We start from the raw sequence: 230,686 nt of genomic DNA, 5'->3' as shown, positions 1-230,686 counted from the left end.
GGGTCAGAGGTGAAATATGTTACATCGACTGACAGCTATGTCAAAGTTTCGCTGGGCGGCAAGGATTACTATATCAAGCCTAGCGACGGTCAGCTCGTGCCGTTTGAGGGAGCGCCGGGCCGCAGCTTCTACCGGGTAGTCAGCGGCCAATTGGAGCATCACATCTATCAGCCTGCGACCAAAAACTATGTCTCTTATGTGATTGGAAAAGCGCCGGGCTTCCTGAGCGCAGGCCAGAAATATTACAGCTGGGATAATGCGACGTTCTACAATGATCAAGGAAGAATTGTCGGCAAGGGCTATCAATACTTCCAGCTCCTTTCAGCCAGAACGATGACGAATTATACAGCAACAGAGTTGAATACCTTCATTAAACAAGCATTGGCGGAAAGAGAAGCAACCGGCTATGCTAAATATAAAGACGCAACGAAAAAGAGCAAGCTGATCGGACTTGGCACGACGATCAAAAAAGTGGAGTCGGAAAAACGGATTAATGCCTTGCTTATTTTGGCGATGGCTATTCATGAAAGCGACTATGGCATGAGCGCCCATGCCCAGAATAATAATAACTTATTCGGCATTGCCGTTTACGACAGCAAACCGGAAGAAGGAAAATCATTCCCGTCACCGGTGGAATGTGTTTACCATCTTGCGGACGGCTACCTGAATGACCGTTATGTCGTGCCAAATCCAGTAGGCGCTTGGAAGCAAAGCATTTCTAATGGAGCGGCACCTGGAAACAAAGGGGTCGGCATCAACATGAAATACGCTTCCGATATCGCTTGGGGCGGAAAAGTAGCCGGCCATATGTACCGGATCGACAAAGCCCTCGGCAGCAAGGATTTCGGAAAATACACCATCGGCTTAACGAACGTCCAAGGATTAAATGTGCGTGCGTCTGCGAATGGAACGATCCAATTTACCTATCGTGAAGCCGGCATGCCCGTTATTATGTTGGGTGCCCCTTCCTCAGGATGGCAAAAAATCATTTCAGATGACTTGAAATATAAAGAAGGCTACGTATCCTCTCAATACGTGACCCCGCTTCCAATCGTAAAATAAATAACAACGCCCCTCTCCAGCAGCGGAGAGGGGCTTCTTTTTGACTTTGTGTGCGTAAAGGCGGGGGATCGCGCGTAAACAGGCCGGTTGCGTGCATAAATGCTGTTGTTGCGCGCATAAATGGACGAGGACCGCGCATAAGTGGAGAGAAACCGCGCATAAGCACTAAAAAAGAGCGATCCGGCTATTGCTGGATCGCTTTTCGTTTGCTTTCAATCAGTGTTTGCAGCATGCGGCTTTTGCTTCCTCCGAGCGCCTGCCATTTTTTCTCATGGCGCTCTAGGTCATCCAGCGTTAATTGCTCATAGTCGTTGCCGTCGAAGGTGAGGTCGCGGTTGACCTGGTACCAGAGATCGCCGTTGGGGCGAATCCACTTTGTGCCGAGCGATTCGACACCGAGGCGGATTTGCCGGGCGGCCAGCAAGTATTTCTTTTGCCCGGTGGCCTTATAGGCATCGATGAGCAGATTGGCTTCGCCGAGCGCATGATTCAGTGAGGTGTGGATAAATTGCTTGCCCTGATGCGCCGAATAATAATCGGCCGGCAAGTATCCTTTTGGCGTGTGAACAATGTTATCAATCTTAATTAAATTCAATAAGTAATCCGCATAGTCCGTCAAAGCGCCTGTTAATTCTTTTTTGTCAAATTCTTTGCCGATCCGGTACAAGTACAGGGCGATCAGCTCATTATGGCGCGTATCCAAATAAGGAGAAGTAATCTCGTACTTTTGCTTTAGCCAAGTGCTTGTATATTCCGTTTTCCAAACCGTGCTCTTTTGCTGCTGACGGTATTCGAGCAGGTTGGCTGCGGATTGGACCATTAAATCATAAAAATAACGGTCGCCGTATTTAAAATAACGGTCAATGGCTTCTTTTTCAATGAGAGTGCCGAGATGGCGGCCATAGCCTTCCTTCGTAAACGGTTCGATCGACCACGGCAGCTTCTTGATGGCGCCATCGACGGTGAACCAGTTATTGACCTCTTTATAGTGAGCATGCTGAAAGTCAATCCAGCTGCTCAAGCCGTCGCCGTTTTTGAACAGCGGTTCTTTAGCCAGCAAAAACCACTGTTCGGCCAGCTGATTCGGCGGGGCTTCCAAGGAAAAGGAGAAGCCGTCCATCTTATGCTGAAGCGTTTCTTTTTCCGCTGTCAGCTCCCGCACCGTGCTTTGCCGTCCGTTTTCATACAGCTGTGTTTTCACGGCGGACTGATACTGCTTGCTGACAACCGCTTCATATAGAAAACGGCCGTCTGCTGAATAACGAAGCAGTCCTGATGGCGGAGTAGTGACATCTTTGCCGATGACCGGATCGTGCTTGCGCTCTTTGATGTCCCGTCGCCAATTAATAAAGTAATAGTCATTCGCCTTTGATTGCTGAACATCTGCCTTCAAAGAGAGCGGCTCATTGGTCGCGTTTCTCAGCTGCATCATCACAAAGCGGTCGCCGTTGTCAATGGTCCGCACCTTTACCTTCAGCTTGCCGCGGTCTTTCCAATCGTACACATAAAGAACGTCTTTATAAAAGGACGAGAGGCTCGATTCCTTTGTGTTTTGCAGGGTTAAGTCGCGAGAAAGAACTAAGTTCAACTCGCCGAGCGGCACGGTTTCGGCAGCTTTCGCCGGGCTGCCTTTCGGTTCCTCTGCGCAGCCTGCCAGGAGAAGAATGGCTGTCAGTGCCGCCAACAACCAACCTTTCATTCGATTCACCTACTTTGCGTGTGCTTTTCTTTTTAACAAATGAAGTACTTGATTGAAGCCTTGCTTGTAAAAGAAGAACAGGCCGGCTGTGTAGAATACCACACCGAGCGGCACGATAATCATGAGCTGCCACAGGGAATATAAATGGGAGATCGGCGTCCATGTTTTCAGCAAATACAGCGGGAGAACCATGAACGCGGTCACAACCGCTACGCGCCCGATCAGACCAAACAGCCGTGTCGCTTCCTTCTTATCGAAATCTTTATAGACAAAGATGGTGCTGACGACAAGGTAGTAAATAGAGACAAACGAGCCGGTCAGCGCCAGCCCCGGATAGCCGAAGCGGTCGACGAGCAGCCAGTTGAGCAAGGCATTTAAGGCAATGGTCGTCACGCTGATCCGGAAAATGATGCTTGTTTTTCCGCGCGCGTACATCGATTTCGATACGATATACTGCAGTCCCTGAGTGACAATCGTCGGCAAGTAATAGATGAGGGCGAGGTACGTGTTGTACGTATCATCCGCGGTGAATTTTCCGCGCTGGAAGACGAAGGCAATCACTTCCTGCCCGACTAGGAAAAATCCAGCCGCAATCGGCGCCAGCGTTAAGAGCGACACTTGCATGCCCATGAAAAACGTATCCTGAAACTTTTTCTTGTTATCAATCTGTTCGGCCAGCAGCGTAAAGATAATGACCGCAATCGTCGTTCCATAGATCGTGTGCGGAATGCTCGTAATCAAGGTCGCGTTGTTGATATAGGTTGCTGCCCCTTTAATCGTCCCTACTGCGAACGATTTATTGACAAACATATTAATCTGGCCAACTACTGAATTGAGCAGGGAAGGGATGAGCAGCACGAGAAAAGTCCGTTTATACTCTTCCTCCACCTTCAAAGCCGGGCTCCAGCGCCAGCCTTTCTTCCGCAAGAAGAACAACTGGATGAGAACCCCAAGAATCGTTCCGAAGATAAACCCGTAGGCTAAGCTGTTAATGCCCCACTGGTCGGAAAACAACAGGGCGAAAACGGCCCCCATCAGTGTGGCCGACAGCTTGGAAACTTGTGAAGGGACAAAAATCCGCTGTCCTTGCAAATAGGAATCCAAAATCCCGTTCAAGGCGATCACGCTGATAAACAGGAAGAAAAATTGCGTGATCGAGATGGCGATCGGTGCGGTTTCCGGCGACATCTTTCCATAAATCAGCGGGACGAAATACGGCGCCAGCAGCCAGCCAACGATGGAAATCCCTAAGAACAGCAGCACCGTCCAGTTCATAATCGCATTGGCGTTTCGCTCCGTCTGCTCCGGGTTCTCCTGCCGGTTTTTGACGTACAGCGGCAAAAACACATTGTTAAATCCCCCGGAAATCATGGCCAGCGCCAGTGTAATAAATGAAAACGCCAGCACATATCCATCGGTCTCATAATTCGCGCCAAACTGATTGGCAATAATACTCTCTCTTAAAAAGCCTGAAAACTTCACTATAAGTGCAAGCAAACTAAGCCAGAGAGCCGTCTTTTTCAACGACACAAAACCCACCTCAATATATAAAATAGGAATAAAAAAACCAATACTTAATAATACCGTAAATTGGCTTAGAAGTTAAGCGCCGTCTCTGTATAGATGGTTGCGTGCATAAGCCGGGGCTTTGCGCGCGTAAATGGTGTTGGTGCGTGCATATGTGCGGGAATCCCGCGCATAAATCCCCCTTCTGCGCGCATAAAAAAACGCCGCGGCAGGCGGCGCGGCGATTAATTCATTTTCCAAATAGAATAATTTAATCCGAGGGCAAATGTGACCCAGGCAGCGTAAGGAACCATCAAGCTGCCGGCGATGCGGTCCGCCTGGTAAAACTCATAGGTCGTTAATGTGATCATGCCGAGGAGCAGGGCAATTTCGGCAAAAGCGGCTCCCCGCAATCGCCATTTAAAAAACAAAAAGGACCAGAGAAAGTTCAATCCCAGCTGAATGTCGTAGGAAAGCAGACGCTCGTTCGTCTTCGCTGATACCCGGTAGCGGGCGATGCCCATGGCGGTGTACAGGCCGGTCCACACGGCCGGGAACACCCAGGGTGGGGGAGAGAAATCAGGTTTTTTTAATTGCTTATAGTCTTTTTGGGCATTTTTGGTGGCGAAGAAGCCGACTAACGACCCGCCGATCACAGGCACCAAGACGCTTGCGGCCAGTTTTCCCGCGTGCACTTTTCCATTTACTTTGAATAATTCCATGCAATCACTCCTTTGCTTCTTACTCTATCTATTGCTTACTTTGAGCACATTTAAACTTTATCTTTGGTTCCGCTTTTCAATTGATATATAATGGAGAATGGGAAAATAGCGGAGTCAGGGGGGAAATCAATGGAATTAAATAAAGAAATGTATGCGTTTTTAACAAGCAAGGCAAGACAGCTGACCGAAGAATGGTATGAATCATTAGATAAAAGCGATCCTGACGGCGTATATGCTTCAGATGATCCGGACGTCATTGCAGAGTTGAAAGAGCAGAATTTTCGGTTCCATGGGTACCTGTGCAACCTGTTGATTAGTGAGGAAGAGGCCTTTTACAAAGAATTTGACGAATGGATTTTTGAGGTGTCAAGAAGCAAGGAGCATGTGAATACGCCGATCCATTTCATCATTCGTGAATTTATGAGGGTTCGCTTGCAATACATGAAGTTCATTGATGAGTTTTCTCAAGAAAATGAACATGTCGATGCTGCCCGCGTGAATGAGTGGAGGGACAAGTTCATCAAAGCCTTTGACAATGTGATCTTGAAATTCACGGAAGAAACGTATGAGTATCAGGCCAAAATGCTCGAAGCTCAGCGGGAAATGATTAACGAACTCAGCTCGCCGGTCATCCTGCTTAAAGGTGGAACCGCTTTATTGCCATTGGTTGGCGATATCGATACGCAGCGGGCGAAGTTCATTTTGGAAAACACGTTAAATCAATGCGCCAAGCTGCGGGTGAACCATTTGCTCATCGATATTTCCGGTGTTGTTATGATTGACACGATGGTGGCTTATCAACTGTTCCAGCTGATTGAAGCGCTGAATTTAATCGGGGTGAGCTCCACTTTATCCGGCATCCGTCCGGAAATCGCCCAAACCGCCGTTCAGCTTGGGTTGGACTTTGAATCTATTCATACCGTAAGTACGTTAGCGCAGGCGCTTCATTTTTAAAGCAGCTCCAGAAGAGAGGATCTTCTGGAGCTATTTTCACAAGAAAGGGGAAGAGTCCATGATTATGAAAAAGCGGGTAATCCCGCTGAAGATCCGTAAGCTGGAAGCCTTAGCCCGCCGGCTTCCTGACAGTCATCCGGCATCCCGCGACATACAGGCGGAGCTGGACAGAAGCCGGGCCGGCCACCGCGGGGAGGAGGCGCTCGATTATCACCTTGCTTTTCTTCGCGACAGGGAGCCCATGATGTTTCACGGCTTGCGTCTCTTGGGCGATAACGGCTATTTCTTTCAAATCGATACGCTGCTGCTTTATCCAAATATGGCTGTGATCCTGGAAACGAAAAACATAGCAGGCACCTTGTTTTTTGAGCAGGCGTTCCATCAGCTGATCCGCATCCAGGAAGCGGGCGAAGCTGTTTTCTCCGACCCTCTGCTGCAGGTCAGCCGCCAAAAGAGACAGCTCCAAGCCTGGCTTGCCAGCCAGCACTTCACCGATCTCCCCATCGCTCCGCTAGTTGTCATCAGTTTTCCTTCAACAAAAATTACCGCTGATCCGCATCATAAGGAAGCTTTTCGCCAAGTGCTTCACGCCGCGGCCATTCCCGAAAAAATCGAAGCCCTTCATCTGCTGCACCCGGCCCCTGTATGGACAGAGCAGGAGAGGGAGCGGGCCGCCCGCCGGCTGCTCGCCAGCCATACTCCCCATCATCCTGATGTTCTGGAAAAATTTCAAATCGCCCCGGCTGAATTATTCACAGGGGTGCAGTGTCCGGCTTGCCGCAGCCTGCCGATGCTGCGGGCGCGGGGAAGGTGGCAATGTCCGCACTGCCGGCATCAATCCTGTGACGCCCACGTTCAAGCCCTCACTGACTACTCGCTGCTTCACGAACGCACCATCACCAACCGGGCCTGCCGGGCATACCTGCAGCTGGATTCCCGCTCAACCGCTACCCGCCTGCTGAAGCAATTGCAACTGCCCTATACCGGCAGCCTGAAGGACCGGAAATATTTATTGTAAATGCGCGCGCTGCGGGGGTAGATATGCGCGGAATAGCGAGAAATATGCGCGCAACAATGGAAAATACGCACGCAACACACAAAATACGCACGCAACCCCCCCAAATACGCACCAACCCCCCCAACTCCGCCTCCCTGCGCAAAAAAACATCCCCTGCCTGCAGGGGATGTTTGCTTTATTTCGCTCCGAGGTAAATTTCCTCATATTTTTCAGCGGCTGCTAAGTGCGAGTACTCCGCTTCAATTTTGGCGCGTGCTCGTTTGGCGAGCTCTTGGCCTTTTTCCGGATGGTCGAGCAGCTCGATCATGGCGGCAGATAATTCCTCTACGTTCTTTTCTTCCACAAGCAGGCCGTCCACGTTATGGTCGACGATTTCCTTCAGGCCGCCGACAGCGCAGGCGATCAGCGGCTGGCCGGAGCCCATCGCTTCGAGCGCCGAAATCGAGGTTGCTTCTTCCACGCCGGCAGAGTGGACGCTCGGCACGAGCGCCACATCCGCCAAAGCATAATATTCCTTGATCACATGATGCGGAATCGCTCCGAGCAGCGTGACGTTGTTCTCGATTTTTCTTTCGGCGATCAGCCGTTTCATTTCTTCCATTGCTTCGCCGGTGCCGGCATAAATCAACTGGGCGTTCGGATATTTCTCAAGCACCGCCGGCAAGGATAAAATCGGATAGATGACGCCGTTTTTCTTCGTTAACCGCCGCGGCACGAAGAACACAGGAGCATCGGCAGGCACGCCATGCTTTTGGCGGTACGCCATTTTATTTTCCGTATCCGGGCGGAAGTCGTCCACGTTAATAAAGTTGCGGATCGCTGTGCCGGACACGCCCGCTTCCCGCTCCACATATTCTTTAATGCGCGTATCGACCGTAATGATCGCCCGCGTGCTGCGGTACGCTTTCACTTCTTCTTCCATTAAGAAGCGTTCTTCCGGGCTGTCCTTTAAAATATTGCCGGCGCTTAAGGCTTCATACGTTAAGTAGCCGTGCACAGTGGAGACCACCGGCATTCCGGCATCAAGCGCGGCAAATGTTGCATACACTTCCTGCGCATTCACGATGTCGTAGTTTTTGTGCTTCACTTGCTCCATCAGCTTTTGCAACATCTTCTTCCGTGCCTTCAAGCCGTAGACGAAGCCTTTTCCTTTGGACAGCTTATTCATTAAAAAGCCGGGGCCGCGCACCTTCGCTTTTTGTTCAAACTCGGGTATATCAGAAAAAGAAAGAACATCCACTTCATGGCCGCGCGCCTCCAGCCCTGCTTTCAGCGTGGCCACGTGAACCGACAAGCCGCCGGTGTGTGGGTAGTGGTAGACCGTCGCAAGCAAAATCTTCATGAAAAACCCTCGCTTCACATAAATTTTTTCTTTAATAGTTCAATATTTTCCAACGCCTCTTGGCGCATCTGGGCCGCATTGCCGGCAACGACCTGGCTCAGTTCGCTGCGGTGAGCAAGCACGTAGCGGGCATTTTCCTTCATCTTCTCTGGATCAAACGCTTCAAGAGGGAAGGAATACTCCCACATGCCGGAGCGCTTTAAGAGGCTTTCCACTTTTTTGTCATAGCTGATGCCGATATGCGGCACATGGGAAAGCGCCGAGAAAATTAACGAATGCAGGCGCAGGCCGATCGTCATTTCGCACTCGCCGATGAAATTCAAGTACTGGTTCGGCGTGAAGTCGCCGCCGAGCAAGTAGCAGTCATCCGCCCGCTTCATCAGCTCCATCACGCGCTGTGAGGCATTCACATCGTGATGGCCCTCCATCGGCACGAACACTGGCGTGATGCCTTCTGTTTCAATCAGCTCATCCAGCACATCCGCCAGCTTGCTGTAATAATCGTCGTGCTCAAACCACGGGCGCGTCGAAACAGCCACCAGCTTTTCTGTGCCGGTGAGCGGCAAGCTCTTCAGGCAGGAATCGTCCGGCTTCTTCTGGAAAGCGAAAACGATATCCGCTGTCACCACTGTTTCCGGGCGCTTGACCCCGAGATTATGCAAGTAGTCCTTCGAATACTGGTCGCGCACCGTCACAAAGTCGGCGCGGTTCGCAAACACCTTCATCAATATCTTTCCCCAAGTCGAAGTCACAGGTCCGATGCCTTGGGAAAAGAACATCACCTTCGCTCCGCACAGCTTAGCTAAAAAAGCGATAAGCAAATAATAAGGAAGCGGTCCGAACAAGAACTTTGTTGGATATGTATCCTGCAGCAAGCCGCCGCCGCCGCTGATTAACAGATCCGCTTCCCGGAGCGCCCGGATCTTGCCTTTGTTGTCATGGCGCCAGCCCCGGTAAACGGTCTTGACGTGATGCTCCTTCGCCGTTTGCTCCGGCGATAAGGAAAACACGGTAATATCTATGTCTTTTATCTCATTTCGCAAATTATCAACAATCGCTTCCAGGATCGCTTCATCACCGGTATTGCCCAATCCATAAAATCCCGAAATCACAACCTTCAAACGGATGTCCTCCTTCAAGTCAAATGCTTAGAAAGCTAAAGATCATTTTATCATTGATACCAAGCACATTCAATGAAATTAGTGCAAGCTGAAAATGAATTTGCTATACTATGGGAAGCAATGAAATTCAATTATACTAGCATAGGATCAACTTCTAAAAAGAACCGGCTCGCTGCCGGGCGGTTTGGATAACTTCTGTTAGAAAGGATTTTTTCACATGCAAAAAATTTGCGTCATTGGTTTAGGATATATTGGTTTGCCGACAGCGGCTATTTTTGCCCGCGCCGGCGTGTCAGTCGTAGGTGTAGACGTAAACAAGCAAGTTGTTGAGCGTTTAAATAAAGGAGAAATCATTATCGAGGAGGTCGGCCTGCCCGAAGTCGTCAAGGAAGTCGTCGAATCCGGCAAGCTGCGCGCCTCCATGGAGCCGGAGGAAGCAGATGCCTTCATCATCTCCGTCCCAACGCCGATTCATGAAGACTGCACGGCGAACGTAGAGTACGTGCGCAGCGCCACGAAAGCGATCGTGCCGTACTTGAAAAAAGGCAACGTGGTCATCGTTGAATCCACGATTCCGCCGCGCACGATGGATGATGTGGTCGCGCCGATCATTGAAGAAGCCGGCTTGAACCCGAAAGAGGACGTGGCCTTGGCTCACTGTCCGGAACGCGTGCTGCCGGGCCGGATTTTGATCGAGCTCGTGGAAAACACACGCATCGTCGGCGGCCTGACGCCGGAAGCAACAGCCAAAGCGGCGGACGTGTACCGCCAAATCGTCACAGGAGACGTCATTGAAACCGAAGCGGTGACAGCGGAAATGTCGAAGCTGATGGAAAACACGTTCCGTGATGTGAACATCGCGCTTGCCAATGAGCTGGCGAAAATCTCCGCCCGCCTTGGCGTGGACGCCCATAAAGTCATTGAGCTGGCGAATAAGCATCCGCGCGTCAACATTCACCAGCCGGGACCGGGCGTCGGCGGACATTGCCTGGCGGTCGATCCGTATTTCATCGTCGAGAAAGCGCCGGAGGAAGCCCGCTTGATCCAGCTTTCCCGCGATATTAACAACTCGATGCCGGACTTTGTCATCGAGCAGATCATTAAGCTCACAGCCGAGCTGAAAGAACCGAAAATCGCTTTGTTCGGCTTAACATATAAAGGAAACATCGACGACGTGCGCGAGAGCCCGGCGATCGAAATCGTCGAGAAAGTGCTCGCGAACCCGCGTTATGACGTCCGCGTCCATGACCCGCACGTCAGAGAAGAGCAAGTGCCGTTCCCGCTCCTTTCCTTTGAAGAAGCGGTCAAAGGAGCCAACCTTGTCGTTGTCCTGGCCGACCACAATGAATTTAAAGCGATCGACCAACAGGCGCTGCTTGCGCAAATGGAAACACCGGTCGTTTTCGATACGAAAAACTGCACGAACCTTAAGCAAGAAGAAGGGCTTACAGTCTACCGCATCGGTGACGTCATCGGCCTGCAAGCCATTGCAGTCAAGCCGATCAATAGCTGAGGGTGCCTGTGATGGATAAAGAACAATATTTAGGCGTCTCTGTGTCGCCTTACACATATGATGAAATTATTGCTGATTTAAAAAAGAGAATCGCTGCCGGCGAGCAATCCACCGTCATCGCGGTCAACCCCGAGAAGGTGATCACCGCCGGGCGCGACCCGCTCGTCAAAGAGCTGATTAACGAGTCCACGTACCAAATCGCTGACGGCATCGGCATGATCATCGCCTCCAAGCTGAAAAAAGGCCAGCTGAAGGAGCGGGTGACCGGCGTCGATATGATGGGCCGTCTGCTGCAATTTGCGGCCGATGAAGGGCACGGCGTCTTTTTCTACGGGGCGAAGGAGGAAGTCGTCCGCACGGCGAAGGAAAAACTGGAGGCGAAGATCCCGAATCTGCGCGTAGCCGGCTATGCGAACGGCTATGTGCAGGATCAGGAAGCGCTCGTCCAGGCGATCCGCGAATCGGGCGCCACGCTTCTCTTTGTCGCGCTCGGCAGCCCGCGCCAGGAGCTGTGGATTAAGGAGAACATGCCGAAGCTTCCGAACGTGAAAGTGTTCCAGGGCGTCGGCGGCAGCTTCGATGTCTACTCCGGCAAGGTGAAGCGCGCCCCGGCCTTTTACCGCAAGTTCGGCCTGGAGTGGCTGTACCGGCTCATGAAGGAACCGAAGCGGCTCAAACGGCAGATGGCGCTGCCGAAGTTTTTGCTGAAAATTTTAATCCAAAAATAATCATCAAGTGCCCGGCTTCCCACCAGGAGAGGCCCGGCACTTTTTTTCAAGAGGCAGGTGTTTCCTATGAAAGTACTTCATTTAATTACCGGCGCCGAAACTGGCGGCTCGCGCAAGCATGTCATTACACTGCTTGAGCAGTTCGACCGCGAGGAGGCGGTGCTTGCGGTCATGCACGAGGGACCGTTTGCTGAGGAGGCGAGGGCGAAAGGCATTCGAACCGAAGTCTTTGCCCAGAGCTCCCGCTATGACCTATCGATCTTGAACAAGCTCGTCCAGTTCATCCGGTCAGAGCACTTCACGATTCTCCATACGCACGGCCCGCGCGCCAACCTGTTCGGCATCTATTTGAAAAAGAAAACCGGCATCTGCTGGGTCACGACCGTCCACAGCGACCCGGCGCTCGATTTCGTCAAATCGGGCATCAAGGGCAAAGTGTTCACCGCCCTCAGCATGTACGCCGTCAAAAAGATGGACGGCTACTTTGCGGTATCGGAGCGCTTTAAGCAAAACCTCATGAACCTGGGCATTGACGGCCGCAAAATCCAGACCGTCTATAACGGCATCCACTTTACAGAAGAAAAGGCCGCACCCGTTCCGCGCCGGGAGCTCGGCGTGGAAGAAGCGGACTTTGTACTGGCGATGGTGGCGCGGCTTCATCCGATCAAAGGCCACACCGTCGTCTTCGAGGCTATGAAGGCGATCGATGAAGCGGAACGCCCGCACTTGCTGCTCGTCGGGGACGGGCCGATCAAGGCGGAGCTGGAGAAGGAAACCGCCCGCCTCGGACTGGACAGCCACGTTCACTTTCTCGGCTTCCGTTCGGACGTGGACCAGATTTACGCCGCCTCCGACCTGGCGCTGCTTGCCTCCTACAGTGAAAGCTTCCCGCTCGCGCTGCTCGAAGCGGCCAACCAGCGCGTGCCGATCGTGACAACCGACGTCGGCGGCGTCAAGGAGCTCGTCGAGGCCGGCTCCACCGGCTGGGTTGTGCCCGTGAAGGACCCGGCCGCCTATGCGGAAGCGCTTCGGCAGGCAATCCGCCGCCGGGAAGAAGGAGAGCTCCAGGAAATGGGCGAAATATTATATCAATATGCCTCCAGCCGCTACTCCCTCGAACAGCTGGAAGAAGCGACACGCGCGCAATATGAGCGGCTCCTCCGCAAGCAAAATTGAAAAAAACGTAACCTGGAAGATACATTTCCAGGTTTTTTTCTGTAGTTTTTTGAAAAACCCCCTCTAAATAAAACGCTTTCATTTCCAGAAATTCAACAACCATAACACAAAGTTGACAAAAATATTGGTAAAAATACTTTCAATTTCCTGCATAGTTGGTATATAATGAGAAAGCTATGGTTTTTCGTACCATGTTTTGTACATTTATCTATGGAAATGTGTAGATTTATGTCAAACTATTTTCATATTTATATTAAATGTAACAACTTTATTAAAATATGGAAATAGCAAAAAAACGGTTGAAAAACAATGGCGCTTTGGTAGAATAAGATTTGAGTTTAAATCTTCCATCTGACGTAAACATTACATATGTTTGTAACATTTGGATCTAAAGATTTCTCGACATTACCCGATGTAATGAACAACTGGTACTATTGCTAGTTGGTTTCATAAATTTAAAGAATACTTTACAAAACAGGAGGAACTATTACATGGCTTACCAACCAAAGTCTTATCGTAAATTTGTTGCGACTGCCGCAACAGCTACTCTAGTAGCAACAGCTGTAACTCCAGCATTTGCTGCAAGTGCAGATGATTTCACAGATGTAGCTCCACGTTATAAAGAAGCAGTAAATTACTTAGTGCAAAATGATATCGCTCAAGGTATCAACCAAAAGCAATTTGGCGTAACTTTAAACATTAAACGTTCAGATGCGGCTGTTATGATCGCTAAAGCCCTTAAATTAGATACTACTAAAGCTCCAGATGCTGGATTCACTGATGTACCACCTCGTGCAGTAGCATCAGTAAATGCGCTTGTAGAAGCTAAAATCCTTAGCGGTAAAACTAGCACAAAATTCGGTGCTGATGATAACTTAACACGCGGCGAAATGGCTCTTATTCTTACTAAAGCATACAAATTAGACGGCGCTGGCGCTGAGCATAAGTTTACAGATGTAGCTCCGCGTTACGAAGATGCAGTTAAAGCTTTAGTGAAAAACGATATTACACAAGGTAAATCTGATACAAAATTCGGAACAGCTGACTCTATCAGCCGTGGCGAATTTGCTATTTTCGTATACAAAGCTGAAACAAAAGACGAGTTAAAAGTAGACACTGTTTCAGTTGCAACAAAAGATGAAGTAACTACAGTTTCTGCAACAGTGAAAAATGCTGCTAAAGATGCAGAAGCAACTGTTGAAATCTTCGCTAATGGCGATACTACAAAGCCAGCTGCAGCTACTCAAAAAGCAAAAGTAGTTGACGGCAAAGTATCTGCTGAGTTCAAAAACCTTCCAGAAGGCAATCACGTAGCTAAAGTAACAGTAGACAAAGCTTCTAAAGAAGCTACATTCACTGTTGAAGCTGCACCTGCTGCGAAAGTAGCAAGTGTAATGGCGATTAATGCTAAAGAAATTAAATTAACTTTCAGCCAAGAGCTTAACGAAGCGGCAGCTGAGAAAGTAGCTAACTACAAAATCTACAAAAACAACGACACTACTGAATTAGCGACAACTGGCTATACTGCTGAGTTAGTTGATGGTAAAACAGTTATTTTAACACTAGACACAGCGTTAAAAAATAACGAAACTTACACAGTTAACGCAAAAGGTTTATTAACGAAAGATTACAAAGAAGTTCAAGAATATAAAGGTACTGCAACAATCTTTGTTGATAAAGAACTACCAACTTTAGCAGAAACTAAAGTAAAAGGTAACCAATTATCATTGAAATTTAATGAGCCAGTAACAATTGCAAACATTAAAGTTGACGGTAATGCTACAGCTGCTGGTCCAGTTTATTCATCTGAAGCTGGAAAATATGAAGTTAAATATACTTTAACAGATGATCAAGCTAAAGAAGGTAGCCATAACGTAGTGCTTTATGGTGTTACAGATACAGCGGGCAACGAAACAGCTCTTATCAACACATCATATAATGTAACTGCTGATAACTCAAAACCTGCAGTTGAGTCTATTGCTTCAGTTGGTACAAAGACATTTGATGTAAAACTTAACACTGCGGTAACTTCATTAGCTGAAGCTAATTTTGTAATTAAAAAAGGAAATTATACATTCCCTACAGACAAATACACAGTTGTTAAATTAACAGATCCTAAAAAACCAAACACATACAGAGTTACATTTAAAACTGAGGCATTAGACGATAAAGCGAATCCACTATATGCATCTAATGAATCAAGCGTATCTTTATCAGTAGAAGTGAAAGATTTCAAAGGAACAAACAACATCTTTGGAACAAACTATTCTGGTTCTGTTACATTAACAAAAGACACTACAGCGCCAATTGTACAATCTGAAGCAATTAACTTTGTTGATGGAAACAACCTAGTTGTTGTATTCAATGAGGAAATTGTAAAAGGCTCTGGTACTGTAACAGTTATTAAAGATGGTATTAAACAAACAGTTAATGGTACATCTGTTGATACTGAAGATAACAAACGTTTAAAAATCGATCTAGGATCTGCGCCAAGCGGTACGTATGAAGTTGTACTTGGTGAAGGTGCAGTTAAAGATATCGATGATAATAAAAATGCTGCTGTAACAACTAAAGTAGTAGCTAAAGCTGACGCTGGTACATTGACACCTGTTGATGCTAATACTACAGTAGCTAAAGTTGACGGCAAAAATGTTATTACAATCAATTATGCAGTTAAAATGGCTGACTCTGCTCGTGACCTAGCTAACTACAAAATTGATGGTGTGCCTTTAAGTGATTCGTTCTATGCTGGAGCAGTAGCTGTGTTTACAGATTCAACTAAACAAACAGTTCAAATCACTTTACCAGCAGGTAAACATGCAGTTCAAAATGAAGATAAGCAAATTGAATTCTCTAAAACGATCAGAGCTAATGACGGTAAAGTAGTTCAAACTAGTGACGAAAAAGTATACAAAGTTACTAAAAAGTTCTTTGATGATAAAGCTCCAACATTAACAAAGGCTGAGTATGTGAAGGATTCTTCATCTGCAAATGCATCAAAAGTTATTAAATTAACTTTTGACGAAAATGTAACTATTGATGGAAACGTGGCTGATGATGTAGTAGTGAAAGTTGGAACTACTAAGATCGAAGGTACAGTTACAAATGGTCAACATACAGATGCAGTTGATAACAAAGAATTACTAGTTGTATTAGCTCAAGAAGTAAATACTTCTCAATCTGGTACAGTAAATGTAATTGCTGAAGGAAAAGACAACCAAACAATGGGAATCTTAGACTTACACACTAACAAAACAGGTGCTAAAGAAGTAACATTAACAGATTCTATCGTTGATTCTGGTATTGTTAATTCAGTTAAAGCAGATGATAAAGCAGCAGCAGACGCTAAAGCTTTAGCAGAAGCAAAAGCAGCTGCAAAAACTAAAATTGAAGCTGCTGAAACAGCAGTTAATGCTTCTAAAACAGTAGCAGATACTAAAGTGAATGAAGCTCAAAAAGCTTTAGATGATGCTTTAGCACTTAACCCTGCTGATCCAAATAAAGCAGCTTTAGAAACAGCAGTTAATGATGCAAAAGCTGTACAAACTCAGGTTGTAGCTGAAGTTCAAAAAGTTACAGATGCAAAAGCAGCGTACGATAAAGCTACTACTGTAGCAGATGTTAGTGCTGAAGTTACAAAAGCTGAAGCAGCAGTAAAAGCAGCAGCAGATCTTGTTAAATAATTAAACGAAGATTGGGGTAATTGGTGTCAGACCCCCACTCCTTTAAAGCAATAAAGTATAGACAGAGAGTCGTTCATTCGGCTCTCTGTTTTTTTATCATCAAATGATTTACTTCTGTTTACAGTCTTTTTCCTTTTCTCTTTGTTATAATAATCAAAAAAGAAAAGGGGAAGAACGAAGGGAGAGACGACAATCGGTGACACAAGGAGTGGAGTCATTTGACAGGGATTGATCAAGAAACGTTGCTGGAGATACGGAAAAGGATGTGTGAGTAATTGGGGCAATTTCGCAGTGATGACAAGCTAGTGACGGTGCGCTTGCAGGAGGTGGAAGAGCGTGTGAAAAGGAATATGAAAAAGTATGAGAAGCAGATTGAGGCCTTTGAGAAAGAGGTGGATCAGAGTGGGTGGAATCGTGGAAGAATGCGGCCAAAAGATCCGACAGAGGCGAAAATATTGAGTCGGTTTAAGCAGAAATGAGTGTATATATACCAAAAAAGGGAGAATCAATATGTCAGCTGCTAAGCAAAATTTTCGGCTAAAGTTAATAGCTAATGCTCGTTCGAAAGTTCGTGAATCGAAATCTGGTGAAACTCAAGTACCACTCCCTCAAGCGATACTAATTGAAAATAAACAAAAAGCCATTGAAAAAAGCATCCAAGAGTGACGAAAAAATACGCACATTGTGATGTGGATTTTAGAGATGTCGCTGATTTGGAATTCGAATAAGTAGATGAGGAGAAAAGATTGCTCGTTTATTAACCAGCAATCTTTTTGATTTAGCTAATGAAGGGGAATAAATGTTTATACTGCGCATCATAAGCCTCTATTTTTAGGAACTCTTCTTCTTTTGTGTCGAGTCTAACAGATAGATCGACGTGTAGTGGGCTGCATAGGCGGACGATCCAGCCTTCTTTGTGATGGCAATATAGTCCGTGGTATTGATAGGGATAGACGCTAGCTAAATACTGCTCTTTCAGTTCGGTCATAACTTCTGCCATGCTGAGATCTCGCGGTAGATGACGCAATGGCACTTCAAAGGTGTGAAGGCCGTTAAAGTGACGTTCGTTCATTCGGCTGTTCTTAATGGGCTGTTTGTCGAGCGCTTTTCTTCGCCAGGCACCAACAGCTTCACGGAGGTGTTTTTTATCTTCTTCTGCTAGAAGAAGCTTTTCTTTCAATTCTTGTAGTTCTGCGTTCAATATGTTGTTTTCTGCTTTCAGTGCTTCGAGTGTATCTTGCCAAACATTCATGATTGGTCCTCCTTTTTCCCAAGGTATATAGTTGTTACTTCATCACGTCCGTGTCCAAGTAATGCCGCTGTTTGTAAGCGAGCGGTCTGGAAGGAAAGTCCTTGTTTGATTCGCTTTTCGTATTCTCGTCTAGCAAAGGTATGACGCAAGCCATGGAATGTAATCCTTGGTCGCATTTCATCAATGTCAAATGATTGTTGGTAGGGATTATCGTTTGTTAAAACGTTCTCCATAAAGCTGGTTCGATGGTTCGCAATCCAATTTTGAATTGATTTCATTGCTTGATCATGTGTCCAACCGTGCCAACCAAAAAAGATCGTATCGGTCGTTGAGGGAGTGGCTAAAATCGTTTGGAAAATGGATCGTGCGCCATTATTTAGTGGAATATCTCTTGGGATACCGCCTTTCGTGTTTACAAGACGGAGAGATTCAGTGTTTATAGCTTTTTTCAGCTGGGTACGGCGCAGTGCTGTCACTTCTTCAATTCGTGTTCCTAAAAATTCGGTAATGGTAATGGCCCAAAATATATGGACTCGATCCATTTCTTTAGCTAGCTGCTTGGCTCTAGCTATTTCTTCAGATGTCCATGCTCGATCAACTCCTCGTGTTCTTCGTTTTTTAAGGTTAAATTTAGAATTATCACTAGTTAGCATGTTACGGCTGTTTGATACAAGTGAGTGCAGTTTGCGAATAGCTGCTAGGTCAGTTTTAATCGCAGCACTTGATATTCCTGCTTTCACGGATTCTATCACAAAAGATTCAAGGTGCTTGTCTGATATGTTACGGAAATTTTGAGATTTATAATGAATCGCTAAATGTTTACAGAATTCGTAAATCCCCGCACGGTACCTCGCCGTTCCTCTTTTAGATTGATGGTGTTTCTTAAAATGGAGCAATCGTTCCGCTTGTTTTTTTAGGTTCTCGTACACTTTTTTCTCTTTTTCAGTCAGTGTCCAGTCTCTTCGTTTCGTCAATGATCTTTCACCTCCCTTCAAGCATATAAGCGAAATGGGCATAATTCTCCCAATAGTACTAAGTATGGTTTCACACCTATTACACTATATAAATTCTTCTCCAAGCCGATAGTACTAAGAATAAAGTGAAGTGTCTCACTCTTCCAAGGGAGAAGATAGAATAAATGATTCGTTAAGAAATAGTAGCTGATTCCCAATTTGGGTAGCGTATTTAGCGCTTCAGCGAGCACGTATCAGTCTTACTGATGCCGCTTATACGGCGTCGTGCGTGCAAATCTTTTTGCAGAGGGGCGCACTACTTCTCTCTCTGCTTCTGGCTTCAACAATTAAACCAATTTTCCAATCATCGCAGTTTGCGCTTGACCTATTTCTAAACCGCTGGTCCTGGCGATCGGCTCTTTTCAGCTGCCTGCACTCTGGTTCTTTTCGGTCGACGTGCAACAGCATGTCCGACTCGTTTCTCCGGCATAGTCCTCAAATGGAGAAAACACTCTATATCAAAGCTGACATAAAAAAGGGACAGTGTACTCAGCTTTTGTACGTTCTGTCCGGATCTTTCGCATATTGGATTGTTAATAAACACAAAAAAGCCCCTCAGATGGATTTTTTAAGCAACGCCAAATAAAACGTTGTTTCAAATCACCCGAGGGGCATGTTGTTGTTAGTTTGGTTAAAAAAAGAAAAAAAGTAAACAGATATAGTCACAGTATACGATAGAGCATCGCACTTGTAAAGAAATGAAAATGTCGTGACAGTAGGTGACGACTAATGACAATATATGTGACGATTGATTTCCAAAGAAACGTTGGTATAGCAAGGTTTGTGACAATATGACAACTTTATTATTAACAATATATACATATATATGTATATATAAAGAGTAGGTGACAAATAGCGTCACAATCGTCACAGGTGTCACAAAGTGCATTAAATCAAAGTTTCTGAGAAGATGAAGTGTCACCGGATTTTATAGAAAGTGACACTTTTTCTGAAGTGAACTATTAAAACAAATTTCAATTTTTTAGAACACACACGACCAAATATCAATATCTCTCCCTAAAGTAGTGATTAATTAAACGGTTCGATAAAGCATTTTCCTGACTCAGCATATATAACAACACCTATGATATCAATTGATTTATTATCAACAAATCTTAATGGGTATTTAGGATTACTAGGTCTTACTATATATCCTCCTGAAAATTCCAAATCCTGTTGTAGCCGTGTTATAATGGCTGGTTGATTATTGATGGACACAACTAGCAAATCTGTTTCATCCCAATCATCGGTCTTCACTGCAACTACTGTATCTCCATGAGTTATATTATCAAGACTCATGCTATCATCATAAACCTTTAAGGCAAATCCATTTACCCCACGAACTAATACTCTGTCAACGTAATATTCTCCTATAATATCATTATCATAAAAAGTTGCACCTGGATATATTTTATCCAAAAGAGGTATTGGTCTATAGACGTTAAATAATGCCTTCTCTGGTGGGGTTGATAGTTCCTTCCAATAAGTTTCTAGAAAAAATTTTTTTGTTTTTCCATCGGATTGGTATTCAAAATCAGGTATATCATCTTTATTAATATAAACGTCAGATAAAAAATCCTTAAAATGATCAGGGATATCTTGATGAAAAGAAGCCATTATTAAAGCTTTTGGATCGTTACCCGTCACTTTTGCTAAAGCAGCACAAATATATGGATCAGGAGGATCTGCCTTATCATTTTGTAGGTTACTGAGATAGGATTTTGACATTGAGTAGCCCATCTCCTTTATGTCTTCAACAATCGTATTTAATGATAAACCACTAGACTTTATATATTGTTTTAAAAGAGATGCAAATTCTCTCATTGACAATACCTCCTTTTATAGTTGACAAAAAAAACAAACAAATATAACATGTGGTTGTGGAGGTGTTTTTATAAAAAAACGATTTTTTTGTTTTTGTTAGGTATTTTTATTTATTTGTTTTTGATAAAAAACAAAAAAGGGGGGACATCCATGAAAAATTTAATAATCAAACAAAAGATTCGTGAAGAAAAAATTTTCACATATGAAGTAGCAGACGAGTTGCAAATTCATGAAAACACACTCTATCGTCTTTTTCGAAAACCACTTTCTACAGAAGACGAACAGCGCATCATGCAAGCCATTGAACAGGTTAAGTTAAAAAAGGAGCGTAATCAGCATGTACGATGAGACGATTCAACATGCACTTGCTTATCATCGTAGAGGTTTTACTGTCATGCCTCTCGAAGGGAAGCGTCCTATTTTAAAAGGATGGACAAGTCGTTTTCACTTACAACCTTTAACAGAACAAGAAATTCAATTCGGTATAATTAACGAAAATGGCCAACGAATTAGCTTTGCTCATAAAAATCTTGGAATTTTAACAGGCCATATCTCAAATTGCATTGTCATTGATGTCGATGACGAAGAAGCGTTGAAACAACTAGAATTTTTAGGACCACTTCCACGATCATGGACCGTAAAAACAAACCGCGGTTATCATTTTTATTACATGTATCATCCAGGTGTATCATCTTGCACACCGTTTGAAAAAACTGATATTTTGTCAGATAAAAAGCAGGTTGTAGCGCCACCATCCATTCATCCTAGTGGACATAAATATAAATGGGTTATTTCACCACATGATACTGAGTTGGCTCCATTTCCAGAGTGGCTCATTCCCTATATGGAAAAAAAGCGATCCTGCCAGATCGCTTCAACTGAAAAGAAGTCTCCTTCCAAAAAGACTTTGAATTCATTATATAAAAAGATGGGTAGAAAGAAAAGCACAGAGGTAGAAACGATCATACAGACTGTAGACTGGATTGAATTCTATCGTCGCTTTGTCGAGAATATGAAAGGAAACGGAGAGTGGCTTAGTACTACTTGTCCGTTCCATGACGATGAAAATAATTCTTTCTCTTTTCACATTCACACTGGCGGTTGGACATGTTTTGCAGGATGCGGAAGTGGTAACGGCATTCAAGCGATACAGAGATTATATAAAGTCTCATTTCATCAAGCACTGAAAATTGCTAGTGGGGAAGACGTATATGTCTAAACGTAAAGCAGGCGATGTGAAGCGGGTGGAAGAATTAGACGTAAAAGAGCGCATTAAAGCAAAATATGAAAATAAAGAGATTTCTCAGACGAAGGCATTAATCGATCTTGTCTATGCATCAGCAGAAGAATTCTTTAAAACGGATCTTGGTATAGTAGCAACGATTACGATAAACGGAATACAGCGAAATGTATTGTTGGAAGAGCCACTATTCAAACAGTGGATGATCAATGAGTATTATCAACACTTTCATGACAGCCCAAGGTCTTCTGCTGTAAAAGAAGCGCACGCTACGCTTCAGTCTATTGAAGAGATAAATAATGTGATCTGGAAAGAAATTTTTATAAGAGTGGCTCATGATGATGAAGGAAAAGTGTACGTTGACTCTGGGAATGAAGCTTTTGATGTTATAGAAGTGTCAAAAACCGGTTGGCAGATTGTGAAGGGGGCACCGGTCAAGTTTATTCGTTCAAAAACAATGCGAAGCTTACCTTCCCCACAGTCGCGTGGAGAATTAGATGAACTCAAACAAATTTTTCAATTTAAAGAGGAGCAGTTCATTTTGTGGCTGGCGTTTGTCATCGGATGCTTTAACCCTCGTGGACCATACCCTTTGTTAGTTTTAAATGGAGCTCAAGGGGCTGGGAAAACGATAGTAAGCGAAATAACTAAATCAGTTATTGATCCTGGGTATGCGACGTTGCGTACACTGCCAGAAAATGAAGAAGATTTACTCGTCATGGCACAAAAGAATTGGCTGCTAGCATTTGATAATATTTCAAAAATATCAGAGCATATGTCAGATGCCCTTTGTAAATTGTCAACCGGCGGTGGGTTATCTCGTCGACAATTGTATACGAATGATGAAGAATCTGTTTTAAAAGCTATGAAGCCCGTCATTCTAAACGGCATCGAGAATATTACGAAACGTTACGATTTAGCAGATCGCTCCATTGTCCTAACTTTGCCGATGATTATGTCTGAAAATCGTCGAACAAAAGAAGAGATTTGGAGAGATTTTGAAAAAATAAAAGGACCAATTATGGGACTAATTTATGATGCAGTGAGTATGGCATTGAAAAATTACAATATGATTCATCTGCCTCAAAAGCCCCGAATGGCTGACTTTGCAAAATGGATCACGGCTGCTGAGCCGGCTCTTGGGTTTGATAATGGTACGTTTCTTACAGCATTTAATAATAATCGACGCTTAGTAGCTGAAGAAGCAAGCGAGTATGATTGGCTATTATCGGCTGTGATTGAAATGATGAAAAAACATGATTGTGTGTCAGCACCAGCTTCAGAGATGTTGAAGCTTTTAAGAAAAACAATATCTGCACAAGAGATTTTGGGAGACGAGTGGATTTCTGCCTACAAGTTAAAGTCTGCCATTACGCGAATTGAAGGAGCATTACTCGAGAATAAAATTCAATATGAATATATTCGTACGCGTGACGCTCGTCTTCATACTTTTACTAAACTGTAAATTTATTTACCCCCCTTTCTTTCAATAAAAAAGAAAGAAAGGGTAATTCTATAATTTTGAAAGGGTGTACTTTATGAATTCGGTGAATTTAACTGGGGATCGAAATTGGGACACAATGATGCACTTATTTTTAGAGCATCCAAAACTGTCCAAATATTTAGATTGTGTAGATCAAGAAAACGGCTATATTGAGAAAGAAAAACTGAAAAAGCTATCGGCACCGTGGTCAACATCTGAAAAGTTTGTATTAGATTTTGCGCTTCATTTATACGATGCAGATCATCATGTAAATCTTCATCAGATCGATTATTTAGACGTGCACAATCGAGCGCTCATTTTTGGTGCTTTTGGTTACAGATTCCAGTGTCGTCATTTATCTTCTTGAAGGGAATGAGTGAAATGTTATTTGAAGAAGCACAAACAGCCTATTTGACTTACTTGAAAATGAATGAATATAGTTCCGAAACAATAAAAGGATATACAAAAGATTTAAATTCTCTCAATCGATTTCTTCAGGGACATCTAAATGGTCTAGTGTACCTCGATGATGTTACTCGTGATGACCTTGAAGAATACTTAATCTATTTAGCTGAAGAACGAAATTTGCAACCGAGAAGTCGAAATCGCTATTTAGCTAGTGTAAGTTCGCTATTTAATTATGCATTAAAAAAAGGATGGATCGAACGAAATCCTGCAGCAACAATTGATAGCGCTAAAGTGATTGAAAAACAAAAGGTTTCTCTTACTGAAAAAGAAATAGAAGAACTACTTGGTACTATTAAACATCCTATTATTCATACATCGATTATTTTTATGTTGAAAACAGGGTTGCGGATCAATGAAACTGTTGAATTGAAAATGGAGCATGTTGATTTTGAGAATGGTTTAATATACGTCGTAAATGGAAAAGGAAAGAAAAATCGAACGGTGCCAATGGCAGCATCTTTACGACCGTATTTATTAGAATATCTTGAAACGGAAAGAGACTCTGACTCTCCTTACTTTTTCGCTACTAAAAAAACAGGCAGATTATCTGGCCAATATGTAAATATGCAATTGCGAAAGGCAGCAAAGAAACTTAGATGGACCAAGAAAGTAACTAATCATACATTACGTCGAAGTTTTGCTACAAACTTATTGAGTAAAGGAACGAATGTAGTTACCATACAGCACTTATTAGGCCATGCTTCATTGAAAACTACCAGCATTTATCTGAATGTTCAAACAGATGATTTAAGAGAAGCCGTTAATCAATTGTAAAGAAAGGAGTGTAATTTACTATGTTAGCTGAACTACAGAAAGAAGATCGAACAAATTACATTTTACAATCACTGAACGCTGGTATTAGCAGAGAGGAGTTAGCAATAGGACTAAATCATAGTGATTATCGTTCGTTAGACATGTATATGCGTCGGCACGGTTATACGTGGGATAAAGAGGTTCAAAATTATGTACCAAAAGAAAAGAAAATATCTCAAGAACAAGTAAATGGCTCAATTGTTCACCCTGGGAAAATCAATCAAATAATCGCCCTATTTGAAGCAGGGCATGATGCCAAGGAAGTGGCCAAAAAGCTTCTGTTTCCGAATCATCGATCCTTGGCAGATTATATGAAGGAGAAGCATTATGAATGGGATAACAAGATTAGAAATTACGTCCCAATGGCCCATGCAGAATCGAAAGAACTACAAGAACAGAAGAATAATGAGGTGATTGAAGAACAGGTATCCGACTCATTTATTAATCAAATCCCACGGTATCTTATTCCAGGAATCGCCCAAAACAAAAATGTTCAGCTAAGTCATTTATTAAATCAACTGGTTCTTGATTTTTCCTATGAGAATAATATTACGCAACGCCAAATATTCGAATCGGCCATTCTAGAGTTTTTAATGAAGCACGGCTATCGTCATGAAGTAAAAGCTCTGTTTCAAAAATAATGAATGTATCTATTCGTAGAATGTCAATACTGCGAACAATACAAGAATAATAGTCTTGTTACTGTTCGCAGTACGATATAAAAAGATAAATGGCTAGTTCGCAGTACGAAAAAAAGAAGGTGGTATGGTGAATGTTATTGATGCTTATATTTTTCACCTGAAAGAAGAGGGAAAAGATGACAAGACTGTTCAATCCTATCATCATGTAATTAGAGAATATTGCAGCTGGAGTGGTAACGAGGCATCAATCACTGACGCACGCCCAATTGACGTAAAAGAATATATTTCTTTTCTTCGACATGATAAAAGGTTAAACCCAGCAACAGTCAATAAGTATATCACAGCATTGAATTCTTTTTTCCTCTTTTTAGAGGAAGCTGGCTATATAAAAGAAAATCCTATGACTCGTATAAAGCGCGTGGCGATTGCTGATAGCGATAGTGGTGAGCCGAAGTGGTTAACGTCAGCCGAGCAAGAACGTTTTATTAGCTATGCTGAACTTGAGCCCAGTGATTGGTTACGTACAAGAAATCTAGCGATCATTGATTTAATGTTATACGTGGGGCTACGTGTGCAAGAAGTAGTTGATCTTGCGGTTGTGGATATTTCACTGACTGGCAAAGATGTAAAGGTTATTGTGCGGGATGGAAAAAAAGGGAAGTATGCGGTTGTTACACTTGTTCATAAATATTCTCGTAACTTGAAGCAGTGGCTAAAGTTGCGCGGTGAATGTGAAAAAGCTTCCCATCGTAACTCCCCTTGGTTATTTGTATCTGAGCGATCGGAGCAAATAACGACTCGAGGAATCCAAAAATTTATGAAAAAGTACGGTGACCTAGCTGGGATGGAAGGGATCACACCGCACAGACTTAGACATAGCTTTTGCAAAAATCTTGCTTTGAATGATACACCAATCGAAATCATTCGTCGGCTTGCTCGACATGAAAGTATTAATACGACAGCGATTTATGTAGATCCGTCTCATGAAGAGTTGATTAAGTCGTTGAGAAGAATGTAAACAGGGGCTTGGTTTGGAATGAAATTTTAAGGGAGATGAAGGACTGTCTAATGGTAATGATTAAAGAGGCTTATATAAAAGGCACTTTGACTACGGTTAGTGTTGGAGAAGCTGAGAGAAAAAAGCTCAATCATCTGTCCTATTCATGTGTACATTGTGGAGTTGATTTGAAATTTGTAGGAAGTACTACAAGAAAAGATGGTACACCGGTATCTGGTCATTTTAAAATGAAATCTCATTTGGAGCCACATAAAGAACATTGTGTTTATGATGTGTTATCTGAATTAAAACGAATAGCAAATAAGTCTGATGGAACGTTAAAATTGCTTGATGAAAAGATGTATAAATTTAATATCGGCATTCCTTTAGCAAACATTAAACCGCAGAATAACCAACCTAAAAAATCAAGTCGACCTTATGTAGCGAATAAGGACCATTTAAAAGCTACCGATAATAGTGGCAGCATACGGACATTAAGAAAACTTATGGCGTTGCGAGCAATTTTAAATGATCAAAAAGAATTGTCTCAAATGATTACGCTTGAATGTAAGGGGAGCATTATTAAATGGGGTGATTTCTATTATGTACGAGACAGATACTATAAATGCTTCCAAAAACATAAGAAAAATAATGGTTATCCAATCTGTATCCAGGGAACGTTTGAACTGAAGGATTTAAGGGCTAAGTATGGTTATTATGTATTGGAGTTTAACTCTGCTTTTCTACCTAAAAATAACAATGATGAGGTACTGCGGAAACCTACAGTTTCGTATACAATTCATGATCAAAAGATCATTGATATTATTAAAGAGAAGCAAGAACAAGGCAAAAAAGAGATGGTTGTATATTCTATGATTAGATGCCAATCAAAGTTTGTAAATAACAAAAAGCCACTCGAATATTTAAATATTTATGGAACTATTGATCATCGTAATCAGTTTATTTTTATCTAAAATCAAAACCTACAGTTTTTAATACGTAAAGGATCCTTGTTTTTAATCGCAAGGATCCTTATTTTGTTCACGGCGAAAAATAGAGAATTAAGCTGTAGTGCATTCGCTCTAATAGGTTACCTACTTCTCTTTTTTTTAAAGTGTGCGAAGCTAATGAGTGAATATGCGAAGCTGGTGTCTTTAATACGCTTCATTGCCGCTTTACTTGCGTCAAATTGTGCGAAGCAGTTGCGTGTATGTACGAAGCTAGTGTTTCTAATCCGTTTGATTGCCGCGTTAGTTGCGTCAAATTGTGCGAAGTAGCTTCGTGTGTATGCGAAGCTTGATGATGATAGTCCATTTATTGGTCCTAATATTGGTCTTTTCTTCGGTCATGAGATTTTGCTTGTATTAACATCTATTAGGTGAGCTTATAAAAGCAAAAAGGACCATTTAGGACTAATAATAGTTCATTTATTGGTCCCGATATTGGTCTTTTTCTTTGGTCGTGAGATTTTGCTTGTATTAATGGCTATTAGGCGGGCCTATAAAAGTAAAAAGGACCATTTAGGACTAATAATAGTTCATTTATTGGTCCCATATTGGTCTTTTCTTTGGTTGTGAAACGTTTGTATTAACGTTTATTAGGTGGATTATAAAAGTAAAAGGAACGATTAAAGACTAATAATAGTCCATTACTGCTCTTTTTGTTTGTTAAGAGATGCTTGTATTGATGTTTTTAATGGAATATGTTGTCTAGTATTGTTTAATTGAAGGATATTAAGGAGAAAATGATTAATATGTTATCCGCTTGTGATATGCTCTTATTAAACAGTTCTGCTGTAATAATTGCAGGAGGGGGAAAGTATGAGCTTTTCTAAATATGATACTACACTAACAATGGACTTCTTATTAACGACCAATGAAAACCAATTTTTTGATCGTAAGTCAGCAGGAATTAAAATAAATAAACTAGCTGAAGCGATTGTGGGATTTGCTAATGCTGACGGTGGATTAATTGCTGTGGGTATTGAAGATGGAAAAATCCAAGGTGTTCTCTCTCAAGGAAACACAAAAGTTAATGATATTATTCAGTGTGGTTTTGAAAAGTGTTTTCCATCTGTGAACTATAAATACGAGAACATTGAAGTCATGAAAAACAATGGAAAAAAAGATGAAATTATCTTACTTCACATAGACCCAAGTATTGATAAAGTCCATAAAACTGAAGCAGATGAGGTGTTCTTAAGAGTAGGCGATGAAACAAAAAAGCTGACTTTTGAACAAAGGATAGATATTGAATATGACAAGGGTAGTCGCTTGTATGAAGAGCGGATTGCTGAAAATTGCAGGTTAGATGATCTTGATCATGATGTCTTAAATAAATATAGGAGTTTGTTAAATTTTACAGGAACTTTTGAAGAGCTTCTTTTAGCAAGAGGGTTTGTAAGAAGAGTAAATAATGAAGTACAAGTAACTGTTGGTGGTGCTTTAATGTTTGCAAAGTTCCCAACGGCCTTTGTTCCGAGCGCAAAATTAAGATTTTTTCGCTATGATGGAACAAAAGCTGAAGTGGGAACATCGATGAACATTTCTAAACAAAAAGTGTTTGAGGCTCCGATACCTAAGTTAATTGATGAATCAAAAGAATTTATTGATACACAGTTGAGGGAGTTCACTGCTCTAGATACTAATACTGGAAAATTCATTACAGTTCCTGAATATCCTCCTTTTGCTTGGCAAGAAGGAGTTATTAATGCTATTACTCATCGAGCTTACAATATACACGGTGATGATATTAAGATATTTATGTTCGATGATAGGCTAGAAATCCACAGTCCAGGTCAACTTCCCAATATAGTGAGCGTTGAGAATATCAAATTTACACGCTACTCAAGGAACCCTAAAATAGCCCGTGCATTAACTGAGTTTGGATGGGTACGGGAGCTGAATGAAGGTGTTAAACGGATTTATCGAGATATGGAGCAATTTTTTTTAGAGCCGCCTTTATATGCTGAGACCAATACCTCAGTAATTCTTACTCTTAAAAATAATATTGTAATGCGTAGAAGAAGAAGGGAAGAACGAATTTCTACGATTTTAAATAGGAATTGGAAAAGTCTAACTGATGATGAAAAAGTAGCTTTAGAACTGGCTTACGAAAAGGATAAGTTAAAAACAAAACAACTTGCTGAAGCTCTAGGGAAAAGTCCGCAGTATGCTCGTAAAATTCTTAAGTTGTTAGAGGAGAAAGAACTTATTAAGAAGATAGCTTCCTCAAACCGAGATCCTAATTTACATTATATATTGAATAGTGGAGAAGAGTCTTCCAATTAAAAGGTAAAATGTTGATAACCATTGACAAAGTATAGCAACTTGACGTAAGTAACATGAAGCTTGACGCGAAAAGATGAAGTAAAACGTTGATATAAGGGATAGAACTGCGCATAGCTTGACGTAAGCAACGTGAAGCTTGACGCGAAAAGATGAAGTAGAACGCTGATATAAGGGATAGAACTGCGCATAGCTTGACGTAAGCAACGTGAAGCTTGACGTGAAAAGATGAAGTAAAACGTTGATATAAGGGATAGAACTGCGCATAGCTTGACGTAAGCAACGTGAAGCTTGACGCGAAAAGATGAAGTAAAACGTTGATGTAAGGGATAGAATTGCGTATAGCTTGACGTAAGCAACGTGAAGCTTGACGCGAAAAGATGAAGTAAAACGTTGATATAAGGGATAGAACTGCGCATAGCTTGACGTAAGCAACGTGAAGCTTGACGCGAAAAGATGAAGTAAAACGTTGATGTAGTAAGGGATAGAACTGCGCATAGCTTGACATAAGCAACGTGAAGCTTGACGCGAAAAGATGAAGTAAAACGCTGATATAAGGGATAGAACTGCGCATAGCTTGATGGAAAATATGTGCAGCTAGCTCCACTAGTTATAGGTAAAATTAAAGACATTAAGGTGGTCTATTCTTAAGAGATATAATAATGACGTTTCTTGCACAAGTTGGTTAATAATTAAAAATATCTTTTAGTTATCTATTCTAAGAGTACCCCTTTTTGAAATCGTTGATATACAAATTTTATTTGTGCAATGATCTTGCAAGCTATCTAAAAGGAAGCTTTATAAAATATTGATTTCTGGGTTTTATTCAATCAAGAACAAACTAGCATCAGGATGTTAGCTTTCTCAAGAATAATGGCGATTAACGGAAAGCAAGTTGAAATTCAGTTTAACAAAGCTGTTAAAAAATCTACTGTAATTGATAGTAACGACAATTTAATCAACGTTACATTTAATTCTTTAGATAGTAAACAAGTTACAGGTTTAAAAGCCGTTCTAAGTGAAGACGGAAAAACAGTAACAGTTACTACAGCTGATCTTTTCGAAGGTCGTTATGATGTAAATATTAAAGATGTGTCCACAACTAAGGACGAAAAAGTAGCTGAGTTTAAAGAAGTTGTTACATTTGGTAAAGATGTAACTGCTCCTGCAATTGCTTCAGTAGAAAAGAAAAATGCTATGGAAACAGTTGTTACATTCTCTGAACCATTAGCATCAGCAGGTGCTTGGACATTTAAACTTGCTAATGGAAACGATGCAAATGACAAAGTTTCTGTATCAGCTTTAAGTGCTGATAAGAAATCAGTAACGCTCACAGTTACTGATGCTGAATTGGCTGCTGGAACAGAGATTGTGGCAACAGTAGTTGGCGCAAAAGATGCTGCTGATAACTTAATCAATCCAAACCCAACAACAGTTAAGTTCACAAAAGGTGCAAAAGATGGTGTGGCTCCTACAGTTTCATCCGTTACAGCACTAGGACTTGATAAGTTTGAAATCAAATTTAGCGAAGAAATTCAAACATTATCAAAAGATGCAATCAAAGTTGATGGTACTCCAGCTACAAATGTTGAGCAAGATAAAACTGACAAAACTAAGTACACAGTTACAATTGGGGCAGTTACAGCTGGACTGCACACAGTAACAATTGATGAAAACGCAGTAACAGATCTTTCTGGTGAAAAATTAGCTGCTTACTCTAAAGTTGTAAACTTTGCTAAGGATACTGTAGCTCCTAAACTTGTAAAATCTGAAATTCAAAAGAATAGTGCCGGAAAAGAAATGTTGGTACTTACTTTTGATGAAGAAGTGAAAGAACCAACTCAAGTTGCAGCATTAAATGCTATTCAAAAAGATAAAGATCTAGTTACTACTACTGGAACTATTGACCTCTCTGGCCTAAAATCAGTAGAAGGAAATAGCAAACAATTGTTTATTTTACTAGATGCTGCTAAGTTTAACACTGCGGCATTGAAAAACGGTGCAACATACACTGTTGATTTAGAAAAAATCACAGATACTACAGATAATGAGTTAGCTAAAACTCAAATTAAATTTGCTCGTGGTGGAGATACACCTGAACAAAGCAAACCTGTAGTAGATTCCGTATTGCCTGTGGTTGGTAATAACAATGCTGTAGAAGTTACTTTTGATAAAGAAGTAGATGGCGCTACTGCAACAGATGTTAAGAATTACAATATCTCTGGCGCAGTAATCGAAGAAGCAATTCTTAGCCCTGTAGATGCCGGCAAACAAAAAGTTACATTGAAATTAAAAGAAGATTCAAATCTATTATCTGGAGATCGTGCAGTTATAATTAGCGGAGTTAAAGCTAAAGTTGGACTTGTAATGGATCAATACAAGGGTATTGTGAAATTAAATGAAAACGTAGCACCAACAATCACAAGTGCACAATTGACAGGTAAAGACGAAATTACTTTAACATTTAGCGAAAAAGTTTATGATACAACAACAACTGCTGATGAAGATTTCAATTTATTTGTTGGAAATGCTACATCGAAGTCTACTAAGACTCTAGCAGTTGAATCAGTAGCTATGGACAGTGCTAAGAATACATTAAAACTAACTGTGTCTGAAGCGATCACACCTGATGAACTTTCTCAAGGTTTAACAGTTAAATCTGCTTCAACTGTTGATGTTAAAGATACTGCTGGAAATAAAGTTAAAACTCCTGTAAGTGTAAAGGTTGCTCAGTAATAAAATAAAGCACTTTTGAGAGTTTAGAGTTACTTAGTAAAAGACCCGTTTTCACATTTAGTGAAAGCGGGTCTTTTCTTGTTCCGTGATGTTTTGTTGGACAATTGGAATCAGTCTCTCACTACATTAAAGCAATAAAACAAAAGGCCAAGGGTTTCGACTCTCGTTCTTTGAAGAAAACAGCCAACTGTCTATAAAAAGATGATTGGCTGTTTTTTGTTAGAGGCGTTAGATGTCTGGCGCGGTTGAAGGACTGATTGGATAGAGGAAAGTTATGTGGAGATAAAGACCTCTATGGGTTTTTTCCTTTTAGATGTTCATAGATTTAATCTCTACAAGTATATAAAGTGGATGAACGGTTTGACACTCCCTTTCTTAAAGGGAGTGTTTGATATGAGGATGTATGAAGCAATGAATAAGCTATTTCAATTTAACCTCATTCTAGTGACAGTGCTAATAGCTATAGTGGGAGTTGTTGCACTCGTCACCAATAGAAAAAAAGAAGTAACTTTCCTCTGCTCTCGACTACAGAATGCAGGAGAGTTACTTCTCCTGAGTGTTCTCAGCACACGGTCGTTTTTTATCATATAAAATCATTTATATGTTAGTCTGTCTCAGGCGACAATCGGTTCCATCCTCCAAGTCTCTTCTTTCAACCAAGCCAACAAGCCGGCGCTCCTCGTTCCAAGACGGAACGAGGAGCGCCGGCTCTTTTGTTGTCCGGTGAAATTGGTGAATGCGCTTGTTTCTGTCATTGCTTCTCTTCCATAGCGAGTCAAGCGTTCGGCTGTTTCGGGAGATAGAAGAGAATCACGGTGCCTTGCCCCGGCTGGCTGCTGATGTCTAGTCCTTGGCCGTACAGCTGCTTTAAGCGCCGGTTGGTGTTATAAAGACCGACGCCATGACCTTGTTTGGACGGGGTGGCCAAGGCCTGGCGGATGGTTTCTTCGTCCATGCCGACGCCGTCGTCGATAATGGCTGCTTCGATTTGCTCTCCTTGGTCTGTCAGCCGGATGCGGGCGGTTCCGCCTTCGATGCGTTTAAGAATGCCGTGCCGGATGGCGTTTTCGACTAACGGCTGGATGGAGAGCGGCGGGATGCTGATTTTGATGGCCGGATCGATGTCCCAGATGATGGCCAGGCGTTTGCCGAAGCGTTCTTTCTCAATGAACAGGTACGACCGGAGAAGCTCCAATTCGTGTTCGAGCGGCACGAGCCGCTCTAAGTTTTTCGAGGTGAAGCTTCGTTGCAGGTAATTCCCGAATTCTTCTAAGAGATGGGTCATCCTGGCGGGATCGATTTCCCCTAATGAAGCGATCGTGTTCAATGTATTAAATAAAAAGTGCGGCTGAATTTGCGCCTGGAGCCATCCTGCCTCCAGCCGGAGCTGCTTGTTTACAGCCCGTTTTAAATTAGTGAGTGTATCGACGCGGACTTTCAGTTCCACGCCTTCGATCGGTTTATTGATGTAATCGTTCGCTCCCGACAGGAAGGCGGCAATGATGTCTTCCGGCTGGCTTCTTGCCGTCAGCAGCAGAACCGGCAATTCTGCGATGGAAAAGGACTCGCGGATCGTCCGGGTGAGCTCATACCCAGACATTTCCGGCATGACCGTGTCGATAATCACGGCGTCCCATTCGTTGGTCTTGAGCATCGCCAGTGCTTGTGGCCCGTCCGCAGCTGTGGCAATGCAGTAAGGGGCGGTGGAAAAAATGCTTTCCAGCGCTTTTAAGTTCACTGGGTCATCATCGACAGCGAGCAGACGGATCGGGTCGATCGCGGACGGCTGCTCGTCGGCCGTCAAAAAGCTGTCACTTTCAAAGGCTACCTCCTGTTGCGGCTCGCGGCTTGCGGCTGTTTCCGGCTGGGTGTTAGGACCAGCTGTTGGAAGCGTGAATACAAAGACGGCTCCTTCATTAGGATGGGCGTGTATTCTCAATGTCCCGCCATGGAGTTCCACGAGCTGGCGGCAAATCGTCAGCTCCAATCCGAAACCGCCAGGCTCCGCCGATTGTTCCTCAAAGTCAACTCCTTTGCGTCGAAAGCGTTCTTCTATGCCGCTTCCGGCTACGGAAATTTCGGCCCAGCCGTCTTTGCTGGCGGCATAGACAGCGGCTTCTCCGGTCTCGGAATGCTTGAGAGCTGTGTGCAGAAGGTTAAACAGGATTTGCGTCAGCCGCTCTTCATCCGCCCGCACCAGCGGGAAGCCGGCCGGGATGCGATGAGTGAGTTTGATCGCTTTCCCTCCCGCCATGTAGCGAAGCATATCAAACACCGCTGCCGCTGCTGCTTGAACAGATACCTCCTTCTGGTAAAGGGTCAGGCGGTTTTCCTTCAATCTCTCCAAATCGACCAGATCGCTGAGCTGGGCAAACATGCCTTGCCCGATGGTCTGCATGAAGTCAAGGTCGCCTGCGCTTGCTTTGTCCAGCTTGCTTTTTTCTCGTTCCTTCACTGCCCGGGCAATGTGCAGCATGCTGTTCAGCGGCTGTTGCACTTCGCGGGCAACCGTGGCGAGAAATTGGTCTTTCAGCTGGTCGGCTTCCCGCAGCTCGCTCGCCAGCTGCTGTGACTGATCGAGGAGGCGGAAGTATTTTTTGAACCAGTACGCAGCAAAGAAAGTCAACGAAATGACAAGGTCGATCGGATAAGAAAGGATATCGAGAGCCAGCTTTTTCGTAATGAGCAGCCAGACGAGGCTATTCACCGCGGCGATGATGGAGAACAGCAAGAAGATGCGGTCTTTATCGACCTGTTTCGCCGTGCGGTACATGAAGAATACCGCCAATAAGCAAGGGACCAGCATCACGATCTCATAGAATCCTTTCACCGCCAGGTTATAGGAAGCGGGCAAACAGAGAATAGCAAGGGCTAACAGGGCGCACAGCCCCGCATACCTGCTGCTCCATTTGGTGCGCCATGCATCTGGCAGCAAATGCTTGGTGCATTGCAGCAGAACATAGCCGCTCAGAAGCTCTGCTAAACAAAGGACCTTTATCCCCCATTCAAAAGAAAGAGGAAGCCACTTAAACAGCAAATTTTCCCCGATTAATGTGCCCAGCACGGCGCAAACAATGGCGAGCGCGAAGTAGAGCAGCCGCCGGTCTTTGTTTCCGACAAAGAATAACACCACACTGTAAACGGCATGGAACAAGTAGATGATGCAGGCGATCAGGGCAATATCCTCAGCTAAGCGCTGATGATTGCCGAAAGGCGCCGCCAGGCCGAAGGTAGGCGCCGCCACAAGGCCGCCTTTCAGCGGATGATCGAAATTGGCCACCTGAATGACCAGCTCAATTTCCTTTGTATGTTCCACTGTGAAATAAGCGGTGTAAGGAGCATTGGATGGAATATAATGCTGCCGGTCTTCTGCCGGCTTTCCCTGTCCCCCAACAGCTGCCCGTTTACATATATTTTCGAAGAGGCATGGGCATCGGGAAGGTGCAGGCCGTAGATGCGGCCTGCGTCGGGTTCAACCAGAATCCGCAGGCGATAAGAGCCGAACCCATATGTATGGCCGTTTTCTGTCGATGTCTTCCAATCGCCGGGAACGCGTATGTATTGTGTCAGCCAGCTGTTTTTTTCGTTGCCGGGCTCAAGCAAGGTATCAGGATAAAATTCCCACTCGCCTTCAAGACGTATGGAATGGTTTTTAATCGCCTCGCCCTGGCGTAAGTCTAACGTCCCCTTGACAGCGTGCGGCTGATCAGGAGCTACATATAAGTAGAGCCAAAGAAGGCGGGGGATCGTCAGAATAATCAAAAATAAGGTACATGTGAGTAGAATTTTTTTCGTCATCATTATAAAGAACTATTCGACAAAATTTTCCTTCCTCCTTCTGTACGACGCAGCAAGAATGGTGATTACATGCGAAATTTTACATAAAAAGGTTGATTGAAGTGTGTAATTACTTGGTTAATTAGAACTAAAAACTTAAAAAGCAAGTTATATGAAGCAACAGGAAATAAAAAAGCAGCTTTTTTAAGGACTAACGGCTCATTTTTCATAAATTTGCTGGTTAAAACGAAAGGGTGAAAAAGCAAGCGTTTTCTTGCTCATTTTGTTCAGAATTTGTTCAGAGGAGGGTTGTAAAATTTAAACAGTTTATCTTAGAAGCGCGATTGTCGAAATTCGCTGGATAACAGCAGGACAATCGCGCGTGTGGAACAAAATGAGCGAAAGCAAATGAAGATATAAGGGAGAAGGATAATATGAGAAAGAAAATAAGTGCTGCGGCCTTTATACTTGTTTTATTCCTGCACTCGATCCTAAGCGGAATCGGGCTGCCGGTGACAGCAGCGGCAGAAGGAGTAAACGCAAGCATACTGACAGACGTTCTGTTAACGGACAGCAGCGGAACGGCTCTGGATGCCCAGCACCGCGCGAGCGCGGAACAAGCCATCCAGGTCATGTATGACTGGTCGATCAGCGGGAGAGAAGTGCAAAACGGAGACACGTATTCATTTACTCTTCCTTCCGAACTTGAGGTCCCATCTGGTCAGCAAGGTTCACTCCTGACGGCTGATCATATCAATGTGGGGACGTTCGAAGCAGCAACGGACGGCACTGTCACGATCACGTTCAATGAAGCGGCAGAGGCAAATCCCGAGTCTCAAGGAAAATTAACGCTTGCTGCCGCCTTTAACCAAGCAAACCTCGCCGGAAAGGATACGGTTTCGATTGCTTTTTCTTTAGGTGAAACAGAGAAAGTGATCGATGTGGCGCTTGAACCGGAAGCTGATCCGGCATCAGAAGAAGAGCCGGCCGTGGAAGCCGATAAAGAAACAGCAGGCGGCTTAGAAGATGACCCGGCAAAGGCTGAAGAAGAGCCAGAAAGCGAAGCCGGCCTGTCGGCGGAAGACAGCGAACAGACAGCGCCAGCTGAAGAAACAGGCGCTAAAGCCACACGGGCGGCGCGCGCAGCAGAAGTGATTACTGAAAACATCATCACGAATGTAGAGCTGTATCACCGGACAGAAGACGGGACAGAGGAAAAGCTGGAGCCCGGCCAGGAAATTGAAGTAACCAATCCGTATGATCAGTTTCAAGTCGCGATCAAATATTTGTTTGCCCTGCCAAACGGCCATGGCTACGGAGCGGGTTCAACTTATACGATCGATGTGCCTAAGATGTTTAAGGTCTTGCCAAATCCGGAGGCCACCCCACTGACAGGCCCCGATGGCACAGCGTTTGGCAGCTTTATCGTCAACAAAAACGGTCAAATTGTGATGACCTTCAATGAAAACATTGAAACCAATTCTGATATTAGCGGATATATTGAGTTATGGTCCGCCTTTGATCAACACTATGCAGGTCCGGCAGAAGGAGAAGAAATTACATTCCCTGTGTCCGGCGGAGCATCTATTGAGTTTCCGGTGAAGTTTATCCCGGATGCGACGGCAATTGACAAACGGGGCGTGCCGAATAAAGCCTACAATACAGAAACGATCACTTGGACGGTCGATTTTAATAAGAATTTGCAAAAACTGACCGATGCGACGCTCGAAGATCATCTCAGCGACGGCCACCAATTTAAAAAAGGATCGCTAAAAGTCTACCGGCTGCAGATGCAGGCCAATGGAGAAATAGATGAGAGCGGGACACAAGAAATTAACCCTGCTACATTTGGTTCGGCCTTCCCGCTGCAGCTAGGAAACATTGACTCGGCTTACCGCATCGTTTATGAAACGGAGATTGCGGAAGGGGATGCCGGCACCACTTACACAAATACGGCGGCCTTGAAAGAGCCAGGCAAAGACCCGCTGGAGGCGGAGGCTTCTGTCGGCGTTAAACGCGGCCAGCCCCTTGAAAAAACGGCAACTGACTACGATCCAAAAACACAAACGATTAAGTGGGAAGTCAAATATAATTACAACGAAAAACCAATTGTCGAAGACAAAGCAAAGCTGACAGATGTCTTTGGCGACAACCAGGAACTGATCGAAGACAGCTTTGAAGTAGTAGAGGTGGAGATCGACCCGGACACTGGGGAAGAAAAAGCCTCTGCACCGTTCAGCCATTACACGGTCACTCCAGCTAGCACCGGCTTCGAATTCCAGTTTAATCAAGACATCAGCAAAGCTTATAAAATTACGTATGAAACAAAAGCGAAAAACCGGGTGGAGAAAGATACCCTAGTTGAAAATAAGATTACGGATGAATCGAACAACGAAACAAAAGGTTCGCAATGGATGAACCAAGGCGTCTTTTATAAGTACCATAATGAGAACGCTAATTATGATGAGAAAACAACGGGCTGGGGACTCGTCATCAACAGCGACGAGCACATAATGAGAGACCTCACGGTTGTGGACACTTTGCCGAAAGGATTTACCCCGCAGGATATTCAAGTGACCCATGGCGGAGTCAGCTTGACAGAAGGTGCGGATTATACGAAGGCGTTTGATGAAGGAACCCGGAAGTTAACGTTTACCTTCAAGCAGCCGGTTACGAAAGAAGTGCATATTGCTTATACGACAGCGATTAATTTTGACCAAACCGAGCCGGCTCAAGATGGCAACTTCCGCAATCAAGCGGTGATCAATTGGAAGCCGGACGGAACAGAGGAAGAGAAAACAAAAGAAGGAACCGCCACATTTGAGCCAGACCGCTACACAAAAGCCAATGGATTCAAAGGCGGCTCCTACAATCTGAAAACAAAAACCATCGACTGGAAAATCGGCGTCAATTACAACAAAGCCACACTTAAGGATGCCCAAGTCGAGGATATTATTGAAGGCGAGCAGAATTTTGACATCAATTCTGTCAAGGTCTACCACATGAAGCTGACCGGAGGAGCAGACGGCTACGAGCAGGGAGAAGCGCTGGCGCCGGACAGTTATACAGTGGAACCGATGACAGGCCCTAATGGGGAACGAGGCTTCAGAGTGAAGCTTGGCGACATTAACACTCCTTATTTAATTACGTACGCCACCGACCTGAACGACAAGTTAATTGCAAAAAAATATAATAATACCGCTGTGGTGAAGAGCAGCAACCAAGAGGACATCCCTTTAACAGCTGCCGTTTCGCCTAAACACGGCGGGGAATACACAAACAAAAGCGCCGGACAAAATGAAGACAACCCGCGCATTGTCAATTGGAATGTCGCGATTAACTTTGCTCAATCCACCGTCTCGAACGTATCGATTTCTGACACGCCGAGTAAAAATCAGTCATTGATTAAAGACTCGATCAAGCTGTATGAAACAGACGCATCTCGAACGGGACTGACAAAAGGTCAACTGTTAACCGAAGGAAAGGACTATACACTGAAGTTTGCTGAAAACGAGGAAGGACAGGAGACGTTCACCCTCACCTTTACTAAAGAAAAGATCGATCGGGGATACATTCTCGAATATGACACGTACATCTTGTATAAAGGCGACGGAAGTATCAGCAACGATGTAAAGTTTACTGGAGATGAAACAAAAGGCCTGGACACGAATAATTCAATTAAGCAGGCAATAGAATTGGCTGGTGTCGGCGGCGGCATCGACGGAAAAGTAGGCAGCCTGGAAGTCACTAAAGTGGATGCCGGGGATCAAAAGCTGTTAGCCGGTGCAGAGTTTACCCTTTATGACAAAGAAGGAAAACAAGCGATCCGCACATACACGACAGGCGAAGATGGCAAAATCGTCTTTAAAAACTTGCTGTATGGCGACTATATTTTGAAAGAAACCGGTGTTCCACAAGGATACGTGACGACCATTCCGAACGGACAAGTCGTGCAGGTGGAGGCGGATCTTTCCAAAGTAACGATCGAGAATAAGAAAATCATTCACGCCGTTCAATTAAGGAAGATAGATAAAGAAACAGGGGCTGTATTAGCTGGGGCCAAGTTTGCGCTTCAGAAAAAAGAAAACGACAAATATCAGACCATTGAAGAACTGACAACTGATGAGCAGGGATTAATTTTCAAAGACGGATTAACGCCTGGCGATTATCAATTTATCGAATTAACGGCGCCGGCAGGCTACCAAAAGTCTGACAGCCCGCTTCCGTTTACGCTTGCCGATAAACAAACAGAAGTCGTCAAAGTTACCGCGGAAAACTTGAAATTAGGCTCGGCGGAGCTCATGAAGGTAAATGGGGACGATCCGAGTGAAGCATTAGCGAACGCAGAGTTTAAGCTGCTTCAGGCAGATGGCTCAGTTGTCGCGCCGCTTCTGGTCACTGATAAAGACGGAAAGATCACTGTAACCAATCTTGAACCGGGACAGTATCAGTTTGTGGAAACGAAAGCACCTGATGAGTTCCAACTAGATGAAACGCCGCTTTCATTTGAAATTAAAAAAGGCGAAACCGCCACGGTGAAAGTGCGGGCGGAAAACCGGCTGATTACCGGAAAAGTCGTGCTGAGCAAGGTGGATAAAGATGAGCCTTCCTTAACATTGGCCGGTGCAGAATTTAAGCTGGTCAATGAACAAGGCGATGTCATCAAAGACCAGTTAACAACTGATGCAGCCGGCGAGATTGCGGTGGATCAATTGAAGCCGGGAACATATAAATTTATTGAAACGAAAGCACCCGAGCATTATCAGTTAAATACAAAAGAAATCGAATTTATTATTGAACGAAGCAAGACAGAAGCAGACGTGAAGGCTGTGGAAGTGACAGCTGAAAATGAACTGATTCCGGGTTCAGTGGAGTTGACGAAGGTTGACAAAGATCATCAAGGAGCCCCGCTTGCCGGAGCGGTATTCAAGCTTCAGGATACAGCAGGAAACGTCTTGCAGGAACAGCTGACAACTGATGAACAAGGCAAGATTCGCATAGACAACTTGCGGCCGGGCAACTATCAATTGGTTGAAACGAAAGCGCCGTTTGGCTACTCGCTAGTCACTGCGCCCGTTGCTTTTACAATTGAAAAAGGGCAAACGGCAGCCATTGCTGTGACAGCAGAGAACGAACTGTCGACAGGATCGGTCGAGTTGATCAAAGTAGACAAAGACAACCATCAGTTAACACTTGAAGGGGCTGTATTTAAACTGCAGGATTCGCAAGGGAATACGTTGCGGGAAGAGCTCACGACGAATAAAGAGGGAAAACTGGTTGTGAATGGCTTAAAGCCTGGCGATTATCAATTGGTTGAAACGAAGGCGCCGTTCGGGTATGACCTGGACGAAACGCCGATCAAATTCACGATTGTAAAAGGCCAGGTAGAAGCAATCGTGAAGCAGATGGAGAATGCATTGACTCCAGGGTCCGTCGAATTGATCAAGGTGGATAAAGACAACAATCAAGTGACATTGCAAGGAGCTGAGTTTGAACTGCAGGATGCAGCAGGCAATACCTTGCAGCAGGGATTAACTACTAATTCGGACGGCAAGCTGATTGTCAAGCAGTTAAAGCCTGGCGACTATCAGTTTGTCGAGACGAAGGCACCTGAGCATTATCAGCTCGACAAGACGCCAATCAAGTTTACGATTGAAAAAGGGCAGAAAGTCACCTTGAAGGTCCAAGTGGCCAATGAATTAATAACTGGCTCTGTTGAACTGACAAAAGTCGATAAAGACAATCATAAAGTAACACTGCAAGGAGCCGAGTTTGACCTGCAGAACGACCAAGGAACTCCTTTGCGGACAGGCTTAACCACCAACGCAGATGGCAAGCTGACGGTTGACCATTTAAAACCGGGCAACTATCAGTTTGTTGAAAGGAAAGCGCCGCAAGGCTATCAGCTAGATGATAAACCGTTGCCATTTAAGATAGAATTCAGCCAGAAAGAAAAGATTGATATAGTAGCAGAAAATAAAAAGAAACCAACAGATCCAGGCAGCCCGGGAGAACCGGGTAAACCAGGAGAGCCAGGAGAGCCGGGTAAACCGGGAGAACCTGGAGAGCCAGGAGAACCGGGTAAACCGGGAGAGCCAGGAGAGCCAGGAGAGCCAGGAGAACCGGGTAAACCAGGAGAACCAGGAGAGCCGGGTAAACCGGGAGAACCAGGAGAGCCAGGAGAACCAGGCAGTCCAGGAAGACCAGGCAGCCCAGGAACATGGGGCGGCCAAGGAACACCGGTTACACCGGTCAGTCCGGGAACATGGGGCGGCCAAGGAACACCAGTTACATCGGTCAACTCAGGCGGAGGAACCCAGCCAGTTGCAGGCGGCAGTCAAGGGAATGGAAAAACATTGCCAAGCACAGCCACAGCCATGTTCAATTATGGACTCATAGGGTTTGCAGCTATTGCTGCTGGTGTGTTCATGCGCAGAAGAAAAAAATAACTTAAGACCGACAATAGGGTTGTCCAAAAAGTATGCATCAATACTTGGAAGGGCAGCCCTTTTGTTCAGACGATGCATTTTTATGTTTTACAAGTTAAAGAAGAAATGTTAACTATATTATAAACGAGGAAGATTGTACTATAAGGAAAAGGGGGAGACGATATGAGAGCAGTGTTAGTCGATGATGAACCGCTAATTCTGGCTCATCTTGAAAAGCTACTGCAAGAAATCAAGGGAATCGACGTCATTGGTACATACAGCAATCCCCATCATGCCCTCCAGTGGGTCGAACAGAATCAGCCGGATGTCGTTTTTCTTGATGTGGAGATGCCGGAATTAAGCGGAATCGAATTGGCCGAAAAAGTGGTCCGTTTATGGCCGCAAATAAATATTGTGTTTGTGACGGCTTATAGTGAATATGCGGTGAAAGCCTTTGAATTACATGCGGTGGACTATCTTTTAAAGCCAGTGAAGCGGGAGCGTTTAGCTGAAACCGTTCGCCGTTTTCAGTTAGATACGGCAGAACAACAGCCAGTTTCATCCGCTCCTATGGTGTGCTGCTTCCAGTCTTTGCAGTTTAAACAGCCCGGTCTCGATCAGTTTCAGACAGTGGATGTTCGATGGAGAACATCGAAAGCGAAGGAATTATTTGCTTTTCTCCTTCATCACCGCCAAAAGCCTGTTCGCAAAGATATTATTCTAGATTTGTTTTGGCCGGAAACGGACGAGTCCAAAGGATTTACCCAATTATATACAACCATTTATCAAATCCGGAAGATGCTTAAATCACTGGGGATTCATATAAATATTGCCAGTCACGATAACCATTATGTTCTTGATTTGAATGAAGTGAAGCTGGATGTGGAGGAGTGGGAGAAAGGAATCGCTTCCTTGTCCCCGATTACACCGGCTACGTTGGAAGAACATCAGGCGCTGATTGATCTGTATGAAGGAAATTACCTGGAGGATTGCGGTTACCTTTGGTCAGAAGGGGAGAAGGAACGCTTGCGGTCTCTTTGGCTGAACCATATTACACATGTGGCCCAGTTTTTAGTGGGCAGGCGGGAGTATCCGCAGGCTGTTATTCTGTACAATCGAGCTCAAGAAATACATCCTTATACAGAAGATAGCTACTTTATGCTGATGCAGCTATATGATAAGCTGCAGGATCGCCACTCTGTTGAACTGCAATACGAGAGGCTGACGTGCATGCTGGCGGAGCAATTTAATCAGGAACCGCGGCAGCAGGTGAAAGACTGGTACTGCCATTGGTCAGGAGTTGCCTTATGAGAAACTTTGTCAGCCTTCTTTTGATTCTAACCGGTCTCGTGTTCACCGCTGTGTCCCTGTTCCAATTCTATCAACATAGCGCCAGCGCAAAAGATTCTTTACAAAAAGCCGAGCAGCTTGTGGCGGACGAGGAACATCCAGTGGATGCAAGGGCACAATTCGCTCCGAAGGAAAATGAAGAAATCGGTGTGCTGCGGATTCCGAAAATCGAAGGGGTCCTGCCGATTGTTGAAGGAACAGCAGACGAAATGCTGAAAAAGGGCGTAGGGCACTTTTCTTCTACTGTATTTCCCGGCGATAAGGAACAAATTCTTCTATCCGGCCATCGGGACACCGTCTTTAGAGATTTTGGCCAGTTAGAAAAAGGAGACCGCTTTATCATCGACATGCCATATGGCACCTTTGAATATGAGATGCGGGAAGCGAAGATTGTGGAAGCGGATGACACCACCGTAATTGCCCCGCAAGGAGAAGAAGTCTTGACGCTTTCCACTTGCTACCCGTTCGGTTACATTGGCCCCGCGCCAGACCGCTATGTGATTTATGCCTACCCCGCTAAGCCGTCTTCCGGTTCGCAAGCACAGGAGAGAAGCGGTCAGAATGGTGAGTGAGATGTCACAAGCCGGCTGACTGCTCACCGGTACAAAATAAGCGAGGATGGAAAAGGGGATACGGCTGATTTAAGACCTTGATAACAACCAGACAAAACCCCGCGGAGAGGGATCTCCATGGGGTTTTGTCTGGTTATATCACTCAAGCTTCAGCCTTCCCGGTTCATTAAGCCATTCAGAAAGAGCTGGACAAATTCTTTTGCCCGTTCGGCCGGCTCTTTCTGTAAACGGAGGGTGGTGCCAAAGTGCACCAACGTGCCGACCAGGCTTTCTGCTGCCATCGACATATCGATATCGGCTGAAAAATAGCCCATTTGCTGTTCTTTTTCCAAGTTCAGTTGAATGCGCTTTGCTAGTTCTTCCTTGATTGCTTCAGCTTCCGGGGAGAGACAGAGGCCGATATGGGTGAGCTGCGGTTTTTCATGGAAAAAGCTGAATATCCCCGCTACTCCGGCGGCAATGGCATCGGCCAGAGAAGCGTGCTGAATGTCCGGCGCCAGCAGGCTTGCTTGGACGTGTGCAAACAGCTGCTCGCGAAAGGAGTTCGTCAGCTCCTGAAATATCGCTTCTTTGCTTTCGAAATAAAGGTAAAAGGCCGGCTGGCTGACGCCGGCTTTTTTGACAATCGCACTGATTTTCGTTTCATGATAACCGTTTAATGCAAATTCCTCTGCAGCAGCGGCCAACAGCCGTGCTCTGCTTTTTTCTCCGTCGGAGCCGGGTTTTCTTCCGGGTTTGGCCATGTTGGTTCACTCTTTCTCTCAGGTTGTTATAGCGGTATCCTATCATACTTTCTGAGCGGGTACCATGCAGTCGGCGAGAAGAAAAAGGTGAAAAAGCGCTTTACTATATTACTCGTGAGTAATATAATAGAGTCAGGGGAACGGAGGAAAACGATTACTGATGGGTGTGTGCGATGAAAGTCGCCAGCACTGTGAGGAATCGTAACAAGATGCAGAGGTAAGGAATGGATCAAAAGAGAGCAGCAGCAAGAAGTGAAAGGGCGGAGGCTAGCCGCCCGGTCAAGCGCGAAGAGAGGAGCAGCCGCAAGATGGCTGCTCCTCTCTTTCATTGCCTGCTAATGAAAAATCAAATTGTAAACGCTTTCAATTTTCTTTTTCTCTTTCTGTAGAAGCAAACGGATCGTGCGGTATGTAGGCTGGATGAAAAAATTAGTTTTCTAATTGTTTCGTGCGGGACATCATGCGCTGGTAATAGTGCAGGCAGTTGGCGGTGCGGCCCAGCTGTTTCTCGAATACCCCGAGTGAGCAGTCGAACGACAAAGAAGTCCCATTGTGAAAGGTAATGGCTAGTTGATCTTTCTTTATTTTCCTGCGGCTCAGCACGTGATGGGCGAAGATCCAAGGGCAGCCGTACTTTTGCGGTGAGGTCAGCGGGAATGCGCAGAGCTGGGTTTGGGGGCAGATCAGCAAAGGTGTCTTACGGGAGTAATTCAGCAGTTTGCGCACCGATTTCAGCCGGCCTTCATACGTCGATAGCCGCTTCATGCAGGCATCCTCAAGCAGAGAGTGGACGGTCTGCTTCGTGCAATACACCCCGTTTACGTCGTAAATGATCGTGTTATACTCCAGATGATATTCTTCGATGAGTGCCATCGTGTTCAGTGAAATTTCGTAGTTTTCGACTTTTTTCATTCAAACAGCCTCCTCCTAAGTAATACCTTCTCTATTATAACATTTTGGTTCTTTTTTAATAGTTAAAAAGAATTATACTCTTGAGAATTTTGTTTTTTAGCTAGTAAAACATTGTTTTTGGGCTTATTTTTTATATAAAAAAGAATTTACTTATAAAAAGGTATAACCGCCAGAATATATTTTATAGTTTTTGCTGAAATCGACTTTACACTTTTAGCTGCATTTGTCGCCCACTTTATTTGGAGAAACGGGTATGATAGCCTTGTTGCAACAGCCATGGTCACTTATCAATAGGAGAATCACAATAGACATTATAGTATACAAATCCAAGATTTAGCCTATCTTCTTCACTCGGTATTTTGAGCGATAATGAATAAGTTCCATGTTTTACCGAGGGCTGTTCGTGAAGTAGTGTATCGCCTTTTTCATAGTAGTCCTCCAGTCAAACAATGCATCCCTATATATGGCACCTCCTCGTATGATCCGTGTATCAAACTGAAGGAGGTGTTTTTATTGCTGCAAAAATCATGAACCATCATCCCCGTCAGCCTACATTTCTATTAGAAAGCTTTGCCACAATTAATTACAGCATAACGGATAGAACTTTATCTTTTCATAGCCGCATCAAAGTATAAAAAATTTAAAAAGAGGTTGTAAAAATAAGAAGCTCCCCTTCTTTACTAATTATAAGGAGGGAGAAGAGATGATGGAAACAAGAATTGTAGTATATACCATGTTTAATTGTCATTTTTGCATCAACCTTAAGAAATGGATGGCCTCACATCTCATTCAATATGAAGAGAGAAATATCATTCAAAACCCAGAATATGAGAAGGAATTTCATGAATTAAATGGGACGGGCCTTCCCTTAGTTATTATTCAAACTAACGGGGACGAAATTAAAGTTGCCGGCTTTAATCAAAGGAAGCTTGAAGAACTGCTAATTAAAAAATAAATACTGATGTTTAGCTCATTGGCAGTATAGCCAAGTGCTAAGGCAAAGGTCTGCAAAACCTTGATCCCCGGTTCGAATCTGGGTGCTGCCTCCATTAAAACAATTGGGAGGAATGATCATGTCGAATGAAATTTATGATTACTTAGAACAGCTTTCGGAGGTAGAATTGAATACAATTGTTGAAGAACTTCAGAAAAAAACTGAATTTAAAACTTTTGTAGATACAATATCTGATAAACATCAATTAGAAAACCTGCAGCATTCTGCAGCAATGGGATATAAGCCTTTAGACCAGACGGATTCAATTTTTGTACAGGTATATTTTGATGATAATCTCACAGTTACCTATGTTCGAAAAAACAATTTTGAATTAATTCAAGGGATAGTTAATCAGGGCGGGGAAACTTTTTCTTACGTACTCTATGAAGAAGAAGTGTATCTCGTCAGCGTATCTACCTTTAGTGAAACAAGCACGGAGATTCGCTGGTCTGCTGAGTCTGCTGCTAAATTACCTGATCAGTATATTATTAAGGAACATGTCCTATCATTGCCGCTTAAAAATGGCTACTACATGGATCATATTGTTGCAGAAGATCTAAATTCAGATTCTAATGTTCAGATTATGAGTAAGTGTTCTACATGTAAGTCAATTTGTAATCACCTTCAAGGAATGTCATGTTCTCTAACTGGAGCGGCTGCTTGTGGAGTGGTTTGTGCAGTAATTGCTGGTCCAGCATGTGTTCTTATCTGCGGTGCTTTATGGTATGTAAAATGTGTTTTAGATAATAAATTGATTTGTGGAACAACTTGTAAAAACCTTGGTTATTGTTAATGAATTTAAATTCTTCCTATTATTGTGTTAAACTTTAATAGGAGGGATGATATTGAACAAAAATATGTTGTTATTAAAAATGTTTTTGTTACTAGCTATTCCAGTATTCACTTTTATTTATTTAAGTAATCATTTTGGAGCAATGCTTTCTGCTTCAACGGGCTTGGTCGCCCTTATGGTTTTAAGCATCCTTTTATTTGCAAGAAAACCAAAAGGAAACACTGAAAAACGGTAGTTTTAATAACTGCCGTTGTTATCTTGATACGAGTAGTTATGTTTTGCTCGCTGCAAAAAGGTAGGCATGAAACAGCTTGCGGTAGAGCAGGTGCCAATTCCTTAGAAAATACTAAATAGAACCTTGACAACTGATTGCACGCATTTTCCTCTTCGAATGTTCAATAAAAGGCGTCCTTTCTTCCACTATAAATAATTTTATTTTTACGATCGTTTGTTTATGTAAACGGCTCTGCAAAGCTTCTTCCCTTTGCAGAGCCTTCTTTCTTCTATTTAAAAACCGCGATGGATTGCTCCAGCTGCTCGGCGAATTGCTTCAGTAATTTTGTTGTTTCTTCAATTTTGTCCATTTGCGCCAATTCTTCTTTGGAAGCATCGGCTACATCAATGGTATCGTTGGCCGTTTGTTTCGTAATCTGGGAGAATTGCTCCAGGGAGGCGAAGATTTCTTCCGACCCGGCGCTGAGCTGCTCCGTGACAGCGGACACTTCTTGGATTTCTTCATTGACCTTTTGGACCGAGTCGAGGATGCCGTTAAATACTTTTCCAGTGTGCTCGACCGCCTCTGTGCCTTTATGGGCTTTAGTTGTGCTTTCATTCATTTCCACGATGACTGTGCGGGTAATGGCCGTGAAGCCAGTAATCAAGCGGGAAATTTCTTCCGCCGAAAACCTCGATTTTTCGGCAAGCTTTCTGACCTCCTCTGCCACGACGGCGAAGCCTTTTCCGTGCTCTCCAGCCCGTGTTGCTTCAATGGCGGCATTTAAAGCCAGCAGGTTGGTCTGGTTGGAGATATCGGTGATGACCTTTGTGATTTGACTGATTTCCTCCACCTGGCCGATCATGCTCCTTAGCTTGTTGGCCGTTTCGGTAATGGAAGACTCTACTTCTTGAATTTCGGCAATGACTTTCGAGATATCCTCATCACTTTGTTCCACTGTTCTTGTCACATCATTCGAAGACTCTGAGACGCTGGCAGAAGAATCGGCAATTCGCTGAATGCCGATCGCCATTTCCTCCATGGCGGTAACGGACTCCTCGGATTGCTGCAGGTTGGTGCGGCTGCCGTCAGCGATATGGTCAATTTTCACGAAAATGTTCTGGTTGGACCCCTTGGCAGAATGCACATCCGATGCCAGCTGATCAGACGTCTGAACGAGGTGGTCGGAAATATCGGCAATGTGGGCCAATAAGGTTTTGATTCGATGTGTCATGCTTTGGAAAGAATCGGCGACGTGCTTGATTTCGTCATTTCCTTTCACGGCAAGGCTGTCAATCAGCTGTTCGGCTTTTTCCAGGTCGCCACCCTGGATTTCGCGCGCCGTCTTTGAGATGACGGACAGCGGAGCCAGCCGTTTTTTCGTGTAGAAGAATAACAGTACGCTGGATCCGGCAATCAGGAACAGCAGGACAGCGAGATAGACCGGAAGCGATTGGGAAATGACGTTGTTTTGGATGGCGCCTACATCCTCCGCCATGATGTCGACACCCAATAGGCCGATGATCTCATTATTTTTGTTTTTGATAGGGGCAAAAGCTGACAAGTATTTGCCATACTCCGGATCATCCACGATGCCGGTCGATGAGTATCCGCCTTTGATCGCGGGCTCCACATCGGCAAATGACGTGCCGGTGGTCGGGGCGCCGATTTCGGCGGCATCCTCTGCCTCTTTGGCTGAACCGTCGACAAGAATGGTTATTTCTTTGTTTTTCTCATTCAATATGTATACATAGGCGGCGCCTGTCTTTGTCTGGTAGTCTCCGAGCTGTTCCCGCAGCTTCCAGTACTCTGCGGATTCCGAAGGGCTGTTCAGGAATTGTTCAAACGTGTCGGTATCCAAACCGGCTGCAATGTTTTTGGCTGTGTTGATGCTGAAGTTAGAGATTGTCTGCTCGACTGTCATTTTTGTATTTTTGAACAATATAATAGTCGTGACGATCAGAATCAGCAGCATGGCCGCCAATAAAGGCAAGGTGATCTTAGTGCTGAGCTTTCCTTCTCTCGATCTCATAAAATTTTCCTCCAAATGAACATTTTACTATGTATATCGACGGGTTCTAAAATAAGTAAAGTGAAAAGAGGGAAGAAAAAGAATTATCTAACAAATTAGATGGAATTTTAAGTATTTCCCTTCTTTTTTCTTGCTAAATACCTATTACATGATAATCTAATAAAGTAGTACATTGTACGTGGGGATTTTGAAAAGGAGAATGGAAACAATGCAAAGAAGCAGGACGAGACAAAAGCGGAAAAAAAGAAAGTTTTTAAGTATCATCTTACTGATCATACTGGTCATTGGAGCGATTTTCGCCTTTCGTTTATATTCTTCATTTAATAACGCGCTTGATAATATTGTAAATAAATCAGCACTCGAAAAGTCCGATAAGCGTGAGAAGGAAGTATCATTGGAAAATAAAGAGGCGTTTACTGTATTGCTTCTTGGTGTAGATGAACGGGAAGGAGATAAAGGCCGTTCGGATACGATGCTTCTTATGTCTGTGAACGGGAAGGAAAACTCGGTTGAAATGCTGAGCATCCCGAGGGACACGCGCGTCAATATTGCCGGCAAAAACAAAAAGGACAAGATCAACCATGCTTATGCTTTCGGCGGGGTGGATATGTCAGCGAAAACCGTGGAAGAGTTTCTGGATATTCCGGTAGATTACTATGTGGAAATGAACATGGATGGGTTTAAAGACCTCGTGGATGCTGTTGGCGGTGTCACAGTGGATAATCCATTTGCCTTTTCTTACGGCGGAGAGAGCTTCAAGCAAGGAACCATTCACTTAAACGGAGAGGAAGCGCTCCAGTATACGAGAATGCGTAAAGAGGATCCAAAAGGCGACTTCGGGCGGCAAGCCCGCCAGCGCCAGGTTATTGAAGGCATTCTTGATAAGGGAGCGAGCATGCAGTCGCTGTGGAAGTACAATGATATCCTGGGCGCGCTGAAATCAAATATGCAGACGAATGTATCGGTTGATGAAATGATGGATATTCAAAAGCATTATGCCGGTGCCAGAAACAACATGAAGCAAGAGCAAATAGAAGGAACCGGCCAGAAGATCGACGGCGTTTATTATTATCTAGTGCCGGATGAAGAGCGGGACAGAGTGTCCAGCATCTTTAAAGATCATTTGAACTTGCAGTAAAAATGGCTCGATAGGCAGGGAAAATAAACTTTTTTCCTGCTTCTTTTTTGAAACCTTTTGCGCGTCCGTGCGTATAGGTTACTAAATCAATAATGGAGGAGTAGAAGATGTCATCTTATACAATACCTGAAACGTCCAACCCTAATCATCTGAATGCGGTGTTGCGGGCGTTTGCGCTGTCACTCGGAGTTGGGGTGATTGGAATGAGCGTGGGTACGGTTGTTCCGCCGGCGCTGTTTTTGCCGCTAGCTATCCTGGAAATTCTCTTGCTGGTAGGCGCATTCTTCCTGCGCAGAAGAAAAGCGGTCGGCTACACGTTCTTGTATGCATTTAGTTTCTTGTCAGGCGTGACGACTTACCCGATTGTTTCCTACTATTTAATGACTTCCGGCGCACAAGTCGTTCTTGGGGCTTTAGCCTCCACGTTCGTTGTATTCTTTGCTATGGCGGTTGTCGGCACAAAAACGAAAAAAGACTTGTCTTTCTTAAGCGGCTTGCTGCTTACCGTCTTATTAGCGCTGATTACACTGTCGATTATGAATTTCTTTTGGCCGTTTTCTTCCGCGGCGATGCTGGTTTATTCCATCATCGGCACTGTGCTGTTTTCGATGTATGTGATGTACGACTTTAACCAAATGAAGCGTATGACTATTACAAGCGAGATGGTTCCGCTTTTGGCGCTGAACCTGTATTTAGACTTTGTCAACTTGTTTATCAATCTGCTTCGCGTCATCGGCATTTTGAGCGACGATTAAACAGAAGGACCAGCCCTGATACTTCAAAAGTATCGGAGGCTGGCCCTTCTTTTTTTATCGTTTTCTTCAAGACCAAAATCCAGTTATGCGTGCGATTAAGACAGCTGACAGATCATAGAAGAAGGGGGCTATCTCTATATCGAGAGTAGCCCCCTTATCGGGTTCAGCAATCACAAGCTGCCGGTCACTTTTTTCAGCAGTTGATCTTTTTGCTCTTTTTTCGCCTTTTCATAGCTGGTTTTAAATGATTGAGCATGGGACGGACTATAGTCGTTCTTTTTTAAGTCGTTCTGCAGTGATTTGTAGACGGTATTAAAGGCGGCATCTGTTTTGGCTTCGACAGTATCCGCCGCGTCTGTATATTTTTGATAGAAATAAGCGGGATTAATCTTTTCACCTTTCGCCGCTTTGTCGGTATATTCATTTTTGGCTTTCCCGACTAAAGCACCTAATTGGGTTTTAGCCTGTCCCTCCAAGTGGCTGAATGTAGGGGCGTACCGTTTTTTGATCTCTTCAACTGTTGCTTTTGTATCTGATGTCTCGGTGGGTTTTTTCTGATCTGGCTGGTTGTTTTCAGCCATCCATGTTTCAGGATCGATCGTTTCCCCGTTCTCCAGTATGTAATGGCCGTTTTTGTCAATCCACACACTTCCGTCCTTGTCTCTCTTGACTCCTTCGGGAAGGGGAGTATCATCTGGCAGCTTCAGGCTATATTGTTTTTGCGTGATTTTGTCTACATCCTGATCTTCAACATCATATTCTTTGACATTTACGAAGTAATAAATGGCAGCTCCGGCGCCGATCATCATGACGAGTAAAGCGGCCAAAGCAATCTTAATGAATGTTCTCATGCAATTACCATCCTCCACCAATTAATCTTTTAGTAGTATAACATGCCTTGTGGAAAATAATAGTTACACGAGTAATACATTTATAAATTGGTATTATATAACTATTTATAAGTTTGTATTTAAATGCAACAATAAGGTTGAGCAAGATGCTTAATTTTTACAGCTAGTTTGCTTTATTCACTTATGCAAGCCATATGAACAGTTGCAGGAAGGCGGCGGAAAAGGACAAGCCCTTGCAATAAAGAGGCCAGCTCTCATGCCATCAGCCAGCTTATCGTCGGGCCGATGGGACAAAAAGGGAAGCGCCAAGAAATCAAAGGTGCATAGGCGGACAGATTAGAAGAGAAGCAGAATGGCGGTGGTTCAATCAGTTTCCGGGGAAAGTGGCGGATATGTAATTTTTAAAGCGACTATTACAGCAATGTTAACTTTTTATAATATTAAATTACATTTATGGAAGTATATTCTTCTTGTGCTATAATTTCCGTAATTCATTCTGTTTTCGACAACGACTGAGGAGGATTTTATGGAGGAAACCATCAGCTTACGAGAATTGGCAGCTACACTCAAGAAACGATTCAAGCTTATATTGCTGGTTGCGTTTGCGACAGCTTTGGCCAGCGGAATCATTAGTTATTTTGTGCTTAGCCCTGTTTATCAGGCGTCGACCCAATTGCTTGTCAATCAGGCAAAGTCTGAACAGCAGCTATACAATCCAGCTGAGGTGCAAACAAATCTGCAATTAATTAATACATATAACGTGATCATTAAAAGTCCGGCTATTTTGGAAAAAGTCGTTCAGAATCTGGATTTGGATATGACGGCGGCAGAGGTAAATGGAAAGATTAACGTTCAAAATGAAAAGGACTCACAAGTGGTTAATGTGGCTGTGCAGGATGAAGATCCGGCCATTGCTGCGGATATTGCAAACGAGACTGCCCGCGTGTTTCAAAGCGAGATTGTTAAGATTATGAATGTGGATAACGTCAGTATATTGGCTAAAGCGGAAGCAAACGGAAAGGCCGCGCCTGTGAAACCTAAGCCTGTGCTGAATATTGTGATTGCTTTAGTGGTTGGATTAATGGGGGGGATCGCTCTTGCCTTCTTACTTGAGTATATGGATAACACAGTAAAGAATGAGCAGGATGTTGAGAAATTGCTTGATCTTCCTGTGCTTGGGAGTGTGACAATCATTGATGAGGCAAGCAAAGGAAAAAGCCCTGGCTATGCAGGCAAAAAAGCTGTTGTAAGGAGTGAAACGATTGGTTCTTAAAAAACAGAAACATAAATCGCTTGGGCAGACGAAACGGAAATTAATCACTGATGTCGACCCGAAATCGCCTATTTCTGAGCAGTACCGGACGATTCGGACAAATATCCTCTTCTCCGCAGTGGATCGTGACATACAATCCTTGCTCATTACCTCTGCAGGTCCCGGAGAGGGAAAGTCCACAACAGCCGCTAATCTGGCTATTGTCTTTGCCCAGCAGGGGAAGGATGTACTGTTAGTAGATGCAGATATGCGGAAGCCGACGATGCACTATACGTTTAATTTCACAAATACAATTGGACTGACCAATGTGTTAGCCAAGCAGAAAAGCATTTCTACAGCTGTGAAAGAAACGGAGATACAAAATCTTTCCGTGCTGCTTTCAGGACCTATTCCGCCTAATCCGGCTGAGCTGCTAGGTTCCCGTGTGATGGCAGAGTTTCTTCAAGAAGCCTGCCGTTTATATGATCTCGTTATTTTTGACACTCCGCCTGTGCTAGCGGTCACGGATGCCCAAGTTCTGGCGAACCAATGTGATGGAACGGTATTCGTTGTGAACAGCGGCCAGACAGAAGTGGACAGCGCCGTTAAAGCAAAGGAATTGCTGCAGGCAGCAAAGGCTAAACTACTAGGCGTTGTATTAAATAACCGCAAAATAAAAGAAACAAATCATTACTATTATTATGGAAACAAGTAGCTTTTTAAGCTGCGAATCACACAAAATCAGTAAATACACATCTATCCTACTAGGATAATTATGTGATTTTTTTCATTGTTTGTCAAGTAAAAAAGAAGGAGATGAGAGCATGCTTGACCTTCATTGCCACATCTTGCCTGGTGTAGATGATGGGGCTTCTACGCTTGCAGAAAGCCTTGCCATGGCGAAAGAGGCAGAGCAGCAAGGGATTACCTGTATTGTAGCTACTCCTCACCATAAAAATGGCGCATATGAAAATACGAAAGCAGATATATTAGCGAGCGTTGAGCATTTAAACGAAGAGTTAAAAAAGGCTGATGTGAATGTGGATATACTGCCGGGACAAGAAATCCGGGTGTATGGAGAGCTGCTGGAAGACTATGAAAAGGGAGAGCTTCTTACGATTGCCGGAATGTCTCCTTACCTTTTTATTGAATTCCCTTCCGGTTCTGTTCCTCATTACACGGAACAGCTATTTTATGACATTCAAATGAAAGGCATCCTGCCTGTAATCGTTCATCCGGAGCGCAACAGCGAATTTATGCAGAAGCCGGATCGGCTGTACTCTCTCGTTAAGAACGGGGCGGCCACCCAGGTTACGGCTGCCTCCTATATCGGAAAGTTCGGCAGGAAAATCCAGCACTTTACCGAGCAGCTCATTGAAGCCAATTTAACTCATTTGCTGGCTTCCGATGCTCATAATACTAGCAGCCGCTCATTTAAACTGGTTGAAGCCTATACACGGCTAGCCAACAAGTTAGGCGATGACCATGTGTTTTATTTTCAGGAAAATGCAAAGCTGCTTGTCAGCGGAGAACACCTTCACAAAGAGCCGCCGGAGAAAATTCATAAAAAGAAGAAGCTTTTGGGCATTTTCTAACTTCTACATAGCAGGATTTCATCCAGCTTCTTTTTCGCGGAAACGTATGGATAAATATACGAAAAAAGTACTAAAAATACATTGACTATGGAAAGATGGTGATGTCTCCTGACCGTTATCAACGGAGGCACTCGGCTGTACTGTGGGCTTGGGTGATCCCGGGCCTTAGACGCGAGTCGTCAGTGGTGCAGTGTGAGGGTGGGTTAGATGCCCGTTTTTTTCTCTGCTAATCAGTTAGTCTTTAGGCAGTTTTGCGAAGACAGCTAATAAAAGCTCATTTTTCTAAGTGGTTTTCTATTAGCTGTTTTTACATAACACTATGACTTTTGAAAACTGAGAGAGGTGAATATTGTTGACGTACCAAAAAAGGCTGTCCTTTTTAGCTGCGCTTGATTCAGCTATTGTTTTGTTTTCCATTTATATCGGCTATTTCCTGCTGCACCCTTACATTGACATTTACAATGCGGGAACACTGGCCGTCAGTTCGATTTCGCTTTTAATCAGTCATCATTTGTTTGCCGCTCTTTACAGGCTCTATCAGAAAGCCTGGGAGTACGCCAGTGTCCATGAATTGATCGCCATTGTGAAAGCTGTGACGTTATCAGTCCTTGTCACAGCTATTGTTCAGCTGATTGCTTTTCAGGATATTTATGTCCGGGTTCTTTTAATTACCTGGATGCTGCACATCCTGCTCATCGGCGGCTCCCGCTTTTCCTGGCGCCTGTACCGCAACCACTTTATTGCCCGGGATAAAGAAAAGAAGCGAGCGTTAATTGTAGGAGCAGGTTCCGGCGGATCGATGGTCGTGCGACAGCTGCTCAGCCATACCGATGCAGATTTTCGTCCGGTAGCTCTAGTGGATGATGATCATAACAAGCAGCGGCTGCAAATCCATGGAATCACAGTAGCCGGAAAAACAGCGGATATTCCGAGGCTGGTCAAGCAATGGAAGATCGACCATATTATTATCGCTATTCCCTCATTGAAGCGTTCTGAAATCCAGCATATTTATAAGCAATGTGCCAAGACGAGCGCGAAAGTACAAATTATGCCGCTGATTGAAGATGTGATTACCGGCCGTGTACCAGTCAGCCAATTTCGCGAGGTTCAAGTAGAAGATTTGCTTGGACGCGATCCGGTGGAACTGAATATTGAAAGCATTGCCGAGTATGCGGCCGGCCGCACGATTCTGGTGACAGGGGCGGGCGGATCGATCGGTTCGGAGATTTGCCGCCAGATCAGCACGTTTCAGCCCCGGAAAATTATTTTAGTCGGCCATGGAGAAAACAGCATCTATCAAATTGATTTGGAATTGCGCAACCGCTGCAAGGGGAGCATTGAAATCATTCCTATTATTGGCGACATTCAGGATCGGGAGCGGATGTTTCATGTAATGGAAGAGTACCGGCCGGATGTTGTGTACCATGCGGCTGCCCATAAGCATGTTCCGCTGATGGAACACAATCCGCAGGAAGCCGTGAAAAATAATATTTTCGGCACAAAGAATCTGGCAGAGGCTGCCAGTGCGGCAGGTGTCAATAAATTTGTGCTTATTTCCTCCGACAAGGCGGTCAATCCAACCAATGTGATGGGGGCAACGAAGCGTTTGGCAGAGATGATTATTCAGCAGCTGGATAAAGAAAGCGAGACGCGGTTTGTGGCTGTCCGGTTCGGAAATGTCCTTGGCTCAAGGGGAAGCGTCATTCCTTTATTTAAAAAGCAAATTCAAGCCGGGGGACCCGTAACTGTCACTCATCCTGATATGACCAGGTACTTCATGACCATTCCGGAGGCATCCAGGCTTGTGATCCAAGCGGGGGCGCTTGCCAAAGGGGGAGAAATCTTCGTATTGGATATGGGCGAGCCTGTCAAAATCGTGGACCTTGCCAAAAATCTGATCAAATTATCAGGGTTCAGCATAGAAGAGGTGGGCATTAAGTTCTCCGGTATCCGTCCGGGCGAAAAAATGTACGAGGAATTGCTGAACAAAAATGAGATTCACCCAAATCAAGTGTTTCCGAAAATCCATGTCGGCAAAGCAGCCCAAGTGGAGCCGGAGGTACTGTGGGAATTTATTGACACGCTGCCTTCCAAAAGCAACAGAATGCTGAAAAAAGAATTAATCGAAATTGCTAATGCCAAAGATGGGTTACAGCGCCTGATGAAGGAAGTCAGCGGGCTACTAATATAGAAAGAAGGGGTTTAGTCATGAACTTTGCCATTGTAGGCTGTGGCTTTATTGCGAAAAAACATGCGAGAGCGATCGAGGATATACAAGGAGCACAGCTTGTAGCTGTCTGCGATAAAGAACCTAAAGCGATGGAGTATTACACGGAGGTGTATGGCGCGGCTCCCTTTGTTGAGCTATCCGAGATGCTGGAAAGAGAAGAGATTGATATTGTCTGCATTTGTACGCCGAGCGGCCTTCATGCGCCGCTGGCAGAGGAAGCGGCGAAAGCGGGAAAGCATATTATCCTGGAAAAACCGATGGCAATGAACTTGAAAGAAACCGATCAAATTATTTACGCCTGCAAGGAGCATAACGTGAAGCTGGCCGTTGTCCATCCCAATCGATTCCGTCCGGCTGTGCAGGAGCTGCGGCGTATCCTGGACCAGGGCCTATTGGGGAAAATCAGCCATGTGAACGCCACAGTTAATTGGAACCGGAACCAGGAATATTATGATCAGGCGCCGTGGCGCGGCACTAAGCAATACGACGGCGGCGTGTTAATGAACCAGGCGATCCATACCTTGGATTTACTGCTCTGGTTCATGGGGCAGCCGGAACAAATCTTCAGTATGGAAGCGACGCGCCTGCGAGAGATCGAAGCGGAAGACGTATCAACCGGGCTGATCCGTTTTGAATCGGGAGCGATCGGAGTAGTGGAGACCTCGACTACCGTTTATCAAAGCAACTTTGAAGAGTCGATTACTATATTTGGAGAGAAAGGCACAGTGAAAATCGGCGGGCCGAATGCCCTTTATTTTGAATGCCTGACCGTTGAAGGGATGTCGGAGAAAGAGACCGAGGAGATCTTAGACAAGGTCAAGGCTGACCCGTGGGGCAAGCCTGGCCACCAGTGCATTATGGAAAACATGATGAAAGCCATCAAAGAAGACCTCGAGCCGGCCGTCACCGGAGAAGATGGCCGGGCAGCCTTGGGACTTGTTCTTGCTTTTTATGAATCAGCTGCCAGAAATGAACCAATCTATCTGAAGCCTGTTAAAGTATGCATGTAAAGGGGAGTATTTATGACAACACAAACGATGACTCACACAGCAGAACAGCTAATTGCCAAATTGAAAAATAAAACAGCTATCGTCGGGGTGGTCGGCCTTGGCTATGTCGGCCTGCCGCTGGCGGTGGAGAAGGCAAAAGCCGGCTACCAGGTTATTGGATTTGATGTGCAGCAGGAAAAAGTCAGAAAGGTCAATCGCGGGGAAAATTATATTGGCGACGTAGTAGCGGCCGACCTGGAGGAGCTTGTCCAGTCAGACCAATTAAAGGCGACGGCCGATTATTCATTTATCGGGGATGTGGATGCCTTGGCCATTTGTGTGCCGACGCCGCTTGATGTTTATAAACAGCCGAACATGGAATATGTGCAAAACTCTGCTAAGGCGATTGCCAAGCACATGACAAAAGGAACGCTGGTTGTCCTGGAAAGCACGACTTATCCCGGCACGACAGAAGAATTGATTAAGCCGATTCTTGAAGAAAGCGGCCTTGTATGCGGACAAGACTTTTTCCTTGCGTACTCCCCGGAACGGGTAGATCCCGGCAATAAAGATTTTAACACGAAGAACACGCCAAAGGTCGTTGGCGGCATGACCGATGCTTGTACACAGGTGGCTGCTACGATGTACCGCTCTGTACTGGAAGGAGATGTCCATGAAGTATCCAGCCCGGCCGTTGCTGAAATGGAAAAGCTGCTTGAGAACACCTTCCGCAATATCAACATTGCCCTGGCTAATGAAATGGCGATTTTGTGCAACAAAATGGGCATAGATGTGTGGGAAGTGATTGACGCGGCGGCAACGAAGCCATACGGATTCATGGCCTTCTATCCGGGACCGGGACTCGGCGGCCACTGCATTCCAATTGATCCGTGGTACTTGACTTGGAAGGCGCGCGAATATAACTATCATACGAAGCTGATTGAAACAGCCGGGGAAATCAATGACAGCATGCCGGAATTCGTGATTCAGCGCTGCATGGAAATTCTGAACGAGCAGGGAAAAGCGCTCAAGGATGCCAACGTTGTTGTTTTAGGCGTAGCTTACAAAAAGGATATTGATGATTACCGGGAGTCACCGGTGCTGCCTATTCTTGAAAAGATGACCCAAGCCGGCGCGCGCTGGACAGTGGCGGATCCGCATGTGCAGGAATTCAAGCTGAAAGGGAAGCTGTATCAAACGGCCCGATTGACGGAGGAGCTGCTTGAGCAAGCCGACTTGACGGTCATCGCGACGAATCACAGCTTGTTTGATTACGAGATGATCATGAAAAAATCACAGGCTATATTTGATACCCGCAATACTTATCGCAACAAGGAACAGAGCAAATATCTAAAATTGTAAATAATCAGGGAAGTGCCTGTGATGAACGTAGTACAAAGAATACATTCCAATAGATTTCTAAAAAACTTTGCGGCGCTGTTTTCCGCTACATTGTTTGCCCAATTAATCAATATTGCGGCTTCACCTGTCCTTACAAGGATCTACAGCCCGGAGGAATTCGGTTATTTCAGCTTTTATTTGTCTGTTTGTGCTTTACTGATCGTTTATACGACAGGCAGATATGAGTTTGCGATTAATACGGTGAAAACAGAAGCGGAGAGCCAGCAGCTATTCAAGGTCGTCACTGTTTTCTCCACACTCTTTGCTGTCCTGCTGCTGGCGGCGGAGCAACTTTTCTATGAACCGATCATTCGCTTATTCAAGCTGGAGGGGGCGTCCTCGCTCTTGTTATATATTCCGCTCACGCTTCTTGTCATGGGAATTTCCCAGGGGCTGAATTATTACTTGAATAAGTACAAGGCATTCGGGGTGCTTTCGAAAGGGAAGGTGCTCCGAAGCTCTGTCACCAGCGGCGCTTCTATTGCTTTTGGCTTCACAGGGCTGCAGTCGGCCGGGCTGATTCTAGCGAATGTCCTCGGCTATGCCGTTTCAAACGTCTATCAAACGAGGGTCAAAAAGATTGGTTTTTTATTTAATCTTCGCGAGTATAAGGCCCGGTCATTGGCAAGAACGGCGGCGCGGCACAAGCATTACCCGCTGTACAACAGCACCTCGGCTTTTTTTGACAACATGGCTGTCCAAGCGCCGGTCTTTATTTTAATGCGCTTTTTTTCGGAGGCTGTTGTCGGTTTTTACAGTTTAACCATCCGGGTGGCGGCGATGCCGATCTCTCTGATCTCGGCTTCGGTGGCTCAAGTGTTTTTAAGTGAAATCGCTGAACTGCATGCCGAAGGCCGATCCTTTTTGCCTGTAGTGAAGAAAGTACTTATCCTGCTTGCCGGTATTGGCATTCTTCCTGTTGTGCTGCTTGTTATCGCAGGCCCATGGGGGTTTGCCCTTGTATTCGGCGAAAAGTGGCGCATGGCGGGAGAGCTTTCGCAAATCCTGGCTTTCGGCTATTATGCAAAATTCGTTGTTTCACCGCTCAGTGTTGTATTTTTTGTGAAGCAAAAGGTGAAGCTGCTTTCAATGATTCAAGGAATAAGAGCGATTTCGACTCTTTCTGTGCTTTGGATCAGCTCTGTCTATTTCAATATTAAAGGCGTTGTTTTCGTATACTCCATTCATGAATTGCTTTTTTACAGCCTATATTTATTTTCTATCTTTCACATTAGCCGGGATAACGATCACACACGCAGTTAAATAAATATACTCATTGCTTGGAGCGATACATTATAAAGACAAAAATCGTAACGTTCATTTCTTTAATTGCTTTAAAAATTCTCTTGGAATACAGTTACACGGCAATTATTCATCCCATTTTTGCCTATGAAGGCTTTATTCTGCATGAATCTTTTCCGAAAATGTTTGAGTCTTATATATTAGCCTCAATTATTTTTCTGACGGCTATTTCTTTGCTGGAGCATAAAAAAGCGCCTAGCAAAATAGTCATCTATTTAATCATTGTCTTATTGTATATTCCGTTAACGGCATTGTTTTGGCTGCAAAATCAGCCGCGGCCGTTTATTTATGCCATTACGGTTTCTTTATTGATGATTATGTTGATCGTCAGCTTATTTTCGAAGATACGCTTAGTGCAGCTTGAGGAAGGAAAAAGTGTCACGTTTTTCATTATCGGCGGGATGTCCCTTATCGTTTACGGATTGTTAATTGCACAGGGAGGATTAGGCCGCATTAATTTAAACCTAATGGAAATTTATCAGGTGCGGGAGGCGTATGCCAGCACGAACAATAAAGTGCTGGCCTATTTGCTTCCATGGCAGGCTCATGTCATCAACATGCTGGTGATCGCTGTGGCCATGTACAAACGAAAGTACAAGCTGGCCGGCCTGTTTATCGTACTGCAGGTGTTTCTCTTTTCGATGACAAACTTTAAAAGCTTTTTGTTTGCCCCGCTGGTTTTAATCGGGTTTCAGCTATTCGAGAAAACAAAGCTGAAAGACAACCTGTTATTTGTGATCTCTTTCGGCTCATCGCTGTTATTGTCGATCTGCCTCCTGGTTTATCATTTTTTCGGCTCATTCTATTTGGCGTCTATTTTCGTCAGACGCTTGTTTTTCGTGCCGAGCAACCTGCATTACGTGTATTATCACTTTTTCGAGCCGATCGAAAAGTATAAGCTTTCCCATTCTTTTTTAAGTTTTATCAATGACAATATCTATCAGATGACGCCTGTCCAATTGGTGGCGCTCGCTTACTACAATAAAGAAAATTTTGCTCCGAATGTCGGTTTTTTCGGAGATGCCTATTTGAATTTTGGTGTGTTGGGGATTTTGGGGTTTTCATTGCTGCTCGGGCTGCTGCTAAAGCTGATTGATACAGCGTCTGTCTCACTGCCGCCCTTTTTGGCTATGTCGATCCTGGTGATCCCTTCGATGTCATTGATTAACGCGGCCTTCTTCACTTCCTTGCTGACGCATGGGATTTTGTTTGCCATTTTAATGCTTTGGCTGGCTAACAGTTTGTTTATAAATGAAATCAATACAATAGGGAGTAAAAAATGAAAATATGTCATTTAACCTCAGTCCATCCTTACAACGACACGAGAATATTCATTAAAGAGTGCCGCTCCCTTGCTGCATCAGGCTATGAGGTGCATTTGGTTGTGCCGGACGCTCCTGACGCGGTTATTGGCGGGGTGCAGCTGCATGGAGTGGCGAAAGAAAGCGGGAACCGTTTCAAAAGGATGACAAAGACAGTTGAGCGCGTATTCAACAAAGGATTAGCGATCGATGCGGACGTATATCACTTCCATGATCCCGAGCTCATCCCTGTCGGCTTAAAGTTAAAAAAAGCGGGCAAAAAGGTCGTTTATGATGTGCACGAAGATGTGCCAAGGCAGATTTTAACGAAAAAATGGCTGCCGGGTTATCTCCGTAAAGGGATCTCTGCGGCGTTTGAGCAATTTGAAAACCGGGCGGCGAGGAAGTTCGATGCGATCCTGGCAGCCACGCCTCATATAAGAGACCGGTTTTTGGCGTTGGGGTGCAAAGCCCAGGATATTAACAATTATCCGATACTGGAGGAATTGAGGATTGACAATGTCTCCTGGGAGGAGAAAGAAAATGCAGCCTGCTATGTGGGCGGAATCACTGCCATACGCGGAATTCGCGAAATGGTGGAGGCTTTGCATTTAACAGAAAATGTGTCCATGCTGCTTGCCGGAAAGTTTGTGGCAGCTTCGGAAAAAGAAACGGTAGCCGCTTTGCCGGGCTGGTCGAGGGTGCATGAGCTGGGTTATTTAAATCGTGAAGGCGTAAGGGAGATATACCGCAAATCAAAGGCCGGGCTGGTCGTTTTGCATCCGACAGTTAACTATATTGATGCCCTGCCGGTAAAGATGTTTGAATATATGGCTGCCGGGCTGCCGGTCATTGCTTCTGATTTTCCGCTTTGGAAAGGCATTATAGTGGAAAAGGGCGGCTGCGGCTTATGCGTGGACCCATTGGATCCGCAGCAAATTGCTTCGGCTATCCAATGGCTGGTCGATCATCCGGCAGAAGCAAGGCAAATGGGCGAAAACGGCCGGAGAGCGGTAGAAACCGAGTATAACTGGGAAAGAGAAAATGAAAAGCTGCTGGCAGTCTATGAGAGCCTGGCTTAATAATTACGATACATAAGGAGTTTGTTATGAATATTAAAATGCTTGATTTATCCGAACAATATCAATCTATGAGAAGAGAAGTAATGGCAAAGCTGGATGAAGTCATGTCCTCGTCCCAATTTATATTAGGAGATAACGTCAAACAGCTGGAAGCGGACATTGCCAAATATAGCGGAGTCGATCATGGCGTAGGTGTGGGCAACGGCAGTGATGCCATTCATATCGCTTTGCAGGCTGCCGGAGTAGAAGCAGGCGATGAGGTGATCACGACAGCCTTTACATTTTTTGCGACAGGCGGGGCGATCGCGCGTGCCGGTGCGGTGCCTGTCTATGTCGATATTGACCCAGTTACCTTTAACATCAGCCCTGCAAAAATTAAAGCAGCGATTACAAAGAAAACAAAAGCCATCATTCCTGTTCATTTATACGGGCAAATGGCGGACATGGAAGCGATCAAGAACCTTGCCGACGAGCACCGTTTAGCGGTGATTGAAGATGCTGCACAGGCCATTGGCGCAAAGCAAAACGGCCATAGTGTCGGAGAGCTCGGCACAGCTGCTACCTACAGTTTTTTCCCTACGAAGAACTTAGGAGGGTACGGGGACGGCGGAATGATCGTTACAAAGGATGAAGAGCTGGCGGAAAAAGCACGGGTGATCCGGGTGCATGGCAGCAAACCGAAATACTATCATCATGTGCTAGGCTATAACAGCCGTCTTGACGAGATGCAGGCCGCCATTTTAAATGTAAAATTCCCTTACCTGGATAAGTGGTCTCATGCCCGCCGGGAGCGTGCGGCGTATTACACAGATCACTTGCAGGAAAAGCTCGCTGGCGTCATCCAAACGCCGGTGCAGAAAAAAGGGAATTATCATGTATATCACCAATATACGCTGCGTGTGCCTGAACGCGACCAGCTTCAGCGCTATTTAAAGGAGCAAGGGATCGCTACAATGGTGTATTATCCGCAGCCGCTTCATCTGCAGCCGGTTTTTAAACAGCTTGGCTACAAGGAAGGAGACTTGCCGGAAACGGAAAAAGCAGCGAAAGAAGCGATTTCCCTTCCGATGTATCCTGAATTAAAACAGTTCGACCAAGATTATGTGATCGAAAAAATTGTGGAATTTTATGCGAACAAAGAGGAAGAGGGCTTCAATCAAACCAAAGCGGAAGAAGTCACACAATAATAATAAAGCCGCCTGCTTGCAAGGCGGCTTTTTAAGGAGAGATCGAGAGATGAATGTATCTGTGAGCAAGGGGCATAACGCTGTCATTGGGGAAAATGTCTCTTTCGGAGACAACGTGGTGCTTGGCAATAATGTAGTCATATATGAAGGAACTAGGATTGGAAGCAATGTCATCATCCAAGATAACGCGGTTATTGGCAAGCAGCCAACCAGGGCGAAAGCGTCTATTTTGCCAGAAACGTCCCAGCTCCCGCCTGCTGTTATCGGATCAGGTGTGACGATTGGCACCTCGGCGATTATTTATGCAGATGCCAAAATTAGCGATGAAGTGTTTATTGCAGATTTGGCGACGGTCCGGGAACGGGTGGCGATTGGCGAGCGCACCATTATCGGCCGGGGAGTCGCTGTTGAAAACGACTGTACAGTAGGAAAACGCTGCAAGCTGGAAACCAACTGTTATATTACCGCTTATTCCGAGCTTGGAGACTATGTCTTTGTTGCGCCGTGTGCTGTAACAACGAATGATAATTATATGGGCAGAAGCAAGGAGCGGTTTGATAAGTTCAAAGGAGTAACAATTAAGAAGGGGGGGCGCATTGGAGCAAATGCGACCATTCTTCCGGGAAAAGTCATTCATGAGGATGGAGCTGCGGCTGCAGCGAGTGTGGTAACGAAGGATGTACAAAGCGAAGAGCTTGTTGTCGGGACGCCGGCCAAAAAAGTCAGGGACGTGCCGGCTGAACAATTATTAAGAAATCAAGGGTGAGGAGATGTAAAGTGAATATATGGATCTTTAATCATTACGCGACGACTCCTGCCCATGTCGGCGGGACAAGACATTTTGACTTAGCCAAGCATTTGTCTGATAAAGGTCACCAAGTGACTATATTTGCCTCTTCATTCAACCATTTCTCCAAGAAGGAGATGGTTTTTCACAACAAGGAAAAGCACAGCGAAATTGAGTGGATCAACGGCATCAGGTATGTATGGATCAATACACCTGCCTATAACAAGTCTTTAGGAAGAGTGAAGAACATCTTAAGCTATACACTAAAAAGCTATAAAATTGCCATGGCAACCTGCGAAGAAGAGTCCCCTGATATTGTGATCGGGTCGAGTGTCCATCCGTTAGCTGCGATCGTCGGGTATTTGGCAGCGAAGAAGGCGAAATGCAAATATTATTTTGAAGAACGTGATTTATGGCCGCAGACCTTTGTCGATTTCGGAAAAATCTCAGCTTCCAACCCGCTGGCTCTCGTGCTGTATAAATTAGAAAGTTTTCTATATGAAAAAGCGGAGCGCGTCATCGTGCTTTTTGATAAAGCCAAGCATTATGTGGAGTCCCGGGGAGTCGATGCCGGAAAAGTCATTTATCTGCCTAACGGGGTGAACCTTGCCAAATACGAACAGCTAGAACCGACTTTGCGTGTGGACGAGATGTTCAAAGGTTTGGAAAACAAATTTGTTGTTGCTTATATTGGCTCGCATGGGGTAGCTAATCACCTGGACCCTGTCATTGACTTATTTTCCAAGCTGCGGGAGCATCCGGATATTCATCTGCTGCTGGTTGGGTCAGGTGCAAAAAAGCAGGAGTTAATGAAAAGGGTGCAGGAGGAAGAATTGTCTAACGTAACGTTTGAAGACCCTGTGCCGAAAGCGCAAATCCCCTATTTGTTGAGCAAGGCGCAGATGGGGATCATTTCAATTTTAGATACGCCTCTTTATAAATGGGGATTCAGCATGAATAAAATCTATGACTACATGGCTGCAGGCCTTCCGATTGCCATGGTGGCGAATCCTGATTTGGCCGGACCGTTAAGAAGCGTTAAAGGAATCTATGCGCAGGATCAATTAGAGGAGCTTCAGCAGGTGATTGTCAACTCTTCCCGCTCTGCCCAAATGCGCCGGGAGGAAGGGGAGTTTCTTCAAGAATATGTCAGGAAGCACTATTCATGGGAGGTGCTTGGCGACCAGTTGGAGTCTGTCATGTTAAATGATGTAGAGGGAGTAAGCAGAAATGAAAAGGCTGTTTGATATCATTTGCTCTTTTCTTGCCCTGGCTGTTTTGTCTCCTGTTCTTTTGGCAGCCGCTCTTTTGATCCGTTTGAAGCTGGGGTCACCGGTCATTTTCAAGCAGAAGCGCCCCGGCTTGCATGGCAAGCCTTTTTTTGTTTATAAATTTCGGACAATGACTGATGAGCGTGATGAGCATGGCCGGCTGCTTCCCGATCATATTCGGCTGACGCCTTTCGGACAGCGGCTTCGGAAGCTAAGCATAGATGAATTGCCGCAATTGCTGAATGTGTTGAAAGGCGATATCAGCTTGGTCGGGCCACGGCCGCTGCTGATGGACTATTTGGAATTATATACACCGGAGCAGGCACGCCGGCATGAGGTGCGCCCCGGTATTACCGGCTGGGCGCAGGTAAACGGCCGCAATGAGCTTTCGTGGGAAGAAAAGTTTAAGCTCGACGTGTGGTATGTCGATAACCGTTCTTTCTGGCTAGATGTAAAAATATTATGTATGACAGTGTTAAAGGTATTTAAATCGGAAGGGATCAGCCAGACAGGACATGTGACCGTTGAGAAGTTTACCGGTTCGAAAGGTGTGGGGAAATGAAAGAAATTGCAATCATCGGCGGCGGAGGGCACAGCAAAGTCATCCAAGACATTATCCAGGCAGGAGAACAGTATAAGCCTGTTGCTTTATTGGATGATAAATACGAAGATCTTCAACAAAAAGGAGAATTTATTTTTGCCCCTATTTCGGATGCTGTGAAGCTGATAGAAAGAGAGGTTGAGTTTATTGTTGCGGTGGGAAACAACCGGGTAAGAAAACGCTTGGCGGAGAAGTTAGCTGCTGAACGGGCGCGTTTTGCGGTGCTTATTCACCCTGCCGCGGTCATCAGCCCTTCGGCTGTTATAGAAGCAGGAACGGTGGTGATGCCCGGCGCGGTCATTCAGGCGGATACAGTCATTGGCCGGCATGCGATTATTAATACGGCGGCTGTTGTCGAGCATGATAACCGGATTGAAGATTTTGTCCATATTTCCCCGCGTGCTGCCCTGACCGGGAACGTGGAAGCTGCAGAAGGGGCTCACATCGGGGCGGGGGCGGTTGTTATTCCGGGAAAGAAGATCGGCCCATGGTCGGTGGTCGGAGCCGGCTCCGCCGTGATAAGTGATATACCAAAAGAAGTCACAGCAGCAGGCACCCCGGCAAGAATCATTCAACCTGCACAAGAAGGGATCAGATCAAAGGCTTGATACATAAGAGAAGGAGGAGGGATTTCGATGCAGTCACCGAGAATTCTTCTATCCCCGCCTCACATGAGCGGGAGAGAAAAAAAGTATATAAATGACGCGTTCGAAACAAATTGGATTGCCCCGCTTGGCCCCAATGTAGACGGGTTTGAAAAGGAGCTGGCGGAATACGCTGGAACAGGAGGGGCGGTTGCGCTCAGTTCAGGTACGGCAGCGATTCATTTGGCTCTTCGCCTGCTTGGCATAAATAAGGGAGACACGGTATTTTGTTCATCGCTCACCTTTATCGCAAGTGCTAATCCAATTGTATATGAAGGAGCAGAGCCAGTATTCATTGATTCAGAGCCCGACACCTGGAATATGTCGCCTGCTGCTTTGCAGAAGGCTTTTGCCGATGCCGAGAAAGCCGGCCGTTTGCCGAAAGCGGTAATTGTGGTGAACTTATATGGCCAAAGCGCCCGAATGGATGAATTATTAGCGATTTGTAATCATTATCGGGTACCGGTGATTGAAGATGCGGCTGAGTCGCTTGGATCAGAATATAAAGGAAGAAAGAGCGGTACGTTTGGCGCGTTTGGCGTGTTTTCCTTTAATGGCAATAAAATTATCACAACGTCCGGCGGAGGAATGCTCGTATCAAACGATGAAGAGGCATTGCGCAAGGCCCGTTTTCTGGCGACACAGGCTCGTGATCCCGCTCCGCATTATCAGCATAGTACAACAGGCTATAATTATCGGCTGAGCAATATTTTAGCCGGGATTGGCCGGGCGCAGCTGGAAGTGCTTGATGAGCGTGTGGAAGCGAGGCGGGCGATCTTTGCCCGTTATGCCGGGGAGCTTGGACAAATAGAGGGGCTGAAATTTATGCCGGAGCTGGAAGGGACGGTGCATAACCGCTGGCTGACGACGTTAACAGTGGATCAGAAGCAATTAGGAGCAGCTCCGCTGGAATTAATAGAAGCGCTGGAGGAGGAAAACATCGAAGCGCGCCCTGTCTGGAAGCCGCTGCATTTACAGCCGATCTTTAAAGACGCTGCTTACTATCCTCACGAAAAAGAAAGAAGCGTATCAGATGAATTGTTTGCCAACGGTGTATGTCTGCCATCAGGGTCAGGAATGACTGAAGAACAGCAAATGAAAGTGATTGACACCATTAAGAAGGCAGTGAACGGGAAAGTGAGCATTTCATAAAGATTCTTTTCAATAGGTGAGGGTATTCAATGGATCTAAATAAAAAGGAAGGCATGATGTGATAAAAAAACTCATCATTCTCATTTTGTCGGCCGTTATCGCTGCTGTCTGTGTAATGATTTTTAATACAGATCATGAGAAGGAACGGGCAAGCCAAAAATTGAGCGAGCAAGAAAAACGTTTGTGGAATCAAACCATTCGTGTGTATTTGCAAAAGGATTTGCAGTCAGGCACGGACTTTTACGATGCCGGCCATTTGCTTATGGTTCCGCTTCATTATGCCTATTCTTCCTCTGATGAGAAGCTCATGAATGAGTTTGAAGAACATTTCCGGCGTTTTCAGTCAGCGGCACACGAAGAGCTTGATATCCGTACTGAAAGCAAACGGCTGTCTGCATTACAATATTACTACCTCATTAGCCAATATATCGTGCTGGCAGATAAGAGCGGCTCTGATCAAGAGCACATTGATGATCTAGCTAACTATTTATTGGATGAAATGGAGAAACTGTGGCTGGAAACCCCGGCCTGGCAATGGGGCAGAACAAGCTTCGAAGGCGGCATGAGGCAGCGGGTATTATGGAAGCTTGAAAACAAGAAGACAGACCGGGAGTATTACAGAGCCTTCGTGGACGAAGAGCTTTTTGCGTTTGCGATTGCTGCTGATTTAAGCCGGCATTTTGATAATAACCCCGTGCTTAAAGACATTCTGAGAATCAATTACCGGGTATTTCAGCAAGAAGGACGGTTTGACCGGAACGGACGCTGGGTGTTTCAGCCCGGCATCTGGAGTGATCATCCCGATTATCTATATGCCGGGTATACGAAAAAGACTCATATCAATCAAATTAAGCCTATTGAAGGGATTGCGGCGGATTCCTCTCATTTTCACCGTTTTCCTTTGTGGATAACGAACTTTATTAAGGCTTATCCAAAAGGTTCCGAGCAAAGACAGCTCTTCTTAAACATTCGCCAAGGGCTGGAGAAGCAATTTTTTGATAAGGTTCTGGTAGCTCCTGACCGACAGAGGCCTTATTACAAGCTAAATAATTTCATGGATGGCCGCAACGGGCTTTATAGATGGAACTATCCAACGATCCGGAATAATGGATACGGTCCTTATGAATTGTCAGGTACTTTTATGATGGGCTGGTGGACTTTTCTCGGGTCCGACAGAATAAAAGAGGTGTATTCGGATGTAACGAAGCAATTTCCGCTGCCTCGGGAAGCAGTAGACCTGTATACAGGTCCCGCTGCAACGAAAGCAAGCAGCTCATTTGCGGCTGCTGCGAATTCTTATGACAACGGTTTTAAAGAAATTTTGGCCCTTTTGGCTTCAAAAGTAAGGTGATAGGCGTGTTTAATACAGTTGGCCATTATATGGCCGTCCGCTGAAGGAGTTTTTTCATGCCGTACTTATTAAGGATGGCGGCGCTGCTCCTTGTGGCAGGAATCATTTACTCTTTTTCTTCGCAAACATACGAGGAGCAGTCGCTTGTGCCCCTTTTAAAACAAATGCTCCCGGGAGAGCCTTTTGCCGGTGCGTTATCTGCCTTTAAGGTCACGTACTGGGGAAAAGAGATATCCATTGGGACCCAAGGGTACTATTATTTTATCGAATTTTTCCTCCGGAAGTTTGCTCATTTGTTTTTATTCGGCGTACTGGCTGTTGCATGGTTTCGAGTGTGTGCAATGTACGATCCAAGCCGATTAGTCAGAAGCATCTGGATGGCCTTTGCCGGCACCGCTGGGTATGCCATGATTGATGAATTGCATCAAATGTATACGGGCGGCCGGACACCGCTTCTGAATGATGTCCTTTTAGACATGTTCGGAGCGGTCCTGGCGCTCGCTCTTTACGTGCCGGCTTATACGAAAAGGCGGCCGGTCTGGAAGAGGATTGATGCTGTCCATCAACAGATTATGTAAATAGCTATGCGCATGGTTCGCTGATGCTGCCATGAAAGCCCGTAATGACAAGGGAGCAATCCCTTATCATCACGGGTTTTTTCATTCAATACAGTCGTTCACTTTTGAAAATGATGGGGGGTTATTGAAATGATTGAATTACGTGATGTACAAAAGCTTTATCGCTCAGGAGGAGAGAAGCTGCCGATTTTGCGGGGAGTGAATTTACATGTTGAAAAAGGCGAGTATGTGGCAATTATGGGCAAGTCCGGTTCTGGAAAAAGTACGCTGCTGAACTTGTTAGGGACGCTTGATGTTCTTGACAGCGGTGAATATGAACTAGCGGGACAAGCTGTTCATAGAATGGGGAAAGGCAAACGGGCAGCTTTGCGGAACGAGAAAATCGGGTTTGTATTTCAGCAGTTTCAGCTTATCCCCAACATGTCCGTCTATCAAAATGTGCTGCTCCCGCTTACCTACGGACAGAAAAGGTGGAGCGGGAAGCGGACAAAAGTTCTTCATTTGCTGAAAGAAGTCGGGTTATTTCATAAAAGAAATCAAAAGCCGAGTCGCTTGTCTGGAGGGGAAAAGCAGCGGGTAGCCATTGCCCGGGCGCTTGTCAACGAGCCGGACTTAATCTTGGCTGATGAACCGACAGGGAGCCTGGATGAGGAAACGACAGAAAATGTGCTGCAGCTAATGGAACAGGTGCATGCCGATGGAGCAACTGTTATCATGATCACCCATGACTTGGAAGTGGCTAAGCGGGCTGAGAGGATTTTGCTATTGAGAAATGGGATGCTGAAGGAGATGGCCAATGAAGCTGCTTACGGGATTTAAACTGGCTTGGCTGGGGTTATGGGCCAATCGCCTTCGGGTGCTGTTTGCCATGTTCGGCGTCGTTATTGGAATGTTTTCAGTCATTGTGCTGGCTTCTATATCGATTGGCGTGAAGGACACGCTGCTCAAGCAAATGGGAGGGCTCGGGGCTGAACAAATTCTGGTGATCCCCGGGCGCGTTCTCGATACTATGAGCGGACAGAAAGATCTGTTGAGCGGGTTAACCAGCGTGCCCAGCACATTAACGTATGAAGACGCGAAAGAGGCGGAAAAGGTAGAGAACGTCCGGTCAGTCACCCCCCATCTGGAAACCGTGACCACCATACAGTCAGGTGAAGGCAAAGAAGCAAAAAAGCTTCAATCCGTTCTTGTGGGAACCACAGATCAATATAGCCGTGTGCAGCATGCAGAGCTTGCAGAGGGCCGTTTTTTTACGAAAAAAGAACAGGAAGCCAAAGCTAAGGTGGTTGTCTTAGGGAGCAATATTCATGAGGGCCTGCTTGGAAAGGAAAACGCTTCTGAGGCGACTCAGACACCGGAGCACCCGGCCCCTGAACCTTGGTGGAAACGGTTATTCTCCGCGTTGACTGCACAAAAAGCATCCGCTGGGAAACCGGAAGCCTCGCTTGTTGGAAAAGAAGTCGCCATCAACAATGAAAAGTACAAGGTCATTGGCGTGCTGTTACCGAATGCAGCGCTCGGTTCAAGCACTGACAACAATGTCGTTATGCCGATCGACACCGCTCTGCAGGAGACCGGCATGAAAAACCTGAACAAGATAATTGTTGAGGCAGACAGCACGGAGACTATCGATCAGGTTGACAGCGATGTATTTGCGGCGATCAAAACGCATCACAAGGACATCGATTATAGTGTGGTCAAGCAAGAGCAAATGCTTGAGGCGTTGAATAAGGTCACAACGATTTTGCAAGCAATGCTTGCCGGTATTACCGTTACGGCCTTAATTATTAGCGGCACAGGCATTATGAATGTCATGGTGATGTCGGTCAGGGAACGCACCCGGGAAATCGGGATACGCAAGGCCCTCGGCGCGACCACTTTTGAGGTCATGCTCCAGTTTTTCTTTGAAACGCTTCTTCTTTGTGTTCTCGGCGGACTCATCGGCCTTGGCATTGGTTATTTATTTATCGAGCTATGGAATCACAATATTTCGGTTTTCTCGCTTGTTTTGCCTCTTTGGGCGGTGAAGCTTGCACTCTATTCGTCTCTTGGCGTTGGTACATTATTCGGCATTTACCCGGCATTGAAAGCGGCAAGAATGAATCCGAGCAAGGCATTAAGATTTGAGTAAAATGAAATCAGCCAGAAGAGAGCTGCCTGGTGAAAAGCGGCAGCTCTCTTCTGAATCATGTTTATGACAGCCTAGAGGCTTTTTTTCTTTAAATCTGGCGGCTCTTCATCAAATTGAATAATCCGGTCGATTTCTTTGTCCATATGCTTATCCGAATTTTCTGCGCCGTATTTGGACATCGACAGCTTGTAGAAAATAGCGCCCAGAATGGCCCAGGCGAAGACGATGATCCACTCATAAGGCCAGACGAGAGCGGACGGCATGCCAGGCATATAAAGAATGGACACCCCCAGAGCCATAAAGGCAGCAATCCAGCCGATCGCCGTGCCGCCAGGAAGCTTGAACGGCCGGTGCATCGCCGGCAGCTTTTTGCGCAGGATGATAAAGGATAGAGCCACCATAAACCAAGCAACGACCAGGCCTAAACCGCCGGCATCAACGAACCAGACTAAGGCCGGACGGCCGAGTAAAGGAGCAGCAGTCGATAAAACAGCAATTAATAGAATAGCCTTGTGAGGAGTATTGTACTTTGGATGCAGTTCTCCGAGCGACTTTGGCAGCATGCCCGATTTAGCGAGCGCATAGATGGCCCGGCTGCCGCCGACATAAAAGCCAATCCAGCTCGTTAAGATCCCGCCAATTCCGCCCAGCACGAGGATGTTGCCCATTAGCTGGCTGTTTCCAAAGGCTTTGGCCATGGCATCGGCCGTCACCAGATTAGAATTCGCGATTTCCCCGGGAGTGAGTATGCGGGAAACGCCGAATATAACGGCAATATACCAGACAACAGCAAGCATAACGGAAAAGATCAGAAGCTTGCCAATTTGTTTTGGCGGAAGGTTAATTTCTTCAGAAGCCTGTGGAATAACATCAAACCCGACAAACATAAAAGGCGTCATTACAATCACTGTCAGCAGTCCGGCTGCTCCTTTTTCAAACAGCGGCTGCATATTAGCCGTACTGCCGGAGATGGAGCTTCCAGTAATCAATAAAATGCCGGCAATAGCGATGACCAACGTCAAAATAAATGTAATCGCCGTTGAAAACTTGATGCCTCGATAGTTGATCCACGCAATAACAATCGAACCAATAATCCCTACACCAGCCCACGTAGCTGTAACATCCCAGCCGGCGACCGTATAAAGATACCCTTGGCTGTAATTCGGAATTAAATATTCGAAAACAGTTGGCAAAGCAACCGCTTCAAAAGCGACCACCGAGACGTAGCCTAATACGATCGCCCATGTAGTAATAAAGCTGGGCACCCGGCCCATGGCTTTATAGCTGTATACGTGCTCGCCCCCGGCCAGGGGAAGGGCCGATGCCAGTTCAGCATACGTCAAGCCGACGAACGTCACCACGATCCCGCCAATTAAGAACGCCAGAATCGCTCCTAACGAACCAGCCTCCGTAATCCACAGTCCGGTCGTGACAACCCAGCCCCAGCCAATCATGGCTCCGAACGCCAAAGCAAGTACATCCCTGTTTCCCAGTGTCTTTAAAAACCTCTGTTCACTCATCCATCCGCCTCCTATCCACATTTTGTATAGGCTCAAATAAAAATAAGGCCAATATGATCCGGTTAAGGACTAGCTGGTTATTTCCTCCTCCTTTCCTGTTAAGCCAAGCCGGAAAGCATGTCCTCTTCCCTATTATATTACAATTTATCAATTTATTCTAAAAATTCTTACAAATATTTATTGCTTATTAATTTGAAAATAATAGATGGAAGGAGTTGACTTTATGATGAAAATGAGCTAAATTTTCACTAAGGTAAATAAATTTTACCTAAGGAAACTTTTTTGAAAGGGGGGAATAACGGGATGTTTTCGTTGCCTAAGCTTCCATATGAGTACGATGAGCTTGAGCCTTATATTGATGGCCGCACACTGGAAATTCATCATGGGAAGCATCATGCGACCTATGTAAACAATTTAAATAAAGCATTAGAAGCGCATGAGGGTTTACAGGATCAGCCGTTAGAGTATTTACTGAGCAACCTGTCATCGCTTCCTGAAGAGATTCAAACAGCGGTAAGGAATAATGGCGGCGGACATTACAGCCACAGTTTGTTTTGGGAATTGATGACTCCAAATGGCGGAGGGGAGCCGACAGCGGATATCGAGAAGGCGATCGATTATTATTTCAAGTCTTTTGACCGCTTTAAGGAGCAGCTCTCACAGGCAGCTGTTTCACGGTTTGGAAGCGGCTACGGCTGGCTCGTCAAAGACGGAGATGAGTTGGCGGTCATGAGTACGCCTAATCAGGATACGCCGCTAATGGAAGGCAAAGTGCCGCTTCTTGTGATTGATGTATGGGAGCATGCTTATTATTTAAAGTATCAAAACCGCCGGCCTGAATTTGTCGCAAACTGGTGGAATACTGTCAACTGGGATAAGGTGAATGACCTCTATCTAAAATCCGAACAACAATCGTATGCATAAGGGAATGAATGTATTGAAATGCCACCTTCTCCTCCGGCTTGGTAAACCGGAGGAGCTTTTTTATTTGCGGCAGTTGGGCGGCAGAATATACAAAAAGGAGGATGGCTCTGTCTTGGACCATCCTCCTTTTTATTAAAAACATTGGAACGAGCGAATTCTCCGCAAGTCTGTTCCGTAATAAACCCATCGGCCATTTCTCCAGCGCCACCCGGCAACAGAGTTTCTCCCTACAAAGGTCGGGTAAAACCAAAAGCTTCGGCCGCCCTCCATCCAGACATAGGTATACCGGTACAAGCAGCCTCTTATTCCGCCGGGATCGACCGCAAAAGGGGTTGCCCCTGTTTGCTGCAGCTGAGGAGTAAAGGCTGGAGGAGGCGAAGACGGCGGTCCGCCTTGCTGAGCGCTTCCCCCTGGAGTTCCCGGCGGAGGAGTGGATGGAAATCCGGGCGTTCCGAATCCCGGCTGCTGGCTGGACGGAAAGCCCATCGGCCCGACTGGCTGCTGGCCGGATGGAAATCCAGGGGGCCACCCTCCTTGGAATCCCTGGCCTTGGCGCGGGTCGGATGAGAAATCATATAGTGTTTCAGCTTCGAACATTCGATTTTCTTCTGGAGGGAAGGCAGAGTAGTAATGGTAGTAATCTCTATAATCCATCTGTTTTTATCCCCTTTCGTCATGCGTTCCTTTTACTGTATGCAGTACTCTTCTTTTGGTGAGTTGTACAGCCGGCATGGTGAAAGGGCAAGGAGAGGCTAGAAGATGTCAGCCACCCAGCGCAGCGCGTATCTGAGGCCGAACAGCAGTGAACGGACAGCAAACAGCAGCAGCTCGGGAACCGCAAGCAGAAGGTCCAGAATAAAGTCAAAGAAGGAATACTTTTTATTGTCTTCCTTTCGTTTTCTTTTTCTGTTAAAAGGCATGCTCTTCATTCCTTTCTTCCTTTTTCTTCATTTTAAATGTTTATGAAGGACTAGACAAAGTTTACCTCTTTTTGTTATATTGAAATGGTTACCCAGGCTAACTATTTTATTGGGAAGTGATTGTGATCCAAACGTTTCAAAAGTTTTTTTATCAATTTTTGCTGTTATACCGGCCGTTCGAGAACCAGCTGAATGCGCTTCTCGGCAAGCATGGCCTTTATCGGGCGCAATGGACGGTATTATATTATTTATTTAATTTTGGACCGGCCACGCTGGTGGAGTTAGCAAGCTACCAAAGTGTGGAAAAACCTACGATGACCCGGACGGTGCAGCGCTTGAAGGAGCTGGGCTATTTAGAGGCGGTGCCGACAAAGGATAAGCGGGAAAAAAGAATGCAGCTGACCGAGGCGGGGGTGAGTGTGTATCAGGAGGTTCGGCTGACGATTGATGCCTTTGAGGAAAAAATTATAGAAGGCATTTCAGAAGAAGAGCAGCTAGAAGCTATTCGCCTCATGAAGGACATTCAGCAGAAAATTACAAAATGGGAGATGGAAATGTGAGTCAATCAGGCCCAAAGCTGTGGACAAAAGACTTTATCGTTGTTTCCGGGATTAATTTTTTTCTGACGCTCATTTTTTATTTATTAATGGTAACGATTGCGGTATACGCTGTTGATGAATTTCACGCCACTACGAGCCAGGCAGGTCTGGTGACAGGTATTTTCATCATTGGCACACTCATTGGTCGGCTATTGATCGGCCGGATGATTGATTCGATCGGCCGCAAAAAAACGTTATTTATCGGACTCGTGCTGTTTACTTTAGCGACAGCTTTATATTTTGCTGATTTAGGCTTGGCGTTTTTATTTTTCAACCGTTTCATTCATGGGCTGACATTGGGAATAGCGAGCACAGCGACCGGTACAATTGTCGCCCAAATTATCCCGGCGACACGAAAAGGAGAGGGGATTGGCTATTATACGATGAGCGCAACACTGGCGACGGCCATCGGTCCGTTTATCGGCTTGTTTATGAGCCAGCACACGAGCTTTCCTGTTATTTTCGGTTTTTGTCTGGTGCTAGGAATGGTGAGTATAGCTATTGCCTTTTTAGTGAGTGTGCCGCCAATGGAGGCAGGGGCGAATAAAGCAGCCATCAAGGGGCTGAAGCTTTCCAGCTTTGTAGAACCGAGAGCGCTGCCGATCGCCTTTGTGACACTTGCCGTTGCTTTCTGTTATTCAAGCGTGCTTTCCTTTATTAACTTTTATGCGATGGAAATTGATTTGGTAGACGCCGCCAGCTTTTTCTTTATTGTCTATGCAGCCGCTGTTTTGGCGTCTCGTCCATTTACCGGCCGCCTCATGGATATAAAGGGAGCCAATTTCGTAATGTACCCCGCCTTTGTGGTGTTTGGAGCCGGCATGCTGCTTCTCAGTGCGGCAAGCCACGGCTTCGGGTTGTTGCTGGCAGGCTTTCTGATTGGCCTTGGCTTCGGAAATATGCAGTCGAGCACACAGGCTATTGCCGTAAAATTAACCCCGCCTCACCGAATGGGACTGGCGACTTCCACCTTCTTTATTTTCCTTGATGCCGGTCTTGGCTTTGGTCCTTATGTGCTTGGGCTTATTATTCCGCGAACCGGATACAGCACACTCTACATGGCACTCGGTATTGCCGTATTCGCGTTCTCGATTCTTTATTATTTCCTCTATGGCAGGAAGGAAAAAGAATTGCGCACCGCTATGGACGCTCCAGCAGTCATGTAAGGGAAATTGTTGAATCGGCGCGCGGTTTCCCGGGAAATATCGTTGACTTTGTGGAATGTGCGCGCAATCGCTTCAAATATGCACGCAAAGTTGTCGAATATGCACGCAACAGACCAAAATATGCGCGCAACCCGATCAAATACGCACACAACACAACAGACCGCAATCTGCCCAATCTCATCCTTCATGCGAAGTTTTATAGCATACTAGCCGTTTGGTAAAGGCTGTCTGCTGTTTCAGCCACTTGACGGGTGTCTCCGCTAATGGCCTGGATGACTTGGACGAGCTCATTGACATCGCCTTCCACACGGTTGATGTGCTGGTCATTTTGGTTAATTGCTGAAAGAATTTGGTGAAACTTGTTTTGTGTGTCGGCAGAGTTTTCCAAGCCGAGGGCGACTTTTTGCTTGACATCAGCGGTTGTGCTGACTGCCTCATCCGTTAATGAAGCTGAGTTATGAACAAGCGAGGTAATTTGTTCAACAGACTGCTTTGCCTGCTGGGCCAGCTTGCGAACCTCCTGGGCAACAACAGCAAAGCCATTGCCGTGTACGCCGGCCCGTGCAGCTTCGATGGAGGCATTGAGCGCCAGCAAATTGGTTTGTTCAGCTATTTGGTTAACCATCGCGACAATGCTGGTGATCTGGTCAGAAGATTTTTTCAGCTCAGCTATAATGTTGCCAAGCTGGTCAGTGCTCCCGGCAATAAATTGCATATGGGATTGCATATGCTGTACCATATCAAATCCGTCGGCTGCATCCAGCTGAATTTGTCTGACATTTTTCACGTTAGAGTGGATGCTTGCGCTGATCTCACCCGCATGCCGGTCCACCTGTTCGACAGAAAGGCTCGTTTCTTCCGCCAGTCCGGTTAGATCTTCACTAATCGAAGAAATTTTACTTTTCAGCTCCGCTTTGACTTTCTCATATTGCTCTTCCCTTAAACGCAGATGGGCTTTCTCATATTCCTCCAGCACAATTTGCATTTCAAAATTGATCAGCTTGGCCACCGTTGTCATGGTCCGCTCCGGCATGCTGTTAAACGGTTTTTCTTTGATTGCCAGCTGAATAATGACTTCCTGTATTTGTTGAAAGGTACCCATATACCATTTAGGCTGCAGACCGATTTTAAAGTGCATTCGCGCTACTTGCATGCGTTTTTGGATAGAGGGTTCATCGATGTTTCCGTCAAACATGCTGATGAGGTAAGTGGCTAATGTTTGTTTAAGCCGGCCTACTTCGCTGCGTTCCTCAATAATTCGGCGAAGAGCGGGGACGGCTAGCACTCTATCATAAAAAACAGAGGCAATTTCATCGCGATGGCGGCTCACGACAGACTGAAGAGCGTGCGCGAAGGCCAAATCCTGTTTTGTTAAATGAATTAATTCCATTTGCGTTTTTAATTCCGGGTATGTATGTAAATCAACCGTTGGCATTTTAGTGATTGATAATTCTGAGACAGATGGTTCTTCTTTCCTAGTGTTCTTCCACTTAAAGAGTGTATTCAATGTTCATCTCTCCCGTTTTAGAGTCTTCTTCTTGATTCATTAATAGCAAGAATTAATGGCTTTGTCAAATATATGTATAACTTTTTTTATAAAACATTGTACAAAGATTGATGATCCTTTATCCTAATACATAAGACCTAAAAGCAGGAGGGATACTTATGGTTCACTGTCAGGCATGTCAGCTATCAGAGTTGCGTTATTATATCCGTTTTTCAGGAGAAAAGAATCTTAAGCATTTTCCGCAAGTGGCGGCCAGCTTGGAGAAAAGCGGGGTGCTTGTTTATTCCCGAAAGGAAACGGCGGTGGTCAAAGAAGCTGGAGCAGCTGGGTTGTACGATTTTCTGATCGATCACCTGGAGGCTGAGCAGCTTTCCTTTCGCACGGATTCTTCCGGCTGGCGCTCGATTCATGATCTGCCGCAGGTGATCGAGTCGCAATGGATTGATGAGGTGATTGCCGATCAGGCTGTTATTTGTTATAAGCAGCCGATTGTGGACAAAGAGGAACAAATAGTTGCCCATGAAATCCTCGCCCGGTTTCATGGAAAATCCGGCGAAATCATTTCCCCGGCGCAGGCGTTCGCTGCAGCTAAACGCAGGAACCGCCTGTATGCGCTTGACCGCATGTGCCGAATGGCAGCTGTCCGCAGTGCGGCACAACTGGAGGGAAAGGTCTTTATTAACTTTATTCCCACATCCATTTACTCGCCGGAGCATTGCTTGAAATCGACGGTTCGCCTGGCCAATGAGCTTGGAATTGCCCCGTCGCAATTTGTATTTGAGGTAGTGGAAACAGAAGAAGTGGACGACATCGAGCATCTGAAAAAAATATTAATGTATTACAAGGAGAAGGGGTTTCATTACGCACTTGATGATGTTGGGGAAGGATTTAGCACCGTGGGCATGCTGGAAGAACTCGCCCCGCACTATATGAAGCTGGACAGAAAATATGCGCACGGCATAGCCGAAGACCCCGGCAAACAGCGGGCTGCTGAAGCCATTTTGCAGGCTGCGCTGAAGGTTGGGGCCGTGCCCCTTGCCGAGGGAGTGGAGGAGCGGGAAGATTTCACCTGGTTAAGAAACAGCGGCTATCAGCTCTTTCAAGGGTATTTATTCGGAAAGCCCGCTCCATTCAAGTCATGCATTTGTCAAAGTTGACGGTCCCGTTTAAATAAGAAGCCCAATACAAGCCCGTAGAGCGCATGTCCGGCCAGCCAATAAGATAAAGCCGGAATGCTGGTGACAGCAGGTGTGCGGTCAGATAAAGCCGTTGTCGGGAAAAGAAGCAGGCCGATCAATGTGCAAATCGCCGTGCACCAGGCGAGAATGTGCCCCCCTGTTGTCACCCGCTCATGCTGAAGGACAGCTAACAGAACCATACTTAATAAGATAGACACCACCAAGTGAAAGGACACTTCTATTATTTCCGGAAAGTAGTACCGGTTAATGATCGGGATGTAATCGACATTCAGCAGCAGCGTATACACTTTTACTTGAGTGATTTGTTCAATGAGCTTAAAGACGATGGATAGAATAATGCCGGCGATCAATCCGTACCAGCCTGCTTTTGCTATCTTTCTTTTATCAGCAATCAACATAGGTCCTCCTGTTCTCTGCTATTTTTCAATATTCATAGCAAACTCCGTTCAGAACGTCAAGCAATTGTCTAAACTTATTGATGAAACATTGTACAAAAAATAAGGATACGATATACTAAGTGCGTAAAAGTATTCGGGCAATAGTGATCCTTTGCTTAGAAGGAGGAAAACTATGGATCAGTCTCATGCCAACGGAATGTACTATATTCAGCAAGTCGCTGAGATTACGGGCATCTCTAAGCAATTGATACGAAAATGGGAAGAGCGATATGCATTGGTGCAGCCGCAGCGTCTGGATAACGGATATCGTATTTACAGCGAGAAAGATATTAATACACTGTTAACAGTTAAAGAATTGTCTGCACAAGGGCATTCTGTTAAACAGGCAGTTATGATGGTGAAGGAGAAGGCAGAGCAGCCTGCGAGGAAAATCACTCCTGTCCAGGAGCCGGTCCGCCGCCAGGAGGAGATGAATGAATATGTGTTAAAGCTCCTGCAGCAGGCTGCCCGCTGTGATGAGCTGGAAATCACGCTTCTTTTGCAGCAAGCGTATCATTCATTAGGATTGGAGGCATTTGTTCAATCGGTCGTTGCCCCCTTTTTAAAAGAGGTCGGCAGCCGCTGGGAAAGGGGAGAATGGGATGAGTACCAGGAATCTCTCTCCAGCCTGGCTGTACGGGATTTTCTCGTGCAAATCCGGCGCAATTACAAATGCCGGGAGGAAGCCCCGCTTGTCGTCGGAGCCTGTCTTCCTCATGAACAGCATGAAGTGCCGGTGCATCTTTTGCTGCTCCACTTCATGATCAAAGGCTGGAAAACGACCTTGATAGGCGCTTCGCCTGCACCGGGCTCGATCGAGCAGCTCGTTCAAAAGCTGCGCCCGGCGAAGGTGCTGCTTTCGGCCACAACAACGATTCCTTTTGAAAAAGATCCTCACCTTCTGGAAAGCCTGGATCAGTTCGCTGGCAACAACCGGCACATCGACTTTTATATCGGCGGGGCTGGCGCCGTTCAATTTGCATCAGGCAAGCCGCTGCAAGCCATTCGAATCGTCGGCTCAGTCGAGGAAATAAGGGACGGCGACTGAAAGCGCCCCTTCTTTCCGAACAGACTGTTGTAAGGGCGGCCCGAAAAGTCTTGGAAATGACTTTTCGGGCCGCCCTTTTTGCTGTGATCATCCAATCTGAATAAGAAGGAATAATTTACTTTATTTCCCTTAAAATAATATAAAATGATCAGTTGCCGCTATTGTCGAAAAACTAAAACAACAAAAGGGATAGTGAATGTTTCGACAAAAACTATCTGTATGGAGACAAAAGGCAGAAGCTTGTCCGGAAACGGGAAAGGCGTAAAAAAAATAAGTGATGATTCGACAGTTTTTGAAACGGATGATTGACATATAAGTTGTTTTTCCACTATACTGTGGATAATAATTTTTGAATTTTATAAATATTCAAAGGGGATAGAGGGTTGTGTTCTATTGTTAAACTGTTCTCAAGTGAGCCGGCTGTGCCGGGAACATACGTCGCTAAGTGAGCGGGAGATCGAAAAGATTGAGGAAGTATCACGGCAGCTGCAGTTAATTGCCGATTTAACCGGGGCAAACGTATTTATTGATTGTCCGATGAGAGAGCCCACAAATGCCATCGTCGTAGCGGAAGCCTCTCCTTCTAGCGGTGAAACGCTTTATTACGAGCCGTATGTTGGAACGGTTGTTTATGAGCAATTTGAACCTAGCGTATTTCTCTCCTTGCGGGCAGGAAAAAGCGTTCTCTTTAATAAGGCGGTGACACAGCGGGGGATTTTTGTTAAGCAAAGCGTCACGCCCATTAAGAATGACAAGGACCAGGTGATTGGAACGCTTATTAAGGAAGAGCATGATCCGCGGGAGATACAAAAAATGAAATCGCTTTCTCCGGCTACGGAAATGCTGTGGGAGCTGTTTTTTTCCACCGACCAGGAGCGTCCAGCCTTATCGGATATTATGAAAGAGCACTTTATCCTGATTGATTCCTCGATGGAAATTGTATATGCAAACCCCTCAGCAAAAACCTTCATTGCCGAGGTGTATAATCTCGGACCTTGCGAGGGAAAGCCGGCGGAGGAAGTGATGCCCTTTATCAAACCGGTCATTCATTCGAGGAAGGATCTTGTCATTGAAGAAATTCAAGTGTCGAGATTCTTTTTGGAAGTGAAAAAAGTGGATATCTACAAACAGGATCAGGTGACCGGCATGCTCATCCTCATCCGCGATGTGACCGACTTACGCATGAAAGAAAGAGAGCTCGTCGTTAAATCGGTCGTGATCCGTGAAATTCATCACCGGGTCAAAAATAATTTGCAGGCGGTGGCGAGCCTTTTGCGGCTGCAGATCAGAAAAGGCGTGTCGGAAGAAAGCCGCGGCTACCTGACAGACAGCTTGAACCGGGTGCTGAGCATCGCTTCTGTCTATGAAATCATTCTGGCCAATGACAATATCGATGATGATGAGGTCGATATTGTCAGCTTGTCGAACAAAATTGCCCAAATGATCATCCAGAACAGCCATAGCGAGCAGCTTGACCTGCAGTTTAGCTGCCGCGGCGAGCCGATTTTGGCTGATTCCAAAAAGGCTGTCTCGATTGCGCTTGTAGTCAATGAATTGGTGCAAAATTCAATTAAGCATGCGTTTCACAATCGTCCTGCCGGAGCCGTAGATGTAACGTTTAAGCGGGAGAAGAGCAAGGTGACCTTGACCGTCGCTGATAATGGCACCGGAATGAAAAAGGAAGCGAAGCGGTCACTGGGGCTGGATATCGTTAAAAACCTAATCGAACACGATTTATCGGGAGAATATTACATCGGATCTTCCTCACAAGGAACGACTGTCATCGTTTCATTTACACTGGAGCAGGAGGGAGTCAAAGAATATGGGTCAACGGATTCTGCTGGTAGAAGATGAGTCGCTTATCCGTTTAGATATTTCCTCTATTTTGCAGGATAACGGCTACGAGGTCGTTGGAGAAGCAGGCGATGGGGAGAAAGCGGTCGAACTTGCTTTTGCCCTCAAGCCGGATTTGATTATTATGGACATTAAGATGCCGAAGCTAAATGGATTGAAGGCGGGAAAAATCATTTCGGACAAGCTGGATATACCAATTATTCTAGTTACCGCCTACAGCCAGAAGGAATTTGTTGAAAAGTCCAAACAGGCGAATGTGGTCGGCTATCTTGTCAAGCCGGTATCCGAGGCGAATTTGCTGCCGGCTGTGGAAGTGGCGCTTAATCAAGCGGCGAAAATGAGGTCGATGCAGGACGCTGTTGCGGCGGCAAATGAGCAGGTGGAAAAGCGGAAGCTCATTGAACGGGCCAAGGGCCTGCTTATGAAGCATCTCTCCGTCTCAGAAGAGGAAGCCTATCAGAGAATGCGGAAATTCAGCATGAAGCACCGGCTGTCTATGAATGAAACAGCCGAAAAGGTTATTGCTAAATATAAATAGTTTCAAAAGACAAGTGAATAATTAAGTAAGCACAGGCGCTTAACGATGGGATAAAACCAGCGGGAGGGGTCTGTTTTTTATTGCATTTTACTTGAAAAAACGAGAAAAGGAGAGAGTAATATGAGCATGATTGGGAATGTTGTTGTCTATATCATTATGACGTGTGCCGTATTGGGAGCTTTTGCGGCTATCCGCAATCCCGAGGAAGGGCTCGGGAAAGAGTTTATGAATGGCCTTCATACCGTCGGCCACATTTTCGTTCCGGCTGCCGGGATTATGGCCTCTATTCCATTTTTATCACAATTTATCGATTCCGTTATTGGTCCATTGTTCAACTCGCTCGGAGCTGACCCGGCCATTGCCGCTACCGCCATTCTGGCGACAGATATGGGGGGCTACCAATTAGCGAATGTGTTAAAGGAAACGTATGAGGGCTGGATTATGGCTATGATCGTCGGCTATATGGCCGGAGCAACGATCGTTTTCTCGATTCCGATGGGACTGGCTATGCTTGATAAGAGGGATCACAAATATATGGCGCTTGGAGTGATGTCTGGTGTTTTAACGATCCCGATCGGGGCGTTTATTGCCAGCTGCTTGACGCTTTTGTTTAATACAAAGGTGCGTGCCGTCATTGATACGACGAGCAGTTCCACTTATGAATTTGCTTTGTCTTACGCTAAAATATTAGTCAACCTGCTGCCTTTGCTTATTTTTGTGGTAGCGATTGCCGCCGGGCTTAAGTTCTTCCCGAAAGCTATGATCAGCGGCTTTATGATTTTTGGAAAAGTAATGGATGCCGCTATTAAGCTAGTGCTTGTCTTTTCCATTGTGGAAATTTTCACCGGATTGTTCTCAACGCTATTTGGCGTGTGGGGCTTTGATCCGATTATGGCTGATAAAGAAGACCAATTCCGGGCGCTGGAAACGGCGGGATATATCGGAATTATGCTGGCCGGGGCGTTTCCGATGGTCTACTTGCTTCGTAAATACGCGTCGACACCATTGGAAGCAGCCGGAAGAAAAATCGGCTTAAGCTCAACAGGCAGCGCCGGTCTGCTTGCCACAATTGCCAATATATTAGCTATGTTCCAGCTCGTTCGCTACATGCGGCCGAAGGATAAGGTCATCAACATTTCCTTTGCTGTCTGCGCGGCATTTCTGTTAGGCGACCATTTATCTTTCACCGCTAATTTCCAGCCTAATTTGATCCTGCCTGTTTTGATTGGCAAAATCTCAGCCGGTGTGATTGCTATCGGGCTTGCTTATTGGTTGTCCGTCCCGACTGCCCTGCGTTTAGAAGAGGAAGACCGTGCCAACGGAACGATCCGTCCAGGTGAATATTTAGAGGAGGAAGGCGCGGTGATGGAAGAAAGCGCATCAGCACAAGAAACAGCACAGTAGGAGGAAGAAGCATGAGTGAAGAAAAACAGCGATTTATCCAGGAGTTTGTTCCGGGCAAGCAAATTACGCTCAGCCATTTAATTGCCAATCCTGACCCGGATATGTTTGTGAAGCTTGGTATTCAGGAGGCGGGAGCGCTGGGAATACTGACATTAACGCCGAGCGAGACAGTCATTATTGCCGGTGATCTGGCAACGAAGGCGGCCAGTGTCACGATCGGCTTTCTTGACCGCTTTACAGGCAGCTTAGTCATTGTCGGCAGCGTGTCAGAAGTAGAGATGGCGATGGCTGAAATTAACCGTTTTCTTTCCGAGCAGCTTGGCTATACGCCTTCAGCGATAACAAAGTCATAAGGAGAGAAGGCGAATGAATAACAGAGTAATGCTGATCGGCTCGATCGGAGCAGGGAAATCTACGCTAACAAACGCTCTGCTAGATAAGCCGGCGGAAGCGGTGAAGACGCAGGCGCTCGTCTATCGCGACTGGATCGTGGATACACCTGGGGAATACACAGAAAATCCTTTATTCTACAAAAATATTATGGCAACTGCTTTAGAAGTGACCCATGTTTTTTATATTCAGGATGCGACGGGGGATAAGATGGTTTTTCCGCCTGGATTTAGTTCAGGCATTCCCAAATTGCCGGTCGGGGTGGTAACGAAAGCAGATCATCCTGCTGCTAATATTGAACATACCGTGCAAAAGTTAAAGCAGGCTGTTGTCGAAGGACCGATTGTGGTCACATCGGCGCTTGCAGGGAAAAACCTTCAAGTTTTGCGGGACCTTGCCGCTTGCCGTTCCTTGCAGGAAATGAAGGAGTATGCCGCTGCTTGCGGGCAAATGGATTTCATTTTTAGGTGAAAGCCTTTACAATAGTCAGTTTTTTAGGTATATTTAGAACAATAAATAAAAAAGCATAGAAACAGGCAAAGGCGCCTCTGACGAATTCATGATTCATGAATTTGCAGGGGCGCTTTTTGCTTTTTAAGGTGGTGCAAAAGCGTGAAAAGCCTGGCCTCCCGCGAGGAAACGTTACTGAGTGCCGGCATTGATATCGGCACAAGCACAACAAAATTGGTGATTAGCCGGTTTTCGCTCATGAACATGGCCGGCGGATCGCATGTACCGAGAATTGAAATTATCGATAAAGAGATTTTATACCGGAGCCCGATTTTCAGAACTCCGTTGTTATCGGCAACGGTCATTGATATGGAGGCGGTCGACCGTCTGGTCAAACAAGAATATGAAAAGGCGGGCGTCAAGCCGGAGCAAATTCAGACAGGCGCGGTGATCATTACCGGTGAAACAGCAACAAAGCAAAATGCAGAGGAAATGGTCCATCATCTATCGGCTGTTGCCGGCGAGTTTTTAGTCGCAACGGCTGGTCCGGATCTAGAAGGCATGATCGCGGCTAAGGGGTCTGGCGCCTATGATTATTCTAAAAAAACAGGGAAGGCGGTAGCGAATATCGATATCGGGGGCGGCACTGCCAATGCCGCTGTCTATGAAAATGGCAAGCTGTCAGGCACATGTACGCTCCATATCGGCGGACGCTTGATTGAATTTAAAGAAGGAAAAGTCAGCCGCCTTTCTGTTCCTGTTGAAAGACTTGTTCAGCAAAAAGGCTGGACGCTGGCAAAAGGAGCGGCAAAAGACCATCCCGATATTGAGAAGGTGGCGAGGTATATGGCCGCTGTCATTGGAAGGATGCTGGACAAATCGCTCACAGCCGAGGATGAAGTGCTTTTATTGGGCCATCCTCCGCAGTGGAGCGGCGCTGTGGATGCTATTGTCTTTTCAGGCGGCGTGTCGGAGTGTATATATCAAACAGAAGATCGGCAGGCGGCGGCAGAAGGATATAACGATATCGGCACCGCCATCGCGAGGGCGATTCAGGAGGAGAACAGCCTGCAGCGGTACGAGTGGAGAGAGCCGGATGAAACCGTTCGGGCGACGGTTCTCGGAGCCGGGACCCAGACAACAAACATTAGCGGAGCAACGATCCAAGTGGAGAGCAGCCAGCTGCCCCAGAAAAATCTGCCTGTATTTGAAGTGTCGTTTGAATACGAAGCCTCCGCCGGACTGGGGAAATTACGCAGCAGCATGGAAGAAGCGATTGCTGTTTATGACCCGGGTCGGGAAGGACAAAACTTTGTTCTTTACTTCACTCATTTGCCGCATTTGTCCTTTAGGGATATCCAGTCTGTTGCGAAGGAGCTGATTCAGTGCCGGCAATTAAAGCCGAAGCCGTCACAGCCTTTAGTGATTGCCCTGCAAAGCGACCACGCCAAGGTGCTTGGTCAGACATTTCAGGCGCTAAAGCCGGAAGAAAGTGTACTGTGTATTGATCAAATTGAGGTAGAACAAGGCGATTACATGGATATCGGCCAGGTTCTTGACTCAGGAGTAGTGCCTGTAGTTATTAAAACACTCACTTTTCATTCATAAAGCAAGGAGGCAGGCAAAGTGAAGCTGAAAACAACGATTGGGGGAAAGACCTTTCAATTCAAGGATTTGAAAGAGCTTTTCGCAAAAGCCAATGAAGAAAAATCGGGAGACCGGCTTGCGGGGATCGCGGCCGAAACGGTGCAGGAACGAATCGCAGCCAAATCCGTCTTAAGCGACATTACGCTAGCCGATATCCGCAATCATCCGATGATTGAAGCGGAGAAAGACGAAGTATCCGCGATCATCGAACACGATATTAACGAGCCGATTTACAAGCAAATCAAAAACTGGTCAGTAGCTGAATTGCGCGAGTACATTTTAGACAATGAAACCGGGGACCGGGAGTTAAAGCGCATGAGCCAGGGGCTGACGAGCGAAATGATCGCGGCGGTCGCGAAGCTCATGTCTAACTTAGACCTAGTGCATGCCGCCGGCAAAATAGAGATTTTAACAACCTGCAACATAACGATTGGCCAGAGGGGCACGCTCGCCTCAAGGCTGCAGCCGAATCACCCGACGGATAACATCGAGGGCATGATTGCCTCGCTGAAGGACGGTTTGTCCTACGGGGTGGGAGATGCGGTAGTAGGCATCAATCCGGTTGATGATTCTGTCGAAAGCGTCAAACGGCTGCTGCAGGCAAGCCATGAGTTTATTGAAGAATGGAACATTCCAACCCAGAACTGTGTGCTTGCCCATGTCACTACCCAAATGAAAGCAATTGAAAAAGGGGCACCGGCCGATATGATTTTCCAGAGCATCGCCGGCACGGAAAAGGCTAATCGTTCCTTCGGTATTTCCGCTGAGCTTTTGCATGAGGCGGCGGACATGGCGAAAAAATTTGGAACGAGCGCCGGTCCGGAACGGCTGTATTTTGAAACAGGACAAGGCTCGGAATTATCGGCGGAAGCCCATTACGGAATGGATCAAATGACACTGGAATCAAGGAATTACGGCTTTGCCCGGCATTACAATCCGTATATTGTGAACACGGTCGTTGGCTTTATCGGACCGGAATACTTGTATAACAGCAAGCAGGTGATCCGGGCCGGGCTTGAAGATCATTTTATGGGCAAAATGCATGGCCTGCCAATGGGTGTCGATATTTGCTATACCAACCATATTCGCGCCGATCAAAATGATATCGAGGATCTTGGCGTGCTTTTAGCCGCCGCGGGAGTGAATTTCATTATTGCGACACCGATGGGGGATGATTGCATGCTGAACTATCAGTCTATGAGCTATCACGACATTGCTACGTTGCGCCAAACACTTGGAAAAGCCCCTTCCCCCGAGTTCGCCGCATGGCTTGAGAAGATGGGGATTTTCGAGAATGGAAGATTGAGCAAGTACGCAGGTGACCCAACGATGTTTTCAAGATAGGAGGCGATAGCATGAAGGAAGAATTAGTTGCTTCAATTACAAAGCTGGTTGTGGAAAAGCTCAGTCAGGAACAGCAGCCGCAAGAGCCTGAAGTGAACTTATGGAGCAAAGGGCCGAAAGATCTGCCGCCGGTTGAATTGAAGGAACAAAGTGCAGGACAAATCGAATGGAAGCCGCTGCAGCCGAAGCAGGACAGGCAGGCAGCACCGCTTTCATCAGCTTCTAAGCAGAAGTCCGCTGATGCGGCGGAAGCAGAAAAGAAAGAGAAACAGCTGGAAGAGCTTCGCAAGAAAACGCCGTCGCGGATTGCTGTCGGCCGAGCGGGCAACCGCCCGAAGACCAATACGTGGCTCCAGTTCCGCTTTGACCATGCGGCTGCCGTTGATGCCGTTTACGGGGAAGTGGCGCCGGAGGTTTTAGAGAATCTTGGAGTATTTACCGTTCAGACGCGTGTGAAGGACAAGGAAGAATATATTCGCCGTCCGGATTACGGGCGCCAGCTGTCAGATGAAGCAAGGAAGATGATTAAAGAGAGATGCCAGTCTTCGCCTACCGTGCAAATCGTGATTTCAAACGGCTTAAGCGCCAAAGCGGTTGAAACCAATATCGAAGACGTTTACTTGTCATTGCAGCAATCGCTGAACAATTTAAACATCAGCATGGGCACCACCTTTTATGTAGACAAAGGGCGGGTGGCGCTAATGGATGAAATCGGCGAGATTCTAACCCCAGATGTTGTGGTGATGCTGATTGGTGAGCGTCCCGGCCTTGTGAGTGCGGAATCATTAAGTGCGTACATGTGCTACAAGCCGAGAAAAGGAGTGATCGAGGCGGACCGGATGGTCGTATCGAACATTCATAAAGGCGGCATTCCGCCAGTAGAAGCAGGCGCCTATCTGGGAACGGTCGTCCAAAAGATTTTAAAGCACCAGGCCAGCGGCGTATCGCTCGTGAAAAAAGAAAGCTAGGAGGCGGAACAACCGATGCATTTACCTCATGTAAAAGCTGACATTCTCGCCGTGCGGGTCATTGCTAATGTGGATCAGGGCTTGGCAGGCAAGCTGAAATTGCAAAGCCATCACCGCAGTCTCGGGATGTTCACCATTACAAGCGATGATATTGGCTATACGGCACTGGACGAGGCCACGAAATATGCGGATGTGGATGTGGTTTATGCCAAATCCTTCTACGCCGGCGCAAACTATTCCTCCGGCCCTTTGTCAGGAGAAATGATCGGCGTCATTGCCGGACCGACGCCTGAGCAGGTAAGAAGCGGCCTGGAGGCGGTTGAAACAACGGTGGAATCCGGCGCATTCTTTGAGGCGCTGGATGAAGAGAAGAGCCATCTTTTATATGCTCATGTGGTTTCAAGAACCGGCAGTTATTTATCTTCATTGGCCGGGATTGAGGAAGGCGAGGCGCTTGCTTATTTGATCGCTCCTCCCCTTGAAGCAATATATGGGCTGGATGCGGCTTTAAAAGCGGCAGATGTGACGATTTGTGAGCTGTTTGAGCCTCCATCGGAAACAAATTATGGAGGCGCCCTGTTAACGGGAAGCCAGTCAGCTTGCCGGGCGGCCGCCGATGCCTTTCGGGAAACGATTATCGAAGTAGCGAAGCACCCGCTTCACTACTAATGAAATAAAGCCGAATGAGAAGGAGTGTGAAAGTATGTCTGTAGCAATAGACCGCGATCTGCTTGCCATTCAAGAGATGCGGGAAGCGGTTAGAAAAGCAAAAGCAGCTCAGCAGCGTTATCTATCTTATTCTCAAGAGCAGGTAGATCAAATTGTCAAAGCTGTCGCCGATGCTGCCTATGCCATGTCCCGTGAATTGGCGGTCATGGCAGTAGAAGAGACGGGCATGGGGATCGCTGAGCATAAGCAGATTAAAAATGAAGTAGGCTCCAAAGCGGTATATGAATCAATCAAGGATGAAAAGACAGTCGGCATTATCAGGGAAGACAAGGAAAAGCAAGTGGTTGAAGTGGCTGCGCCCTTTGGTGTAGTAGCAGCGATTATTCCGACGACCAATCCGACATCCACCGCCTTTTTCAAAACATTGATTGCCTTAAAAACGCGAAATGCCATCATTGTCAGCCCGCATCCTTACGCGGTGAAATGCACGATTGAGGCGTTGAAGGTTTGCGAGCAGGCGGCAGTCGGAGCGGGAGCGCCTGAAGGGTTGATCGGCTGGCTGTCTCACGCCTCCATGGAAGCAACGCAGTCTTTAATGACCCATCCGGACGTCCATTTGATTTTAGCAACGGGCGGAGGCGGCCTGGTCAGAGCCGCTTACAGCTCAGGGAAGCCCGCTTATGGTGTCGGTCCTGGAAACGTGCCTGTTTATCTTGAAAAAACAGCCAACGTTGCGAAGGCCGTCTCCATGATTGTCGACAGCAAATCATTTGATTATGGAACGATTTGTGCCACAGAGCAGGCAATCATTACAGATGAAAGCATCTTTGAAGCCACGCTGCGCGAATTGAAAGCCAATGGTGCTTATTTACTGAATGAAGAAGAAAAGCGGCGCATGGAAAAAGTCATTTCTCCTGTGCCTGGAAAGGTCAATCCGAAAATTGTCGGCAGAAGTCCGCAATACATTGCTGGATTGGCAGGAATTGAAATCGACGATTCTGTGCGCTTATTCGTTGCCCAAGAGACCAAAGTCGGCAAGGAGGTGCCGTTTTCTTTGGAAAAGCTCTCCCCGATCTTTGCCTTGTATACAGCGAAAAACAAAACGGAGGCAAAGGAGTTATGCGGCCGGCTTCTTGATTTGGGCGGACGCGGTCACAGCTTGTCGATTCACACGGAAGATGATGCTGTTGCCCGGGAGTTTGCGGTCGATATGCCGGTTTCCAGAATTTTAGTGAACACTTTATCTTCTGTCGGCGCCGTAGGAGGCACAACAGGGCTTGCGCCATCTATGACGCTCGGCTGCGGATCATTTGGCGGCAATATTACATCAGATAACATTACAGCCCGCCACTTGCTTAACATTAAACGGATGGCTTACGGAATTAAAGAGGTCGATATTCCGAGAAAAGGAGCCTCTTCCCCTTCTCCGGCGGCCGCCAAGCAGACAGACGAAATTGTGAAAAGTGTCATTGCTTCCATGGGAAAAAGCGGACAAGTCAACGTGGAAGAAGTAGCCCAGCTTGTAAATAAAGTCATTGAACAATACAACAAATAAACTTTTAGGAGGAATATAAAATGGCAAGAGAAATGACAGCATTAGGAATGATCGAGACAAAAGGATTAGTAGCATCTATCGAAGCAGCGGACGCAATGGTTAAAGCAGCAAGCGTGCATTTAGTTGGAAAAGTGCATGTCGGCGGCGGAATTGTGACAGTGCTCGTCCGCGGTGATGTCGGAGCTGTTAAGGCAGCAACAGATGCAGGAGCAGCGGCAGCTCAGCGTGTGGGGGAACTGAACTCTGTTCATGTCATTCCGCGCCCGCATAACGAACTGGAATCCATTTTGCCAAAAGCGCCGGAAATCGTTGAGTAAGCAAAGAAGTGCATGAGAAGAGGTGAATGCTTATGGATTCAGACTGGATTCAATCGATCGTGGAAGAAGTAATCCAGCAGTTGGGCAGGAAAGAGCCGGCAGCAGGGACGAAGGAGATTCCGATTGCCGTATCAGCCCGTCATGTTCATCTGTCTGAACAGCACGTGGCTGCTTTGTTTGGCTCCTCTTATCAGCTGAAGAAGAAAAGCGATTTATCACAGCCGAATCAATTTGCTGCGGAGGAAACGGTTATTTTGTCAGGCCCGAAAGGCACGATCGAACGTGTTCGCGTCCTTGGGCCTTCCCGCAGCCTCACTCAAGTGGAAGTGAGCCAAACAGATGCCTTTAAGCTGGGGGTCAAGCCGCCGATTCGGCAGTCGGGTGATATTAAAGGCTCTGCACCGATTACCATTATCGGCCCGAAAGGCAGCATTTATTTAACGGAAGGGTTAATTATCGCGCAGGCGCATATTCATATGACGCCGGCTGACGCCGGCCGCCTTCAGGTCCAGGATGGCCAGTATGTCCAAGTGAGGGCGGAAACGGCACGGCCGGTCACCTTTGAAAAAGTGCTTGTCCGTGTATCTGCTTCCTACCGGCTGGAAATGCACATCGATACGGATGAAGCAAATGCCGCCTTCATCCGCGCAGGTCAAATAGGTGAAATCGTGTCAGAGGGACAGAGGCCATCCCTGCCTGCAGTACCTGTACAGCCGCAGGAAAGCGTCCGTCACAGTGCCATTTTTGATGGCAAGCTGCTGTCCCAGCATGAAGTGAGACAAATGGAGGAAACGGTGATCCGTGTCGGAAAAGCCACGATCATCACCCCGTTAGCCAAAGATACAGCACGTGAGCTAGGAAAAAAAATCGAAGTAATCGACAAGTAAGGCGGTGAAGAGATGAGAATGGGAACTGTGATTGGGAATGTGTGGGCGACAAGAAAAGAAGATGGGCTTACCGGATTAAAGCTGCTGTTTGTCCAGCCTATTCATCCTGACGGTTCATCTATCCATACGCCAATTATTGCGGCTGATAGAATCGGAGCGGGCATAGGGGATCAAGTGATCATAACAGAAGGAGGGTCCGCCCGGTTCATTATGCCGGACAATCCCTTGCCGATTGATGCGGTCGTCATTGGAATTGTCGATTCTACCGAGATTGTACACACATAGAAAGGAGTGGGGTGAATGCCAAGAGCAATCGGAATGATTGAAACACGCGGATTAGTCGGGTCCATTGAGGCAGCGGATGCGATGTTGAAGGCGGCAAGTGTGCAGCTGATGAATCAGGAAAAAATTGATGGCGCTCTCGTTACCGTCCTTGTGGAAGGAGATGTCGGCGCGGTCCAAGCAGCGGTTGACGCCGGAAAAGAGGCGGCTGCCCGGGTTGGAGAGCTGGTGTCCGCGCGCGTGATTCCCCGCATGGATGAAGAAACGTATGAAATGGTCCGCAAGCGAAAGCAATTAAGCCAAGCTTCTGAAACAGAAAAGAAACCTGCTTCTAAACCGGCTCCATCTCCTGCCCGCACGAATCGCAAGAAAACGGATCCGGAGCCGAAAACAGAAGAATAAGGTAGAAAGGAGCAACATCCATGGCATTTAAGCGCCCGAAGATTGCCGTAATTGGCGCTGGTTTTACCGGGGCCACAACGGCTCTGATGATCGCCCAAAAGGATTTAGGGGACGTCATTTTAGTGGATACGCCGGAGCAAAGCAATCCGACCAAAGGAAAAGCGCTGGACTTGCTGGAAGCGGGGCCTGTGCAAAGATTTAATGCCCGGGTGAGGGGAACAGCTGACTATCGGGACATTGAAGGAGCGGATATGGTCATCATTACGGCCGGCATTGCCAGAAAGCCCGGGATGAGCCGCGATGACCTCGTATCGACCAATGCGAAAATCATGCGCTCGATTTCTCTTAAAGTGAAGGAGCATGCTCCGGACAGCTTTATCCTCGTGCTAAGCAATCCGGTGGATGCAATGACTTATGTTTGCTACCAAACAACCCAATTTCCAAAGCACCGGGTCATTGGCCAATCAGGCGTGCTTGATACAGCAAGATTCAATACGTTTGTCGCAGAAGAATTAAACATCTCAGTGGAGGACATCTCAGGATTTGTTCTTGGGGGACATGGGGATGACATGGTTCCTCTTGTCCGTTATTCCTATGCTGGCGGAATCCCGCTGGAGAAAATTATTCCGGCAGACCGTCTGGAGGCCATTGTGGAAAGAACGAGAAAGGGAGGCGGAGAAATCGTCAACCTGCTCGGAAACGGCAGTGCTTACTACGCACCGGCAGCTTCTCTGGTGGAGATGGCGGAGGCGATCATTCGCGACAAAAAAAGGATTCTCCCATCGATCGCTTACCTGGAGGGAGAGTACGGTTATCACGACTTATACTTAGGGGTGCCGACCATTCTTGGCGGAGAAGGAATTGAAAGCATTATAGAACTGCCGCTGACAGCCGCAGAAAAAGCAGCCCTCGATCGATCTGTCCACTCCGTCAAGCAAGTGATGGCCATTTTGGAAAACTAACTAACTCAAATGAAAACCCCTTTGCAGAAGGTCTGTTTGTTCGAACAGACAGCTTCTGCAAAGGGGTTTTTTTGTGCGGGCGCGCGGTTAAATATAGGGGTAACCCCCTATAGTATGAAGCATAACGATCAACTATCATGAATATATAAGCACAGAGTTACTCACAGGGACAAGGCTTGTCCTTGTCATTATCATATCTGGGAGGAAGATAAAGATGGGGAAACATTATCGAATCATCATCGTAGGCGGAGGTTCAGCAGGAATCAGCACCGCTGCCAGATTGTTGAATGGCATGAAATCGCTTGCGGGCGATATCGCGATTATAGATCCGGCTGATCATCATTATTATCAGCCGCTATGGACTCTCGTGGGCGGGGGAGCAGCGAAGAAAGAAGATACGGAACGGAGCATGAAAGAGGTGATCCCTGAAGGAGCGGCATGGGTCCAGCAGGCGGTTGCTTCCTTTGATCCCGAGAAGAATGAAGTGAAGCTGGAAAACGGAGAGACGCTTTCTTATGACTATTTAGTAGCCGCAGCAGGAATTGAAATTCATTGGGACGGCGTTAAAGGCTTGAAAGAGGCGCTTGGCAAAGGGGGCGTCTGCAGCAATTATTCCTATGACTATACCGACTATACATGGGAAGCGATCCGCTCATTCAAAGGCGGCAATGCAGTGTTCACTCATCCGGCTACCCCGGTTAAATGCGGCGGTGCCCCGCAGAAGATTATGTACCTGGCGGAAGACCATTTTAGCCGCACAGGCATAAGAGATCAAACCAATGTTATTTTTGGTTCTGCCAATCCGGCTATTTTCGATGTACAGAAATACCGCGATACACTGGAAAAAGTAGTGGCACGCAAAAAAATCGATGCCCGCTTCCGTCAAAACCTGATTGAAATCCGGGCGGATAAGAAAGAAGCGGTATTCGAGAATCTGGATACGAAAGAGCAATCAACTGTCAAATATGACATCATTCATGTAACGCCGCCAATGCGGGCGCCTTCGTTTATCCGCAACAGCCCGCTGGCCGGGGAAAACGGCTGGGTAGATGTTCACCCGTACACACTTCAGCACCAAACATATGAAAATGTGTTTGCTCTGGGTGATTGCGCGGACTTGCCAACATCGAAAACCGGCGCCGCTATCCGCAAGCAAGCACCTGTAGTAGCGGAAAATGTGCTCGCTCTCTTGAAGGAAGAACCGATGAAGGCAACCTATGATGGCTATAGCTCCTGCCCGCTCGTCACCGGCTACAACAGCTTAGTACTGGCCGAATTCAAGTATGGAAAAATTCCGAGTGAATCCTTCCCGCTTAATCAGGCGAAAGAACGGCGCAGCATGTATATCATGAAAAAGGATTTGCTGCCAATTATGTACTGGGACGGCATGCTGAAAGGAATTATGTAACAGCAGAAAGGAGTGGAGAGCAATGGCAGTCTCAATTTCAAAACAAGACTGGGTCGATGAATTAAACAAACCGGAAGTACAGGCTTCTCTGCAAAAGCTCATTGAGAAGCTGCCGGATTTAACGGCGAAAATCGAGCAGGCAGACCATCTGCTCACCTTTGGCCAATCGGTTCTGGAAGATGAGCGCACGATGGAAAAGGTGAAAATGAAGGTTGACAGCATCAATATCGACATAAATACACTGGAAGCTGCTCTTCGTCTGCTGGAAAAATTGCCTTTACTATTGGAACTGATGGAAAAGCTGGAAACCGTTGTTCGTTTCGCGGAAAATGTGCTGGCTGATGAAAAATCGATCGCTTATTTGCAAAACAGTGTTGAAGAGTATACAGAACCGCTTCGTGAAAAGGCGGAAAAAGGCCGGTCATTATGGGAAGAAGTGCAAGCGAAGGCAGAAGCAAATTCCCAGCATATCTCCATTTTCACTGTCTTGAAGTGGATGAAGGACCCATCCGTCCAGCGGATATTGTCTTATGTGCAGGCACTGATCGAAACCCTGCCTAAAAAATCTTCATAATAAAAAACTGAAAATCTAGACCATGAACAGGGAGAGTGACCAAGATGTTATTGCGTTATTTTTATGATGAAAAGCTGGCTCATGCTTCATATTTAATCGGCTGCCAAAAAACAGGGGAAGCACTTGTCATTGACGCCTCCCGCAACATTGAACAATACGCGGAGACAGCGAAGAAAGAAGGCTTGCAGCTGACTGCTGCCGCGGAAACCCATATCCATGCGGACTTTGTCGCAGGGTCCCGGGAGATGGCGGACCGTTTCGGAGCCAAAATGTATGTATCCGATGAGGGAGACGAGAACTGGAAGTACCAAAACCTTGACAGCATTGACCATCAGCTTTTAAAAGATGGCGACACGTTTAAGATTGGGAATTTAACACTCGAAGTCATGCACACACCGGGACATACGCCGGAGAGCATTTCGTTTATTCTGACTGATAACGGCGGCGGTGCCGACCGTCCGATGGGCATTTTCACTGGTGATTTTGTGTTTGTCGGCGATGTCGGCCGTCCGGACTTACTGGAAAAAGCAGCCGGCTACAGCGGCACGGCTCATGAGGGAGCGAAGCAAATGTTTGCTTCTATTCAGCGCTTTAAAGAGCTTCCAGACTATTTGCAAGTATGGCCGGCTCATGGAGCGGGAAGCGCCTGCGGAAAAGCGTTAGGAGCCGTTCCTTCCTCAACGGTTGGCTATGAAAAGATGTTCAACTGGGCAATGAAATTTAACGATGAAGCTGCTTTTATAGAAGCACTGCTTGATGGCCAGCCTGAGCCGCCAAAGTATTTCGCCGTGATGAAGCATGTCAATAAAGTCGGTCCGGCGCTGCTGAAGGATACCCAAGTGCCTGTGAAAGCAACGGATGCCTCTGCTCTGCATGACTGGCTTTCACAAGGCATGGTGATTGACACGCGCCCGGCCGCTCAATTTGCCGAGAAGCATATTGCTGGAACGATCAATATTCCGTTTAACCAATCGTTCACGAACTGGGCAGGATGGCTCGTTAACTATGAAGCTCCGCTTTATTTGCTGGTAGAGGACGGCCAGCTTCCAGACGTGCTGACAGCCCTTCGCTCTATCGGTATTGATCGCACAGCCGGTTACATGAGTGTCCAAGCTGCTGTAGAACAGTCCGCTGCATGGGAGGCCTATGAAAACGTCGATCCGGCTGACATACAGGACGCTGTAGAAAAAGGCGACATCGCCGTGCTGGACGTCCGCAACCAAACCGAATGGGATGCCGGCCATATTCCGGGGGCCGTTCATATTATGCTTGGAACACTTCCGGGCCGCCTCGAAGAAGTGCCGCAAGACAAGCCGCTTCTTGCTCAATGCGGATCAGGCGTGCGCTCCGCTATCGCTGCCAGCATTTTGCAGGCGAACGGATTTAAAAATGTTAAAAATCTGTCAGGCGGTTTTTCACGCTGGAAACAAGATGTACCGCAGCTAGTAAAATAAGAAAATAAAAAGAAACCGCCGGTGAGGACATGAATCATCGGCGGTTTTTCGCTTACAATAGGGGAGAGAAAACGGAAAGGATCAGATCAATGGAACAGTATCCGGTAGACCAAAAATATTTGCATCAAATCTTTGAGCATATTCAAGATGGGATTATCGTGATGGATCAAAACCGTGAAATTTTGCTGATGAACCCTGCCGCCGGCCGTTTGACAGGCTGGATGGTCGGTGAGCATGTGCCGTTTTGTTCCTATTGCAAAGAGCGGAAAACGGCGGAAGGAGAGAATCGCTGCTATTTAATCGCGCGCAATGAAGTGCCTTATTTTCTATCGCAAATGCCGGTCTATCACGGCAAGAAGCTTGATGTCGAGATGAGCACTGCCTTGATTTACCAGGACCAGGAGCGCCAGGACAAAGAGTATTTGCTCGTGCTGCGCGATCAGACGCTCAGGCAAAAAGAAGAAGAGGTGCGGATCTCCAAAATGATGATTAAGCGCTTAATTGAAGCGCAGGAAAAAGAGCATAAACGATTGGCCCATGAACTCCATGACGGGGTGAGCCAATCGCTGTACACCATTTCCGTGGCGCTGCAGGCCATCGAATCAACGATTAAGGAGGATCAGCGGCTTCATGACTATGTCAATGAAGTACGGGCGGAGCTTCAGCGCGCCATGTCTGACATTAAAGCGTATTCGCATCAGCTTCGGCCGACGAGTCTTGACGGATTGGGACTTATTCCTGCTTTGGAAACATTGAGACAAACCGTTCAGGCAACTTCTGGTTTAGCGATTGATTTAAAAACGAATGTTAGCGGGCGGCTGCCTTCCGCCGTTGAAATTAACGTGTACCGCGTCATTCAGGAAGCCCTCCATAATGTGGTCAAGTATGCCGAGGCTCAAAACGTTTATTTGCTGATTATGAAAAAAGGAGAACGGCTCCTTATTGAAGTTCATGATGACGGCAAAGGATTTGAGTTGGAAAAAGCGAAGGGCGGGCTTGGATTAGAGCATATGCGCGAGAGGATTGAGCAGCTTAACGGCCACTTTTACATTGAATCGGCACCGGGCGAAGGCACCACCATTATAGCGAAGATGATTATAGATGAGAGCGGGGCAGAAATCGATGAAAGTCATGGTAGTAGATGATCACGATTTAATACGAAAAGGGATTATTTTGCTTTTGGAAAGCTATGCTGATATTGAAGTGGCTGCGGATGCCGGCGATGGGAATGAAGCGCTCGTTCTGGCCATGCAGACAGAGCCGGATGTCGTCTTAATGGATATCTCTATGCCTAACGGGCTGGACGGCTTCACAACTACAAAGCAGCTGATCCAACAGCAGCCGAACATTAAAGTCGTGCTGTTGACGATGCATGATGAAGAGGCTTATATCCGCCAAGCGATCCAATCGGGGGCGCACGGCTATATTTTGAAGAAAAGCCAGGGAAGCGAGTTATATGAAGCGATTTATCACGTCTATCATGGCCAGCGCTATTATCGGACGGATTTGAGTGAAGAGCAAATTGAGAAGATGATGAAGGAGAAAGAAAAGCCGGTGTCCCCCTTAACATTGAGGGAGCAGGAGGTGCTGCGGCTCACGGTGCTCGGTTACACAAACAAGGAAATTGCCGAGAAGCTGCATATTAGTGCGAAGACAGTGGAAAATCATAAATCCAATATTATGAACAAGCTGGATATTAAGCAGAAGCATGAAATGATCCAATATGGCATTAAAAACTATTTTTCAGATATGCGTTAGCGGGTGTCCCAACGTTTTTTCTTGGGGCATCTTTTTATTTTGTCTGACAACCTTCATAAAGTAGTCAAAAACAAAATACGGATAGGGGGATGCCCCTATGTATTGGCACAGGCTTTCTTTCTATACTTAAGAAGAAAGGTGAGATCACAGCAGAAAGGAAGAGATACCATGAAGAAGAAAGAAACGGCTTATTTCTGGACAGCCATGATTGTGGCTCTTGGCAGTGCACTCAGCTTAGTAATGATCTAGGAGGGAGAAAGCATGCAATACGATGCCGTTTTATATAGCAGAATCTTAACCGAGATGACACTCGCATTCCATATTTTATTTGCTACGATTGGAGTGGGCGTGCCAGTATTTATTGCTCTTGCCCAATGGATGGGGCTGAAGCATAATGATCCTCATTACCTGCTTTTGGCCCGTCGCTGGACGCGGGGATTTACGATTACTGTCGCAGTCGGGGTTGTGACAGGAACAGCCATCGGGCTGCAGTTAAGCTTGCTCTGGCCTTCTTTTATGGAGCAGGCCGGACAGCTGATCGCTTTGCCGCTCTTTATGGAAACGTTCGCTTTTTTCTTTGAAGCGATTTTCCTCGGCATTTATTTATATACGTGGGACCGTTTTAAAAATCCGAAAACGCACTTGCTGCTGCTTATTCCTGTCGTGATTGGCTCTTCGTTGTCCGCCTTCTTCATTACGGCAGTGAATGCCTTCATGAATACGCCGCAAGGGTTTGAAATCGTGAACGGAACGATTATGAACATTGAGCCGCTGAAAGCGATGTTTAATCCGGCCGTTCCAACAAAAGTGGGCCATGTACTCGTATCCGCTTATATGACGTCGGCCTTTATCTTAGCGGCGCTCGCTGCGTATCATCTGCTTCGCGGCAGACAGCATGTGTATTATAAAAAAGCGCTGCGGATTACATTGATTCCGGCGTTGGTTTTTTCTATCGCTACAGCGCTTGTCGGTGATTTATCCGGAAAGTTCTTGGCAGAATACCAGCCGGAAAAGCTGGCTGCCGCTGAATGGCATTTTGACACAGAGGGAGAAGCTCCCCTGCTGTTATTTGGAAAACTGGATGAAGAACAAAATGTCAGCGGAGCGATCAAAATTCCGTTTGCTTTAAGTATTTTGGCAGGGAATTTGCCGAGTACTGAGGTGATCGGGTTGAACGAATTTCCAGCGGATGAACGTCCGCCGCTTTATGTTCACTATCTGTTTGATGTGATGGTGACTCTCGGCATGCTGTTAATTGTCATCGCCTTGATTTATGCCGTCTTATCCAAATGGAAGCCAAAGAAGATGTACAATAAATGGCTGCTGCGGGCGGTGGTGCTGTCTGCACCGATGTCCTTGATTGCTATTGAAATCGGCTGGATTTTCGCGGAAGTCGGCCGTCAGCCATGGATTTTGCGCGGCTATCTGAAAACGGCTGAAGCAGCCACTGCTTCACCGCACGTCGGTACAATGCTTGTTGCCTTTGGCGCCTTGTATGTGCTTCTCGGCGTCGGAGCGGTCATTGTGCTCCGCAATATGTTTAAAAACAACCGAGCAGAAGATGAATTAGCGGCAAGGGGGGATTCACATGTCGCTTGAGTTGCTGGGCATTAGTGTATTATGGCTCTTTTTGTTTGGCTATTTGATCGTCGGTTCGATCGACTTCGGTGCCGGATTTTTCAGCCTTTACAGCGATTGGACGGGGCAAAAGCACATTCTGCACAAAATGATTCAGCGCTATTTGTCCCCGGTGTGGGAAGTCACCAATGTGTTTCTTGTATTTTTCTTTGTCGGCATTGTCGGCTTTTTTCCGAAGACTGCCTATTACTTCGGTTCTGCCTTATTAGTGCCGGCCAGTATTTCGATTATCCTGCTGGCGATCCGCGGCTCCTATTACGCGTTTGGCACTTACGGCTCAAAGGAAAATAAAGTGTACAGCTTTATATACGGAATCACCGGTGTGTTAATCCCGGCTTCCTTAACGACGGTATTAACGATTTCCGAAGGCGGTTTTCTTGCCATTGATAAGAGCGGTGTTCATTTGAAGCTGAAAGAGCTGCTGACGAGTCCTTACTCCTGGAGTGTGGTGCTCGTTTCGCTCGTAAGTGTCCTCTTTATATCGGCCGCTTTTTTAACCTATTATGCGCGCCAGGCCGAGGACAACAAGGCGGAGCAACTCGTTCGCCGCTATACACTTGGCTGGAGCATTCCTTCAGTGGCGGCGGGGGTTCTTGTCTTTTATGCACTCCGCTCGCATAATCCGGAGCATTTTGCCCGCATGGCTGATGTTTCTTGGATGTTTGTCGCATCACTCGTGTTTTTCATCACGGCCATCATCTTGTTTTACAAGCAGCGGGCTTATGGAGTGGCTTTCTTCGCCGTTGTCATGCAGTATTTCACGGCCTTTCTAGCCTATGGGATTTCCCATTATCCGTACTTGCTTTATCCGGTGCTGACCATTTACGATGGATTTACCAATAAAACGATGGCTATTTACTTGGTCGTCGCTTTCATTGCCGGGCTGCTGCTGCTGATTCCGGCGCTGTATTTGCTGCTTAAATTGTTTTTATTTAACCGTAAATACGTGAAAGGAATGGAATAGGAGGGACTGGCACATGCATCACTTTCTTATTATGTATGCCCCTGTTCTCGTTGTCGCTGCTTCACTGGCGTGCGTTTTCGCCTGGGGGGCGAAGCAGAAAAAAATGGACTGAATACTGGAGTGGTATAGATGGATTTTCTTTATTGGCTCGTCATTTTTTTAATTGGCTTTATCGGATCTTTTATTTCGGGCATGGTCGGGATCGGCGGCTCGATTATTAAATATCCGATGCTGCTGTACATTCCGCCGCTCCTTGGATTTGCGGCTTTCAGCGCCCACGAAGTATCCGGAATCAGCGCGGTGCAGGTGTTTTTTGCCACCATCGCCGGCGTGTGGGCGTACCGGAAAAGTGAGTATTTGAATAAAAAGTTAATTATTTACATGGGTGGCGCTGTTTTGCTTGGCAGCTTCGTCGGCGGTTTTGGTTCCGAAGGGCTGTCAGAAGAAGTAATTAACGTAGTATACGGCGTATTGGCCGCTTTAGCTGCCATCATGATGTTTGTGCCGAAGAAGAACCTTGATGACCGGCCGATGAGTGAAGTTGCGTTTAATGGCTGGCTGGCAGCTGTACTTGCGTTCATCGTCGGAGTTGGAGCCGGTATTGTCGGGGCGGCTGGCGCTTTTCTGCTCGTGCCGATTATGCTGGTCGTCTTGAAAATTCCGACACGAATGACGATTGCCAGTTCTTTAGCCATCACCTTCATTTCTTCGATCGGTTCAACGGCCGGGAAGCTGATGACGGGCCAGGTGCTGTTTGTGCCGGCGGTTATTATGATTATTGCCAGCATAATTGCCTCTCCTCTAGGCGCTAAAGTTGGACAGAAGATGAATACAAAAGTTTTGCAATGGCTGCTTGCTATTTTAATTGCTGCTACAGCGATTAAAATTTGGCTTGATATTTTATAAGTTTCTCCTTAAAAAAAGACGGATGCCGCCAGATTAGCTGGCGGCATCCGTCTTTTTATTTCTTATCGTTTGCCATAAATTTGGGCAAAGCAAAACTGGCGTGCAATATCTCTTCGTTGAAATATTTCGTCGTTTTTTCATAGTCTGGCTGAATAAAGGCTTGATATTTTTTAGAAGCGAGGGTAAAGCTCCACAGCCCGCCCGGATAGCTTGGAACCACGGCTGTATATTGCTTCACATGCCCAAACAGCCTGCTAAGAGAATGGAAGGTATGGTCCATGGTTTCTCTATAGAAAAACGGCGATTCACTTTGGCAAACCATCAGGCCGTCGTCTTTTAACGCCTCAAACACGTTTTTATAAAAATCAAATTCAAATAGCTCAGTGGCAGGTCCGACCGGGTCCGACGAGTCCACGATGATGATGTCAAATTCATTCTTATGCTCTTTCATATACTGAATGCCATCGGCGAACAGATAATGAACACGCTGATCATCCAGTCCGGCTGAGACGCCTGTTAAATGCTCTTTGCTTGCCCGGACAACGAGCTCATCGATTTCACAGAAATAAAGCTCTTCCACGTGTTTGTACTTGATCACTTCTCTTGCCGCGCCGCAATCACCGCCCCCGATAATTAATACTTTTTTCGGGTGCGGATGGATATGCAAAGGAACGTGTGCAATCATTTCGTTGTAAATATAGCCGTCTTTCTCAGTCGACTGCACAACCCCGTCCAGCACGAGCATTCTGCCGAAATCATAAGTGTCGAGAACCATAATGTGCTGGAAAGGAGACTGGGCTGTGAAAATGATTTCTTTGATCCGATAGCTTACTTTCAAGTTATCGCGGTCATCCTCCACGAGCCACAGTTCTCCATCAATATTTTTTATGTATTGGCTTACTTTTTCCTCATTCATGGTAATACCCCCTTATAACTTTTCGTTTCTACCGCCCATCTTATACAATCCGTTTCTTGATGTCTATGCTTTTTCGGGGTTTTCCAAGGGAGCCGTCGCTTGCAAGAATGAAAAATATCAAAAATGAAAGATATATTGCAATTTTGCAAGAAAAGAGGGAGAAAACACCTGTGGTCACTCACTAGAAAAGTAGGAGAAAAGGATGATAGCCCTTATAATCGCTAGGAATAAAAAAACTGTCGAAAATATTTTTTATTTATTTAGAAAATTTGAGGAATTGGTCTGATACTTGCTTATATAAAAGCAACTCTTAAAACGAAGAGGGAAGGGGATTAATTTATTTCCCATTAAGAGAACAAGGAGGAGTGTTAGATGGTAGAAAGATTGCCAATGGCAGATCAAGAAGAGCTTAGCAGGGAAGAAAAAAAGGATGATTTTTCACTGGAGAAAGTGCCGATAGAAGGACGGACGATGGGCTGGATGAGCATTACCAATGTCACGCTGGGAGTGGCAACAGCTATGCTCTTTATTCAGATGGGGAGCTTGATGGCTATCTCCTTTGGCGCTGTAAATGCGCTGCTGGCTGAAATCTATGCCACGATTGTCGCGGGGGTAGTAGGAATCGGTATTTGTTTTTATGCCGCGAAGTCCGGCTTGAACGTGAACTTAATGGCACGGGGCGGCGGGTTCGGTTATTTTGGCGCTTCGATTACTTCGTTGATTTATGCCTTGAATTTTATTATGTATTGCGCAATCGAAGGATCGATTATGGCCGCTGCCGTTCATGAATACATTTCGTTTGTGCCGATATGGGGCTTAATGGTGTTCTTTGGCTTAATCGTTATTCCGCTGAACTGGTTTGGCATTCGCCAGCTCGACAAATTGCAGAAATGGTCACTGCCGTTGTTTGTTCTTTTGCTTGGCTCAGGATTTTTTATCGTCTGGAAAAATTCTTCGTTCGAAGGAAACATTTGGACGTACCTTCCTGAAGGAGGAGAAGTCGGGGGAGCATCCTTGCTGGCTTGTATCGGTATCATGAACGGGCTTGTTGGGATTATGGCTTTGCTTGTTTCCGACTATGCGCGCTTCATCAAAAAAGAAGAGTTCAAGATCGGCGTGTTTGCCGTTGGATTTTTGCCGCAGCTCATTTGTTTTTTTGTCATGGGCGTCATCGGAATTTGGTTTGGCGTTCAATTGGGTGAAGAGAATCCAGGTGTTTACTTTGTGCAGATTCTTGGGATCGGCGGTGCTCTATTTACCATTTTAACGCAGCTTCGGATTAATATTACGAATTTATACAGCAGTTCACTGTCGCTCGCGAACTTTTTTGAAAACGTTTTTAAATTCAAGCCGGGCCGAAATTTCTGGGTCGTCTTTACAGCAGTGGCTGCTATCGTGTTAATGCTTGGGGGCGTGCTCGATCACTTAGGGAGCTTGCTGACTTTCCAAGGAGTCTTCCTGCTGGCTTGGGCAGCGGTGCTGCTATGCGATGCGTTCGTTGTGAAGCGGATATTGAAAATTGGCCCTAATTATTTTGAACACCGGCAAGAATACTTGTACGCCTGGAATCCGGTCGGTGTGGTTTCTTTGATTGTCTCATGCGTGATCGGTTCTCTTGCTGCCTTCGGGTATATGGGCGTCTTCCTGCAAAACGTCGCTGCCTTCTTTGCGGCTATTATCGCATTCGTTCTGACTATTGTGCTTGCTGTTGCAACGAAGGGCAAGTACTACAGCAAAAAAGCCGCTGACGACATTACAACGGATGAATACATTGCTTAACTATTCAAAAGCCGTCTCCTGCAGTCGAGGCAGCTGACAAGTAAACTCGCCAAAAAAACTGTCCGGCCGTGAACAGCCGGACAGTTTTTCTTTTTGCGGAAAGGTTTATGCACGCAATGTCTGCTTTTATGCGCGCAAACCCAGGTTTTATGCGCGCAACCGCAGACTTTATGCACGCAAACCGCACTGTTATACTCGCAGCCGGGCTGTTTATTCACAAACGGCCATTCTTTTCTAAATGACCTAGTAAAGAACATCCTCCACAGATAAAATATGTTAAATTTCCCGTGATGCTCTGTACGGTAATGGCGGAGCGTGGTACTTTATACTTAACTATTACATTATTTTAGGAGGAATTTATGAAAAAGGCAGCAGCTGTGTTGGCGGTAATGGTGTTATCTGGGTGCAACAGCGGTACGTATGACAAGGCGATGGAGCAGGGAAAGCTGGCATTGGCCGATGGAGAATTTGATAAGGCCCAGGCGTCCTTTGAGCTGGCCTTGGACGAAAAGCCAAAGAATGAGGAGGCCAAACGGCTATACGAGAATGTCAGTGATTACAATGAGGTGAAAAAAGATATAGAGGAGGCCGACTGGGAAGATGCTCTCACGAAAGCCAAAAGTCTGCTGAAAGAAGAGGACTTGGCAGCCAATATGAAGGAAGCGTTGGAGGAGTATGTGAAAACAGCAAGTGACAATGAGAAGCAGTCGGATGCTGTAGCGAAAAAGCTGGAGGAAATACAGCAGACAATCGGGGCCGGCGATTACGGTGATGCCCAAAAGTCGATTGATGAATTAAAACAGGATCAAGAGATGGAGGCAGTTTTGGCACGCTTTTCTGAAGAGGTCAATAAGATTGAGACGTCCATCAATGAGCGGATACAGCAGCAAAATGCAGCAGAGACTTTGGCAGAAAAAGAGAGAGAGCTTGCCGCGTCCTCTGTCAGCAAGAAGGATAAATATCTCCAAAAGCTTTATACCATCGAAACAGAAGTGACTGCTTTGTACTATGTGTCAGAGAATGGCACAACAGCGGAAATGAAGGAAGCCGCTGCTGCCATGTACAAAAAGTGGGATGATGCCTTAAATGAAATTTACGGCGTCTTGAAGGTGCAGCTTTCATCGGGTGAAATGAGCCAATTACGGGAGAAGCAGCGCCAATGGATCAAGTATAGAGACCGGACAGCTAAAGCCGAATCGGAAGCTTATGCAGGCGGGTCATTTGAAGCCGTCCAGTATGTCCGCACGCAGGCTGATCTGACTAGGGAAAGATGCTATGAACTGATTAATATTTACATGCAGTAGCTGACTATTTTAATGATTTACAGGAAAGATTTTCATGTTATTCTTTTTATTAGTATTTTAATATGTTACCATAGTATGGTTATGAATTTAATAAAATGTAACTATACTATAGAAAAGAGTGGGGTTTTTTGAGGATCTTGCAGACTAAATTCATGCTAATCATTAGTTTGTCTTTGGTGTTGATGAGTAGCCTTTTCATGGAAAAAGCAGAAGCGGCTTACTCCTCCAAGTGGGTAACGGCTAAGAAGCAAGTGACCGCTTATGACTTAGTAGATGGGAATCCGCTGGCGGTAGGCACGCTCCTGCCCAAGCAATTTTATGAAGTGCTAAAAGAGGACAGCTCTTATTATTATATTTCGTTTGGAAACGGAACGGCTTTTGTTAAAAAAAGCTCGGCCGTTTTGCTCGCAAGCAAAGTGCAAAAGCAGCCGCCGGCCAAGGCAGCAAGCAATACGAATGTAACTGTTATTACCAATTCAGAAGCTGTTGTGTATGACAGAATAGATAAAAAGAAAAAAGGCATCGCTATCATTAAAGGCAATATCCGTTACCCGATCGTCAGGAAATCGGGGGATTGGTATATGATTAACTTTGCCGGCCAAATGGGCTATGTGCATAAGGATAAAGTGAAAGAGGACTTGGGCATTCCGGTATTAATGTATCATCATATGGTGGAAAATCCTGAGGAAACGCCATTTGTGAACAATTCCATGGTCGTGAAAGTGGAGGAGTTCGAGAAGCAAATGGATTACCTGAAACAAAATGGCTGGCGGACTATTCTATTAGAAGAGCTGGAAAACTATTTAAACCATAATCAAAACTTGCCTGGGAAAGTAGCGGTTGTGACGTTTGACGATAATTATTTATCCACACAAAAATACGCCTATCCTATTTTAAAGAGAAATAACCAAAAGGCGGTTGTTTTCGTTATTGGCGGCAAGGTCAAAGCTTATTCCCAGCCGTGGGACCCAATGACATTACAGTATATGGGGCATAAAGAAATCAGCGAAACAGAGGATGTGTTGAACTTCCAGCACCATACACATGGCATGCATTTAAGAGAAAGGGATACACAAATTCCATACCTAGTCTCGAAAACAGCGGCTGAAATTGAAGCCGATTTAGTGAAGGGACGCGAATATATTGGCCGAGCTATGAAGGACCCGTCTTCTATTCAATATCTCGCTTATCCATGGGGACAATATGCGCCCCACACCATTGAAGGGGCCAAAGCAGCGGGCATCCGCATGGCGTTCACAACAGAGACAGGCAATGTAAAGTTCGGGGACGATCTGTACACTTTAAAAAGACAAGGCATCAGCCCGAATCATACATTAGATGACTTTATTAAAAAAATTGAAGGTACGTATTAATAAGAAGGGCGGGCTCTCCAGCGTTTAAAAGCAGGAGGGTCCGCCCTTTAGTCATAGCCTCCATTTTCTTCACATAGGATGAAGAAAACGATTTTTGCGGGAGGCTGTGAAGCAGTATGAAGGTTCAGGTAAGAAAAGGAGACACGCTTTGGGGATATAGCCAGCTGTTTCATATTCCGCTGGCCCTCATTATGGATTCAAATCCGCACGTTGACGAGAAGCAGCTAAAGCCCGGACAGGCCATTCATATTCCCGGCTTTACAGTGGATCGGCATACTGTGCAAAGGGGAGACACCGTGTGGCAGCTCGCTGCGTCCCGGGGTGTCAATGCCGGTACTTTATTGCTTTTAAATCCGCACATCGATCCCCACCAGCTGCCGGTTGGACAGACGCTGCTGATTCCGTCCAGAGTAACCAGATGTATAGTGAGCGGTAAAAAACGCTATGATTTTCAGCAGATGAGAAAGGATATGCACCAGCTGCTCGCCATTTATCCATTTATGAGGCAGCGGGAAGCCGGCCGGAGCGTGCTTGGCTTGCCGCTTTATGATATACGGATTGGCAGAGGGGAGCGCAAAGTACAGATAAATGCCGCTTTTCATGCCAATGAGTGGATTACGACGCCTGTGCTTATGAAGTTTTTAAATGAATATTTGCTTTCGCTGACGAATTATCCTGTCATGAGAGGCGTGCAGACCCTTCCTTTATATATGAATACCCAGCTGTCAGCTGTGCCGATGGTTGATCCGGATGGAGTCAATCTTGTTCTTAACGGTCCGCCCCCTGAGAGGGAGAAGGAAGTGGTGGCGATCAATAAGGGGAGTTATGATTTTTCCGGATGGAAGGCGAACATTCGCGGGGTAGATTTGAATAAGCAGTTTCCAGCTAATTGGGAGTTTGAATCAACCCGGAAGCCGACCCTTCCTTCTTCACGAGACTTTCCGGGTTACGCGCCATTATCGGAACCGGAAACGAGGGCCATGGCGGATTTAGTACGGAAGGAACGTTTTGAGAGGCTGCTGGCCTTGCACACACAAGGCAAAGAATTTTATTGGGGATATGAAGGATTGGAGCCGCCTGACTCTGAAAAGCTGGCCCAACAGTTTTCCAGAGTCAGCGGCTATAAAGCTGTCCGTTATGTAGACAGTCATTCTGGTTATAAAGACTGGTTTATTCAGGAGTTTCGCAAGCCGGGCTTCACCATTGAACTGGGGGAGGGGCAAAATCCTCTGCCGCTGTCACAGTTCGACGAAATGTATGAGGCTGCATCTAAGCTGCTTATTCATTCGTTAATATAAGCCTGAAGATACCGCTGGCTGCACAAGAAGGCGGACGGGTAGGGGTGATTTCCATTCCAGGCGCTTCGCTTTCCGCAGCACCATTCAGTCTGCAGGCAGCGCTTGATTGTTCTTTTATTCTGGCTTATAGAAGGCGTTTTTCATCATAAAGTGCTGTAAAAGGGGTTCGGAATAAGATCATTCCGAACCCCTTTTGCCGGCGAATGGAGCAGACGGGAAAAGATTGCGTCCGCTTTTGGGCCTGCCATCTAGTTATCTCTTTCTTTTTTCTTTCTCTTTGGCTGCAGCTGAGGAAAGCCTTTCACCGTCACTGCCCAGTAAAAAGTAAGAAATCACTCCTGAGAAGAGGACCGCTCCGCCGGTAATCAGAAGCCTCGTTTGCAGATCGATTTCTGAATAATCTTTATTGAGCATCCATAAGGAAATAGATCCGACGAGAATCATGATCGGAATAACAAATGTTAATTTTTTCACTGCTTCCGCTTCCTTTCAGTAAAATCCACGTATTCACTTACATAGTCTAGCACATGTTGAGCCCTGTGATGGAAGGAAAAAGGACATTGAAGGGTTTTGTTCCTCTCCTCCCGGCAGGCCCATAAAAAATTTATCCGCAGCAGTCATGTATATAAAATGGATACATAAATTAGAGTAAGAAGGGAGGAATAACAATGGCTACTCGGTTAATCAAGATTTCTGTTGTGTACTTTGCGGTGGGCGTTTTATTAGGGTATTACATGTCGATCGTCGGTTCTGATGACTTAGCGGATGTACACGTACATGTGAGTCTTCTTGGCTGGACTGCTCTTATGCTTGCGGGTATCTTATATCATCTTTTCCCAGCTCTAGCACAAACCGGATTAGCGAAAGCACACTTTTGGCTCCATAACATCGGCCTGCCTGTTATGATGATCTCCTCATTCTTGCTTGTTGTCACAAACACTACGTCCTATACGACGGGCGTTACGATCGGGTCTACCTTGACTGTACTCGGTATCTTGCTCTTTGTGATCAATATACTTGCGAACCTTCATACGAGAAGATAAAAACAGGAACAGTCCCTCTGCTGTTTGCAAACAGCGGAGGGACTGTTCTATTTCTTTGCGTTTACAGCTTCTCTTTTTTGATTTTCTCTAATAGTCTTTGGCAGCCTTCCTGAAGCAGGTCGTATGTTTCTTGGAAGTCGCCCGTATAGTAGGGATCAGGCACATCCTTTGGCTGGCTGGTTAAATCGAGCAAGCGAAGAATGTGCGGATGCTTCGGCTGGCCGAAAAGCTTCTGGATGTTTTGAATGTTGCTTGCATCCATGCCGATGATGTAATCGAAGTTTTCGGCGTCTTCTTTCATAAGCTGCCGGCCGGAAAGCCCTTCGGCGTTTACATGATAGTTTTTTAATATGTCCAGTGTTCCTTTGTGCGGCGGCGAGCCGACATGCCAGCCGCTTGTCCCGGCAGAATCAACCGCAATCTGGCTGTCGAGCCCTTCTTTCTGGACAAGGTTTCTAAAGAGGGCTTCTGCCATGGGAGAACGGCAAATGTTCCCGAGGCAAACAAACAATACATTGATCATATCGAACAACCCTTTCCGTTATCATACATAAATAGTAGCAAAACAGCTTGTTTCTGTCATTTTTTCACGCAGCGATTGCCGGCTTGTTTTGCTTTAGTATAATAAAGAAAATTTATATGAAAATACTAAATAAAAAGAGAATTATGTCGAAATATAGAAAGGTAAGCAATTAATAAGGAGCAGGTGATGGAGTTGTTTCGATCCATTCGGGTAAAGGTCATTAGTACCGTAATGATCATTTTTATTGCGGCGATTATCGCTATGATCTCTGTTGCAAGCGGACAAATTACAAAGAAAACAGAGAGCAGTGTAACAAGGCAAAGCAGGGCGCTCATTTCGGAAATGGAAAGCAGCATCAGCTATTTTCTTGGGCAGTATGAAAGAAATATGTATACGATGGCAGATTCAAAGGTGGTCAAGGAATATACGAATTATTATTCTGAAAAAGATCCTAAAAAAGCCCAGCTGCTTTCAAAAGAGATAGAAGACGCCTTCACTTCCTTGACGAAGCAGTACAAAGAGGCTTCTTTTATTTACTTGGCTTTTCCGACCAAGCAAATGAAGATGGTGCCGTTTGCGGAGTTTGAAGAAGGATTTGATCCGACGACAAGAGTCTGGTATCAAATGGCTGCAAAAGATCCCGGAAAGGTTCACTGGTCTAAGCCGTTTGTAGATGTTATTTCTGGTGAACAGGTGATTTCTGTCTCTAAAGCTATTGTGAAAGACGGGAAAGTAGCCGGGGTGCTGGGTGCGGATATTAAATTGACGGCCATTTCAGAAAAAATTTCCAAAAGCCAGTTGGGCTATAAAGGCTTTCCTTTTATATTAGATGCTGATGGGGTGGCGCTTGTCCATCCGAGTGAGCAAGGAAAAAAGCTGATAGACGAGCCTTTCGTGAAGGAGATGTACAATTCGGGAGAGACCGAGGGTGTAATCCATTATGAACAAAAGGGAGAGAAGAAGGTGAATGTGTACCGCACCCTCCCTGGCGTTGGATGGAAAATAGGAGCCGCTTATTCAGAAAAAGAGCTGGGCAGCACGGCCCAAGAGCTTCAGCGGATGTTTATATGGATAGCATTACTGACAATGACAGCGGCTTTTGTTCTTCTTTTCTTTCTCCTAAAGCGCATCATTGACCCGATCCAAACATTGAAGCAAGCGATGGACCAGGTGGCTGAAGGAGATCTGACTGTTCGTTCAGAGGTGGACTCCCGGGATGAAATCGGCCAGCTGTCAAATAACTTTAATTTAATGGTCAATAACATGGCAGATCTTCTTTCCGTTATGCGCTCTTCTGTATCAGACGTTCGCCGGTCAGCCGAGAGCTTAAGTGCGGTGGCCGAGGAGACGAATGCGGTGAGCGAGCAGGTGGCAACAGCGGTGAATGAAATTGCGGCCGGTGCGGCAAAGTCTGCGGAGGATGCAGAAGATGTGAATGAAAACTCCGAGCGCTTAGGGAGCCAAATGCAGCTTATTTATGAAAAATCAAGCATGATGGCTCAGACCGCTGTTCGAGCCGATCAAATGAATGCGAGCGGACGTGAACAGATAGAGAAGCTGAAGGACTCATTTGATAGCTGGAAACAGAGCTTGCAATCAATGGTAGAAACTATTTCACAGTTAGATGGAAAGGTGGGGGCAATCGGCCAGGTAATGGAGACGATTACCGAAGTATCGGCCCAGACCAATCTATTGGCTCTAAATGCCAGTATTGAGGCAGCGAGGGCCGGGGAGCATGGCAAAGGATTTGCTGTGGTTGCAGAAGAGGTCCGGAAGCTGGCGGAGCAGTCAACTCGGGCAACAGAACAAGTAAAAACAACGGTAGGAGAACTGCAGATGGGTTCTCAGCAAGTAGCTAAGCAAATGCTGGAAACGAAAGACACCTTCCAGTCTCAGGAGGAAGTCGTGCATCATACAGATGTGACATTTGCTGAGCTGTCAAAGCTAATGAATGAACTGCAGCAATCGATTGAATCCGTCTATACGGAAGTGCAAGAAGCGACTGCCTACAAGAAGGAGGTCAGCCAAACGATTCAGACGATGGCGGCTACCTCAGAAGAAACAGCGGCAGCCTGCGAAGAGGTCGACGCTTCCACAACAGAGCAGCTGCGTGCGATTCAATCCGTTGCCCAGTCTGCTGAGCAGCTGGCTGATTTGGGCCAGCAGCTGCAGCAATCTGTCAATCAGTTTAAGGTATAACAGCGATCCCTTGCTGCTGCAGCAAGGGATCGTTCTTTTTTAATTGGACAGGCTGTGTTCAAAGTAACTGAGACAGTTGGCGGTCCGTTCTCTCTGCCGGTTAAAGATGTAAAGTGAACAGGATAGCGGGAGCTCCATTCCATTTTTAAAAGCAACAATCAATTGTCCATTTCTTACAAAGCAAGTATGAATCTGGTGCGGAAGAATCCATATGCAGCCATAATTATCTGGTGATGTGGTTGGAAAAGCGCAGAGGCGTTCTTGGAGGCAAATGATCAGCGGTGTTTTTTTACGATACGGAAAGCGCTGGCGTATCGCTTTAATGCGGCCTTCATAGGTGGAAATCCTTTCGATGCAAGCTTCATTCAGAAGCAAGCGGACAGTCTGCTTCGTGCAGTACATTCCGTTTTTGTCGTAAATGATGGTGTTATAATCTTGATGATATTCTTCCATAAGCGCCATCGTATCAGTGGTAATCCGATAATTTTCTACAAATTTCATGCTTATTTATGTCCCCCTTTTCTTCATACGTTTACATTGTAGCAATGATAGTTCATAGTTACTAGGAGTAAAATACTAAATATTAAAAATATTTTATTTTTTTTAATTTTAGAACCGAATCGTTCCTTGTCGATGTTTGGCGAGTTTCTATAGAACAAACTAAATTTATATGTTCTTTTTTTAGCTTTTCTTTATTTCTAGTCTAAAGAAGAGATAACTAAGGTAAAGGCATCAGCTCTTTATTCAAAGGCCGGATTAAAGAGTATGCTTGCTTAAGCATCGGCTGCATCCTGGCATGAACAGGTGAGACATCAGCTTTAAATAACTGCCGTTCTTACCCAAAAACACTTCAGCCGTAAAATCGGCTGAAGTGTTTGTTCTTTTATTGGCTGAGCGGCACATATTTCTTTAAGCTGGCTGCGGACACAGGATGAGCCTGTGCACTCTTTGCTTCCGCTCCATTATCCTGAAAGATATAAAAGCTTTTTCGAGAGCTCATCGTTACAATCATTCCGTCTGTCGTCGAGAAGACTTCTGCTCCATGTGCCTTCAGATTAGCTGTCACCGTTTCATCAGGGAAGCCTGCCCGTCCATCGGTTGAGAAAATAGCCATAATAGGGTCAACGGCTTTTATAAATGAAGGAGAAGTCGCTTCTCCCGCTCCGTTTTTAGCTGTTTTTAAAATATCCGCCTGGACATCTTGCTTGGACATCAATTGCGTCTCTGCTGCTGCTCCAATTTCAGAGGTCAGCAAGTAACGGATATCTCCGTAAGTGATGCGAATAACAACTGAGCCATCGTCCATATTGGCTGCAAGGCTGTCAGCATGAAGCACATCTACGCTGACTTGATGATCAGGGGAAAGGTGCTGGCCTGTTTTGACTGCTTGGCGCGTGATTTTTTTGGCTTCGGCTGCTTGGACGTATTCTTTATATGGTGCGCTTGTTCCCGGCAGGCCGGAGTCGAATAATTTTTCGACATGCAGATTATTAATGACATAATCTGCACCGCCCGTATGACCGTCTCCGGGATGGGTGATAACAAGAGTATGGATTTTTTCAATCTCAAGTGCAGCCAGTTCCCGCTGGATGGCTTCTTCAGACGCCCCGGCATCAATGAGCATCGTCTCGCCGTTAGGGAATTCAACTAACGTAGCATCTCCCTGCCCGACATTTAAAAAGCTGACAGAAAAATTGGGAGTCTCATGGCCGGGAATAAAAAATGGATTGACTGCCCGCGCCATAAAGGCAGCAAACTGCTCTCTCTTTAATACGAGACCAGGCTTGTAAGTGTTGTCTTCGTAACCCGCAGCAATCCCGGCAGCCACCATTTTCTTAATATAAGGATAGGCGGCCATTTTAGAATGAACGTCAGAAAAGTTAATCGTTTCCTCAGCCTTCAATTCAAAGGCTCTTGATAACAATATCGCCATTTCGCCCCGTGTGACAAATTGAGATGGGCGGAAGGTTCCGTCCGGAAAGCCGGAGATAATTCCTCTGTCTACGGCCGAGGCAATGTAGCCAGAGGCGGTATTGGTAGAGCTCACGTCTTTAAATTTTGTTTTGCGTTTGGTGCCATCAAGCTCAAGGGCTTTCCCGATAATAATGGCAGCCGCCCCTCGGGTGACTTCCTGTCCCGGTTTAAACTTCCCATCCGGAAAGCCGCTGATTATGCCTTCATCCGCTAAGAAAAGAATTTCGTCATAGAAGCGATTGTTCGTCGTCACATCGGTAAATTGAGCTGCCTTAGCGAAAGGGATAAATAAGCTAAAGCCTACAATAAAGGCGCAAACTGAGATCCAAATTTTTTTCAATGATATAATTCTCCTTTCCATATTCGGCTAACGATAGTAATGTTAGCCCATTTTTACAAAAAAAAACAGAGGTTAATAGGTTAAAAGCCAAATGATAAGAAGATCTCTGCGGACGGGAATACGAGCAATGAATGTATAAAGAGAGAGGATTGTTTGCATGCTAGGCGTAACAGGGAATCAGGAAACAGCAAAGGAGGGGAGAGCCTTGAAAACGAAAAGCAACGTCTTTCCGAAAGGCAAGGTTTTCTGGATGCTTGGTTATATGGCTGTTCTCAGCGTTATAGCTGCTCGTGGAGAGTAAAGGCAGGACGGGAAAGATCAGCCCGTCTTGCCTGCAAGTCTTTACTGCGTTGGTCAGTGTGAAGTCCACATGGATTCTAATGAGTCTATCAGGCAATCTGCTGCTTCCTCCGCCGTTTTTCCATCGACAGTCAAAGTCCAGTGATTTTCTTGATAGGCTGCTTTTCTTTGGAGGAACAGTTCTTCTACTTCCTTTAAGTCTTTTCCGCGCAGAACCGGGCGGGTGTCAATTAACAGATCCAATCTTTCCTTCCAATGCTCCCAGGAAATATCTACATAAACGACCATACAATTCGCCAGGCAGATTTCCCGTACTTCCGGCTGTGTAAAGGCGCCTCCGCCCAGAGAAATAACTTTCAGTGGCTGCTCGCAAAAAGAGCGGATGGTTTGTTTTTCAATTTCCCGGAACTTGTTTTCGCCATGCTCGGCAAATATTTCATTAATAGACAGGCCGTATTCTTCTTCGATGACCTCATCAATATCAATGAATGTCCGGTTCAGTTTTTCGGCAACAAGGGAGCCGATCGTTGTTTTGCCGGCGCCCATAAAGCCGGTTAAGACAATGCTTTGTTCTTTTGATAATCGCGGTACGTTGCTCACTGCATACACTCTTTCTATTCATTTATTTGTTTCAGTATAGTACAGCCGGTTACGAGGGTAAACTTTTTTTGGAAACTTAAACATCAATGGAGAAAAATTGAAAGAAATACTGCTAGATGATCAGGCAAAAAGCTTCGTCTTCCTTTCATGAAAAGATCCTAACAAGTCTGTTTTCAAAACGCAAAAGTTGTTATGGGAAATAGATAGTATGCGAGAGAAAAAGATGGTAGAATACAAAGGCGGCCTATTAAATATGAGGTCAATATTTGTAAAAGATTAGCTTGTTTTTGTGATATAATGGAAAAGGTGCGTTTTGTACATAGGCTTGGTTTTCAGAGGTTTATTATGTGGTGTGAACGATTGAAAATAGGATAGCGCGCTGCAACCAGTTTTTATGCTATTTTAACCGCTTATAGAAGAGGAAATTGAAAGGGAAGAGGAACAGATCAACATGCTGAATTGGAAGACTTTTTTGCTGCTGCTTATATTCTTGGTTTTGCAGCCGGTTATTGACGTAATGACCACGGCATCGCTTATGATTTTTAACCTGAATCTTACAGTAGGAGTGATCGTTCGCGTACTGTATATGGCGATCATCTTACTGTTAATGCTGAAATTGGCGTTCTCTAGCCGGCTGGCAAAAAAATACATTTTCTATTTAGTTGGGCTAGCTGTTGTTATAGGAATTAATATTGCAGTCAATATGAATGTGAAAGATCCGTACTTTTTATTTAAAGAATTAAAGTTCTATAATAAAGTCATTTACTTTCCCATCCTATTTTTAGGTTTCAATCTGTTGTACTTGCAATTGAAGAAAAACCGCGTGCCATTCATGGAGAAAACAACAACATACTTCTTATATTCTTCACTCATTATTAGCGCCGTGTTTATCGTATCATTTTTAACTGGCACAAGCTTATCCAATTACTCTCATACAAAAATCGGTTTTACGGGCTGGTTCTTTGCCGGGAATGAAATTGGCGCAATTATGGCGATCATTTTGCCCATCACTGCCGTTTATGCGATTGAGAAAACAGAGTCTCTTAAAAGAAGCCATTATTGGATTCCCTTCATCTTATTGTCCATTTCCATGCTATTCCTTGGTACGAAGGTAGGGTATGGAGGGATCGTTATCGTTTTGGCAGCTGCTTGCATCTCCCTTTTGATTATTTACTTAACAAAGGAACGGACGAAAAAAACAAGGGCGAATATGCTGGTTGCTCTGCTGCTGCTTGCAGCTTTGGCGGTTTCTACTCCATTTACGCCGGTTTTCAATAATATGTACGCTCATTTGGGGCTTTTAAACATTGATTTAAGCAAAGAAAAGCCGAGCAAGGAAGTGCCGGAAAATTCGGAGGAAGAGCCTGAAGAAGTGAAAGAAGAACCGAAAATTACTGAAGAACAATTCCAAAACTTAGTTTTCAGCAGCCGTGAAAAGTATTTAGCTGATTTCAAGCAGGACTTTGCGGATGCACCTGTTCTTCAAAAAATGTTTGGTATGGGCTTCGCAGGGAACTATGATATGCCTGAACCTGGGAAAGAGCCGAAGATGATCGAGATGGATTTCTATGATCTATTTTTCTCGCTCGGCATTATTGGCTTCTTATACTTGATAGCGCCGATGCTTTATTATGCTGTCCGTTTTATGATCTATTTTGTCACTCAAATAAAAGAAACCTTCAATATTCCATATATCATGTACGGTGTAGGCTTCATCTTAGCTGCAGGGATTGGAGCAACAGCAGGACATGTCTTTACGGCGCCGGCAGTTTCTATTTATGTTGCCGCTATTATGTCTGTGCTGATGGTGGACAGCCGAACTGTTGATGACCATTAAACAAGTGAATCAAGGCATGAATGAAAGAGCGGGGGCGGTTCCCCGCTCTTTTTCAATTGTGGCGTCCCTCCATTTTCCATGCTTGAAAAAGAGTGTCCGGATTGTTTATGATGTGGAGACAACAAGGAGGTGGATGCATGTCTGTTGTGGGATTCATCCAGCGGGTGCTGGCGCGCTTTTTCGCTGAACAGTTTTTTGATCGTGCGGCCCAGACAGCCTATTATTTACTTTTGTCCGTCGTTCCTTTTCTCATTTTTATGCTTTCCTTAGTCAGCTTCTTTCCTATAGAGGAAAAGGATGTATTAAGTGTGATCCAGCCGTATGCCCCGGCCAATACATATGAAATTATTCATGAAAATGTGGAGTCTGTTTTGGAAAAAGGAAAGGGTCATCTCATTTCTATCAGTTTTTTCTCGACCTTTTGGTTATCCTCTATGGCGATCCAGTCACTGGTCCGTTCATTAAATGAAGCCTACCGGATTAAGCGCCCTCTTTCCTTTTTTAAAGGGATGATCAGGGACTTAGGGGTCACGTTGATTTTTATGTTTCTTGTTCCCGTTTCTTTAATTGTGCCGCTGGCTGAGCGGCTTTTGCGTTTGCTGATTTCCGCAGAGGTTATCAGCTCCATTGAAGCGGCTACCCCGTTTTTGACTACCTGGACAGCGGTCAAATGGGGGTTGGGCACGTTATTTTTATTTGGCTTCTTTATTTTGTTTTATAAAATTCTTCCCAGCGGAAAGCAAAAGACAAGCTCTGTGATAGCAGGTGCCATTTTTGCTGCCGTCAGCTGGCAGGTGATGTCAGTCGTTTTCGGCGAATATGCAGCCGCTGTCAACTATACACGCATCTATGGGCAGCTTGCCGGAATTGTGATTCTTACTTTGTGGTTTTACTTAACAGCCATTGTTCTTCTGCTTGGAGGGCTCATTAATGCTGAGCTTTCGCCAGATAAAACGGCTCGTGGAGGCAAGCGGGACAAAGAAAAAAGGTGACACCGAAAAGTCGTTGGAAAACGGCCTTTCGGGTCACCTTTTTATTCATTATTGATAGTATTTCCACTTATGCTCGTAGCCGAGGGAAATGTTGTTTAAGTTTACTTTATTTTTGATTTCGCTAGCTGAGAAATAGAAGGCAACAGCTTTTTTCTGATTAGGATTGACTGTCACATTTTTAAATTCTCTCGGTAGGCTTGTTTTTGCAACAAGAGTAGTTCCTGCATAAAGATCGTACTTGCCTTGGATGTTGAATACTTGATTGCGTGTGTTGTTATACAGCATTAAATCCATTTTTAAACGTCCATCTGACAGATACTGAACTTTTTGAATTTCTACTTGGACACCTGTGCGGTAGCGCGGTTCAAGAGCGCGGGCGATAAAGACAGAGAACTCTGTGCGGTTGATCGTTTTATTTGGCATGAAATAGCCGTTGCTGCCGCCAGCAATTCCGGCACTGCCAAGAGTAGTGACATATTTATAGAAGGGGTCACTGCTTTTTACGTCTTTAAAAGTCACAAGGTAAGAATAATCGAAATCAAAGCCTTCCGTAATGATCTTCGCCATGTGAGAACGCTTTAGTTTGCCGCTTGGATTAAAGTATTTTGCTTTGCTGAAAACACCGTATTTTGTTAAGACCGCGATTTCATCATAAGCAGGATGAGTCATTGGAATATCTCTGAAGCCTGGATTTGGAGCGGATTCGTTTTCAATCCCTAGCGCTCTCGCTAAGATAATAGCCGCATGGTCACGCTTAATCGGATCATTTACACCAAATTTTCCATTTTTATAGCCGGAGATAATGCCGTTTTGCACAAGATAATCAATTTCATCTTTTGCCCAGAACGTTTTTGGTACATCGCTGAATGTTGCTGCTTTTGTTGCGTTTGCCGCCTTTGTTTCACTGGCAATGGAAGTTTTGCCTGTGGAGCTTCCTTCTACATCTGCTGCTGATGCCATATTGGCAGCCGGCATTAGAAGTGCTAGTGATAACAAAGAGGCTGTTAGAAATTTCACTGCTTTTTTCAATCCTTACACCCCATTTGTCTTATAATCTGATTGATTCCATACATATTTTAGCAGAGACCCCATTTTTTGAGTATCTTCTTTCGTAAAATGAGCCATTAACACTAAGTCTGCAAATTTAGAATTGAATAAAAAGTTAAATACCTAGTGATAAAGTTTCATTTCTAGCTTATTGTTCGCTTTTGGATAAAATAAACATCTTTAATACTAGGTATTAAAACCCATAAAAGCTATTGCTGTTCATTTTTTCTGTAACTATATTGCTTTTTTTCTGAAAACTAATAATCTTTAACTATAGGTTTCTTTCTATAAGAAGGAGGAGTTGAGTTTGCGGAAAAAGAAGGCATTCTCTCGAAAATTGCTTGTTTTAACAGCAGGAGCTGCTATTGTGGCACCAGCATTAAGCCCGGTGGAGGGGGCTTCAGCGCAAGGCGCCTCGTTTACGGATGTGTCCGCGCGCTATGCGGAAGCTGTATCTTATCTAACGAGTAAACAGATTACCAATGGATTAACGGCCAGCCGCTTTGGCACGGATGTCTCTATTTCACGTGTAGATGCGGCCATACAGCTGGCAACAGCTTTAGGTCTCGACCCGCAAGGCGCATACAAAAATGCCGGTTTTACGGACATACCCGCACGCGGTCAATGGGCGGTCAATGCATTGGCCGAGAAGGGGATTCTATCTGGCAAAAAACCGGGCACCTTCGCTTCTCATGAGCCGATCACCCGCAATGAGATGGCACGGGTCGCCACTCTTGCCTACGAACTGAAAGTGGACGAAGCTGTCACGAAAACAGCATTCACTGATGTGAGCCCTAAATGGGCCAAGTATGTCGCCTCTCTTGTCGAGAACGGCATCGTTCAAGGAAAAACAAGCAGCCATTTCGGCTCTGCTGACCCAGTAAAGCGCGGTGAATGGGCGCTGCTGCTTTACAATTTGCATAAGATGTCCGGGAAATCATTTGATTTGACGATCATGCATACAAATGATACTCATGCCCATATTGAAAACGCAGCCAGAAAAGTAACGGCTATTAAAGAGGTGAGGGGAGCCAAGCCAGATGCTTTGCTGCTAGATGCGGGAGATGTATTTTCGGGCACGTTGTATTTTAACGAGTATCTGGGACAAGCTGACTTAGAGTTTATGAACCTGGTCGGCTATGATGCCATGACGTTTGGCAATCATGAGTTTGATTTAGGAACGAAGCCGCTGGCTGACTTTATCGCAAAAGCTAAATTTCCATTCGTTAGCTCGAATGTAAACTTTACAAGCGATGAAAACATTAAAGGGTTCCAAATGAACGGAATTTCAGCTCTTCCAAAGGATGGAACGGTGTACGGCGGCATTATTAAAGAGGTCAACGGAGAAAAAGTCGGCATCTTTGGTTTGACAACAGCGGAGACGAAGGAGATTTCGAGCCCTGGAAAGGTCGTCTTTGACGACTATTTGGAGAAATCGAAAGAAACAGTCGCTGCCTTTGAGAAACAGGGGGTCAATAAAATTATTGCTTTAACGCACATCGGCTTTCAAGATGGCGGCGGAGACAATGATAGGACGCTCGCAAAGGAAGTAGAGGGCATTGATGTAATTGTCGGCGGGCATTCTCATGACCAGTTGAAGGAGCCGGTACTGGAAACGACGGGAAAAGAACCGACCGTCATCGTACAGGCAAATGAATACAATAAGTTTCTCGGTACGCTGGATGTTACCTTTGATAAGCACGGAAAAGTCATTGGACAGGCTGGACAATTAATAGAAATTGACGCTAAAAATGCAGATGGCACTTACGTATTAAAGGATGATCCGGAAGCGGCAAGCATTTTAGCCGAGAAGTACAAGCCGGCAGTCGATGAAAAGAAAAAGACGATAGTCGGAAAGTCAGCGGTTGCTTTAAATGGAGAGCGGGCGGAGGTACGGACGAAAGAGACGAACCTTGGTAATTTGATCACAGATAGCATGCTGGAAAAGGCAAAAACGATCAACAAAAATGCTGTTATTGCCCTGCAAAATGGCGGCGGCATCCGCGCCTCCATTAATGAAGGCGACATTACCCTTGATGAAGTGCTGACAGTGATGCCATTTGGCAATTCATTGGCGATCATGAATATAACAGGGGCGGAAATCCGGGCAGCGCTGGAGCATAGCGTTAAAGAAGCACCGGGGCAATCGGGCGGCTTTTTGCAGGTATCAGGACTTACATTTACGTATGACAGCAGCAAACCGGCCGGCCAGCGGGTACAGACAGTGGAAGTGAAAAAGCCATCTGGGTATGAACCGCTTTCCGATCAGGAATCTTATGTAGTCGCTACCAATACATTTACAGCAAAAGGCGGAGATGGCTACAGCATGTTTGGCCAAGCTTATCAAGAAGGCAGAGTTAGTGAGCCAGGCTTTGTGGATTGGGAAATGTTTAGAGAATATCTCGAGGCAACTCCTAATGTGGCACCGCAGGCAGAGCAGCGAATTACTGATGTTCACCAATAAATTGAAAGCGCCGGGAGCTAGCTGTTTGCCCGGCGCTTTCTTATAAGGAAAGGATATGATTTTTTATTCATAGTCCCATTTGCCTTTTGCCATACTAATAGCAACCATCATTTATTTGCCCATTGACTTAAATTGATTCATCAGTTTGCCGCGGGATTTTTCATTTCTGAGCAGGTAGGCTGCTCCCAGAGCTAACGCGGCCATGGCCGTTTTGTTGCCTCGTGATTTGTTCTTTTTCATAAATAGTTGCACGCTCCTTTAATCAGCTGTTTTTACTGTAATAAATCATGTACATATCATAGATATTCCCTAAAATGTATGAAATAAACGAAAGCTGGGGCCAGCACATAGATACTTACCTAGACAAATATCAGATTATTTCTTCTTTTTTTATGCAGACAGTGTTATAATCTTTCAAATAAAACTTTTTCCATCAAGAAAATCTAACTATGCTTAAGGAGTGAACTGGGAATGAAGGTATGTAAATTTGGGGGGACGTCCGTAGCGAGTGCAGCACAGATCAAGAAGGTTGCTGCCATCATTAAAGAAGATGCTACGCGCAAAATTGTTGTCGTTTCCGCCCCAGGTAAACGCTTTGATGAGGATATCAAAGTCACCGATCTGCTGATCAGCCTGGCAGAAGCCGCTCTTTCAGGAGAAAATGCGGAACAAGAACTGCAGGCGGTTGTAGAGCGATATGCCGATATAGCAGCTGAGCTTGGGCTCAGTGATGAAATTGTCCGGGTAATTGAGCAGGACTTGCGCGACCGTGTGCAGCAACAGAAAGATAACCGCGACTTGTTTGTGGATCAGTTAAAGGCGAGCGGGGAAGATAATAACGCGAAGTTAATTGCTGCCTACTTTTCAAGCATTGGCCTTGAAGCAGAATATGTCAATCCGAAAGAAGCCGGCTTAATTGTCAGTGATGAGCCTGGACGAGCCCGTGCGCTGCCGGAAGCTTATGAGAATTTGCGCCATTTGCGCGACCGTAAAGGCATCGTTGTCTTTCCAGGATTTTTCGGCTATTCCCAAGATGGCGTTATGATGACGTTTGCCCGTGGAGGGTCCGATATTACTGGCTCCATTTTAGCGGCTGCCATCGGTGCCGAGCTTTATGAAAACTTTACTGATGTAGACTCTGTTTTTGCAGCGAATCCGAAAGTGGTCGATCAGCCGGTTGAAATTAAACGAATGACTTACCGGGAAATGCGTGAGCTGTCTTACGCCGGATTTTCCGTTTTCCATGACGAAGCGCTTATGCCGGCCTTCCAGCATTCTGTACCGGTCTGCATTAAAAATACAAACAATCCTTCCGCAGAAGGCACGATGATTGTAGCAGAACGCGAATATTCTAAAAGCCCGGTTATCGGCATTGCTGCAGATGGCGGCTTCTCAACGATTTATGTCAGCAAATATTTAATGAACCGCGAGCTTGGATTTGGCCGCCGCCTGCTGCAAATCCTTGAGGAAGAAGACATCTCCTATGAGCATACACCATCTGGTATTGATGATTTGTCTGTGATTGTGCGCAGTCACCAGCTATCGCCGGAAAAGGAAGAACGGATCATTAAAAAATGCCGTGAAGAATTAAAGGTAGATGATGTTCATATTGATCATCACTTTGCCATGATTGTTCTGGTCGGTGAAGGAATGAACAACACCAAAGGCTTGACTGCCAGAGCGACTACGGCGATTTCACAAGCCGGAGCGAATATCGAGATGATTAACCAAGGTTCATCTGAGGTCAGCCTAGTCTTCGGTATTAAGGAAGAGGATACAAATAATGTATTAAAGGCGTTATATAAAGAGTTTTTTAGCACAACGGCCGTCCTTGGCGTGTAATTGGGTCATATAAACAAAAAATCCGTCTGCCTGGACGGATTTTTTGTTTATTTTTCTATAGTTACACACCGTTTATTAGCTGATACAACAGCCGCCGCCTGTGCAACAGCTGCAACTGTGTTGGCGTAGTCCTGTGTATTGACCATGTACTTAGCCTTCACTAATGGTTGTCTGCTGTTATTAACAATATACGTTGGAGGGACTTTGTTCAGCGAAAGAGCCAGAATATCTTCCTGACATCTTGGACATGTACAGGAAAGGTGCAAATAATCAAGCTGGTCAGCAATGATTCCCTTTACAATATCCTCCATTACATTATACACCGCCATATTTACGCCCCCATTCTTTCCTGATTATAACATTTTCAGTAAAAAAGATTAACAGCTATTTTTTGGCGGATATAAAAAACCCGGAAGATGCAAAAGCATGTTCCGGACTCGTCAATCACTTGCCTATTTTTAATAATTAGCTGGATATTTTCTCCAGAATACTATGATGGTTCATGCGCACGCGATGTGCATTTTGATAAGATTTGCGCAGCTGCTGTGTTTCCAGTCTTTCTTTAATTTTCGGCAGCATAATGGCCGCAACTAATCCATAAGCTAATAATTTTTTGGCGTTCATCTTTCTTCATCTCCGTTCTTAAAAGTTCGTCTGATCCTATTTACCCGACAATCATCAAGTAGAAACGTGATCCTTCTTTTGCTGTTATGTAACTAGGGGGCAAAATGCTTTAAAAAAGCGGGTTGAAGCCAGTGAAACTATACTCTTTCTTATTATAGCATAAACTGGATGAAATTAAACGAAAACACCCTCTTGTATGAAAATTATGGTATTTAATCGATTTCAGAACCAAGTAACAATAAAATTTTCCTGTCTTCTCCTTTTTTGGTCTGTTTGCCGAAATCGCTATAAAAATAGATAGACGTCTGGTTCTAAAGACACTATAATGTTTCCATTAGCAATAAGAGATTCTAGCACTTTATAAATAAAACGGGAGGAAGAAGGATGGGGATCAGTTCAAGGCTGCGAAAGGCAGCAGCAGCGGGGACGATGGCTTTCGCAGTTTCATGTGCTTGGTTTGGAACAGGAGAAGAATTAGTGAGAGCTGCGGAACAGCCGCAGTTATCAATAGGACAAAAGTTTCAAGGAGAGTATGAAAAAGGAGAGCTCGTGATTCGTTTTAGCCATCCGCTGGCTGAAAGGGAGCGTCAAGCCATTTATGCGAAGCACGGATTGTCTGAAGAAGGTGTGCTGGCGAATGGGCTTTTTGCCAATGTTTCCATTAAAAATAAACAGGAGCTCGCTCAAACAGCTGCGGACTTAATGAAAGAAACGGCGGTCAAGCAGGCAGAGCCGAATTACCAGCTGACAAGCCAGTTTAAACCGAGTGATTCCTACTATAACAAGCAATGGTTTCATACGAAAATTAATGCTCCGAAAGCGTGGGATCGGACGCGCGGCAGTTCACAAATTACGGTTGCAGTGATTGACGGCGGCGTGGACACACGGCACAGCGAATTCAAAAATCGCATAGTCAAGCCTTATAATGCAGTGACCGGAAGCACGGTTTTGCCTGCCGACAGTCATGGCACGCATGTAGCCGGCATTATCGGTGCCGCTATGGATGGAGCGGGGGTAACCGGTGTTGCTCCGGAGGTAAAGCTCATGCCGATTAATGTATTTGAAGGTGAATATGCCGACAGCTATACTATCGCAGAAGCAATCATTTATGCGGCAGATAAAGGCGCTGACATTCTGAATCTCAGTTTTGGAAGCTACTCGTACAGCGATATTCTTGAGTATGCCGCTGATTATGCAATAAAAAAAGGGTCAGTTGTCATTGCGGCTGCGGGAAATGAAAACGTAAGCTTGCCCTTTTACCCTGCCGCGTTGTCGAATGTCATTGCGGTGAGCGCGACTAATTCAGCCGATGAAATCACCGATTTTTCTAATTTTGGCCGTTATATTAATCTATCAGCGCCGGGAGAATCGATTTTCTCGACAGCGCCGAAAAATTCATATCGTTATATGGATGGCACTTCTATGGCAACACCGGTCGTTTCAGGAGCGGCAGGCCTGGTTTTATCAAAGAACCCTTTTCTTTCTCCGCAGCAGGTGACACGAATTTTATACAATTCATCGATTGATTTAGGAGATCGTTCGTGGGATGCTTTTTACGGCAATGGACGGGTGGATGTGCATAAAGCGCTGGCAGCAACCCCTGAACCGATGGGAGAAATTTCGCTTAATATGAAAGAGATGAAAGTAACAGGCAGCAGCAATTTAAGAGCAGGGATGGCCGTTAGCGGCAACATGAGAGGTACGATCTATGTAGAAAATGCAAGCGGAAAAAATATCCGAACGCTTGTAAAAGGAGCTGCACCGCAAAAAGGCGGCTTTGTTGCTTACTGGAATGGAAAGCTTGATAACGGCTCCTTAGCACCGGCGGGACAATATTCAATTGTTTTTCGAACAGCTGATAACCGTCAGTTTTTAACGAAGAAGGCGCCGTTTAAAGTGGTTCGCAACTTGTCGCCAGCCATTCAAGCGGAGACGGATCATGTAACGTCTTCTGCCTCTGCTGACAAAGGGTTGAATGTTAAATTTACCATCAATAAAAGCTTGTTTGTTACAGCCGCCGTTTACAATGAGAAAGGAAAGCTCGTTAAATCGCTGATGACAAAAAAAGCATTGCCTGCCCGCAGCCATTATGTTTTCTGGGACGGCACAAATGGCAACTTGAAAAAAATGCCTGAAGGCTCTTATCAGCTAGTCATGACGGGCACAGACTTAGAGAACCAGCAGGCAACAGCAAAGGTGGCCATCACCTTAAATTAGACTGTACCAAGAAGGAAAATTAAACAAAAAATCTCCGGGCAACTGCTCGGAGATTTTATTTTTGTACAGACATCACTCGGGCTGTTTTTCGCTTATCGAGCATTTTTTTGACGATAGGATAAAGAAGGGGACCGTATTTAAGCGCTAATTTAACCAGTGAAGCGAAGCCTCTTTTTTTGCTCATTCTATTTACCACCTTTTTGAGAGTGTTCATCTTAAAGATAAGTTTCCCTTTTTAAAAATTATTAAACAAAGTACCATGCTTCTATTTTGAATGATATAATAAAAGGGATATTTTACTAGAAAAGGGGAAAATGATGAAAAAAATAGTGTATCTGTTTATGGCTGTTGTCATGATCTGTTCCTCTGCACTCTTATTTCCGCCTTCAAAAGCGGAAGCCGCTGTGGTTTGGGACGGAATGGAGCTGAAGGAAGGCACGATTGGAAAAGTAACGATTCTAAAGGATACTCCTTTGTTTCAACGGTCCAAAGGGAAAATTGTTAAAGTCCGGACACTGAAAAAAGGACAAACAGCCAGTGTATTTGCGGTAACGAAAGGCTATTATCACCTGTACAAAAAAACGTTTATTAAGAAAAATTCCTATGCTAAATTTACGCCTGTTCCAGAAGATGTTCAGTATGAACTGAACAAGGAATACCGCACTGTTTACTATGGGCTGAAGCTCAACAAGAAGCATGACTATACATATTATGATACCCAAAAAGGTGCTCAAGAATGGACGTATAGAGGGGCTGCATATGGCTGGGAAGTTTGGAACATAAATGGAAAAAGAGGGTATGCTTATCGAGAAGGAAAAGATTGGATGCGTCTAGGCGTAGCTAATTCCGATTCGATCTTTTTAAATATTAAGCTGCCGCTAAAAAAAGGAAGCTATTGGAAGGATGACATTAATGGAACTCATTACCGGGTTCTGTCAGTAAACAAAACAGTTAAAACACCGGCGGGCACCTTCCGTCATGTAATCGAAATTAAAGACTCCGAGAAACTCTATTACTATTTTGCGCCAAATGTAGGGCTGATTCTTAAAGTAGATGATAACGGCAAAAATCCAAAACGAGTGTTTGAGCTTAAAAAAATAAATTAATTGCTGCACCTTCATTCTTTGGGATGAAGATTCAGTTGATCGACAAAAGGGGTTCGGAAGAGGTTTCTGCCGAAGCCCTTTTGCTTTTTGTTGAGGGGAAGAAAGCGGAGAGAACGACAAACTTCTCCCAGCTTGTGAATCCGATCATTTGGCTGGTTGTTTTCTCGATGTTCATCTCTGCAAAAAACTTTATTCTTTGGAATGAAGTTTTTTTGCAGAAATGATGCGCCTGCTGAAAAGCCTGTTATAATTAAAGCCGAAACGGGAAGATTGTTAATAAATATGAGTGAAAGAAGGATTTACCCAATATGGATAATTTACAAGCTGGCACGATTGTCACGTTGGATGTGAAAAATGAAGCTCCCTTTGGCTGGTTTTTGACGGATGGAGAAGAAACGGTGCTGCTGCACCATTCAGAGATACAGGAAGGGTTTGATCCGGACGAACCGGTAGAAGTCTTTTTATTTCAGGATCACCAAGGACGCCTTGCTGCTACAATGACGATGCCGCTTATTACCCAGGGGACATATGGATGGGTAGAAGTGGTCGGAGCAGAAGAAAAGCTTGGCGTATTCGTTTCCATCGGCATTACGAAGGATATGCTCGTATCAGAAGATGATTTGCCATTTCTATATTCGGTGCGCCCTATTGTTGGTGACCGTCTTTACTGCACGCTTAAGCTGGATCGAAAAGGCCGCCTGTTCGCTAAGCCGGCGACGGAAGAAGTAATGGCAGAGCAATTTGCCAAAGCTACAAAAAAAGACTTCAATAAAGACATTACCGGAATTGTTTATCGCGCCGCCAAAGTTGGCACGTTTATTATCACGGCAGAAGGCTACCGCGGATTTATTCATGAATCCCAGCGGCAAGTCGAGCCGCGCCTTGGACAAAAAGTAGACGGCCGCATCATCGATGTGAAGGAAGATGGATCGGTAAATGTTTCCCTGCTTGGCCGCAGGCAGGAAGCCCAGCAAGATGATGCTGAAAAAGTATATGCGTACTTGCTGCAGAGAGGCGGCTCAATGCCATACAGCGATAAAAGCTTTCCTGAAGAAATTGATAAGCGCTTTTCCATGAGCAAAGGGGCTTTCAAGCGGGCGCTTGGGAAGCTGATGAAGGAAAAGAAAGTGTATCAGGAAGATGGATGGACCTATCAAGTGAAAGAATAAAGACAGCAGACTGCCGGAAAAAATCGGCAGTTTTTTTGTTGACAAAATGTTTGGAAGAAATTATTATATCAATAAGTGATATATCAATTGTGGATATATTAGTAATGGATATAGAAGGTGAGCGATTGAAAAAAGAAGATATGGAACAACTAACGGACCCGGCTTACTATATTCTTCTATCTGTGTTGGAAGAAAGGCACGGGTATGCCATCATGCAATACATTGAATCTATTTCTGGCGGAGAATTCACAGTCGGGCCGGCTACCCTTTACACGCTTGTGAAAAAACTTGAAAAGTCCGGGCTGATCGTACTGCTGGAATCACCGGGCGATCGCAGAAAAATATACAAGGCTACAGAAAAAGGCAAGCTGATTCTGCGCAGCGAGGTAGAAAGAAGAAGTCGGATGGTCCAGCACGGAGAACGTGCATTTCAATTGTTAAAGGAGAGGGGAAACGATGGGGAAACAGAAGAATAGGCGTTATATGTCGTCGGGCGGATTGGCATTTAGTGAAGAAAAAGATATGAAGAAGCTGAGCAAAATGGCAGAGAAGGGATGGATTCTTCATTCCTTTGCTCCAATGGGCTACACGCTTCACAAAAGCAATCCGCGCCATCTGATTTATAGTCTGGATTATCAATATGTGCCAAAGGAAGAACTCGAAGATTACTATGATGTCTTTCGGGCTGGCGGCTGGCAGCCGGTCTGCTCAGAAGGAAATATGCACATCTTCTCGGCTGCCCCTGGAACGAGACCCATTTATACCGATCGGTCAACAGTGGTTGAAAAGTATAAGCAAGCAAAGGGGGGAATCGGCAAAGCTGTCGTCTTTCTTTTTGCTGTCACAATCATTCTTTATGCGGCAACAACAGTGTTTTTTCCAGATAGTATGGCAGATCATGAGGTGGTTTTCTGGATACGCATGCTGCCGGTGATTTTTCTTTTTCCAGCTCTTTTGACTTGGCTGGCTTATCAAGTAAGAATCGGCCGGCAAAAAGACTGACCGCTTCTCCGTTTTTTGCTGCTTTTCTGAGCCTTTCGGGAGAAAGATAGACCTCTTCCGGTCAGTGATTCTCTTCCCCAAGCTATAAAAAATATAGAAAGGAATGATACCGGCTAAATAGTTATGCTGGACTGTTTTTCAAAAACAGTCCTCTTTTGATGCACTCCGTTGGTTGGAACAGAAGGCGCGCAGACTCCGCCCGCCCCGCGGAAAGCGAAGCGCCTGGAGTCTCAAGCAACCGTTCCATCCATCAGCACAATAAAAAAAGACTCCAGGCAAGCTCGACTTTCATCGAAGTTGCTTGGAGTCTCAAGCAGTTCAAACGCTGCTTTTTTCATTTATTCGTAGTCATTTGAGATTTTTAGCTTATCAATAATTGTAAAGAAGATACTGACGAGAATGGCGATGACTGTCGCAAGAGCCATTCCTTTTAATTCAAAGTCCTGAATTTTTAAAGTGGCGCCGCTAAGACCAATAACGAGCACAACAGTCGTTAAAATCATATTGGTCGCCTTAGAATAATCCACTTTCGATTCCACGAGCATCCGCAAGCCGGATACAGCGATGCTTCCGAACAACAGGAGGGAAAGGCCGCCCATAACCGCCGCTGGAATCGTGGAAATTAAAGCTGCCAGCTTGCCGAGAAACGACAAGATAATAGCCATGACGGCCGCTCCGCCGATCACCCAAGTGGAATACACTTTCGTTAAAGCTAAAACGCCGATATTCTCCCCATAGGTCGTATTCGGTGTTGAGCCGACAAAGCCGGAAATCACGGTTGAAATCCCGTTGCCGAGTAAAGAAGTGCCAAGACCCGGCTTTTTCATTAAGTCCCGGTCAACGATATTTTGTGTAACAACCAGATGGCCAATATGTTCGGCAATAACAACGAGAGAAGCCGGCAAAATGATCATAATGCTGGACCAGTCAAACTCTGGACGGTAGAAGGTCGGCAAAGCAAACCAGGCTGCTTCTTTGACCGGCTGAAAGTCAACAAGCCCATAAAAGACAGCAATAACATAGCCCGCTACAATGCCGATAAGGATCGGAATAATCCGCAAAAATCCGCGGAACATGACGTTGCCGATAATGGTGATCCCCAGCGTCAGCAAGGAAACGGTAATCACATCCCGATCAGGTACCCATTTGGCCGGATCGGCATCGCCTGACGGAATCAAACCTGCCATGCCGGCAGCAACTGGCACTAACTCAAGCCCGATGACGGCAACAATGGCTCCCATAGCTGCAGGCGGAAAAATAACATCCACCCATTTTGTTCCGACTGCCCGAATAATAAGCGCGACTAAAATAAAGACAATCCCCGTAGCAATGAAACCGCCAAGCGCCATTCCATAGCTTTTGGTTGATAAAACAAAGAGCACCGGTGAAATAAAGGCAAAGCTGGAACCGAGGTACGCAGGAATTTGGCCTTTACACAAAATGAGATAAATTAACGTTCCAACACCATTCATTAATAAAATGGTGGCCGGATTGATCCCGAATAAAACCGGGACAAGCACCGTTGACCCGAACATTGCGAACAAGTGCTGCAAACTAAGCGGGATCATCGCCGGAATTGGCGGCCGCTCATCAACTTGATAGGTACGCATAAATACCCTCCCTTTATCCAACACAAATTGTAGCTATTATACAGCAAGTCGGCGTGGAATTTCTATAAGAAATTAAAATATTTATGAAAATCAGGAGGCTCCCTCTGTTTAGTCTAGTGTATTACGGACAAACCATTCCTATGAAAAAAATCACCATCCAGAGATGGCGATTTTCAATCATTCGCTAATATTTTCTACAGGGATTCCCGCTGCAATCAAATCATTTTCATCAAAAAGTCCATCCCCGTTTATATCAACGGTTACATCATTGACATCAATCACTCCGTCTCCATTTATATCGCTTATGCTGCTGGCTGCGTCATCTGCAGGCGGCTGCCAGCTGTCGGTGCCTGCATCCGGTGCGTTCATATCCTCTTCATATATTTCAGTGCCAGGAGAGTCCTCTTCGTATGTATCTCCTTCACCTGCCGGCTGTTCCGGCACGTCATATTCCTCATCGTACTCATTATCGTCTGTTTCTGGAGCCGCCTCTTCCTCATCGAAATAGCCCTCTTCCTCCCAGAAGTCCTGATAAAAGAGATCGCCGTTTTCATTGTAGAATAAGGCGCTGACTTCTGCTTCTGTCATTGGTTTCTGAATCCATCCCTGAATTAGGCTATGAATGCTTTTGACCGGGATGCTGAAGCCGATCGCGTCTTGGCCCATTTGTTTAGCGGAGTTGATGGCAAGCACTTTCCCGGTTGTTTTGGACACGAGCGGGCCGCCGCTGCTTCCGGGGGCGATAGCAGCGGATGTTTGATAAACGCCGTCATAGGAGAAGTCCCCGATATAAAAGCTGCGGTCTACACCGGTAATATGACCAAGGGTCGCCGTGTTTTCAAGCGAAAGCGGGCTGCCAAAAGCGATTACCTCCTCACCGACTTTGGCTTTGCTGCTCTTTTCAAGTGAGAGCGGGACCTGTCCGGCTAGGTCAGGCACCCGAATGACGGCGACATCCACCGTATTTGAATAACCGATAATTTTCCCGTCATGGGTGTTGCCATTTTTATCTTTTACACTTACCGCATGAGATCCCTCGACTACATGAGCATTCGTCACGACGTCCCCTTGTTTATTGACAAGGAAGCCGGAGCCTTGGCCGGTATCTGTGAACAGCGTATATACTTTCGTCTGCACTTCTGCAATAGTGTCTGTTAAGGCTTTTTGTTCTTTTTTCGATAGGTTTTTTGGAAGAGCAACAGTTTGCTTGGCTGTTTCAGCGGGCGGCTGATTCGTTCCTTTGACTGGAGCTACAGCGGTTTCTTTTGGGGTTTCTTTGCCGGATTCTGAAAACATATAGATGATCGCCCCGGCAAAGGCAACAATACTGATGAGGCAAAGAGTAAATAAAAGCTTCACAGGGGAAAAGGCTTTCTTCTTCGATCCGCAGCCAGGGCAAAAGCGTGCTTGGCTGCCCATATTTGATCCGCAGCGCGGGCAATACATAGAAAACACCTCCATAATAGTAAAATAGTTTCATTTATTATTATAAGTAATAAGTAGTGTATAAGGAATAAAAATATAGGAAAAAAGTCTTTTCGGGAAGCGGCAAAAGAAAGAGCCATCCTCTTTCCTGTTTTTCAAGGATGTTTCTTTAAAGAGGAAGAAGAGAGGGAAAAGAAAGAGAAGGCGAACGAAAATATAAAAAAGACAAAAAATGTTCGTAATTTTTTCGAGGCGCTTTAATAAAGCAATGAAAGCGGTATCAGCAAGAAAGATAAGGAAAAGTTGACGGACCGCCCCTTGATAAGTAGGAAGGAATAATTTATAATTCATGAATATTATTAATGTATAAATTTTCAGATTTCCAAATTTAAAATGAATGAGGGAGTTCACGTGAAGAGAGTATACAATTTTTCGGCAGGACCTTCAATGTTGCCGCTGCCAGTATTGGAAAAAGCACAAACAGAATTAGTCAATTATGCAGACTCTGGTATGTCAGTCATGGAGTTAAGCCATCGTTCGGGATTATTCACAGACATCATTACCGGAGCGGAGCAGTTGCTGAGAGATTTAATGAACATTCCGGATAATTATAAAGTACTGTTTGTTCAAGGAGGCGCTTCGCAGCAATTTGCTATGGTGCCGCTTAACCTGCTGGCAAACAGCAAAAAAGCGGATTATGTGAACACTGGTTCATGGTCTAAAAAAGCGATTAAGGAAGCGAAGAAGTATGGAGAGGTTCGTGTGATTGCTTCTTCAGAAGATAAAAACTTCAGCTATATTCCTGAATTAACGAGCAGCATGATTGATCCGGAAGCGGATTATGTACATATTACGACGAACAATACTATAGAAGGAACAGCCTTCCAAAACATTCCTGATACAGGCGGTGTGCCGCTTGTCGCAGATATGTCTTCTAATATTTTATCGGAAGAAATTGATGTATCGAAATTCGGTTTAATTTATGCTGGTGCTCAGAAGAACATTGGTCCCGCTGGATTGACGGTTGTCATTATTAGAGAAGACTTGATCGGCCATGCGCCGGAAAGCTGCCCGACAATGCTGGATTACAAAACGCACAGCGAAAGCGGTTCTTTATATAATACACCGCCAACGTACGGCATCTATATGGCCAAGCTTGTATTTGAGTGGCTGAAGGAGCTTGGAGGATTAAAGGAAATGGAGAAGATTAACCGGAAAAAAGCAGAGCTGCTTTACGGTTTTCTTGGTCAATCAGCTATGTTCCAATCTCCGGTTCAAGAAGACAGCCGTTCCATTATGAACATTCCTTTCGTGTCGCCATCTGCTGAACTTGATGCGGCATTCGTGAAGGAAGCCAAGGAAGCGGGACTTGAAACATTAAAGGGCCACCGCTCTGTTGGCGGCATGCGCGCAAGCATTTATAATGCCATGCCGGTTGAAGGGGTCGAAGCCCTGGTTGAATTTATGAAACACTTCGAAGAAAAACATGCACAATAAAAGGGGAGACGGACAGTTGTTTACTATTCAAACGCTAAATAATATTGCCCAATGCGGCTTGAACGTTTTTGATGAAGAAAACTTTACGATCGACAATGATAGCCAAAATCCTGATGCCATTGTTTTGCGCAGCTTTAACATGCATGATATGGAAATCGGTGATAATGTGAAAGCTGTTGCTCGTGCCGGTGCAGGTGTAAATAATATTCCGGTCAGCGATTATACAGAACGCGGCATCGTTGTTTTTAATACACCGGGAGCTAATGCAAATGCAGTAAAAGAGCTTGTGCTCACTTCTTTGATGGCTTCTTCTCGTAACGTATTTGCGGGCATCGCCTGGACGAGAGATCTTCAAGGCCAAGGAGACCAAATTCCGAAGCTTGTGGAAGCCGGCAAAAAGCAGTTTGTCGGAAAGGAAATCAAAGGAAAAACACTTGGTGTCATTGGTCTTGGTGCTGTCGGCGCGCTTGTTGCCAACGATGCACTCGACTTGGATATGGATGTCATCGGCTTTGATCCGTTTATCTCTGTAGATACAGCATGGAATTTATCCCGCAACGTTCAGCGTGCTATGACGATTGAGCAGCTGTTTGCAAACAGTGACTACATCACTGTTCACGTGCCGCTGACAGACAACACAAAAGGCATGTTCAATGAAAAGGCGTTTGATATAATGAAAGAAGGCGTGCATATACTGAACTTCTCCCGCGGCGAGCTTGTGAACGAACAAGACATGGCCGTTGCACTTGAAAGCGGAAAAGTTGGCAAATACATTACGGACTTCCCGAATGAAAACGTCCTGAAAATGAAAAACGCTGTGCCGATTCCGCATCTTGGCGCTTCTACGAAAGAGTCAGAAGAAAATTGTGCTATCATGGCATCTCGCCAAGTAAAGGATTTCTTAGAAACAGGGAATATCAGAAACTCTGTTAATATGCCAAATGCATCTATTCCTTATACAGGAAAGCGCCGTGTAACTGTTTATCACCGCAACATTCCAAACATGGTTGGGCAAATTACTTCTGCTTTGTCTGATTACAGCTTAAATATTGCGGACATGGTGAACAGAAGCCGCGGTGATTATGCTTATACAATGATTGACATTGATAATAAAGTTAATGGCGATGTCATCCCAGGATTAAAGGAAAAAATCGGCCAAATTGAAGGCGTAGTAACTATCCGTGTGATTTAATAAATGAAACATCTGCAGTCGCTTTAGAAGCGGCTGCAGATTTTTTTTGTGAATGGAAAAAATATATAAATAAATGAAACTATTTCCCTTTCTTTTACGTTATTATTAAATGGGTAAACAAAAAAGTTAGGAGGATAACATAAAATGAGAATGTGGAAAAAGGTGCTGGCCGCCGGGGTTTCTGCGGTGATGATTTTTCCGGCAGCAACCGGCGCAGCTGTACATAATGGAGAAGTCCATGCGATTAAGCAAGCTTCTGAACAAGTGCCGATTACTGCGGCAGCTTCTGAAAAAAACAAAGAAGCATATAAGAAACTGAAGGAAATGAATGAACTGATTGATACGGATACGTTAGTTATCAAATACAGCAAGCCGCTGGGCAAAAGCGTTCATAAAAAAGCGGGAACAACTCTCGTCCGCTCACTGCCCCAGCTTGGCTATGATGTAGTCCGCGTACCAAAATCCAAAAAAGTAAGCGAAGCGGTGAAGGTATACCGCCAGCAAAAAGGAGTCAGTTCTATCACTCCAAGCGTGAAATACAAACAGTTTGCTGCGCAAGGTGATCCGAAGAAAAGCAAAATGCATCATTTACCAATGCTGAATATTGATAAATCCCTTAAGCTCGCCGGCAAACATAAAGTAACAGTGGCAGTGGTAGACGGAGGTGTTGATTACAAGCACCCGGATTTACAAGGACAACTGCTTCCTCCGTATAATGCAGCTAATCCGGCAAGCAATCCGATTCGCGATATGCATGGCACCCATGTAGCAGGAATTATTGCTTCTAAAGCGAACAACGGCATTGGCGGGCATGGGGTAAATCCGAATGCCAAGATCTTGCCTGTAGATGTTTTCAATGGCAAAATGTCAGCCAATGACTTTACGATCGCTGAAGGAATTTTATACGCCGTGTCCAAAGGCGCTGATGTCATTAACTTGAGTCTTGGCGGCTTTGCTTCCTCGCCTCTTGTGGAAGAAGCTGTTCGTGAAGCTATTGACAGCGGGGTGGTCGTTGTGGCAGCTGCCGGTAATGAGGCGACAGACATGTACTCCTATCCTGCCGCCTATCCTGGAGTGATCAGCGTCGGAAATATTGACCGCAATAAAAAGCTGTCTGACAGCTCTAACTTCGGTCCTTCTGTCGATGTGGTTGCACCTGGAGAAGATATCTATAACACAGGCTATGAAAAGGACGGAAAAGGCTCCAGCTTTGCCTCATTAACGGGAACATCTATGGCTGCACCAATGGTAGCCGGAGTCGCTTCTCTGTTAAAGTCCAAATATCCGCAGCTGACAGCCTATGATATTGAAAATATTCTCGAAAGAACGGCCACTGACCTGGGTGCCAAAGGGTATGATACAAAGTATGCGAACGGATTAGTCAATCCGCTGGCTGCTCTTTCCTATGATATTAAGAAACTGCCAAAACAGCCGGTATTAACAGGGGACACACTGATCCGTTCTGCCAAGCCGCTGAAGGCTGGCAAAAACACACTGAAGGGCCAGATTAAGACACCTGGAGAAACCCATTGGTTCAAAGTGGATTTAAACGAAAATGAACATGTTCAGACAATCTTAGAAGGAAGCAGTGACTACGACTACGGGATGGATTTTTACTTTATTCCTGAAGGAGCAGAGTCTGAGGAAGGCATGCTGATGGAGCATAACAAAGGCCGTGCCGGAGAGCAAGAAGGTTCTTTATTTACAGCTGAAGAAAAAGGCACACTCGTGATCGGAGTAAAAGACGTCAATGGGAATTACAACGCCTCCGGTTTATCAGCTTACACATTTACAGCCGAGAAGATTACTGGACTAAAGGCTGATCCTGATACGTCGGAGAATCCGGTAAAAATCACTTCGCTTCCTTACAAAAAAGGGGACTTTACACTGTTCCCGCAAGAGGCAGGTGCTCCGGATTACGATCATTTCACCATCGCAGTCGATGAAGCGAAAGTTGTTTCCATCTCTTTATCTGCTTTGCCTGGAGTTAATTCGGCGATGAGATTGTCGGTTGTCACTCAGGACGAAAAGGAAAGAACAGAGGAAATAGTCGCTGAAGCGGATGATCATGGCAGCAGCCAAGGAGAATCCCTTTCGTTCAAAGCGGTTCCTGGAGTAGAGTATAAGCTTGCAGTCACAAATGAGGCATTTGGCGGCATGGAAGGTATGGGCTCGCTTCTTGATATGTTGACAATGAATCCTGGAGATATGGAATTCGGTGATTATACGGCATCCGCTTATCCGTATGAGTTAAAAGTAGAAGAAAAGCAGCTTCCTGAAGATGAAGACGGCTTGCCATTTAAAGAGGACCTGGAAACAGCCCTTGAAGAAGGCAGCCTGAGTCCTGAGAAATACGCGGAAGCCAAGGCAGCCGCTGCGTTAGACGGCACGATTGATGAAGAAGAACCGTCTGAAGAAATGGACGATGCACTGACAAAAGCCATTCTGGCGAATGCAAGACCTTATACGCTTGGAAAAGAACTGTCCGGCTATTTCCAAGTAGAAGCCGATGAAGATTACTATTCTTTCACTCCGGCTCAAAACGGTGTGTATGAGTTTGATGTGCAAAAAGGTTCAAGTCAATTCCCGGTAGTGTCCATTCTCCAGCACGATAAGGAAACAGGAGAGTTAATTCCTATCTCCGGCGGAGAAGACGACATGCTTGGCTCGATTATGGCTATGCTGGGCGGCAAGCAGACGAGTCAGACGACAATCGCGCTGAAAAAAGGGGAAACTTACATTTTGCGTCTAGCAAATGAAATGTATAACATTTCAGCAGACCCTTATACGCTCCGTTCAAAGAAAGTAGCTGATACACCGAAAGAAGCGGATCAAGACCAAAGCGTTCCTGAAAAAGCCCGTGTCATGAAATCAGGAGGGGCGTATAAAAATTACTTTATTTATCCTGGAGAGACTGATTTTTATTACTTCAAAAACGGAAATAAACAGGACGTTTACCGTTTGAACATTGATCAAGCAAAATTAGCGGCAGCTGAGAAGGCTTTGCCATATGCTCTGCGCCAGCCGGCTATTTTTGCCGGAGCTTTGATTGAAGATACAAACGGCAATAAGGTAATAGATGAAGATGAGCAGCTAAAGGCCATTCCATTCGGTCCTAACCTGTTTGAATTATCGTTTGAGACAACAGCTAACTTGTCCTTTATGGCGAAAAAAGACACTGGTTATTTCTTGGCCGTCAGCTCGCTGATGTCTATGAAGCCAAGCCTGCAGCCATACGAAGTAAAGCTGGCTGATATGAAGGATGCATTGAAAGACGGCGATGGAAAAGTTGTGAATCATGTTCCGCAAAAGCCGCTTTCTTTGAAGAAGATTGACGGCCAGCTCGGAGCCAGAGGGTACATTAACGCCGGCGTTCCGTTTGGCGATGTCGATCACTTTGCCTTAAATGTAACGAAGGATAGACAGTTCTCATTAAAGCTTGAAATGGAGCCGGGACTTGATGGCAAAATTGAAATTTACAATGCCAAAGGCGCCCTTGTTCGCAGCTTTGACCATTATGGAAGCGGCGATGAAGAGCTGGCGGTTATCCAATTGAAAAAGGGAAAATATTTCATTGAAATCAGTGAAATCGAAGGCCGTGCCTCAGCGCAGCCATATAAGCTGACTGTGAGATAAGCTCAAGCAAACAAATCGCCCAAAGCGAGGGATCTTTCCTGCGCTCTGGGCGATTTTTTATGTAAGCAGATCAAAGAGAAAAGCGAGTGTATTAATGAGTCGCTTGTTCCGCAAAACAAAAAGGGCTGAAGGAAACCCCAATGGAAATCGAGTTTGCCTTCAGCCTGAACAGCGGTCTTCTTCTTTTTTTTATGATAATATGCCCATGATCAGAAATTTCAGCCGTTCTGTTTTCGACAGCTTCTGGAACGGTGCTTTTTTGATGGCTGTATAATCTGCCGGTGTGATAAAAGCGCCTTTCTCTATCACTAGCTCATCAGGGTTAGCGACTACTTTTTCGCCGGCTTTTAAGCCGCTTTTAATTTCCTGAATGCCATCAACGGCGAGCCCTTTTTTAACGGTTCTTTTTTCAATTTTTCCCTTCTTATTTAACACAAAGACATACGTTTTGCTGCCGGATTTCATCAGCGTAGAAACGGGAACAGTCACAGCCTGCAATGCTTCTTTCGTGACAACCGTTACGTTTGCTTTCATGCCTGGAAGGAGTTGATCTGCTGCTTCATCCATATTGCTTTTATCAAGCTGGGCAGTGAACGGATACAGGCTCTTTCTTTTCACAGAAGGTTCTTGCTCGGGAAACCTTTCAATGGAAGAAATTTCACCGTGAAAGGTAACTGGCAGCGGATCGACAGAAGCGTGGATAGCCAATCCTTCCTTCACCCGATTCATTTGCTGTTCATTAAAGACGCCTTGGATCGCTGCTTCCGGTGAACGGATGGTGATAATAGGATTGTTCAGCTCAGAGTTCAGCTTCTTGACAATTCCTTCTTTTTCACTTCTGACGACAAGGTTGCTTTTTTTAGATTCAGCTTGTGAAATAAGCGTCTCATATTTGCGAATCTCTTCTTCCAGTTTTTCCTTTTCGGTTTCTTGATCGATAATGTCCTTTTCAACCGTTACTTTGGCGGCACTGTCTTTTTTAGTGTCTTTTTCATTATCCCTGTCTTTTTCTTCTCTTTCCAGTTTGTTCAAAATGGAGTTTAATTTAGAAATTTGCCCGTCAATAAGCTGGATCTGCTTTTCTGTTTGTGTTTTCTCTGCTTCTAATTCTTTAATTTCCTGTTCGATGCCTAATGATGAATATTCGAATAGCGGGGTGCCCGCATCCACCTTCTGGCCTTTTTCTACGAGGAACTTCAAAAAGGTTCCTTCGTTTTTATCAAAATAAACCGGGTATTCATCAGCCGGGGTGATCACACCGGTTGTCTGGAAGGTTTCAACCACATCATCTTTTGCTGACTGATTCCACTCCGCAAGCCACTGTGACCGGTCGGCTTTGCTGTCTTCTTTAAAGGTTAAATAAAGGTTGCCGGCAACAATCAGCGCACTTGCTGTTAGCCAGACTGATTTCTTTACTTGTTTCATTTATTCTGCCGTCTCCTTCGTTATTAAAATAAGCGGTCAACTTGGATGGATGTAAATAGGGTAGAAAAGATCCAGAGTGCAAGTGTTATCACCAAGATTAATATGAGTACAAATTTCGGGCTTCTTTCGGTGCCTTGCTTTAGAAATTTATATTGCAGACTGATCGCCCAAGCTTGGAAAAGAGTAATGAAGCTGAAAAAGCTCGTTACTAATTCATTTTTTGTTGCATACTGGGCAAGTACGCCAAGTGAAAAGGGAGAAGAGTCTCTCGGAATAGCAAGCGTTACATTTAACAGAATTAATAAACAGAATTCTATTAAATAAATAACGTAAACGAATGATTGCAAGACAAGTAATTTACGAAAATCCACTTCTAAAAAAACCCAAAATAAAAGCGCAGGCAGAAACAAAATAATTAGCGGATATAGCAAGCCCCAAATGGCGCTTCCCATCGCAAACCATAATTTTTGTCCCTGAATGTCCGCGTTGCTTCCGGCTGCAAAATAGGCAGATACAGGTTCCGAGTGGATGCCTAGCAAGCCGCTTAAACCGTATAGAGCTGTGCTGATGATTATTAATAGAGAAAGGCGACTCCATAGTCCTTTAATTTGTTCCGCATGGTTCAGCTGATAGAAATGATTGCTTGGCTGAAACAGCCCTTTAATTAGCTGCACACGATAAACCATCTAGAATCCTCCAATGAAGTAATATAAATTGACATCTTTTCTTATTATATACAACTCCCTGTCTCTATACCAATATAATCTAACAAAATTTGATAAGAAGCGAGCCGTTTTGAGGAGGCAATAAATGAAGAAAAAAGCAGGGGAATGTAACAAATCAGTAAAATAACCAAGAGGAATATAGAGCGTTTTATGAAGTTAAAATGCGACAAAATCCTTGTAAAACAGGCAAATTGCCGTTTTTTGAGGAAGAAGATAATTGTCAGAAAATTACGCCCTTTGAAATATGTGTGTAAAGAAACAAACATGCTAGTGTAATAGTCTCGTTATAATTACATGATAGAATGAAGCACATGTTACGGAAAAAACGAGGAGGTCTTTCATTCGTGAAGAAAGCTATTATGTCTTTAGTTGTTGCTTGCGTACTATTCAGCGCGTCTGCTGTAGATGCAGCGTCAGCTAGTCACACAGTACAACGAGGAGATACATTATGGAGCATTGCACGAGAGTATAAGACAACTGTGAATCAACTGAAGCAATGGAATAACTTAAAATCAGAAAACATTAAAGTTGGCCAAAAATTGGTCCTTCAAAATACAAACGCACCATCCGGCAACAAACCGGCACCAAGCAAGCCAGAAGCAGTTAAATCTGCTAAAGTGCTGACAGTGAAAGCAACAGCTTATACCGCTTCCTGCAAAGGCTGCTCCGGTATTACAGCGACCGGCATTAACTTAAAGAAAAACCCGAACGCAAAAGTGATCGCGGTTGATCCAAAAGTCATTCCGCTCGGAACAAAAGTTTATGTAGAAGGATACGGCGAGGCAGTAGCCGGCGATAAAGGCGGCGCCATTAAAGGCAAGAAGATTGACGTTCATGTTCCTACGAAAAAGCATGCCACTCGCTGGGGTGTAAAAACAGTAAAAGTAGAGATTTTGAAATAAATAGATTATAAGAGAAGGAAACCCGCAAACAGTCGGGTTTCCTTTTTTATTTTGCTTTTGAATAAGGTCTGCTGCTTTCCATTCCAGGCGCTTCGCTTTCCGCGGGGCGGGCGGTGAGCCTCCTCGGCGCCCAATCGCCTGCGGGGTGTCGCCTGTCCCGCAGATCCCGCCGGAGTCTGCGCGCCTTCCATCTCAATCAACAGGGTGCATCAAAAGAGGACAGTCGTATCATCCTACCTGTTTGAAGATGGAATCATCCAACTATCCTTTATTTTGTTTTTGAATAAGGTCTGCTGCTTTCCATTCCAGGCGCTCCGCTTTCCGCGGGGCAGGCGGCGAGCCTCCTCAGCGCCCAATCGCCTGCGGGGTCTCGCCTGTCCCGCAGATCCCGCCGGAGTCTGCGCGCCTTCCATTTCAATCAACAGGGTGCATCAAAAGAGGACAGTCGTATCATCCTACCTGTTTGAAGATGGAATCATCATGCCGTCATCCAGCGGCGGAACTAGTTGCGAGAATTGTCTTATTCATTTCACTTAGATTACAGGACTTAAGAATCTGTCTTTTTGTAACACGGACGTTATATAAGACGGGAAAGCGTAATGGCTTCTTAAAAACATTACACTGCTTGGCGTGATACAATGAATTTCGTCAGCAGGTCATCGGGCGATTGACCCGGCTGTTTATATATACAAACTTTTTCCATTTGCAGTGCCACTGGACGCAAGATTTTAAAAAAGTTTCTTGCAGGCGGTTGTTTCTTATTTTCCCTTTTAATTGGAAATCTAAACTGGGAAGTTACCGCGTGTTAGAACAACAGGAGGTTTTTCTATTATGAAAAAACAAATTATTGCACTTGCAGCTACTACAGTGATCGGCGGAGGTCTATTTGGAACAGCTGCATCCGCACAAACATATACAGTACAAAGTGGAGATACATTATGGGGCATTTCTCAAAAAAATAATACAACTGTTCAACAAGTGAAGTCTTGGAACAATTTATCATCTGATTTGATTTTCCCTAATCAAAAATTAGAAGTCGGCGGAAGCTCTTCTGGTGCGGCTTCTGCAGCAACAACAAGCAGCAACGGTACATACACCGTTCAACCGGGAGATACACTATTTAAAATTGCTTCTAAGCACGGTTTATCTGTACAATCATTAAAAGCCATCAATGGTTTGTCTTCTGACAGAATTTATGCTGGTGACAAGCTTTCTCTTTCTGGATCAGTAAAAGGAGTATCAACATCAAGACCAGCGCAAGCACAAGCTCAAGAAGCGCCAGCAGCGCCTGCTCAGCAAGAACAACCAGCACAGCAAGCGCCGCAAGGAAAAACTCTTTCTGTTACAGCGACTGCTTACACAGCAGAATGTGCAGGCTGTTCCGGTGTAACAGCAACAGGTATTAACTTGAATGCTGACCGCAATGCAAAAGTCATTGCTGTAGACCCTAACGTTATTCCGCTCGGTTCAAAAGTATATGTAGAAGGTTACGGAACGGCTGTAGCCGGTGACACAGGCGGAGCAATTAAAGGAAACCGCATTGACCTGCATGTGCCGACAGAATCACAAGCGCGTGACTGGGGCCGCCGTACAGTGAATATAACAATTTTAAACTAATAAAATCAGAAAAGAGGATAGCTGAAAAGCTATCCTCTTTTTATGAATAGGCATCAGCCGATACAAAAATAACAATAGCCCATCGTCTTTTTAGCTCTTATGATGCTTGGCAGGCATTTAAAACAGCCCGTGTGAGTACGTCAGCGCCAATTTGGATCGCGCGCGGGTCGAACGACATATGAGGGTGATGCAATCCTGGTTTTAAATCAGCTCCGATTCCCATCATGGACGCTTTTAAATGCGGCCTCTTAATAGTATAGAAGTGAAAGTCATCGCTGCCCGAGGTAATAAGCGGGGCAGCCAGCATTTCCTGCCCTCCGTATTCAAGAATGCTTTGGCGAAGCAGCTCTTCCGCTTCCGCATCTACCTCTGCTCCCGGAGTTACTTTCAGCCACTCGGCTTCAATCTTTACGCCAAACAGTGAACTTAACTGTTTGATTTTCTTTTCAATAATTGCCTGCATGTCCCGCAAGACCGAATTTTTTTGCGCCCGGATATCAAGGCCGAATTTTGCAGAGCCGGGGATAATATTTAAGCTTTGGCCGCCGGCCTCTACGTGTGTCATTTTCACCGAATAAGGCTCAAAAGGAGAAAAGTGAATCAATTTCAATTGCTCATTCAAAGAAGAAAGAATGTCAATGGCGTTCGTCCCTTGATGCGGACGGGCTCCATGGGCATCATCTCCGCTGATTCTCCCCGTTAAAAAGGCAACAGCCCCATGGTGAATAGCCGGGGTGATTTTGCCGAAAGGCAGCTCTTCAATCGGCCGGAGGTGGATGCCAAATAAATAATCAGCATCATCCACTGCGCCTTTTTCTACCATTTTTAAAGCTCCGCTTCCTGTTTCTTCGGCCGGCTGAAAAATAAAGCGGACAGTGCCATTCGTTATCCGGCTTTTCAATTGCAGGATGGCTCCGATGACCATGGACATATGGGCGTCGTGGCCGCATGAATGGTTCGCTTGAAAAACACCGTCCACTTCCTGCCAAAGGGCATCTATATCCGCACGGACAGCCACCACGGGCTTTCCGCTTCCGATTTCGGCAATCAGCCCGGTGCAATCATCAAACAGGGAAACGAAAACCCCTTCCTTTTGCAGCAGGCTGGCAATGTAGGCTGTTGTTTCTTTCTCCTCCCAGCTAATCTCAGGGTGTGTATGCAGATGTTGAAAAATGTCCATTAGCCGGTCGTCTGTTTTCTTCACGAAAGGTCCTCCTTTCTTAGTTAATCGTTGCGCGCGAAACCGTTAATTCTTCCAATACAGACTCGTTAATGGCAAGGCCGAGTCCTGGTTTGTCGTTGAGGTGAACATATGGCACTTCATATTTTAGATCGCCAATATCCTTGCTGAACAGAATAGGGCCAGTCAATTCTGTGCTTTTAATATTTTTTCGGGAGATGGCTGTGTGATAGCCGGCTGCAGAACCGATGGACGATTCCACCATGGAACCGATCTGGCAATCAATTCCGGCGTATTCCGCAGCTTTCGCCATGTGGATGGCCGGGTAAATGCCGCCGCTCTTCATGAGTTTAATATTGATTTTGTCAACGGCCTCTTTTTTTACAATCTCCACTAATTGTTCGCCATTTTGAATCGATTCATCTGCCATCAGCGGAATTGTGCACTGCCGCTTCAACTGTGCCAGGCCGTCAATATCGCCAATGCGGAGCGGCTGCTCCAGCCAGGAAAGCTGAACTTCTTCAAGCTGTTTCATCGCTTGGATCGCTACATCATATTTGTGCCAGCCTTGGTTGACATCTACGCGGATCGGCACATCCAAGCCGACTGCTTCCCGAACGGCTTGGATTCTTTTCACATCCAGCTGCGGATCAGTGCCGACTTTCAGCTTTAATGATTGGAAGCCGTCTTGAATAGCGGCCAGCGCCTTTTCGGCCATCACTTCCGGTTCTTCGATGCTTAATACTTTTGGATACGTCAGTTCATCATGGCTCTTTCCGCCGATCAAGTTATATACCGGCAATCCGGCCGCTTTGCCCATCAGATCATAGCAAGCAATGTCTACGGCTGCTTTGGCGGCCGGATTGGCAATAATGGCTTGATTCATTTTATGATGAATGTGTTCAATCCGGAAGGGGTTTTCCCCCAGAACAGCAGGCAAAAGGACGCGCTTTAACACTTCGATACAGCCGTAAAAGTTTTCTGCTGTTACGTGATCATCGGGCACTGCTTCTCCCCATCCAGTGAGGCCGCTATCTGTTTCCAGCTTTATAATAATGGATGGCATGTAATGAAAGGTAGCGTAGGAAACAATGAAAGGTGTTTTTAAAGGCAAGTGGATGCCGTAAAGTTCTGCTTTTGTAATCTTCATGAAAGTTCTCTCCTTTGTAGGTATAGACTATATATTCCAGTATAAGTGAAAAAATAGGGTTGAAAAGAAGTTTTCAGCTTAGAGCTTGGATAAATATGAAACTTTTTTCATGGCTGGACCGTAAACAAGAGACAACAAGCGCAGAAAAAGGAGAGACGAAGATGACAAATGCAATGAAGTGGATAACGGGAGGTCTTGAAGCTTTCTTTGGTATTCCGATCCTTGGCGGTATGATTATTCTTGGACATGCTTGGGCGCCGCTCGGTTTCATGGCGGTTTTGCATATTATCACCTTGCTGATTGCTTTGAATGCCGGCAAAAGCTTAACGGGCAGTATTCTCGGCATTATTGCCTCAGCGATCGGCTGGATTCCGATTGTCGGGATGGTCATGCACTGGATCACCGCACTGGTTCTGATTTCAAGCGCCTTTAGAAACAAATAACGGGCGGACAAGCAAACAAGCAACGAAACAAAAAGAGACAAAATGGGACAGCTGTCCCGCTTTGTCTCTTTTTTTATTTTGGCTTAGTACAGGTTTCAGTCATAGAAAAAGTGATGAAAGGCCGCTCAGATAAAGGAATAACGATTCAAAAAGTGCTGTTTTCGCAGGCTTGAACGGGTGGCACGGCATTTGCAATAAAGAGGATGAGAAAAAATGATAGGAGGCTGTTAACCATGGAAGTGCTGCAGAACAAGGGAGTTGCATTAACACAGGACCAAGCCCGGTGGATGTACAGAAAGATGCTGGAGATCCGCGAATTCGAGGATAAAGTGCATGAACTGTTTGCGCAAGGGATTTTGCCGGGGTTCGTTCATTTGTATGCGGGCGAAGAAGCGGTAGCCGTTGGTGTATGCGCTCATTTAAATGACAAGGATACCATTACGAGCACTCATCGCGGACACGGGCATTGTATTGCAAAGGGCTGCGACCTCGATGGCATGATGGCTGAAATATACGGAAAAGCGACAGGCTTGTGCAAAGGAAAGGGCGGCTCGATGCATATCGCTGATTTAAATAAAGGCATGCTGGGGGCAAATGGCATTGTCGGCGGCGGTTTTCCGCTGGCATGCGGCTCTGCTTTAACGGCCAAATATAAAAAGACGGACAATGTCAGTGTTTGCTTCTTTGGAGATGGAGCCAACAATCACGGCACGTTTCATGAAGGGATTAATTTGGCGGCGATTTGGAATCTTCCTGTTATTTTCGTTGCTGAAAATAACGGATATGCCGAAGCGACCCCATTTGAATATGCCTCCAGCTGCAAGACGATTGCAGACCGGGCAATCGGCTACAACATTCCCGGTGTCCGTGTAGATGGAAAGAATGTGCTGGCCGTTTATAAGGCAGCGGAAGAAGCGATTCAACGGGCGCGCCGCGGAGAAGGGCCAACATTGATCGAATGCATGACCTACCGCAATTACGGACACTTTGAAGGGGATGCACAGACGTACAAAGCGGAACCTGAAAAGAAAGAACATAAGCAGGAAAAAGATGCCATTATTCGATTTAAAAAATATCTGTTAACCCAGCAGCTCTTGACGGAAAACGAGCTGGCTTCTGTAGAAGAATCGGTTATTGAAGCGATTCAGCGGGCTGTGCGGTTCAGCGAGGAAAGTCCGTATCCGAAAGAAGATGAATTACTGACAGATGTATATGTATCCTATTAATTTCTTAAAAAAGGAGAGATGAATATGGCGAGAACAATAAGCATGTCCGAAGCGATCAATGAAGCAATCGCATTGGCGATGAGGAAGGACCCGGATGTGATTTTGCTGGGGGAAGATGTTGCCGGGGGAGCAGAAGTGGATCATTTGCAAGATGAAGATGCCTGGGGAGGCGTACTTGGCGTAACGAAGGGACTTGTCCAAGAGTTCGGCCGGGAGCGCATTTTAGATACGCCGATTGCTGAAGCGGGCTATATGGGAGCAGCGATGGCTGCGGCGTCAACAGGACTGCGGCCGATTGCTGAATTAATGTTTAACGATTTTATCGGCAGCTGTCTCGATGAAGTTTTAAATCAGGGAGCTAAATTCCGTTATATGTTCGGCGGGAAAGCGCAAGTGCCGGTGACGGTGAGAACTATGCACGGAGCCGGTTTTCGGGCAGCCGCTCAGCATTCGCAAAGCTTATATGCACTGTTTACAAGTATCCCAGGCTTGAAAGTAGTTGTACCATCCACCCCCTATGATGCGAAAGGGCTGCTGCTTGCTGCTATTGAAGATAATGATCCGGTGATCTTTTTCGAAGATAAAACGCTGTATAACATGACAGGAGAAGTGCCGGCGGGCTACTATACCGTCCCGATCGGGAAAGCGGATGTTAAGCGGGAAGGCTCTGACTTAACCATTGTCGGCATTGGAAAGCAAGTGAACACAGCTTTAGAAGCGGCCGGGCACCTTGCTGGCCGGGGAATCGAAGCAGAGGTAGTCGATCCGCGGAGTTTATCTCCATTAGATGAAGAAACAATCCTTTCCTCTGTGGCGAAAACGAACCGCCTGGTCATTGTTGATGAAGCAAATCCGCGTTGTAATCTGGCGACTGACATTGCGGCTATCGTAGCGGATAAAGGGTTCGATTCGCTGGATGCACCCATTAAGCGTATAACAGCGCCTCATACACCGGTGCCTTTCTCTCCTCCTCTAGAAGATAGGTATCTTCCTACGCCGGAGAAAGTGATACAGGTGGTGTCTGAACTTTTAGGGGAAACTTCTTCTCTCAGCTTATAAGACGATAAAGAGGAAAGGGAGAGATTCGATGGCGGTAGAAGTGATCATGCCGAAATTAGGGATGGCAATGAAGGAAGGCGCTGTTTCCAATTGGAATAAGCAGGTTGGAGAGGCGGTAGAAAAAGGAGAGCTGCTTGCCAGCATTAACTCGGAAAAAATTGAAATGGAGCTTGAGGCGCCGGCGAGCGGAAGCCTGTTGGATATTGCTGTTCAAGAAGGCGAGGGAGTCCCTCCAGGAACAGTTATTGGCTATATCGGACAGCCGGGTGAAAAAGTGCCTGAAGCCGAGACATCTATTGCAAAGCAGCCAGCTGACAAGGAAATAGCGGCCACGGCAATGGAAGAAGAGAAGCCTGTTTCGCTTTCTGCTCTCACGGCAAGAAGCCGGCTAAAAATCTCGCCTGTGGCTCGCAAAATAGCGGAGTCGGCCGGCATTGATTATACACAGCTGAAAGGTTCAGGACCAGGCGGGAGAATTACAAAGGAGGATGTGGAGAAAGCGGTCTCTGCTCCGTCAGCTTCCGAACCGGAACAGAGGGAAGAAAGCACGGCTCCTGCAGCACCGCAGGCAGCACAGCAAACATCGATGACAGGTATGCGCAAGGTGATTGCAGAAAGGATGCACGCCAGTTTGAAAAACAGCGCTCAGTTAACGATCACAATGAAGGCAGATGCAACCGAAGCAGTTCAGCTTCGCGAGCAAATGGCAGAAACCGTTCAATCCCATCTGGCGGCGAAGCTATCCATTCTTGATTTTGTTGCCCGGGCTGTTGTACTGGCTCTCCAAAAGCATCCGCTGATGAATAGTGCCTGCATGGATGGGCATATTCATCAGTTTGAATCGATTCATCTCGGAGTCGCTGTAGCACTTGAGAAAGGGCTTGTAGTGCCGGTTATCCGTGATGCTCAGAACGATTCTCTTGTCCAGCTCTCTAAAAAAATAAAGCTTTATGCTGAGCGGGCGCGCCAGGGAGAGCTGAATCAGGATGAAATGACAGGCTCAACTTTCACCATTAGCAACCTCGGCGCTTACGGAGTTGAATATTTCACCCCGATTTTAAATTCTCCGGAAGCAGGTATTCTAGGGGTCGGCGCTGTGGAGGAAGCGGCCGTATTTAAGGAAGGAACGATCGAGTGCCGCCGTTTGCTGCCTCTCAGCTTGACCTTTGACCACCGTGTACTGGACGGGGCGCCCGCGGCAGCTTTTCTGCAGACGGTTAAGCAGCTGTTGGAAGAGCCGTTTACAATGTTGCTTTAGAAGGAAGGTAGATACGATGACAACCATTGCAATAATCGGCGGCGGGCCTGCCGGATATGTAGCAGCCATCACTGCCGCCCGGCAAGGACAGAAAGTCAATCTTATTGAGGAGGGTCCCTTGGGCGGAGTATGCTTAAATGAAGGGTGTATGCCAACGAAAGCGCTGTTAGAAAGCGCTGCCGTATTGGAGAAAGTACAGCAAGCGGCAGAATTCGGCATCCGGCGCTCATCGCCCTATGTCGAAATAGATTGGGCCTATGTCCAGCTGCGGAAAGAGAAAATAATCCGTACGCTGGCATCCGGCGTCAAGCATCTGATCAAAAAAAACCAAATTGAACTTGTTAATGGCAAGGCCCGATTTAACGATCCGCACAGCCTTTGGGTTACAACGGCGGAAGGGGAAAGGATCATTCGGGCGGACAAGTTCATTATTGCTGCCGGATCTGAACCTGTTTCCTTGCCCTTCGCTCCGTTTGCCGGTGAATGGGTGATTCATAGCGGCCAGGCGCTGGCTCTTTCGGTTATACCGGCGACGATGCTTATTATTGGCGGGGGAGTCATCGGCTGTGAGTTTGCCAGTATCTATAGCCGTATGGGAACGAAAGTAAGCATAATAGAAATGGCTGATCAGTTGCTTCCCGGGGAGGACCCGGATATAGCGGCTGTTTTACATGAAAAGCTGAAAGCGGACGGTGTATCTATTTATACTTCTGCTTCTGCGAAAAAAGTAGAGGCTGAAAAAAAGAAAGTAATAGCGGAAACCGCTCAAGGGATTAGGCAGTTCAGCCCTGATTGCCTGCTTGTTGCGATTGGCAGAAAGCCGCGGGTGGCCGGCCTGCAATTAGAAAACAGCGGAGTCGCTTATTCTAAAGCCGGCATTGAAGTCAATAGCCAAATGCAAACAAGCCAGCCGCACATTTATGCGTGCGGGGATATTGTCGGCGGCAGCCAGCTGGCTCATGTTGCTTTCCATGAAGGAACAATAGCCGCTTTGAATGCGTGCGGAGAGGCGGTCCATGCTGATTACCGGGCGGTGCCCCGATGTATTTATACTTCTCCGGAGATCGCTGGCGTGGGGCTGACAGAAAAACAAGCACGCGCTCAATATGGTGACATTAAAGTAGGGGAATGTGCATTTTCGGCTAACGGCAAATCATTGATTCTCAATGAAGCAGCAGGAAAGGTAAAGGTATTGATTGAGCCGCAGTATAATGAAATCATCGGTTTGTCGATCGTCGGCCCCCATGCTACAGAGCTGATCGGACAAGGTACAGTCATGATCCATGGCGAGATGACAGCCGACAGTCTGGAGCGGCTGATCGCCGCTCACCCAAGCGTATCGGAAGCTATTTATGAGGCTGTAGCCTCCACGGCCGGCCAAGCGGTGCATATCTGATCGATATTTAGGGAGGCTGGCCAATAATCCATAAAATAAAAAGAGGTCAGGAAGAAATAGGTGCTGTCCCAAAAGGTCATTTTTCATGACCTTTTGGGCAGCCCTTTTCTTTTTTAAGAGGGAAATGATATTTGAAAGAATTTTCTTTCTATTTTATAATGAGAAAAGTATCAATTTTTATTTGTACAGACACTTTATATGCTTCTTTGCACGCTCATTCTCTTCTTTTTTTAAAACCGCTGTTTATAAGTTCATTCATCCACTCTCGTACTTTCTCAGACATACATAACATGTAAGCTTTTCAGGTGTACAAAATAAATGATTTAAGGGGGATATGTTCATGCAATCCGTCTGTTATTTGAGTACATGGAAACGCTTTGTGAGTGAAGGAGTACTGGATCCCTCCCGTATTAGCAAGCGAATCATTGAATCTTGGCACCGTTGTAAAAACAAACAGGTCGATCCTTATTTGCAGAAAGGAAGGCACTTTCTGACAAAAGAGTCATTTCAACAGCAAAAAGAAAAAAATACGCTGTTGCTGCAGGCGGCTTTGCCGGCTTTAAAACGCATGGACCGCATGATGGCCGAATTGGAAGCGGTCGTGTTATTAATTGATCCTTCGGGATATGTACTGTCGATTATCGGAAATAAAAAGGTAAAATATGAAGCAAAAAGAATCAATTTTACTGAAGGTGTACGCTGGACTGAGGAAGAAGTGGGAACAAATGCGATCGGCACGGCCTTGCAGACAAAAGAAGCGATTATGATCAGCGGTTCCGAGCATTATTCTGTCGTCTCGCATAATTGGAGCTGTGCAGCGGCTCCTATTCATTCAAGAGAAGATGAATTGCTAGGCGTTATCGATATTTCTTGTCCGGTCGATCGGGCCCATCCATTTATGCTTGGCATGGTTGCTTCAATTGCCCGCGAAGTGGAGAAGGAGTTAAGTGTGCAAGCGCATAAGCAGGAAGCTGACTTGCTTAATCAATGCGGGCATTTGCTTGAAGGCAGTTCACTCATAGCCGTTTGCAACGAAAGAGGCAGGATTGTTGCTGTTAGCCGGGATCTTCAGTGGCTCATTCCTGACTATAGAGAAATGAAAAGGGAGCAACTAGTCAGGCACGGCCTGAAAGAAAAAATGGCATCTGTTATTGTTGCGAGCGATCCGAACCGGGTGATTGGCACTTGTCTTTATTTAAAAGCAGTGGAGAAGTCCCCTGAAAGCTATTTTCCGGAAGCCCCTTCCTTTTATTTTGAAGGAACTGCTGGAAGCAGCCGCTCGTTTCAACGAACATTAGAGGAGGTAAAAAGAGTGGCACCCACAGACGCCAGTGTGTGCCTTTTTGGGGAAACAGGCACAGGCAAAGAAGTGGTTGCCCGGGCGCTGCATGATAATAGCAAGAGAAGAAACGGCCCTTTTATTGCGCTGAATTGCGGGGCTTTGCCTGAGGAGTTAATGGAGAGCGAATTGTTTGGCTATGCCGAAGGTGCTTTTACCGGAGCGAAGCGGGGAGGACATAAAGGGAGGTTTGAGCAGGCGCAAGGCGGGACCATCTTTCTTGATGAAATTGGCGAAATTTCTCCGGCTATGCAAGTGAAGCTTCTGCGTGTTCTGCAAGAAAGAAAAGTCACGCCGGTTGGAGGAATAAAGGAAATCGAGCTGGATGTCCGTATTGTTGCGGCTACTCATCGTGATCTTGGGCGATTAGCGGAAGAAGGAACGTTCCGCAAGGATTTGTATTACCGTCTTCACGTGTACCCGATATATGTGCCGCCTCTGCGGGAAAGAAAAGAAGATATTCCGCATTTAGTGCGCCATTATTGCCAGCAGCATCATTGGAGCGTTCGAGTGCCGGAGGAATATATTCAAAGGCTGAAGCAATACGATTGGCCGGGTAACATCCGTGAACTATTTAATGTATTGGAGCGTCTGCGCATCTCTTCTTCTTTGCTGGAGCCGGGGGATTTTTGTATAGTAGACAAGCTCCTTGCTCCGAATGCCCGGCAGCCGGATGCTGAGCCTGTTTCCTGTAAGCTGAATGCCCGTGAGCAGATTCAAAAAGAATTAATGATGGAAGCACTCCGGAAAACGCAGGGAAACGTTTCCCAAGCGGCCAAATTGCTGGATATGCCGCGGAGTACTTTTTACAGGCGGCTGCAGCGGTTTAATTTGTAACAGCTTGGCGGGAACAGATTCCTGCCATTTTTTGTGACTGAAAGAAAACAGCCTGCACATTTGTGAACTTGCTGCCAAAATAAAGAGGTGCTGCGGCTGTTCATTCTGTGGAGAAAAACAACAAAAGAGGTGGAAGATGAATATTTTAATTGCGCCGGACTCTTTCAAAGGTTCGCTTTCAGCAGCCGCTGTCGGGCGTGCGATCGCCGCAGGAGTAAAAAAGGCGGTGCCGGATGCCAAAATTAAAGTGGTGCCGATGGCTGATGGCGGAGAAGGAACCATTGAGGCCTTATCCGGTACGCGGCAACAGCTGTCTGTCCATGATCCGCTCATGCGCCCGGTGGAAGCTTCTTATTTAACGTTAGAATACAGGGGCGAGCAGACAGCTGTAATTGAATGCGCTCAAAGCAGCGGTTTAACGCTGCTGCCGGCAAACAGGCGTTCACCGATGGCGGCCAATACATACGGATTGGGAGAACAAATTAGAGCAGCGCTTGATGCCGGATTCCGGCAGATCATCATTTCGCTCGGCGGAAGCGCGACAAACGATGGCGGTCTAGGCATGCTGCAAGCCCTTGGCTGGAAGCTATACGATCAGGAGAAGAAAGAAATACCGATAGACGGCAACCCGTTATTGTCCATTGATTCATTTTCGGATGAAGACATTCACCCGTCTATACGCGACACGCGCTTTCTGGCAGCCAGCGATGTCATGAATTCCTTCTATGGGCAGGGAGGAGCTGCCTTTGTTTTCGCTCCGCAAAAAGGCGCGGACAGGCGCGAAGTAGAGGAATTGGATCGGCACCTGAGAAAGACCGCCGGCTTATTTCAGCAAGCCTATGGGCTTGACGTTCAAGAGATCAAGGGAAGCGGGGCAGCAGGCGGGCTCGGGGGGGCCATTGCAGCGGCGCTTGGAGGGGAGATGGTATCGGGAGTGGAACTTGTGATTCAGTTAACGGGACTTGAGGCGGATATTCGCCAGGCTGATTTCATCATTACTGGTGAAGGCAGCCTTGATGGGCAAAGCTTGCTGGGAAAAGTGCCTGTCGGCGTCGCTCGACTTGCAAAATTGCACGGGACATCAGTCATTGCTCTTGCCGGCAGACTTGGAAGAGAGCTTGAAGCGCTCCACCCTTATTTTGATGGCCTGTTCTCGATTCAATCAGACTGTCTTTCTGTTGAGCAGGCAATGGAGCCGGAAACAGCCTCCCGGCAAGCAAGCCAAACAGCGGAGCAGCTGCTGCGCTTTTATACGCTAACCTGAACGATAGGCGGCCTTTCTACTCCAAACGTCTGAATAGAAGCCGTTCATTGCTTAATAGCTTAAGCTCATTTCTATTTTTGGCAGCAAAGGGTGGTCCCTTTGTTGCTTTAGTATAGTAAAATAAATTGCAAAACTGCAATATCGTTTGCAAATATGCAAAAAAATAAAAAAGGTTTACACAAAAAAATGTCGAATAGCGGAACAAAACCGGGAAAAATGCAGAGCGAAAACAGCGATAAAAAAGCTTTATTTTCTGAATTATTCATTTATTTTCAAGAGATTTCTTCTTTTTGGCACGGTATTTGCTTATAGAAAAGCAGATGTAAACGTATTCAGTTTGCCAGAGAGATGGTTCTTTTCCCGGTGATGTGATGGAAAGGAGTTCAGTAGCTTATGAGATGGAGATGGCAGGAGATTTTGTTGCCTTTGCCGCCTGGGGTGTCAAGTGAAGCCACCGTGCAGGATGCAATCAGCTTGCTTTCCCGGGAAGAGAGCCATACGGCGTTCGTTTATGAACAAGGAAAGCTTGTTGGCTACCTTGCCTTGAATGATTTAATGAAACAAGTGCAAGGCGCTGGATCATTGAATCAGCCGGTGAGGTATGAAAAGGATTTGCTTCTCGTCCGTGAAAATGGCTGGGTGGAGTTTTGCCATAACTGCTCTATCGTTGCCGGAGTGAATGAACAAAGGGAGCCGGTCGGGTACATCACTATGGAGGACGCTAAAAATCAGCTGGCCCACCTTCAGCTGGAGAGCTTAAATCATAGCTTGAACAGTGCCGAGATTGGCATTATCACAACAAACCAGCAGTTTGAAGTTAATTTTATGAATGAAACAGCCGGCCAGATCTTAGGGCTGCCGCGTTCCATTCTGGCGGGAAGAAATTACAGAAAAATGATGGCGGCGGAAGTTGAAATGGCCAACATTCTTGCAGGCGAGAAGAAGTTCGGGGTAGACAGCACGTTCAATTTCAAAAAAATAACCGGCCATTTTTCACCGGTTTATCATGAAGGGCAAATCGAGGGCATTGTTCATGTGTTTTACTTGCAGGAGCATTTGGAAAAAGCCGTCAGCCGTTTGGAATTCGTTCGTGAGCTGACTGAAGAGCTGCAAACCATTTATGCGGCATCTAACGAGCAAATTATGGTCGTGCAGCCTTCCGGGGAAATCACTAACATAACCGGTTCGTTCTTGAAGAACTTTTGGAAGCCCTATAAAAAAGAGGATTTAATTGGGCAAAGTGTATTTGAATTAGAAGCTGACGGGTTGTTTGAACCGAATATTTTTGCTCAGTGCTTAAAGGAGCAGCAGCGAATCAGCATGACGCAAAGCAGCCGTGGAGAAGCTAAGGTGTTATCGACGGCGGTTCCTATCATGAAAAAAGACAGGTTGGAGAAAGTTATTGTTCTTTCTCGTGATGTCAGCATAGAGGAGATGTCAGAGAGGCGGAATGCGGAGGGCGGAAATCCATTGACCCCCGACCTGACAAAAAAACTCGTGTACCGTTCACGGGAAATGGCGGAACTTGTAAAGCAGCTGAAGGAAGTGGCAGAAACGGAATCCACCGTGCTGATCACCGGAGAATCGGGAGCCGGAAAAGAGGTAATTGCCAGCCACATTCACGCTTACAGCCGGCGGTCGGACGCGCCGTTCGTTACCATTAACTGCGGTGCTATCCCTGAAAATTTACTGGAAAGTGAATTGTTTGGGCATGAAAAGGGAGCGTTCACCAGTGCGATAGAAAGAAAAAAGGGATTGTTTGAAGCGGCAGACGGCGGAACGATTTTTCTTGATGAAATTTCTGAAATTCCGCTTCACATGCAAGTCAAGCTGCTGCGGGTTTTGCAGGAGCGAGAAATAGTCCGTGTTGGCGGCCTTGCACCTATCAAAGTCAATGTGCGTGTATTAGCCGCCACGAATAGAAGCCTGCGAAAAATGGTGGCGGCCCAGACGTTCCGGGAAGACCTATTTTACCGGCTGCACGTCGTTCCGCTGCAGATCCCGCCGCTAAGAAAGCGCAAAGAGGACATTGCCCCGCTTGCTCTGTCTTTTCTTGAGAAATTAAACGAAACCTATAAAAGGGAAAAGAAGCTGTCGAGAGAAGGATTGCAGCTGTTAGAGAGTTATCAGTGGCCGGGGAACATTCGGGAATTGCAAAATGTAATGGAACGTTTAGTAGTGATTGGAAAGCAGGAAGTCATCTCTGGGGACGATGTGTTCCGTGCTGTTTGGGATAGCGAGTCGGACGAGAAGGCCCATTTAACAGTCCGGGGAATCATGCCATTGAAGGAGGCTGTCCAAGAAGTGGAAGACCAATTGATCCGGCTGGCGCTCGGCAAATACAAAACGGCGATCAAGGCATCGGCTGCACTGGGAGTCAGCGCATCGACAGTCAGCCGCAGAATGAAGAAAGTATCAAAGTAGAGGAGAAAAACAGCGTGTTAATTTTTCCGGAAACGAAGTTTGATTTTTGCGGAGATGAATATATTTACGCGGAAATTTCTAAAGAGATGAGAATTGAAAGTAACTTTAAAGCGATTTCCATTACTAATGAGCTGAGAAAGCGCAACATCCCGGGCATGATTGAAATATACCCGAGCAATGCGTCCTATCTGATCCGTTATGACCCAAATGCGATTTCCCCTCACCATCTGCTTGATTATTTGCAGGAGATTGACCAGCAAAAAAGTGACCGTTCGGAATTATACTTCAGCAGCCGGATCATTGAAATTCCGGTTTGGTACAACGATAAGATTACGAAGAGAACGATTGAAAAATACCAGCATCTGCAGCCCGAAGCAGAAGGTGATGACTTCTCTTACGTCATGAAAGCAAACGGATTTACTGACAAGGAGGACTTCATTGCTTCTCATTCTGCCCCTCCGTATTTTATTACATCATTAGGGTTCAAGCCGGGAACAGCATGGGGGTTTCCGCTTGGAGTGCCGCAGCGCCAAATTCTGCAGGCGCCCAAATACCCTAGTCCGCGCTCTTACACACCCAGTGAGGCAGTTGGGATAGGCGGAGCGTTCACGGTTGTTTATCCATCGGAATCGACTGGAAGCTATCAGTTGATCGGTATGTCAGCTGTTCCCGTGTATGATCCGGGGCAAAGCTTGCCGCTTTTTCAAGACTCTTTTTTTCTTGCCAAACCGGGAGACTTATGGAAATATCGGCCGGTAACTGAGGCAGAATATTATAACATTCGTGAAGAAGTAGCGAAACGGATCTATGAATATAGGGTAAAGTCCATTGAGTTTTCGGCAGAGCAATATGATGAAGAGGGCATGCGTTACATTTCTCAACTGATGGAGGGGTTTTAAACTGTGTTGCACATACTTGAACCAGGACTAAAAACAACGATCCAGGATACGGGCCGGTTTGGTTATTACCATATGGGAGTTCCGCCTTCAGGAGCAGCAGATAAATACTCTTTTTTGCTCGGTCATGCTCTTCTTGGCAACCCGCCTCACTATGCCAGCTTGGAAATGATGTTAACGGGTCCGGTTATTGAATTTCACAAAAAGACAGTGGCCGTCCTGACTGGCGCTCCCGCCAAGGCAGAGTTGAATGGGGAGGCGGTTCCGCTGTGGGAGCCTGTAGCTGTCTCGCCGGGAGATATATTGAGAGTCGGAAGGATAGAGGAAGGAATTTTTACTTATTTGACTGTTTCAGGCGGCCTTGCCACACCTGAAATGCTCGGCAGCCGTTCGGTTTGCTTTGCGAGTGGCTTTCCTGGTGTATTGGGACGGAAGTTGTTGAAAGGCGACCAGCTGCCGCTCAATGAACCGCTGCCCGGCGTTCTCCGGCAAGTAGGAAAAAGCGTGCCGGAGGAGAGCAAACCTGTGTTTAGCCGTCAGCTGGATGTTCATCTTGTATTGGGCATTGCGAGTGAAAGAATTAGTGACGAAGGGCTAACCGGTCTTCTTAATCAGGAGTGGACGATTCATTCTGAGTCGAATCGGGTCGCTTACCGGCTGCACGGCGGGCGCGTCCGATATAAGAAAGAAGCCGCTCCATTCGGCTCCGGAAGCAGTCCGGGCAACATTGTTGATATTCCTTATCCGATCGGCGGGGTGATTGTGCCTAATGAAGAGGAATTAATTATTTTATTAAATGACGGAACAGGCGGCGGAGGATTTGTAACAACCGGTACGGTCATCAGCCCGGATATTAGCGTGCTCGCCCAGGCGAAACCGCAATCGAATGTCCGCTTTCATGCCGTTACCGTTGAACAAGCGTTTCAGCTGCGACGGCAAAAAGAGCTATTTATCGAAAAAGTAAAAATGTCTGTTCAGCAAGCATAAAATCACGCTTGCTGCAGCTTTTAGGTTCAGAATATTCCGTTTATTTTTGAGCGTGCTGCTCTGATGTTCATTTTAGGAGGTGGTGCCGACACGCACTGCGAGAGTGATAGGATCATGGTTTGCATATAAATGAAATCATTTTATTAATCAAAATGGAGGCGATTAAGTGAGTAAATATCATGTAGCTGTCGATGTTGGAGGAACATTCACGGACGTATTCGTATTCGATGAAAAAACAGGGAAAATTCATGTAACAAAAACATCTTCCACACCATCTAATCCAGAAAAAGGAATGATGGACGGAATCGCTAAAGCTAAGCTGACAGGCGATCAAATTGCCATGTTCTCTCATGGAACGACTGTCGGAACCAATGCATTAATCGAGAGAAAGCTGCCGAAAGCGGCACTTGTGACGACTAAAGGCTTTCGGGATGTTACGGAGATTCGCCGCGGCACGAAGCTGGATTTGTGGGATGCCTACAACGATGTGGCAGAGCCTTACATTAAACGCCGCGACCGGTTCGAGGTGACGGAGCGGGTCGATTTTTCCGGAAACATTATGACGGAAGTAAATGAAGCCGAGGTCCGCGAGCTTGCAAGGGTGCTGAAAAGACGCCAAGTAGAATCCATTGCCATTTGCTTCATGAATGCGTATGTAAATGGCGATAATGAAAAGCTTGTGAAAGAAATGTTGCAGGAAGAAATGCCAGATGTGTATATTTGTACCTCTTCTGAAACTTTGCCGGAAATCTTTGAGCATGAGCGGATGAGCACGACCATTGTAAATGCTGTGCTTGGCCCGACCATTAGCAAATATATTAAAGTGCTGGAAAAGGAAATGAAAGGAATTGGCTATCAAGGAGACATCCTCGTTCTTCATTCCGGCGGAGGGGTGATGACGTCTGAAACGGTCCCTCGTTATGCCGCTCGTTTAGCAAGCTCAGGGATTGCCGCCGGAGCGATTGCGAGCAAGCACATCGCCAACATGTGCGGATTCAAAAATGCAATCGGCTTAGATATGGGAGGAACGAGCACGGATATTTCTTTAATGTACGACAATGACTTGCGTGTAACGAAGGACTGGTACATTGAATATGGTTACCCAATTGGCTTCCCTAGCATTGAAATTTTAACCATTGGAGCTGGAGGCGGAAGCTTATCATGGATTGATGAAGGCGGCTCTTTACGCAACGGTCCGCAAAGTGCCGGCGCCGTACCTGGTCCGGCTTGTTACCAGCGGGGCGGAACCGAGCCGACCAACTCGGATGCAAACGTTGTGCTTGGCCGTTTAGGCACGAAGCTGCTTGATGGGCAAATGACACTGGATAAGGAAGCCGCCATCAAGGCGATTGAAAAAACTGTCGCATCTAAGCTCGACTACAACGTTTATGAAGCGGCAGATGCCATTATCAAAGTGGCGAATGCAAACATGTGTGACGCGCTTCGTTTGATTTCTGTACGCCGCGGCTATGATCCGCGTGATTTTGCTTTAGTTGCTTTCGGCGGCGCGGGAGCCCTGCACGGAGCGGAATTGGCGAAAGAAATGGAAATCCCGCATGTTATCGTGCCGGCTCATCCGGGAGTAGCGGCAGCGATGGGCTGCTTGCTCGTTGATGTCCGTCATGATGTGACCAAAACCTATTTAGCAAACATCGCAGATATCCAAAAGGATGATTTAGAAAAAGAGTTTATCGAAATGGAAAAAGAAGCAATCGCCCTGCTTGAAGAAGAAGGCATCGAGCCGGAAAATATGAACTTAATTCGTTATGTGGATATGCGCTATGTTGGCCAGTGGAGAACACTGTCTGTTACTGTAAATCGTCCGCTGCAGTCTCTTGAAAACGCTGTGGAGCGTTTCCATCAAGAGCATGAACGTGAATTTGCCTTTAGGGATGAGGAGACAGGCATTGAAATTTACGGCTTGCGTGTAGAAGCAATCGGTACGGTGACAAAGCCGGAATTCAACAAAGAAGAGCCTTCAGGAACACTGGAAGAAGCATGGAAAGAAACGCGGGAAGTGTATTTTGAGGAATCAGGCGGGTTTATTGAAACAGCTGTTTATGACCGCACGAAAATTCCTGTTCTATCGGAGTTTTCCGGTCCGGCCATTATCGATCAGCTTGATTCTACGGTGGTCGTTCCTCCGTACTGCACGGTAAAGGTAGATGAGTACCGGAACATCATTATGTCATTTGCGGCAAAAGAAGAAGGGCAAAAGGAAGCAGACATAACAGTACCAACATTAGCTAACTAAAAGGGGTGGGAGCATGAGCAAAGTATTCGAAAGCCAGTTAGATCCTGTTACATTTGAGGTTTTAAAAAATGGTTTTGTCAATTTAGTCGACCAGATGTCCGAGCAAGTCTTAAGAACGTGTTATTCGTTCGTTATTTATAACCGTGATTTCAGTGCGGCTTTGTGTGATGCCGAGGGCAATACTGTCATGCAGGGAACACAGGATATTTCTGTTCACGTGGGCACGCTTCATTTGACAGCTAAAGCAGTGATTGAAGATTTCGGTGACGATATTCACCCGGGAGATGTTTTTATTGTCAATGATCCGTATCGCGGCGGCACGCACTTTAACGATACCCGTGTGATTCGGCCTGTATTTTATGAAGATAAACTCATTGCTTTCATGCAGCTGAACGGCCACTGGGCAGACATGGGCGGCTCTGTGCCGGGGTCTTTTGATATTACGTCCAAAGACCATTACGGGGAAGGGGTCAGAATTCCGCCTCTGCGCATTTGGAGAAAGGGAGAATATTTGCATGATGTGGCGAACGTGCTTGTTTCCAACATGAGACTGCCGGAAGAGCGCCTTGGAGATTTGCGTTCTCAGACAGAAGCGACAAAAACGGGCGAGACGCAGCTTCTGGCGCTTGTTGAAAAGTACGGATTAGATACTATTTTAACTGCTTTTGCTGAGGTGCAGGATTACGTAGAACGCCTCGCGAGGGCGAAGGTGGCCGCTCTTCCTGACGGCGAGTGGGAAACAATTGACTATATTGATATGGACCCGGAAGCAGGAGATGGGCTTATTCCGATTAAAGTCAAAATGACAATTAAAGGCGATGAAATTTTTTATGATTTAGCCGGTTCTCATGATTATATCGGCTGTTTCTTAAACTCAGCCTTTGGCTCTTCCTTATCAGCCGCTTATGCAGGCACGAAAACCTTTTTCCCGGACATTCCGCTTAACTCCGGCTTTTACCGGGTCGTGCATGTAGATTTGCCAGAAAATTCAGTGGTCAATGCAGCTTGGCCGGTTGCGGTTACAGGCTTTTGCTCCGGCGCATATGAAAAAATCATGAATGCTTGCTTTGAACTATGGTCTCATGTGATGCCGGAGCGTGCCCTTGCTTGCTCTTTCAACTTAGAGTATTTATTGATTGGCGGCTGGGATAAACGTCAAGGCTACGACAATTACTTTATGTGGTATGACTGGATGGCAGGCGGACATGGAGGCCGTGATAAGCGTGATGGAGCGAATGCCCTTTCTCCGGTATTTGGCGTCGGCCTAAGCATTCAGCCTTGCGAGGGACAGGAGCGGCTTTCTCCAGTGATCACAACGAAACACGAAATCGTGACAGACTCTGCGGGTCCAGGTCAATTCCGCGGCGGCTGCGGGGTGGAAAAAGGCGGAATGTTAACAGAGGCAAACGATACAGTAATGTCGTATTGCTGTGACCGCTCCCGTTCAGTAACATGGGGAATCTTTGGCGGGCTTCCGTCCACTCCGCACGGTGCCTGGCTAAATAAAGATAAAGAAGACGGCCGGTTCTTAGGTGCCATCTTCTCAAACGTCAAGCTGAAGAAAGGAGACACATTCACAAGACCGTCCGCCGGCGGCGGCGGGCTTGGCGATCCGCTTGAGCGTGATCCAAAGGCAGTTCTTGAAGATGTCATTGATGAGTATGTTTCTATTGAACGGGCGAAAAAAGACTACGGCGTCGTGATTCGGGAGATTGATAGAGAAATTGATTTGTTCGAGATTGATGAGGAAGCAACAAAGGCAGAAAGGGAGCTCATCCGCCATTCACGCGCCGGCTGGCTGGAGGAAGACACGGACAGTATTCTTGCCAAATATCGCAATGGAGAAATCGATCAATTGGATTTGATTCGCAGATATGGTGTCATTATTGACTTGGCAACAGGAACAGTGCTTGAAAAGACAACAGCACAAAATCGCGAAATGCTCAAAAAGCGCTCACTTGCGTACTGGGCATAATCAACCAAGCAGCGGGGAGCCCCGCTGCTTTTCTTTGTTTAAATGATTGCTTTCTGAAAATTTTTCATTGCGTGCCAAATAACAGGTGCGTTATAGTGAGGGCACAAATGTTTGATGATCATTGGGGGATAGGCTGAATGAGACCAATTATACTAGGCGTGCTTTCTGCTTTTTTCTTTGCTTTTACATTTGTCCTGAATCGGCTGATGGAAGCAGAAGGAGGCAACTGGATGTGGAGTGCTTCTTTGCGTTATTTATTTATGATTCCGTTGCTCGCAGTTATTGTCGGCAGCCGCAAAGGCATGCGGCCGTTGTTGACGGAGATGAAAAGAAATCCATTTGCCTGGCTGCTTTGGAGCACTGTCGGCTTTGGGCTTTTTTATGCGCCGCTCTGTTTTGCGGCGGCTTACGGTCCGGGCTGGCTGATTGCCGGAACGTGGCAAGTAACGATTATTTCGGGGTCACTGCTTGTTCCGTTTTTTTACATAACGATCCAGACACCAAGCGGCCCTAAGAGAATGAGAGGAAAAATTCCTTATAAGGGTCTTGCCATGTCGCTTATTATCTTAGCCGGAGTTGCTCTTATGCAGGCAGCACATGCGCGTGAGCTGTCGTTGCAGGCTGCGCTGCTCTGTATCCTGCCGATTATAGCGGCCTCTTTTGCTTACCCGCTCGGGAACCGTAAAATGATGGAGGTGTGCGCTGACCGTCTTGATGCTTATCAGCGTGTACTTGGAATGACGCTGGCGAGCTTGCCGTTTTGGCTGATTCTTTCGGTGACGGCGGTCTTCACGGTCGGCTGGCCGAGCAAAGGCCAAGTTGTTCAATCCGGCCTTGTGGCTCTTTTTTCCGGTGTGTTCGCCACGGTGCTGTTTTTTGCGGCAACCGATCTGGTGAGAGGAAATATGAATAAATTGGGCGCAGTAGAGGCCACCCAGTCTTTAGAAGTATTGTTTGCGGTAGCCGGCGAGATGGTGCTGCTCGCCGCGCCTCTGCCCGCCCCTGTATCTATCGCCGGCATGATGCTGATTATTGTGGGCATGGTGCTGCACAGTTACATTTCTCATGCTAAGCAATTCACGCCAGGCACTTAAGTGTCTGGTATTTTATTTGCTATAATATAGGAAGAAAGCACGGAGGTGGAAGGATGAGGAATTATTTATTGTTAACCGGTCTGCTGATTTTGCTCCTCGGCTTGGGCGGCTGCAACAAAATGGCGTCACCGGAAGAGAGGCTGAATGAGTATGCGAAGCTATGGAGTGATCAGGAATTCGCAGAGATGTATAAAAGTTATGTCGCTCCCTCTAATAAAGAGCAGGTGAAGAAGGAGGACTATGTCGATCGTTACCAAACGATCTATAAAAGTCTAGGCGTGAAAAAAATAAAAGTCACCCCGCTCCAAACAGAGGAGAAGGATTGGGAAGGAAAAAAAGCGGTTCTGCCAATCAAAGTGGAAATGGACACAAGTGCCGGTCCTGTTTCTTTCAAAAAGAAGGCGGTTTTGAAAAAGGAAGAAAAAGAGAAGGAAGAAGCTTGGTTTATCGACTGGGATGTTTCATATATTTTTCCTGACATGGAGGATGGCGATAAAATCCGCATTGAAACCATTAAAGGAAACCGCGGCGAGATCGTTGACCGCAACGGCAGCTCCTTAGCCGTCAACGGCCAGGGCTATTCAGCCGGTGTCAAGGCTGGAGACATAGACAACGATGCCGCAGCAAAAGGCAAGGTAGCGGCTTTGCTCGGTATAACATCTGAATTTATCGATAAGCAATTGCAGCAAAGCTGGGTGCGTCCCGGATATTTTGTCCCTTTGAAAAAAGTATCTGCTTATGATAACGAAAAGCTTCAGCAGCTTCGGGCTATCCCGGGGTTTGAAACACAGGAAATTACCATGAGACAATACCCGTACAAAGAAGCGCTTGGTCACTTAACGGGCTATATCGGAGACATTAATGGCGAGGAATTGAAAAAGCTAAAATCAAAAGGATACAGCGATCAGGATCAAATCGGCAAACGGGGGCTCGAACAGCTATTGGAAGAGAAGCTTCGCGCCCGCAACGGCAAGAAAATTTACATTGAAAAGGCCAAGGGTGAACCAGTAACCATTGCAGAAAAAGCGGCTAAAGATGGGGAAAACGTAAAGGTAGCCATCAATGCGGAATTGCAGAAAACCATTTACGAAGAGCTGAAAGGCAAGCCGGGAACAGCAGCAGCTATCGATCCGAAAACCGGTCAAGTACTGGCGCTGGCCAGCTCTCCCGCGTTTGATCCGAACGAATTTGCTCTTGGGGTGTCAGCCAATCGTTATCAGGAGCTTGAGAAGAATCCAGCCCAGCCGCTATTAAACCGTTTTGCCGCCACTTATTCGCCTGGTTCGACGATCAAGCCGATCACTGCCGCCGTTGCCATAAAGGCGGACACGCTTGATCCAGCGAAGGAACGGCCGATTACAGGTCTCCATTGGAAAAAGGATGCTTCGTGGGGCAATTACTCGGTTACGCGCGTGAAGGACCCGGGCGAGCCGGTGAATCTTCAGAAAGCACTTATTTATTCTGACAACATTTATTTTGCGCAAACAGCTCTTGAGACAGGCAAGGAAAAAATGGCCGATGGCTTAAAGTCATTTGGTTACGGAGAAAAGATTCCCTTCGCTTACCCGATCCGGGCTTCCCAAATTTCGAACAGCGGAACACTTGATAAGGAAATTTTGCTGAGTGATACGGGTTACGGACAGGGAGAAGTTCTGTCCAGCATGCTTCATCTTTCATCCGTTTACAGTGCTATTGTCAACGACGGCAACATGATGACACCGCAGCTTTACGCTGAAGCCCAGCCGGAAGTGTGGAAAAAGAACCTTCTCTCCAAAGCGTCGGCTGATTTGTTAAAGCAGGACCTGCGTCTTGTCGTTCAAAAGGGAACGGCTAAATCGGCCGATACGCCGGGGCTTGCGCTTGCGGGCAAGACAGGCACGGCCGAGTTAAAGCTGGAAAAGGGAACAAAAGGAAAAGAAAATGGTCTGTTTGTCGCTTATGACCAGCAGCAGCCAAACTTTGTATTGGCGCTTATGGTCGAAGGAGCGGAAGGGGCAGGAGGAAGCAAGGCCGCTATTGCCGCCAGCAAACAAATTTTTTCTAAATGGAAAGAAATCAGCTCATAAATGAAAAAAGCCGCCAGAAAAAGCGAGGTTTCCCGTTTTTTCGGCGGCTTTTTTGGGTATGGAAAAAGGGGATTTGCCCCTTTTGTAGAAGTAAGTTGTAAGAAGTTGACCGTTGGAAATTAAAAATGGTGAGAAATAGCCGATATAAAAAAAAACGGATCTTTCCGGTGATAAGGGGTTCGAGATGAAAAAAAGTATATTTACGCTATCAACCGCAGCTTTTTTTTCCACCGGGGCGGCTACACTTGTTCATGCAGCTGAACAGCATGTTGTTAAACCAGGTGAAACATTAGACAGTATTGCTAAACAGTATGAAATAGACGTCAGCACATTGAAGGCATTAAACAATTTAGAAAATGACGCTCTCCAAGTAAATCAGACCTTAACGGTAGCCAGCCATTCTTCCGGGGCTTCCGAAAGCACGCACATTGTTCAAGCTGGCGAGACGATTCACGCCATTGCTCAGCTGTACCAGATGCCAGAAACAGAATTAAAGCAATTGAATCAGCTGGAAAACAACACAATTTATGCAGGACAGAAACTAAAGGTAAGCGGAAACAAGGCTGTCCATCAGTCTGCTGCCGTTCAGCGTCCTCTCCCAGAAGCAGAATTACATACACAAGCAGCCAAGCCAGCTGTAGAAGCAGAAGTTAAAGAGCTGCCTGTGACAGGAACATACATAGTACAGCGAGGGGATACACTGGGAGCTATTGCAAGAGCTTATCAGATGGAGCCAGCCCAGCTTCGGCAATTAAACGGACTTGAAAATGACTCTATTTATGCAGGGCAAACATTAAAGATAAGCAGCCAGACGACTGCTGAAAATGAACCGCCAGCGCTGTCTGCAAGGATCGCTTCTGCCGGTACTTATACAATAAAGAGCGGCGATTCACTTGGTGCCATTGCAAAAGCGCATAATATGACAGTGGCTGAACTGCAGAAGCTGAATGGACTGGCGTCCCATATGATTTATGCAGGCCAAACGCTCAAGGTGAAGGGCAAACCGGCGGCTGCAAAGCCTTCGCAGCCAAAACCGAAGCCATCGGTGACACCATCACCATCTTCTGGCAGTTATACAGTCAAAAGCGGTGATTCGCTAAGTCTTATTGCTAAAAGACATCAAATGAGCGTGACGGAATTAAAGCAGCTTAATCAATTGGCAGCAGACCTTATATTTATTGGCCAAAAGCTCAAGGTGAGCGGCAAGCCGGGAACGAGCAAGCCGACACCGTCTCAGCCGAAACCAAAGCCGCCGGCCGCGCCATCGCCATCTTCCGGCAGTTATACGGTCAAAAGCGGCGACTCGTTAAGTCTCATTGCGCAAAAGCATCAAATGAGCTTAGCAGAGTTAAAGCAGCTCAATCAATTAACGTCTGATATGATATTTATTGGCCAGAATCTCAAGGTGAGCGGCAAGCCAGGAGCGAGCAAGCCGACACCGTCCCAGCCGAAACCGAAGCCGCCGGTGACGCCATCTCCGTCCTCCGGGAATTATACGGTCAAAAGCGGTGATTCGCTAAGCCTCATCGCCCAAAAGCATCAAATAAGCTTAGCCGAATTAAAAAGGCTGAATCAATTAACATCTGATATGATATTTGCCGGCCAGATCTTAAAGGTCAGCGGCGGAGGATCAGGGACGGGCACGCCTCCTTCCAGCAAGCCAGGCTCTTCTGGCGGCGGGGCGTTTTCCGTGGCGTCATTGATTGCAGAGGCTAAGAAGCATCTCGGCACTCCATATGTATGGGGCGGCGTTCAGCCCTCCGGCTTTGATTGCAGCGGCTTCATTTACTATGTATTTAATAAAGCCGGCAAGAGCATCCCGCGTACCAATACGGAAGGCTACTACAGCCGTTCCTACTATGTCGATAAGCCGCAGGTAGGCGACTTGGTATTCTTCGTAAATACGTATAAAAAAGGCATTTCCCATATGGGCATCTATATTGGCGGCAACCAGTTCATTCAGGCGAGCTCTTCACAAGGAATTACCATCACGAGTCTGGATAACAGTTACTTTAAGCAGCGGTTTGACAGCTTTAAGCGCTTTTACTAACAGGCAGTTTTTCTTCATTCCCGATCAGCAAGTGTTGCCCTGAACGGGAATAGTCGAAAAGGCGGCTATAAACAAAAAACGGCACCGTCCCTGATCAGGACGGCGCCGTTTTTTTGTTATGGAGCCAGTTGCTTTGCCAGCTGCTCAACTTCTTTAAGGTGTGCATCAATCGTTGCGTCGGTTACATAAACACCGAATGCACTGTTTGGTACATGGGGTCCCTGCAAAATACGGGCGGCAATTTGGTCGCCAACATGCGGATAGAAATGATGGCCGTCAAAATAGTTGTTCAGATCCAGCGTGACTTTATTGGGATACATGAAATTATAGACTCCGCCAAATACGGAAGTAATGTCACGCAGCCAGCGTTCGTAATCATCCAGCTGCCCTTCCTCTATCAGCGTTTGGAACAGACGGGCGGAAATCGGTGTTGTAAAAACAATCAATTCGACATCCGGATGCCGCTGCTTAAAAAGAAGCAAGTATTCTTTGTACCTTGGATTATATTGATAGTTTCTTCCGTAAAACTCATCCCGGAACCGCTCGATTTTTTCCTCTGTATTTTCCAGCCTCTCTGCTGCGTTTGTTTTTTTTGCATAGGCGATATTATGGCGATCATAGACGCGCAGCTCGCTCACTTCGTTGTTTTTTGACATTTGAAAATTTTGAAGAGCGTATTTAAACAGGTCCAAAGAGATCAAGTTTCTGGCTCGATAAAAACGCTGCTGCACCTTTTCCTCATAATTTCTCAAAGAAACAGGCTGTTCGCTTTCCTGAATGCTGGATTTAAAAAAATCCATACCGATAATGACTCGTTTAATTTTCTGCGTGCTTTGTTTCTCTGCAAATTGCAGGAACGTATCATATTCACGAATGGACATGTTATTCACAGAGTAATTATAAGCCTTCATGCCTCGAAAGCGGTTTTGATTAATGTATGCCGTTCGGCTGCTGCCAAGAATGATCGTATCATAGGAAAAGTCTTGAAAATAGACGCGGTTTGTTTTTTGCTCCCGTTCATCAACCGATATTTGATGATCATTATACGAGTGGTTATGGCCATACGTCCAATAAGGATCGATATAAAAGTTAAAGGCGGCTATTCCGCTCAAAATCAAGATGACCGGAAGAAAGAAAATAACAATAAATTGCTTAGCTTGTTTCATGACGATCCACCTTAAAAATTAAAATAAAGGAATGCAGTTACTTGCTGGAGCTGCATGACAGAATAGAGAAAAAGCACAGAGGCATATAATGCAACCGTCTTTCTCGGTTCAAATTCATCTCTCCATTGAATAGAGTTTTTGGCAAATAGAACGATCAGCAAACCGCCAGCAATGTACAGCAATACTTCTGCAAAAGAACTGCCGAGACTAAAGTTGAATAGCACAGGGCTGCCAAGCGGGATATGTAAAGCTTCAATGACTTCTTTAGGCAAGTAGATACCGTTCAATCCGGCCATGCTCTTGAGGACATGAAGAGCCGTGGCGAAATCAGGAGACCGGAAAAAGACCCATGCCAGATTAACAAAGTTAAATGTAATAAACCAGGCAAGCCATTTATTCATCGAGTGCCCGGCGCGTTTCCAGGCACGGGCAATGACGCTCGCTATTCCATGCATCATGCCCCAAACGATAAAGGTCCACCCTGCTCCATGCCAAACTCCGCTAATAAAGAAGATGATTAAAATGTTGACATAGGTCCGGGCCGTTCCTTTGCGGCTGCCGCCGAGCGGGATATAAATATACTGGGTTAAAAAAGTATTTAAAGTAATATGCCACCTTCTCCAAAAATCCTGAATATCCAGTGCCTTATAAGGCGAAAAGAAGTTTTTTGGCAAATGAATATTGAACAACAAACCGGCGCCGATGGCCATATCGGAATAGCCGCTAAAGTCAAAATATAGCTGGAATGTATAAGAAAGAGCTGTCATCCAGCCGTCCACAAATGTTAATTGTTCGGCCATCGCATAGCCTCTGTTCGCCCAGATGGCAAACGAATCAGCGATGACCACTTTTTTGAACAAGCCCATACTGAATATGAGCAGCCCAAGAGCAAAGTTTTGCGGATTCAGCCGCCGGTTTTCTTTTTGGCGGAATTGCTCCATGACCTGGCGGTGGTGAACAATCGGCCCAGCGATTAACTGCGGGAAAAAGGTAACAAACAAACAATAGTCTAAGACGTGATATCCTTTCGTTTCACCGCGATAGGAGTCTACCAAATAACCTATTTGCTGAAAGGTATAAAACGAGATGGCCAGCGGCAACAGCAGGTTCTTTAACGGAATAGATTCATTAAATAAGAAATTGATATTTTCCACGAAAAAATCATAGTATTTAAAATAGCCGAGCAGGCCCACGTTAAATAATATACCAGCCGTTAAAATCCACTTTTTTCTGTCAGTGAAATACTCTTTGCCAAGGGCTGTGCCGACAAGAAAATTGATGACGAGCGAAGCAAGAATCAACGGCAAATAGCTGGGGTTCCACCATCCATAGAAAAACAGGGACCCAGCAAGCAGCCAAGCTTTAGCAAGGGTGAAGTTCCACTGGTTCAGCAAAAAATAGATAAGCAAAACGATAGGAAGAAATAAAAAAATAAATTCAAACGAATTAAAAATCAAGTGGATCTCCTCCAAAAAACAACGGAAAATAATGGCGAACTAATCATACTACAATGAATAAATGAACACAACGGCAGGGCCTGTCCTCTTTTCAAGATATTATATCCATTAAATGAAAATATTTCTTGTGAAAACGAAGAGTTATGGTACAATAAAAGTATAGTTTTCTGTTTTGTAATTTGACAATAATGAAGTGGCAACGGTTGGATGGCCCGAAAGCATCTGCTCTTAATGAGCAGATGCTTTTTTCTTTTTGGAAGAAATAAGCCAAAATAGATATATAGTTTGGTATAATTATACTGGTTTTACAAAAAGAGGGTGATTTTGATTTTGCGCCAAAGAAAAACAGGGACGCTTCTGTTAATGCTTGTCCTGATGCTGGCTTTTCCGACGGAGGGCTTAGCAAAAACCACAGCATTAAGCAATGGGGTGAACTGGAGACATATCTATACGAAAGTGAATGGGAAGGATCAGTCGATCGATATTATGGCCGTGGATTTAACAAAGAGGGGGCATAGCATTTCTTATCATTTGCCCATGCCCTATTATCGCCTGAATAAAGCATCTGCCCTGTCCAACCGTCAAATGCCGCCAGGGCAAAGACAGCTTGGGGCCATCAATGCCTCGTTTTTTCACTTTAATACAAGGGAACCGGCCTATTTACTTGCTAAAGAACATCGTCTGGATAACCTTGGAGTGGTATCCAATAAAAATACCGATTATATGTATGTGCCGGCTGCATTTGGCGTAAGAAAGGACGGCAAGGCAATGATTGACCGTTTTCACTTATCGGTGACAGCAAAGGCCGGAGAGACCAGCCTTCCGATAACAGGCTATAACGAATCCCGTGAGAAGGATGAGTTAATCTTCTATACAAGAAGCATGAAGTTTAATCATACGAGAACGAATCCGCACGGCTATGAGGTCACTGTTGATGGATTAGATCAGCCGCTCGACCCGGGAGCCAAGTTTGGTCAAGCAGTTACGGGAAAAGTTACTTCTATTAGAGACTACGGCGAGCAGTCCAGCTCCGTTATTCCGAAAAACGGCTTTGTCTTATCGGGTCAAGGAGAGAAGACGGAAGTGTTAAAATCATTAAAGCGCGGCGACCCTGTGTCAGTGACTATTCAGCCGGAAGAGAAGTGGCGGGGGAGCCAGTTCATGCTCGCCAGCGGACCGCTGCTTGTCCAAAAAGGAAAAGTCTCCATGACCATGGCAGCAACAAGCCCCAATGCGCGGATAAGAGCCCCGCGGTCTGCTGTCATGGTTGACCGTTCAGGCAAAAAAGTATTTTTCGTTACTGTCGATGGCCGCCAAAAAGGGCGGACAGGAATGACGTTGCTTGAATTTGCTGCCTATTTAAAAAGCCTGGGAGGCTATCAGGCGCTGAACTTAGACGGCGGAGGATCCACAACGTTAACAGGCCGGGCTATGGGCTCCAGTAAAGCAAAAGTGTTAAACAGGCCGTCAGATGGCCGGGAACGAACGGTTTCGGCTATTTTAGAGGTATTTCAAGCGAAATAAGAGCGTTCCGGGAATTCCCGGAACGCTCTTTTCTTTCGGAATGGAAAGCAGGCTTGCGCATAAACAGCTTGATCATTTTCTCAAGCTAGCTTTACTTAATTGCTTTTAACTTGTACGCTCCATCTTGACAGATCCGGAGTTTCTTTTTTTAATAGCTCTTTAGGAAAGATAAAGGACCATGGCTTCGTTGTGTTTGCCTTAATTTCTAAGCTTCCAAAGTTAAATTGCCCTTCAGCAATCACCGCTCTTTCGCTGTCGAGTACTTGCAGGGGAAGCTGTTCAATGTTGATCAGCTTATCATAACCGTTACGGATGAGCACAGTGACATGGAACTTTCCGTCTTCAGCTACCTGTGCCTGCAATCCGGTAAAGTTCAATTCATTTTTGCCGGGAGCACCAAGGTCTTTGACGATTTGCTCCAGCTTTTCTTTTTCCGCTTCCGGCAAAGCCTCCTCCCAGGATTCAGCCAGATCAAGCCGATGCTCCTTTGAGGTCAAGTCAAATGCCAGTGTCCAGTTTTCTTTTTCCAGCTCCACTTGCTGGTCAATAGAAGCAGGCGGGAAGATGAATGTCCATGGACGGCTGCTCTTAGCGGGAATCTCGCCTAATTCTGCCAAATGAAAATCGTGTCTAGCTTTCACTTCATTTTTTTCATTGATTAATAGAAGCGAAACATCGCCAAGTTGAATGCCCTTATCCACGGAATTGCGCACAAAAGCGGAAACGGCCAGTCCTTGAGGCTGCTCTTCCCATTCAATGCCTGATAGCGACAGTTGGTTCGCTTTCAAAGGAGGAAGCTCATTGTTCAAAAAGCGCAGCACGTACATTTGCTCTTTGGGAACGTTGGAGGAGGGATGAAGGGAAAGCTCCGTCTCTACTTCCTCCGAAGATTCCGCTGCGTCGCTGCCGGTTAGCTCACTTGAAGCAACAGCGCTTTCACGCCCGTCATTTTTTAGTTGATCTGAATCACGTTTTTTGCTTTTAAAAAATGAAAACATAGTTATTCCAACTCCTTATTGTTTAATTCCTTGATCAGACGGCCAAAGTGAATGGCGATCTCTTTTTGGAGCTGATGATGCATATCTGAAAATAGCTGCAGGCCCTCACGCGCATAAATCCTCATCGGGTCCTCCTGCTGATAATAGCGAAGGCCGATTCCTTCCTTTAAACGGGTCATGTTTTCCAAATGCTCGACCCAGAGCCGATCAATCGCAGATAAAATAATTTGTTTAATATAGTCATCCCAATCCGGCTCATAAGCAGCGGTTAATTCCTCAGTATAAGCAGCGATGGCCTGTTCGGTCAGCTCTTCCATTTCTTTTCTGCTTATTACTTCTTCGGGCAGATGGACCGGACGGCCGCCAAGCAAAGTGCTCAGGCTCCCGGCAAGCTGGTCTACCTGCCATTCATCTGTTGGCTCATCAGCAGGGCAGAGCCGGTCCATTTCATTGCGTGCTGCTTCCTGCATAATCCCCAGAAAACGGTCAAAGTGCTTATCAAGGTCGACGGCTTGATTGCGCAAGCCGAATATAATGCCGCGCTGCTCATTAATAACGTCATCAAGCTTTAAGTTATATTCCCGCATGGAGAAGTTGGCGCCCTCTACGATACGTTGAACCCGGTCCACAAACTCCGGCATTTTTTTGTTTAAGACGATGCCATTTTTATCTGTCCGCAATTTTTTTGATAGTTTTTCCAATTCTTCCTTGGCAAAGCGGCGGAACATCGTGTCTTCCAAAGAGATAAAGAATTGGCTTGCTCCTGGGTCGCCTTGACGGCCGGAGCGGCCTTTCAGCTGGTTGTCGATTCGGCGGCTTTCGTGGCGTTCCGTGCCTAATACAAAGAGTCCGCCCAGCTCGGCTACGCCGTCACCAAGAAGAATGTCGGTGCCGCGGCCCGCCATATTCGTGGCAATTGTTATATGATCTCTCTGGCCGGAACGGGAAATCAGCTCCACCTCTTGCTCGACACTTTTCGCATTCAGCAGCTCAAATGATAAGCCTGCTTCTTTAAAGTAGTCCGCTACTTTTTCTGATTGCAGGATAGATGTAGTGCCCACAAGAACTGGCTGTCCGGTCGCATGCCGTTTTTTTACTTCTTCTGTGACTGCTTTATATTTAGCTTCCTCTGTTGCATAAATATTATCCGGCATATCTACCCGCTGTTTAGGGCGGTTTGTCGGAATTTGCACGACTTGCATGTTGTAAACCTGCTGGAATTCCTTTTCCTCGGTTTTCGCCGTGCCGGTCATGCCGGAGAGGTGCGGGTACATCCGGAAGTAATTTTGGATCGTAATGGAAGCTTGCGTTTTATTTTCATCCGTAATTTCCAGACCTTCCTTCGCTTCAATGGCCTGGTGGAGACCGTCACTTAGAGTCCGTCCTTCCATTGTCCGTCCAGTGAACATGTCAACGAGTAACACCTTTCCGTCTTTGACAATGTAGTCAACATCTCTCTCAAACATCACATGGGCACGGACTGCCTGGATCATGTAGTGGTACAAGGTTTGGTGCTCCAGCTCATATAGATTGTCGACGCCAAAGGCTTTTTCTACTTTTTCGATTCCTTGTTCCGTGAGACTGACGGCTTTTGTTTCGTCATCAAGATGATAATCTTCATCTTGAACGAAGCGGCTGGCTACACGGGCCCCAATCACATGAAGATCCGCGCTTGCGGGCATCTTGCCGGCAATAATAAGAGGGGTTTTTGCTTCATCGATCAGGACACTGTCCACTTCATCGATAATGGCAAAGTGATAAGGGCGCTGTACACGCTGGGAAGGATGCCACACCATGTTATCGCGCAAATAATCGAATCCAAATTCGGTTCCGACCCCATATGTAATATCCGCCTGGTAGGCTTTTTGCTTTTCTTCCGGGTCCATCATAGGCAAATTCAAACCGACAGTCAGACCGAGAAATTCATGGAGCGGGCCGATCGTTTCGCAGTCACGGCTGGCCAGGTAGTCATTCACTGTGATGACGTGAACGCCTTTTCCTTCCAAGGCCCGCAAGTAACTCGGCAAAGAAGCGACAAGTGTTTTTCCTTCACCTGTTGCCATTTCAGCAATATTTGCTTCTGTCAGCACCATTCCGCCAATCAGCTGCACGTCATAATGGCGCATGCCGAGTACCCGTTTGGATGCTTCACGGACAACAGCGAACGCTTCGGCTTGAATATCGTTCACTGTCTCGCCTTGTGCCAGTCTTTCTTTGAACACGACCGTCATATGAGCTAATTCTTCATCTGACATCTTTTCAAAGCTGGCTTCTAACGCATTAATCTTTTCTACTTCTTTGTAATATTTCTTTAAACGCTGATCGTTTGAATCGCCCAGCTTTTTAAAAAACGAAATCATATATCTGTACGCTCCCTCGGAGAAATTTCAATTAAACGCAGGTGGGATAATCAGTCATTATTTTATTTTACCAAAAGAAGAAACGGATGACTAATATATCTAGATTATTGTAAAAATAAAGAAAAAATTGCATAAAAAGACAGAAAACAAGAGGTTTGGACAATATCTAAGACCGGGAAAAGAAAAACAGCAGATTTTCACTCGTTTTTCATGGAAGTTGCTTTAAAATGCCATTATAATATTGAGGTGAAATGAATTTATGAGGAAAGATAAAGTAAGCAGGTAATCAGTCGGCTGCTGTTGTTGCATGCTACTAAATACAGAAGCGTAACGTTTGTTTGTCTATAGCTGAAGGAGGTACTTCATGGTTTCCCTGGTTTTTGTGATCTGTGTGCTGGCATCACTTGCCATTACGCCGCTCGTAAAAAAAATGGCCATTGCCATTGGTGCGGTGGATAAGCCTAATTATCGGAAGGTTCATGAAAAGGTGATGCCCCGAATGGGCGGCTTGGCAATATTTATCAGCTTTATGATTGGTCTGCTTCTTTTGAAGCCGCAATCGCCATTTAATTTGGCGATCGTGATCGGCGGCGTCATTATTATTATAACCGGTGTGCTCGATGACCGGTTTGAGTTATCGGCGAAAGCAAAACTCGGCGGCCAGCTGCTGGCTGCTCTTGTAGTTGTTTTATATGGCGGGGTAAAGATGGAATTCATTACCTTGCCGTTTGGCGGTGAAATGGAATTTGGATTTTTGAGCGTGCCGCTGACGATTTTGTGGATTGTAGGCATTACTAATGCGATCAACTTAATTGACGGACTGGACGGCTTGGCAGCCGGTGTGTCATCTATTGCCCTTGTGACGATCAGCTTGATGGCTTTTATGAAGGGTGACGTCTATGTGATGAGTATGGCTTTGCTTGTGCTAGGGAGCACACTTGGCTTTTTGCGTTATAATTTTCACCCGGCCAAGATTTTTATGGGGGATACAGGCGCCCTGTTTCTCGGTTATATTATTGCTGTTCTGTCGTTGCTTGGCTTTAAAAATATCACCGTCATTTCATTAATCATTCCCATCATTATTTTAGGTGTTCCGATTTCTGATACATTCTTCGCGATTGTTCGAAGGAAGGTCAATAAACAGCCGTTGTCAGCACCGGATAAATCGCATCTCCATCATTGTTTGCTGCGTATGGGATATACTCACAGGCAGACAGTTATTATCATTTACGCGCTTGCCTCCATGTTTGGCTTGGCGGCGGTCATTTTCTCCATGGCCACTATTTGGGGAGCGTTCATTATGGTGGCGGTCCTTGCCGTGGCGATTGAATTATTTGTTGAAAGCATTGGTCTTGTTCATGCAAATTATAAACCGCTCCTTAACTTTATGCGTGTCCGCATCAAAAGGAACTAAAGAAGCTGCCGGATTATTCCGGCAGCTTCTTGGCTTCCAGGTTAGTGCCTGACATCGTTCTTGGGTGCTAACCTGTTTTTTTATTTTTCATTAATCCACTTCAAGATGACGGGACAATTTACGTTTAATGACCTCGAGATCTTCTTCATCCAGGCGGTAAATATAAGCGCCATTCTTCATTTCGTCATCTTCACCTTGTAAAGTAAGGGATTCAAATTCCATGTTTCCTGATTTTCCATAGTTAATGAGGGACTTCATTTCACTAAATGTCATGTTGGTTGTCATATTAGAGCCAACTGCTTCCAGAATTTCATCATACTTGGTAATAGAGTTGAAAGAAGTAGCTTTTTTTATAACCGCCTCCAATAGCTGCTGCTGACGCTTGCCGCGTTCAATATCGCTGTCATAGTGACGCGTCCGTGCAACGGCTAAGGCTTCTTCGCCGTTTAATTCTTGAACGCCTGGTTCAAGCTTGATGGCGTTGTGACGGTCGTTAGAGTCTTTTTCTGATAACTTGTACGGCACATTGAACTTAATGCCGCCCAATGCATCGACTACGTCCATGAAAGCATAGAAGTTCATGCGAACATAATAGTCAACGGGAATGTCTAATAATTCTTCCACTGTATCAATGGTTGCCTTTGGTCCTCCATAGGCGTGGGCATGGTTAATTTTTGTTTTATAGCCCACCTTTGGAATGTAGGCATAAGAATCACGAGGGATGCTGAGCAGCTTAATGGACTTGTCCTTTACGTTTAAAGTAGCCAGCATTAAAGCATCTGAACGGGCTTTATCCTCCTTCGTGCGCACGTCACTTTCATCAATTCCAATGAACAAAATTGAAATGTTATCGTTCAGCGGGTGAACTTCGGCATCGCGCAAAGCGGACTTTTTGCGGCCGTCATCCATATAAGAGCCTGTAAAGATCGTTTCTGCTTTTTTGTATAGGAAGGCACCGTAACCGGCAGCTGTAAATGTAAGAAACACAATTGGCAATAGAATAAGAAAGGCAATACGGCGCTTGCGCTTTTGCCTCTTGCGCTTTTGTAGACGCTGTCTATCTGATGACATATAATTTAACTCCTTCAAAATAGAGTAATCCGGCGAGAATTATAAATGTTCATAATTCTTCAAAGACCAAACTACATTTTACTATGAAATACAGCAGGCGTAAATTTAATTTTTGGCACATTCTTTAATATTCTACGAAGGATCGACAATTTTCTCCTGGTAAAGCTGTTTGCCTTCTGTTATCACAGCTTGCCCATTGGTCAATTCTGTGATCCAGGCAGTAAATGCCTCTTTTTGGCTTTCTTCAACAAATGTCTCCACAGTGACTGTATCAAGATAATGAATGTCTTTAATTTCATAAATAGAAGAGCGAAGTTCATTTTCCACTTTCCCAAGCCAAGTATAGTCAATAGAGGCTTTCATGACCTGCATAAGCCGGCGTTCCGCCACTTTCGCAGCGTTAATTCCTTCAGAAGCAGACTTTCCGTAGGCGCGGATTAAGCCGCCTGTGCCAAGCTTAATTCCGCCGAAGTAGCGGGTGACAACGACAACGGTATCTTTTAAGCCGCGTTTCTTTAATACTTCAAGGATGGGAAGGCCGGCTGTTCCGCTTGGCTCGCCGTCATCGTTTGCTTTTTGGATATGGTCTGTTTCGCCGATCATATAAGCAGAACAATTATGGGTGGCGTTCCAGTTTTTCTTCTTAATTTCAGCGATGAATGCCTGCGCTTGTTCTTCCGTTTCTGCCCGATTGACATAGGCGATGAAACGGGATTTTTGGATGGTGATTTCTTCTTCACCATACCCCTTAACTGTGTAATAAAGCGGGAGCAAGGTTCATTCCTCCAATAAAATAATTTGGTGATCATCGAGTATTGTGCGGATGATCAGGTTATTTGCATGGCATGAAAAAGCGAGAAGAGAACGCACATGTCCCTTCATGATTTTTGCTGTCCGATTCATTGCCAGCATCTCTTGAAGCTGCACATAAAAGCCTCTTTACCCGAATAAGTGAAAAAATCAACATCGGCATCAATGATTAGTAAAACCAGTAATTTTAAAAAATCCTTAGATTTCAGGTTTAATTAATGAAAAGATGGGTACTAATCATTCTTATGATATATGAAAACAAAAAAGGAGCAAAGCGATATGGTTCTTTTTACGCAAATAGAAATCTTTTTAACGCAATAGTAATTAAACTTTAATGTATAGGAAATTTAGTCGTGATATAATGAATGCAGCCTCAAAGTTGTATAATCGCTGGGGAGACGGGCTAAATAGGTAAAGAGGTCCTTCTGAAATTGCTGGAAAATACCAGAAATTTAGGTCTAATTCAGCTTCTTGTTTCAATATTTTTTGAATTTTAAGGGTCTTTTAGAGGGATTTCTCACAAAGCCTACCTTCATTATAGTGATGCAGATGAAATGAAGGTAAAATAGGAATGTTGAGGAAGGGATTACCTAATGGCTGCAAAAAATACCAATACATCACTTTTAGACACGATCTTAAAGAAAATGATTGTGACCGTAGATCAGAGCAAGGGAGAACTGTTTGCGATTGCCGAACAGAGCAGGCGCGATTATGAATCTTTGCTCGGGGAACTTGAGCAAGTTCGTATTCAAGTACACGATTTAATTGACGAGCAGGATGAACTAGAGACAAAAGTCAGGATGGCAAGAAACCGATTATCAGAGGTGAGCCAGAATTTCCATACATATTCTGAGGAAACGGTCCGTCAGGCTTATGAAAAAGCACACAATCTCCAAATGCAGCTACTTGTTTCCAGACAAAAGGAAAAGCAATTTCTAGAGAAGAGAAATGATCTTGAACGGCGCCTGTCAACGATTGAATCGACGATTGAGCGAGCCGAGCACCTCGTTTCTCAAGTATCTGTTGTCTTAAATTATTTAACGCAAGACATGAAGCAAATTGGCGAAGTACTTGAAGATGCCCGCTTAAAGCAGGAGTTCGGACTGCAAATTATGGAGGCGCAGGAAGAAGAACGGAAACGGCTGTCACGCGAAATACACGACGGTCCGGCACAGATGATGGCTAATGTGCTGCTCAGATCTGATTTAATTGAGCGACTGTACAGAGAGCGAGGCGTAGACGAAGCATTTAAAGAAATTCGCAGCTTAAAGCAGATGGTTCGCTCCGCTTTGTATGAAGTCCGCCGGATTATCTATGACTTACGTCCAATGGCGCTTGACGACCTTGGGCTCGTTCCTACGCTAAAAAAGTATTTAGCTACGGTTGAAGAGCATGTCCAATCATTAAAAAAAACAACAAAGATTCATTTTACAAATATGGGAAGCGAACGGCGTCTTCCCTCCAAGCTTGAAGTCGCTTTATTCCGCTTGATTCAAGAGTCTGTGCAAAATGCACTCAAGCATTCTGAAGCGACATCCATTACCGTGAAACTAGAAATAAAAGCACATCAAGCTTTGGCTGTCATTAAAGATAACGGCCGCGGGTTTGATATAAGAGAAAAGAAATCAAGTTCATTTGGCATTATGGGAATGAAAGAGCGCCTTGAACTGTTGGAGGGCGACCTCTCCATCCATTCTAAACCGAATGATGGAACACTCGTGATGATTCGTGTTCCGATTGTAGATTAGAGTTTGAATTAAGGGAGGCAGACCAATGACAACGAAAATCGTTATTATTGATGATCATCAATTATTCCGCGAAGGAGTAAAGCGGATTTTAGAATTTGAAGAGTCCTTTGAGGTAGTAGCTGAGGGAGATGACGGAAGAGACGCGCTTGCGCTTATCGAAGAGCATCATCCCGATGTGGTGCTTATGGACATCAACATGCCGGAAGTAAATGGTGTAGAAGCCACGCGTGAGCTAGTGCAAAAGTTCCAGGATACAAAAGTCATCATCCTTTCTATTCATGACGATGAAAATTATGTCACGCATGCTTTAAAGTCAGGCGCTATGGGTTACTTATTAAAAGAAATGGATGCAGATGCTTTAATCGAAGCGGTTAAAGTGGTGTCTGAGGGCGGTTCTTACTTGCATCCGCGTGTAACACACAATCTGATCGCAGATTATCGCCGGCTTGCTAATGATGACCAAAAAGGAAAAGGCTTCCAACAAACAGAAGTGCGCCGGCCGCTTCATTTGCTTACTCGGCGTGAATGTGAGGTTCTGCAGCTTCTGGCTGACGGAAAGAGCAACCGCGCCATTGGGGAAGCGCTCTATATTAGTGAAAAAACAGTAAAGAACCATGTTAGCAATATCCTGCAAAAAATGAATGTAAATGACCGTACTCAAGCCGTTGTGACCGCGATTAAAAAAGGCTGGGTCGAAGTCAGATAAGAGAAGCAAACGATCCTAAAGCACTGTGCAAATTTGCACAGTGCTTTTTATGTAAGTGTTTTGTTTATCCAATGGTTTGCCGGCCTTGCACGAGAAACGGCTTGCCGGCGAGATGCAACTTTTTGAAGTTCCACAGTTGAGGAGTGGAGGGGATTTGACATACAATAGGGCAGAAAGGACGTGAACACGTTGATAAGAAAATTCATGGGACTGGCTTTGGCCGCCGGGGTTCTTTTAGCCGGTTGCGGCGATGACGAGAAAGAACAAAAAGAACAAACAGAAGCGCCGCCAGCAGCAGAAGCGCCAAAACCAGCGGACGATCAGCCTGAAAAAGCCAAACCGCCGGTGACTACTCAGCCGATTGAAGAAGCAGACAATATCCCTCCGCAGGAAAAAGAGGAGTTAATGAACACGTTCAACCGCCATGTAGATGCTTTCAATTCAAAGGATCTGGATGCCTATATGGACACCATCTCGAAAAACACCGAACGCAATTATGAGGAAGAGCGTCTATATGTAAAGAAAGTGTTTGATACATTTGATGCAAAGATGGAGCCGAAACATACTGTTATTATTAAGTATGACCCGGAAAAAAAGGAAGCTTATATATTTGTTGCCATGAAATCCGTCACCAAAGATTTGCAAACGGGAAAAGAAATCGAGGAAACGACGCGGCAAATCATGACGTTCAATAAAGAAAAGGACGGCTGGAAACAAACGGCTTTATCTGCAATGAAATAGCCTAAGCGCATTCAGTAATTGCTATAATGGGAATAGAGAGAGCAGACTGATGGAAGCCGAGGAGCTTTTAGCAGACTGAGCATGAAAGATTACTTTCTAAAAAAGGAGCGATCGCGATGTCAAAACAAAAAAAGATGAACGTGGAAAGCTTTAACCTTGATCATACGAAAGTAAAAGCACCTTATATTCGGCTGGCCGGCACCACAGAGGGAATAAATGGAGACAAGATTTACAAATATGATCTTCGTTTTTCACAGCCGAATAAAGAGCATATGGATATGCCTTCCATTCATTCATTGGAGCATATGATGGCGGAATTCAGCCGGAATCATTCCGACAAAATTGTTGATATTAGCCCTATGGGATGTCAGACCGGCTATTACTTATCGGTTATTAACCACGAAGATTATGATGATGTTTTGCGCATTGTGGAAGCGACGCTGAAAGATGTATTAGAGGCGACTGAGGTTCCGGCTTGCAATGAAGTCCAATGCGGCTGGGCTGCCAGCCACAGTCTCGAAGGGGCCAAGGAGTTGGCTCGTTATATGCTGTCAAAGCGTGAAGAATGGAATGAAGTATTTAACTAGTGAAGCTGCTCATTCGGACAAAAGCCTTCTGTCCGAATGAGGAAAAGCTGCAAAAAAGAGCCTTCAGGATAGTAAAGCTTTATCAAGGCTGGTTAATTGGAACAAAATACTGATCTTTACGATAAACAGTCGCTTCCATTGTCGCCAAAAGGTTTCCTTCGCTTTCTACTGTAATGCTGTACCAGGCCACTCGGCGCGTTTTCTTCACCTCAGAAGCTGAAGCTGTCAACATGGCTCCTTTTTGCCCGGGAGCCATAAAATTAACATTTGTGGATAAGCCGACAGATACCTTGCCGTAAGAATTGCTCGCTGCTGCAAAGACATAATCAGCAAGAGCAAAGATCACCGCCCCATGAACAGTGCCGTGGGAATTCAGCATATGGTCTTGAATTTGCAGTTCGGCTGAAGCTGTGCCCTTGCCAAGAGCTGTTAACTGAATGCCCAAATGATTGGCGTAAGGCTCTTGCTTTAAGGTATCAACAATTTTCTCATAGTGAGTTTCGTGAATTTCTTGCTCGTCAAGTTGTTTAGTCAATATAATCACCCTTCTTTGAGTTTTTTCAGCTGGATGGCGTTCGACCGTCCGTTAGTGAGTTGTATCTATACAAATTCAAAACGTTAGACGAGTATTTGTTTATAAGTATCTGGATTTAAAATATCACAGCTCGGCCATCGTGTAAATGAATAAGTCAGATTATTCAGTCTAAAATCCGTCGTTTTTCTATACTTTTGCTTGATTAACGTTACAACTTTAGCAAAAAAACTTGGAAACGTTAACAAAACTGAATGAAAAGAATATAAAAATGAGCTTGCCAAATATGAATTTTCAGAAATTATTATTGACAAGGTGCTGTGCAAATTTTAAACTTTAACTATATTACTATTATTTAAAACTTCGTATCAAAATCGTTATAAATCGTTCGCAGGGGATTTTGGGGAAAAAGCTAATTATGTGCAATGGGGGGCTTATATATGTACAATCCGCAAATTGAAACAATGGCGCGTCCTGAGATGGAGAGCTTGCAGCTGGAGCGTCTTCAACAAACAGTAAGAAGAGTGTATGATAATGTCGAATTTTATCAAAAAAAGTTTGAAGAGCTGGAAATTACTCCAGAGGATATTAAAAGCTTGGATGACATCACAAAACTGCCATTTACGAAAAAACAAGACTTGCGGGATAACTATCCATTTGGTTTATTTGCTGTTCCGCAAGAAGAGGTTGTCCGCATTCACGGTTCTTCCGGTACGAGCGGAAAGCCGACTGTAGTTGGTTATACAGCAAATGATATCAAAGTATGGAGCGAAGTAGTCGCCCGTTCTATTGTAGCAGCAGGCGGCAAGAAATCGGATATCTTCCATAATGCTTACGGTTATGGATTATTTACTGGCGGCCTTGGTTTGCATTATGGCGCAGAGGCTTTAGGGGCGGCAGTTGTTCCGATCTCCGGCGGAAATACAGAAAGACAAATTACCATTATTGAAGATTTTAAACCGCGCGGCATTTGCGGCACGCCATCCTATATTTTAAACATTGCTGAAAAAATGCAGGAAATGGGAAAAGATCCGCGAAATACATCCCTTGAATACGGGATTTTCGGTGCGGAGCCTTGGTCTGAAGAAATGCGTGCGAAGCTGGAAGAAACACTTAATTTGAAAGCGGTTGATATTTACGGATTAAGTGAAATTATGGGACCGGGTGTATCAATCGAGTGCTACGAGGCGCAAGACGGTCTGCATGTGCAGGAGGACCATTTCTTCATTGAAGTGATTAATCCGGATACATTGGAGCCGGTTCCTGAAGGGGAAGTCGGAGAGCTTGTTTTTACAAGCTTGACAAAGGAAGCCTTTCCGGTCATCAGATATCGCACCGGTGATCTGGCCTCTATTACGAGAGAAAAATGCAAATGCGGCCGAACAACCGTCAGAATGTCCAGAGTGAAAGGACGTACTGATGATATGATCATTGTCCGCGGCGTGAATGTGTTCCCGTCTGAGATTGAGCGTGTGCTTCTGCAAATTGAGGGTCTTGTGCCGCATTATCAGATTCACCTCGTGAGAAAAGGAACAATGGATGGGGTCGAGCTGCATGTTGAAGTGGAGGCGGAGCTATATCAGCAAGTTGAAGAAGATTTATCCCACCTTCGCATTCAGCAAATGAAAAAAGAAATTCAGCATTTAATGAAATCCACATGTCTCGTGTCGATGAATACTGTGTTCAACATTCCTAAAGCAATTCCTCGATCAGAAGGAAAAGCGATCCGGATCGTTGATTTGAGAAATTCCGATACGGTAGGCGTATAATAAGAGAAACAGTAGATTGAAGGAGGAAACACGGAATGTCTGACAACCAAGAAATTTTTGACATAACGATTATCGGGGGAGGTCCAGTCGGCATGTTCACCGCTTTCTATGCGGGCATGCGGCAAATGTCCTGCAAAATCATTGAAAGCCTGCCGCAGCTTGGCGGCCAGCTGTCCGCTCTTTATCCGGAAAAATACATTTATGACGTCGCTGGCTTTCCAAAAGTGCGGGCGCAGGAGCTGATCGATAATCTAAGAGAGCAAATGAATCAGTTCGATCCGACTGTCTGCTTGGAAGAGGCTGTTGAGGAATTGGAAAAACAGGCAGATGGCATCTTTAAGCTGACGACCAATGCTGACGTCCACTACACAAAAACCGTTGTGATCACAGCCGGAAACGGAGCGTTCCAGCCGCGGAAGCTGGAGCTGGAAGGCTCGGAAAAATATGAAGGCAAAAACCTGCACTACTTTATTAACGACCTGAACCAGTTTGCCGGAAAGAAAGTTCAAGTCTTCGGCGGCGGCGACTCAGCGGTAGACTGGGCGCTGATGCTGGAGCCGATCGCCGAGCAAGTGACGATTGCCCACCGCCGGGATAAGTTCCGCGCCCATGAACACAGCGTGGAAACCATGAAAAACTCGAAGGTAGACATTAAGACGCCGTTTGTGCCGGCCGAGCTGATCGGGGACGAGCGGATCGAACAAGTCGTGCTCGAAGAAGTGAAAGGAGACAGAAAAGAAGTGATCGATGTCGATGACGTGGTCGTGACATACGGCTTCGTTTCTTCCCTTGGCCCGATCAAAAACTGGGGGCTGGAAATTGAGAAGAACAGCATTGTCGTCAATTCCCGGATGGAAACGAACATTGAGGGCATTTACGCGGCTGGTGACATTTGCACATATGAAGGCAAGGTGAAGCTGATTGCGAGCGGCTTCGGCGAAGCGCCAACCGCTGTCAGCAATGCGAAGGTCTACATTGACCCGAAAGCGAGAGTGCAGCCGCTTCACAGTACGTCCGTTATGGGCGATTCGGACAAGAAAGCCGCTAAGGCTGCTAAATAAAGCCGAACGCTTCATTAATCAATAAAGGAGGAAACACCATCATGCCAACTTACACCATTGTTGATAAAGATACTTGTATTGCCTGCGGAGCTTGCGGGGCGAGCGCGCCGGATATTTTTGATTACGATGACGAGGGGATTTCTTACGTCATCCTGGATGATAACGAAGGAACAGCGGAAGTGCCTGAAGACTTCCTTGATGATTTAGAGGATGCGGCTGATGGCTGTCCGACAGAGTCAATTAAAATAGCTGAACAGCCGTTTTGCGCTGAAAAGGTGTAACAGCTGCAGGTGCAAGGAGGCGTCCCAAAGGGGCGTCTCCTTCAGTTTGTCGACAAAAAAGAGGTTCGGAATGAAATCATTCCGAACCTCTTTTTTTTTGTTTTTTGAGATGGATGTCGAGCCGCCGGAGAGCATAACAGACCTCCCTGAGTTCAGTAGGCAGGCCATTGCCAAACAGATAGGGCTGTACGCCTGCTCTCTTTTTGTCTCCTGTTAAATTAGGAGGAATGGCGCTTGCAGCAAAAAATTTAATAAAATAATCAGAATATATTTGCATTATGTATAACAATAATTTATAATTACGTTATAAAACTGTTATATATGAATTTGGGGAATTGCGATAGAATTAAAGGAGGAGCAGACAATGTCTAACCTGACAATGATGACTGAAGAAGAAAAATTAGAGCAATTTGTGCAGCGGATCGAGGCGGGAGACAAAATTGAAGCGGATGACTGGATGCCGGAAGAATACCGTATGGCACTGATTAAGTTAATTTCTATGCACGGGATCAGCGAAATAATGGGAGCGCTTCCAGAGAAGGAATGGGTACCGAAAGCCCCTTCGCTTCATAGAAAGCTTGGCATCATGGCGAAAGTTCAGGATGAGATGGGACATGGACAGCTTCTTCTGCGCGTAGCGGAGGACTTGCTGAAGCCTTACGGCAAAAACCGCGGCGATTTAATGCAAGATTTATTTAACGGCGATTTAAAATTCCATAACGTCTTCCACATGGATACGAGAACATGGGGAGATGCCGGGTTGATCGGCTGGCTCGTTGATGGAGCAGCGATCATTACTCAGACAAACATGCTTGGCGCTTCTTACGGCCCGTATGCAAGAGCCCTTCAGCGTATTTGTGCAGAAGAAGTATTCCATGCACAGCACGGAGAGGCAATTATCATGGCGTTGGCAGAAGGAACAGAAGAGCAAAGAGCAATGGTTCAGGATGCCTTGAACCGCTGGTGGGATGCTTTGCTGATGTTCTTCGGACCGGCAAGCAAAGACACGACAGGTTCTTCTAAACAGGATGTAACGATTAAATATAAAATCCGTACAAAAACAAATGAGCAATTAAGGCAAGCCTTCTTTGATAAATATGTACCGCGTATCTTATCTCTCGGCTTGAAGCTTCCAGATCCGACAATGCATTATGATGAAGAAAATAAAGTATGGGTATACCAGCAGCCGGATTGGGCGGAATTCAAAAAAATCATCAAAAACCAAGGTCCGCGTTCTCAAGAGCGTTTGAACCTGCGCAGAACTTCTTATGAAAACAATGCCTGGGTGCGTGATGCCCTTGCAGCGACAGTAAGCTAAGGAAATCGAGAGGAGCAGAAGGAAAATGGCAGAAAAAACATTTTACCAAGAATATGAAGTATTCAGCAAGCGTACGCCGAGCTCTGCGTTCCAGCATCAGTTCAGTTTGCTTGCCCCGAACGAAGACATGGCGCTGGTTATGGCTCAGGAAAACTTTATGCGCCGCGAGCCGGTTGCTGATATTTGGATTGTTAACAGAAAGCATATCCGTGCAATGGATGCCGAGGAGAAGCTAACGCTTGGCAGACTGGATAATAAACAATACCGAACAACGAAAGGTTACGGCTACTTAAAGAAAAAGTGGCGTCACTATGAACAACAGATGCTTGATGAAAAAGAAATCTTGTCCTGGGGAGGAGACGGCAAATGAGCAGCACAGAAAACGTATTAAGCCCGGAGTATAAAGAGGCAGTCACTAATCTGTTATTTCAATTGGCGGATGATGACTTCTTAATTTCTTTCCGCGGTTCCGAATGGCTCGGACTCGCTCCCCATATTGAGGAAGACGTTGCTTCCTCTTCCATCAGCCAGGACACTATGGGACACGCCGCGATGTATTACACACTGCTAGAGGAGCTCAGCATTGGAAAGGCAGATGACTTGGCCCACCTGCGCCCCGCTTCTGAAAGAAAGAACAGCATACTGGCTGAGCGTGTAAACGGTGAAGGCTATTATATGGAGACGCCTCAGTACGATTGGGCTTATGCTGTTGTAAGAAACTTTTTCTACGCGCAAGCGAAAAAAGTGAAAATTGATTCTTTGCGCCAGAGCTCTTACCAGCCGCTTGCAGAAACAGCGGTAAAGGTCAATATGGAGCTTTACTATCACCTTCTTCATTGGAAAACATGGTTTGTTCAACTGTTAAGCTCCACAGATGAAGCGAAACAGAAGATGACGGCAGCCATGGAGCTCGTCATGAAGGATTTCGGGGATGTGTTCTCTTACGGAAATGAAAAGGCAGCCATTGAAGGAAATCAATTGATTGCCAGTGAGGAAGAACTGAAGGCCAGATGGACAGCGAACATGACGCCAATTTTTGAATCTCTTGAAATGGCCGTACCGGCGATTCCTGAAGCGTCAGAGAAAAACGGCCGCAATGGCGAACATACCGAAGAACTGGATGGAGCACTAGCTACTCTATCTGAAGTATATAAATTGGACCCTGTAGCTGTTTGGTAATTTTATACCGAAAAGAGGTGGCCTTAATGAATACATCCGTAGAATCTGTTAATCAACAAGTATATGAGGCGCTAGCGAATGTAAAAGACCCGGAGATTGATACAGTTAGCATTATTGATCTTGGCATGGTAGAAGAGGTCATTACAGCCGGGAATGATGTGAAAATTGTTCTGCTGCCGACATTTTTGGGATGTCCGGCATTAGAAATTATTAAAAAGAATACAGTTAATGCAGTGAAGGAACTTCCGTTTGTTGAAAAGGTGGAAGTGGAATTTGTTTTTCATCCGCCATGGACTTCGGACCGCATCACGGAAGAAGGGCATAAAGGCTTGCGGGCGTTCGGGATTGCTCCGCCGCCAGAGCACTTTGAAGAAGACGGTTCCTGGCATGTGGATTGTCCGTATTGCGGATCCACTTATGTGACCATGGAGAATATTTTTGGGCCGACTGCCTGCAGAAGCATTTTGTACTGCAAAAGCTGCAAAAATCCTTTTGAAGCAATGAAGCCTGTTTCGACAATGATGTAAAAGTGGAGGGGATGTACGATGGCAAAAGTAGTGGCACTATACAAACAACCAAAAGATAAAGAAAAGTTTGATGAGCATTATTTCAATGTTCACGGACCAATTACGGCAAAAATCCCGGGTCTTCGTGAAATGAAGGTAACGAAATTTAATAAATCTGTGATGACCGGCGGAGAAGCAGAATACTATCTCATGTGCGAAATGATTTACGATAGCATGGAAGATTTAAAGAATGGCATGCGTTCCGATGAGGGGAAAGCTTCCGGCAAAGACTTAATGGGGTTTGCAGGTGATCTTGTCACATTGATGATCGGTGAGGAAGTAGAATGAGCCGTTTTGAATTTATTGAAACATCTGTAGAGGGCGGTACGGCGGTTATCGAATTAAACCGCCCTCGGCAGCTGAATGCGCTGAACCGTAAGATGGTCAGTGAAATCGTGGCGGCGATGGAAGCATTCGACCGCGATGATGAAGTGCGTGTCATCGTATTGACAGGAAAAGGCCATTCTTTCTCAGCAGGAGCTGATATTGATGAAATGGCCGAGGATGACCCGATTCGCTTGGAGCTTTTAAACCAGTTTGCTGATTGGGACAGGCTGGCGCTCATAAAAAAACCGATTATCGGAGCAGTGAAGGGCTTCGTATTCGGCGGCGGATTTGAGCTGGCGTTAAGCTGTGACATCTTAATTGCCTCAGCCGGCACCGAGTTTTCCTTCCCAGAGGTATCCATCGGCGTAATGCCGGGAGCAGGAGGCACTCAACGGCTGACAAAGCTTGCCGGCCGCACGAAAGCGCTTGAATGGCTGTGGACGGGTGAACGAATTCCAGCAGAAGCCGCTTTGGCCCATGGAATCATCAATAAAATTGTCGCACCGGAAGTACTAATGGAGGAAACGCTGAAGTTTGCTGGAAGAATTGCCAAGCAGCCCCCTCTTTCTATTCGCCTGATCAAAGATTCGGTGAACAAAGCGGTCGACTATTCATTGTATGAAGGCATGCAATATGAGCGGAAAAATTTCTATTTGCTATTTGCCTCTCAAGACCAAAAAGAAGGCATGAACGCCTTTGTGGAAAAAAGGAAACCGAATTATAAAGGAAAGTAAGGAGGCCTTGTCGAATGTTTGAAACGATCCGTTATGATGTAAAAGACGGAGTCGCCTGGCTCTTTTTAAACAGGCCCGATAAGCTGAATGCGTTTACAGCGCAAATGAATCGCGAGATCAAAGACGCAGTGAAAGCTGCTTCGCAGAATGAAGAAGTCCGCTGTATCGTCATTACAGGAGAAGGACGCGCCTTTTGTTCAGGCCAAGACTTATCAGAAGTCGATGACAGCATGGATCATGGTGACATCCTGAGGAAGCATTACGGCCCGATGGTCAAACAAATCAGACAATGCGAAAAGCCCATTGTAGCCGCTGTTAACGGCGTAGCGGCAGGAGCCGGATTTTCTCTTGCCCTTGCCTGCGACTTCAGGCTTGTTTCCGAGAAAGCCAGCTTCGTCAATGCTTTTATTCATGTAGGCTTGATCCCTGATTCAGGCAATCTTTATTTCCTTACACAGCTGGTTGGCCAGGCAAAAGCGGCAGAATTATCGATTTTAGGAGAGAAGGTTCCGGCAGCTAAAGCAGTAGAGCTTGGGCTTGCTAACACGATGATTTCTGCAGAAGCCTTCAACGATGAAGTGAACGCGTATGCCGCTCGTTTGGCTGCTATGCCAACGAAAGCAATCGGTCTCATTAAACGGTCATTGAAAGCCGCTGAAGTGCTCTCTTTTGAGGACTACCTTGAGCAGGAAGCCCAAGGACAGCGGGCAGCCGGATTAACGGCTGATCACCGTGAAGGTGTCGAAGCATTTTTGCAAAAAAGAAAACCTGTTTTCTCAGGAAAATAAAGGGAGTGGAATATATGTCAACAACTCAAGAAACGAAAGTAGAACAAGAAGCGGTGAAACGCGACTTTTATCATTTAATCATCAATGGCGAGAAAGTAAAAAGCAGCACAGGCGAAACGATCAAGACATACAATCCAGCGACTGGTGAATTAGTAGCGGAAGTAGCAAAAGCATCGAAAGAAGACACGGAAAAAGCAGTCGCAGCAGCACGCGAAGCCTTTGACAACGGCAAGTGGAAGAAGTACCCTGTTGGCCGCCGTGCGCAAGTGCTGAACAAAATTGCTGCGATCATGCGCTCTCGTTTCAACGAGCTTGTTGAGCTGGAAGTTCTTGATACAGGTAAGACAATCCACGCTGCCCAAGGACAAATCACACAAGCAATTGAAGACTTTGAATTTTACGCAGGCGCTATTGTAGGCCACCGCGGCACAGTGAACAATGTCCCTGGCCAATTCCATAACTATACAGAAAAAGAACCTGTCGGTGTTTGTGCCCAGATCACTCCGTGGAACTACCCAATGATGATGGCTGCTTGGAAAATTGCACCTGCTATCGCTGTCGGCTGTTCAGTTATCGTGAAGCCGGCTTCACTTACTCCGCTGACAACTATTGTACTGGGTGAGATTTGCCAAGAAGCGGGCGTTCCAGCTGGCGTTGTGAACATCGTTCCTGGTTCCGGCGCTGAAGTGGGCGACTACTTAGTTGGGCATCCGCAAGTAGACAAAGTGGCCTTCACAGGTTCAACGCCAATCGGCAAAGACATTATGTCAAAAGCTTCTCAAACATTGAAGCGAGTAACACTGGAGCTTGGCGGTAAATCTCCTAATCTTGTATTTGCTGATGCGGATATTGACGCAGCAGTAGATGGCTCCCTGTTCGGTATTTTCTATAACAGCGGACAATCTTGTGAGGCGCGTTCCCGTCTGTATGTGCATGAAGATATTTATGACGAGTTTGTGAGCAAATTCGTTGAAAAAGCGAAAAAGATTAAACTTGGCGACCCGCTTGATAAAGGCACTCATATGGGAGCAATCATTGATCAAGGCCAGCTTGATACAATTGATAGCTATGTGCAATCCGCTATCCAAGACGGCGCTGAGGTTCTTGCTGGAGGCAAGCAAGTACATCCTGAAGGCTACGAAAACGGCTTCTGGTACGAGCCGACTGTCATCGCTAATGTGAATCACGACATGAAGGTCGTCCAAGAAGAAATTTTTGGCCCGGTTGTTGTCGTTATGAAATTTAAAGATGAAAAAGAAGCCATCAGATTGGCAAACGATACTGACTTTGGCCTTGGTTCTGCTATTTGGACAAAAGATGGCGCCCGCGCTACTCGTGTAGCCAACCAAATTCAAGCCGGCATCGTAATGATCAACTGCCCATTCTCCGCCTTCCCGGGCACGCCATTCGGCGGATATAAACAATCCGGCTTTGGCCGCGAGCTGAGCATTGAATCATTGGATCTCTATACGGAAACGAAGAGCATCCTGTCTTACTATGGCAGCCGTCCAATTAATCCATTAGGAGTTTAATTTATCAATCAGTGCGGACAGAAGGCGGCTAAGCCTCTGTCCGTCTTTACGAATAGGGGGAAAGCAACATGATCAACCGCATTGCAGTCGTCGGTTCTGGAGTGATGGGCAGAGGAATAGCCTATGTGGGAGCTGTTGGCGGTTATTCAGTAACGATAGTAGACATTAATGAAGCCGCTTTGCAGAACGCCAAGCAGGAAATTGACTCGATCTTCGAAAAAGGCTTAGCACGCGGCAAAATCACAGCAGAAGCGGCTGAACAAGCACGGAGAAATTTAAGCTATGAAAGCAACCTGGCAAAAACAGCTGCAGCCGCTGATTTAATTATTGAAGCCGTTCCGGAAAAAGCAGAGATTAAAAAGCAAGTATTCGAAACGATTGAAGAGCATGCACCGGAGCATTGCTTCTTTGCGACAAACACATCTACAATGAGTCCGACAGAAATCGCTTCTTACGCTAAGCGTCCGGAAAAAACGATCGCGATGCATTTTTTCAATCCGGTACATAAAATGCCTCTCGTCGAAATTATTCGCGGCTTGGAAACGAGCGATGAAACGGCCCAAATCATCAAAGAAGTGGCTGAAAAAATGGGCAAAGAAACAGTGGTGATTAATGAATTTCCTGGGTTTGTAACGAGCCGGATCAGCGCCCTCGTCGGGAATGAAGCATTTTATATGCTGCAGGAAGGACTAGGCACGCCAGAGGAAATTGATAAAGCAATCAAGCTTGGCTTGAATTATCCAATGGGACCGTTTGAGCTTGTCGATCTTGTCGGGTTGGATGCCCGGTTAAATAACTTAAAATATCTCCATGAAAAGCTTGGCGAGAAATATCGCCCAGCTCCGCTTCTTGAGCAATACGTCAAAGCAGGACGTCTTGGCCGCAAAAGCGGAAAAGGAGTTTACGACTATACGAACAAGGAAGAGTTGGTAAAAAAATGAGAGAAGTAGTCATTGTTGATGCTGTCCGCACACCGATTGGCAGATATAAAGGCGCTTTAAAAGACGTTCGTCCAGATGATTTGGGAGCTGTTGTGATTAAAGCATTGCTTGAAAGAAACCCGAGCCTTCCGCCTGAACAAATTGAAGAAGTTATATTCGGCAACGCGAACCAGGCAGGAGAAGATAACCGCAATGTGGCCAGAATGTCTGCTCTTCTTGCCGGTCTTCCGGTAGAAGTAGGCGGCACGACGGTCAACCGCCTGTGCGGCTCAGGGCTGGATGCCGTGATGTACGCGGCCAGAGCAATTGCTGTTGGCGAAGGAGATATTTTCATCGCCGGCGGAACAGAAAGCATGACGCGGGCTCCGCTCGTTATGGCAAAGCCGGATAAGGACTTCCCGCGCGGAAACATGGAATTGCAGGATACGACGATTGGCTGGCGTTTTACGAATCCGAAGCTGCATGAAATGTATGGAACGGACTCTATGCCGCAAACAGCGGAAAATGTTGCCCAGCGCCATAACATTTCGCGCGAAGATCAAGATAAATTCGCCTTTGAAAGCCAGCAGCGCGCGAAAAAAGCGATGGAAGAAAACCGCTTTGCGGAAGAAATTGTACCTGTTGTGTACAAAGACCGTAAAGGCAACGAGATTGTTGTTGATACAGATGAGCATCCTCGTCCGGACACGAACCTTGAAAAGCTTGGAAAGCTGCGGCCATTATTTGAGGGCGGCACCGTTACCGCAGGAAATGCATCCGGAGTGAATGACGGGGCCTCTGCCTTGCTGATTATGAGTGCAGAGAAAGCGAAGGAATTGAATGTACAGCCGATGGCAAAATATATCACGGGGGCAACAGCAGGCTTGGAGCCGGCTGTGATGGGGCTTGGCCCGATTTATGCTTCCCGCAAAGCGCTGGCACGCGCAGGGCTGTCGGTGAATGATTTAGGCTTAATTGAGTTAAATGAAGCATTTGCTTCCCAGTCGCTTGAATGCATCCGCCAGCTGGAGCTTGACCAAAGCAAGGTGAACGTCAATGGCGGAGCGATCGCTTTTGGCCATCCGCTTGGCGCAAGCGGAGCACGGATTTTAACAACGCTGCTTTATGAAATGAAAAAGCGCAAGGAACAATATGGCTTGGCAACGATGTGTATTGGTGTTGGCCAAGGCATCGCTGCGATTGTAGAAAATATAAACGAATAAATGCAATGATTGGGTAAACAGGCTGTCCTTCAGGCGCCAGAGCTCTTTTCTGTTAAGGGAGAGGAAGAGCAGCGGCAGACGTTGGACAGCTTTTTTAGCAGGAGCTGCTGGCGCAATTCACATTAAATCATGGCAGAGCTTAGCAGAAAGGGAGAGGAATATGTCCACTGTTTTATATAAAAAGGAAAATAATATTGGCTATGTAACAATCAACCGTGAAGAATCACTAAATTGTTTTAACTATGAAACACTCAAACGTTTGCAGGAAGTGACAGATGAGATTTCAATTGATCCGGAGGTAAAGGTTGTGATCTTTACTGGTGCCGGTGACAAAGCATTCAGTGCCGGTGCGGATTTAAAAGAACGGAAGACATTGACAGAAACAGAAGTGCGGAGAAATGTAAAGGCCATTCGTGATGTCTTTAACAGCATTGCTGCTTTGCCGCAGCCAACTATCGCCGCTGTAAACGGCTATGCGCTGGGCGGCGGGTTTGAGCTGATGATTGCCTGCGATTTCCCGATTGCTGCCGAAGGGGTAAAGATGGGATTAACGGAAACAAGCTGGGCAATCATTCCTGGAGCTGGCGGCACACAGCGTCTGCCAAGACTGGTTGGAGAGATGAAGGCGAAAGAGCTGATTTTTACAGCCAAGAAATTTACTGCCGAAGAAGGACAGCAGCTTGGAGCCGTTTTGAAGGTAGTGAAGAAGGAAGAATTGATGGCGGCTTGTGAACAGCTGGCGGCGGAAATGATGAAAAACGGCCCTGTAGCATTGAAGCAGGCGAAGTATGCTATCACTCAAGGCATGAACACGGATTTACAGACAGGACTGGCCATCGAGTCAAAAGCGTATGAATTAACGATTCCGACGGAAGACCGCTTAGAAGCGCTTCAGGCTTTCAGTGAAAAAAGGGCACCAAAATTTATCGGAAAGTAAGTATTTTAATCAGGATCACGTTATAATAAGAGAACAGAAAGAAAGTGATGCAACGATAAAGAGAGAAAGAGTGGGAGAGATGGCGAATACACAGTCAATGATTTTTACGATTTATGGCGATTACATTCGTCATTACGGCAACAAAATATGGATCGGCAGCTTGATCCGTGTGCTGAAAGAGTTTGGACATAACGAGCAGTCGGTTCGCGTGGCGGTTTCACGGATGGTGAAGCAAGGGTGGATCCAGTCAGAGAAGAGAGGAAACAAAAGTTATTATTTCCTTACTCCGCGCGGCGAAGCGCGCATGGAAGAAGCGGCCCGCCGGATTTTTAAGTTAAAGGCGCACGAATGGGACGGCAAATGGCGCATGCTGATGTACACAATCCCGGAAGAAAAAAGGCAAATTCGTGACGAATTGCGCAAAGAGCTGCTGTGGAGCGGATTTGGCAGCTTCTCCAACGGATGCTGGATTTCACCGAATGATTTAGAAAAAGAAGTGAAGATGCTCATAGAGAAATATGACATAAGCGAATATGTCGATTTCTTTATCTCCGATTATAAAGGCCCGAAGGAAGACCGGGTGCTCGTCGAGAAAAGCTGGCCGCTTGAAGAGATTGAAGGGAAGTATGAGGAGTTTATTTCCACATACAGCAAGCGGTATATCGTCCACCAAAGTGCAATGGCCAGCGGGCAAATGACCGATGCCGAATGCTTTGTGGAACGAGCCAACCTTGTGCATGAGTATCGCAAGTTTCTCTTTACAGATCCGGGATTGCCAAAAGAGCTGCTGCCATCGATGTGGAATGGCGATCATGCTGCTCTTTTATTTGCGCAGTATTACAAACTGCTCGCTGAACCGGCCAGCCGGTTCTTCGAAGAAGTATTCAGTGAAGATAATGATATGCGCCGAAAAGATAAATCCTATGATGCAGCGGATCATCCGTACATTGTGAACTAAAGAAAAAGGTGCCGCCTGGGCACCTTTTTTTGCGGATCACATGGCTTTGTGCGTCTTTATGCACGCCATTGCTGGAATAACGCGCGAACTTTGATAAAATATGCGCGCACTGACCGAATTTACGCGCGCAATCACGCGATTTAGGCTCACGGTGCTAACGCCTGTTTACTTTTCTTTGAAAACTTCGCGAAACTCATAGCCTTTTTGAACGTAAGTATCGATGGACAGTTGAATGAGCTCGAGATCTTTGTCGTTCAGCTCGCGGACAACTTTTCCCGGAGAACCCACGACGAGGGAGCGCGGCGGTATTTTTTTGCCGCTTGGAATCAGTGTGTTCGCGCCAATAATACACTCTTCCCCGATTTCAGCATGATCTAAAATAGTCGAGCCCATGCCGACAATCGACCGTTTGCCGATTTTACAGCCGTGCAAGATCACGTTATGGCCAACCGTCACTTCATCTTCAACAACGACAGGCGCGCCTTCATACAAATGGATAGTAGAATTGTCTTGAATGCTGCAGCGCTTGCCAATAGTAATTGCTCCTTCATCTCCGCGAAGCACCGCGTTAAACCAAACAGTTGATTCAGAACCGATATGAACGTCGCCGATGAGATAAGCTCCAGGCGCGACAAATACGGAATGATCCACCTTCGGATTTTTTCCGTTATACGAAACGATCATGGAATCCCTCCAATTACAAATTTACATAATTGTTTTTCTTTTTTATTTATTATAACATTTCTTTTAAGAGGAGGAGAAATAATGAAATACGTTTGTGAATTACTCCAGATTAAGTATCCGATTATTCAAGGCGGGATGGGCAATATCAGCAATGCCCAGCTGACAGCGGCCGTCTCAGAAGCGGGCGGTCTCGGGACGATTGGCTGCGGGACGATGACCCCTGAGGAAGTCGAGAAAATTATTCTAGAAACAAAAAAACGGACAGATAAAAACTTTGCAGTCAATATTGCTATTAGTGTGTCGCCCTATACAAAGGAATTAATGGATCTCGTCATCCAGCACAAGGTGCCAGTCGTATCGCTTTCGGCCGGCAATCCGGCACCGTTTATCCCGCTCTTGCATGAGCATGGTGTGAAGGTGATTGCGCTGGTTGCTTCAGTGAAGCATGCTCAAAAGGCAGAAGCCGCCGGAGCGGATATTCTAGTGGCTGAAGGCTTTGAAGCGGCTGGAATTAACTCAAGCCTTGAGCTGACTACTTTCACGCTTATTCCGCAAATCGTGAAGCATGTGAAGGTTCCGGTGCTCGCGGCCGGCGGGATCGGCGATGGCAAAGGACTGGCTGCTGCCTTGATGCTCGGTGCAAGCGGTGTGCAAATGGGAACCCGGCTTATTGCCACTAAAGAGGCTCCGTTTCATGAGAAGTACAAAGGCCGCTTAATTGGAGCGGGTGATACGGAAACAACAATCTTTGGGCGGAGCGTTGGCAGAGTCAGAAGGATCTTGAAAACTCCTTATGCCAAAATCTTAAATGAACGGGAACAAGCAGGTATGACGCTTGAACAATATGCAGAATGGACGTCGGAAGACAAACATATTAAAGGAGCGGTAGAAGGCGATATGGAAAATGGCTTTATTAACAGCGGCCAAATTGCAGGCCTGATTGAAGATGTTCCTACTGTGAAAGAGCTTTTGGAAAGAATGATCGAAGAGGCGAATGAACAGCTGAACCGCTCGGCAGAGGAATTAAAAGAGATCGCGGAGCGGACAGGAAAATAAGCGGCGCTTCCTATTGCCGGCGCAAAGCATCCATGGTAATATGTTCAGGTAAATCTCATCAGCAGCCAAACTATTTTATTAAAAAAGCTTTTCGTTAGAGAGGGGATAAGCCGCTCTCTTTTTTTATCTAGAAATGCCTGCAATTTTTCGAAGAGAAAGATTTTTCTAACAACATGATTGACTTCCTTTATTACTGATTGGTAAAATGACGTAGGAATAACGTTATACATATCTGAAGTAATATTGAGGGGTAAATGTAAGCGTTTTCTGATTTTAACAACTTTATGGGGTGAAAAAATGGAACAGAAAGAACAATGGTCATCTAAGCTGGGGTTCATTTTGGCAGCAGCGGGTTCGGCTATCGGGCTTGGGGCTATCTGGAAATTCCCTTATGTAGCTGGAACGAGCGGAGGAGGAATTTTTCTCCTGATCTTCATTCTCTTTACGCTGCTTGTCGGATTACCGCTATTAATCGGGGAATTTGTCATTGGGAGAAGCACGCAAAAAGATGCAATTCAATCATATAAGGAATTAGTGCCGAATTCGTCCTGGCATTTGATCGGGCGCCTTGGCATTTTTACATGTTTTATTTTACTATCGTTTTATAGTGTAGTAGGCGGCTGGATTTTAATTTATATTTTCAAAGGCGTGACAGGAGATTTAAGCGGATTGTCGGAAGCCCAATACGGTTCTTTGTTTGGTGAAACGATTTCTAACCCGCTGTTGGCGGTATTTGCCCAATTTCTCTTCATGGTTATCACTATTTATGTTGTCTCTAAAGGAGTAACCGCAGGAATTGAAAAGGCAAGCCAATTTATGATGCCGGCGCTGTTTATTTTATTCCTGCTGATCATTATCCGTTCAGTTACGCTCGATGGTTCAATGGAAGGGATCGAGTTTTTCCTGAAGCCTGATTTAGGAAGAATCACCTCCGAAACGATTCTGTTTGCCATGGGACAGTCGTTCTTCGCGCTAAGCGTGGGGGTGTCGGTCATGGTTACGTACAGCTCTTATTTGTCTAAAAAGGAAAGTATTCCGCAATCAGCTATTTCAATCGTTACGTTGAACTTGCTTGTCGCGATCTTGGCGGGATTGGCTATTTTCCCGGCTGTTTTCTCATTCGGACTGGAGCCGGATGCCGGACCGGTCTTGCTGTTTAATGTTTTGCCGACTGTTTTTAACCAAATTCCATTAGGCATTGTGTTCTTGATTGCCTTTTTAGTGTTGTTCTTGTTTGCTACATTGACATCAGCCTTTTCCATGCTGGAAATTATTGTGGCTGCTTTAGCAAAAGGGGATAATGGCAAACGGATGAAATTCTCATGGCTCATTGGCTTCCTGATTTTCATCGTCGGCGTGCCTTCCGCTTTGTCATTTGGCGTATGGAGCGATGTGCTGATTTTTGATAAGTCGATTTTTGATGCTGCGGATTTCCTTGTCAGCAACATATTGATGCCGCTTGGCGCGCTGCTCATTGCGATTTTCGTTCCGCTGAAAATTCCAAAGGAGCGCTTAATTGCGGAGCTGTCCGAGGGATCATCGATAGGCAAGAAGATTTTCTCTGCCTGGTTCCTCTTGATTAAGTATGTGGCGCCAGTCGCTATTATCATTGTTTACCTTGATGTTCTAGGCATTTTTCGCATGATGGGCCTCAAGTAATGAACTAGTTTGCCGGTGAAAGAGAAAGCGTTTTGTTGCAAAGTTCAATCAAAAGTTTGAAGGTGAAAGCATGGATGAGACAGATATTCAACTTTTAAAAATTCTTCAAGAAGATGGAAGGATCACATTAAGCGATTTGTCGAAAAAGCTCTCACTCAGCCGGCCAAGCGTCGCAGAGCGCTTTACACGGCTGATGGAAAAAGGCAGCATCGACAAAATCAGCGCTAGAGTGTCACCCAGTGCCGTCGGACGTAACATTTTGTTGTTTATTCAGGTGAGCGAGGTTAGTGTTCCTTACGATGAATTTGAAAGCATGACATGTGAACATCCGGATATTATTGAGTGCCATCGCTTGACTGGAACCGTGAATTATTTATTAAAGGCAGCTGTCAATGACATGGAGCATTTAAACAAGCTGATTGATTATTTGATCCGGTTTGGCAGTATTCACACTTCTATCGTGCTGAAATCCCCTGTTCCCGAAAAGATTATTTTGCCGTCTGATGAAGAACAGGAATGGCCGTGAAGGACGGCGCATCATAGAAGATGATGTCGAATGATAAGACAAGCCTCCTCTTTCTATTGTCGAAAGAGGAGGCTTTTTTAGCTTTTATTTACTGGAAATGAAAGCGTTTTACAAAACGAAGATAAATACCAAAAAATACATACGAAAAGTAAATAAAGGTCTGAAAATTCAATCATAATGATATATATATATATCATTTAACCTTTTATAATTAAAGTGAAGCGTATGCCTGCCGGCGCTGTTATTGGCGCTCGTTTGAAAGGGCTTACAAAAATTATATAACCAAGAAGCTGACAGATCCTTTTTCTGCGGCTAAATAAAAGCGTTCAACTATTAACGAAAGCAGGGATTAAATATGAGCTTAGTAGAAAAAACATCCATCATAAAAGATTTCACTCTTTTTGAAAAAATGTCTGAACATGAACAAGTTGTTTTTTGCAACGATCCTGCGACAGGACTAAGGGCCATTATCGCTATTCATGACACCACACTCGGACCTGCGCTTGGCGGCTGCCGCATGCAGCCTTATAACAGTGTAGAAGAAGCGTTAGAAGATGCTCTTCGCCTCTCCAAAGGAATGACTTACAAATGCGCGGCGTCCGATGTCGACTTTGGCGGCGGAAAAGCAGTCATTATCGGTGATCCGCAGAAAGATAAATCTCCAGAACTGTTCCGCGCGTTTGGCCAATTTGTTGATTCGCTTGGCGGCCGTTTCTATACAGGCACTGATATGGGAACGAATATGGAAGATTTCATTCACGCCATGAAAGAAACAAACTGCATTGTTGGGGTGCCGGAAGCTTACGGCGGCGGCGGAGATTCCTCTATTCCAACTGCCATGGGTGTCCTGTACGGCATTAAAGCAACCAACAAAATGCTGTTTGGCAAGGACGATCTTGGCGGTGTCACGTATGCCATTCAAGGACTTGGCAAAGTAGGCTACAAAGTAGCGGAAGGGCTGCTCGAAGAAGGCGCTCATTTATTTGTAACGGATATTAACGAGCAAAGCTTGGCGGCCATTCAGGAAAAAGCAAAAACAACATCCGGTTCTGTCACGGTAGTGGCGAGCGATGAAATTTATTCCCAGGAAGCCGATGTGTTCGTTCCTTGTGCATTTGGCGGTGTGGTTAATGATGAAACGATGAAGCAGTTCAAGGTGAAAGCAATCGCCGGTTCAGCCAACAATCAGCTGCTCACGGAGGATCACGGCAGACAGCTTGCAGACAAAGGCATTCTATATGCTCCGGATTATATTATTAACTCCGGCGGTCTCATCCAAGTAGCCGACGAATTGTATGAGGTGAACAAAGAACGCGTGCTTGCGAAGACGAAGCATATTTACGACGCAATTCTTGAAGTGTACCAGCAAGCGGAATTAGATCAAATTACCACAATGGAAGCAGCCAACAGAATGTGTGAGCAAAGAATGGCGGCAAGAGGCCGACGCAACAGCTTCTTTACTTCTTCTGTTAAGCCAAAATGGGATATTCGCAACTAATACTGTTCGGGGGGATATCATGAATACTCAATACCCAATCAAAAGAATAATCGATGATGAAGGCAACTTGGTGGATGCGTCTTACCAGGATCAGCTGAATGAGCAGCTTGTGAAAGACCTTTATTACCATATGCATCGAATTAGAACATTTGATAGAAAGGCGATCAGCCTGCAGCGTCAAGGCCGTCTCGGCACGTATGCTCCATTCGAAGGTCAGGAAGCTTCCCAGGTAGGAAGCGCCCTGGCATTGAATGCGGATGACTGGATGTTTCCAACTTACCGTGATCATGGAGCAAAGCTTACTTTTGGCGCCGATATGATGAAAACGTATCTTTATTGGAACGGCCGGGTAGAAGGCTGTGTGCCGCCAGAAGGGAAAAAGATTTTCCCGCCGGCGGTGCCGATTGCTACGCAGCTGCCGCATGCGGCAGGTGCAGCATGGGCTGAAAAACGCAAAGGGACGAAAAATGCAGCCATCGCTTATTTTGGAGATGGCGCCACGTCCGAAGGGGACTTTCATGAAGGCTTGAACTTCGCCAGCGTCTTTAAAGTGCCAGTTGTCTTTTTTAACCAAAACAACCGCTATGCTATTTCTGTTCCGATTGAAAAGCAAATGAATTCGGAAACCATCGCCCAAAAAGCGGTCGCTTACGGAATTCCAGGTGTGCGAATTGACGGCAATGACTGTTTTTCCGTTTATTTCGAAGTGAAAAAAGCATTGGAGCATGCCCGCAACGGCAATGGGCCAACACTTCTTGAAGCAGTGACATGGCGTACAGGCGCCCATACAACAGCGGATGATCCGACGAAGTACCGTCCGGAGGATCAAGGCAAAGGCATCGTTGAGCCGCTTCTCCGTATGGAAAGATTCATGAAAAACAACGGCTATTGGGACGAAGAATGGCTTGCTGAAATAGATGAAAAAATTAAAGCGGAAGTAGAAGCAGCAGTGGAAGCGATGGAGAGTTACCCAAAAGCCAATGTCGAAGATTTATTCGATCATGTATATGCAAATATGCCGCTTGAGCTTGCTGACCAGAAAGAATCCTATCTCGCGCATTTGAGGAGGGGGTAAAATGGCAATGGAAATGGAAGTAAAAGACATACCTCAAAAAAAGGAAACCACTCAATTTCTGACGATTGTGCAGGCAGTAAATGACGGAATGAAAACTTTGCTGGAAACAGACGATACCGTCATGATTCTTGGTGAGGATATCGGAAAAAACGGCGGAGTTTTCCGGGCAACAGAAGGGTTGCAGGAAAAATTCGGAGCTGACCGTGTGATTGATACGCCGCTTGCAGAAGCCGGTATTATCGGTACTTCTGTCGGCCTGGCTGTAAATGGATTTAAGCCGATCGCTGAAATCCAGTTTCTTGGCTTTATTTACCCGGCCTATGAGCAAATCATGACGCATGTATCGCGTATCCGGATGAGAACGATGGGACACTTTAGTGTGCCGATGGTCATTCGTGCCCCATATGGAGCGGGCATTCGCTCGCCGGAAATTCATTCAGACAGTACGGAAACATTATTTACTCACATGCCGGGGATTAAGGTTGTTTGCCCATCCACTCCTTATGATGCAAAAGGACTGCTGATTGCTGCGATGGAAGATCCAGATCCGGTATTGATGCTTGAACCGATGAAAAGCTACCGCGCCAAGCGGGAAGAAGTGCCGACAGGAAAATATACAGTTGAAATCGGCAAAGGCAAAAAAGTGAAAGAAGGAACAGACGTGACATTAATCGCCTGGGGAGCGATGATGACGGTTGTTGAAAAAGCAGCTGAACAGGCAGAGAAAAAAGGCATTAGCTGTGAAATTATTGATTTGCGCACGTTGTACCCGATTGACCGGGAGATCATCGCCGAATCTGTTCAAAAAACAGGAAGAGCCGTGATCGTGCATGAAGCTCAGCTGACAGGCGGGCTCGGCAATGACATTGTTTCCATTATCAACGACACCTCCTTCCTGTATTTGCGGGCGCCAATTGAACGCGTGACAGGCTTTGACGTTCCTGTTCCTTTCTTCGCACTAGAAGAAGACTTTCTTCCGACACCGGCACGTGTCGTCGAAGGAATCGAAAAAGTAGTTCATTTTTAATTTAAACAGTTTCAGGCGCCAGCAGCCTGCATGCCAAACCCTCTTTCACCCGAGAAGTCCGAAACCGGCTTCCCGGGTGAAAGACTATTTGCTTGTTCGCTGCTAAACGGGCGCTTTACGCTTTTATACAAAGGGGGAAGTAATGTGTTAGAAGTAAAGCTGCATGATATTGGAGAAGGAATGACAGAAGGCGAAATTCTTCATTATCTTGTTAAGCCGGGAGATCAGGTAATTGCTGATCAGCCGCTTGTCGAGGTACAGACAGATAAGATGGTAGCAGAGCTTCCATCGCCGGGGGCTGGAACGGTAAAGGAGATCGTGGTGGATACAGGGACAACTGTTCAAGTCGGCACAACGCTGCTCTACATTGAAGGAGCAGGCAGTCAGGCAGCGGCAGCTGAAGAAAAAACAGCAGCTAAGGCAGAAACGGCGCAATTGGCACAACCGGAAGCGAAAGAGCGGAAGCAAGCGTTCATCTCTTCTTTTAACCGTGTGCTTGCTACTCCATATACGCGTAAGATTGCCCGCGATCATAACATTAATATTGAAGATGTCACACCATCTGATCCGTCTGGCCGGGTAACAGAGGAAGATGTTTACCGGTTCTTAAAAGGAGATCAGCAGCCGCAGAAAGAAGCCGCTTCGCCGGAGGCAACGGCTGTTTCCGCGCAACAGACAACACCTGATGAAATCCCGTTCCGCGGCATGCGCAAGCAAATTGCGAAAAAGATGACAAAGTCACTTTTCACTATTCCGCATGTAACCCATTTTGATGAAGTCAATATGACGAACCTGCTGAAGCTGCGCGAAGAATTAAAGGCAGCTGGCGTGTCCGTATCTGTACCGGCCTTTTTTGTTAAAGCTCTGGTCATCGCTTTAAAAGACTTCCCGGTATTCAACGCGGAGCTTGATGAAGAAAATGAAAAGATTTTACTGAAAAAGGATTATCATATCGGCATGGCAGTGGATACCGAAGATGGCCTCATTGTGCCGGTTGTTCACGATGCGGATAAAAAATCGATTCAAACGATCCACGAGGACATTAAGCGTTTGAATGAAAAGGCGCGGGAAGGCAAGTTAAAGCCGGCTGACATTCAGAACAGCACGTTTACCGTCAGCAACGTTGGACCGTTAGGCAGCATTGGTGCTACTCCAATTATTAATCATCCTGAAACAGCATTAATTGCTTTTCATAAAACGAAAAAAGTGCCGCTTGTCAATGAGAATGATGAAATTGTCATTGGTCATGTGATGACCCTGTCAATGTCATTTGACCACCGTGTCGCTGACGGAGCAACCGCTGTAGCGTTCACAAACCGGTTTGCCAGCTTAATTGAGCAGCCGAACAAACTAATGCTGGAGATGATATAAATGGTTGTTGGAGAAATCAGCCAGGAAAGAGACCTGGTTATTATCGGCGGCGGCCCGGGCGGTTACAGTGCAGCCATCCGGGCGGCCCAGCTCGGATTGCCGGTTACACTGATTGAGCAAGCAGACCTGGGCGGTGTTTGCCTCAATAAAGGATGCATTCCGTCGAAGGTATTTACATATGCGGCGAAAAAACAGGCGGAAACAAGCCATATGCAAGAACTGGGACTTCCGGCAGGAGAAGGCACCTTTGATTTGCCCAAGCTGCTTGCTTACAAGTCAAAGGTGACGGAGCAGTTGAGAAAAGGCGTCGAGGCGCTTTGCAAAGCCAATAAAGTAGAAGTTATTAAGGGAAAAGCAGGCTTTACGGCTGAAGACCGCATCGGCGTTGAAAATGGGCATCAGTTTGATATTTATGTATTCAAGCAGGCCATTATTGCCACAGGAAGTTCACCGGTTCTGCCGGAAGGGCTGCCGAAAAAACGGGAGCGGATTCTCCTTTCTCATGAAATCTTTGATTTAGAGGAGATGCCTGAGCATTTAATTGTGTACGGCCATGATTATATTTCGCTCGAAGTCGCTACGAGCTTCCATGCACTAGGTGCCAAAGTAACCATTCTGTTAGAACAGGCAGCGGACTTCCCATTTGAACAGTCGGTCACCAAAGAGTTGAACCGGCTGTTGAAAAAGAAAAAAATTAAAGTAATGAAGGATGCGCTTATTCAATCTGCAGAAGAAGCAGAAGGAGAAGTGCGCATCGGATTCACAGCCGGCGGCAAAGAAGAAGAAATGGCCGCTTCCCATTTATTCGTGGCTGGCAGCCGTCGGCCGAATGTACAAGACCTTGGCTTGAAGCGTTTTGGCATCGAGCAAACGGAAGAAGGATTTGTACGGGTAAACGGGAATATGCAGACGTCTGTTCCTTCGATTTATGCCATTGGCGATGTGACGGAAGGGCCGCTGCTTGCGGTTAAAGCGATCAAGCAAGGAAAAGCGGCAGTGGAAGCGATCGCCGGCGGAAAGCCGGAAGTGGACTTAACATTCTTGCCGACCATTGTGCATTCCCTTCCTCCAATCGCTTCAGCAGGATTAACGGAGCAACAGGCGCGTGAGGTGGGGATGGATCTTCGCACCAGCCAATTTGCTCTCGGAGGAAACGGCTATGCGATGATTACTGGCAAAAAAGATGGCTTTGTTAAAGTAATCTCGGATGCTTCCAACGAAATTGTGGCCGGCATTCATATGATCGGTGAAGGAGCGGTTGAATTATCCAGCACGTTTGTCCAGCTGCTGGAAATGGCCGCTAAGGAAGAGGATATAAAGTTCCCTGCTTACGCGCATCCAAGTTTTAATGAAGGATTGCTGGAAGCTGCAGAAGGGCTCATTGGCCAAGCGATTCACATGGCACCGAAAAAATAAAGAAAAGCGCTGAACGGCTGTTCCTGAAGCAGGGACAGCCGCTTTCTTGTTTTTCATGAAAACAGATGCAAATCAAAGGCATATCTAATAGAATAGAAGAAAAGCTTTTTTACAAGCTAATCCTATGAATAAGGCAGGTATATTATATGAAGACGGCAATTATAACGGACAGCACGAGCTATCTTCCGAAAAAATTGCGTGACCAGTTACATATACATATGATCCCGTTAAGTGTGGTGATCGGACAGGAAACCTACCGGGAAGAAGTGGATGTTAAAGCAGAGGACTTCTATGGCGTGGTGCGCACGGAAGCAAAGCTTCCAACCACGACCCAGCCGCCTATTGGCGAGTTTGTCAAGCTGTATGAACAACTAGTGGAAGAAGGATATGACGCGGCAGTGGGCATTTATTTGTCGAGCGGAATCAGCGGAACGTATCAGACCTCTCTTGCTGCCGGCGGCCTTGTAGACGGATTAACTGTTTATTCGTTCGACTCGGAAATCAGCTGCGCCCCGCAAGGATTCTACGTTCTTCGGGCAGCTGAACTAGCAGCTGAAGGAAAAGCTCCGGATGAGATTATGCAAGAGCTTGAAGCGATGCGTTCATCCATCCGCGCGTACTTTGTAGTGGATGATTTAAATCATTTAAAGCGCGGCGGCCGATTGAGCGGCGCCCAAGCGCTTATTGGCGGACTTTTGCAAGTGAAACCGCTGCTTCACTTTGTTGATAAGATCATTGTTCCATTTGAAAAAATCCGTACGAGCAAAAAAGCGCTGAAGCGGGTAGCTGATTTATTTGCCGAGGATTATGAACGCGGGGAGCCGCTCGAGGGCGTCATCATTCATGCGAACCGGGAGCAGGAAGCCCGCCGCTGGATGGAAGAACTGCAGGAGCGGTTTCCTGATGCGAAGCTGTCTATCAGTTATTTCGGTCCGGTTATCGGCACGCATCTTGGAGAGGGTGCCCTCGGATTTGGCTGGGTGAAAAGACAAGACTAATTGGCTCAGCTAATCAAACCGTCGGCGTACCTGCTGTACCCCTTTATTAATCAATCGTTCTATTGGGATCAAATAAACCAGCTGGAGGATGGAGAGAAATGGCGTCATGTTTGATGTTTCGTCTCTAGGTGCATTTATAGCAGTAGTTATGGGACTGTTCCTTATTCCGGGGCCTGCTGTGTTTTTGACAATCACCCGGACAGCACAAGGCGGACGAAAGGCAGGAATCCTGGCGGGCGCTGGAATTGCTACTGGTGATTTTATTCATACGTTGTGTGCAGCTGTAGGACTTTCCGCTATATTGATGACGTCTGCGCTTGCCTTCAATATAGTAAAGTTCGCGGGAGCGGCGTACTTGCTCTATATGGGAATTCGGGCCGTTCTAGAGAAAAGCTCTGGCTCCGGCACGGCTGATATCGCCCCGGCTTCCGTGTTCAGTGTATACGGCCAGGCGATTGTCGCCGAGGTGCTGAATCCGAAAACGGCTCTTTTCTTTTTGGCATTTTTGCCGCAGTTTGTTCATCCGGAGCGGGGAGCTGTACTGCTTCAATTTCTCGTTCTTGGGCTGATCTTTGTAGCAATGAGTATTATGTACACTACGTTAATTGCGGTAGGCATTCGGCCGCTCGGTAAATTGGTTAAGCGAATTTCCTGGATTGGCCGCTGGAACGGAAAGATTATTGGATCTATTTATATTGCACTTGGCTTAAAAGTTGCCTTGCAAAGGCAATAAAAAGCTCTCCCCAAAAGTGAGGGAGAGCTTCGGGCTGTAGACAAACTCAATGAAAATTAGAGTTTGTCTATAGCCTTTTTATTTTGTATGCGGATAGGACCAGTTGATTCCCATTCCAGGCGCTTCGCTTTCCGCGGGGCGGCGGCGAGCCTCCTCGGCGTCCAAGCGCCTGCGGGGTCTCGCCTGTCCCGCAGCTCCCGCAGGAGTCTGCGCGCCTTTCATTGCAATCAACAGAGTGCCTAAAAAGAGGATCACCGTATAGATGCAGCTGTTTGAAAATGGAATCATCCTGCTGTTATCAAACGGCTGAATGAAACATTAGCAATCTCTTTTGTTTATTCTGCGAGTAAATCCAGTTCGTCTTTTGGCAGCTCATCCAGGTTCAGTTTTTCGTCTGGGTGTTTGGAGCTGGCAGAAGAGGCTTTGACAATGTCACCGAATCCTTGCTGTTCAAGAAGCATGACAATTTGCGACTTAATAGGAATGTTATTGTTAACAAGATATTGCGCTTTTGACCGAATCATTTTATCAAAGACCGGGCTGCGCGCCATGCCGTTTTCTTCAAAAGCATTTTGTGAAAGCAGCAAGTCCATTAATGTCAGCCAGTCGTAGTCATTGCCGGTAAACTGCAGCTTGCCGTCTACTTGGTACCATAAATCCCCGTTTGAGCGAATCCAGCGAGGATACAGATTTTCAATGCCAGCTTGAAGCTCGCGGGCTGTTTTTAGATAAGCCGGATTTTTTGTTTGTTTGTATGTTTCTAGCAAAAATCTCATTTCCCCTAGTGCATGGTTAAGAGATACATGTGTTTTCTGGCTGCCTGCTGCATAATAGTCAGCAATCAAGTGGCTGGTCGGCGTCACTTGAATGACATTGCCAATCTCTTTCTGCTGAACAAGGAAATCGGCATAGCGGAGGTTGGACTCCGACAGTTGCGGAATAGATAAGCTTTCGGAAGCATTTTTCAAGAACAGAGCCGCATTTTCATTATGGCGTGTGTCGACATAAGGAGCGGTTGTGCCATAAGATTTCTTCAGCCAGGTGCTCGTGTATTCTGTTTTGAAAATCGGTGTTTTGCCCGCGGCAATGGCACCGCCGGAAAAGACATCAAGATCAGCGATTGCATTGACGACGAGGTCTTCAAAATAGCGTTCTTTGTTGCCTTTGTAAGCACTCAAGTAAACGCCGCCCTGCAATCGGCCAATATTGCGGCCATATCCCATTTGGTAGCTAGGTTCAATAGACCATGGCAGCTTTGTATAGGCTCCATCGGCTGTTAACCAGTTGTTAATGGAGGTGTATTCTTTAATCGTCCGCTCAAACCATTCGTCACGGTTGGAAGAATTTGCGAACAGGCGTTTATTGGACAGCAATACCCAGTTTTCTGAGATAGCTTTCCCTTTAACTGACATATTTACGTGAGCAGTAACGAGATTGCGCCCAGTATCTGTATATACTTTATAGCTCTCGTATTCATTAAGCAGCTCGCGGATCACAGACAGCTGGCCGTTAGCATATTTCGTTTGGCGGTGCAGAGAAATATAGTTTTTGCCGATCATCATTTCATTCGTCACTGTGCTGCCTGCTTTTGCTGACAGAATGCCCACTGGATGAGAGGTTTTGTCGGTTCCGAATGTGTCATTGTGCTTTTGATCGACTTGGCCGAAAGCCGAATATTTAGCCAAGGAATAGGCATTTGATTGCTGGAAAGGCACAATGACGGAAGCGGAGTAGGTGTTATCGCCGTTATGAATGAATTTTGTAAAAATAAAGACGTCGCCGTTATCCAGTTTTCTGAGCGTCACCCGCAATGAACCAAGGGGCTTGGAGGCATTGCCCATGTGGTAATAATAATGATAGTCAGTGGATCGAATGTGCTTATCTGTGGTGCGCTTATTGTATGTAAGAGGCACTCCCTGTGTGTTCATTCGCACTTTAATGTACTGATAATCATTCACTGGAACAACGACTTCAGAGGAATCAGCCGGTTCAGGGATTGAAACGGGTCCTTTATCCTCTGAGAACAGATCGAGCTTTTCCATTAAGCGATAAACAAAGACAGCTGATTCGCCGCGTGTCGCAATTTTCTTTGGAAAAAAGTAATTATCTGCCGTTCCCTTAATCAGTCCGTAATGGGTCATCCGCTGCACGGACTCGTAAGCGTAGCGCGTGATTTCCGCTTTGTCTTTATAAGTGAGCGTTGCTTTAGTCGGATAATCGCCTTTCAGCTGCATCGCCCGGTCTAGCATGACAGATACATCCGAACGTGTAACCAGCTGGTCAGCAAGCGCATAGCCATCCGCATTTCCTAAAAGCAAGCCGGCTTTTTTTGCTGCCGCAATATCCTTATATAAATTACTGCCGGGAGGTACATCTTTAAAAGCAGAATCCCCAGGCGGCAAGTCCAGTGCCCGAACTAAAAATGCAATAAATTGTCCTCTCGTTACCTGGGCGTTTGGCCGGAACGTTCCGTCATGATAGCCGTTAATGACACCGGCATCGACAAGCGCCTGAATTTCTTTCGCAGCCCAATGGCTCTTCGCATCATCGAACACTTGGGCAGACGCTTGGACCGTCCACGTTAAAAACAGCACGCACACGATCAGACTCGCTAGTAATTTTCTCATAATTTCCCCTTTCTCAATGGCGTTTAACCTTCGATATTATATCATATTGGCAGTCTATTATCATAGGAGACTATTGGAAAGTCTTAACCTTCCATTTATTATATATGATTTCTTGTGTGAAAAGGAAAAATCCCCGCATCAAAAGGAAATCATATATAATAGAAGAAACTCAGATATGAAAGGAGATGAAATGATGGTTTTTCCCCTTGCTTCCTTTCTTTCCGGCCGGCTTCTTCTGGAAGAAGAAATCCCCTTTTCGCTTCCTGACTCTCCTGCTATTCAAAAGCTCCCTGGTCTTTCAAAGAGAAATTCCCGTTTGTATTGTGAACGCTGCGGCAACAATGAAAAAGAGCAGTTTGCGCTGTTTCCCTGTGCCCGCTGCCAAACCGAATGCCTCTATTGCCGCCATTGTTTAATGATGGGGCGCATTTCAGGTTGTTCCCGCCTGGTTTACTGGACGGGTGCCGAACCTCCTTATGAAGGGGAGGGCATCCTTCATTGGAAAGGCAGTCTATCAGAGGGACAGGAACGTGCTTCACAGGCTGTGACTCAAGCAATCCGTGAAAACGGAGAGCAGCTTATTTGGGCGGTGTGCGGAGCGGGGAAGACAGAGGTGCTTTTTCGCGGAATCGAAGCTGCTCTTTTGGCGAACAAGCGAGTTTGTATCGCCACGCCGCGGACGGACGTTGTTTTAGAGCTTGCTCCGCGCCTGCAGCATGTCTTTCCCGGTACAAAAGTTGCCGCATTGTACGGTGGCAGTCCCGATCGTCATCTTTACAGCCAGCTTGTTGTCTCTACTACCCACCAACTCTTCCGTTTCTTCCGAGCATTTGACGTCATGATTGTGGATGAAGTCGATGCCTTCCCTTATTCCTGTGATCCTTCTTTGCAATTCGCTGTCCAAAAAGCCCGCAAGCCCGATTCTGCTCTTATCTACTTAACGGCCACTCCGAATGAGAGATGGCAAAAGGATTGTCTTCATGGAAAAAAAGCATTTGTGAAAATCCCTGCCCGTTTTCATCGCCAGCCTTTGCCTGTCCCTCAATTCAGCTGGATTGGCAATTGGAAGGGGACGGTGAAGAAAGGCCGGTTGCCCGCCAATATCAAAAGTTGGGCCGTCCAGCGCCTGCAAGTGAATAAGCAATCCCTGCTGTTCTTTCCGCATATTGAATGGATGCAGCAAGCCCTCCCGCTGTTTCAGCAGCTTGATTCTTCCATTGCTGCTGTGCATGCAGAAGATCCTCAAAGAAAAGCAAAGGTGGCATTCATGCGCGATCAAAAGATCCCTTTGCTGCTGTCGACAACGATTTTAGAGCGAGGGGTTACTTTTCCGAATATTGATGTGGCCGTTATTGGCACGGAAGATGAGGTATTTACCGAAAGTGCGCTTGTGCAAATCGCCGGCCGGGCTGGCAGAAGTGCCGATTTTCCTGATGGAGAGGTTCGCTTTTTCCATTACGGCAAAACGAGAGCTGCTGTAAAAGCCATCGCTCACATTCGCCAGATGAACAAAGAGGGACTCGAAAAGGGGTGGCTGGACAGATGAGCAGCTGCCTTTTATGCGGGGAATCAGCGAATGGACGTTTAGGGTGGCGGACATTTTTTTTGCTCGAGGCGCCGCCATCCATTTGTGAAGCATGCCGCCGGCGATTTGAACCAATTATCGGCGAACGCTGCCGAGCCTGTTCCCGTCCGCTGGCAACGCTCGATCCTGCTTTTATTCGTGAGGATCGCTGTCTGGATTGCTGCCGCTGGGAGGACGATTCTCTTTATAAGGGCGTACTTGCCGGGAACTATTCCCTTTATACGTATAACGAAGCGATGAAAGACTTCATTGCCCGTTTCAAGTATCGCGGTGACTATATACTTGCCCAAGTATTTGCTGGTGAAATAAAGAAAGCAGCCAAGCAGCTGCCGCATGATATCGCTGTCGCCATCCCGCTCAGTCAAGAACGCCTGATGGAACGCGGGTTTAATCAGGCAGAAGCGCTTGCGCAAGCCGCCGGTCTGGATATTGAGGATGTGCTTCAGCGGGTGCACGGGGAAAAACAGTCGAAAAAGTCGCGGTCAGAACGTCTTGAGGCTGCCAATGTTTTTGGAGTAAAAGAAAAATCCTCCATTTGTCATAAAAAAGTTCTAATCATTGACGATATATATACTACAGGCTCTACTCTCAGACAGGCCGCCTATCTGTTAAAGCAGGCCGGAGCAGCGGAAGTGCGGGCACTCACGCTTGCCAGAGGGCAGGGAACCTGAGAGATCGTTGGAGGTATCAATTATGGGGGAAATCATCAATTGCTCGCGCTGCGGCGAGCTTTACATGGAAAATGCATTTCGCGATGTCTGTGCAAAATGCGCAAAAGAAGAAGAGCACATGTATGAAGAAGTCTATCAATTTTTGCGCAAACGGGAAAACCGGGCTGCTACGCTTCAGCGGGTCGTTGAAGTAACAGGAGTCCCTGAAACGCTCATTCACAAATGGGTGAAAAAAGGCCGCCTCCATGCAGCCCATTTTCCGAACCTTGGCTATCCATGTGACCGCTGCGGCGCACTGATTCATAAAGGAAAAGTGTGCAGAGCATGCACGGACGATATCGAAGGAGAACTTGTCCAAATCCAGCGTGAAGAAGCATTTGAAGCGAAAAAGCAGGAGCATCTGAAACAGACAACCTACTATGCGGCGAATAAAAGAAGATAAAAACAGGGATAGTAAAAATGTCCCGATTGTCTTTTTTGAGCGGCAGGAGATACCACAGCAAATTGATAAAAACCGCCTATGAATCCGCTGTTAACTTTTTTTCCGAAAAACCGATATAATGGATAATCAAATGAGACAATCGGAAAAAAAGAAAGAGAGGGATCGACAGCCGTGAAAATTAACCAACCCGGCGTGCAAGGCATCAATCCGTACCAGAAGCAATTAAACAAAACACAAGGGGCGAAAAAAGCGGCCGCCGCACCAACGGATAAGCTGGAAATCTCTTCAGCGGCGAAAGGCATGCAGGAAGTGTCTAAAATGGCAAAGGAACGAATGGAAAAGATCGCAAGCCTGAAACAGCAGATTGCTAAAGGCGAATACCAGCCGCAACCGGAGAAAATCGCTGAGGGCATTGTGAAGTTTTATAAGAAATAATCAAGCGGAGTGCCGAACGCACCGCAGGAAAGCAGAGGGAATCGATATGTCTGCAGGAAAATTGATTGACACACTAGATAAAATGAACCGCCTGCATGGAATGCTGCTGGCGCTCTGTGAGAAAAAAACCGATATTATTAAGCGAAATGATATGGACGGGCTGGACCAGCTTTTGAAAGATGAGCAAAAGTACACGGCGGCTATTCAGACATTAGAAGCCGAACGCGTACGGGAAGCGGAAAAGGTGACTGGCAAGGCAGAAGCAACGATTGCAGACTGCATCGAAGCCGCGAAAGGAACGGAAAAAGAGCGGCTCACTGAACTGCAGGCCAGCCTGCTCGACCGCTTAGAGCAGCTGAAAGAGTGGAATGACTTAAATCAAAAGCTGATTTACCAATCGCTGCAGTTTGTCAGCATGAGTATGAGCATGCTTCATCCGCAGCCGGCCCAAGCGACGTACACGCACCCAGCCAAAAACGGCGGGCAGCCATCAAAGCGTTCTATGTTTGATTCGCAAGTGTAATAGACAAAGATATATTCAGGCAGAACCAGCTGCTTGCTGGCAGCCTGGCAGGGCGATGCCCTCTTTTTTTTGAACAAAACAAAGATAAAGAAACGGAGGAACAGTGATGCGTTCCACTTTTCATGGATTAGAAGTCGCCAAGCGCGGCATGTTCACCCAGCAAACCGCCATTAGCGTAACCGGGCATAATATTTCCAATGCCAATACGCCGGGATACACCCGCCAGCGCGTGAATTTTCAATCAACACAGCCTTATCCATCACCCGGCATGAACCGCCCGCAAATCCCTGGCCAAATGGGAACGGGAGTCGAAGCCGGCTCTATTCAGCGCGTGCGGGAAAGCTTTTTAGACGACCAATTCCGCGGAGAAAACAACAAGCTCGGCTATTGGCAAACGAAGTCCTCCGCCGTAAGCAAAATGGAAGACATTTTAAACGAGCCAAGCAAAAACGGCCTATCCGCCGTTATGGGTCAATTCTGGCAATCGCTTCAGGACTTGAGCACCAACCCGGAAAATGAAGGCGCCCGCTCCGTCGTATTGCAACGGGCGAAAGCGATCGCTGATACTTTTCATTATTTGCATAATTCGATTTCAGCTATTCAGAATGACCTTGGCAACCAAATTAGCGTCACTGTCAAAGAAGTGAACTCGATTCTGAAGCAAATCAGCAGCATCAATCAGCAAATTAGCGAGATTGAGCCGCACGGCTACTTGCCGAACGATTTATACGATGCCCGCGATCAATTAGTCGACCAGCTGTCGCAATATATGAATATTAAGGTGGAAAAAGTTGAAACCGGCGGGAATGCCCAGAAGATTGCAGAAGGAACGTATAAGATTTCTTTAGTCAATACGGATGGCAGTGAAGTGCCGCTCATAGATGGTGATCAATTTAACCAAATCGGTGTCGAAGGCGGAACGGATAGTGACAAGGATGGCATTTTAGATCAGCCAGCAGGTGCACTGACTAACTTCAAGATAGTAACGCCTGGCACCCCTCCAACAGATGTGGCATCCGTTGGCATCGGCTCATTCTCCCAAGGGAAATTAAAGGCATTAGGAGAATCGTACGGCTACACAGAGGGAGGCGTTACGAAAGGTCTCTATCCGGAAATGCTCGCAAACTTAGACAAGCTGGCAAAGGATTTTGTGGAGGCTTTCAATGATCAGCATAAACTGGGGAAAGACTTCGACGGCAAGGACGGTGTTGATTTCTTCACAGGAACAGATGCGGCAACGATCAGTGTCGCAATCACTGAAACTTCTAAAATAGCGGCTTCTGCAAATGGCGATAAAGGCAATGGCTCCAATGCCCTGAAGCTAGCTGATGTGCAAATGAGCACAGTCGTAAAACCATATGAAGGAATTATTGGCGCGCTTGGAGTAGAAGGGTCGGAGGCGAGACGGATGACGAAGAACAGCGCGATCCTGGCGCAATCCGTAGAAACGAACCGCCAGTCGATCAGCTCGGTTTCTCTTGATGAAGAGATGACCGATTTAATCCGCTTCCAGCACGCCTACAATGCGGCCGCGCGAAATATTACCGTCGTCGATGAGATGCTGGATAAAATTATTAACGGTATGGGCACCGTTGGAAGATAAGGCAGGTGAATAAAGGATGCGCGTAACACAATCAATGCTTTCTAATAATATGTTGAAAAACTTGTCCAGCAGCTATGACCGCCTTGGCGTGCTGCAGGAGCAGATGAACACTCAAAAGAAAATTACCCGGCCATCCGATGACCCGGTTGTTGCCATGAAAGGAATGACCTACCGGACGTCGGTTACGGAAATCGAGCAATTTAAGCGCAATTTCTCAGAGGCATACAACTGGGCGGAGAACTCTGACGCTGCTTTAGATAATGCGACTAAGGCATTGCACCGGATAAGAGAGCTGACCGTGCAGGCAAGCAACGACACGTATGAAGCCGGCCAGCGTGAAACGGTTATGCAGGAGATCAAGCAGTTGAAAGACCATCTGTTTGACCTTGTGAATACGAAGTTCGGGGATAAATATTTGTTTAACGGGACAGATACGACTACTCCTCCAGCTCAAAAGGACAGCAATGGAAAGGTGACGATCGCCAATAACAACCAGCCGGTTGAACTTGAGCTGTCAAAAGGGATTAAGATGCAGGTGAACGTTAATCCGTCACAAGCGTTTTCTCTTGGTGCTCCAGGTACACCGGGAGAAGGGCTGTTTCAAGACATTGATGATTTGATTAATAAATTGGAGGACGACCAGTCATCAGGCGCTGATATTAACGGATTTCTGGCTAAGATTGATACTCACATGAATAATATTACCAATGCCCGCGCCGATCTTGGCGCCCGCTTAAATCGGATTGAATTAATGGAAGATCGGGTAGATGAACAGGAAGTCATTGCCAAACGCATTATGTCCGAGAATGAAGACATTGATGTAGAAAAGGTGATTACTGATTTGAAAACCCAGGAAGCTGTTCACCGGGCCGCCCTCAGCATTGGCGCCCGCATTATCCAGCCGACATTGATGGACTTTTTAAGATAATCGGATTTTTTACTGCCAGGCTTCTCTTTGATTTGTCTATAAGGCTGACACATGGAGCGGCCTGGCCTCTTTATAGAACGTGAGGTGATGACGATGCAATTCCCGCAAATCCGCATGACGTCTCAGCATGCCCAAATTGAACTTGACATTCAGCAGCCTGTTCAGTCGATTGAACAGCCGCAAGCGGAGCTGGATCTCCAGCAGCCGCCGGCAGAACTCACCATTGAAACAAAGCCGTCAAAGCTCACAATCGACCAGACAAAGGCACGGGAGGATATGGATTTAAAAAGTATCGCGAAAAGAATCGAAGAATTCGCTCAGCTTGGTTACCAGGACTGGTTAGAAGGACTGGCACGGGCAGCGGGTGAAGGCGACGAACTGATGATGATTGAAAACGGCGGCGATCCGATTCCAGAACAGGCGCAGCGCAATAGCGAAGGGACGGAGCTGGAATTTAATATCGGCTATATTCCGTCTGCAGGAAGCGTAGCGATTGATTTTCAGCCGGCTCACGTACAGATTGATGTAAAAACAAATCCGGTCATTAACAATACGAGACCGCAAAAGCCGATCCACCACTATCAGCCAGGGAAGGTTCATGTCTCCATGAAGCAGTACCCGTCTGTTAATATTGACTTTGTGCATTTAAAATATAAAGGCATCAATTACGAGCAGGAAATTTAAGTAAAGGAACGTGGAAAAGATGATCATCGAAACGAAATACCATGGCCAGGTGGAAGTGAACGAGGAAGCAATTTGGACATTCAAGCAGGGGATTCCGGGATTTGCAGATGAAAAAAGCTTTACATTGCTCTCTTTTCCTGATAATGACTTGTTTTTTGTACTCCAATCGACAAAGACACCAGCTCTGGGGTTTATCATTGCCAGCCCGTTCGCTTTTTTTCCTGACTATGATATTGTTCTGGATGCAGGAACCGTTGAAGCCCTTGAATTAGATCAAGCGGAAGAAGCCGCTATCTATACCATTTTGACGATTAGGGAGCCATTTAGCGAATCGACTGCCAACCTTCAGGCACCTATTGTCGTGAATGCAAAAAATAAAAGAGCGAAGCAAGCCATTTTAAATGACAACCGCTACCAGACCCGTCATACGATTATGCCGGCAGGCGCCGTAAAGGAGTGATGGGATCATGTTAGTCCTTACAAGGAAAACAGGAGAAGCCATTCAAATCGGGGATGACATTGAAATCACTGTGGTCAGTGTCAAAGGAGACCAAGTCAAACTAGGCATCAACGCTCCGAAGCATATCGATATTCACCGGAAAGAAGTCTACTTGACGATTCGGGAAGAAAACGAACAAGCTTCAGCCGAGGTGAAAAATATTTTTGATATTCTCGGCAAAGTGAATAAGCAGTAAGGAAGAACTTCGATGACAAGAAGTTCTTTTTTATTTTTTTGCAAAAAAATAATCCAAAACCTATTAAACTTTTTCCGCTCCCTCCGATATTAAAGATGTAGCGGGGAACAAGGGCGGCCGACCTCGACGCTCCGCTGCCTAACTAACGTTCACACGGACGTGAACGACCTATTCAAGGAGGAAAAGAACAATGAGAATTAATCACAACATTGCGGCGTTGAACACGTACCGCCAATTAAGCAGTGCCAACAGCGCACAATCTAAATCTATGGAGAAATTATCTTCTGGCCTTCGTATTAACCGTGCTGGAGATGACGCAGCAGGCCTTGCGATCTCTGAAAAAATGCGTGGACAAATCCGCGGTTTAGACATGGCTTCTAAAAACAGCCAAGACGCGATCAGCCTTATCCAAACGGCAGAAGGCGCTCTTAACGAAACTCATGACATTCTTCAACGTATGCGCGAGCTAGCTGTACAAGCTGCGAATGATACGAACACAACTTCTGACCGTGAAGAAATTCAAAAAGAAATCAACCAAATGACATCTGAAATCAACCGTATCGGTAATACTACTGAGTTTAACACTCAGAAGCTTTTGAACGGTGATAAAGCAGCGACATATACTTCAAAATCAAAGATTGAATTTGATTTGACTGGTATGACAGCTGGAACTACTAAAGTCATGGGCTTGGATGTAGCGTTTGATACAGATGAAGGCACAACTGCCGGAAATATCAAAACTGCTATTGAAGCGGATGCAGCATTAAAAGACAAGTATACTGTCACTGTTGCGGGTAACAAAGTAACTATCGAAACAAAAGAAAATGGACCATCTACTGGTATGACTGCAGATCTTGCTGGAGCTACTGGCATCACTTCTTCAGCAGTTACAACAACTGAAGGAACAAAAGATGACAGCGGAGTTCTTAGCTTCCAAATCGGTGCGAACGAAAACCAAAGTCTATCTCTTGAAATTAATGACATGAGAGCAGTAGCTCTAGGTATTTCAACTGCAGATCCAGCAGCGGATGCTAAATTAGCTGTAACTGATGGTACAAGCAGTGCAACAACTGAACAAGCTCTTAGCGTTTTAACACATGCTGATGCTGCAGCAACTGTAACAAAAATTCAATCAGCAATCGATAAAGTTTCTGCTGAACGTTCTAAACTTGGTGCGAACCAAAACCGTCTAGAACATACTATTAACAACCTAGGTACATCTTCTGAAAACTTAACTGCTGCGGAATCTCGTGTCCGTGACGTAGATTATGCTTTAGCTGCGTAAGCAGCAACAAGCACAGTCGTCCTGACTGGTAACGGTCAGCGATTATGATCGGGTGAATTGCTGGAAACCCCTTAGAGCTTTTCTTGCCACAACGCAGTTGGAAACGACAGGCGTGAGGGTTTGAAAAAAGAAAAGATTGGGCAATCAGCAGCCAAGCTCCTGTGAGGAAACTCTGGAGAAGGTTCAACGACTAGGATAAACCATCTAAGGCGCAAGCTATGATGATGAAATCCATAGGTGAAGCAATGGTTATCAGCATTGTGAATCCGAAGTGCCCGACCCCTACTAGAATAATAGAGGGTGAAGATATAGTCTGGTCATTTGTGAAAGCAAATGTTCGCACGATGGCGAAAGAAATGATGAACCAAACGAAGAACTCTATTCTTGCGCAAGCAGCGCAAGCAATGTTGGCTCAATCGAATCAACTGCCTCAAGGCGTATTACAACTCTTGAGATAATTGATGAGAAGGGCGTCCAGTTTGGCAACGAACTGGAGTATAACTGGGTGAATTGCTGGAACTTCCTAAAGCTTCATCAACCACAACGTAACTGGAAACGGTCAGCGTGATGGTTTGAAAATGCTGAAGATGCAACAATGGATAATCAGCAGCCAAGCTCCTGTGAGGAAACTCTGGAGAAGGTTCAACGACTAGAGAATACGGTCTAAGGCAAAGCTATGACTATGAATCTCGTAGGGCAGCACATGCTGTTCGAAGTGCCCAGCTCCATGAAAAACGTGGATGAAGATATAGTCTATTCTGTAGTCGAAAGATACAGTCGCAAAGCAAGCGAACCAACAACCACAAGGAGTTCTACAACTTCTTCGTTAATTTTATTAGAAAATCCGGTTCTCCGTTCCTGGAGAATCGGATTTTTTTATGAGCAAATAAATAGCCTTATTTACAAAGAATCATTCGATCCCCAAGGTACATTAACTGGTTTTTTAGAATTGAAAGGCACTTCACACGTTGTTTATTATCAACGCAAAGCCGCTTCTATCAGAGAAGCGGCTTCATCTTTATCTAGAAAACAGACCCAGTACTTCACTTACCGATTGGTTTACGTGCGAAACGATGATTTTGTCGCTGTTTTGGCGGATGGTCAAGCTGAGATTGCTTGCTATTTCTTTGGCCATATCGGTGTCTGCCACCATAGATAGGGAGGAAGTTAAGTTTGATTCGTTGACTAGAGTATTCGTCATATGATGTTCGATGGCTTCTTGATAAGAGCCGATTTTCGTTAAGTTGCCGGTCGTTTGCTGGATGGCTTGATCCAGTCTTGAGATCAGTTCTCCCGCATCTTTCTGTGTGAGCAGGGAGACGCCTTCTAGGTTTAGAGCCTTTGTGCTTGTATCCATCAAATCAATGCTGATTTGCTGTCCTGGATTGGCGCCGACCATCAGCAGCAGCGGGGCGTTTTCACCTAATATTTTTTTTGTATTGAATTCCAGCTTGCTGGCCGTGTCGTTGATAGCTTCCATCAGCTGATTGAGTTCTTCTTGGCTCGCTTCCCGATCCGTTGCGGTCATTGTTTCATTGGCATTCATGACGGCCAATTCACGTCCGCGCTGCAACAGAGCGTTCACATTATTAAGCCCTTCATTCGCCGCCTGCAAGACAGAGAGACCGTCCTGCATATTGCGCTGGGCTTGGGATAGTCCTCTGACTTGAGCGCGCATCGTTTCTGCTACAGCCAAGCCGGCAGCGTTGTCGCTTGCTTGGCGAATCGCTAAACCGGAGGATAATTTGTTCATTGATTTTTCCATTAGCTTTTCATTTTTCTGATAACGTGTCACGGAAAAAGCAACCATTGCCTGATTATGAATTTTCATTTTCTCACCTCTTTTCACATACAATGGATTTCCATTATTTATATCGGATTATTTTTTTGATTATTGATTTAACAGGCGCAATTTTGCTGGAAAAAAACCGATAAAAAGGAAGAAAGGCAGGGAGAAAGATGAAAGGACGTCAGCAGATTCTTCGCCGGTACCAGCAGGTTAGTGTTCTGACCGCTTCTGCAGAACAGCTGATTATTGCCCTCATAGAGGAAGCTCTATCCTCTATTCATACCGCCCGGCAGGCGATGGAGAAAGAAGAGGTCGCCGAACAAAACCAACATTTGCAGAGGGCACAGGAGTGTGTGCTCCAAGTGATACCGTTTATAGAAGCGGGGAAGGAGCAAGGACAAGCTCTTATTGCTGTTTATGATTATTTAAATCGGCAGCTGGTTAAGGCGAATATGGCTAATGATAGGTCTGCATTGGAGGAGATAGCAGACTTTCTGGGTAAGCAGAAAGAAGATTGGCAGCTGGCGTTGCACCGCCGCCGGAAGAAGCATACCGAGGATTTCATTTAAAAACACAGCAGGAGGACCCTGCTGTGTTTTTAAATTTTGATATCGATAAACTGTGAAAACGGCGAAGGCTGCTGCAGTTCACGGATTCTTTTTGCCGGGTCTGATACAACGTCTTGAATTTTTTCGTTGACTGCTTGTTCTGCAATTTGTTTGCTGATCATCACAAATTGTGATACTGGCCCTTCTCCGATACCGCCGATAACACCCATAACAGTTCGTTCCTCCCTATATTTACAAAAATGTTAGATACTTCACTTTTGTGTCTTTTGTCCTAAATTATAAACCATATATTTTCCAAAGAAAAGTTTTTTACCTTTAATATTTATAATAATAGGCATAAATTCCTTGATTATCTGTAAGGCTCTATTTAATTGTTATAGAATGACCCAGTGAACACTTGCAGAATAAAGTTGGTTTACGATACAGATTTATCCCAGTGCGAGGCCAGTATGGAAGCTGTTTAACTCGTTCGTAAGCTGTGTTCATAAATGCGCACATCGGAGCTTCCATGGATTAGTTGTATGGAATAAAGCTAGCCATCTGCTAAGTTAGCAGATGGCTAGCTTCATAATCTCAAGACGTCACTTTTCCTTTGCAAAGAGTTCTGTCAAATTATTAATGACATAATCGGGTTGGATGCCCGTGCGTTTGATATCGTTTGGATGGGATGCGCCGGTTAGTACGAGGCAGGTCGGTAGGCCATGCTCTTTTCCCATTAAGATATCTGTTTCCAAGCGGTCGCCTACGATTAAGCATCGGTTCTTTGGGAAGTTTAAGCGTTCTTGGACTTTATTAATGTAATAGGCAGAGGGCTTGCCAATGATTTGGTCAATAGGTTGACCGGCAGCGACTTCAATAGCTTTGGCAATCGCCAATGTGTCCGCAATGTATCCTCCAGGAACTGGACAAACAGGATCAGGATTGGTGACGACTAGCTTGGCACCATTGCGAATGGCGGTCATCGCCTGATTTAGCTTGTCATATGTGAAGGTCCGGTCTAATCCAACTAGCACATGGGTAGCGTGCAAGGGATCGCCTGTCACTTTTAATGGATAACGGCTGAATTCGTCGGTAATGGCTTGTTCTCCGATAATAAAAACAGATGCATCGGGATAGTTTTCTTGAAAATAGACAGCCGATAACGAGGAAGCCGTAATGATTTCGTCCAGTTCCGCAGCTACTCCTAGTGAAGAGAGAAGCCTTTGGCAGTCTGCTCTCGTATGCGTAGGGGCATTGGTAATAAATAAAATTTTTTTATGAGTTTTTCTTAACAGATGGATTGTTTCTTGTACGCCGGGCAGAAGCTGCTTTCCGACATAGATCGTTCCATCCAGATCAAAGCAGTAGGCTCCGAAGTCGTCAATATGTATCATGTTTCACTCCCGGATTGGTTGGGACCTCTCTTCTTAAAAGGTCTTTGCTTTCTCTTAACTTTTCTAATGGTGTGTTCGGAGCGTATTCAAGGATCAACTCACATTGCGGAGCATATTCGTTAATAGCGGCAAAAACTGGCTTCCATTCGATCGTTCCTTCCCCGATGGACAGGTGGTCATCGCCAGTTCCATCATTGTCATGGATATGTAAAGCAAGCAGCCGCTCCCGTGTTTCTTTGACCAGTCGTGGAATATCCCATTTGTTTAAATGGGCGTGCCCTGTATCGATTAAAAATCCGGCAGCTTCATCTATGCCATCAAGGAAGCTTGTATATTCCTCTTGGGTAAAAAGAGAGCTTCCATTGTAGCCGACATTTTCAATCGCAAGCTTCACGTTGAGGGGCTTAGCGATTTGGCATAAGTGATGAATCGAATCGGCGGCACGTTGCTGGGCTGTTTGCTTATTAAACACTGGTGAAAAGCAAAAGCCGGGATGAATCACGACATGGCTGGCTCCAATCAAGCCGGCAAATTGAATCGCTTTTTTATATTCAGAAAAAGCTGTTTCTCGCGTTGCTCGATTTTCGCTCGTTAAGTTAATGTCCCATGCCGGCGGGTGGATCGTATAGCGAACAGGAAGAGACTTCAATCTTGGAGCAAGTTCTAAGAATAAATCTTCCATTTGCTCCCACTTAGGTCCATCCATTAATAACTCAATTTTATCTGCCCCGTAGTTGATTAATTCATCGATAGTATCAAAGAGGCCATGTGATAATACAGCTAAGTCAGAATAACAAATCTTTTTTTGCATGATTGCTCACTCTCCATTATTTAATGATTTTGGATAGCCGATCGAATCGGTTGTCTGCTGGTTAAACATATGAATTTTGTCTGCTCTCGGTTTTATATAGACTGTTTCATGTGGCAGCCACCTTTTTGATTCGCTCATAGCGATCCATTCGTTTCCTTCAATATCCATGTAAACTCCGTAATGATTGCCATGATTTTCAACAAATTTAATCTGGCCTTTTAAGCTGTTTGGGGTCGGTATTTTTGATAGATCGATATGTTCTGGCCTAATGCCGAATGCAAGGTCTTTTTCACCGGTCTGCTGGATGTGCTGGCTCCATTCCGGACTTAATTTCAATGTTTGGCTGCTAAAGCGGATACTGTCTGGCTGTACATCTACATTGAAAACATTCATCGGCGGTGATCCGATAAATGTCGCTGTAAAAATATTTGCCGGCCGGTGATAGACGTTATCGGGTGTATCAACCATCTGCAGTTTCCCTTTGTACATTAAAGCAATCCGGTCAGCTACAGTCATGGCTTCTACTTGATCATGGGTTACATAAACGAGTGTTTGTTTATACATTTCATGGATTTTCACTAATTCTTTTCGCGCAGCTACTCGTAATTGGGCATCTAAATTTGATAATGGTTCATCCAGCAAAAAGTAATCGCCTTGTTTGACCACAGCTCTGGCAAGGGCTACTCTCTGCCTTTGTCCGCCTGATAAATCTTTTGGCAAGCGGTTCTTATATTCCTTCAGCTGCAGCATGTCTAAAGCAGCTTCTGTCCGCCGTTTAATTTCATCTGCCGGTACCTTCTGCACTCTCAAGCCGTACGTAATATTATCAATGACATTCATATGAGGATATAACGCATAATTTTGAAACACCATGGCGACATTTCGCTTGCCGCTTGGAAGGTGATTGACTTTTTGATGATCCATGTATATAGCACCTGAGGACACATCTTCCAGCCCGGCAATCATGCGCAAAGTGGTGGATTTGCCGCAGCCGGAGGGGCCAAGAAGGATGAGGCGTTCTCCTTTCTGAATGGTTAAGTTAAGATCTGTCACTACCTCCGTCTTGCCATAGGACTTGTATACGTGTTCAAATCGAATTTCCTTCATAATTATCCCGCCTTTACTTAATTCCTGAAGAAGCAAATGTCCCGATGATGTACTTTTGAAACAGTAGATAGAGAGTTAAAGGGATGATCATCGTAATGACCGCTACTGCCATCGCGACAGTAAAGTTCGTTCCGCCCTCTGAACTGATATACATTTGCAGAGCCAGCGGCAACGTATAATGATCAACTGTTTTCAAAATAAGCACAGGCCATACATATTCATTCCACGATAAAATAAAGAACCAAATGCCTGTAGAGGTGACTGCCGGCTTTACCAGCGGCAGCACAATGTCTTTCATAATGCGCGGATGTCCCAAATTATCTAATCGTGCTACCTCGACTAAGGATATAGGGATCGTTTTCATAGATTGCCGAAGCAGCAAGATTCCTACGGCATCAGCTAGCTGCGGGAGAATGACGCCCCATACGCTGTCTGCCAGTCCAAGGTCGGAGATCATTAAATAGTTGGGAATCATGGTAACGGAAAAAGGAATAAAAATAGTGCTGATTAACAGGAAGTACAGCATATTTTTGCCTTTAAAATCAAAGAAC

The 230,686-nt window shown here is 45.7% G+C and carries 205 protein-coding genes, 1 tRNA gene and 1 pseudogene (2 of these 207 cut by a window edge); 155 read left to right on the top strand and 52 right to left on the bottom strand.

Annotation, left to right across the window (positions count from 1 at the left end; genetic code table 11):
• A protein-coding gene (locus B1A98_RS08415; RefSeq protein WP_063384523.1) for an S-layer homology domain-containing protein crosses the window boundary here: on the top strand, positions 1-1,062 show its 3' portion. Its footprint begins 915 nt before the window's first position; only the last 1,062 of its 1,977 coding nucleotides appear in the window; its start codon lies beyond the left edge, outside the window; it ends in the stop codon at positions 1,060-1,062.
• A gap of 184 nt (positions 1,063-1,246) precedes the next feature.
• Here B1A98_RS08415 and B1A98_RS08410 read toward each other — a convergent pair whose 3' ends face one another.
• From B1A98_RS08410 to B1A98_RS08400, 3 genes are all read right to left on the bottom strand, one after another.
• Positions 1,247-2,761 (bottom strand): hypothetical protein, encoded by a 1,515-nt coding sequence (locus B1A98_RS08410; protein WP_063384524.1) that lies wholly within the window; start codon positions 2,759-2,761, stop codon positions 1,247-1,249.
• A 9-nt stretch (positions 2,762-2,770) separates the two neighbouring features.
• Complete coding sequence (murJ, locus tag B1A98_RS08405; RefSeq protein ID WP_063384525.1) at positions 2,771-4,291, bottom strand: murein biosynthesis integral membrane protein MurJ; 1,521 nt, start codon at positions 4,289-4,291, stop codon at positions 2,771-2,773.
• Positions 4,292-4,512: 221 nt separating this feature from the next.
• On the bottom strand, positions 4,513-4,989 hold the full coding sequence (locus tag B1A98_RS08400; protein ID WP_063384526.1) for a TspO/MBR family protein: 477 nt from the start codon (positions 4,987-4,989) through the stop codon (positions 4,513-4,515).
• A 129-nt stretch (positions 4,990-5,118) separates the two neighbouring features.
• On the opposite strand from B1A98_RS08400, the gene B1A98_RS08395 reads away from it, so the two are divergent.
• Together B1A98_RS08395 and B1A98_RS08390 are read left to right on the top strand one after the other, a co-directional pair.
• A complete protein-coding gene (locus B1A98_RS08395; protein WP_063384527.1) occupies positions 5,119-5,943 on the top strand; it encodes an STAS domain-containing protein in 825 nt (274 codons plus the stop codon).
• A gap of 58 nt (positions 5,944-6,001) precedes the next feature.
• The gene (locus B1A98_RS08390; RefSeq protein ID WP_063384528.1) at positions 6,002-6,961 is read left to right on the top strand and encodes an NERD domain-containing protein; all 960 of its coding nucleotides are present in this window, start codon (positions 6,002-6,004) and stop codon (positions 6,959-6,961) included.
• Between the two features lie 175 nt (positions 6,962-7,136).
• On the opposite strand, the gene B1A98_RS08385 is transcribed toward B1A98_RS08390, so the two are convergent.
• Both B1A98_RS08385 and csaB read right to left on the bottom strand, forming a co-directional pair.
• Positions 7,137-8,303 (bottom strand): glycosyltransferase family 4 protein, encoded by a 1,167-nt coding sequence (locus tag B1A98_RS08385; RefSeq protein ID WP_063384529.1) that lies wholly within the window; start codon positions 8,301-8,303, stop codon positions 7,137-7,139.
• A 14-nt stretch (positions 8,304-8,317) separates the two neighbouring features.
• Positions 8,318-9,424, bottom strand: a complete 1,107-nt coding sequence (gene csaB, locus B1A98_RS08380; protein WP_063384530.1) for a polysaccharide pyruvyl transferase CsaB — start codon at positions 9,422-9,424, stop codon at positions 8,318-8,320.
• 217 nt (positions 9,425-9,641) lie between these two features.
• Between csaB and B1A98_RS08375 the strand changes: the two genes are divergently transcribed.
• The 6 genes from B1A98_RS08375 (at position 9,642) to B1A98_RS20415 (ending at position 17,190) form a co-directional block, all read left to right on the top strand.
• Entirely contained in the window at positions 9,642-10,937 is a 1,296-nt protein-coding gene (locus tag B1A98_RS08375; protein WP_041113792.1) for a nucleotide sugar dehydrogenase, read from the top strand.
• A gap of 11 nt (positions 10,938-10,948) precedes the next feature.
• Entirely contained in the window at positions 10,949-11,665 is a 717-nt protein-coding gene (locus B1A98_RS08370; protein ID WP_063384531.1) for a WecB/TagA/CpsF family glycosyltransferase, read from the top strand.
• A 66-nt stretch (positions 11,666-11,731) separates the two neighbouring features.
• Positions 11,732-12,841 carry a glycosyltransferase gene (locus tag B1A98_RS08365; RefSeq protein ID WP_063384532.1) on the top strand — a complete coding sequence of 370 codons (1,110 nt, stop codon included), beginning with the start codon at positions 11,732-11,734 and terminating at the stop codon, positions 12,839-12,841.
• 491 nt (positions 12,842-13,332) lie between these two features.
• The gene (locus tag B1A98_RS08360; protein ID WP_063384533.1) at positions 13,333-16,524 is read left to right on the top strand and encodes an S-layer homology domain-containing protein; all 3,192 of its coding nucleotides are present in this window, start codon (positions 13,333-13,335) and stop codon (positions 16,522-16,524) included.
• A 275-nt stretch (positions 16,525-16,799) separates the two neighbouring features.
• Positions 16,800-17,003, top strand: coding sequence for a hypothetical protein (locus B1A98_RS08355; RefSeq protein ID WP_063384534.1), 204 nt, complete (start codon positions 16,800-16,802; stop codon positions 17,001-17,003).
• Between the two features lie 31 nt (positions 17,004-17,034).
• Positions 17,035-17,190 (top strand): hypothetical protein, encoded by a 156-nt coding sequence (locus B1A98_RS20415; RefSeq protein ID WP_158286024.1) that lies wholly within the window; start codon positions 17,035-17,037, stop codon positions 17,188-17,190.
• 112 nt (positions 17,191-17,302) lie between these two features.
• Here the strand turns inward: B1A98_RS20415 and B1A98_RS08350 are convergent, their stop codons facing one another.
• From B1A98_RS08350 to B1A98_RS08340, 3 genes are all read right to left on the bottom strand, one after another.
• Entirely contained in the window at positions 17,303-17,776 is a 474-nt protein-coding gene (locus B1A98_RS08350) for a hypothetical protein (RefSeq protein WP_063384535.1), read from the bottom strand.
• Positions 17,773-18,750, bottom strand: coding sequence for a tyrosine-type recombinase/integrase (locus B1A98_RS08345; RefSeq protein WP_063384536.1), 978 nt, complete (start codon positions 18,748-18,750; stop codon positions 17,773-17,775). The genes B1A98_RS08350 and B1A98_RS08345 overlap by 4 nt, the downstream gene beginning before the upstream one ends.
• 1,068 nt (positions 18,751-19,818) lie before the next feature.
• Positions 19,819-20,613 (bottom strand): LexA family protein, encoded by a 795-nt coding sequence (locus tag B1A98_RS08340; RefSeq protein WP_063384537.1) that lies wholly within the window; start codon positions 20,611-20,613, stop codon positions 19,819-19,821.
• A gap of 150 nt (positions 20,614-20,763) precedes the next feature.
• On the opposite strand from B1A98_RS08340, the gene B1A98_RS08335 reads away from it, so the two are divergent.
• The 10 genes from B1A98_RS08335 to B1A98_RS08290 all read left to right on the top strand — a co-directional run bounded on the left by B1A98_RS08335 (position 20,764) and on the right by B1A98_RS08290 (position 32,278).
• The gene (locus B1A98_RS08335; RefSeq protein ID WP_063384538.1) at positions 20,764-20,961 is read left to right on the top strand and encodes a hypothetical protein; all 198 of its coding nucleotides are present in this window, start codon (positions 20,764-20,766) and stop codon (positions 20,959-20,961) included.
• Positions 20,951-21,832, top strand: coding sequence for a bifunctional DNA primase/polymerase (locus B1A98_RS08330; protein ID WP_063384539.1), 882 nt, complete (start codon positions 20,951-20,953; stop codon positions 21,830-21,832). Before B1A98_RS08335 ends, B1A98_RS08330 begins: the two co-directional genes overlap by 11 nt.
• Entirely contained in the window at positions 21,825-23,318 is a 1,494-nt protein-coding gene (locus B1A98_RS08325; RefSeq protein WP_063384540.1) for a hypothetical protein, read from the top strand. The genes B1A98_RS08330 and B1A98_RS08325 overlap by 8 nt, the downstream gene beginning before the upstream one ends.
• Positions 23,319-23,391: 73 nt before the next feature.
• Positions 23,392-23,703 (top strand): hypothetical protein, encoded by a 312-nt coding sequence (locus B1A98_RS08320; protein WP_063384541.1) that lies wholly within the window; start codon positions 23,392-23,394, stop codon positions 23,701-23,703.
• A 14-nt stretch (positions 23,704-23,717) separates the two neighbouring features.
• A complete protein-coding gene (locus tag B1A98_RS08315; protein WP_063384542.1) occupies positions 23,718-24,578 on the top strand; it encodes a tyrosine-type recombinase/integrase in 861 nt (286 codons plus the stop codon).
• A 20-nt stretch (positions 24,579-24,598) separates the two neighbouring features.
• Complete coding sequence (locus tag B1A98_RS08310; RefSeq protein WP_063384543.1) at positions 24,599-25,258, top strand: hypothetical protein; 660 nt, start codon at positions 24,599-24,601, stop codon at positions 25,256-25,258.
• A 124-nt stretch (positions 25,259-25,382) separates the two neighbouring features.
• Positions 25,383-26,276 (top strand): tyrosine-type recombinase/integrase, encoded by an 894-nt coding sequence (locus B1A98_RS08305; RefSeq protein ID WP_063384544.1) that lies wholly within the window; start codon positions 25,383-25,385, stop codon positions 26,274-26,276.
• 50 nt (positions 26,277-26,326) lie between these two features.
• The gene (locus B1A98_RS08300) at positions 26,327-27,229 is read left to right on the top strand and encodes a hypothetical protein (RefSeq protein ID WP_063384545.1); all 903 of its coding nucleotides are present in this window, start codon (positions 26,327-26,329) and stop codon (positions 27,227-27,229) included.
• A gap of 846 nt (positions 27,230-28,075) precedes the next feature.
• The gene (locus tag B1A98_RS08295) at positions 28,076-29,545 is read left to right on the top strand and encodes an ATP-binding protein (protein WP_063384546.1); all 1,470 of its coding nucleotides are present in this window, start codon (positions 28,076-28,078) and stop codon (positions 29,543-29,545) included.
• Between the two features lie 870 nt (positions 29,546-30,415).
• Positions 30,416-32,278 (top strand): Ig-like domain-containing protein, encoded by a 1,863-nt coding sequence (locus B1A98_RS08290; RefSeq protein ID WP_082821705.1) that lies wholly within the window; start codon positions 30,416-30,418, stop codon positions 32,276-32,278.
• 775 nt (positions 32,279-33,053) lie between these two features.
• Here B1A98_RS08290 and B1A98_RS08280 read toward each other — a convergent pair.
• Entirely contained in the window at positions 33,054-35,558 is a 2,505-nt protein-coding gene (locus B1A98_RS08280) for an ATP-binding protein (protein ID WP_125474350.1), read from the bottom strand.
• Entirely contained in the window at positions 35,534-36,079 is a 546-nt protein-coding gene (locus tag B1A98_RS20195; protein WP_125474351.1) for a hypothetical protein, read from the bottom strand. The genes B1A98_RS08280 and B1A98_RS20195 overlap by 25 nt, the downstream gene beginning before the upstream one ends.
• 410 nt (positions 36,080-36,489) lie before the next feature.
• Between B1A98_RS20195 and B1A98_RS08265 the strand changes: the two genes are divergently transcribed.
• The 3 genes from B1A98_RS08265 to B1A98_RS08255 all read left to right on the top strand — a co-directional run bounded on the left by B1A98_RS08265 (position 36,490) and on the right by B1A98_RS08255 (position 44,405).
• The gene (locus B1A98_RS08265; protein WP_063384549.1) at positions 36,490-42,504 is read left to right on the top strand and encodes a SpaA isopeptide-forming pilin-related protein; all 6,015 of its coding nucleotides are present in this window, start codon (positions 36,490-36,492) and stop codon (positions 42,502-42,504) included.
• Positions 42,505-42,666: 162 nt separating this feature from the next.
• Positions 42,667-43,794 (top strand): response regulator, encoded by a 1,128-nt coding sequence (locus tag B1A98_RS08260; RefSeq protein WP_063384550.1) that lies wholly within the window; start codon positions 42,667-42,669, stop codon positions 43,792-43,794.
• Complete coding sequence (locus tag B1A98_RS08255) at positions 43,791-44,405, top strand: class D sortase (protein WP_063384551.1); 615 nt, start codon at positions 43,791-43,793, stop codon at positions 44,403-44,405. The genes B1A98_RS08260 and B1A98_RS08255 overlap by 4 nt, the downstream gene beginning before the upstream one ends.
• A gap of 149 nt (positions 44,406-44,554) precedes the next feature.
• Here B1A98_RS08255 and B1A98_RS08250 read toward each other — a convergent pair whose 3' ends face one another.
• Positions 44,555-45,148: a TetR/AcrR family transcriptional regulator gene (locus tag B1A98_RS08250; protein ID WP_063384552.1), complete on the bottom strand. Its 594-nt coding sequence runs from the start codon at positions 45,146-45,148 to the stop codon at positions 44,555-44,557.
• 429 nt (positions 45,149-45,577) lie between these two features.
• Entirely contained in the window at positions 45,578-46,060 is a 483-nt protein-coding gene (locus tag B1A98_RS08245; RefSeq protein ID WP_063384553.1) for a competence protein ComK, read from the bottom strand.
• Positions 46,061-46,763: 703 nt separating this feature from the next.
• Here B1A98_RS08245 and B1A98_RS08240 point away from each other — a divergent pair.
• The 4 genes from B1A98_RS08240 to B1A98_RS08225 all read left to right on the top strand — a co-directional run bounded on the left by B1A98_RS08240 (position 46,764) and on the right by B1A98_RS08225 (position 48,082).
• Entirely contained in the window at positions 46,764-47,015 is a 252-nt protein-coding gene (locus B1A98_RS08240) for a glutaredoxin family protein (protein ID WP_063384554.1), read from the top strand.
• Positions 47,016-47,035: 20 nt separating this feature from the next.
• Positions 47,036-47,109 (top strand) — tRNA-Cys (locus B1A98_RS08235).
• Between the two features lie 24 nt (positions 47,110-47,133).
• On the top strand, positions 47,134-47,847 hold the full coding sequence (locus B1A98_RS08230) for a hypothetical protein (RefSeq protein WP_063384555.1): 714 nt from the start codon (positions 47,134-47,136) through the stop codon (positions 47,845-47,847).
• Between the two features lie 52 nt (positions 47,848-47,899).
• Positions 47,900-48,082: a hypothetical protein gene (locus tag B1A98_RS08225; protein WP_063384556.1), complete on the top strand. Its 183-nt coding sequence runs from the start codon at positions 47,900-47,902 to the stop codon at positions 48,080-48,082.
• A gap of 268 nt (positions 48,083-48,350) precedes the next feature.
• Here the strand turns inward: B1A98_RS08225 and B1A98_RS08220 are convergent, their stop codons facing one another.
• Entirely contained in the window at positions 48,351-50,093 is a 1,743-nt protein-coding gene (locus B1A98_RS08220; RefSeq protein WP_063384557.1) for a methyl-accepting chemotaxis protein, read from the bottom strand.
• Between the two features lie 208 nt (positions 50,094-50,301).
• Here B1A98_RS08220 and B1A98_RS08215 point away from each other — a divergent pair, with 208 nt between their 5' ends.
• Both B1A98_RS08215 and B1A98_RS08210 read left to right on the top strand, forming a co-directional pair.
• Positions 50,302-51,231 carry an LCP family glycopolymer transferase gene (locus B1A98_RS08215; RefSeq protein ID WP_063384558.1) on the top strand — a complete coding sequence of 310 codons (930 nt, stop codon included), beginning with the start codon at positions 50,302-50,304 and terminating at the stop codon, positions 51,229-51,231.
• Positions 51,232-51,338: 107 nt separating this feature from the next.
• Positions 51,339-51,986, top strand: a complete 648-nt coding sequence (locus B1A98_RS08210) for a Bax inhibitor-1/YccA family protein (protein WP_063384559.1) — start codon at positions 51,339-51,341, stop codon at positions 51,984-51,986.
• A gap of 170 nt (positions 51,987-52,156) precedes the next feature.
• Here B1A98_RS08210 and B1A98_RS08205 read toward each other — a convergent pair whose 3' ends face one another.
• Positions 52,157-52,837, bottom strand: a complete 681-nt coding sequence (locus B1A98_RS08205) for a hypothetical protein (protein ID WP_063384560.1) — start codon at positions 52,835-52,837, stop codon at positions 52,157-52,159.
• 526 nt (positions 52,838-53,363) lie between these two features.
• On the opposite strand from B1A98_RS08205, the gene B1A98_RS08200 reads away from it, so the two are divergent.
• The 19 genes from B1A98_RS08200 to B1A98_RS08110 all read left to right on the top strand — a co-directional run bounded on the left by B1A98_RS08200 (position 53,364) and on the right by B1A98_RS08110 (position 73,691).
• Positions 53,364-54,110, top strand: a complete 747-nt coding sequence (locus tag B1A98_RS08200; protein WP_063384561.1) for a YveK family protein — start codon at positions 53,364-53,366, stop codon at positions 54,108-54,110.
• Positions 54,100-54,804, top strand: a complete 705-nt coding sequence (locus B1A98_RS08195) for a CpsD/CapB family tyrosine-protein kinase (RefSeq protein WP_063384562.1) — start codon at positions 54,100-54,102, stop codon at positions 54,802-54,804. Before B1A98_RS08200 ends, B1A98_RS08195 begins: the two co-directional genes overlap by 11 nt.
• A 109-nt stretch (positions 54,805-54,913) precedes the next feature.
• A complete protein-coding gene (locus B1A98_RS08190) occupies positions 54,914-55,684 on the top strand; it encodes a tyrosine-protein phosphatase (protein WP_063384563.1) in 771 nt (256 codons plus the stop codon).
• A gap of 352 nt (positions 55,685-56,036) precedes the next feature.
• A complete protein-coding gene (locus B1A98_RS08185) occupies positions 56,037-57,875 on the top strand; it encodes a polysaccharide biosynthesis protein (RefSeq protein ID WP_063384564.1) in 1,839 nt (612 codons plus the stop codon).
• A 17-nt stretch (positions 57,876-57,892) separates the two neighbouring features.
• Positions 57,893-58,924, top strand: coding sequence for a Gfo/Idh/MocA family protein (locus tag B1A98_RS08180; protein ID WP_041095290.1), 1,032 nt, complete (start codon positions 57,893-57,895; stop codon positions 58,922-58,924).
• A gap of 12 nt (positions 58,925-58,936) precedes the next feature.
• Positions 58,937-60,265, top strand: coding sequence for a nucleotide sugar dehydrogenase (locus tag B1A98_RS08175; protein ID WP_063384565.1), 1,329 nt, complete (start codon positions 58,937-58,939; stop codon positions 60,263-60,265).
• A 21-nt stretch (positions 60,266-60,286) separates the two neighbouring features.
• Positions 60,287-61,567 (top strand): lipopolysaccharide biosynthesis protein, encoded by a 1,281-nt coding sequence (locus B1A98_RS08170; protein ID WP_063384566.1) that lies wholly within the window; start codon positions 60,287-60,289, stop codon positions 61,565-61,567.
• A gap of 17 nt (positions 61,568-61,584) precedes the next feature.
• Positions 61,585-62,889 (top strand): hypothetical protein, encoded by a 1,305-nt coding sequence (locus B1A98_RS08165; protein ID WP_063384567.1) that lies wholly within the window; start codon positions 61,585-61,587, stop codon positions 62,887-62,889.
• Entirely contained in the window at positions 62,886-63,989 is a 1,104-nt protein-coding gene (locus B1A98_RS08160) for a glycosyltransferase family 4 protein (RefSeq protein WP_063384568.1), read from the top strand. Before B1A98_RS08165 ends, B1A98_RS08160 begins: the two co-directional genes overlap by 4 nt.
• Positions 63,990-64,015: 26 nt before the next feature.
• Positions 64,016-65,176: a DegT/DnrJ/EryC1/StrS family aminotransferase gene (locus tag B1A98_RS08155; RefSeq protein WP_063384569.1), complete on the top strand. Its 1,161-nt coding sequence runs from the start codon at positions 64,016-64,018 to the stop codon at positions 65,174-65,176.
• A 49-nt stretch (positions 65,177-65,225) separates the two neighbouring features.
• On the top strand, positions 65,226-65,942 hold the full coding sequence (locus tag B1A98_RS08150) for an acyltransferase (protein ID WP_063384570.1): 717 nt from the start codon (positions 65,226-65,228) through the stop codon (positions 65,940-65,942).
• Positions 65,943-65,953: 11 nt separating this feature from the next.
• On the top strand, positions 65,954-67,210 hold the full coding sequence (locus tag B1A98_RS08145; RefSeq protein ID WP_063384571.1) for a glycosyltransferase family 4 protein: 1,257 nt from the start codon (positions 65,954-65,956) through the stop codon (positions 67,208-67,210).
• Entirely contained in the window at positions 67,194-67,796 is a 603-nt protein-coding gene (locus B1A98_RS08140) for a sugar transferase (protein WP_063384572.1), read from the top strand. Before B1A98_RS08145 ends, B1A98_RS08140 begins: the two co-directional genes overlap by 17 nt.
• Positions 67,793-68,443, top strand: coding sequence for an acetyltransferase (locus B1A98_RS08135; protein ID WP_063384573.1), 651 nt, complete (start codon positions 67,793-67,795; stop codon positions 68,441-68,443). The genes B1A98_RS08140 and B1A98_RS08135 overlap by 4 nt, the downstream gene beginning before the upstream one ends.
• 27 nt (positions 68,444-68,470) lie before the next feature.
• Complete coding sequence (locus tag B1A98_RS08130; protein ID WP_063384574.1) at positions 68,471-69,631, top strand: DegT/DnrJ/EryC1/StrS family aminotransferase; 1,161 nt, start codon at positions 68,471-68,473, stop codon at positions 69,629-69,631.
• 58 nt (positions 69,632-69,689) lie between these two features.
• Positions 69,690-70,982, top strand: a complete 1,293-nt coding sequence (locus B1A98_RS08125; protein WP_063384575.1) for a hypothetical protein — start codon at positions 69,690-69,692, stop codon at positions 70,980-70,982.
• Positions 70,983-71,038: 56 nt separating this feature from the next.
• Complete coding sequence (locus B1A98_RS08120) at positions 71,039-71,560, top strand: VanZ family protein (protein WP_063384576.1); 522 nt, start codon at positions 71,039-71,041, stop codon at positions 71,558-71,560.
• Between the two features lie 129 nt (positions 71,561-71,689).
• Positions 71,690-72,379, top strand: coding sequence for an ABC transporter ATP-binding protein (locus B1A98_RS08115; protein WP_063384577.1), 690 nt, complete (start codon positions 71,690-71,692; stop codon positions 72,377-72,379).
• The gene (locus B1A98_RS08110; RefSeq protein WP_063384578.1) at positions 72,357-73,691 is read left to right on the top strand and encodes an ABC transporter permease; all 1,335 of its coding nucleotides are present in this window, start codon (positions 72,357-72,359) and stop codon (positions 73,689-73,691) included. The genes B1A98_RS08115 and B1A98_RS08110 overlap by 23 nt, the downstream gene beginning before the upstream one ends.
• 71 nt (positions 73,692-73,762) lie before the next feature.
• On the opposite strand, the gene B1A98_RS08105 is transcribed toward B1A98_RS08110, so the two are convergent.
• Entirely contained in the window at positions 73,763-75,211 is a 1,449-nt protein-coding gene (locus B1A98_RS08105; RefSeq protein ID WP_041095266.1) for an APC family permease, read from the bottom strand.
• Between the two features lie 303 nt (positions 75,212-75,514).
• On the opposite strand from B1A98_RS08105, the gene B1A98_RS08100 reads away from it, so the two are divergent.
• On the top strand, positions 75,515-76,135 hold the full coding sequence (locus B1A98_RS08100) for a superoxide dismutase (RefSeq protein WP_063384579.1): 621 nt from the start codon (positions 75,515-75,517) through the stop codon (positions 76,133-76,135).
• A gap of 132 nt (positions 76,136-76,267) precedes the next feature.
• On the opposite strand, the gene B1A98_RS08095 is transcribed toward B1A98_RS08100, so the two are convergent.
• Positions 76,268-76,789 carry a hypothetical protein gene (locus tag B1A98_RS08095; RefSeq protein WP_082821708.1) on the bottom strand — a complete coding sequence of 174 codons (522 nt, stop codon included), beginning with the start codon at positions 76,787-76,789 and terminating at the stop codon, positions 76,268-76,270.
• Positions 76,790-76,887: 98 nt separating this feature from the next.
• Positions 76,888-77,064 (bottom strand): hypothetical protein, encoded by a 177-nt coding sequence (locus B1A98_RS20410; protein ID WP_156136538.1) that lies wholly within the window; start codon positions 77,062-77,064, stop codon positions 76,888-76,890.
• 113 nt (positions 77,065-77,177) lie between these two features.
• Here B1A98_RS20410 and B1A98_RS08090 point away from each other — a divergent pair, with 113 nt between their 5' ends.
• Both B1A98_RS08090 and B1A98_RS08085 read left to right on the top strand, forming a co-directional pair.
• Positions 77,178-77,615, top strand: a complete 438-nt coding sequence (locus B1A98_RS08090) for a MarR family winged helix-turn-helix transcriptional regulator (protein WP_305954911.1) — start codon at positions 77,178-77,180, stop codon at positions 77,613-77,615.
• Complete coding sequence (locus B1A98_RS08085; protein WP_063384862.1) at positions 77,612-78,820, top strand: MFS transporter; 1,209 nt, start codon at positions 77,612-77,614, stop codon at positions 78,818-78,820. Before B1A98_RS08090 ends, B1A98_RS08085 begins: the two co-directional genes overlap by 4 nt.
• A 196-nt stretch (positions 78,821-79,016) precedes the next feature.
• Here the strand turns inward: B1A98_RS08085 and B1A98_RS08080 are convergent, their stop codons facing one another.
• Entirely contained in the window at positions 79,017-80,327 is a 1,311-nt protein-coding gene (locus B1A98_RS08080) for a globin-coupled sensor protein (protein WP_063384580.1), read from the bottom strand.
• Positions 80,328-80,485: 158 nt separating this feature from the next.
• Here B1A98_RS08080 and B1A98_RS08075 point away from each other — a divergent pair, with 158 nt between their 5' ends.
• Positions 80,486-81,484, top strand: coding sequence for an EAL domain-containing protein (locus B1A98_RS08075; protein ID WP_063384581.1), 999 nt, complete (start codon positions 80,486-80,488; stop codon positions 81,482-81,484).
• Here B1A98_RS08075 and B1A98_RS08070 read toward each other — a convergent pair.
• Positions 81,475-81,924, bottom strand: a complete 450-nt coding sequence (locus B1A98_RS08070; RefSeq protein ID WP_063384582.1) for a hypothetical protein — start codon at positions 81,922-81,924, stop codon at positions 81,475-81,477. The two genes, B1A98_RS08075 and B1A98_RS08070, sit on opposite strands and share 10 nt — an antisense overlap.
• Before the next feature lie 172 nt (positions 81,925-82,096).
• On the opposite strand from B1A98_RS08070, the gene B1A98_RS08065 reads away from it, so the two are divergent.
• From B1A98_RS08065 to B1A98_RS07950, 25 genes and pseudogenes are all read left to right on the top strand, one after another.
• A complete protein-coding gene (locus B1A98_RS08065) occupies positions 82,097-83,011 on the top strand; it encodes a MerR family transcriptional regulator (protein WP_082821709.1) in 915 nt (304 codons plus the stop codon).
• A 393-nt stretch (positions 83,012-83,404) separates the two neighbouring features.
• Positions 83,405-84,865 (top strand): sensor histidine kinase, encoded by a 1,461-nt coding sequence (locus B1A98_RS08060; protein WP_063384583.1) that lies wholly within the window; start codon positions 83,405-83,407, stop codon positions 84,863-84,865.
• A complete protein-coding gene (locus tag B1A98_RS08055) occupies positions 84,834-85,403 on the top strand; it encodes an ANTAR domain-containing response regulator (protein ID WP_063384584.1) in 570 nt (189 codons plus the stop codon). The genes B1A98_RS08060 and B1A98_RS08055 overlap by 32 nt, the downstream gene beginning before the upstream one ends.
• A 120-nt stretch (positions 85,404-85,523) precedes the next feature.
• Entirely contained in the window at positions 85,524-86,807 is a 1,284-nt protein-coding gene (gene eutH / locus B1A98_RS08050; protein ID WP_041095261.1) for an ethanolamine utilization protein EutH, read from the top strand.
• 11 nt (positions 86,808-86,818) lie between these two features.
• Entirely contained in the window at positions 86,819-87,160 is a 342-nt protein-coding gene (gene eutS, locus B1A98_RS08045; RefSeq protein WP_041095259.1) for an ethanolamine utilization microcompartment protein EutS, read from the top strand.
• A 13-nt stretch (positions 87,161-87,173) separates the two neighbouring features.
• Positions 87,174-87,668, top strand: coding sequence for a EutP/PduV family microcompartment system protein (locus B1A98_RS08040; RefSeq protein ID WP_063384585.1), 495 nt, complete (start codon positions 87,174-87,176; stop codon positions 87,666-87,668).
• 141 nt (positions 87,669-87,809) lie between these two features.
• Positions 87,810-89,255, top strand: coding sequence for an ethanolamine ammonia-lyase reactivating factor EutA (locus tag B1A98_RS08035; protein WP_063384586.1), 1,446 nt, complete (start codon positions 87,810-87,812; stop codon positions 89,253-89,255).
• Between the two features lie 18 nt (positions 89,256-89,273).
• Positions 89,274-90,638: an ethanolamine ammonia-lyase subunit EutB gene (locus B1A98_RS08030; RefSeq protein WP_063384587.1), complete on the top strand. Its 1,365-nt coding sequence runs from the start codon at positions 89,274-89,276 to the stop codon at positions 90,636-90,638.
• Between the two features lie 11 nt (positions 90,639-90,649).
• A complete protein-coding gene (gene eutC, locus B1A98_RS08025; RefSeq protein ID WP_063384588.1) occupies positions 90,650-91,606 on the top strand; it encodes an ethanolamine ammonia-lyase subunit EutC in 957 nt (318 codons plus the stop codon).
• Between the two features lie 15 nt (positions 91,607-91,621).
• Positions 91,622-92,275, top strand: a complete 654-nt coding sequence (gene eutL, locus B1A98_RS08020) for an ethanolamine utilization microcompartment protein EutL (RefSeq protein WP_041113773.1) — start codon at positions 91,622-91,624, stop codon at positions 92,273-92,275.
• A 34-nt stretch (positions 92,276-92,309) separates the two neighbouring features.
• Positions 92,310-93,830 carry an aldehyde dehydrogenase family protein gene (locus tag B1A98_RS08015; protein WP_063384589.1) on the top strand — a complete coding sequence of 507 codons (1,521 nt, stop codon included), beginning with the start codon at positions 92,310-92,312 and terminating at the stop codon, positions 93,828-93,830.
• Positions 93,831-93,850: 20 nt separating this feature from the next.
• Positions 93,851-94,147 (top strand): ethanolamine utilization microcompartment protein EutM, encoded by a 297-nt coding sequence (gene eutM / locus B1A98_RS08010; RefSeq protein WP_041095247.1) that lies wholly within the window; start codon positions 93,851-93,853, stop codon positions 94,145-94,147.
• A gap of 32 nt (positions 94,148-94,179) precedes the next feature.
• Positions 94,180-94,809, top strand: a pseudogene (gene pduL / locus B1A98_RS08005) (phosphate propanoyltransferase); the annotation flags it as partial.
• A gap of 237 nt (positions 94,810-95,046) precedes the next feature.
• A complete protein-coding gene (locus B1A98_RS08000) occupies positions 95,047-95,319 on the top strand; it encodes a EutN/CcmL family microcompartment protein (RefSeq protein ID WP_063384591.1) in 273 nt (90 codons plus the stop codon).
• A gap of 15 nt (positions 95,320-95,334) precedes the next feature.
• The gene (locus B1A98_RS07995; RefSeq protein ID WP_041113771.1) at positions 95,335-95,718 is read left to right on the top strand and encodes a BMC domain-containing protein; all 384 of its coding nucleotides are present in this window, start codon (positions 95,335-95,337) and stop codon (positions 95,716-95,718) included.
• 20 nt (positions 95,719-95,738) lie between these two features.
• A complete protein-coding gene (mdh, locus tag B1A98_RS07990; protein WP_041095239.1) occupies positions 95,739-96,680 on the top strand; it encodes a malate dehydrogenase in 942 nt (313 codons plus the stop codon).
• 214 nt (positions 96,681-96,894) lie between these two features.
• Entirely contained in the window at positions 96,895-98,088 is a 1,194-nt protein-coding gene (locus B1A98_RS07985) for an NAD(P)/FAD-dependent oxidoreductase (RefSeq protein WP_063384592.1), read from the top strand.
• A 22-nt stretch (positions 98,089-98,110) separates the two neighbouring features.
• Positions 98,111-98,662, top strand: coding sequence for a hypothetical protein (locus tag B1A98_RS07980; protein ID WP_041095235.1), 552 nt, complete (start codon positions 98,111-98,113; stop codon positions 98,660-98,662).
• Between the two features lie 44 nt (positions 98,663-98,706).
• Positions 98,707-100,116: an MBL fold metallo-hydrolase gene (locus B1A98_RS07975; protein WP_063384593.1), complete on the top strand. Its 1,410-nt coding sequence runs from the start codon at positions 98,707-98,709 to the stop codon at positions 100,114-100,116.
• Between the two features lie 89 nt (positions 100,117-100,205).
• Complete coding sequence (locus tag B1A98_RS07970) at positions 100,206-101,261, top strand: PAS domain-containing sensor histidine kinase (RefSeq protein WP_063384594.1); 1,056 nt, start codon at positions 100,206-100,208, stop codon at positions 101,259-101,261.
• A complete protein-coding gene (locus tag B1A98_RS07965) occupies positions 101,239-101,874 on the top strand; it encodes a response regulator (protein ID WP_063384595.1) in 636 nt (211 codons plus the stop codon). Before B1A98_RS07970 ends, B1A98_RS07965 begins: the two co-directional genes overlap by 23 nt.
• Positions 101,875-102,135: 261 nt before the next feature.
• Positions 102,136-103,473, top strand: a complete 1,338-nt coding sequence (locus B1A98_RS07960) for a cytochrome ubiquinol oxidase subunit I (RefSeq protein ID WP_063384596.1) — start codon at positions 102,136-102,138, stop codon at positions 103,471-103,473.
• Positions 103,463-104,476: a cytochrome d ubiquinol oxidase subunit II gene (locus B1A98_RS07955; RefSeq protein ID WP_063384597.1), complete on the top strand. Its 1,014-nt coding sequence runs from the start codon at positions 103,463-103,465 to the stop codon at positions 104,474-104,476. The genes B1A98_RS07960 and B1A98_RS07955 overlap by 11 nt, the downstream gene beginning before the upstream one ends.
• A 13-nt stretch (positions 104,477-104,489) precedes the next feature.
• Positions 104,490-104,588: a cytochrome bd oxidase small subunit CydS family protein gene (gene cydS, locus B1A98_RS21005; protein ID WP_412674649.1), complete on the top strand. Its 99-nt coding sequence runs from the start codon at positions 104,490-104,492 to the stop codon at positions 104,586-104,588.
• Positions 104,589-104,605: 17 nt separating this feature from the next.
• Positions 104,606-105,382, top strand: coding sequence for a sulfite exporter TauE/SafE family protein (locus tag B1A98_RS07950; RefSeq protein WP_063384598.1), 777 nt, complete (start codon positions 104,606-104,608; stop codon positions 105,380-105,382).
• Positions 105,383-105,437: 55 nt separating this feature from the next.
• Here the strand turns inward: B1A98_RS07950 and speE are convergent, their stop codons facing one another.
• Positions 105,438-106,298, bottom strand: a complete 861-nt coding sequence (gene speE / locus B1A98_RS07945) for a polyamine aminopropyltransferase (protein ID WP_063384599.1) — start codon at positions 106,296-106,298, stop codon at positions 105,438-105,440.
• A gap of 372 nt (positions 106,299-106,670) precedes the next feature.
• Here speE and B1A98_RS07940 point away from each other — a divergent pair, with 372 nt between their 5' ends.
• The 4 genes from B1A98_RS07940 to B1A98_RS07925 all read left to right on the top strand — a co-directional run bounded on the left by B1A98_RS07940 (position 106,671) and on the right by B1A98_RS07925 (position 112,052).
• On the top strand, positions 106,671-108,077 hold the full coding sequence (locus B1A98_RS07940; RefSeq protein WP_063384600.1) for a purine-cytosine permease family protein: 1,407 nt from the start codon (positions 106,671-106,673) through the stop codon (positions 108,075-108,077).
• Positions 108,078-108,436: 359 nt separating this feature from the next.
• Positions 108,437-109,381, top strand: a complete 945-nt coding sequence (locus tag B1A98_RS07935; RefSeq protein WP_063384601.1) for a lysozyme inhibitor LprI family protein — start codon at positions 108,437-108,439, stop codon at positions 109,379-109,381.
• 197 nt (positions 109,382-109,578) lie between these two features.
• Positions 109,579-110,754, top strand: coding sequence for a polysaccharide deacetylase family protein (locus B1A98_RS07930; protein WP_063384602.1), 1,176 nt, complete (start codon positions 109,579-109,581; stop codon positions 110,752-110,754).
• A 116-nt stretch (positions 110,755-110,870) separates the two neighbouring features.
• Complete coding sequence (locus B1A98_RS07925; RefSeq protein WP_063384603.1) at positions 110,871-112,052, top strand: M14 family metallopeptidase; 1,182 nt, start codon at positions 110,871-110,873, stop codon at positions 112,050-112,052.
• 252 nt (positions 112,053-112,304) lie between these two features.
• Here B1A98_RS07925 and B1A98_RS07920 read toward each other — a convergent pair whose 3' ends face one another.
• Positions 112,305-112,526: a hypothetical protein gene (locus B1A98_RS07920; protein ID WP_223662172.1), complete on the bottom strand. Its 222-nt coding sequence runs from the start codon at positions 112,524-112,526 to the stop codon at positions 112,305-112,307.
• 194 nt (positions 112,527-112,720) lie between these two features.
• On the opposite strand from B1A98_RS07920, the gene B1A98_RS07915 reads away from it, so the two are divergent.
• Positions 112,721-113,095, top strand: coding sequence for a hypothetical protein (locus B1A98_RS07915; protein WP_063384604.1), 375 nt, complete (start codon positions 112,721-112,723; stop codon positions 113,093-113,095).
• Between the two features lie 61 nt (positions 113,096-113,156).
• On the opposite strand, the gene B1A98_RS07910 is transcribed toward B1A98_RS07915, so the two are convergent.
• Positions 113,157-113,618 (bottom strand): low molecular weight protein-tyrosine-phosphatase, encoded by a 462-nt coding sequence (locus tag B1A98_RS07910; RefSeq protein ID WP_063384605.1) that lies wholly within the window; start codon positions 113,616-113,618, stop codon positions 113,157-113,159.
• Positions 113,619-113,804: 186 nt separating this feature from the next.
• Between B1A98_RS07910 and B1A98_RS07905 the strand changes: the two genes are divergently transcribed.
• The gene (locus B1A98_RS07905) at positions 113,805-115,817 is read left to right on the top strand and encodes a methyl-accepting chemotaxis protein (RefSeq protein WP_063384606.1); all 2,013 of its coding nucleotides are present in this window, start codon (positions 113,805-113,807) and stop codon (positions 115,815-115,817) included.
• Between the two features lie 39 nt (positions 115,818-115,856).
• Here the strand turns inward: B1A98_RS07905 and B1A98_RS07900 are convergent, their stop codons facing one another.
• The 3 genes from B1A98_RS07900 to B1A98_RS07890 all read right to left on the bottom strand — a co-directional run bounded on the left by B1A98_RS07900 (position 115,857) and on the right by B1A98_RS07890 (position 118,977).
• Positions 115,857-116,318, bottom strand: a complete 462-nt coding sequence (locus B1A98_RS07900) for a competence protein ComK (RefSeq protein ID WP_063384607.1) — start codon at positions 116,316-116,318, stop codon at positions 115,857-115,859.
• Between the two features lie 382 nt (positions 116,319-116,700).
• Positions 116,701-118,131, bottom strand: a complete 1,431-nt coding sequence (locus B1A98_RS07895) for an S-layer homology domain-containing protein (protein WP_063384608.1) — start codon at positions 118,129-118,131, stop codon at positions 116,701-116,703.
• A 354-nt stretch (positions 118,132-118,485) separates the two neighbouring features.
• A complete protein-coding gene (locus tag B1A98_RS07890; RefSeq protein WP_063384864.1) occupies positions 118,486-118,977 on the bottom strand; it encodes a shikimate kinase in 492 nt (163 codons plus the stop codon).
• 505 nt (positions 118,978-119,482) lie between these two features.
• Here B1A98_RS07890 and B1A98_RS07885 point away from each other — a divergent pair.
• Together B1A98_RS07885 and B1A98_RS07880 are read left to right on the top strand one after the other, a co-directional pair.
• Positions 119,483-120,868, top strand: coding sequence for an O-antigen ligase family protein (locus B1A98_RS07885; RefSeq protein ID WP_063384609.1), 1,386 nt, complete (start codon positions 119,483-119,485; stop codon positions 120,866-120,868).
• 137 nt (positions 120,869-121,005) lie between these two features.
• Positions 121,006-121,860 carry a YihY/virulence factor BrkB family protein gene (locus tag B1A98_RS07880; protein ID WP_063384610.1) on the top strand — a complete coding sequence of 285 codons (855 nt, stop codon included), beginning with the start codon at positions 121,006-121,008 and terminating at the stop codon, positions 121,858-121,860.
• Between the two features lie 48 nt (positions 121,861-121,908).
• Here B1A98_RS07880 and B1A98_RS07875 read toward each other — a convergent pair whose 3' ends face one another.
• Complete coding sequence (locus tag B1A98_RS07875) at positions 121,909-122,889, bottom strand: S-layer homology domain-containing protein (protein WP_063384611.1); 981 nt, start codon at positions 122,887-122,889, stop codon at positions 121,909-121,911.
• 325 nt (positions 122,890-123,214) lie between these two features.
• Between B1A98_RS07875 and B1A98_RS07870 the strand changes: the two genes are divergently transcribed.
• Entirely contained in the window at positions 123,215-125,371 is a 2,157-nt protein-coding gene (locus tag B1A98_RS07870; protein ID WP_063384612.1) for a 5'-nucleotidase C-terminal domain-containing protein, read from the top strand.
• A gap of 111 nt (positions 125,372-125,482) precedes the next feature.
• Here B1A98_RS07870 and B1A98_RS20895 read toward each other — a convergent pair whose 3' ends face one another.
• Positions 125,483-125,611, bottom strand: a complete 129-nt coding sequence (locus B1A98_RS20895) for a hypothetical protein (protein WP_255211748.1) — start codon at positions 125,609-125,611, stop codon at positions 125,483-125,485.
• A 231-nt stretch (positions 125,612-125,842) separates the two neighbouring features.
• On the opposite strand from B1A98_RS20895, the gene B1A98_RS07865 reads away from it, so the two are divergent.
• The gene (locus B1A98_RS07865; RefSeq protein ID WP_063384613.1) at positions 125,843-127,213 is read left to right on the top strand and encodes an aspartate kinase; all 1,371 of its coding nucleotides are present in this window, start codon (positions 125,843-125,845) and stop codon (positions 127,211-127,213) included.
• A 47-nt stretch (positions 127,214-127,260) separates the two neighbouring features.
• Here B1A98_RS07865 and B1A98_RS07860 read toward each other — a convergent pair whose 3' ends face one another.
• Entirely contained in the window at positions 127,261-127,542 is a 282-nt protein-coding gene (locus B1A98_RS07860; protein WP_041095193.1) for a late competence development ComFB family protein, read from the bottom strand.
• 136 nt (positions 127,543-127,678) lie between these two features.
• A complete protein-coding gene (locus B1A98_RS20405) occupies positions 127,679-127,837 on the bottom strand; it encodes a hypothetical protein (protein WP_156136537.1) in 159 nt (52 codons plus the stop codon).
• A gap of 384 nt (positions 127,838-128,221) precedes the next feature.
• Here B1A98_RS20405 and B1A98_RS07855 point away from each other — a divergent pair, with 384 nt between their 5' ends.
• Positions 128,222-130,054 (top strand): S8 family serine peptidase, encoded by a 1,833-nt coding sequence (locus tag B1A98_RS07855; protein WP_063384614.1) that lies wholly within the window; start codon positions 128,222-128,224, stop codon positions 130,052-130,054.
• Between the two features lie 55 nt (positions 130,055-130,109).
• Here B1A98_RS07855 and B1A98_RS20890 read toward each other — a convergent pair whose 3' ends face one another.
• Positions 130,110-130,238: a hypothetical protein gene (locus tag B1A98_RS20890; RefSeq protein ID WP_256682626.1), complete on the bottom strand. Its 129-nt coding sequence runs from the start codon at positions 130,236-130,238 to the stop codon at positions 130,110-130,112.
• A 130-nt stretch (positions 130,239-130,368) separates the two neighbouring features.
• Here B1A98_RS20890 and B1A98_RS07850 point away from each other — a divergent pair, with 130 nt between their 5' ends.
• The 4 genes from B1A98_RS07850 (at position 130,369) to B1A98_RS07830 (ending at position 133,331) form a co-directional block, all read left to right on the top strand.
• Positions 130,369-131,160: a hypothetical protein gene (locus B1A98_RS07850; protein ID WP_125474352.1), complete on the top strand. Its 792-nt coding sequence runs from the start codon at positions 130,369-130,371 to the stop codon at positions 131,158-131,160.
• A 308-nt stretch (positions 131,161-131,468) separates the two neighbouring features.
• A complete protein-coding gene (locus tag B1A98_RS07840; protein WP_041095189.1) occupies positions 131,469-132,329 on the top strand; it encodes a CvfB family protein in 861 nt (286 codons plus the stop codon).
• A 125-nt stretch (positions 132,330-132,454) separates the two neighbouring features.
• Positions 132,455-132,805, top strand: coding sequence for a PadR family transcriptional regulator (locus tag B1A98_RS07835; protein WP_240492447.1), 351 nt, complete (start codon positions 132,455-132,457; stop codon positions 132,803-132,805).
• Positions 132,786-133,331 (top strand): DUF2812 domain-containing protein, encoded by a 546-nt coding sequence (locus B1A98_RS07830; protein WP_063384617.1) that lies wholly within the window; start codon positions 132,786-132,788, stop codon positions 133,329-133,331. Before B1A98_RS07835 ends, B1A98_RS07830 begins: the two co-directional genes overlap by 20 nt.
• A 338-nt stretch (positions 133,332-133,669) precedes the next feature.
• Here the strand turns inward: B1A98_RS07830 and uraA are convergent, their stop codons facing one another.
• Complete coding sequence (gene uraA / locus B1A98_RS07825; RefSeq protein WP_063384618.1) at positions 133,670-134,941, bottom strand: uracil permease; 1,272 nt, start codon at positions 134,939-134,941, stop codon at positions 133,670-133,672.
• A 177-nt stretch (positions 134,942-135,118) separates the two neighbouring features.
• Positions 135,119-136,387 (bottom strand): trypsin-like peptidase domain-containing protein, encoded by a 1,269-nt coding sequence (locus B1A98_RS07820; RefSeq protein ID WP_063384619.1) that lies wholly within the window; start codon positions 136,385-136,387, stop codon positions 135,119-135,121.
• A 390-nt stretch (positions 136,388-136,777) separates the two neighbouring features.
• On the opposite strand from B1A98_RS07820, the gene serC reads away from it, so the two are divergent.
• The 3 genes from serC (at position 136,778) to B1A98_RS07800 (ending at position 142,691) form a co-directional block, all read left to right on the top strand.
• On the top strand, positions 136,778-137,863 hold the full coding sequence (gene serC, locus B1A98_RS07810; protein WP_063384621.1) for a 3-phosphoserine/phosphohydroxythreonine transaminase: 1,086 nt from the start codon (positions 136,778-136,780) through the stop codon (positions 137,861-137,863).
• On the top strand, positions 137,853-139,055 hold the full coding sequence (locus tag B1A98_RS07805; protein WP_041095178.1) for a phosphoglycerate dehydrogenase: 1,203 nt from the start codon (positions 137,853-137,855) through the stop codon (positions 139,053-139,055). Before serC ends, B1A98_RS07805 begins: the two co-directional genes overlap by 11 nt.
• A 144-nt stretch (positions 139,056-139,199) precedes the next feature.
• Positions 139,200-142,691, top strand: coding sequence for a S8 family peptidase (locus B1A98_RS07800; RefSeq protein WP_063384622.1), 3,492 nt, complete (start codon positions 139,200-139,202; stop codon positions 142,689-142,691).
• 189 nt (positions 142,692-142,880) lie between these two features.
• On the opposite strand, the gene B1A98_RS07795 is transcribed toward B1A98_RS07800, so the two are convergent.
• Positions 142,881-144,116 (bottom strand): efflux RND transporter periplasmic adaptor subunit, encoded by a 1,236-nt coding sequence (locus B1A98_RS07795; protein WP_063384623.1) that lies wholly within the window; start codon positions 144,114-144,116, stop codon positions 142,881-142,883.
• Positions 144,117-144,139: 23 nt separating this feature from the next.
• Positions 144,140-144,802, bottom strand: a complete 663-nt coding sequence (locus B1A98_RS07790; RefSeq protein ID WP_063384624.1) for a hypothetical protein — start codon at positions 144,800-144,802, stop codon at positions 144,140-144,142.
• Positions 144,803-145,185: 383 nt separating this feature from the next.
• Between B1A98_RS07790 and B1A98_RS07785 the strand changes: the two genes are divergently transcribed.
• Positions 145,186-145,743, top strand: a complete 558-nt coding sequence (locus B1A98_RS07785; protein ID WP_063384625.1) for a 3D domain-containing protein — start codon at positions 145,186-145,188, stop codon at positions 145,741-145,743.
• Positions 145,744-146,574: 831 nt separating this feature from the next.
• Complete coding sequence (locus B1A98_RS07770) at positions 146,575-147,360, top strand: LysM peptidoglycan-binding and 3D domain-containing protein (RefSeq protein WP_063384628.1); 786 nt, start codon at positions 146,575-146,577, stop codon at positions 147,358-147,360.
• 97 nt (positions 147,361-147,457) lie between these two features.
• On the opposite strand, the gene B1A98_RS07765 is transcribed toward B1A98_RS07770, so the two are convergent.
• Both B1A98_RS07765 and B1A98_RS07760 read right to left on the bottom strand, forming a co-directional pair.
• Positions 147,458-148,540 (bottom strand): M20 peptidase aminoacylase family protein, encoded by a 1,083-nt coding sequence (locus B1A98_RS07765; RefSeq protein ID WP_063384866.1) that lies wholly within the window; start codon positions 148,538-148,540, stop codon positions 147,458-147,460.
• A 40-nt stretch (positions 148,541-148,580) separates the two neighbouring features.
• Positions 148,581-149,690, bottom strand: coding sequence for a mandelate racemase/muconate lactonizing enzyme family protein (locus tag B1A98_RS07760; RefSeq protein WP_063384629.1), 1,110 nt, complete (start codon positions 149,688-149,690; stop codon positions 148,581-148,583).
• 161 nt (positions 149,691-149,851) lie between these two features.
• Between B1A98_RS07760 and B1A98_RS07755 the strand changes: the two genes are divergently transcribed.
• From B1A98_RS07755 to B1A98_RS07685, 15 genes are all read left to right on the top strand, one after another.
• A complete protein-coding gene (locus B1A98_RS07755; RefSeq protein ID WP_041095751.1) occupies positions 149,852-150,133 on the top strand; it encodes a hypothetical protein in 282 nt (93 codons plus the stop codon).
• A 233-nt stretch (positions 150,134-150,366) separates the two neighbouring features.
• The gene (locus B1A98_RS07750; protein WP_063384630.1) at positions 150,367-151,359 is read left to right on the top strand and encodes a thiamine pyrophosphate-dependent dehydrogenase E1 component subunit alpha; all 993 of its coding nucleotides are present in this window, start codon (positions 150,367-150,369) and stop codon (positions 151,357-151,359) included.
• 24 nt (positions 151,360-151,383) lie between these two features.
• Positions 151,384-152,418: an alpha-ketoacid dehydrogenase subunit beta gene (locus B1A98_RS07745; RefSeq protein WP_063384631.1), complete on the top strand. Its 1,035-nt coding sequence runs from the start codon at positions 151,384-151,386 to the stop codon at positions 152,416-152,418.
• Between the two features lie 28 nt (positions 152,419-152,446).
• Positions 152,447-153,676 carry a dihydrolipoamide acetyltransferase family protein gene (locus B1A98_RS07740; protein WP_063384632.1) on the top strand — a complete coding sequence of 410 codons (1,230 nt, stop codon included), beginning with the start codon at positions 152,447-152,449 and terminating at the stop codon, positions 153,674-153,676.
• 16 nt (positions 153,677-153,692) lie between these two features.
• Positions 153,693-155,072 carry a dihydrolipoyl dehydrogenase gene (lpdA, locus tag B1A98_RS07735; RefSeq protein WP_063384633.1) on the top strand — a complete coding sequence of 460 codons (1,380 nt, stop codon included), beginning with the start codon at positions 153,693-153,695 and terminating at the stop codon, positions 155,070-155,072.
• Positions 155,073-155,406: 334 nt separating this feature from the next.
• Complete coding sequence (locus B1A98_RS07730; RefSeq protein ID WP_420916243.1) at positions 155,407-157,248, top strand: sigma-54-dependent Fis family transcriptional regulator; 1,842 nt, start codon at positions 155,407-155,409, stop codon at positions 157,246-157,248.
• 136 nt (positions 157,249-157,384) lie between these two features.
• The gene (locus B1A98_RS07725; protein ID WP_063384635.1) at positions 157,385-158,512 is read left to right on the top strand and encodes a glycerate kinase family protein; all 1,128 of its coding nucleotides are present in this window, start codon (positions 157,385-157,387) and stop codon (positions 158,510-158,512) included.
• 393 nt (positions 158,513-158,905) lie between these two features.
• The gene (locus tag B1A98_RS07720; protein WP_063384636.1) at positions 158,906-160,936 is read left to right on the top strand and encodes a sigma 54-interacting transcriptional regulator; all 2,031 of its coding nucleotides are present in this window, start codon (positions 158,906-158,908) and stop codon (positions 160,934-160,936) included.
• A 14-nt stretch (positions 160,937-160,950) separates the two neighbouring features.
• Positions 160,951-161,835 (top strand): 5-oxoprolinase subunit B family protein, encoded by an 885-nt coding sequence (locus B1A98_RS07715; RefSeq protein WP_063384637.1) that lies wholly within the window; start codon positions 160,951-160,953, stop codon positions 161,833-161,835.
• Between the two features lie 3 nt (positions 161,836-161,838).
• Positions 161,839-162,819: a 5-oxoprolinase subunit C family protein gene (locus tag B1A98_RS07710; RefSeq protein ID WP_063384638.1), complete on the top strand. Its 981-nt coding sequence runs from the start codon at positions 161,839-161,841 to the stop codon at positions 162,817-162,819.
• A 166-nt stretch (positions 162,820-162,985) separates the two neighbouring features.
• Positions 162,986-165,073 carry a hydantoinase/oxoprolinase family protein gene (locus tag B1A98_RS07705; RefSeq protein ID WP_063384639.1) on the top strand — a complete coding sequence of 696 codons (2,088 nt, stop codon included), beginning with the start codon at positions 162,986-162,988 and terminating at the stop codon, positions 165,071-165,073.
• Positions 165,074-165,086: 13 nt separating this feature from the next.
• Complete coding sequence (locus tag B1A98_RS07700) at positions 165,087-167,048, top strand: hydantoinase B/oxoprolinase family protein (protein ID WP_063384640.1); 1,962 nt, start codon at positions 165,087-165,089, stop codon at positions 167,046-167,048.
• Between the two features lie 137 nt (positions 167,049-167,185).
• Positions 167,186-168,142, top strand: a complete 957-nt coding sequence (locus tag B1A98_RS07695; protein WP_063384641.1) for a DMT family transporter — start codon at positions 167,186-167,188, stop codon at positions 168,140-168,142.
• Positions 168,143-168,195: 53 nt separating this feature from the next.
• Positions 168,196-170,208 (top strand): penicillin-binding transpeptidase domain-containing protein, encoded by a 2,013-nt coding sequence (locus B1A98_RS07690; RefSeq protein WP_063384642.1) that lies wholly within the window; start codon positions 168,196-168,198, stop codon positions 170,206-170,208.
• A gap of 184 nt (positions 170,209-170,392) precedes the next feature.
• Positions 170,393-172,258, top strand: a complete 1,866-nt coding sequence (locus B1A98_RS07685) for a C40 family peptidase (RefSeq protein ID WP_063384643.1) — start codon at positions 170,393-170,395, stop codon at positions 172,256-172,258.
• Positions 172,259-172,374: 116 nt separating this feature from the next.
• Here the strand turns inward: B1A98_RS07685 and B1A98_RS07680 are convergent, their stop codons facing one another.
• Positions 172,375-173,424, bottom strand: a complete 1,050-nt coding sequence (locus B1A98_RS07680) for a hypothetical protein (protein ID WP_063384644.1) — start codon at positions 173,422-173,424, stop codon at positions 172,375-172,377.
• A gap of 11 nt (positions 173,425-173,435) precedes the next feature.
• On the bottom strand, positions 173,436-174,881 hold the full coding sequence (locus B1A98_RS07675; protein WP_063384645.1) for an MBOAT family O-acyltransferase: 1,446 nt from the start codon (positions 174,879-174,881) through the stop codon (positions 173,436-173,438).
• Positions 174,882-175,205: 324 nt separating this feature from the next.
• Between B1A98_RS07675 and B1A98_RS07670 the strand changes: the two genes are divergently transcribed.
• Positions 175,206-176,405 (top strand): phosphodiester glycosidase family protein, encoded by a 1,200-nt coding sequence (locus B1A98_RS07670; protein WP_063384646.1) that lies wholly within the window; start codon positions 175,206-175,208, stop codon positions 176,403-176,405.
• A gap of 95 nt (positions 176,406-176,500) precedes the next feature.
• Here the strand turns inward: B1A98_RS07670 and B1A98_RS07665 are convergent, their stop codons facing one another.
• On the bottom strand, positions 176,501-177,403 hold the full coding sequence (locus B1A98_RS07665) for an accessory Sec system S-layer assembly protein (protein ID WP_063384647.1): 903 nt from the start codon (positions 177,401-177,403) through the stop codon (positions 176,501-176,503).
• Positions 177,404-177,405: 2 nt separating this feature from the next.
• Entirely contained in the window at positions 177,406-179,763 is a 2,358-nt protein-coding gene (gene secA2 / locus B1A98_RS07660; protein WP_063384648.1) for an accessory Sec system translocase SecA2, read from the bottom strand.
• Positions 179,764-180,127: 364 nt separating this feature from the next.
• On the opposite strand from secA2, the gene B1A98_RS07655 reads away from it, so the two are divergent.
• A complete protein-coding gene (locus B1A98_RS07655; RefSeq protein ID WP_041095113.1) occupies positions 180,128-181,177 on the top strand; it encodes a glycosyltransferase family 4 protein in 1,050 nt (349 codons plus the stop codon).
• Between the two features lie 90 nt (positions 181,178-181,267).
• Here the strand turns inward: B1A98_RS07655 and B1A98_RS07650 are convergent, their stop codons facing one another.
• The 3 genes from B1A98_RS07650 to B1A98_RS20400 form a co-directional block, all read right to left on the bottom strand.
• Positions 181,268-182,248 carry an LCP family protein gene (locus tag B1A98_RS07650; RefSeq protein ID WP_063384649.1) on the bottom strand — a complete coding sequence of 327 codons (981 nt, stop codon included), beginning with the start codon at positions 182,246-182,248 and terminating at the stop codon, positions 181,268-181,270.
• A 132-nt stretch (positions 182,249-182,380) separates the two neighbouring features.
• A complete protein-coding gene (locus B1A98_RS07645) occupies positions 182,381-183,022 on the bottom strand; it encodes a YigZ family protein (RefSeq protein ID WP_063384650.1) in 642 nt (213 codons plus the stop codon).
• A gap of 3 nt (positions 183,023-183,025) precedes the next feature.
• The gene (locus B1A98_RS20400) at positions 183,026-183,175 is read right to left on the bottom strand and encodes a hypothetical protein (RefSeq protein WP_158286023.1); all 150 of its coding nucleotides are present in this window, start codon (positions 183,173-183,175) and stop codon (positions 183,026-183,028) included.
• 476 nt (positions 183,176-183,651) lie between these two features.
• Between B1A98_RS20400 and B1A98_RS07640 the strand changes: the two genes are divergently transcribed.
• The 4 genes from B1A98_RS07640 (at position 183,652) to B1A98_RS07625 (ending at position 186,840) form a co-directional block, all read left to right on the top strand.
• Complete coding sequence (locus B1A98_RS07640) at positions 183,652-184,806, top strand: sensor histidine kinase (RefSeq protein ID WP_041095109.1); 1,155 nt, start codon at positions 183,652-183,654, stop codon at positions 184,804-184,806.
• Between the two features lie 25 nt (positions 184,807-184,831).
• On the top strand, positions 184,832-185,512 hold the full coding sequence (locus tag B1A98_RS07635) for a response regulator (protein ID WP_041095107.1): 681 nt from the start codon (positions 184,832-184,834) through the stop codon (positions 185,510-185,512).
• A 189-nt stretch (positions 185,513-185,701) separates the two neighbouring features.
• The gene (locus tag B1A98_RS07630; protein ID WP_063384651.1) at positions 185,702-186,253 is read left to right on the top strand and encodes a hypothetical protein; all 552 of its coding nucleotides are present in this window, start codon (positions 185,702-185,704) and stop codon (positions 186,251-186,253) included.
• A gap of 116 nt (positions 186,254-186,369) precedes the next feature.
• A complete protein-coding gene (locus B1A98_RS07625) occupies positions 186,370-186,840 on the top strand; it encodes an S-ribosylhomocysteine lyase (protein WP_063384652.1) in 471 nt (156 codons plus the stop codon).
• Positions 186,841-186,922: 82 nt separating this feature from the next.
• Here the strand turns inward: B1A98_RS07625 and B1A98_RS07620 are convergent, their stop codons facing one another.
• Positions 186,923-187,384: a PaaI family thioesterase gene (locus B1A98_RS07620; RefSeq protein WP_305954910.1), complete on the bottom strand. Its 462-nt coding sequence runs from the start codon at positions 187,382-187,384 to the stop codon at positions 186,923-186,925.
• A gap of 428 nt (positions 187,385-187,812) precedes the next feature.
• Here B1A98_RS07620 and paaK point away from each other — a divergent pair, with 428 nt between their 5' ends.
• The 15 genes from paaK to paaX all read left to right on the top strand — a co-directional run bounded on the left by paaK (position 187,813) and on the right by paaX (position 200,965).
• Entirely contained in the window at positions 187,813-189,141 is a 1,329-nt protein-coding gene (gene paaK / locus B1A98_RS07615) for a phenylacetate--CoA ligase PaaK (protein ID WP_063384653.1), read from the top strand.
• 35 nt (positions 189,142-189,176) lie between these two features.
• A complete protein-coding gene (locus tag B1A98_RS07610; RefSeq protein ID WP_063384654.1) occupies positions 189,177-190,202 on the top strand; it encodes an NAD(P)/FAD-dependent oxidoreductase in 1,026 nt (341 codons plus the stop codon).
• Positions 190,203-190,243: 41 nt separating this feature from the next.
• Complete coding sequence (locus tag B1A98_RS07605; protein ID WP_041095097.1) at positions 190,244-190,483, top strand: ferredoxin; 240 nt, start codon at positions 190,244-190,246, stop codon at positions 190,481-190,483.
• A 364-nt stretch (positions 190,484-190,847) separates the two neighbouring features.
• A complete protein-coding gene (gene paaA, locus B1A98_RS07600; protein WP_041095095.1) occupies positions 190,848-191,801 on the top strand; it encodes a 1,2-phenylacetyl-CoA epoxidase subunit PaaA in 954 nt (317 codons plus the stop codon).
• Between the two features lie 25 nt (positions 191,802-191,826).
• Positions 191,827-192,171, top strand: coding sequence for a 1,2-phenylacetyl-CoA epoxidase subunit PaaB (gene paaB, locus B1A98_RS07595; protein ID WP_041095093.1), 345 nt, complete (start codon positions 191,827-191,829; stop codon positions 192,169-192,171).
• Positions 192,168-192,980 (top strand): 1,2-phenylacetyl-CoA epoxidase subunit PaaC, encoded by an 813-nt coding sequence (gene paaC / locus B1A98_RS07590; protein WP_041095091.1) that lies wholly within the window; start codon positions 192,168-192,170, stop codon positions 192,978-192,980. Before paaB ends, paaC begins: the two co-directional genes overlap by 4 nt.
• A gap of 26 nt (positions 192,981-193,006) precedes the next feature.
• Positions 193,007-193,507 carry a 1,2-phenylacetyl-CoA epoxidase subunit PaaD gene (gene paaD / locus B1A98_RS07585; protein ID WP_063384655.1) on the top strand — a complete coding sequence of 167 codons (501 nt, stop codon included), beginning with the start codon at positions 193,007-193,009 and terminating at the stop codon, positions 193,505-193,507.
• Positions 193,508-193,525: 18 nt separating this feature from the next.
• The gene (locus tag B1A98_RS07580; protein ID WP_063384656.1) at positions 193,526-193,834 is read left to right on the top strand and encodes an EthD family reductase; all 309 of its coding nucleotides are present in this window, start codon (positions 193,526-193,528) and stop codon (positions 193,832-193,834) included.
• A complete protein-coding gene (locus B1A98_RS07575; RefSeq protein WP_041095085.1) occupies positions 193,831-194,607 on the top strand; it encodes an enoyl-CoA hydratase/isomerase family protein in 777 nt (258 codons plus the stop codon). Before B1A98_RS07580 ends, B1A98_RS07575 begins: the two co-directional genes overlap by 4 nt.
• A 14-nt stretch (positions 194,608-194,621) precedes the next feature.
• Positions 194,622-195,395, top strand: coding sequence for an enoyl-CoA hydratase-related protein (locus B1A98_RS07570; protein WP_063384657.1), 774 nt, complete (start codon positions 194,622-194,624; stop codon positions 195,393-195,395).
• Positions 195,396-195,409: 14 nt separating this feature from the next.
• Entirely contained in the window at positions 195,410-196,927 is a 1,518-nt protein-coding gene (locus tag B1A98_RS07565; RefSeq protein ID WP_063384658.1) for an aldehyde dehydrogenase family protein, read from the top strand.
• Between the two features lie 68 nt (positions 196,928-196,995).
• The gene (locus B1A98_RS07560) at positions 196,996-197,868 is read left to right on the top strand and encodes a 3-hydroxyacyl-CoA dehydrogenase (RefSeq protein WP_041113747.1); all 873 of its coding nucleotides are present in this window, start codon (positions 196,996-196,998) and stop codon (positions 197,866-197,868) included.
• Positions 197,865-199,070 (top strand): 3-oxoadipyl-CoA thiolase, encoded by a 1,206-nt coding sequence (locus B1A98_RS07555; RefSeq protein ID WP_063384659.1) that lies wholly within the window; start codon positions 197,865-197,867, stop codon positions 199,068-199,070. The genes B1A98_RS07560 and B1A98_RS07555 overlap by 4 nt, the downstream gene beginning before the upstream one ends.
• Positions 199,071-199,230: 160 nt before the next feature.
• Positions 199,231-200,007, top strand: a complete 777-nt coding sequence (locus B1A98_RS07550) for an enoyl-CoA hydratase-related protein (protein WP_063384660.1) — start codon at positions 199,231-199,233, stop codon at positions 200,005-200,007.
• A gap of 79 nt (positions 200,008-200,086) precedes the next feature.
• Positions 200,087-200,965 carry a phenylacetic acid degradation operon negative regulatory protein PaaX gene (gene paaX / locus B1A98_RS07545; RefSeq protein WP_063384868.1) on the top strand — a complete coding sequence of 293 codons (879 nt, stop codon included), beginning with the start codon at positions 200,087-200,089 and terminating at the stop codon, positions 200,963-200,965.
• A gap of 165 nt (positions 200,966-201,130) precedes the next feature.
• Here paaX and B1A98_RS07540 read toward each other — a convergent pair whose 3' ends face one another.
• Positions 201,131-201,649 (bottom strand): gamma carbonic anhydrase family protein, encoded by a 519-nt coding sequence (locus tag B1A98_RS07540; RefSeq protein ID WP_041095071.1) that lies wholly within the window; start codon positions 201,647-201,649, stop codon positions 201,131-201,133.
• Positions 201,650-201,730: 81 nt separating this feature from the next.
• On the opposite strand from B1A98_RS07540, the gene B1A98_RS07535 reads away from it, so the two are divergent.
• The 10 genes from B1A98_RS07535 (at position 201,731) to B1A98_RS07490 (ending at position 213,008) form a co-directional block, all read left to right on the top strand.
• Positions 201,731-202,705 (top strand): NAD(P)H-dependent flavin oxidoreductase, encoded by a 975-nt coding sequence (locus B1A98_RS07535; protein ID WP_063384661.1) that lies wholly within the window; start codon positions 201,731-201,733, stop codon positions 202,703-202,705.
• A 297-nt stretch (positions 202,706-203,002) separates the two neighbouring features.
• The gene (locus tag B1A98_RS07530) at positions 203,003-204,364 is read left to right on the top strand and encodes a sodium-dependent transporter (RefSeq protein ID WP_041095067.1); all 1,362 of its coding nucleotides are present in this window, start codon (positions 203,003-203,005) and stop codon (positions 204,362-204,364) included.
• A 70-nt stretch (positions 204,365-204,434) separates the two neighbouring features.
• Positions 204,435-204,890, top strand: a complete 456-nt coding sequence (locus B1A98_RS07525; protein ID WP_063384662.1) for an Lrp/AsnC family transcriptional regulator — start codon at positions 204,435-204,437, stop codon at positions 204,888-204,890.
• 355 nt (positions 204,891-205,245) lie between these two features.
• The gene (locus B1A98_RS07520; protein ID WP_063384663.1) at positions 205,246-206,388 is read left to right on the top strand and encodes a Leu/Phe/Val dehydrogenase; all 1,143 of its coding nucleotides are present in this window, start codon (positions 205,246-205,248) and stop codon (positions 206,386-206,388) included.
• Positions 206,389-206,407: 19 nt separating this feature from the next.
• Positions 206,408-207,463, top strand: a complete 1,056-nt coding sequence (gene pdhA, locus B1A98_RS07515; RefSeq protein WP_063384664.1) for a pyruvate dehydrogenase (acetyl-transferring) E1 component subunit alpha — start codon at positions 206,408-206,410, stop codon at positions 207,461-207,463.
• 7 nt (positions 207,464-207,470) lie between these two features.
• A complete protein-coding gene (locus B1A98_RS07510; protein WP_041113851.1) occupies positions 207,471-208,490 on the top strand; it encodes an alpha-ketoacid dehydrogenase subunit beta in 1,020 nt (339 codons plus the stop codon).
• A 144-nt stretch (positions 208,491-208,634) separates the two neighbouring features.
• Entirely contained in the window at positions 208,635-209,861 is a 1,227-nt protein-coding gene (locus B1A98_RS07505) for a dihydrolipoamide acetyltransferase family protein (RefSeq protein ID WP_063384665.1), read from the top strand.
• Positions 209,862-211,277, top strand: coding sequence for a dihydrolipoyl dehydrogenase (gene lpdA, locus B1A98_RS07500; RefSeq protein WP_063384666.1), 1,416 nt, complete (start codon positions 209,862-209,864; stop codon positions 211,275-211,277).
• Positions 211,278-211,423: 146 nt separating this feature from the next.
• Positions 211,424-212,275 (top strand): DegV family protein, encoded by an 852-nt coding sequence (locus B1A98_RS07495; protein WP_063384667.1) that lies wholly within the window; start codon positions 211,424-211,426, stop codon positions 212,273-212,275.
• A 106-nt stretch (positions 212,276-212,381) separates the two neighbouring features.
• Positions 212,382-213,008 (top strand): LysE family translocator, encoded by a 627-nt coding sequence (locus B1A98_RS07490; RefSeq protein ID WP_063384869.1) that lies wholly within the window; start codon positions 212,382-212,384, stop codon positions 213,006-213,008.
• Positions 213,009-213,343: 335 nt separating this feature from the next.
• Here the strand turns inward: B1A98_RS07490 and B1A98_RS07480 are convergent, their stop codons facing one another.
• Positions 213,344-215,635, bottom strand: a complete 2,292-nt coding sequence (locus tag B1A98_RS07480) for an S-layer homology domain-containing protein (RefSeq protein ID WP_063384669.1) — start codon at positions 215,633-215,635, stop codon at positions 213,344-213,346.
• A gap of 175 nt (positions 215,636-215,810) precedes the next feature.
• Here B1A98_RS07480 and B1A98_RS07475 point away from each other — a divergent pair, with 175 nt between their 5' ends.
• The 12 genes from B1A98_RS07475 to B1A98_RS21000 all read left to right on the top strand — a co-directional run bounded on the left by B1A98_RS07475 (position 215,811) and on the right by B1A98_RS21000 (position 224,944).
• The gene (locus tag B1A98_RS07475; RefSeq protein WP_241536572.1) at positions 215,811-217,181 is read left to right on the top strand and encodes an ATP-dependent helicase ComFA; all 1,371 of its coding nucleotides are present in this window, start codon (positions 215,811-215,813) and stop codon (positions 217,179-217,181) included.
• Positions 217,178-217,891 carry a ComF family protein gene (locus B1A98_RS07470; RefSeq protein WP_063384670.1) on the top strand — a complete coding sequence of 238 codons (714 nt, stop codon included), beginning with the start codon at positions 217,178-217,180 and terminating at the stop codon, positions 217,889-217,891. Before B1A98_RS07475 ends, B1A98_RS07470 begins: the two co-directional genes overlap by 4 nt.
• 22 nt (positions 217,892-217,913) lie before the next feature.
• Positions 217,914-218,333: a TIGR03826 family flagellar region protein gene (locus B1A98_RS07465; protein WP_041095043.1), complete on the top strand. Its 420-nt coding sequence runs from the start codon at positions 217,914-217,916 to the stop codon at positions 218,331-218,333.
• A gap of 171 nt (positions 218,334-218,504) precedes the next feature.
• Positions 218,505-218,768: a flagellar biosynthesis anti-sigma factor FlgM gene (gene flgM / locus B1A98_RS07460; RefSeq protein WP_063384671.1), complete on the top strand. Its 264-nt coding sequence runs from the start codon at positions 218,505-218,507 to the stop codon at positions 218,766-218,768.
• Between the two features lie 46 nt (positions 218,769-218,814).
• Positions 218,815-219,291, top strand: coding sequence for a flagellar protein FlgN (locus tag B1A98_RS07455; RefSeq protein WP_063384672.1), 477 nt, complete (start codon positions 218,815-218,817; stop codon positions 219,289-219,291).
• 106 nt (positions 219,292-219,397) lie between these two features.
• Positions 219,398-220,894 (top strand): flagellar hook-associated protein FlgK, encoded by a 1,497-nt coding sequence (gene flgK / locus B1A98_RS07450; protein ID WP_063384673.1) that lies wholly within the window; start codon positions 219,398-219,400, stop codon positions 220,892-220,894.
• Positions 220,895-220,910: 16 nt separating this feature from the next.
• Positions 220,911-221,822 carry a flagellar hook-associated protein FlgL gene (flgL, locus tag B1A98_RS07445; RefSeq protein ID WP_063384674.1) on the top strand — a complete coding sequence of 304 codons (912 nt, stop codon included), beginning with the start codon at positions 220,911-220,913 and terminating at the stop codon, positions 221,820-221,822.
• A gap of 51 nt (positions 221,823-221,873) precedes the next feature.
• Positions 221,874-222,506, top strand: a complete 633-nt coding sequence (locus B1A98_RS07440; protein WP_231867545.1) for a DUF6470 family protein — start codon at positions 221,874-221,876, stop codon at positions 222,504-222,506.
• 19 nt (positions 222,507-222,525) lie between these two features.
• A complete protein-coding gene (gene fliW, locus B1A98_RS07435; RefSeq protein WP_063384675.1) occupies positions 222,526-222,966 on the top strand; it encodes a flagellar assembly protein FliW in 441 nt (146 codons plus the stop codon).
• Positions 222,967-222,973: 7 nt separating this feature from the next.
• Complete coding sequence (gene csrA / locus B1A98_RS07430; RefSeq protein WP_063384676.1) at positions 222,974-223,201, top strand: carbon storage regulator CsrA; 228 nt, start codon at positions 222,974-222,976, stop codon at positions 223,199-223,201.
• Positions 223,202-223,391: 190 nt separating this feature from the next.
• Positions 223,392-224,486 carry a flagellin N-terminal helical domain-containing protein gene (locus B1A98_RS07425; protein ID WP_063384677.1) on the top strand — a complete coding sequence of 365 codons (1,095 nt, stop codon included), beginning with the start codon at positions 223,392-223,394 and terminating at the stop codon, positions 224,484-224,486.
• Positions 224,487-224,704: 218 nt separating this feature from the next.
• Positions 224,705-224,944 carry a flagellin gene (locus tag B1A98_RS21000; RefSeq protein WP_370511057.1) on the top strand — a complete coding sequence of 80 codons (240 nt, stop codon included), beginning with the start codon at positions 224,705-224,707 and terminating at the stop codon, positions 224,942-224,944.
• 560 nt (positions 224,945-225,504) lie between these two features.
• On the opposite strand, the gene B1A98_RS07415 is transcribed toward B1A98_RS21000, so the two are convergent.
• Complete coding sequence (locus tag B1A98_RS07415; protein ID WP_041113731.1) at positions 225,505-226,317, bottom strand: flagellin N-terminal helical domain-containing protein; 813 nt, start codon at positions 226,315-226,317, stop codon at positions 225,505-225,507.
• Positions 226,318-226,445: 128 nt separating this feature from the next.
• Between B1A98_RS07415 and fliS the strand changes: the two genes are divergently transcribed.
• A complete protein-coding gene (gene fliS / locus B1A98_RS07410) occupies positions 226,446-226,844 on the top strand; it encodes a flagellar export chaperone FliS (RefSeq protein WP_063384678.1) in 399 nt (132 codons plus the stop codon).
• Positions 226,845-226,873: 29 nt separating this feature from the next.
• Here the strand turns inward: fliS and B1A98_RS07405 are convergent, their stop codons facing one another.
• From B1A98_RS07405 to B1A98_RS07385, 5 genes are all read right to left on the bottom strand, one after another.
• Entirely contained in the window at positions 226,874-227,053 is a 180-nt protein-coding gene (locus B1A98_RS07405; protein ID WP_041095022.1) for a hypothetical protein, read from the bottom strand.
• 372 nt (positions 227,054-227,425) lie between these two features.
• Positions 227,426-228,217 carry an HAD-IIA family hydrolase gene (locus B1A98_RS07400; protein ID WP_063384679.1) on the bottom strand — a complete coding sequence of 264 codons (792 nt, stop codon included), beginning with the start codon at positions 228,215-228,217 and terminating at the stop codon, positions 227,426-227,428.
• On the bottom strand, positions 228,204-229,028 hold the full coding sequence (locus tag B1A98_RS07395) for a sugar phosphate isomerase/epimerase family protein (RefSeq protein WP_063384680.1): 825 nt from the start codon (positions 229,026-229,028) through the stop codon (positions 228,204-228,206). Before B1A98_RS07395 ends, B1A98_RS07400 begins: the two co-directional genes overlap by 14 nt.
• Positions 229,029-229,034: 6 nt before the next feature.
• The gene (locus tag B1A98_RS07390; RefSeq protein WP_063384681.1) at positions 229,035-230,135 is read right to left on the bottom strand and encodes an ABC transporter ATP-binding protein; all 1,101 of its coding nucleotides are present in this window, start codon (positions 230,133-230,135) and stop codon (positions 229,035-229,037) included.
• Between the two features lie 13 nt (positions 230,136-230,148).
• On the bottom strand, positions 230,149-230,686 hold the 3' portion of the coding sequence (locus tag B1A98_RS07385; protein WP_063384682.1) for a carbohydrate ABC transporter permease. It continues 287 nt past the right edge of the window; the window shows 538 of its 825 coding nt (coding positions 288-825); the start codon falls outside the window, past its right edge; the stop codon is at positions 230,149-230,151.

It is taken from the genome of Pseudobacillus badius (genome assembly GCF_002189605.1).
Classification (GTDB): Bacteria; Bacillota; Bacilli; order Bacillales; family Domibacillaceae; genus Pseudobacillus; species Pseudobacillus badius.
This window is presented reverse-complemented; position numbering and strand designations above follow the sequence as displayed.

Excerpts from the sequence above, each read along its gene's own strand:
- B1A98_RS08410 (WP_063384524.1), bottom strand. The coding sequence starts at position 2,761 with ATGAAAGGTTGGTTGTTGGCGGCACTGACAGCCATTCTTCTCCTGGCA.
- B1A98_RS08400 (WP_063384526.1), bottom strand. The coding sequence starts at position 4,989 with ATGGAATTATTCAAAGTAAATGGAAAAGTGCACGCGGGAAAACTGGCC.
- B1A98_RS08395 (WP_063384527.1), top strand. The coding sequence starts at position 5,119 with ATGGAATTAAATAAAGAAATGTATGCGTTTTTAACAAGCAAGGCAAGA.
- B1A98_RS08390 (WP_063384528.1), top strand. The coding sequence starts at position 6,002 with ATGATTATGAAAAAGCGGGTAATCCCGCTGAAGATCCGTAAGCTGGAA.
- B1A98_RS08385 (WP_063384529.1), bottom strand. The coding sequence starts at position 8,303 with ATGAAGATTTTGCTTGCGACGGTCTACCACTACCCACACACCGGCGGC.
- B1A98_RS08375 (WP_041113792.1), top strand. The coding sequence starts at position 9,642 with ATGCAAAAAATTTGCGTCATTGGTTTAGGATATATTGGTTTGCCGACA.
- B1A98_RS08370 (WP_063384531.1), top strand. The coding sequence starts at position 10,949 with ATGGATAAAGAACAATATTTAGGCGTCTCTGTGTCGCCTTACACATAT.
- B1A98_RS08365 (WP_063384532.1), top strand. The coding sequence starts at position 11,732 with ATGAAAGTACTTCATTTAATTACCGGCGCCGAAACTGGCGGCTCGCGC.
- B1A98_RS08360 (WP_063384533.1), top strand. The coding sequence starts at position 13,333 with ATGGCTTACCAACCAAAGTCTTATCGTAAATTTGTTGCGACTGCCGCA.
- B1A98_RS20415 (WP_158286024.1), top strand. The coding sequence starts at position 17,035 with ATGTCAGCTGCTAAGCAAAATTTTCGGCTAAAGTTAATAGCTAATGCT.
- B1A98_RS08350 (WP_063384535.1), bottom strand. The coding sequence starts at position 17,776 with ATGAATGTTTGGCAAGATACACTCGAAGCACTGAAAGCAGAAAACAAC.
- B1A98_RS08340 (WP_063384537.1), bottom strand. The coding sequence starts at position 20,613 with ATGAGAGAATTTGCATCTCTTTTAAAACAATATATAAAGTCTAGTGGT.
- B1A98_RS08335 (WP_063384538.1), top strand. The coding sequence starts at position 20,764 with ATGAAAAATTTAATAATCAAACAAAAGATTCGTGAAGAAAAAATTTTC.
- B1A98_RS08330 (WP_063384539.1), top strand. The coding sequence starts at position 20,951 with ATGTACGATGAGACGATTCAACATGCACTTGCTTATCATCGTAGAGGT.
- B1A98_RS08325 (WP_063384540.1), top strand. The coding sequence starts at position 21,825 with ATGTCTAAACGTAAAGCAGGCGATGTGAAGCGGGTGGAAGAATTAGAC.
- B1A98_RS08320 (WP_063384541.1), top strand. The coding sequence starts at position 23,392 with ATGAATTCGGTGAATTTAACTGGGGATCGAAATTGGGACACAATGATG.
- B1A98_RS08315 (WP_063384542.1), top strand. The coding sequence starts at position 23,718 with ATGTTATTTGAAGAAGCACAAACAGCCTATTTGACTTACTTGAAAATG.
- B1A98_RS08310 (WP_063384543.1), top strand. The coding sequence starts at position 24,599 with ATGTTAGCTGAACTACAGAAAGAAGATCGAACAAATTACATTTTACAA.
- B1A98_RS08305 (WP_063384544.1), top strand. The coding sequence starts at position 25,383 with ATGGTGAATGTTATTGATGCTTATATTTTTCACCTGAAAGAAGAGGGA.
- B1A98_RS08300 (WP_063384545.1), top strand. The coding sequence starts at position 26,327 with ATGGTAATGATTAAAGAGGCTTATATAAAAGGCACTTTGACTACGGTT.
- B1A98_RS08295 (WP_063384546.1), top strand. The coding sequence starts at position 28,076 with ATGAGCTTTTCTAAATATGATACTACACTAACAATGGACTTCTTATTA.
- B1A98_RS08290 (WP_082821705.1), top strand. The coding sequence starts at position 30,416 with ATGGCGATTAACGGAAAGCAAGTTGAAATTCAGTTTAACAAAGCTGTT.
- B1A98_RS20195 (WP_125474351.1), bottom strand. The coding sequence starts at position 36,079 with ATGATGACGAAAAAAATTCTACTCACATGTACCTTATTTTTGATTATT.
- B1A98_RS08265 (WP_063384549.1), top strand. The coding sequence starts at position 36,490 with ATGAGAAAGAAAATAAGTGCTGCGGCCTTTATACTTGTTTTATTCCTG.
- B1A98_RS08260 (WP_063384550.1), top strand. The coding sequence starts at position 42,667 with ATGAGAGCAGTGTTAGTCGATGATGAACCGCTAATTCTGGCTCATCTT.
- B1A98_RS08255 (WP_063384551.1), top strand. The coding sequence starts at position 43,791 with ATGAGAAACTTTGTCAGCCTTCTTTTGATTCTAACCGGTCTCGTGTTC.
- B1A98_RS08250 (WP_063384552.1), bottom strand. The coding sequence starts at position 45,148 with ATGGCCAAACCCGGAAGAAAACCCGGCTCCGACGGAGAAAAAAGCAGA.
- B1A98_RS08245 (WP_063384553.1), bottom strand. The coding sequence starts at position 46,060 with ATGAAAAAAGTCGAAAACTACGAAATTTCACTGAACACGATGGCACTC.
- B1A98_RS08240 (WP_063384554.1), top strand. The coding sequence starts at position 46,764 with ATGATGGAAACAAGAATTGTAGTATATACCATGTTTAATTGTCATTTT.
- B1A98_RS08230 (WP_063384555.1), top strand. The coding sequence starts at position 47,134 with ATGTCGAATGAAATTTATGATTACTTAGAACAGCTTTCGGAGGTAGAA.
- B1A98_RS08220 (WP_063384557.1), bottom strand. The coding sequence starts at position 50,093 with ATGAGATCGAGAGAAGGAAAGCTCAGCACTAAGATCACCTTGCCTTTA.
- B1A98_RS08215 (WP_063384558.1), top strand. The coding sequence starts at position 50,302 with ATGCAAAGAAGCAGGACGAGACAAAAGCGGAAAAAAAGAAAGTTTTTA.
- B1A98_RS08210 (WP_063384559.1), top strand. The coding sequence starts at position 51,339 with ATGTCATCTTATACAATACCTGAAACGTCCAACCCTAATCATCTGAAT.
- B1A98_RS08205 (WP_063384560.1), bottom strand. The coding sequence starts at position 52,837 with ATGAGAACATTCATTAAGATTGCTTTGGCCGCTTTACTCGTCATGATG.
- B1A98_RS08200 (WP_063384561.1), top strand. The coding sequence starts at position 53,364 with ATGGAGGAAACCATCAGCTTACGAGAATTGGCAGCTACACTCAAGAAA.
- B1A98_RS08190 (WP_063384563.1), top strand. The coding sequence starts at position 54,914 with ATGCTTGACCTTCATTGCCACATCTTGCCTGGTGTAGATGATGGGGCT.
- B1A98_RS08180 (WP_041095290.1), top strand. The coding sequence starts at position 57,893 with ATGAACTTTGCCATTGTAGGCTGTGGCTTTATTGCGAAAAAACATGCG.
- B1A98_RS08175 (WP_063384565.1), top strand. The coding sequence starts at position 58,937 with ATGACAACACAAACGATGACTCACACAGCAGAACAGCTAATTGCCAAA.
- B1A98_RS08170 (WP_063384566.1), top strand. The coding sequence starts at position 60,287 with ATGAACGTAGTACAAAGAATACATTCCAATAGATTTCTAAAAAACTTT.
- B1A98_RS08160 (WP_063384568.1), top strand. The coding sequence starts at position 62,886 with ATGAAAATATGTCATTTAACCTCAGTCCATCCTTACAACGACACGAGA.
- B1A98_RS08155 (WP_063384569.1), top strand. The coding sequence starts at position 64,016 with ATGAATATTAAAATGCTTGATTTATCCGAACAATATCAATCTATGAGA.
- B1A98_RS08150 (WP_063384570.1), top strand. The coding sequence starts at position 65,226 with ATGAATGTATCTGTGAGCAAGGGGCATAACGCTGTCATTGGGGAAAAT.
- B1A98_RS08140 (WP_063384572.1), top strand. The coding sequence starts at position 67,194 with ATGAAAAGGCTGTTTGATATCATTTGCTCTTTTCTTGCCCTGGCTGTT.
- B1A98_RS08135 (WP_063384573.1), top strand. The coding sequence starts at position 67,793 with ATGAAAGAAATTGCAATCATCGGCGGCGGAGGGCACAGCAAAGTCATC.
- B1A98_RS08130 (WP_063384574.1), top strand. The coding sequence starts at position 68,471 with ATGCAGTCACCGAGAATTCTTCTATCCCCGCCTCACATGAGCGGGAGA.
- B1A98_RS08120 (WP_063384576.1), top strand. The coding sequence starts at position 71,039 with ATGCCGTACTTATTAAGGATGGCGGCGCTGCTCCTTGTGGCAGGAATC.
- B1A98_RS08115 (WP_063384577.1), top strand. The coding sequence starts at position 71,690 with ATGATTGAATTACGTGATGTACAAAAGCTTTATCGCTCAGGAGGAGAG.
- B1A98_RS08110 (WP_063384578.1), top strand. The coding sequence starts at position 72,357 with ATGAAGCTGCTTACGGGATTTAAACTGGCTTGGCTGGGGTTATGGGCC.
- B1A98_RS08105 (WP_041095266.1), bottom strand. The coding sequence starts at position 75,211 with ATGAGTGAACAGAGGTTTTTAAAGACACTGGGAAACAGGGATGTACTT.
- B1A98_RS08100 (WP_063384579.1), top strand. The coding sequence starts at position 75,515 with ATGTTTTCGTTGCCTAAGCTTCCATATGAGTACGATGAGCTTGAGCCT.
- B1A98_RS08095 (WP_082821708.1), bottom strand. The coding sequence starts at position 76,789 with ATGGATTATAGAGATTACTACCATTACTACTCTGCCTTCCCTCCAGAA.
- B1A98_RS20410 (WP_156136538.1), bottom strand. The coding sequence starts at position 77,064 with ATGAAGAGCATGCCTTTTAACAGAAAAAGAAAACGAAAGGAAGACAAT.
- B1A98_RS08075 (WP_063384581.1), top strand. The coding sequence starts at position 80,486 with ATGGTTCACTGTCAGGCATGTCAGCTATCAGAGTTGCGTTATTATATC.
- B1A98_RS08070 (WP_063384582.1), bottom strand. The coding sequence starts at position 81,924 with ATGTTGATTGCTGATAAAAGAAAGATAGCAAAAGCAGGCTGGTACGGA.
- B1A98_RS08065 (WP_082821709.1), top strand. The coding sequence starts at position 82,097 with ATGGATCAGTCTCATGCCAACGGAATGTACTATATTCAGCAAGTCGCT.
- B1A98_RS08055 (WP_063384584.1), top strand. The coding sequence starts at position 84,834 with ATGGGTCAACGGATTCTGCTGGTAGAAGATGAGTCGCTTATCCGTTTA.
- eutH (WP_041095261.1), top strand. The coding sequence starts at position 85,524 with ATGAGCATGATTGGGAATGTTGTTGTCTATATCATTATGACGTGTGCC.
- eutS (WP_041095259.1), top strand. The coding sequence starts at position 86,819 with ATGAGTGAAGAAAAACAGCGATTTATCCAGGAGTTTGTTCCGGGCAAG.
- B1A98_RS08040 (WP_063384585.1), top strand. The coding sequence starts at position 87,174 with ATGAATAACAGAGTAATGCTGATCGGCTCGATCGGAGCAGGGAAATCT.
- eutC (WP_063384588.1), top strand. The coding sequence starts at position 90,650 with ATGAAGGAAGAATTAGTTGCTTCAATTACAAAGCTGGTTGTGGAAAAG.
- eutL (WP_041113773.1), top strand. The coding sequence starts at position 91,622 with ATGCATTTACCTCATGTAAAAGCTGACATTCTCGCCGTGCGGGTCATT.
- B1A98_RS08015 (WP_063384589.1), top strand. The coding sequence starts at position 92,310 with ATGTCTGTAGCAATAGACCGCGATCTGCTTGCCATTCAAGAGATGCGG.
- eutM (WP_041095247.1), top strand. The coding sequence starts at position 93,851 with ATGGCAAGAGAAATGACAGCATTAGGAATGATCGAGACAAAAGGATTA.
- B1A98_RS08000 (WP_063384591.1), top strand. The coding sequence starts at position 95,047 with ATGAGAATGGGAACTGTGATTGGGAATGTGTGGGCGACAAGAAAAGAA.
- B1A98_RS07995 (WP_041113771.1), top strand. The coding sequence starts at position 95,335 with ATGCCAAGAGCAATCGGAATGATTGAAACACGCGGATTAGTCGGGTCC.
- mdh (WP_041095239.1), top strand. The coding sequence starts at position 95,739 with ATGGCATTTAAGCGCCCGAAGATTGCCGTAATTGGCGCTGGTTTTACC.
- B1A98_RS07985 (WP_063384592.1), top strand. The coding sequence starts at position 96,895 with ATGGGGAAACATTATCGAATCATCATCGTAGGCGGAGGTTCAGCAGGA.
- B1A98_RS07980 (WP_041095235.1), top strand. The coding sequence starts at position 98,111 with ATGGCAGTCTCAATTTCAAAACAAGACTGGGTCGATGAATTAAACAAA.
- B1A98_RS07975 (WP_063384593.1), top strand. The coding sequence starts at position 98,707 with ATGTTATTGCGTTATTTTTATGATGAAAAGCTGGCTCATGCTTCATAT.
- B1A98_RS07970 (WP_063384594.1), top strand. The coding sequence starts at position 100,206 with ATGGAACAGTATCCGGTAGACCAAAAATATTTGCATCAAATCTTTGAG.
- B1A98_RS07965 (WP_063384595.1), top strand. The coding sequence starts at position 101,239 with ATGAAAGTCATGGTAGTAGATGATCACGATTTAATACGAAAAGGGATT.
- B1A98_RS07960 (WP_063384596.1), top strand. The coding sequence starts at position 102,136 with ATGCAATACGATGCCGTTTTATATAGCAGAATCTTAACCGAGATGACA.
- B1A98_RS07955 (WP_063384597.1), top strand. The coding sequence starts at position 103,463 with ATGTCGCTTGAGTTGCTGGGCATTAGTGTATTATGGCTCTTTTTGTTT.
- cydS (WP_412674649.1), top strand. The coding sequence starts at position 104,490 with ATGCATCACTTTCTTATTATGTATGCCCCTGTTCTCGTTGTCGCTGCT.
- B1A98_RS07950 (WP_063384598.1), top strand. The coding sequence starts at position 104,606 with ATGGATTTTCTTTATTGGCTCGTCATTTTTTTAATTGGCTTTATCGGA.
- speE (WP_063384599.1), bottom strand. The coding sequence starts at position 106,298 with ATGAATGAGGAAAAAGTAAGCCAATACATAAAAAATATTGATGGAGAA.
- B1A98_RS07940 (WP_063384600.1), top strand. The coding sequence starts at position 106,671 with ATGGTAGAAAGATTGCCAATGGCAGATCAAGAAGAGCTTAGCAGGGAA.
- B1A98_RS07935 (WP_063384601.1), top strand. The coding sequence starts at position 108,437 with ATGAAAAAGGCAGCAGCTGTGTTGGCGGTAATGGTGTTATCTGGGTGC.
- B1A98_RS07930 (WP_063384602.1), top strand. The coding sequence starts at position 109,579 with ATGGAAAAAGCAGAAGCGGCTTACTCCTCCAAGTGGGTAACGGCTAAG.
- B1A98_RS07925 (WP_063384603.1), top strand. The coding sequence starts at position 110,871 with ATGAAGGTTCAGGTAAGAAAAGGAGACACGCTTTGGGGATATAGCCAG.
- B1A98_RS07915 (WP_063384604.1), top strand. The coding sequence starts at position 112,721 with ATGGCTACTCGGTTAATCAAGATTTCTGTTGTGTACTTTGCGGTGGGC.
- B1A98_RS07910 (WP_063384605.1), bottom strand. The coding sequence starts at position 113,618 with ATGATCAATGTATTGTTTGTTTGCCTCGGGAACATTTGCCGTTCTCCC.
- B1A98_RS07905 (WP_063384606.1), top strand. The coding sequence starts at position 113,805 with ATGGAGTTGTTTCGATCCATTCGGGTAAAGGTCATTAGTACCGTAATG.
- B1A98_RS07900 (WP_063384607.1), bottom strand. The coding sequence starts at position 116,318 with ATGAAATTTGTAGAAAATTATCGGATTACCACTGATACGATGGCGCTT.
- B1A98_RS07890 (WP_063384864.1), bottom strand. The coding sequence starts at position 118,977 with ATGGGCGCCGGCAAAACAACGATCGGCTCCCTTGTTGCCGAAAAACTG.
- B1A98_RS07885 (WP_063384609.1), top strand. The coding sequence starts at position 119,483 with ATGCTGAATTGGAAGACTTTTTTGCTGCTGCTTATATTCTTGGTTTTG.
- B1A98_RS07880 (WP_063384610.1), top strand. The coding sequence starts at position 121,006 with ATGTCTGTTGTGGGATTCATCCAGCGGGTGCTGGCGCGCTTTTTCGCT.
- B1A98_RS20895 (WP_255211748.1), bottom strand. The coding sequence starts at position 125,611 with ATGAAAAAGAACAAATCACGAGGCAACAAAACGGCCATGGCCGCGTTA.
- B1A98_RS07865 (WP_063384613.1), top strand. The coding sequence starts at position 125,843 with ATGAAGGTATGTAAATTTGGGGGGACGTCCGTAGCGAGTGCAGCACAG.
- B1A98_RS07860 (WP_041095193.1), bottom strand. The coding sequence starts at position 127,542 with ATGGCGGTGTATAATGTAATGGAGGATATTGTAAAGGGAATCATTGCT.
- B1A98_RS20405 (WP_156136537.1), bottom strand. The coding sequence starts at position 127,837 with ATGAACGCCAAAAAATTATTAGCTTATGGATTAGTTGCGGCCATTATG.
- B1A98_RS07855 (WP_063384614.1), top strand. The coding sequence starts at position 128,222 with ATGGGGATCAGTTCAAGGCTGCGAAAGGCAGCAGCAGCGGGGACGATG.
- B1A98_RS20890 (WP_256682626.1), bottom strand. The coding sequence starts at position 130,238 with ATGAGCAAAAAAAGAGGCTTCGCTTCACTGGTTAAATTAGCGCTTAAA.
- B1A98_RS07850 (WP_125474352.1), top strand. The coding sequence starts at position 130,369 with ATGATGAAAAAAATAGTGTATCTGTTTATGGCTGTTGTCATGATCTGT.
- B1A98_RS07840 (WP_041095189.1), top strand. The coding sequence starts at position 131,469 with ATGGATAATTTACAAGCTGGCACGATTGTCACGTTGGATGTGAAAAAT.
- B1A98_RS07830 (WP_063384617.1), top strand. The coding sequence starts at position 132,786 with ATGGGGAAACAGAAGAATAGGCGTTATATGTCGTCGGGCGGATTGGCA.
- uraA (WP_063384618.1), bottom strand. The coding sequence starts at position 134,941 with ATGCGTACCTATCAAGTTGATGAGCGGCCGCCAATTCCGGCGATGATC.
- B1A98_RS07820 (WP_063384619.1), bottom strand. The coding sequence starts at position 136,387 with ATGTATTGCCCGCGCTGCGGATCAAATATGGGCAGCCAAGCACGCTTT.
- B1A98_RS07805 (WP_041095178.1), top strand. The coding sequence starts at position 137,853 with ATGCACAATAAAAGGGGAGACGGACAGTTGTTTACTATTCAAACGCTA.
- B1A98_RS07800 (WP_063384622.1), top strand. The coding sequence starts at position 139,200 with ATGAGAATGTGGAAAAAGGTGCTGGCCGCCGGGGTTTCTGCGGTGATG.
- B1A98_RS07795 (WP_063384623.1), bottom strand. The coding sequence starts at position 144,116 with ATGAAACAAGTAAAGAAATCAGTCTGGCTAACAGCAAGTGCGCTGATT.
- B1A98_RS07790 (WP_063384624.1), bottom strand. The coding sequence starts at position 144,802 with ATGGTTTATCGTGTGCAGCTAATTAAAGGGCTGTTTCAGCCAAGCAAT.
- B1A98_RS07770 (WP_063384628.1), top strand. The coding sequence starts at position 146,575 with ATGAAAAAACAAATTATTGCACTTGCAGCTACTACAGTGATCGGCGGA.
- B1A98_RS07765 (WP_063384866.1), bottom strand. The coding sequence starts at position 148,540 with ATGGACATTTTTCAACATCTGCATACACACCCTGAGATTAGCTGGGAG.
- B1A98_RS07760 (WP_063384629.1), bottom strand. The coding sequence starts at position 149,690 with ATGAAGATTACAAAAGCAGAACTTTACGGCATCCACTTGCCTTTAAAA.
- B1A98_RS07755 (WP_041095751.1), top strand. The coding sequence starts at position 149,852 with ATGACAAATGCAATGAAGTGGATAACGGGAGGTCTTGAAGCTTTCTTT.
- B1A98_RS07750 (WP_063384630.1), top strand. The coding sequence starts at position 150,367 with ATGGAAGTGCTGCAGAACAAGGGAGTTGCATTAACACAGGACCAAGCC.
- B1A98_RS07745 (WP_063384631.1), top strand. The coding sequence starts at position 151,384 with ATGGCGAGAACAATAAGCATGTCCGAAGCGATCAATGAAGCAATCGCA.
- B1A98_RS07740 (WP_063384632.1), top strand. The coding sequence starts at position 152,447 with ATGGCGGTAGAAGTGATCATGCCGAAATTAGGGATGGCAATGAAGGAA.
- lpdA (WP_063384633.1), top strand. The coding sequence starts at position 153,693 with ATGACAACCATTGCAATAATCGGCGGCGGGCCTGCCGGATATGTAGCA.
- B1A98_RS07730 (WP_420916243.1), top strand. The coding sequence starts at position 155,407 with ATGTTCATGCAATCCGTCTGTTATTTGAGTACATGGAAACGCTTTGTG.
- B1A98_RS07725 (WP_063384635.1), top strand. The coding sequence starts at position 157,385 with ATGAATATTTTAATTGCGCCGGACTCTTTCAAAGGTTCGCTTTCAGCA.
- B1A98_RS07720 (WP_063384636.1), top strand. The coding sequence starts at position 158,906 with ATGAGATGGAGATGGCAGGAGATTTTGTTGCCTTTGCCGCCTGGGGTG.
- B1A98_RS07700 (WP_063384640.1), top strand. The coding sequence starts at position 165,087 with ATGAGCAAAGTATTCGAAAGCCAGTTAGATCCTGTTACATTTGAGGTT.
- B1A98_RS07695 (WP_063384641.1), top strand. The coding sequence starts at position 167,186 with ATGAGACCAATTATACTAGGCGTGCTTTCTGCTTTTTTCTTTGCTTTT.
- B1A98_RS07690 (WP_063384642.1), top strand. The coding sequence starts at position 168,196 with ATGAGGAATTATTTATTGTTAACCGGTCTGCTGATTTTGCTCCTCGGC.
- B1A98_RS07685 (WP_063384643.1), top strand. The coding sequence starts at position 170,393 with ATGAAAAAAAGTATATTTACGCTATCAACCGCAGCTTTTTTTTCCACC.
- B1A98_RS07680 (WP_063384644.1), bottom strand. The coding sequence starts at position 173,424 with ATGAAACAAGCTAAGCAATTTATTGTTATTTTCTTTCTTCCGGTCATC.
- B1A98_RS07665 (WP_063384647.1), bottom strand. The coding sequence starts at position 177,403 with ATGTTTTCATTTTTTAAAAGCAAAAAACGTGATTCAGATCAACTAAAA.
- secA2 (WP_063384648.1), bottom strand. The coding sequence starts at position 179,763 with ATGATTTCGTTTTTTAAAAAGCTGGGCGATTCAAACGATCAGCGTTTA.
- B1A98_RS07655 (WP_041095113.1), top strand. The coding sequence starts at position 180,128 with ATGGTTTCCCTGGTTTTTGTGATCTGTGTGCTGGCATCACTTGCCATT.
- B1A98_RS07650 (WP_063384649.1), bottom strand. The coding sequence starts at position 182,248 with ATGTCATCAGATAGACAGCGTCTACAAAAGCGCAAGAGGCAAAAGCGC.
- B1A98_RS07640 (WP_041095109.1), top strand. The coding sequence starts at position 183,652 with ATGGCTGCAAAAAATACCAATACATCACTTTTAGACACGATCTTAAAG.
- B1A98_RS07635 (WP_041095107.1), top strand. The coding sequence starts at position 184,832 with ATGACAACGAAAATCGTTATTATTGATGATCATCAATTATTCCGCGAA.
- B1A98_RS07625 (WP_063384652.1), top strand. The coding sequence starts at position 186,370 with ATGTCAAAACAAAAAAAGATGAACGTGGAAAGCTTTAACCTTGATCAT.
- paaK (WP_063384653.1), top strand. The coding sequence starts at position 187,813 with ATGTACAATCCGCAAATTGAAACAATGGCGCGTCCTGAGATGGAGAGC.
- B1A98_RS07610 (WP_063384654.1), top strand. The coding sequence starts at position 189,177 with ATGTCTGACAACCAAGAAATTTTTGACATAACGATTATCGGGGGAGGT.
- B1A98_RS07605 (WP_041095097.1), top strand. The coding sequence starts at position 190,244 with ATGCCAACTTACACCATTGTTGATAAAGATACTTGTATTGCCTGCGGA.
- paaA (WP_041095095.1), top strand. The coding sequence starts at position 190,848 with ATGTCTAACCTGACAATGATGACTGAAGAAGAAAAATTAGAGCAATTT.
- paaB (WP_041095093.1), top strand. The coding sequence starts at position 191,827 with ATGGCAGAAAAAACATTTTACCAAGAATATGAAGTATTCAGCAAGCGT.
- paaC (WP_041095091.1), top strand. The coding sequence starts at position 192,168 with ATGAGCAGCACAGAAAACGTATTAAGCCCGGAGTATAAAGAGGCAGTC.
- paaD (WP_063384655.1), top strand. The coding sequence starts at position 193,007 with ATGAATACATCCGTAGAATCTGTTAATCAACAAGTATATGAGGCGCTA.
- B1A98_RS07580 (WP_063384656.1), top strand. The coding sequence starts at position 193,526 with ATGGCAAAAGTAGTGGCACTATACAAACAACCAAAAGATAAAGAAAAG.
- B1A98_RS07575 (WP_041095085.1), top strand. The coding sequence starts at position 193,831 with ATGAGCCGTTTTGAATTTATTGAAACATCTGTAGAGGGCGGTACGGCG.
- B1A98_RS07570 (WP_063384657.1), top strand. The coding sequence starts at position 194,622 with ATGTTTGAAACGATCCGTTATGATGTAAAAGACGGAGTCGCCTGGCTC.
- B1A98_RS07565 (WP_063384658.1), top strand. The coding sequence starts at position 195,410 with ATGTCAACAACTCAAGAAACGAAAGTAGAACAAGAAGCGGTGAAACGC.
- B1A98_RS07560 (WP_041113747.1), top strand. The coding sequence starts at position 196,996 with ATGATCAACCGCATTGCAGTCGTCGGTTCTGGAGTGATGGGCAGAGGA.
- B1A98_RS07555 (WP_063384659.1), top strand. The coding sequence starts at position 197,865 with ATGAGAGAAGTAGTCATTGTTGATGCTGTCCGCACACCGATTGGCAGA.
- B1A98_RS07550 (WP_063384660.1), top strand. The coding sequence starts at position 199,231 with ATGTCCACTGTTTTATATAAAAAGGAAAATAATATTGGCTATGTAACA.
- paaX (WP_063384868.1), top strand. The coding sequence starts at position 200,087 with ATGGCGAATACACAGTCAATGATTTTTACGATTTATGGCGATTACATT.
- B1A98_RS07540 (WP_041095071.1), bottom strand. The coding sequence starts at position 201,649 with ATGATCGTTTCGTATAACGGAAAAAATCCGAAGGTGGATCATTCCGTA.
- B1A98_RS07535 (WP_063384661.1), top strand. The coding sequence starts at position 201,731 with ATGAAATACGTTTGTGAATTACTCCAGATTAAGTATCCGATTATTCAA.
- B1A98_RS07530 (WP_041095067.1), top strand. The coding sequence starts at position 203,003 with ATGGAACAGAAAGAACAATGGTCATCTAAGCTGGGGTTCATTTTGGCA.
- B1A98_RS07525 (WP_063384662.1), top strand. The coding sequence starts at position 204,435 with ATGGATGAGACAGATATTCAACTTTTAAAAATTCTTCAAGAAGATGGA.
- B1A98_RS07520 (WP_063384663.1), top strand. The coding sequence starts at position 205,246 with ATGAGCTTAGTAGAAAAAACATCCATCATAAAAGATTTCACTCTTTTT.
- pdhA (WP_063384664.1), top strand. The coding sequence starts at position 206,408 with ATGAATACTCAATACCCAATCAAAAGAATAATCGATGATGAAGGCAAC.
- B1A98_RS07510 (WP_041113851.1), top strand. The coding sequence starts at position 207,471 with ATGGAAATGGAAGTAAAAGACATACCTCAAAAAAAGGAAACCACTCAA.
- lpdA (WP_063384666.1), top strand. The coding sequence starts at position 209,862 with ATGGTTGTTGGAGAAATCAGCCAGGAAAGAGACCTGGTTATTATCGGC.
- B1A98_RS07495 (WP_063384667.1), top strand. The coding sequence starts at position 211,424 with ATGAAGACGGCAATTATAACGGACAGCACGAGCTATCTTCCGAAAAAA.
- B1A98_RS07490 (WP_063384869.1), top strand. The coding sequence starts at position 212,382 with ATGTTTGATGTTTCGTCTCTAGGTGCATTTATAGCAGTAGTTATGGGA.
- B1A98_RS07480 (WP_063384669.1), bottom strand. The coding sequence starts at position 215,635 with ATGAGAAAATTACTAGCGAGTCTGATCGTGTGCGTGCTGTTTTTAACG.
- B1A98_RS07475 (WP_241536572.1), top strand. The coding sequence starts at position 215,811 with ATGAAAGGAGATGAAATGATGGTTTTTCCCCTTGCTTCCTTTCTTTCC.
- B1A98_RS07470 (WP_063384670.1), top strand. The coding sequence starts at position 217,178 with ATGAGCAGCTGCCTTTTATGCGGGGAATCAGCGAATGGACGTTTAGGG.
- B1A98_RS07465 (WP_041095043.1), top strand. The coding sequence starts at position 217,914 with ATGGGGGAAATCATCAATTGCTCGCGCTGCGGCGAGCTTTACATGGAA.
- B1A98_RS07455 (WP_063384672.1), top strand. The coding sequence starts at position 218,815 with ATGTCTGCAGGAAAATTGATTGACACACTAGATAAAATGAACCGCCTG.
- flgK (WP_063384673.1), top strand. The coding sequence starts at position 219,398 with ATGCGTTCCACTTTTCATGGATTAGAAGTCGCCAAGCGCGGCATGTTC.
- flgL (WP_063384674.1), top strand. The coding sequence starts at position 220,911 with ATGCGCGTAACACAATCAATGCTTTCTAATAATATGTTGAAAAACTTG.
- B1A98_RS07440 (WP_231867545.1), top strand. The coding sequence starts at position 221,874 with ATGGAGCGGCCTGGCCTCTTTATAGAACGTGAGGTGATGACGATGCAA.
- fliW (WP_063384675.1), top strand. The coding sequence starts at position 222,526 with ATGATCATCGAAACGAAATACCATGGCCAGGTGGAAGTGAACGAGGAA.
- csrA (WP_063384676.1), top strand. The coding sequence starts at position 222,974 with ATGTTAGTCCTTACAAGGAAAACAGGAGAAGCCATTCAAATCGGGGAT.
- B1A98_RS07425 (WP_063384677.1), top strand. The coding sequence starts at position 223,392 with ATGAGAATTAATCACAACATTGCGGCGTTGAACACGTACCGCCAATTA.
- B1A98_RS21000 (WP_370511057.1), top strand. The coding sequence starts at position 224,705 with ATGATGATGAAATCCATAGGTGAAGCAATGGTTATCAGCATTGTGAAT.
- B1A98_RS07415 (WP_041113731.1), bottom strand. The coding sequence starts at position 226,317 with ATGAAAATTCATAATCAGGCAATGGTTGCTTTTTCCGTGACACGTTAT.
- fliS (WP_063384678.1), top strand. The coding sequence starts at position 226,446 with ATGAAAGGACGTCAGCAGATTCTTCGCCGGTACCAGCAGGTTAGTGTT.
- B1A98_RS07405 (WP_041095022.1), bottom strand. The coding sequence starts at position 227,053 with ATGGGTGTTATCGGCGGTATCGGAGAAGGGCCAGTATCACAATTTGTG.
- B1A98_RS07400 (WP_063384679.1), bottom strand. The coding sequence starts at position 228,217 with ATGATACATATTGACGACTTCGGAGCCTACTGCTTTGATCTGGATGGA.
- B1A98_RS07395 (WP_063384680.1), bottom strand. The coding sequence starts at position 229,028 with ATGCAAAAAAAGATTTGTTATTCTGACTTAGCTGTATTATCACATGGC.
- B1A98_RS07390 (WP_063384681.1), bottom strand. The coding sequence starts at position 230,135 with ATGAAGGAAATTCGATTTGAACACGTATACAAGTCCTATGGCAAGACG.